Annotated in this window: 206 protein-coding genes, 2 tRNA genes, 1 pseudogene and 1 riboswitch; of the genes and pseudogenes, 114 read left to right on the top strand and 95 right to left on the bottom strand. The window is 72.3% G+C overall.

What is annotated here, in order from left to right:
* The 3 genes from ACYVLJ_RS37880 to ACYVLJ_RS37870 form a co-directional block, all read left to right on the top strand.
* The coding region (locus ACYVLJ_RS37880; RefSeq protein WP_460442282.1) for an integrase core domain-containing protein at positions 1–132 on the top strand (132 nt) is incomplete at its 5' end.
* Between the two features lie 41 nt (positions 133–173).
* On the top strand, positions 174–740 hold the full coding sequence (locus ACYVLJ_RS37875; RefSeq protein WP_460442273.1) for a TetR/AcrR family transcriptional regulator: 567 nt from the start codon (positions 174–176) through the stop codon (positions 738–740).
* 29 nt (positions 741–769) lie between these two features.
* Positions 770–1,672: a phosphotransferase family protein gene (locus tag ACYVLJ_RS37870; protein WP_460442272.1), complete on the top strand. Its 903-nt coding sequence runs from the start codon at positions 770–772 to the stop codon at positions 1,670–1,672.
* Here ACYVLJ_RS37870 and ACYVLJ_RS37865 read toward each other — a convergent pair.
* Complete coding sequence (locus tag ACYVLJ_RS37865; RefSeq protein WP_460442271.1) at positions 1,649–4,384, bottom strand: FAD-binding and (Fe-S)-binding domain-containing protein; 2,736 nt, start codon at positions 4,382–4,384, stop codon at positions 1,649–1,651. The two genes, ACYVLJ_RS37870 and ACYVLJ_RS37865, sit on opposite strands and share 24 nt — an antisense overlap.
* Positions 4,385–4,468: 84 nt before the next feature.
* On the opposite strand from ACYVLJ_RS37865, the gene ACYVLJ_RS37860 reads away from it, so the two are divergent.
* From ACYVLJ_RS37860 to ACYVLJ_RS37825, 8 genes are all read left to right on the top strand, one after another.
* Positions 4,469–5,608 carry a GAF domain-containing sensor histidine kinase gene (locus tag ACYVLJ_RS37860; RefSeq protein WP_460442270.1) on the top strand — a complete coding sequence of 380 codons (1,140 nt, stop codon included), beginning with the start codon at positions 4,469–4,471 and terminating at the stop codon, positions 5,606–5,608.
* Complete coding sequence (locus ACYVLJ_RS37855; RefSeq protein WP_451986582.1) at positions 5,605–6,228, top strand: response regulator; 624 nt, start codon at positions 5,605–5,607, stop codon at positions 6,226–6,228. The genes ACYVLJ_RS37860 and ACYVLJ_RS37855 overlap by 4 nt, the downstream gene beginning before the upstream one ends.
* A gap of 13 nt (positions 6,229–6,241) precedes the next feature.
* A complete protein-coding gene (locus ACYVLJ_RS37850) occupies positions 6,242–7,057 on the top strand; it encodes a PHP domain-containing protein (protein WP_460442269.1) in 816 nt (271 codons plus the stop codon).
* A 118-nt stretch (positions 7,058–7,175) separates the two neighbouring features.
* Entirely contained in the window at positions 7,176–7,985 is an 810-nt protein-coding gene (locus tag ACYVLJ_RS37845; protein ID WP_451986578.1) for an ABC transporter ATP-binding protein, read from the top strand.
* Complete coding sequence (locus tag ACYVLJ_RS37840) at positions 7,982–8,755, top strand: ABC transporter ATP-binding protein (protein WP_451986576.1); 774 nt, start codon at positions 7,982–7,984, stop codon at positions 8,753–8,755. Before ACYVLJ_RS37845 ends, ACYVLJ_RS37840 begins: the two co-directional genes overlap by 4 nt.
* Complete coding sequence (locus ACYVLJ_RS37835) at positions 8,752–9,630, top strand: branched-chain amino acid ABC transporter permease (RefSeq protein WP_451986574.1); 879 nt, start codon at positions 8,752–8,754, stop codon at positions 9,628–9,630. Before ACYVLJ_RS37840 ends, ACYVLJ_RS37835 begins: the two co-directional genes overlap by 4 nt.
* 64 nt (positions 9,631–9,694) lie before the next feature.
* Positions 9,695–10,780 (top strand): branched-chain amino acid ABC transporter permease, encoded by a 1,086-nt coding sequence (locus ACYVLJ_RS37830; RefSeq protein WP_460442281.1) that lies wholly within the window; start codon positions 9,695–9,697, stop codon positions 10,778–10,780.
* Positions 10,777–12,027 carry an ABC transporter substrate-binding protein gene (locus tag ACYVLJ_RS37825; RefSeq protein WP_451986572.1) on the top strand — a complete coding sequence of 417 codons (1,251 nt, stop codon included), beginning with the start codon at positions 10,777–10,779 and terminating at the stop codon, positions 12,025–12,027. The genes ACYVLJ_RS37830 and ACYVLJ_RS37825 overlap by 4 nt, the downstream gene beginning before the upstream one ends.
* On the opposite strand, the gene ACYVLJ_RS37820 is transcribed toward ACYVLJ_RS37825, so the two are convergent.
* Positions 11,996–13,030 carry a Glu/Leu/Phe/Val dehydrogenase dimerization domain-containing protein gene (locus tag ACYVLJ_RS37820; RefSeq protein WP_460442268.1) on the bottom strand — a complete coding sequence of 345 codons (1,035 nt, stop codon included), beginning with the start codon at positions 13,028–13,030 and terminating at the stop codon, positions 11,996–11,998. The genes ACYVLJ_RS37825 and ACYVLJ_RS37820 overlap by 32 nt on opposite strands.
* Before the next feature lie 77 nt (positions 13,031–13,107).
* Here ACYVLJ_RS37820 and ACYVLJ_RS37815 point away from each other — a divergent pair, with 77 nt between their 5' ends.
* The 3 genes from ACYVLJ_RS37815 to ACYVLJ_RS37805 all read left to right on the top strand — a co-directional run bounded on the left by ACYVLJ_RS37815 (position 13,108) and on the right by ACYVLJ_RS37805 (position 14,619).
* Positions 13,108–13,566, top strand: coding sequence for an Lrp/AsnC family transcriptional regulator (locus tag ACYVLJ_RS37815; protein WP_460442267.1), 459 nt, complete (start codon positions 13,108–13,110; stop codon positions 13,564–13,566).
* Positions 13,567–13,703: 137 nt separating this feature from the next.
* Positions 13,704–13,961 carry a hypothetical protein gene (locus ACYVLJ_RS37810; RefSeq protein ID WP_451986568.1) on the top strand — a complete coding sequence of 86 codons (258 nt, stop codon included), beginning with the start codon at positions 13,704–13,706 and terminating at the stop codon, positions 13,959–13,961.
* A gap of 40 nt (positions 13,962–14,001) precedes the next feature.
* A complete protein-coding gene (locus ACYVLJ_RS37805) occupies positions 14,002–14,619 on the top strand; it encodes a GNAT family N-acetyltransferase (RefSeq protein ID WP_460442266.1) in 618 nt (205 codons plus the stop codon).
* Here ACYVLJ_RS37805 and ACYVLJ_RS37800 read toward each other — a convergent pair.
* A complete protein-coding gene (locus tag ACYVLJ_RS37800; RefSeq protein ID WP_460442265.1) occupies positions 14,610–17,318 on the bottom strand; it encodes a GH92 family glycosyl hydrolase in 2,709 nt (902 codons plus the stop codon). The two genes, ACYVLJ_RS37805 and ACYVLJ_RS37800, sit on opposite strands and share 10 nt — an antisense overlap.
* A gap of 350 nt (positions 17,319–17,668) precedes the next feature.
* Positions 17,669–18,298 (bottom strand): IMPACT family protein, encoded by a 630-nt coding sequence (locus ACYVLJ_RS37795; protein WP_460442264.1) that lies wholly within the window; start codon positions 18,296–18,298, stop codon positions 17,669–17,671.
* Positions 18,299–18,831: 533 nt separating this feature from the next.
* On the opposite strand from ACYVLJ_RS37795, the gene gltB reads away from it, so the two are divergent.
* Positions 18,832–23,403, top strand: a complete 4,572-nt coding sequence (gene gltB, locus ACYVLJ_RS37790; protein WP_451986326.1) for a glutamate synthase large subunit — start codon at positions 18,832–18,834, stop codon at positions 23,401–23,403.
* Positions 23,396–24,847 (top strand): glutamate synthase subunit beta, encoded by a 1,452-nt coding sequence (locus tag ACYVLJ_RS37785; protein ID WP_451986324.1) that lies wholly within the window; start codon positions 23,396–23,398, stop codon positions 24,845–24,847. Before gltB ends, ACYVLJ_RS37785 begins: the two co-directional genes overlap by 8 nt.
* Before the next feature lie 56 nt (positions 24,848–24,903).
* Here ACYVLJ_RS37785 and ACYVLJ_RS37780 read toward each other — a convergent pair whose 3' ends face one another.
* Positions 24,904–25,776 (bottom strand): SDR family oxidoreductase, encoded by an 873-nt coding sequence (locus ACYVLJ_RS37780; RefSeq protein WP_451986322.1) that lies wholly within the window; start codon positions 25,774–25,776, stop codon positions 24,904–24,906.
* 81 nt (positions 25,777–25,857) lie between these two features.
* On the opposite strand from ACYVLJ_RS37780, the gene ACYVLJ_RS37775 reads away from it, so the two are divergent.
* Positions 25,858–26,430 (top strand): TetR/AcrR family transcriptional regulator, encoded by a 573-nt coding sequence (locus ACYVLJ_RS37775; protein ID WP_451986320.1) that lies wholly within the window; start codon positions 25,858–25,860, stop codon positions 26,428–26,430.
* Positions 26,431–26,436: 6 nt separating this feature from the next.
* Here ACYVLJ_RS37775 and ACYVLJ_RS37770 read toward each other — a convergent pair whose 3' ends face one another.
* The gene (locus tag ACYVLJ_RS37770; protein ID WP_451986318.1) at positions 26,437–27,423 is read right to left on the bottom strand and encodes an ArsR/SmtB family transcription factor; all 987 of its coding nucleotides are present in this window, start codon (positions 27,421–27,423) and stop codon (positions 26,437–26,439) included.
* 267 nt (positions 27,424–27,690) lie between these two features.
* On the opposite strand from ACYVLJ_RS37770, the gene ACYVLJ_RS37765 reads away from it, so the two are divergent.
* Complete coding sequence (locus ACYVLJ_RS37765) at positions 27,691–28,323, top strand: RICIN domain-containing protein (RefSeq protein WP_460442263.1); 633 nt, start codon at positions 27,691–27,693, stop codon at positions 28,321–28,323.
* A 201-nt stretch (positions 28,324–28,524) separates the two neighbouring features.
* Positions 28,525–29,922: a Dyp-type peroxidase gene (locus ACYVLJ_RS37760; RefSeq protein ID WP_460442262.1), complete on the top strand. Its 1,398-nt coding sequence runs from the start codon at positions 28,525–28,527 to the stop codon at positions 29,920–29,922.
* Positions 29,923–30,459: 537 nt separating this feature from the next.
* Here the strand turns inward: ACYVLJ_RS37760 and ACYVLJ_RS37755 are convergent.
* Complete coding sequence (locus ACYVLJ_RS37755; RefSeq protein WP_451986336.1) at positions 30,460–31,359, bottom strand: ROK family protein; 900 nt, start codon at positions 31,357–31,359, stop codon at positions 30,460–30,462.
* 194 nt (positions 31,360–31,553) lie between these two features.
* On the opposite strand from ACYVLJ_RS37755, the gene ACYVLJ_RS37750 reads away from it, so the two are divergent.
* From ACYVLJ_RS37750 to ACYVLJ_RS37740, 3 genes are read left to right on the top strand one after another with little or no spacing between them, the layout of a single operon-like run.
* Complete coding sequence (locus ACYVLJ_RS37750; RefSeq protein WP_451986312.1) at positions 31,554–31,769, top strand: CbtB domain-containing protein; 216 nt, start codon at positions 31,554–31,556, stop codon at positions 31,767–31,769.
* 18 nt (positions 31,770–31,787) lie between these two features.
* Entirely contained in the window at positions 31,788–32,543 is a 756-nt protein-coding gene (locus ACYVLJ_RS37745; RefSeq protein ID WP_451986310.1) for a CbtA family protein, read from the top strand.
* Positions 32,544–32,596: 53 nt separating this feature from the next.
* A complete protein-coding gene (locus tag ACYVLJ_RS37740; protein ID WP_460442261.1) occupies positions 32,597–33,232 on the top strand; it encodes a DUF4190 domain-containing protein in 636 nt (211 codons plus the stop codon).
* Here ACYVLJ_RS37740 and ACYVLJ_RS37735 read toward each other — a convergent pair.
* Together ACYVLJ_RS37735 and ACYVLJ_RS37730 are read right to left on the bottom strand one after the other, a co-directional pair.
* A complete protein-coding gene (locus ACYVLJ_RS37735) occupies positions 33,229–34,698 on the bottom strand; it encodes a cobyric acid synthase (RefSeq protein WP_460442260.1) in 1,470 nt (489 codons plus the stop codon). The two genes, ACYVLJ_RS37740 and ACYVLJ_RS37735, sit on opposite strands and share 4 nt — an antisense overlap.
* Positions 34,695–35,627, bottom strand: a complete 933-nt coding sequence (locus ACYVLJ_RS37730) for a cobalamin biosynthesis protein (protein WP_451986304.1) — start codon at positions 35,625–35,627, stop codon at positions 34,695–34,697. Before ACYVLJ_RS37730 ends, ACYVLJ_RS37735 begins: the two co-directional genes overlap by 4 nt.
* A 36-nt stretch (positions 35,628–35,663) precedes the next feature.
* Here ACYVLJ_RS37730 and ACYVLJ_RS37725 point away from each other — a divergent pair, with 36 nt between their 5' ends.
* From ACYVLJ_RS37725 to ACYVLJ_RS37710, 4 genes are read left to right on the top strand one after another with little or no spacing between them, the layout of a single operon-like run.
* Positions 35,664–36,266 (top strand): bifunctional adenosylcobinamide kinase/adenosylcobinamide-phosphate guanylyltransferase, encoded by a 603-nt coding sequence (locus ACYVLJ_RS37725; protein ID WP_460442259.1) that lies wholly within the window; start codon positions 35,664–35,666, stop codon positions 36,264–36,266.
* A 13-nt stretch (positions 36,267–36,279) separates the two neighbouring features.
* Positions 36,280–37,293: a nicotinate-nucleotide--dimethylbenzimidazole phosphoribosyltransferase gene (gene cobT / locus ACYVLJ_RS37720; protein ID WP_460442258.1), complete on the top strand. Its 1,014-nt coding sequence runs from the start codon at positions 36,280–36,282 to the stop codon at positions 37,291–37,293.
* Positions 37,290–38,030, top strand: a complete 741-nt coding sequence (locus tag ACYVLJ_RS37715; protein WP_451986298.1) for an adenosylcobinamide-GDP ribazoletransferase — start codon at positions 37,290–37,292, stop codon at positions 38,028–38,030. The genes cobT and ACYVLJ_RS37715 overlap by 4 nt, the downstream gene beginning before the upstream one ends.
* A gap of 31 nt (positions 38,031–38,061) precedes the next feature.
* Positions 38,062–38,760, top strand: coding sequence for a helix-turn-helix transcriptional regulator (locus ACYVLJ_RS37710; protein ID WP_451986296.1), 699 nt, complete (start codon positions 38,062–38,064; stop codon positions 38,758–38,760).
* Here the strand turns inward: ACYVLJ_RS37710 and ACYVLJ_RS37705 are convergent.
* The 5 genes from ACYVLJ_RS37705 to ACYVLJ_RS37685 form a co-directional block, all read right to left on the bottom strand.
* Positions 38,744–39,085, bottom strand: a complete 342-nt coding sequence (locus ACYVLJ_RS37705) for a VOC family protein (protein ID WP_451986294.1) — start codon at positions 39,083–39,085, stop codon at positions 38,744–38,746. The genes ACYVLJ_RS37710 and ACYVLJ_RS37705 overlap by 17 nt on opposite strands.
* A gap of 79 nt (positions 39,086–39,164) precedes the next feature.
* Positions 39,165–40,181 (bottom strand): pyridoxal phosphate-dependent aminotransferase, encoded by a 1,017-nt coding sequence (gene cobC, locus ACYVLJ_RS37700; protein ID WP_460442257.1) that lies wholly within the window; start codon positions 40,179–40,181, stop codon positions 39,165–39,167.
* Positions 40,174–41,505, bottom strand: coding sequence for a cobyrinate a,c-diamide synthase (locus ACYVLJ_RS37695; protein ID WP_451986290.1), 1,332 nt, complete (start codon positions 41,503–41,505; stop codon positions 40,174–40,176). Before ACYVLJ_RS37695 ends, cobC begins: the two co-directional genes overlap by 8 nt.
* The gene (gene cobO / locus ACYVLJ_RS37690; RefSeq protein ID WP_451986288.1) at positions 41,499–42,113 is read right to left on the bottom strand and encodes a cob(I)yrinic acid a,c-diamide adenosyltransferase; all 615 of its coding nucleotides are present in this window, start codon (positions 42,111–42,113) and stop codon (positions 41,499–41,501) included. The genes ACYVLJ_RS37695 and cobO overlap by 7 nt, the downstream gene beginning before the upstream one ends.
* The gene (locus tag ACYVLJ_RS37685; protein ID WP_460442256.1) at positions 42,113–44,065 is read right to left on the bottom strand and encodes a magnesium chelatase subunit D family protein; all 1,953 of its coding nucleotides are present in this window, start codon (positions 44,063–44,065) and stop codon (positions 42,113–42,115) included. Before ACYVLJ_RS37685 ends, cobO begins: the two co-directional genes overlap by 1 nt.
* A gap of 209 nt (positions 44,066–44,274) precedes the next feature.
* Between ACYVLJ_RS37685 and cbiE the strand changes: the two genes are divergently transcribed.
* From cbiE to ACYVLJ_RS37655, 6 genes are read left to right on the top strand one after another with little or no spacing between them, the layout of a single operon-like run.
* A complete protein-coding gene (gene cbiE, locus ACYVLJ_RS37680; RefSeq protein WP_451986334.1) occupies positions 44,275–45,402 on the top strand; it encodes a precorrin-6y C5,15-methyltransferase (decarboxylating) subunit CbiE in 1,128 nt (375 codons plus the stop codon).
* On the top strand, positions 45,399–46,160 hold the full coding sequence (gene cobM, locus ACYVLJ_RS37675; protein ID WP_460442255.1) for a cobalt-precorrin-4/precorrin-4 C(11)-methyltransferase: 762 nt from the start codon (positions 45,399–45,401) through the stop codon (positions 46,158–46,160). The genes cbiE and cobM overlap by 4 nt, the downstream gene beginning before the upstream one ends.
* Positions 46,157–47,173 (top strand): Gfo/Idh/MocA family protein, encoded by a 1,017-nt coding sequence (locus tag ACYVLJ_RS37670; RefSeq protein ID WP_460442254.1) that lies wholly within the window; start codon positions 46,157–46,159, stop codon positions 47,171–47,173. The genes cobM and ACYVLJ_RS37670 overlap by 4 nt, the downstream gene beginning before the upstream one ends.
* A complete protein-coding gene (locus ACYVLJ_RS37665) occupies positions 47,170–47,889 on the top strand; it encodes a precorrin-6A/cobalt-precorrin-6A reductase (protein WP_460442253.1) in 720 nt (239 codons plus the stop codon). The genes ACYVLJ_RS37670 and ACYVLJ_RS37665 overlap by 4 nt, the downstream gene beginning before the upstream one ends.
* Complete coding sequence (gene bluB, locus ACYVLJ_RS37660) at positions 47,886–48,545, top strand: nitroreductase family protein (RefSeq protein ID WP_460442252.1); 660 nt, start codon at positions 47,886–47,888, stop codon at positions 48,543–48,545. The genes ACYVLJ_RS37665 and bluB overlap by 4 nt, the downstream gene beginning before the upstream one ends.
* 18 nt (positions 48,546–48,563) lie before the next feature.
* The gene (locus ACYVLJ_RS37655; RefSeq protein ID WP_451986276.1) at positions 48,564–51,659 is read left to right on the top strand and encodes an arabinosyltransferase domain-containing protein; all 3,096 of its coding nucleotides are present in this window, start codon (positions 48,564–48,566) and stop codon (positions 51,657–51,659) included.
* Between the two features lie 357 nt (positions 51,660–52,016).
* On the opposite strand, the gene ACYVLJ_RS37650 is transcribed toward ACYVLJ_RS37655, so the two are convergent.
* A complete protein-coding gene (locus ACYVLJ_RS37650) occupies positions 52,017–55,661 on the bottom strand; it encodes an nSTAND1 domain-containing NTPase (protein ID WP_460442251.1) in 3,645 nt (1,214 codons plus the stop codon).
* Positions 55,662–55,746: 85 nt separating this feature from the next.
* On the opposite strand from ACYVLJ_RS37650, the gene ACYVLJ_RS37645 reads away from it, so the two are divergent.
* A complete protein-coding gene (locus tag ACYVLJ_RS37645) occupies positions 55,747–56,346 on the top strand; it encodes a LuxR C-terminal-related transcriptional regulator (protein WP_460442250.1) in 600 nt (199 codons plus the stop codon).
* Here the strand turns inward: ACYVLJ_RS37645 and ACYVLJ_RS37640 are convergent.
* The 4 genes from ACYVLJ_RS37640 to ACYVLJ_RS37625 are packed head-to-tail and all read right to left on the bottom strand — an operon-like array spanning position 56,340 to position 59,719.
* On the bottom strand, positions 56,340–57,827 hold the full coding sequence (locus ACYVLJ_RS37640; RefSeq protein WP_460442249.1) for a precorrin-2 C(20)-methyltransferase: 1,488 nt from the start codon (positions 57,825–57,827) through the stop codon (positions 56,340–56,342). The genes ACYVLJ_RS37645 and ACYVLJ_RS37640 overlap by 7 nt on opposite strands.
* The gene (locus ACYVLJ_RS37635; RefSeq protein WP_451986268.1) at positions 57,824–58,447 is read right to left on the bottom strand and encodes a precorrin-8X methylmutase; all 624 of its coding nucleotides are present in this window, start codon (positions 58,445–58,447) and stop codon (positions 57,824–57,826) included. The genes ACYVLJ_RS37640 and ACYVLJ_RS37635 overlap by 4 nt, the downstream gene beginning before the upstream one ends.
* Positions 58,444–59,508 carry a precorrin-3B synthase gene (locus ACYVLJ_RS37630; RefSeq protein WP_460442248.1) on the bottom strand — a complete coding sequence of 355 codons (1,065 nt, stop codon included), beginning with the start codon at positions 59,506–59,508 and terminating at the stop codon, positions 58,444–58,446. The genes ACYVLJ_RS37635 and ACYVLJ_RS37630 overlap by 4 nt, the downstream gene beginning before the upstream one ends.
* Positions 59,509–59,512: 4 nt before the next feature.
* Positions 59,513–59,719, bottom strand: coding sequence for a DUF6191 domain-containing protein (locus ACYVLJ_RS37625; protein WP_460442280.1), 207 nt, complete (start codon positions 59,717–59,719; stop codon positions 59,513–59,515).
* A gap of 134 nt (positions 59,720–59,853) precedes the next feature.
* Here ACYVLJ_RS37625 and ACYVLJ_RS37620 point away from each other — a divergent pair, with 134 nt between their 5' ends.
* The 3 genes from ACYVLJ_RS37620 to ACYVLJ_RS37610 are packed head-to-tail and all read left to right on the top strand — an operon-like array spanning position 59,854 to position 61,864.
* Complete coding sequence (locus tag ACYVLJ_RS37620; RefSeq protein ID WP_460442247.1) at positions 59,854–60,780, top strand: ABC transporter ATP-binding protein; 927 nt, start codon at positions 59,854–59,856, stop codon at positions 60,778–60,780.
* Complete coding sequence (locus ACYVLJ_RS37615; protein ID WP_460442246.1) at positions 60,777–61,628, top strand: ABC transporter permease; 852 nt, start codon at positions 60,777–60,779, stop codon at positions 61,626–61,628. The genes ACYVLJ_RS37620 and ACYVLJ_RS37615 overlap by 4 nt, the downstream gene beginning before the upstream one ends.
* A gap of 2 nt (positions 61,629–61,630) precedes the next feature.
* A complete protein-coding gene (locus ACYVLJ_RS37610) occupies positions 61,631–61,864 on the top strand; it encodes a helix-turn-helix transcriptional regulator (protein WP_086676495.1) in 234 nt (77 codons plus the stop codon).
* Here ACYVLJ_RS37610 and ACYVLJ_RS37605 read toward each other — a convergent pair.
* Positions 61,861–62,589 (bottom strand): hypothetical protein, encoded by a 729-nt coding sequence (locus ACYVLJ_RS37605; RefSeq protein ID WP_460442245.1) that lies wholly within the window; start codon positions 62,587–62,589, stop codon positions 61,861–61,863. The two genes, ACYVLJ_RS37610 and ACYVLJ_RS37605, sit on opposite strands and share 4 nt — an antisense overlap.
* A 92-nt stretch (positions 62,590–62,681) precedes the next feature.
* Positions 62,682–62,792: riboswitch (cobalamin riboswitch) on the top strand.
* Positions 62,793–62,841: 49 nt separating this feature from the next.
* On the opposite strand from ACYVLJ_RS37605, the gene cobN reads away from it, so the two are divergent.
* Together cobN and ACYVLJ_RS37595 are read left to right on the top strand one after the other, a co-directional pair.
* Positions 62,842–66,405 (top strand): cobaltochelatase subunit CobN, encoded by a 3,564-nt coding sequence (gene cobN, locus ACYVLJ_RS37600; protein ID WP_460442244.1) that lies wholly within the window; start codon positions 62,842–62,844, stop codon positions 66,403–66,405.
* Between the two features lie 453 nt (positions 66,406–66,858).
* Positions 66,859–68,064 (top strand): chitinase, encoded by a 1,206-nt coding sequence (locus ACYVLJ_RS37595; protein ID WP_451986252.1) that lies wholly within the window; start codon positions 66,859–66,861, stop codon positions 68,062–68,064.
* 37 nt (positions 68,065–68,101) lie between these two features.
* Here the strand turns inward: ACYVLJ_RS37595 and ACYVLJ_RS37590 are convergent, their stop codons facing one another.
* Positions 68,102–69,193 carry a dihydrofolate reductase family protein gene (locus ACYVLJ_RS37590; protein ID WP_460442243.1) on the bottom strand — a complete coding sequence of 364 codons (1,092 nt, stop codon included), beginning with the start codon at positions 69,191–69,193 and terminating at the stop codon, positions 68,102–68,104.
* An 86-nt stretch (positions 69,194–69,279) separates the two neighbouring features.
* On the opposite strand from ACYVLJ_RS37590, the gene ACYVLJ_RS37585 reads away from it, so the two are divergent.
* Positions 69,280–69,531: a hypothetical protein gene (locus tag ACYVLJ_RS37585; RefSeq protein WP_451986248.1), complete on the top strand. Its 252-nt coding sequence runs from the start codon at positions 69,280–69,282 to the stop codon at positions 69,529–69,531.
* A gap of 513 nt (positions 69,532–70,044) precedes the next feature.
* On the opposite strand, the gene ACYVLJ_RS37580 is transcribed toward ACYVLJ_RS37585, so the two are convergent.
* The 3 genes from ACYVLJ_RS37580 to ACYVLJ_RS37570 all read right to left on the bottom strand — a co-directional run bounded on the left by ACYVLJ_RS37580 (position 70,045) and on the right by ACYVLJ_RS37570 (position 73,151).
* Complete coding sequence (locus ACYVLJ_RS37580; protein ID WP_460442242.1) at positions 70,045–71,277, bottom strand: aldehyde dehydrogenase family protein; 1,233 nt, start codon at positions 71,275–71,277, stop codon at positions 70,045–70,047.
* A 54-nt stretch (positions 71,278–71,331) separates the two neighbouring features.
* Positions 71,332–72,114 (bottom strand): M50 family metallopeptidase, encoded by a 783-nt coding sequence (locus tag ACYVLJ_RS37575; RefSeq protein WP_451986244.1) that lies wholly within the window; start codon positions 72,112–72,114, stop codon positions 71,332–71,334.
* Positions 72,115–72,248: 134 nt separating this feature from the next.
* Entirely contained in the window at positions 72,249–73,151 is a 903-nt protein-coding gene (locus tag ACYVLJ_RS37570) for a DNA-3-methyladenine glycosylase family protein (protein WP_460442241.1), read from the bottom strand.
* A gap of 150 nt (positions 73,152–73,301) precedes the next feature.
* Here ACYVLJ_RS37570 and ACYVLJ_RS37565 point away from each other — a divergent pair, with 150 nt between their 5' ends.
* The 3 genes from ACYVLJ_RS37565 (at position 73,302) to ACYVLJ_RS37555 (ending at position 76,532) form a co-directional block, all read left to right on the top strand.
* Complete coding sequence (locus tag ACYVLJ_RS37565; protein WP_460442240.1) at positions 73,302–74,054, top strand: class I SAM-dependent methyltransferase; 753 nt, start codon at positions 73,302–73,304, stop codon at positions 74,052–74,054.
* Between the two features lie 40 nt (positions 74,055–74,094).
* Positions 74,095–75,417, top strand: a complete 1,323-nt coding sequence (locus tag ACYVLJ_RS37560; RefSeq protein WP_460442239.1) for a M20 family metallopeptidase — start codon at positions 74,095–74,097, stop codon at positions 75,415–75,417.
* A gap of 98 nt (positions 75,418–75,515) precedes the next feature.
* Complete coding sequence (locus ACYVLJ_RS37555; RefSeq protein ID WP_460442238.1) at positions 75,516–76,532, top strand: S1C family serine protease; 1,017 nt, start codon at positions 75,516–75,518, stop codon at positions 76,530–76,532.
* Positions 76,533–76,643: 111 nt separating this feature from the next.
* Here the strand turns inward: ACYVLJ_RS37555 and ACYVLJ_RS37550 are convergent, their stop codons facing one another.
* Both ACYVLJ_RS37550 and ACYVLJ_RS37545 read right to left on the bottom strand, forming a co-directional pair.
* Positions 76,644–77,021: a DUF3224 domain-containing protein gene (locus ACYVLJ_RS37550; RefSeq protein ID WP_460442237.1), complete on the bottom strand. Its 378-nt coding sequence runs from the start codon at positions 77,019–77,021 to the stop codon at positions 76,644–76,646.
* 66 nt (positions 77,022–77,087) lie between these two features.
* Positions 77,088–78,617 (bottom strand): helicase HerA-like domain-containing protein, encoded by a 1,530-nt coding sequence (locus tag ACYVLJ_RS37545; protein ID WP_451986232.1) that lies wholly within the window; start codon positions 78,615–78,617, stop codon positions 77,088–77,090.
* Positions 78,618–78,719: 102 nt separating this feature from the next.
* Here ACYVLJ_RS37545 and orn point away from each other — a divergent pair, with 102 nt between their 5' ends.
* The 3 genes from orn (at position 78,720) to proP (ending at position 80,996) form a co-directional block, all read left to right on the top strand.
* Positions 78,720–79,319: an oligoribonuclease gene (gene orn / locus ACYVLJ_RS37540; protein ID WP_460442236.1), complete on the top strand. Its 600-nt coding sequence runs from the start codon at positions 78,720–78,722 to the stop codon at positions 79,317–79,319.
* A gap of 76 nt (positions 79,320–79,395) precedes the next feature.
* Positions 79,396–79,471: transfer RNA gene (locus tag ACYVLJ_RS37535), tRNA-His, on the top strand.
* A gap of 115 nt (positions 79,472–79,586) precedes the next feature.
* The gene (gene proP / locus ACYVLJ_RS37530; RefSeq protein ID WP_460442235.1) at positions 79,587–80,996 is read left to right on the top strand and encodes an MFS transporter; all 1,410 of its coding nucleotides are present in this window, start codon (positions 79,587–79,589) and stop codon (positions 80,994–80,996) included.
* Here proP and ACYVLJ_RS37525 read toward each other — a convergent pair.
* A complete protein-coding gene (locus tag ACYVLJ_RS37525; RefSeq protein ID WP_460442234.1) occupies positions 80,993–81,664 on the bottom strand; it encodes an alpha/beta fold hydrolase in 672 nt (223 codons plus the stop codon). The two genes, proP and ACYVLJ_RS37525, sit on opposite strands and share 4 nt — an antisense overlap.
* Before the next feature lie 74 nt (positions 81,665–81,738).
* Between ACYVLJ_RS37525 and ACYVLJ_RS37520 the strand changes: the two genes are divergently transcribed.
* Entirely contained in the window at positions 81,739–82,077 is a 339-nt protein-coding gene (locus ACYVLJ_RS37520; protein WP_451986224.1) for a winged helix-turn-helix transcriptional regulator, read from the top strand.
* Here ACYVLJ_RS37520 and ACYVLJ_RS37515 read toward each other — a convergent pair.
* A complete protein-coding gene (locus ACYVLJ_RS37515) occupies positions 82,074–83,252 on the bottom strand; it encodes a L,D-transpeptidase (protein ID WP_460442233.1) in 1,179 nt (392 codons plus the stop codon). The two genes, ACYVLJ_RS37520 and ACYVLJ_RS37515, sit on opposite strands and share 4 nt — an antisense overlap.
* 166 nt (positions 83,253–83,418) lie before the next feature.
* Between ACYVLJ_RS37515 and ACYVLJ_RS37510 the strand changes: the two genes are divergently transcribed.
* Positions 83,419–83,491 (top strand) — tRNA-Lys (locus tag ACYVLJ_RS37510).
* 222 nt (positions 83,492–83,713) lie between these two features.
* On the opposite strand, the gene ACYVLJ_RS37505 is transcribed toward ACYVLJ_RS37510, so the two are convergent.
* Positions 83,714–84,298, bottom strand: a complete 585-nt coding sequence (locus ACYVLJ_RS37505) for a TetR/AcrR family transcriptional regulator (protein ID WP_460442232.1) — start codon at positions 84,296–84,298, stop codon at positions 83,714–83,716.
* Between the two features lie 83 nt (positions 84,299–84,381).
* Between ACYVLJ_RS37505 and ACYVLJ_RS37500 the strand changes: the two are divergent.
* From ACYVLJ_RS37500 to ACYVLJ_RS37485, 4 genes and pseudogenes are all read left to right on the top strand, one after another.
* Positions 84,382–85,333, top strand: a pseudogene (locus ACYVLJ_RS37500) (NADP-dependent oxidoreductase).
* 253 nt (positions 85,334–85,586) lie between these two features.
* Positions 85,587–86,951, top strand: a complete 1,365-nt coding sequence (locus ACYVLJ_RS37495; RefSeq protein ID WP_460442231.1) for an endo-1,4-beta-xylanase — start codon at positions 85,587–85,589, stop codon at positions 86,949–86,951.
* A gap of 219 nt (positions 86,952–87,170) precedes the next feature.
* The gene (locus ACYVLJ_RS37490; protein ID WP_460442230.1) at positions 87,171–87,362 is read left to right on the top strand and encodes a hypothetical protein; all 192 of its coding nucleotides are present in this window, start codon (positions 87,171–87,173) and stop codon (positions 87,360–87,362) included.
* A 44-nt stretch (positions 87,363–87,406) separates the two neighbouring features.
* A complete protein-coding gene (locus ACYVLJ_RS37485) occupies positions 87,407–89,011 on the top strand; it encodes a phospholipid carrier-dependent glycosyltransferase (RefSeq protein ID WP_460442229.1) in 1,605 nt (534 codons plus the stop codon).
* A gap of 15 nt (positions 89,012–89,026) precedes the next feature.
* On the opposite strand, the gene ACYVLJ_RS37480 is transcribed toward ACYVLJ_RS37485, so the two are convergent.
* Complete coding sequence (locus ACYVLJ_RS37480) at positions 89,027–89,866, bottom strand: helix-turn-helix transcriptional regulator (RefSeq protein ID WP_451987874.1); 840 nt, start codon at positions 89,864–89,866, stop codon at positions 89,027–89,029.
* Between the two features lie 183 nt (positions 89,867–90,049).
* Here ACYVLJ_RS37480 and ACYVLJ_RS37475 point away from each other — a divergent pair, with 183 nt between their 5' ends.
* Positions 90,050–90,991, top strand: coding sequence for an SDR family oxidoreductase (locus ACYVLJ_RS37475; RefSeq protein WP_460442228.1), 942 nt, complete (start codon positions 90,050–90,052; stop codon positions 90,989–90,991).
* 37 nt (positions 90,992–91,028) lie between these two features.
* On the opposite strand, the gene ACYVLJ_RS37470 is transcribed toward ACYVLJ_RS37475, so the two are convergent.
* Genes ACYVLJ_RS37470 through ACYVLJ_RS37455 form a run of 4 tightly spaced genes read right to left on the bottom strand, consistent with a single transcriptional unit; the run spans position 91,029 to position 96,063 of the window.
* Positions 91,029–92,948 (bottom strand): hypothetical protein, encoded by a 1,920-nt coding sequence (locus ACYVLJ_RS37470; RefSeq protein WP_460442227.1) that lies wholly within the window; start codon positions 92,946–92,948, stop codon positions 91,029–91,031.
* Position 92,949: 1 nt separating this feature from the next.
* Positions 92,950–93,873: a carbohydrate ABC transporter permease gene (locus ACYVLJ_RS37465; RefSeq protein ID WP_460442226.1), complete on the bottom strand. Its 924-nt coding sequence runs from the start codon at positions 93,871–93,873 to the stop codon at positions 92,950–92,952.
* Positions 93,863–94,729 carry a carbohydrate ABC transporter permease gene (locus tag ACYVLJ_RS37460; protein WP_460442225.1) on the bottom strand — a complete coding sequence of 289 codons (867 nt, stop codon included), beginning with the start codon at positions 94,727–94,729 and terminating at the stop codon, positions 93,863–93,865. The genes ACYVLJ_RS37465 and ACYVLJ_RS37460 overlap by 11 nt, the downstream gene beginning before the upstream one ends.
* Positions 94,726–96,063, bottom strand: coding sequence for an ABC transporter substrate-binding protein (locus tag ACYVLJ_RS37455; protein ID WP_460442224.1), 1,338 nt, complete (start codon positions 96,061–96,063; stop codon positions 94,726–94,728). Before ACYVLJ_RS37455 ends, ACYVLJ_RS37460 begins: the two co-directional genes overlap by 4 nt.
* 199 nt (positions 96,064–96,262) lie before the next feature.
* On the opposite strand from ACYVLJ_RS37455, the gene ACYVLJ_RS37450 reads away from it, so the two are divergent.
* On the top strand, positions 96,263–97,000 hold the full coding sequence (locus ACYVLJ_RS37450; protein WP_451987862.1) for a FadR/GntR family transcriptional regulator: 738 nt from the start codon (positions 96,263–96,265) through the stop codon (positions 96,998–97,000).
* Here ACYVLJ_RS37450 and ACYVLJ_RS37445 read toward each other — a convergent pair.
* Complete coding sequence (locus ACYVLJ_RS37445; protein WP_460442223.1) at positions 96,997–97,878, bottom strand: type 2 periplasmic-binding domain-containing protein; 882 nt, start codon at positions 97,876–97,878, stop codon at positions 96,997–96,999. The two genes, ACYVLJ_RS37450 and ACYVLJ_RS37445, sit on opposite strands and share 4 nt — an antisense overlap.
* A gap of 461 nt (positions 97,879–98,339) precedes the next feature.
* Here ACYVLJ_RS37445 and ACYVLJ_RS37440 point away from each other — a divergent pair, with 461 nt between their 5' ends.
* From ACYVLJ_RS37440 to ACYVLJ_RS37420, 5 genes are all read left to right on the top strand, one after another.
* A complete protein-coding gene (locus ACYVLJ_RS37440; protein WP_460442279.1) occupies positions 98,340–99,650 on the top strand; it encodes a glycoside hydrolase family 6 protein in 1,311 nt (436 codons plus the stop codon).
* A gap of 33 nt (positions 99,651–99,683) precedes the next feature.
* Positions 99,684–101,120, top strand: a complete 1,437-nt coding sequence (locus ACYVLJ_RS37435; protein ID WP_460442222.1) for a non-reducing end alpha-L-arabinofuranosidase family hydrolase — start codon at positions 99,684–99,686, stop codon at positions 101,118–101,120.
* 129 nt (positions 101,121–101,249) lie between these two features.
* Positions 101,250–102,071, top strand: a complete 822-nt coding sequence (locus tag ACYVLJ_RS37430; protein ID WP_460442278.1) for a DUF72 domain-containing protein — start codon at positions 101,250–101,252, stop codon at positions 102,069–102,071.
* A 90-nt stretch (positions 102,072–102,161) separates the two neighbouring features.
* Positions 102,162–103,094, top strand: a complete 933-nt coding sequence (locus ACYVLJ_RS37425) for an acyl-ACP desaturase (protein WP_451987856.1) — start codon at positions 102,162–102,164, stop codon at positions 103,092–103,094.
* 34 nt (positions 103,095–103,128) lie between these two features.
* Positions 103,129–103,479 (top strand): ubiquitin carboxyl-terminal hydrolase family protein, encoded by a 351-nt coding sequence (locus ACYVLJ_RS37420; RefSeq protein ID WP_460442221.1) that lies wholly within the window; start codon positions 103,129–103,131, stop codon positions 103,477–103,479.
* Positions 103,480–103,521: 42 nt separating this feature from the next.
* On the opposite strand, the gene ACYVLJ_RS37415 is transcribed toward ACYVLJ_RS37420, so the two are convergent.
* Positions 103,522–104,841: an EAL domain-containing protein gene (locus ACYVLJ_RS37415; RefSeq protein ID WP_460442220.1), complete on the bottom strand. Its 1,320-nt coding sequence runs from the start codon at positions 104,839–104,841 to the stop codon at positions 103,522–103,524.
* A 184-nt stretch (positions 104,842–105,025) separates the two neighbouring features.
* Between ACYVLJ_RS37415 and ACYVLJ_RS37410 the strand changes: the two genes are divergently transcribed.
* On the top strand, positions 105,026–105,511 hold the full coding sequence (locus tag ACYVLJ_RS37410) for a helix-turn-helix transcriptional regulator (protein WP_451987850.1): 486 nt from the start codon (positions 105,026–105,028) through the stop codon (positions 105,509–105,511).
* Between the two features lie 49 nt (positions 105,512–105,560).
* On the opposite strand, the gene pqqE is transcribed toward ACYVLJ_RS37410, so the two are convergent.
* The 10 genes from pqqE to ACYVLJ_RS37360 form a co-directional block, all read right to left on the bottom strand.
* Positions 105,561–106,628 carry a pyrroloquinoline quinone biosynthesis protein PqqE gene (gene pqqE / locus ACYVLJ_RS37405; protein ID WP_460442219.1) on the bottom strand — a complete coding sequence of 356 codons (1,068 nt, stop codon included), beginning with the start codon at positions 106,626–106,628 and terminating at the stop codon, positions 105,561–105,563.
* On the bottom strand, positions 106,621–106,890 hold the full coding sequence (gene pqqD, locus ACYVLJ_RS37400) for a pyrroloquinoline quinone biosynthesis peptide chaperone PqqD (protein WP_451987848.1): 270 nt from the start codon (positions 106,888–106,890) through the stop codon (positions 106,621–106,623). The genes pqqE and pqqD overlap by 8 nt, the downstream gene beginning before the upstream one ends.
* 5 nt (positions 106,891–106,895) lie before the next feature.
* Positions 106,896–107,582: a pyrroloquinoline-quinone synthase PqqC gene (gene pqqC, locus ACYVLJ_RS37395; RefSeq protein WP_451987846.1), complete on the bottom strand. Its 687-nt coding sequence runs from the start codon at positions 107,580–107,582 to the stop codon at positions 106,896–106,898.
* A gap of 83 nt (positions 107,583–107,665) precedes the next feature.
* Positions 107,666–107,761 (bottom strand): pyrroloquinoline quinone precursor peptide PqqA, encoded by a 96-nt coding sequence (gene pqqA, locus ACYVLJ_RS37390; protein ID WP_451984565.1) that lies wholly within the window; start codon positions 107,759–107,761, stop codon positions 107,666–107,668.
* A 27-nt stretch (positions 107,762–107,788) separates the two neighbouring features.
* Entirely contained in the window at positions 107,789–109,489 is a 1,701-nt protein-coding gene (locus ACYVLJ_RS37385) for a PQQ-dependent dehydrogenase, methanol/ethanol family (RefSeq protein ID WP_451984563.1), read from the bottom strand.
* Between the two features lie 10 nt (positions 109,490–109,499).
* Positions 109,500–109,961, bottom strand: coding sequence for an MSMEG_3727 family PQQ-associated protein (locus ACYVLJ_RS37380; protein WP_451984561.1), 462 nt, complete (start codon positions 109,959–109,961; stop codon positions 109,500–109,502).
* A gap of 97 nt (positions 109,962–110,058) precedes the next feature.
* Entirely contained in the window at positions 110,059–112,152 is a 2,094-nt protein-coding gene (katG, locus tag ACYVLJ_RS37375; protein ID WP_460442218.1) for a catalase/peroxidase, read from the bottom strand.
* A gap of 16 nt (positions 112,153–112,168) precedes the next feature.
* Positions 112,169–113,548, bottom strand: a complete 1,380-nt coding sequence (locus ACYVLJ_RS37370; RefSeq protein WP_460442217.1) for a DNA-binding protein — start codon at positions 113,546–113,548, stop codon at positions 112,169–112,171.
* A 113-nt stretch (positions 113,549–113,661) separates the two neighbouring features.
* Entirely contained in the window at positions 113,662–113,991 is a 330-nt protein-coding gene (locus ACYVLJ_RS37365) for a putative quinol monooxygenase (protein WP_451984555.1), read from the bottom strand.
* The gene (locus ACYVLJ_RS37360) at positions 113,991–115,388 is read right to left on the bottom strand and encodes an FAD-dependent monooxygenase family protein (protein WP_460442216.1); all 1,398 of its coding nucleotides are present in this window, start codon (positions 115,386–115,388) and stop codon (positions 113,991–113,993) included. Before ACYVLJ_RS37360 ends, ACYVLJ_RS37365 begins: the two co-directional genes overlap by 1 nt.
* Before the next feature lie 88 nt (positions 115,389–115,476).
* Here ACYVLJ_RS37360 and ACYVLJ_RS37355 point away from each other — a divergent pair, with 88 nt between their 5' ends.
* A complete protein-coding gene (locus tag ACYVLJ_RS37355; protein WP_460442215.1) occupies positions 115,477–116,088 on the top strand; it encodes a TetR/AcrR family transcriptional regulator in 612 nt (203 codons plus the stop codon).
* Here the strand turns inward: ACYVLJ_RS37355 and ACYVLJ_RS37350 are convergent.
* Genes ACYVLJ_RS37350 through ACYVLJ_RS37335 form a run of 4 tightly spaced genes read right to left on the bottom strand, consistent with a single transcriptional unit; the run spans position 116,013 to position 119,450 of the window.
* On the bottom strand, positions 116,013–116,903 hold the full coding sequence (locus ACYVLJ_RS37350; protein WP_460442214.1) for an alpha/beta fold hydrolase: 891 nt from the start codon (positions 116,901–116,903) through the stop codon (positions 116,013–116,015). The two genes, ACYVLJ_RS37355 and ACYVLJ_RS37350, sit on opposite strands and share 76 nt — an antisense overlap.
* Entirely contained in the window at positions 116,900–117,958 is a 1,059-nt protein-coding gene (locus ACYVLJ_RS37345) for an isocitrate/isopropylmalate dehydrogenase family protein (protein ID WP_460442213.1), read from the bottom strand. The genes ACYVLJ_RS37350 and ACYVLJ_RS37345 overlap by 4 nt, the downstream gene beginning before the upstream one ends.
* A 57-nt stretch (positions 117,959–118,015) precedes the next feature.
* Positions 118,016–118,897 carry a LysR family transcriptional regulator gene (locus ACYVLJ_RS37340; RefSeq protein WP_460442212.1) on the bottom strand — a complete coding sequence of 294 codons (882 nt, stop codon included), beginning with the start codon at positions 118,895–118,897 and terminating at the stop codon, positions 118,016–118,018.
* 37 nt (positions 118,898–118,934) lie between these two features.
* Complete coding sequence (locus ACYVLJ_RS37335) at positions 118,935–119,450, bottom strand: copper resistance CopC family protein (protein ID WP_460442211.1); 516 nt, start codon at positions 119,448–119,450, stop codon at positions 118,935–118,937.
* 374 nt (positions 119,451–119,824) lie between these two features.
* On the opposite strand from ACYVLJ_RS37335, the gene ACYVLJ_RS37330 reads away from it, so the two are divergent.
* The 5 genes from ACYVLJ_RS37330 to ACYVLJ_RS37310 all read left to right on the top strand — a co-directional run bounded on the left by ACYVLJ_RS37330 (position 119,825) and on the right by ACYVLJ_RS37310 (position 123,275).
* Complete coding sequence (locus ACYVLJ_RS37330) at positions 119,825–120,397, top strand: hypothetical protein (RefSeq protein WP_460442210.1); 573 nt, start codon at positions 119,825–119,827, stop codon at positions 120,395–120,397.
* 3 nt (positions 120,398–120,400) lie between these two features.
* Positions 120,401–121,309 carry a copper resistance D family protein gene (locus tag ACYVLJ_RS37325; protein WP_460442209.1) on the top strand — a complete coding sequence of 303 codons (909 nt, stop codon included), beginning with the start codon at positions 120,401–120,403 and terminating at the stop codon, positions 121,307–121,309.
* 29 nt (positions 121,310–121,338) lie between these two features.
* Positions 121,339–122,286 carry a cupredoxin domain-containing protein gene (locus ACYVLJ_RS37320; RefSeq protein WP_460442208.1) on the top strand — a complete coding sequence of 316 codons (948 nt, stop codon included), beginning with the start codon at positions 121,339–121,341 and terminating at the stop codon, positions 122,284–122,286.
* A 69-nt stretch (positions 122,287–122,355) separates the two neighbouring features.
* A complete protein-coding gene (locus ACYVLJ_RS37315) occupies positions 122,356–122,697 on the top strand; it encodes a hypothetical protein (RefSeq protein WP_460442207.1) in 342 nt (113 codons plus the stop codon).
* Positions 122,694–123,275, top strand: a complete 582-nt coding sequence (locus ACYVLJ_RS37310) for a cupredoxin domain-containing protein (protein WP_460442206.1) — start codon at positions 122,694–122,696, stop codon at positions 123,273–123,275. Before ACYVLJ_RS37315 ends, ACYVLJ_RS37310 begins: the two co-directional genes overlap by 4 nt.
* Before the next feature lie 2 nt (positions 123,276–123,277).
* On the opposite strand, the gene ACYVLJ_RS37305 is transcribed toward ACYVLJ_RS37310, so the two are convergent.
* The gene (locus ACYVLJ_RS37305; RefSeq protein WP_460442205.1) at positions 123,278–124,318 is read right to left on the bottom strand and encodes a glycoside hydrolase family 43 protein; all 1,041 of its coding nucleotides are present in this window, start codon (positions 124,316–124,318) and stop codon (positions 123,278–123,280) included.
* Positions 124,319–124,509: 191 nt separating this feature from the next.
* Here ACYVLJ_RS37305 and ACYVLJ_RS37300 point away from each other — a divergent pair, with 191 nt between their 5' ends.
* From ACYVLJ_RS37300 to ACYVLJ_RS37280, 5 genes are all read left to right on the top strand, one after another.
* A complete protein-coding gene (locus ACYVLJ_RS37300) occupies positions 124,510–125,280 on the top strand; it encodes an IclR family transcriptional regulator (protein WP_460442204.1) in 771 nt (256 codons plus the stop codon).
* 83 nt (positions 125,281–125,363) lie between these two features.
* A complete protein-coding gene (locus ACYVLJ_RS37295; RefSeq protein ID WP_460442203.1) occupies positions 125,364–126,395 on the top strand; it encodes a Rieske 2Fe-2S domain-containing protein in 1,032 nt (343 codons plus the stop codon).
* The gene (locus tag ACYVLJ_RS37290) at positions 126,392–126,550 is read left to right on the top strand and encodes a hypothetical protein (protein ID WP_451984535.1); all 159 of its coding nucleotides are present in this window, start codon (positions 126,392–126,394) and stop codon (positions 126,548–126,550) included. Before ACYVLJ_RS37295 ends, ACYVLJ_RS37290 begins: the two co-directional genes overlap by 4 nt.
* Positions 126,550–127,467 (top strand): PDR/VanB family oxidoreductase, encoded by a 918-nt coding sequence (locus ACYVLJ_RS37285; RefSeq protein ID WP_460442202.1) that lies wholly within the window; start codon positions 126,550–126,552, stop codon positions 127,465–127,467. Before ACYVLJ_RS37290 ends, ACYVLJ_RS37285 begins: the two co-directional genes overlap by 1 nt.
* A gap of 186 nt (positions 127,468–127,653) precedes the next feature.
* On the top strand, positions 127,654–128,577 hold the full coding sequence (locus tag ACYVLJ_RS37280) for a pentapeptide repeat-containing protein (RefSeq protein WP_451984585.1): 924 nt from the start codon (positions 127,654–127,656) through the stop codon (positions 128,575–128,577).
* Here the strand turns inward: ACYVLJ_RS37280 and ACYVLJ_RS37275 are convergent.
* Entirely contained in the window at positions 128,574–129,530 is a 957-nt protein-coding gene (locus ACYVLJ_RS37275) for an MDR/zinc-dependent alcohol dehydrogenase-like family protein (protein WP_460442277.1), read from the bottom strand. The genes ACYVLJ_RS37280 and ACYVLJ_RS37275 overlap by 4 nt on opposite strands.
* A 77-nt stretch (positions 129,531–129,607) precedes the next feature.
* Between ACYVLJ_RS37275 and ACYVLJ_RS37270 the strand changes: the two genes are divergently transcribed.
* Both ACYVLJ_RS37270 and ACYVLJ_RS37265 read left to right on the top strand, forming a co-directional pair.
* Positions 129,608–129,754: a hypothetical protein gene (locus ACYVLJ_RS37270; protein WP_460442201.1), complete on the top strand. Its 147-nt coding sequence runs from the start codon at positions 129,608–129,610 to the stop codon at positions 129,752–129,754.
* A gap of 111 nt (positions 129,755–129,865) precedes the next feature.
* Positions 129,866–131,521, top strand: coding sequence for an alpha/beta fold hydrolase (locus ACYVLJ_RS37265; RefSeq protein WP_460442200.1), 1,656 nt, complete (start codon positions 129,866–129,868; stop codon positions 131,519–131,521).
* Positions 131,522–131,540: 19 nt separating this feature from the next.
* On the opposite strand, the gene ACYVLJ_RS37260 is transcribed toward ACYVLJ_RS37265, so the two are convergent.
* Entirely contained in the window at positions 131,541–132,440 is a 900-nt protein-coding gene (locus ACYVLJ_RS37260) for an SDR family oxidoreductase (RefSeq protein ID WP_460442199.1), read from the bottom strand.
* Between the two features lie 97 nt (positions 132,441–132,537).
* Here ACYVLJ_RS37260 and ACYVLJ_RS37255 point away from each other — a divergent pair, with 97 nt between their 5' ends.
* A complete protein-coding gene (locus ACYVLJ_RS37255; RefSeq protein WP_460442198.1) occupies positions 132,538–133,125 on the top strand; it encodes a TetR/AcrR family transcriptional regulator in 588 nt (195 codons plus the stop codon).
* Here ACYVLJ_RS37255 and ACYVLJ_RS37250 read toward each other — a convergent pair.
* Both ACYVLJ_RS37250 and ACYVLJ_RS37245 read right to left on the bottom strand, forming a co-directional pair.
* Positions 133,101–133,865, bottom strand: a complete 765-nt coding sequence (locus ACYVLJ_RS37250) for a class I SAM-dependent methyltransferase (RefSeq protein ID WP_460442197.1) — start codon at positions 133,863–133,865, stop codon at positions 133,101–133,103. The genes ACYVLJ_RS37255 and ACYVLJ_RS37250 overlap by 25 nt on opposite strands.
* A gap of 45 nt (positions 133,866–133,910) precedes the next feature.
* Entirely contained in the window at positions 133,911–134,282 is a 372-nt protein-coding gene (locus ACYVLJ_RS37245) for an STAS domain-containing protein (protein WP_460442196.1), read from the bottom strand.
* 60 nt (positions 134,283–134,342) lie between these two features.
* Between ACYVLJ_RS37245 and ACYVLJ_RS37240 the strand changes: the two genes are divergently transcribed.
* The 6 genes from ACYVLJ_RS37240 to infA all read left to right on the top strand — a co-directional run bounded on the left by ACYVLJ_RS37240 (position 134,343) and on the right by infA (position 140,905).
* Entirely contained in the window at positions 134,343–135,122 is a 780-nt protein-coding gene (locus ACYVLJ_RS37240) for a MerR family transcriptional regulator (protein WP_460442195.1), read from the top strand.
* A 466-nt stretch (positions 135,123–135,588) separates the two neighbouring features.
* Positions 135,589–137,565, top strand: a complete 1,977-nt coding sequence (locus tag ACYVLJ_RS37235; RefSeq protein WP_451984519.1) for an APC family permease — start codon at positions 135,589–135,591, stop codon at positions 137,563–137,565.
* 58 nt (positions 137,566–137,623) lie between these two features.
* A complete protein-coding gene (locus tag ACYVLJ_RS37230) occupies positions 137,624–139,120 on the top strand; it encodes a phosphodiester glycosidase family protein (protein WP_460442194.1) in 1,497 nt (498 codons plus the stop codon).
* 23 nt (positions 139,121–139,143) lie between these two features.
* Positions 139,144–139,755 (top strand): TMEM175 family protein, encoded by a 612-nt coding sequence (locus tag ACYVLJ_RS37225; protein ID WP_451984515.1) that lies wholly within the window; start codon positions 139,144–139,146, stop codon positions 139,753–139,755.
* Between the two features lie 174 nt (positions 139,756–139,929).
* Positions 139,930–140,694, top strand: coding sequence for a GNAT family N-acetyltransferase (locus tag ACYVLJ_RS37220; protein ID WP_460442193.1), 765 nt, complete (start codon positions 139,930–139,932; stop codon positions 140,692–140,694).
* The gene (infA, locus tag ACYVLJ_RS37215) at positions 140,687–140,905 is read left to right on the top strand and encodes a translation initiation factor IF-1 (RefSeq protein ID WP_451984511.1); all 219 of its coding nucleotides are present in this window, start codon (positions 140,687–140,689) and stop codon (positions 140,903–140,905) included. Before ACYVLJ_RS37220 ends, infA begins: the two co-directional genes overlap by 8 nt.
* Positions 140,906–141,121: 216 nt before the next feature.
* Here infA and ACYVLJ_RS37210 read toward each other — a convergent pair whose 3' ends face one another.
* Entirely contained in the window at positions 141,122–142,006 is an 885-nt protein-coding gene (locus ACYVLJ_RS37210) for a LysR family transcriptional regulator (protein WP_460442192.1), read from the bottom strand.
* Positions 142,007–142,079: 73 nt separating this feature from the next.
* Between ACYVLJ_RS37210 and dapA the strand changes: the two genes are divergently transcribed.
* The 3 genes from dapA to glmS all read left to right on the top strand — a co-directional run bounded on the left by dapA (position 142,080) and on the right by glmS (position 145,124).
* On the top strand, positions 142,080–142,943 hold the full coding sequence (gene dapA, locus ACYVLJ_RS37205) for a beta/alpha barrel domain-containing protein (protein WP_460442191.1): 864 nt from the start codon (positions 142,080–142,082) through the stop codon (positions 142,941–142,943).
* Positions 142,944–143,014: 71 nt separating this feature from the next.
* Complete coding sequence (locus ACYVLJ_RS37200) at positions 143,015–143,287, top strand: hypothetical protein (protein ID WP_451984505.1); 273 nt, start codon at positions 143,015–143,017, stop codon at positions 143,285–143,287.
* Positions 143,288–143,300: 13 nt separating this feature from the next.
* Positions 143,301–145,124 carry a glutamine--fructose-6-phosphate aminotransferase gene (gene glmS / locus ACYVLJ_RS37195; protein WP_460442190.1) on the top strand — a complete coding sequence of 608 codons (1,824 nt, stop codon included), beginning with the start codon at positions 143,301–143,303 and terminating at the stop codon, positions 145,122–145,124.
* 124 nt (positions 145,125–145,248) lie between these two features.
* Here glmS and ACYVLJ_RS37190 read toward each other — a convergent pair whose 3' ends face one another.
* The 3 genes from ACYVLJ_RS37190 to ACYVLJ_RS37180 are packed head-to-tail and all read right to left on the bottom strand — an operon-like array spanning position 145,249 to position 147,315.
* Positions 145,249–145,680 carry a pyridoxamine 5'-phosphate oxidase family protein gene (locus tag ACYVLJ_RS37190; protein WP_460442189.1) on the bottom strand — a complete coding sequence of 144 codons (432 nt, stop codon included), beginning with the start codon at positions 145,678–145,680 and terminating at the stop codon, positions 145,249–145,251.
* A gap of 4 nt (positions 145,681–145,684) precedes the next feature.
* Complete coding sequence (locus ACYVLJ_RS37185; protein ID WP_460442188.1) at positions 145,685–146,782, bottom strand: cytochrome P450; 1,098 nt, start codon at positions 146,780–146,782, stop codon at positions 145,685–145,687.
* Positions 146,779–147,315, bottom strand: a complete 537-nt coding sequence (locus tag ACYVLJ_RS37180) for a TetR/AcrR family transcriptional regulator (protein ID WP_451984497.1) — start codon at positions 147,313–147,315, stop codon at positions 146,779–146,781. Before ACYVLJ_RS37180 ends, ACYVLJ_RS37185 begins: the two co-directional genes overlap by 4 nt.
* Positions 147,316–147,405: 90 nt before the next feature.
* On the opposite strand from ACYVLJ_RS37180, the gene ACYVLJ_RS37175 reads away from it, so the two are divergent.
* Together ACYVLJ_RS37175 and ACYVLJ_RS37170 are read left to right on the top strand one after the other, a co-directional pair.
* Positions 147,406–148,425 (top strand): aldo-keto reductase family protein, encoded by a 1,020-nt coding sequence (locus ACYVLJ_RS37175; RefSeq protein WP_460442187.1) that lies wholly within the window; start codon positions 147,406–147,408, stop codon positions 148,423–148,425.
* Positions 148,425–149,279: an LLM class oxidoreductase gene (locus ACYVLJ_RS37170; RefSeq protein ID WP_460442186.1), complete on the top strand. Its 855-nt coding sequence runs from the start codon at positions 148,425–148,427 to the stop codon at positions 149,277–149,279. The genes ACYVLJ_RS37175 and ACYVLJ_RS37170 overlap by 1 nt, the downstream gene beginning before the upstream one ends.
* A gap of 1 nt (position 149,280) precedes the next feature.
* On the opposite strand, the gene ACYVLJ_RS37165 is transcribed toward ACYVLJ_RS37170, so the two are convergent.
* Genes ACYVLJ_RS37165 through ACYVLJ_RS37150 form a run of 4 tightly spaced genes read right to left on the bottom strand, consistent with a single transcriptional unit; the run spans position 149,281 to position 153,406 of the window.
* Complete coding sequence (locus ACYVLJ_RS37165; protein WP_460442185.1) at positions 149,281–150,096, bottom strand: carbohydrate ABC transporter permease; 816 nt, start codon at positions 150,094–150,096, stop codon at positions 149,281–149,283.
* Positions 150,093–151,157 carry a carbohydrate ABC transporter permease gene (locus ACYVLJ_RS37160; RefSeq protein WP_451984489.1) on the bottom strand — a complete coding sequence of 355 codons (1,065 nt, stop codon included), beginning with the start codon at positions 151,155–151,157 and terminating at the stop codon, positions 150,093–150,095. The genes ACYVLJ_RS37165 and ACYVLJ_RS37160 overlap by 4 nt, the downstream gene beginning before the upstream one ends.
* 4 nt (positions 151,158–151,161) lie before the next feature.
* Entirely contained in the window at positions 151,162–152,391 is a 1,230-nt protein-coding gene (locus ACYVLJ_RS37155; RefSeq protein WP_460442184.1) for a sugar ABC transporter substrate-binding protein, read from the bottom strand.
* Between the two features lie 25 nt (positions 152,392–152,416).
* Positions 152,417–153,406, bottom strand: coding sequence for a LacI family DNA-binding transcriptional regulator (locus tag ACYVLJ_RS37150; RefSeq protein ID WP_460442183.1), 990 nt, complete (start codon positions 153,404–153,406; stop codon positions 152,417–152,419).
* 116 nt (positions 153,407–153,522) lie between these two features.
* On the opposite strand from ACYVLJ_RS37150, the gene ACYVLJ_RS37145 reads away from it, so the two are divergent.
* Positions 153,523–155,547, top strand: coding sequence for a glycogen debranching N-terminal domain-containing protein (locus ACYVLJ_RS37145; RefSeq protein WP_460442182.1), 2,025 nt, complete (start codon positions 153,523–153,525; stop codon positions 155,545–155,547).
* Here the strand turns inward: ACYVLJ_RS37145 and ACYVLJ_RS37140 are convergent.
* Together ACYVLJ_RS37140 and ACYVLJ_RS37135 are read right to left on the bottom strand one after the other, a co-directional pair.
* Positions 155,518–156,204, bottom strand: a complete 687-nt coding sequence (locus tag ACYVLJ_RS37140) for a class I SAM-dependent methyltransferase (protein ID WP_460442181.1) — start codon at positions 156,202–156,204, stop codon at positions 155,518–155,520. The two genes, ACYVLJ_RS37145 and ACYVLJ_RS37140, sit on opposite strands and share 30 nt — an antisense overlap.
* On the bottom strand, positions 156,201–156,605 hold the full coding sequence (locus ACYVLJ_RS37135) for an SRPBCC family protein (protein WP_451984479.1): 405 nt from the start codon (positions 156,603–156,605) through the stop codon (positions 156,201–156,203). The genes ACYVLJ_RS37140 and ACYVLJ_RS37135 overlap by 4 nt, the downstream gene beginning before the upstream one ends.
* A 53-nt stretch (positions 156,606–156,658) precedes the next feature.
* Here ACYVLJ_RS37135 and ACYVLJ_RS37130 point away from each other — a divergent pair, with 53 nt between their 5' ends.
* Complete coding sequence (locus ACYVLJ_RS37130) at positions 156,659–157,075, top strand: MarR family winged helix-turn-helix transcriptional regulator (protein WP_451984477.1); 417 nt, start codon at positions 156,659–156,661, stop codon at positions 157,073–157,075.
* 4 nt (positions 157,076–157,079) lie between these two features.
* On the opposite strand, the gene ACYVLJ_RS37125 is transcribed toward ACYVLJ_RS37130, so the two are convergent.
* From ACYVLJ_RS37125 to ACYVLJ_RS37105, 5 genes are all read right to left on the bottom strand, one after another.
* Entirely contained in the window at positions 157,080–159,035 is a 1,956-nt protein-coding gene (locus tag ACYVLJ_RS37125) for a cellulose binding domain-containing protein (protein ID WP_460442180.1), read from the bottom strand.
* A 79-nt stretch (positions 159,036–159,114) separates the two neighbouring features.
* Positions 159,115–162,432 (bottom strand): error-prone DNA polymerase, encoded by a 3,318-nt coding sequence (locus tag ACYVLJ_RS37120; RefSeq protein ID WP_460442179.1) that lies wholly within the window; start codon positions 162,430–162,432, stop codon positions 159,115–159,117.
* A gap of 177 nt (positions 162,433–162,609) precedes the next feature.
* Positions 162,610–163,044 carry a VOC family protein gene (locus tag ACYVLJ_RS37115; protein ID WP_451984471.1) on the bottom strand — a complete coding sequence of 145 codons (435 nt, stop codon included), beginning with the start codon at positions 163,042–163,044 and terminating at the stop codon, positions 162,610–162,612.
* 27 nt (positions 163,045–163,071) lie between these two features.
* On the bottom strand, positions 163,072–164,640 hold the full coding sequence (locus ACYVLJ_RS37110) for a DNA polymerase Y family protein (protein WP_460442178.1): 1,569 nt from the start codon (positions 164,638–164,640) through the stop codon (positions 163,072–163,074).
* Between the two features lie 454 nt (positions 164,641–165,094).
* Positions 165,095–165,772, bottom strand: a complete 678-nt coding sequence (locus tag ACYVLJ_RS37105) for a hypothetical protein (RefSeq protein ID WP_460442177.1) — start codon at positions 165,770–165,772, stop codon at positions 165,095–165,097.
* A gap of 147 nt (positions 165,773–165,919) precedes the next feature.
* Here ACYVLJ_RS37105 and ACYVLJ_RS37100 point away from each other — a divergent pair, with 147 nt between their 5' ends.
* Positions 165,920–166,411, top strand: coding sequence for a MarR family winged helix-turn-helix transcriptional regulator (locus tag ACYVLJ_RS37100; RefSeq protein ID WP_451984465.1), 492 nt, complete (start codon positions 165,920–165,922; stop codon positions 166,409–166,411).
* A gap of 3 nt (positions 166,412–166,414) precedes the next feature.
* Here ACYVLJ_RS37100 and ACYVLJ_RS37095 read toward each other — a convergent pair whose 3' ends face one another.
* Positions 166,415–166,972 carry a GNAT family N-acetyltransferase gene (locus ACYVLJ_RS37095; protein ID WP_460442176.1) on the bottom strand — a complete coding sequence of 186 codons (558 nt, stop codon included), beginning with the start codon at positions 166,970–166,972 and terminating at the stop codon, positions 166,415–166,417.
* A 188-nt stretch (positions 166,973–167,160) separates the two neighbouring features.
* Here ACYVLJ_RS37095 and ACYVLJ_RS37090 point away from each other — a divergent pair, with 188 nt between their 5' ends.
* On the top strand, positions 167,161–168,369 hold the full coding sequence (locus tag ACYVLJ_RS37090) for a glycosyltransferase (protein WP_460442175.1): 1,209 nt from the start codon (positions 167,161–167,163) through the stop codon (positions 168,367–168,369).
* A 43-nt stretch (positions 168,370–168,412) separates the two neighbouring features.
* Here the strand turns inward: ACYVLJ_RS37090 and ACYVLJ_RS37085 are convergent, their stop codons facing one another.
* Positions 168,413–169,882, bottom strand: coding sequence for an alpha/beta hydrolase (locus ACYVLJ_RS37085; protein WP_460442276.1), 1,470 nt, complete (start codon positions 169,880–169,882; stop codon positions 168,413–168,415).
* Positions 169,883–170,096: 214 nt separating this feature from the next.
* Here ACYVLJ_RS37085 and ACYVLJ_RS37080 point away from each other — a divergent pair, with 214 nt between their 5' ends.
* The 6 genes from ACYVLJ_RS37080 to ACYVLJ_RS37055 all read left to right on the top strand — a co-directional run bounded on the left by ACYVLJ_RS37080 (position 170,097) and on the right by ACYVLJ_RS37055 (position 174,628).
* Positions 170,097–170,492, top strand: a complete 396-nt coding sequence (locus ACYVLJ_RS37080; protein WP_460442174.1) for a GntR family transcriptional regulator — start codon at positions 170,097–170,099, stop codon at positions 170,490–170,492.
* A complete protein-coding gene (locus ACYVLJ_RS37075) occupies positions 170,489–171,370 on the top strand; it encodes an ABC transporter ATP-binding protein (protein ID WP_460442173.1) in 882 nt (293 codons plus the stop codon). The genes ACYVLJ_RS37080 and ACYVLJ_RS37075 overlap by 4 nt, the downstream gene beginning before the upstream one ends.
* Positions 171,367–172,344, top strand: a complete 978-nt coding sequence (locus tag ACYVLJ_RS37070) for a transporter (RefSeq protein WP_460442172.1) — start codon at positions 171,367–171,369, stop codon at positions 172,342–172,344. Before ACYVLJ_RS37075 ends, ACYVLJ_RS37070 begins: the two co-directional genes overlap by 4 nt.
* Before the next feature lie 21 nt (positions 172,345–172,365).
* The gene (locus tag ACYVLJ_RS37065) at positions 172,366–173,181 is read left to right on the top strand and encodes an alpha/beta hydrolase (RefSeq protein WP_460442171.1); all 816 of its coding nucleotides are present in this window, start codon (positions 172,366–172,368) and stop codon (positions 173,179–173,181) included.
* Complete coding sequence (locus ACYVLJ_RS37060) at positions 173,178–174,188, top strand: alpha/beta hydrolase family protein (RefSeq protein ID WP_460442170.1); 1,011 nt, start codon at positions 173,178–173,180, stop codon at positions 174,186–174,188. The genes ACYVLJ_RS37065 and ACYVLJ_RS37060 overlap by 4 nt, the downstream gene beginning before the upstream one ends.
* A gap of 77 nt (positions 174,189–174,265) precedes the next feature.
* Positions 174,266–174,628 (top strand): DUF5313 family protein, encoded by a 363-nt coding sequence (locus ACYVLJ_RS37055; RefSeq protein ID WP_451984447.1) that lies wholly within the window; start codon positions 174,266–174,268, stop codon positions 174,626–174,628.
* 37 nt (positions 174,629–174,665) lie between these two features.
* Here the strand turns inward: ACYVLJ_RS37055 and ACYVLJ_RS37050 are convergent, their stop codons facing one another.
* Positions 174,666–175,208, bottom strand: coding sequence for a ferritin (locus ACYVLJ_RS37050; protein ID WP_460442169.1), 543 nt, complete (start codon positions 175,206–175,208; stop codon positions 174,666–174,668).
* Between the two features lie 67 nt (positions 175,209–175,275).
* On the opposite strand from ACYVLJ_RS37050, the gene ACYVLJ_RS37045 reads away from it, so the two are divergent.
* The gene (locus ACYVLJ_RS37045; RefSeq protein ID WP_460442275.1) at positions 175,276–176,025 is read left to right on the top strand and encodes an SDR family NAD(P)-dependent oxidoreductase; all 750 of its coding nucleotides are present in this window, start codon (positions 175,276–175,278) and stop codon (positions 176,023–176,025) included.
* Positions 176,026–176,255: 230 nt separating this feature from the next.
* On the top strand, positions 176,256–176,885 hold the full coding sequence (locus ACYVLJ_RS37040; RefSeq protein WP_460442168.1) for a PaaI family thioesterase: 630 nt from the start codon (positions 176,256–176,258) through the stop codon (positions 176,883–176,885).
* Here the strand turns inward: ACYVLJ_RS37040 and ACYVLJ_RS37035 are convergent, their stop codons facing one another.
* From ACYVLJ_RS37035 to ACYVLJ_RS37015, 5 genes are read right to left on the bottom strand one after another with little or no spacing between them, the layout of a single operon-like run.
* On the bottom strand, positions 176,886–177,644 hold the full coding sequence (locus tag ACYVLJ_RS37035) for an MHYT domain-containing protein (protein ID WP_451984579.1): 759 nt from the start codon (positions 177,642–177,644) through the stop codon (positions 176,886–176,888).
* A gap of 15 nt (positions 177,645–177,659) precedes the next feature.
* The gene (locus ACYVLJ_RS37030) at positions 177,660–178,247 is read right to left on the bottom strand and encodes a GTP-binding protein (RefSeq protein ID WP_451984441.1); all 588 of its coding nucleotides are present in this window, start codon (positions 178,245–178,247) and stop codon (positions 177,660–177,662) included.
* Complete coding sequence (locus ACYVLJ_RS37025) at positions 178,228–178,605, bottom strand: DUF742 domain-containing protein (RefSeq protein ID WP_451984439.1); 378 nt, start codon at positions 178,603–178,605, stop codon at positions 178,228–178,230. The genes ACYVLJ_RS37030 and ACYVLJ_RS37025 overlap by 20 nt, the downstream gene beginning before the upstream one ends.
* Positions 178,602–179,036 carry a roadblock/LC7 domain-containing protein gene (locus ACYVLJ_RS37020; protein ID WP_460442167.1) on the bottom strand — a complete coding sequence of 145 codons (435 nt, stop codon included), beginning with the start codon at positions 179,034–179,036 and terminating at the stop codon, positions 178,602–178,604. The genes ACYVLJ_RS37025 and ACYVLJ_RS37020 overlap by 4 nt, the downstream gene beginning before the upstream one ends.
* Positions 179,033–181,210 (bottom strand): HAMP domain-containing sensor histidine kinase, encoded by a 2,178-nt coding sequence (locus ACYVLJ_RS37015; protein ID WP_460442166.1) that lies wholly within the window; start codon positions 181,208–181,210, stop codon positions 179,033–179,035. Before ACYVLJ_RS37015 ends, ACYVLJ_RS37020 begins: the two co-directional genes overlap by 4 nt.
* A 444-nt stretch (positions 181,211–181,654) precedes the next feature.
* Between ACYVLJ_RS37015 and ACYVLJ_RS37010 the strand changes: the two genes are divergently transcribed.
* The 4 genes from ACYVLJ_RS37010 to ACYVLJ_RS36995 all read left to right on the top strand — a co-directional run bounded on the left by ACYVLJ_RS37010 (position 181,655) and on the right by ACYVLJ_RS36995 (position 185,564).
* On the top strand, positions 181,655–182,614 hold the full coding sequence (locus ACYVLJ_RS37010) for an ArsR/SmtB family transcription factor (RefSeq protein ID WP_460442165.1): 960 nt from the start codon (positions 181,655–181,657) through the stop codon (positions 182,612–182,614).
* 236 nt (positions 182,615–182,850) lie between these two features.
* Entirely contained in the window at positions 182,851–183,120 is a 270-nt protein-coding gene (locus tag ACYVLJ_RS37005; protein WP_451984431.1) for a hypothetical protein, read from the top strand.
* A 348-nt stretch (positions 183,121–183,468) separates the two neighbouring features.
* Positions 183,469–185,061, top strand: coding sequence for an ABC-F family ATP-binding cassette domain-containing protein (locus tag ACYVLJ_RS37000; RefSeq protein WP_460442164.1), 1,593 nt, complete (start codon positions 183,469–183,471; stop codon positions 185,059–185,061).
* Between the two features lie 71 nt (positions 185,062–185,132).
* Entirely contained in the window at positions 185,133–185,564 is a 432-nt protein-coding gene (locus tag ACYVLJ_RS36995) for an organic hydroperoxide resistance protein (RefSeq protein WP_451984427.1), read from the top strand.
* Positions 185,565–185,580: 16 nt separating this feature from the next.
* Here the strand turns inward: ACYVLJ_RS36995 and ACYVLJ_RS36990 are convergent, their stop codons facing one another.
* Both ACYVLJ_RS36990 and ACYVLJ_RS36985 read right to left on the bottom strand, forming a co-directional pair.
* Positions 185,581–186,609 (bottom strand): alpha/beta fold hydrolase, encoded by a 1,029-nt coding sequence (locus ACYVLJ_RS36990; protein WP_460442163.1) that lies wholly within the window; start codon positions 186,607–186,609, stop codon positions 185,581–185,583.
* A gap of 93 nt (positions 186,610–186,702) precedes the next feature.
* Complete coding sequence (locus ACYVLJ_RS36985) at positions 186,703–189,510, bottom strand: ATP-binding protein (protein WP_460442162.1); 2,808 nt, start codon at positions 189,508–189,510, stop codon at positions 186,703–186,705.
* Between the two features lie 149 nt (positions 189,511–189,659).
* Between ACYVLJ_RS36985 and ACYVLJ_RS36980 the strand changes: the two genes are divergently transcribed.
* Together ACYVLJ_RS36980 and ACYVLJ_RS36975 are read left to right on the top strand one after the other, a co-directional pair.
* Positions 189,660–191,138, top strand: a complete 1,479-nt coding sequence (locus ACYVLJ_RS36980; protein WP_460442161.1) for a tannase/feruloyl esterase family alpha/beta hydrolase — start codon at positions 189,660–189,662, stop codon at positions 191,136–191,138.
* Between the two features lie 84 nt (positions 191,139–191,222).
* Entirely contained in the window at positions 191,223–192,293 is a 1,071-nt protein-coding gene (locus tag ACYVLJ_RS36975) for an aldo/keto reductase (RefSeq protein ID WP_460442160.1), read from the top strand.
* A 591-nt stretch (positions 192,294–192,884) separates the two neighbouring features.
* Here the strand turns inward: ACYVLJ_RS36975 and ACYVLJ_RS36970 are convergent.
* Positions 192,885–193,223 carry a helix-turn-helix domain-containing protein gene (locus ACYVLJ_RS36970; protein ID WP_460442159.1) on the bottom strand — a complete coding sequence of 113 codons (339 nt, stop codon included), beginning with the start codon at positions 193,221–193,223 and terminating at the stop codon, positions 192,885–192,887.
* A 417-nt stretch (positions 193,224–193,640) separates the two neighbouring features.
* Positions 193,641–196,676, bottom strand: coding sequence for an AfsR/SARP family transcriptional regulator (locus ACYVLJ_RS36965; RefSeq protein WP_460442274.1), 3,036 nt, complete (start codon positions 196,674–196,676; stop codon positions 193,641–193,643).
* A 216-nt stretch (positions 196,677–196,892) separates the two neighbouring features.
* Between ACYVLJ_RS36965 and ACYVLJ_RS36960 the strand changes: the two genes are divergently transcribed.
* Positions 196,893–198,113, top strand: coding sequence for a hypothetical protein (locus ACYVLJ_RS36960; protein ID WP_460442158.1), 1,221 nt, complete (start codon positions 196,893–196,895; stop codon positions 198,111–198,113).
* Between the two features lie 299 nt (positions 198,114–198,412).
* Here the strand turns inward: ACYVLJ_RS36960 and ACYVLJ_RS36955 are convergent, their stop codons facing one another.
* From ACYVLJ_RS36955 to ACYVLJ_RS36940, 4 genes are all read right to left on the bottom strand, one after another.
* On the bottom strand, positions 198,413–200,395 hold the full coding sequence (locus ACYVLJ_RS36955) for an ATP-binding protein (RefSeq protein ID WP_460442157.1): 1,983 nt from the start codon (positions 200,393–200,395) through the stop codon (positions 198,413–198,415).
* A gap of 248 nt (positions 200,396–200,643) precedes the next feature.
* Positions 200,644–201,861 (bottom strand): metal-dependent hydrolase family protein, encoded by a 1,218-nt coding sequence (locus tag ACYVLJ_RS36950; RefSeq protein ID WP_460442156.1) that lies wholly within the window; start codon positions 201,859–201,861, stop codon positions 200,644–200,646.
* Positions 201,858–202,283: a GAF domain-containing protein gene (locus ACYVLJ_RS36945; protein ID WP_451984415.1), complete on the bottom strand. Its 426-nt coding sequence runs from the start codon at positions 202,281–202,283 to the stop codon at positions 201,858–201,860. Before ACYVLJ_RS36945 ends, ACYVLJ_RS36950 begins: the two co-directional genes overlap by 4 nt.
* Positions 202,280–203,671, bottom strand: coding sequence for an MFS transporter (locus ACYVLJ_RS36940; protein ID WP_460442155.1), 1,392 nt, complete (start codon positions 203,669–203,671; stop codon positions 202,280–202,282). The genes ACYVLJ_RS36945 and ACYVLJ_RS36940 overlap by 4 nt, the downstream gene beginning before the upstream one ends.
* Before the next feature lie 131 nt (positions 203,672–203,802).
* Between ACYVLJ_RS36940 and ACYVLJ_RS36935 the strand changes: the two genes are divergently transcribed.
* From ACYVLJ_RS36935 to ACYVLJ_RS36920, 4 genes are all read left to right on the top strand, one after another.
* Positions 203,803–204,681 carry a MurR/RpiR family transcriptional regulator gene (locus ACYVLJ_RS36935; RefSeq protein ID WP_460442154.1) on the top strand — a complete coding sequence of 293 codons (879 nt, stop codon included), beginning with the start codon at positions 203,803–203,805 and terminating at the stop codon, positions 204,679–204,681.
* Positions 204,682–204,763: 82 nt separating this feature from the next.
* Positions 204,764–205,486: an SDR family oxidoreductase gene (locus tag ACYVLJ_RS36930; RefSeq protein ID WP_460442153.1), complete on the top strand. Its 723-nt coding sequence runs from the start codon at positions 204,764–204,766 to the stop codon at positions 205,484–205,486.
* Between the two features lie 5 nt (positions 205,487–205,491).
* Positions 205,492–206,421, top strand: a complete 930-nt coding sequence (locus ACYVLJ_RS36925; RefSeq protein WP_460442152.1) for a sigma-70 family RNA polymerase sigma factor family protein — start codon at positions 205,492–205,494, stop codon at positions 206,419–206,421.
* Positions 206,418–207,197: a maleate cis-trans isomerase family protein gene (locus ACYVLJ_RS36920; protein WP_460442151.1), complete on the top strand. Its 780-nt coding sequence runs from the start codon at positions 206,418–206,420 to the stop codon at positions 207,195–207,197. Before ACYVLJ_RS36925 ends, ACYVLJ_RS36920 begins: the two co-directional genes overlap by 4 nt.
* Here the strand turns inward: ACYVLJ_RS36920 and ACYVLJ_RS36915 are convergent.
* Complete coding sequence (locus ACYVLJ_RS36915; RefSeq protein ID WP_451984577.1) at positions 207,151–207,876, bottom strand: ANTAR domain-containing response regulator; 726 nt, start codon at positions 207,874–207,876, stop codon at positions 207,151–207,153. The genes ACYVLJ_RS36920 and ACYVLJ_RS36915 overlap by 47 nt on opposite strands.
* Positions 207,877–208,051: 175 nt before the next feature.
* On the opposite strand from ACYVLJ_RS36915, the gene ACYVLJ_RS36910 reads away from it, so the two are divergent.
* A complete protein-coding gene (locus tag ACYVLJ_RS36910) occupies positions 208,052–208,390 on the top strand; it encodes a DUF3140 domain-containing protein (RefSeq protein WP_451984403.1) in 339 nt (112 codons plus the stop codon).
* Positions 208,391–208,687: 297 nt separating this feature from the next.
* Here ACYVLJ_RS36910 and ACYVLJ_RS36905 read toward each other — a convergent pair whose 3' ends face one another.
* The 5 genes from ACYVLJ_RS36905 to ACYVLJ_RS36885 are packed head-to-tail and all read right to left on the bottom strand — an operon-like array spanning position 208,688 to position 216,331.
* Positions 208,688–210,643 (bottom strand): RICIN domain-containing protein, encoded by a 1,956-nt coding sequence (locus tag ACYVLJ_RS36905; protein ID WP_460442150.1) that lies wholly within the window; start codon positions 210,641–210,643, stop codon positions 208,688–208,690.
* 30 nt (positions 210,644–210,673) lie between these two features.
* Complete coding sequence (locus ACYVLJ_RS36900) at positions 210,674–212,416, bottom strand: glycoside hydrolase family 35 protein (RefSeq protein ID WP_460442149.1); 1,743 nt, start codon at positions 212,414–212,416, stop codon at positions 210,674–210,676.
* Complete coding sequence (locus ACYVLJ_RS36895; protein ID WP_460442148.1) at positions 212,409–214,529, bottom strand: extracellular solute-binding protein; 2,121 nt, start codon at positions 214,527–214,529, stop codon at positions 212,409–212,411. Before ACYVLJ_RS36895 ends, ACYVLJ_RS36900 begins: the two co-directional genes overlap by 8 nt.
* A gap of 28 nt (positions 214,530–214,557) precedes the next feature.
* Complete coding sequence (locus ACYVLJ_RS36890) at positions 214,558–215,367, bottom strand: carbohydrate ABC transporter permease (protein ID WP_451984575.1); 810 nt, start codon at positions 215,365–215,367, stop codon at positions 214,558–214,560.
* A gap of 37 nt (positions 215,368–215,404) precedes the next feature.
* Positions 215,405–216,331, bottom strand: a complete 927-nt coding sequence (locus ACYVLJ_RS36885; RefSeq protein ID WP_460442147.1) for a carbohydrate ABC transporter permease — start codon at positions 216,329–216,331, stop codon at positions 215,405–215,407.
* A gap of 133 nt (positions 216,332–216,464) precedes the next feature.
* Here ACYVLJ_RS36885 and ACYVLJ_RS36880 point away from each other — a divergent pair, with 133 nt between their 5' ends.
* Both ACYVLJ_RS36880 and ACYVLJ_RS36875 read left to right on the top strand, forming a co-directional pair.
* On the top strand, positions 216,465–217,451 hold the full coding sequence (locus ACYVLJ_RS36880) for a LacI family DNA-binding transcriptional regulator (protein WP_451984391.1): 987 nt from the start codon (positions 216,465–216,467) through the stop codon (positions 217,449–217,451).
* A 651-nt stretch (positions 217,452–218,102) separates the two neighbouring features.
* Positions 218,103–218,285 carry a hypothetical protein gene (locus ACYVLJ_RS36875; protein ID WP_460442146.1) on the top strand — a complete coding sequence of 61 codons (183 nt, stop codon included), beginning with the start codon at positions 218,103–218,105 and terminating at the stop codon, positions 218,283–218,285.
* On the opposite strand, the gene ACYVLJ_RS36870 is transcribed toward ACYVLJ_RS36875, so the two are convergent.
* The gene (locus tag ACYVLJ_RS36870; RefSeq protein ID WP_460442145.1) at positions 218,263–218,901 is read right to left on the bottom strand and encodes a DsbA family oxidoreductase; all 639 of its coding nucleotides are present in this window, start codon (positions 218,899–218,901) and stop codon (positions 218,263–218,265) included. The two genes, ACYVLJ_RS36875 and ACYVLJ_RS36870, sit on opposite strands and share 23 nt — an antisense overlap.
* Before the next feature lie 95 nt (positions 218,902–218,996).
* Here ACYVLJ_RS36870 and ACYVLJ_RS36865 point away from each other — a divergent pair, with 95 nt between their 5' ends.
* Both ACYVLJ_RS36865 and bdeA read left to right on the top strand, forming a co-directional pair.
* Positions 218,997–219,593, top strand: a complete 597-nt coding sequence (locus ACYVLJ_RS36865) for a QsdR family transcriptional regulator (protein WP_460442144.1) — start codon at positions 218,997–218,999, stop codon at positions 219,591–219,593.
* 256 nt (positions 219,594–219,849) lie between these two features.
* Positions 219,850–220,791: an alpha/beta hydrolase family protein gene (gene bdeA, locus ACYVLJ_RS36860; RefSeq protein ID WP_460442143.1), complete on the top strand. Its 942-nt coding sequence runs from the start codon at positions 219,850–219,852 to the stop codon at positions 220,789–220,791.
* Between the two features lie 3 nt (positions 220,792–220,794).
* On the opposite strand, the gene ACYVLJ_RS36855 is transcribed toward bdeA, so the two are convergent.
* Entirely contained in the window at positions 220,795–221,763 is a 969-nt protein-coding gene (locus ACYVLJ_RS36855) for an NAD(P)-dependent alcohol dehydrogenase (protein WP_460442142.1), read from the bottom strand.
* Between the two features lie 99 nt (positions 221,764–221,862).
* Between ACYVLJ_RS36855 and ACYVLJ_RS36850 the strand changes: the two genes are divergently transcribed.
* Both ACYVLJ_RS36850 and ACYVLJ_RS36845 read left to right on the top strand, forming a co-directional pair.
* Positions 221,863–222,525, top strand: a complete 663-nt coding sequence (locus ACYVLJ_RS36850) for a TetR/AcrR family transcriptional regulator C-terminal domain-containing protein (RefSeq protein WP_451984381.1) — start codon at positions 221,863–221,865, stop codon at positions 222,523–222,525.
* Between the two features lie 63 nt (positions 222,526–222,588).
* On the top strand, positions 222,589–223,584 hold the full coding sequence (locus ACYVLJ_RS36845) for an LLM class flavin-dependent oxidoreductase (RefSeq protein WP_451984379.1): 996 nt from the start codon (positions 222,589–222,591) through the stop codon (positions 223,582–223,584).
* 1 nt (position 223,585) lies between these two features.
* On the opposite strand, the gene ACYVLJ_RS36840 is transcribed toward ACYVLJ_RS36845, so the two are convergent.
* Positions 223,586–223,965 (bottom strand): fasciclin domain-containing protein (locus ACYVLJ_RS36840; protein ID WP_460442141.1); only part of this gene is annotated, 380 nt, incomplete at its 5' end.

The raw sequence follows: 223,965 nt of genomic DNA, 5'->3' as shown, positions 1-223,965 counted from the left end.
CCCAGCGAACACGACCGCAGGTCAGCCCTGCCCGGGTGGCTGCACTTCTACAATCACCACCGACCCCACTCATCCGTCGGAGGCAAGACACCCATCACCCGGCTGACCAACCTCCCCGGACATCACACCTAGCCGTCCGGGCCGCGTCCCGTTTGCCGGGTTAACCTGCTCCGATGACGGAACAGCCCGGCCGGAAGCGGGACGCGGCCGCGACGCGGCGGGCGTTGCTCGACGCCGCCGCGAGACTGTTCGCCGAGCGGGGTTTCGACCGGACCACCGTGCGGGACATCGCCGGGCTGGCCGGGGTCAACCAGTCGCTGCTCTTCCGCTACTTCGGCACCAAGGACGCCCTGTTCGAGGAGGTCATCGCCCGGTCCGGGCGCGAGCAGATCGCGACCACCCCGCCCGAGCAGCTCTTCAGCACCTCGCTGCGCAGCATGCTCGATCCCGAGGTGTCGGACCGCAACCGCAGCCTGCAGACGTACCTGCGGTCGTCGGGCAACGACAGCGCCGCCGCCGCGATCCGGCAGGAGCTCGGCCGCGAATACGCCCGGACCCTCGCCACGCTGACCGACGCCCCCGACGCCGAACTGCGCGCCGACCTCGCGCTCGCCTGGCTGCTGGGCATCGGGCTGGTCCGCGAGATCACCGGCAAGGAACCGCTCGCGAGCGCCGACCCGGAGCACATCTGCCGGCTCGTGCTGTCGGCGACCCGGACGCTGCTGGAGCGCACCGAGTAACCGCTGGACAGCGGCTCTACGGTCGGATCATGACGTTCCCGCCCGCGGCGACCGAGGCCGAGTTCGCCGCGCTCACCCGCGAAAGCCTGCTCCCGGCGGTCACGAACCTGCTGGGCCGCGGCGACGTCGTCCCGTTCGCCGAGGGCTCGCTGCCGGTGTACGCCGTGGGCGAGGACCTCGTCCTCAAGCTGTACCCGCCGCTCCACCGCGACGAACTCGCCACCGAGCGCACGATGCTCGAGGTGCTGCCCGGCGTCCTCCCGGCGCCGGAGCTGGAGAAGGCCGGCGAGCACGACGGCTGGGGCTGGCTGCTGATGCGCCGCCTGCCCGGCCGGACGCTCAAGGAAGCCTGGCCGTCACTGTCCACAGAGGATCGACGTCGCCTGATGCCCGAGCTCGGCGAGCTCCTGGCGACGCTGCACGCGGTCGACGACCCGCGACTGGCGCACCTCGGCCCCGCGAGCTGGACCGAGTTCGTGGCGGCGCAACGCGCGAAGGTCGTCGAGCACCACCGGCGCACGAAGCTGGACGAGGCGTGGGTGGCGCGGATCCCGGCGTTCCTCGACTCGGTCGACCTCGGCACGCCGCCGGTCGTGCCGCTGCACACGGAGTTCATGCGCGACCACGTGATGCTCGGCCCGGACGGCCGCATCACGGGCCTGTTCGACTGGGAACCGGCGATGCGCGGCGCGGCGGAGTACGACTTCGTGGCGGCAGGCCTGTTCATCTCGAGCGGCGACGGTGATCTGCTGGCCCGCCTGCTCGACGGTTACGGGCGGGAGATCGACCCGCGCCGCTGCCTCGCGTATGCGTTGCTGCACGTCTACAGCGACTTCAGCTGGTACTTCGAGGTCATGCCCGCACCCCCGGAGCCGACGCTGGACGCGCTGGCGACGGCCTGGTGGGGCTCAGGGCAGCGCGCGGCGCAGTAGCTCCGCCAGGTGCACCGGCGTCCGGCCGGATTCCTGGGCGATCTGGGTCCGGCAGCTGAACCCGTCGGACACCACGAGCGTGCCCGGCGACGCCTCGCGGATCGCCGGGAGCATGCGGTCTTCCGCCACCGCCTTCGAGACCTCGTAGTGGCCGCGCTCGAAGCCGAAGTTGCCTGCCAGGCCGCAGCAGCCCGAATCCAGGGTCGTGTTCCGGACGCCGGCCGCCGCCAGGGCGGACTCGTCGGGGCCGAAGCCCAGGACCGCGTGCTGGTGGCAGTGCACCTGGGTGATCGCGTCGACGTCCAGGTTCGCGAACGGGACCGGGGCGCGCTCGAGGAGTTCCGCGAACGTGAACGTCCGGGACGCCAGCAGGGACGCCCGCGCGTCGCCCGGCATGAGCGCCGGCAGGTCGCCGCGGAACAGCGCCGTGCAGCTCGGTTCCAGGCCGGCCACCTCGTAGCCGTCTTCGAGGTACGGCGCGAGCACCGCGAGCGTCCGGTCCAGGACGCGGCGGGCGACGCCGAGCTGGCCCGTCGACACCCACGTCAGTCCACAACAGACTCCGCGGTCCGGCAGCACGACGTCGTAGCCCGCGGCGGTCAGGACCTCGTGGGCCGCGTCGAGCACCGACGGCGTCAGGTAGTTGTTGAACGAATCCGGCCACAGCACGACGCGACGCTCCCCCGACGCCCGGCGCCGCAGGTCCGCCCGCGAAGACGTGAACGGCGAAGGCGGGAAGGAAGGCAGGTCGCGTTCCGGCGCGATCCCGCCGATCCGCTTCACCAGGCGCGCCACCGAAGACCGGCCGACGGCGTTGGCCAGGCGGGGCACCCGCGCGCTGAACCGCAGCCACAGCGGGAGCCAGCCCATCGAGTAGTGCGACGCCGGGCGCAACCGGCGCCGGTAGTGCTGGTGCAGGAACTCCGCCTTGTACGTCGCCATGTCGACGTCGACCGGGCAGTCCGACAGGCATCCCTTGCAGGACAGGCACAGGTCGAGCGCGTCGTGGACTTCCGAGGAGCGCCAGCCGTCGGTGATCACCTCGCCGTTGATCATCTCGGCGAGCAGGTGCGCACGGCCGCGCGTCGAGTGCTGTTCCTCGCGCGTCGCCCGGTAGCTGGGGCACATCACCCCACCGCCGCTGGTGTTGCGGCACTTCCCCACGCCGACGCAGCGCCGCATCGCCTGGCCGAAACTCCCGCGATCGTCCGGGTAGCCGAGGAAGACACTGTCCTCGAAGGACTTCGAAGTGGCCCGCACGCGCAGGTCCGCGTCGACCGCGCGCGGCGCCACCAGGATGCCGGGGTTCATCCGGCCGGCCGGGTCGAAGATCGCCTTGAACCGCCCGAAGACGGCCATCATCTCGGGGCTGTACATCCGCGACAGCAGCTCGGACCGCGCCTGGCCGTCGCCGTGCTCACCGGAGAGCGAGCCACCGTGCGAGGCGACGAGGTCCGCGGCCTCCTCCAGGAACCGCCGGAAGCCGGCGACGCCCGAAGCGGACAGCAGGTCGAAGTCCAGCCGCAGGTGCAGGCAACCTTCGCCGTAGTGCCCGTAGACGACGCTGCGCCGCCCGTGCGCCCGCATCAGCTCCTTGAACTCACGCAGGTACGCGCCGAGCCGCTCGGGCGGGACAGCCGCGTCCTCCCAGCCCGGCCAGGCCTCCGAGCCGTCCGCGAGCCGGGTCGCCAGCCCCGCGCCTTCCTCACGGATGCGCCACAGCCCGCGCTGCGCGGCCGGGTCGTCGACGATCGCGAAGCCGGTCAGTTCGAGCGACGCCGCCAGTGCCCGGGCCCGCTCGGCCGGGTCGTCACCGGCCAGCTCCACGAACAGCCACGCCCCGCCCGGTGGCAGCTCGCCCGCGCGGCCCGGCAGCATCGCGACGAGCTCGGCGTCGACGCCCTCGACGGTCAGCGGCGACCACGGCAGGATCGCGGGCACCGCGTCGGCCGCCGCGATGTCCGAGGGGAAGCCCAGCACGGCGAGCACGCGACGAGCGGGCAGCTCGGCCAGCTCGACCTCGGCTTCGAGCACCGTGACGCAGGTGCCCTCCGAGCCGACGAGCGCCTTCGCGACGTCGAACCCGTTCTCCGGCAGCAGGTGTTCGAGCCCGTAGCCGGACACCCGCCGCGGCCACGTCGAAAGTTCCTTGCGCAGCAACGCCAGGTTGTCGCGCACGAGCGCGCGCAGCTCGTCGAAGATCCGGCCCTCGGCCGGCTCGTCCGGTCCGACCCGCAGCCGCGTGCCGTCGTAGAGCAGGACGTCCAGCGAACGGACGACGTCGACCGTGCGGCCCCACGCCACCGAGTGCGAGCCGCACGCGTTGTTGCCGATCATCCCGCCGAGCGTGCAGCGGCTGTGCGTCGACGGGTCCGGGCCGAACCGCAGCCCGTGCGGCGCCGCCACCGCCTGCAGGTCGTCCAGCACCGTGCCGGGCAGCACCCGGGCGCGCCGCGTCGAGGGGTCGAGCGAGAGCACGCCGCCGACGTGCCGCGAAGTGTCGATCACCAGGCCCGGCCCGCAGGCGTTCCCGGCGACGCTCGTCCCGCCGCCGCGCGCGATCACCGGCAGGTCGCGCGCGCGGGCGGCGGCGACCGCGGCGGCGACGTCGTCGGCCGTTTCCGGCAGCACCACCCCGCTCGGCACGTGGCGGTAGTTGGACGCGTCGGTCGTGTACAGCGCGAGCGTGGCGGCGTCGGTGAGGATCTCCACACCCCCATTCAAGTGGACGGAGCGCGCCGGTACCTCTCCAGCCGGGTATGTCCGAAACCACATCGCGTGTGCGATCGTGGGCGCGTGACGGCAAAGGAGCACGTCGCCGACCACAGCGCCGTACTCGGCGAGCTGCTGCGCGAGCGGGAGAAGCTGCTCGGCACGCTCGACCGCGTCGCCGCGCTGCACGGGACCGCGCGCCTGATCCGCGAGACGGTCGGCGCGAAGGCCGGGTTCGTCGGCGAGCTCACCGGCCCGGGGCTGGCCGTGATCCGCTGGATGTCCGGCAACCGCACCGACGCCCTGCAGGACCTCGAGGTGCCGACGGGCCGGGGCATCGGCGGGCGGGTGCTGGCGCTGGGACGGCCGGTGCGCGTCACCGACTACGTCAGCTCGCCCGCGATCACCCACCACTTCGACGCCCAGGTGCGCGGCGAGGGCCTGGCCGCGATGCTCGCCGTCCCGATCGTCGCCCGCGGCGAAACGGTCGCCATCGCGTACGCGGCCATGCGCGAGCCCGCCGACTTCGGCGACGACGCCGTCCGGCGGATGGAGGAGGTCGCGCGGCAGGCCGGCACCGCGCTGCACCTGGCGAAGGTCGCGGAGACGGACCGGGCGTCCGCGGTGGCGGGCGAGCGCCTGCGGATGCAGAGCGCGCTGCACGACTCCGTCGGCGCGCTGCTGTTCTCCATCGGCGTCCAGGTGCGCGACCTGCACGCCGACGCGCTCGGCAACCCCGGCCTGGCGGAGCGGCTGCGCCGGCTCGAAGGCGACGTCTCGGCGGCGGCCGGGGCCCTGCGGGAGTCGCTGCTGGCGCTGGCGGAGTCGAGCCCGGAGCGGGCGCTGCCGGTCGAGCTGGCCGAGCACTGCCGGTCGTTCCAGGCGCGTTGCGGTGTCCCGGCGCGGTTCGTGCAGCTCGCGGCGGTGCCACCGCTGGACGCCGAACGGACCGCGCTCCTGGTGGCTGCGGTCCGCGAGGGCCTGCTGAACGTCGAGAAGCACGCCCGGGCCTCGACGGTGATCGTCAGCCTGATGCCCAGCGACGACGGGGTCCAGGTGGTCGTCGCCGACGACGGGACCGGCGCGACCGACGTCCCGGGCACCGGCATGGGCCTGCGGACCTTGAGCGGGCGCGCCCTGCGGCTCGGCGGCCGGGTCAGCCTCGTCCGCGACGAGGACGACGGCTGCACCCTGCGCGCCTGGGTGCCGCTGGTGCGGCCGTGACGCCCGCGACCGTCCTCGTCGTCGACGACCACCCGGTGGTCCGCGACGGCGTCAGCCTGCTCCTGCGCTCCGACCCGTGCCTGCGGGTGGCGGGCTCGGCGGAGTCGGGCCGGGCGGCGATCCAGCGGGTCGCGCAGCTGCGGCCGGACCTCATCCTGCTCGACCTGCGGCTGCCGGACATGCTGGCCCCGGAGGTGATCGCCGAGCTGCGGCACGTCCACCCGGCGGCGCGGATCGTGGTGTTCACCGCGCACGGCGACCACCAGGGCGTGCTGGCGGCGCTCGACTCGGGCGCGCACGGCTGCCTGCTGAAGGACGTCGCGGGCACGGACCTGGTCGCGGCGCTGCGCCGGGTGCTGCGCGGCGAGCGCGTCGTCGACCCGCGGATCCTGCCCGACGACGGGCAACGCTCGGACGCCCTCGCCCGCAGCGGCCTGACCCGCCGCGAGTACGAGGTCCTGCGGCTGGCCGCGCAGGGGCAGACGAACCCGGAGATCGCGGAGTCGACGGGCCTGGCCCGCAACACGGTCAAGACGTACCTGCAGTCGGCGCTGCACAAGCTGGGCGCGCGCAACCGCGTCGAGGCGATCGGGAAGGCCAGCGAAGCCGGGCTGCTGTGAGATCCTCCGACGGGTGAAGATCGACCTGCACACGCACAGCACGGCTTCGGACGGGACGACCCCGCCCGGCGAGCTGCCGCGGCTGGCCGCCGAGGCGGGGCTGACGGTGTTCGCCCTCACCGACCACGACACCTTCGCGGGCCTTCCGGCGGCCACCGCGGCCGCCGGGATCGAGGTGATCCCGGGCGTCGAGATCTCCTGCCGCCTCGACGACGCCGAGGTGCACCTGCTGGGTCTGTTCGTCGATCCCGGGCACGCCGCGCTGGGTGCGGAACTCGAGCTGATCCGCACCGACCGCGAGCGCCGCGGCGAGCGCATGGTCGAGCGGTGCCGCGAGCTGGGGGCGCCGATCACCCTGGCCCAGGTCCGGGAGATCGCCGGGGGCGCGCCGCTCGGGCGTCCCCACATCGCCGCGGCGCTGGCCGCCGCCGGCATCACCGACGCCTTCACGGCCGACTGGATCGCCGACGGCGGCCGGGCGGACGTGCCGAAGCACGTCCTGTCCACTGTGGACGCCATCGGCCTGGTCCGGTCGGCCGGCGGCGTGGCCGTGCTGGCCCACCCGCGGTCGGTGAAGCGCCGCGCTGCGGTCTCCGGCACGCAGCTGGCCCGGCTGGCGGAAGCCGGGCTCGCCGGGATCGAGGCCGACCACCCCGAGCAGCCGCCGGAGGTCCGGTCGGCGCTGCGCGAAGTGGCGGCCGACCTCGGGTTGCTCGTGACGGGATCGAGTGACTTCCACGGCGACCGCAAGCCCGTCCACCTGGGCGAATGCACGACGTCGCCCGAGGTGCTCGCCGCGCTCCGGGAGTCCGCCGTGTCCGTTTCGTAGCCGTCGGGGTCTCCAGGTGGGGGTATCGGGGAGCCGCCGCCGACCGCAGGATGACCGCCACCGACCGTGACTCACGTCACACGAGCGGAGGAGGCGGCTTGCGTCCTGGAGTGAGTACGTGCTGACCGTGCGTGGCCTGCGGGTGCGGTACGGCCGGTCGACGGCCGCCCTGCACGGGGTCGACCTCGATGTCTCCGCCGACGGGGTGCTGGCCGTCCTCGGCAGCAACGGCGCCGGGAAGTCCACCCTGCTGCGGGCCGTCTCCGGCACCCTGCGCATGCACCGGGGCTCGATCGAAACGGGCGAGATCCGGTACGACGGCCACGCGCTGGGCAAGCTCGACCCGGCGCGGATCGTCCGGCTCGGCGTCGTCGGCGTGCCCGAGGGGCGGCAGGTCTTCGCGCGGATGACCGTCGAGGAGAACCTGCGGGCCGGCGGCATCGGCGCCCGGACCGCCGCCGAACGCGCCACCGCCCGCGAGCGGGTCGACGCGCTGTTCCCCGTGCTCAAGGAACGCGCGAAGCAGCGCGCCGGGCTGCTGTCCGGCGGCGAGCAGCAGATGCTGGCGATCGGCCGCGCGCTGATGTCCGCGCCGAAGCTGCTGTTGCTCGACGAGCCGTCGCTGGGCCTGGCGCCGAAGGTCGTCGAGCAGATCGCCCGGACCGTCCGCGAGATCCACGAGCAGGGCACCGCGGTCGTGCTGGTCGAGCAGAACGCCGTGATGGCGCTCAACGTCGCCCAGCACGCCGTCGTGCTCGAAGTCGGCCGGGTCGCGCTCGCCGGGACGGCCGCCGAACTGGCCGCCAGCCAGGACGTCCAGCGGCTCTACCTCGGCGGGCACGCGGAATCGCAGGAGACCGCCGACGCCGAGGCGGAAACCGCCCGCGCGCGGCTCGCCGGGCGGAAGCTGTCGAGGTGGGCCGGATGACGCCGCCGGAGCTGCGCGTCGAGAGCGTGTCCCTGCGCTTCGGCGGGATCCGCGCCCTCGACGACGTGAGCTTCACCGTCGCGCCCGGGTCGTTGCACGCGCTGATCGGCCCGAACGGTGCCGGGAAGTCCAGCTGCTTCAACGTGATCAGCGGCCTCTACCGGGCGAACGCCGGCCGCGTGCGGCTCGGGGACACCGAGCTGACCGGGCTCGCGCCGCACCAGCTCGCCCGCCTCGGCGTCGGCCGGTCGTTCCAGAACGCCGCGCTCTCCCCGGGCTCGACCGTGCTGGACAACGTCATGCTCGGCCGGCACGCGCTGACCCGCGGCGGCTTCCTCGAGACCGGCCTGCACCTGCCGTGGACGGTCCGCGCCGAACGCCGGCACGCCGGACGCGCGCGGGAGATCTGCGCGTTCCTCGGCCTCGGCGCGGTCGTCGACGCCCCCGTGGGCGCGCTCCCCTACGGCGTTGTCAAGCGCGTCGACCTGGCCCGCGCGCTGGCCGTCGAGCCGGTGCTGCTCCTGCTCGACGAGCCCGCGGCCGGGATGAACGCGGCGGAGACCGCGGAACTGGCCGGCACGATCAGCGGGATCCGCGCCGAGCTGGGCATCTCGATCCTGCTCGTCGAGCACGACATGGGCCTGGTGATGGGCATCGCCGACCGCGTCACCGTGCTCGACTTCGGCCGCCGCATCGCCGACGGCACCCCCGCGCAGGTCCAGTCCGATCCGGACGTCATCAAGGCCTACCTCGGCACGGAGGCGGCGTGAACACCTTCCTGCAGCTCACGGTGAACGGCCTCGGCAAGGGCGCGGTGTTCGCGTTGCTGGCCCTGGGGTTCGTCATCATCTTCAAGGCCACCGAAGTGGTCAACTTCGCGCACGGCTCGCTCGTGCTCTTCGGCGGCTACCTCGTCGTGGTGACGCGGGACGCGCTGGGCTGGCTGGGCGCGTCGCTGGTCGGGATCGTCGCGGCCGGGCTGCTCGGCCTGCTGGTGGAGCGGCTGTTGCTGTCGCGCTCCCGGCACGCCGACGCGAACAGCCTGGCGCTGCTCACCATCGGCGTCGACGTGATCGTCACCGAGGAGATCGTGCGCCGCCTCGGCGTCACGCTGCCCTTCCTCGGCGACGCCTGGGACGCGAAGCCGTTCCAGCTCGGCGGGATCACGCTCTTCCGCACCCACCTGGTCGCGCTCGGCGTCGCCGCGGTGCTGATCACGGCGTTCTGGCTGGCCTTCAAGTACTCGAACTGGGGCGTCGCGATGCGGGCCCAGGCGGAGAACCGCGAAGCCGCCGCGCTGATGGGCATCCGCAGCTCCCGCGTCACCGCGACGGCGTGGCTGGTCGCGGGGCTGCTGGCCGGTGTCGCGGTCCTGTTCATCGCGACGCAGGACTTCTCCGGCGCCGGGCTTTCCCGCGGGACGCACTCGATCGCGCTGGCCGCGTTTCCCGCGGCGATCCTCGGCGGGCTCGACTCGACGGCGGGTGCGGTGGTCGGCGGCCTGGTCGTCGGCATCGTGGAAGCGCTCTCCGCGCAGTACGTCTCGTTCGACTTCTCGAAGAGCGCGGTGTTCCTGGTGATGCTGGTGGTCCTGGTGGTGCGGCCCTCGGGGCTGTTCGGCACGAGGGAGCGAACGCGTGTCTGAGAGCGCCGTGTCCGAAGTGGACGCACCACCCGCGGGCGAAACCCCGCCGCGGCCGGGACGCGGCCTGGCGAAGCTGGTGCGCACCGTCGCCTGGCTCGCCCTGCTGGTCGTCCTGCTCGCCCTGCCGCTCTACATCGACGCGGCCTGGCTGAAGGCCGGGCAGTACATGATGATCGGTGGCGTCGGCGCGATCGGGCTCACGCTGGTGGTCGGGCAGGCCGGGCAGCTTTCCCTGGCCCACGCGTTCTTCCTGCTCGCCGGGGGCACCGCGTACACCGTGCTGTCCGGGCCCACCGGCGACGACCGCGTCGTCGGCTTCGGCCTCGACCCCGGCCTGTCGCTGCTCGGCGCGGTGGTCGTCTCCGCGCTGCTGGGCCTGGCCTTCGCGCCGGTCGCCGGGCGGCTGCGCGGGATCTACCTCGGCGTCGCGTCGCTGGCCCTGGTGTTCCTGGGGCTCTACTTCGGACAGTCGGCCGAGGAGCTCACCGGCGGGACGTCCACCGGACGCGCCCCGGCGCCGTTCTCCCTGTTCGGCTTCCCGTTCACCGACGACGGACCGCAGCTTTCGATCCTCGGCGTGCCGATCCGGCAGGCCGAACGCACCTGGTACCTGTTCCTGCTGCTCACCGTGCTGGCGTTCGTGATCGCGCGCGGCGCGGTCCGCGGGCGGGTCGGCCGGTCGTGGCGGGCCGTGCGCGACAACGAGGCCGCCGCCGCGGTGATGGGCGTCAGCGTGCTGCGCGCCAAGGCGGGCGCGTTCGCCGTCTCCTCGGCCTACGGCGGCCTCGCCGGTGCGATGACCGTGCTGTGGTTCGACATCCTCAAGCCGGACGAGAGCGAGTTCGGCACCTACGGCATCAACGTGTCCATCGCCTACCTCGCGATGGTCATCATCGGCGGGCTCGGCTCGGTCCCCGGCGCGCTGGTCGGCGCGCTCATCGTCAACGGCCTGCCGCAGGTGCTCGCCCTGTATTCGGCCGACCTGGGCTGGTTCTCCGGCACCGGCGACGGCGCGCTGACCCCCGTGCTGGTCAGCTCGTTCGTCTACGGCGCCGCGATCATCCTCGTCGTGCTGTTCGAGCCGGGCGGGCTCGCCGCGATCGGCCGCCGGCTCACCCGTGCCCGCCGTCAACCCCCGGAGGAACCATGAAACGCACACACCTGGCGGCGGCGCTGGCGGCCGTCCTCGCGCTCTCGGCGTGCAGCACGAAGGCGAACGACGCTGGCTCGTCGGGCTCGGACAGCTCCGGCGTCAAGACCGGCAAGGGAGTGACGGCTTCCGAAGTCACCCTCGGCGTGATGACCGACAAGTCCGGCGTCTTCAAGAACCTCGGCCTCGGCGTCACGCAGGGCAACGAGCTGTGGGCCAAGGACTTCAACGCCGCCGGCGGCGTCTGCGGCCGCCAGGTGAAGCTCGAAGAGGTCGACCACGGCTACAAGGCCGACACGGCGAAGACGCTGTACCCGCAGATCGAGCCGAAGGTGCTCGGGTTCGTCCAGCTGCTCGGCTCGCCGGTGGTCGCCGCGCTGAAGCAGAACCTGGCCACCGACAAGGCCGTCGCCGCGCCCGCGTCGTGGTCGTCCGAGCTGCTGGACAACCCGTACGTGATGATCGTCGGCACCACCTACGACCTGGAGATGATCGACGGCCTCTCGTACCTGCAGGAGCAGGGCCTGCTCAAGGACGGCGACACGATCGGGCACGTGTACATCGACGGCGAGTACGGCAAGAACGGCCTGCGCGGCTCGCAGTTCTACGCCAAGAAGCACAACCTCACGGTCAAGGAAGTCAAGATCACCTCGACCGACAGCGACCTCACCAACGTCGTCACCGGGCTCAAGGGCGCCGGGGTCAAGGTGATCGCGCTGACCACCACGCCCGCGCAGACCGGGTCCGCGGTCGCGGCGAACAAGGCGCTCGGGCTGAACGTGCCGGTGCTGGGCAACAACCCGACGTTCGACCCGCAGCTGCTGAAGAGCCCGGCGGCGAGCGCGCTCGACAAGCTCACGGTCGTCGCCAGCAGCGTGCCGTTCTCGGCCGACCTGCCCAAGGCGAAGGACGTCGCCGCGAAGTACAAGGCCACGTACAAGGAAACGCCCAACGGCGGCGTCCCCTACGGCTACGCGGTCGGCGAAGTCTGGGGCGCGGTGCTGAAGAAGGCCTGCGACAACAAGGACCTCACCCGCGACGGCATCGCCGCGGCGCTGAAGCAGACGACGTCGGCGAGCACGGACAACCTGGTCGCGGCGCTCGACTTCTCGAAGCCGGGCACGCCGGCCACGCGCCAGGTGTACGCGGCGACCCCGGACGCCACCGCCGAGGGCGGCGTCCGGTACGTCAAGCCGCTGTTCGAAGCGCCCGAGGCTAAGGAGTACGTGGCGCCGCACCAGAAGTGAGCCGCCGCTCGGCCAGCGCGGCCGCCTCCGCCAGCGGGGTGGTCGCGTGGGCCTTGGCGGCCTCCAGGAGGTCCGTGACGGTCTGCTCGATCGTCTCGACGCGGGCGAGCGCGGCTTCGTGGTCCAGGCCTTCGGCTTCGCGCGAGAGCGTGTAGACGACCCCGCCCGCGCTCGCCACGTAGTCCGGGACCCAGAGGACGCCGCGCGCGGCGAGGTCGTCGGCCACGGAGTCGTCGGTGAGCTGGTTGTTGGCCGGGCCGACGACCACCGGCGTGTCGAGCCGGGCCACCGTCTCGGGGCTCAGCACCCCGCCGACGGCCGCCGGGACGACGACGTCGGCCGTCAGGGTGAGCGCCTTCTCGGGCTCGGCCCAGGTCAGCCCGCTGCTTTCGGCGTCCGCGCGCTTCGCCGGGTCGATGTCGGAGACGACGACGTCCGCGCCGCCCGCCCGCAGGCTCGCCGCCAGGTGGGCGCCGACCGAGCCGTAGCCGCTGATGACGATCCGGCGGCCGGTCAGGTCCGGCGAGCCGCCGGCGGCCCGCAACGCGGCGAGCACGCCGAGGGCCGTCGGGCCGCTGGAGGAGCCGGTGCCGCCCGCGGACTCGGGCGCGCAGAGCGCGAATGCCGAGACCTCGCGCAGCACCAGCATGTCGGCCGGGCCGGTGCCGACGTCCGGGCCGGCCAGGTAGGTCCCGCCGAACTCGGCGACCAGGTCGGCGTGGTCGAGCAGGACGTCTCGGCGCTCCTCCGGCGACAGCAGGCGCCCGGGTTCCAGGGCGATCACGCTCTTGCCGCCGCCGAAGGCGAGCCCGGCGACGGCGCACTTCGCCGTCATCGCGGCCGACAGGCGCAGCACGTCGTCGACGGCGTCGGTCAGCGTGGCGTACGGCTTCAGGCGGCAGCCGCCGGTGGCCGGGCCGAGGACGGTCGAATGGATCGCGACCATCGTCGTGACACCGGAACGACGGCCCCGGCGGGCGACGAGTTGCTCATGTGCGGTCATGTGGAGTGAAGTTAGAGTGATTGTCGGCGATATCGGCAAGTCTCCGAACGAAATTCGGATTCGGCAGGGAGGTCCGGGTGCTCGACGAACTTGATTCGGCGATCGTGCGGCAACTGCAGCAGGACGCGCGGCAGACCAACCGGGACATCGCCCGGAAGGTCGGCATCGCGCCCTCGACGTGCCTCGAGCGCATCCGGCTGCTGCGCGAACGCGGCGTCATCCGCGGCTACCACGCCGACATCGACCTGGCGAGCCTCAACCGCGGCGTCCGGGCGCTCGTCACGGCGCAGGTGCGGCCGTTGAGCCGGGCCGTGATCGATTCCTTCCAGCGTTCGATCGCGGACCTGCCGGAGGTGCTCTCGGTGTACGTGACCGCGGGCAGTGACGATTTCCTGATCGAAGTCACCACGCCGGACATCGACGCCCTGCACGCTTTCCTGACCGACCGGCTGGCCCTGCGCCGGGAGATCGTCGGCTTCCGCACGTCGATCGTTTTCCGCCACCTGCGCAAGACGATGCTTGAACCGCTCACGTAGGGGTATCCGGGGATCACCCGGAAAGGACGCGACACACCCCTAAGTGAAACCCTCGAAATACCCCTGTTCGCACGCTGAGAGGCGAAAACTGTCGGTGGTGGGCGGTCTAATGAGCAGGACGGGAAGGAGGCTCCGCCATGATCACCGAACTGAACCACCGTGAGCGGGCCACATTGAGAGCCGTGGCCGGGGGCCACGCCGAGATCAGCTGCAGCTGCGAGCCCGACCTGTTCATCGACGGCCTGAGCTGCTGCGACCAGTCCACCGTGCACCGGCTCGCCCGGCTCGGCCTGATCGCGCCCGCCCGGCCCGGCAAGTGCGGGGACCGCGTGCCCGCGCTGCTCACCGAGGCCGGCACCCTCGCACTCGGCGCGGAGTTCGCTCTCGCCGCGTAAACGCGTTGCCACACACTGGGGTCCCTGACAGCATCACCCGATGCACGTATTCCTCGAAACCGAGCGGCTGATCCTCCGCCGGTTCACCGAGAACGACGCCGACGCGCTCTTCGCGCTCTACGACGACCCCGCCGTGATGAAGTACCTGAATGGGGGCCGGCCGGCGGACCGCACCGAGATCGTCGAACGGGATCTCCCCGCGTTCCTCGGTTACTACGAGCGTTTCCCCGGCTACGGGTTCTGGGCGGCGATCGAGAAGAGCAGCGGCGTTTTCCTGGGGTGGTTCCACTTCCGCCCGCGCCCGCAGGACCCGGCCGACGAGCCGGAGCTTGGCTACCGCCTGCACCAGGCGGCCTGGGGCAAGGGCTACGGCACGGAAGGCTCGGCGGCCCTGCTCGCGAAGGGGTTCACCGAACTGGGGGTCCGGCGCGTCACGGCGTTCACCATGACGGTGAACAAGCGATCCCGGCGCGTCATGGAAAAACTGGGGATGACGTTCGTCCGCACGTACTTCGAGGAGTTCGCGGAGCACGAGCGCGCCCCGGGCAGTGAGCACGGCGAAGTCGAGTACGCGATCACCCGCGAGCAATGGCTTGTCGTGAGTGGTCAGGGCGGTGAGCACCGCCCTGACCACTCACGACCGGCGGGTCAGCGGTAGACCTCGAACTCGTAGATCCGGGCCGCGCCGTTGCCGTCGTTGGCCGGGGTCGTGATGTTCAGCTTCACGTACCGGGCCGACCGCGTCGCGATCGGGCTGTAGGTGCGGCTGGCCCGCGAGCCGGTCACCGACGCGACCGTCGTCCAGTTCGAGCCGTCGGTCGACGTCTGGATCGTGAACGCGCCGGTGTTCCAGGCCGTCGTCTCCCCGCCCAGGCCGGCGTGCTTGACCACGAACGACGACACGTTCTGCGCCGACCCGAGGTCCACCTGCAGGAACTTCGTGGCGGCCGTGGTGCAGAACTTGCTGTTGCCCGCCAGGCTGCCGTCGACGGCGTTGGCCGCGCTCTCGGCGGAGTTGCACGTCGCCGAGCCCGTGGCCGCCTTGCCCTGCGCCAGGTTCGTGCCGAGGTCCGGCGCGGCCGGCGGCGGCGTGAACCCGTCGTTGTACGACGGCGGGACGTCCGAGGCGCTCGTGCCCCAGGCGCTCGGCGACGAGCCCATCGTGAAGTCCAGCGTCGACGCGCCCGCGATGTCGCCGTAGCGGATCCACGACTTGGTCGTCGCCGTGCCGTTGACGCTCGCGCTCTGGACGTACTGGGCCCCCTGCCCGGCACCGGAACCGGTGATCTGGATCGTGCCGCTCGGGCGCACGATCGCCACCGCCGGGAACAGCGGGCCGTGCAGGGCCAGGACGTCCGCGCCCGGCGTCGACGGGTACATGCCCAGCGCGGCGAAGACGTACCACGCCGAGGTGGCGCCGAGGTCGTCGTTGCCGGGCAGGCCGCCCGCGCCGGTGGTGAACGACTCGTTCATCACGCGCCGCACCGCCGAGCTGGTGCCCTGCGGGTGGGCGGCGTAGTTGTACGCCCACGGCACGCCGTGCTCGGGCTCGTTGCCGATGTAGAAGTACGGCTGGGTCAGGCCGCCGTTGAGCTGGGTGAAGTGGTGGTCCAGCCGCTGCACGGCGGTCTTCGCGCCGCCCATCAGGTTGATCAGGCCCTGGTAGTTGTAGGGCACCATCCACGTGTACTGCGACGGGTTGCCCTCGGTGTAGCCGCTGTTGCTCGACGGCACCACCGGCCAGGCGAACGTGCCGGTGCTGCCCCGCGGCTGGATGTAGCCCGAGTCGGGGCCGTACACGTTCTGCCACCACTGGGCACGCTGCATGTAGGTGCTGTACTTCGTGGTGTCGCCCAAGGCTTTCGCGAACTGCGCCACCGCGAAGTCCGACGCCGAGTACTCGAGCGAGTCCGACGGGTCTTCGGTGATGTAGTGCCGGCTGACGTACCCGGACTGGCGGCCGCGGATCGCCTGCCCCTGCGCGGTTCCGCCGTTGGAGCTCTTGTCCATCAGCGTCAGCGCGGCCGCGGTGTCGAAGCCGCGGACCCCGAAGGCGTACATGCTGCCGACGATGATCGGGCCGGGGTCGCCGGTCATCACGAAGTGCTCGTTGTTGTTGTGCGACCACTTGGGCAGCAGCCCGCCCTGCTGGCCGTCCAGCACCATCGACTTCGCGATGTCACTGGCTTCCGCGGGGGCGATCAACCCGATCAGCGCGGCCCACGAGCGGTAGATGTCCCAGCCGGAGTAGTTCTGGTAGACGGTGTGCGACGCCGTGTGGATCGCCTGGTCGAACCCGCGGTACTGGCCGTTCGTGTCGCTGGCGATGTTCGGGTTCTGGAAGACGTGGTACAGCGCCGTGTAGAACTTCTGCAGGTCCGCGGCCGCGCCCCCGGTCACCTGCACGCGGTTGAGGATGCTGTTCCAGCTCGCGTCGGCCGCGGCGCGCGTCCCGGCGAAGTCGAAGCCGGGGGTCTCGGCGGCGAGGTTCGCCTGCGCGTTCGCCAGGCTGACGAAAGAAATCCCGACCTTCGCCTGCACCGTGGCGTTGCTCGAGGTGTCGAAGGTGACGTAGCCGCCGGAGTTCGTGCCACTCGTGCTCGACGACCCGGCGCTCACCGTGCCGCCGAGCCAGGTGCCGAACCCGCTGGGCGCGCGGTCGAACTGGATCACGTAGAAGATCTGGTACGTCTTGGAAGAGCCGCAGAACCCGCCGCCGGTCACCGATCCGGTGAGCTGGCTGCCACTGATGCTGATGGATCCGGTGCGGCTGCCGGTGGCGCTGCGGCCGGTGTTGACGAGCAGCCGCGCGGACGTCGTGTTCGGGTAGGTCAGCTTCATGAAGCCGGACCGCTTGGTGGCCGACAGCTCGACGGACGTGTTGTAGTTGTCGAGCTTGTTCTTGTAGTAGCCGGGCGCGGCCGACTCGTTCGCCTTCGTGTAGCGGCCGGCGTACCCCGTCCACCCGGTGCCCGGCGACGTGCCGATGGCGCCGGTGATCGGCAGCAGGCCGAGGTCCTCGTTGTTGGGGCAGCCCGCGCCGTTGAAGTGGGTGAGGCTGAACTCCTCGATGCTGGTGTCGCTGTAGCGGTACCCCGACGGCGACGCGGTCGGGGTGTCCGGGCTGAACTGCACCATCCCGAACGGCACGACGGCGCCCGGGTACGTGCTGCCGCCGGCGCCCCCGGGCACCGGGTTGGGCGAGTTGCTGTTGTCGGTGCCGATGAAGGGGTTCACGTACTGGGTGAGGGCGAGGTCGGCGGCTCCCGCGGGTGCGGGCAGCGTGGCGAGCCCCGCGCTCGCGAGGATGACCGCGAGCGCGGCCCCGCGCAGCCGTCTGGCCAGTGGTCCGGACATGGAACCTTCCCTCCTAGTCGCACGCTTCCGCCGCGCGACAACGTTGCCGGGCGCTGGGCAAGGTGGTGACAACGTTGTCAGCGCGGGACACGCTGCGCCGTCAACGTCTCGGGGATCGAAGTGGTACCGCAGAACTCGGGGGACGACATGGTGCCACGGCGGAACCCGGTCGCGGAAGCACCGAAAGTCCGTTGTGCGCCAACCGGTTCCGGCACCGGACCACCCGGCCCCGGTGGACCACCCACCGCCGTGTCGACTTTCAATCACGCGAGTCGACCCTTCACGCACACGCGGCGAAGCCCCGGCCGTGACGGAGAAGCCATCACGCGTGATTGAAGGGTCGAACGGCCTCAGGGGACGGTCACCCAGGTCTCGCCGAGCTCGGTCGTCGAGGCTTCGCCGTTGGTCAGGTCGGCCAGCCAGCTCGTGAAGTCCTCGGCTTCGGCCGGGGCCAGGCCGATCTCGAAGCGGGCCAGCGCGTCGAAGCGGGTTGCGTGCACGAGGTAGCGGGACGCGCGCAGGTCGTTCTCGAAGCGGCCCGCGCGGTCGTAGCTCACGGCCACCTCGACCAGCCTGAGACGCCGGTGTTCTAGTACACCAACACCTTCCAGGGCGTCCGAAACGGACTGACCGTACGCGCGGATCAGCCCGCCCGCCCCCAGCAGCACGCCGCCGAAGTAGCGCGACACCACCGCGACCGTGTCCGTGACTTCGCGGCGCCGCAGCACCTCCAGCATCGGCGCGCCCGCGGTGCCCGCCGGCTCACCGTCGTCACTGGACCGCCGGGTTCGCCCATCAGGCCCCAAAACGAACGCGTGACAGTGGTGCCGCGCCCCGGGTTCGGCGCGACGGCGGGCCGCGATGAACTCGCGCGCGGCCTCTTCCGACGTCACTGGTGCGAGCGCGCAGAGGAACCGGGAGCGCTTGATCTCGAGCTCGTGGACCGCGGATCGAGCCACGGAGAGATAACGATCAGTCATCGGACGAGTCCGCCATGCGTCCAGCATCCCACCCCGGAGCACCGCCGCGACACGTGCCCCAGACCACTTGGGACAGACGTTTCCGCAGGTCAGAGCCGATACTGACCGACCTTCGGGAGCGACAGCCCGGCATATGGGACTACCCCCGGGGACGTCAACGCAACCGTGGCATTTCCCACCCGGGGGCAACGACGTATGTCGATAACAGCGAATTCACACTATCGTCATAAGACCCGGCGAACCCGGGAGTAACACCGCGCGCTCCGGCTGACCCCCACCACAGTGGTCTGCCTGTGCGCGCTCGCAGGACCGACATGTTCGGCTGCCCAGCGTTGTGCGGCCTCCCAGATGACCCGCGTCCGGGCTCGCAGCCCGGCTGATACCACGCGGCATCTTGCACGAAACCAACGCCGACAACAGCAACTGTTCTCGACTGACCATCGCGGTCCCGGACCACTTCGTTAACCGGTTCAGCTCGAACCACACCATGGAGTGAGTACCGGTCGCGCCAACGCCTTGGGAGGCGGCCAGCCGTGACCCACCGTGCCCGTTCCCTGCCCCCCGCAGGGCAGCAGCTCAGCAACGCCGAGGCCGAGGGCCTCTACCGCAGCGACTACGAACACGACGCCTGCGGTGTCGCCTTCGTCGCCGACCTGACCGGCCGCCGAGATCATGCGATCGTCGCCAAGGCCCTGGTCGCGTTGCGCAACCTGGAACACCGCGGGGCGCGGGGCGCCGAACCGGACACCGGCGACGGCGCCGGCCTGCTGATCCAGATCCCGGACGAGTTCTACCGCGAGGTCGTGGACTTCGAGCTCCCCGAGCCGGGCGCCTACGCCGTCGGCACGGCTTTCCTGCCGCAGGACGAAAAGCGCCGCGGCCGCGCCATGACGACCATCGAGCGCATCGCCGCCGAAGAGGACATGCGCGTCCTCGGCTGGCGCGAGCTGCCGGTGCACACCGAGCACTGCGGACCGACCGCCGCCGAGACCATGCCGCACTTCACGCAGCTGTTCCTCGCCGCGCGCCGCCCGAAGCCGGAGCACTCGGACCCGCTGCACATCGAGCGCAGCGCCTTCTGCGTCCGCAAGCGCGCCGAGCACGAGCTCGTCGACGACGACGTCTACTTCCCCAGCCTGTCGTCACGCACGATCGTCTACAAGGGAATGCTCACCGAGCCGCAGGTCGAGCGCTTCTTCGCCGACCTGACCGACGAGCGCGTCACCAGCGCCATCGGCCTGGTGCACTCCCGCTTCTCCACCAACACCTTCCCGTCGTGGCCGCTGGCGCACCCGTACCGCTACGTCGCGCACAACGGCGAAATCAACACCCTGCGCGGCAACCGCAACTGGATGGACGCCCGCGAGGCGCTGCTGGAGACCGACCTCATCCCGGGCGACCTCAAGCGCATCTACCCGGTGATCACGCGCGGGGCCAGCGACTCGGCGAGCTTCGACGAGGTCCTCGAGCTGCTGCACCTCGGCGGCCGTCCGCTGCCGCACGCGGTGCTCATGATGATCCCGGAAGCCTGGGAGAACCACCAGGAGATGGACCCGGCGCGACGCGCGTTCTACGAGTTCCACTCGACGCTGATGGAGCCGTGGGACGGCCCGGCGCTCGTCGCCTTCACCGACGGCAGCCAGATCGGCGCGGTGCTCGACCGCAACGGCCTGCGCCCCGGCCGCTACTGGGTGACCGACGACGGCCTCGTCGTGCTGGCCTCGGAGGTCGGCGTGCTCGACATCGACCCGGCGACGATCGTCCGCAAGGGACGCCTCGAGCCCGGCCGGATGTTCCTCGTGGACACCGCCGAGGGCCGGATCATTGAGGACGAGGAGATCAAGACCGAGCTGGCCACCGAGCACCCGTACGACGAGTGGGTCGAGGCCGGGCTGCTGAACCTCGAGGACCTCCCCGAGCGCGACCGCGAGGTCCCGCTGCACGCCGCGCTCGTGCGGCGCCAGCAGGCGTTCGGCTACACCGAGGAGGAGCTCGACGTCATCCTCGAGCCGATGGCCCGCACCGGCGCGGAGCCGATCGGCTCGATGGGCAACGACTCGCCGCTGGCCACCCTCTCCAGCCGGCCGCGGCTGCTGTTCGACTACTTCATCCAGCTGTTCGCCCAGGTGACCAACCCGCCGCTGGACGCCATCCGCGAGGAGCTCGTCACCGCGCTCGGCACGCAGATCGGCGCCGAGCCGAACCTGCTGACCGGCGACGCGAGCAGCTGTCGCCGGATCGTGCTGCCGTTCCCGGTGCTGGACAACGACCAGCTCGCCAAGCTGGTGCACGTCAACGACGACGGCGACCTGCCCGAGTTCCAGGCCGTCACCGTGCTCGGCCGCTACAACGTCCACGGCGGCGGCGACGCGCTGGTCAAGCGGCTCGACGAGATCCGCGCCGAGGTGTCCGAGGCGATCGAGGACGGCGCTCGGCTGATCGTGCTGTCCGACCGCGGGGTCGACGAAGACCACGCGCCGATCCCCTCGCTGCTGCTGACCGGGGCGGTGCACCACCACCTCGTCCGCGAGAAGACGCGCACGCAGGTCGGCCTCATCGTCGAGGCCGGCGACGCGCGCGAGGTGCACCACATCGCGCTGCTCATCGGCTACGGCGTGGCCGCGGTGAACCCGTACCTGGCGATGGCGACCGTCGAGGAGATGGCCCACCAGGGCCTGATCCCGGGTGTCACGCCGAAGGAAGCGACCGCCAACCTGATCAAGGCGCTGGGCAAGGGCGTCCGGAAGACGATGTCGAAGATGGGCGTCTCGACCGTCGCGTCCTACACCGGCGCGCAGATCTTCGAGGCGGTCGGGCTCGGCGAAGAGGTCATCGACAACTGCTTCACCGGCACGACGTCCCGCCTCGGCGGCGTCGGCTTCGAGACCCTCGCCGACGAGGTCGCGAAGCGGCACCGGTACGCCTTCCCGGCCGACGGCGTCCGCGCCGCGCACCGCGAGCTGGAGACCGGCGCGGACTACCAGTGGCGCCGCGAAGGCGAGCCGCACCTGTTCAACCCCCAGACGGTGTTCAAGCTCCAGCACTCCACGCGGTCCGGGAAGTACGAGATCTTCAAGGAGTACACGAAGGCCGTCGACGACCAGGCCGAGAAGCTGCTGACGCTGCGCGGACTGTTCGACTTCAAGTACGGCAAGCGCGCGCCGGTGCCGATCGAAGAGGTCGAGCCGGTCTCGGAGATCGTCAAGCGGTTCGCCACCGGCGCCATCTCCTACGGCTCGATCTCGATGGAGATGCACCAGACCCTCGCCATCGCGATGAACCGCCTCGGCGGCAAGTCCAACACCGGTGAGGGCGGCGAAGACGCGGAGCGGCTCTACGACCCGGAGCGGCGTAGTGCCGTGAAGCAGGTCGCGTCCGGCCGCTTCGGCGTCACGAGCGAGTACCTCGTCAACGCCGACGACATCCAGATCAAGATGGCGCAGGGCGCGAAGCCCGGCGAAGGCGGGCAGCTGCCCGGCGCGAAGGTGTACCCGTGGATCGCGAAGACGCGGTTCTCGACGCCGGGCGTCGGCCTGATTTCGCCGCCGCCGCACCACGACATCTACTCGATCGAGGACCTCGCCCAGCTGATCCACGACCTGAAGAACGCCAACCCCCGCGCGCGCATCCACGTGAAGCTCGTGTCCGAGGTCGGCGTCGGGACGGTCGCCGCGGGCGTCTCCAAGGCGCACGCCGACGTCGTGCTCATCTCGGGCCACGACGGCGGGACCGGCGCGTCGCCGCTGTCGTCCATCAAGCACGCGGGCGGCCCGTGGGAGCTCGGTCTGGCGGAGACGCAGCAGACGCTGCTGGCCAACCGGCTGCGCGACCGGATCGTGGTGCAGACCGACGGCCAGCTGAAGACCGGCCGTGACGTCGTCGTCGCGGCGCTGCTCGGCGCCGAGGAGTTCGGCTTCGCGACCGCGCCGCTGGTGGTGTCGGGCTGCATCATGATGCGCGTCTGCCACCTCGACACCTGCCCGGTGGGCGTCGCGACGCAGAACCCGAAGCTGCGCGAGAAGTTCAGCGGCAAGGCCGAATACGTCGTCAACTTCTTCGAGTTCATCGCCCAGGAAGTTCGCGAATACCTGGCGGAGCTCGGGTTCCGGTCGATCGCCGAGGCGGTCGGGCACGCCGAGTTCCTCGACAAGCGCAAGGCCGTCGAGCACTGGAAGGCGGCCGGGCTGGACCTGTCGCCGGTCTTCCACGTGCCCGACATGGCCCCGGCGGGCCTGCGCCTGCAGCAGACCCTGCAGGACCACGGCCTCGAGAAGGCGCTGGACAACACGCTGATCCAGCTCGCCGAGGGTGCGTTGAACTCCGGCGACAAGGTCCGGCTGGAACTGCCCGTGCGCAACGTGAACCGGACCGTCGGCACCATGCTCGGCTCCGAGCTCACCAAGCGGTGGGGCGGCGAAGGCCTGCCCGACGACACCATCGACGTCACCTTCACCGGGACCGCGGGCCAGTCGTTCGGCGCGTTCGTGCCGAAGGGCATCACGCTGCGCCTCTACGGCGACGGCAACGACTACGTCGGCAAGGGCCTCTCCGGCGGCCGGCTGATCGTGCGGCCGCCGAAGGACGCCCACTACGTCGCCGAAGAGCAGATCATCGCCGGCAACGTCATCGCCTACGGCGCCACCAGCGGCGAGATCTTCATCCGCGGCAAGGTCGGCGAGCGGTTCTGCGTGCGCAACTCCGGCGCGCTGGCCGTCGTCGAAGGCGTCGGCGACCACGGCGGCGAGTACATGACCGGCGGCCGGATGGTCGTGCTCGGCCCGATCGGGCGGAACTTCGCGGCCGGCATGTCCGGCGGCATCGCGTACGTGCTGGACCTGCCCGCGCACCGCGTCAACCCGGAGATGGTCGACCTCGACCCGCTCGACTCCGAAGACGCGGACTTCCTGCGCGAGACGCTGGAAAAGCACTACAACGAAACGGAATCCGCGGTCGCGCGGGAGCTGCTGGCCGACTGGGACGCGGGCGTCGACCGCTTCGGGAAGGTCATGCCGAAGGACTACAAGCGCGTGCTCGCCGCCCAGGTGCAGGCCGAGCGCGACGGGCGCGACGTGAACGAGGCGATCATGGAGGCCGCACATGGCTGACCCCAAGGGCTTTCTGACCACCACCCGCGAAGAGCCGAAGCGGCGTCCGGTCGACCTCCGGCTGATGGACTGGCGAGAGGTCTACGAGGACTTCGCGTCGACGAAGCTGGAGAAGCAGGCCGGCCGCTGCATGGACTGCGGCATCCCGTTCTGCCACCAGGGCTGCCCGCTCGGGAACCTCATCCCCGAGTGGAACACCCTGGTGTGGCGGGAAGACTGGCGGCAGGCCATCGAACGGCTGCACGCCACGAACAACTTCCCGGAGTTCACCGGCACGCTGTGCCCGGCGCCGTGCGAAACCGCGTGCGTGCTCGGCATCAACGACGACCCGGTGACGATCAAGCGCGTCGAGATCTCCATCGTCGACCGCGCTTTCGAAGAGGGCTGGATCACGCCCGAAGTGCCCGTCGCGAAGACGGGCAAGAAGGTCGCGGTCGTCGGGTCCGGCCCGTCGGGACTTGCCGCGGCGCAGCAGCTCACGCGCGCGGGCCACAGCGTCGTGGTCCTCGAGCGGGCCGACAAGATCGGCGGGCTGCTGCGCTACGGCATCCCCGAGTTCAAGATGGAGAAGTCCCGCCTCGACCGGCGGCTCGCGCAGATGGAGGCCGAAGGCACGGAGTTCCGGACGTCGGTGAACGTCGGCGTCGACATCTCGGCTGACGAGCTGACGTCGTCGTACGACGCGGTGGTGCTCGCGGGCGGTGCGACCGACTGGCGCGACCTGCCGATCGACGGCCGCGAGCTGGACGGCATCCACCAGGCCATGGAGTTCCTGCCGCCGGCCAACCGGGTCGCTTCGGGCGACCTTTCCGAGTCGCCCTACTCGGCCGCGGGCCTGGACGTGGTCGTCATCGGCGGCGGCGACACGGGCGCGGACTGCGTCGGGACTTCGCACCGCCAAGGCGCGAAGTCGGTGACGCAGCTGGAGATCATGCCGAAGCCGCCGGAGGCGCGTTCGGACGCCCACCCGTGGCCGACGTACCCGATGATCTACCGCGTCTCCTCGGCGCACGAAGAGGGCGGCGAGCGGCTGTACGCGGTGAACACGCAGGAGTTCCTGGGCGACGCCGACGGTCGCGTGCGGGCCCTGAAGCTCGTGGAGGTGCGCAACGAGGGTGGCAAGTTCGTCCCCGTGGAAGGCACCGAACGCGAGCTGCCCGCGCAGCTCGTCCTGCTGGCGATGGGCTTCCTCGGGCCGCAGAAGAAGGGCCTGCTCGAGGACCTCGGCGTCGAGCTGGACCAGCGCGGCAACGTCGCCCGCGACAAGGCGTTCAAGACGAGCCTGGACAACGTGTTCGTGGCCGGTGACATGGGCCGCGGGCAGTCCCTGATCGTCTGGGCGATCGCCGAAGGCCGCAGCGCCGCGGCCGGCGTCGACGCCTACCTGACCGGGCGGGACGTCCTGCCCGCGCCGATCGCGCCGACGGACCGGCCGATCGCGTAAGCCCGGCGCCGGCGGAGGTGCCACTGTCGCCACCTCCGCCGGCGCTGTCCCACTTCTCAGCCGTAGTAGCCCTTTTCGAGGTCGTCGAGCAGCCCCGGCCGCGTGGGCCGCCACCCGAGCAGCTCCTGCGTCCTGGCACTGGACGCGGGCTGGTCGATCGCCAGGATCTGGCCGAGGAACCCGAGTTCGCCGGCCTCGACCGACGTGGGCGGCAGGCCGAGCCGGCGGCCGGCCACCTCGGCGACGTCGCGGATGGCCACGCCTTCGTCGCCCACCGCGTGCAGCACCGAGCCCGCTGGGGCGCCCTCCAGCGCCAGGCGGAACAGGTGCGCCGCGTCCAGGACGTGCACCGCGGGCCAGCGCTGCGTCCCGTCGCCGACGTAGGCCGCGATCCCCTTCTCCCGGCCGAGGCCGACCAGCCGCGCGACGAGCCCGTGCGCGTCGCCTTCGCCGTGCACCGACCGCGGCAGCCGCACGATCGACGCGCGGACCCCGCGTTCGGCCGTCTTCAGCACCGCCCGGGCGACGTCCATGCGGCCCGCCACCGGCCCGAAGCCGTCGGGGTCGTCCTGCTCGGTGGCCGTCCCGCCGGGCACCGACGGCGTCCCCGAAGCGGCCACGAACGGCTTGCCCCCGAGCACGGCGGCCAGGGTTTCGCTGGCCACCGCGTCAGCCCGGATCGCGGCGTCGATCTGCCCGAAGTCGTGGCCGAAGGCGAGGTGGACGACGCCGTCGGCGGCTTCGGCGCCCGCTTTGAGCGTGGCGAGGTCGGTCAGGTCGCCGCGGAGCACTTCGGCGCCCATCTTCGCGACGGCCTGCGCCGAGGCGTCCGAGCGGGCGAGGCCGACGACCTGGTGGCCGGCTTCGAGGAGTTCGGGCACGACGGCCGAGCCGATCCAGCCGGACGCCCCGGTGACGAAGACACGCATGAGAACCTCCCTGTGATGACACCTGGTGTCATCACCCTAGCACGTCCGACGACACCAGGTGTCATCACTTAGACTGGGCCCATGAGCCGCTGGGAGCCGAACGCCCGCGAGCGCCTGGTGCGCGTCGCGGTGGAGGCGTTCCTCGAGCGCGGCTACGACACCGTCACGGTCGCCGAGATCACCGAGCGCGCCGGGCTGACGAAGCGAACCTTCTTCCGGCACTTCGCCGACAAGCGCGAAGTGCTCTTCGCGGGTCAGGAGATCCTGAGCCGCATCCTCGCCGACGCGGTCGCCGCGACGCCGGCCTCGGCCACCCCGCTCGAAGCGGTCGCGGACGCCCTGGCGGCGGTCGAGACGGCCTTCGACGCGGAACGCCGCACGTGGGCCCGCAAGGTCCGGCAGGTGGTCGCGGCGACGCCCGAACTGCGGGAGCGCGAGCTGCTCAAGCGCGCGATCCTGAACGCGGCGATGGCCGACGCCCTGCGGGCGCGCGGGGTCCCCGACCCGGCGGCGAGCGTCGCGGCGGAACTGGGCGGGCTCGCCTTCACCGCGGCCTTCGCACGCTGGGTGGTCGTCGACGACGAGCGCGGCTTCGCGGAATTCGCCCGCGACGCCTTGGCCGAACTCGTGAAGGCGACCGCCGAACTCACCTGAGGATCCTCAGCTGTCCAGGAGCGCGCTTCCCAGCGGGGTCAAGGAATGCAGCACGGTGTTGCGCTCCCGGTGCGTGATGATCAGCCCCGCGCGGCGCAGCACGTTGGTGTGCTTGCTGACCGCCGACGGCGTCACGCCCAGCCGCGCCGCGAGCTCGGACGTCGAGCAGCCGACCGCCAGGACCGTCAGGGCGGCCGCGCGCGTCGGGCCCAGCAGCTCCGCCAGCGCGTTGCCCGCCGCCCTGCGCGCGCCGCGCCCGAAGCCCGCCGGCGGCGCGGCCTGGCGGACGCACGGGTAGTGCAGGCGCGGGGTGCCGCCCGGGGCCGCGGGGAGCAAGGCCGGGCACACGGCGAAGTACGTCGGCACCAGCAGCAGGCCCGTGCCCTCCGACGGGAGCGTCCCGGGGACCCGGTCGTCGACCTCCAGGACGGGCGCCACCCAGCGCACCAGCGGGCGGAGGCCGGTGAACAACGCTTCGACGCCGCCGTGGAGCAGCAACTGCGTGCGCATCCCGAGGTCGGCGTCCACCTGGGCCGACACCGCGTCCCAGCCCGGCTCGAGGGCGAGTTCGTGGTAGTCGCGCATGGCCTGGACCACTCGCGGCAGGCCCGCGGGATCGCCGTCCGCGAGCGCGGCCGCCCACGCGGGCAGGTCGTGGTCGGCCGGCGCCGTGCGCAACGCCGTCTTCAGGCTCACCGGTTCGGTCTTCAGCACCGCCGCGAGCCCGGACTCCAGCTCGTAGCGCCCGGCCGCGGGCAGCAGGAACTCCGGGATCGGCGCGTCCGGGCGGCAGAGCCACATCAGCACCGCCGCCGAGTCCGGCAGGCTCTGCCACACGCGGTGGCGCCACCGGTTGAACGCCGCCGAAGCCGCGGTGCGGCCGCCGTCGCGCCGCTGCAGGACCTGCAGGCTCGCGGCCAGCTCCCCCATCGGGTCGGCCGCGGCGGCGAGCCCGACCCGGACGAGGTCCGGCAGGGTCAGCTCGATGCGCACGGTTCCTCCCCCGGTGTCTGCCCGTCTATCGACGCCCGTTCCGTTCCGTTACACGCGTGACGTGCGTTTTTTCCGCTCCGGGAAATCACCTCGACGCGCGCCCGGGCGCACTGAATGATGGCTTCGGAGACCGCTTTCGGGGGTTTGACGGTCTCGGCGAGGGGGAATCGCCGGCACGACCACGCGCCGGGTCCGCAGGGGCCCGGGGCCCGTTGCCGCGCGCCTTCTTCCCGCGTCATCACGGGTGAACCGACGAATAGGGGAACGATGACGAAGACGAAGCGGCTGATGGTGGCGGTCGCCGCGGCGGCGGGCCTGCTGGGCCTGATCGCCGTGCCGCAGGCCGGCGCGGCGCCCGCGGAGGGCAAGGGCGCGAAGGTCGTGTCGATCGGCGACCTCAAGCTGCGTCCGTCCAAGGTGGCCGGTGCGACGCAGCAGCGGTCCGCGCACACGATGGCCGCGCAGGCCGTCGACCCGGGGCCGTACCTGCTGGAGTCCGCGGGCTTCGGGCGCTGCTGGGACGCCGACACGAACACCATCGGCGCCAACGGCACCAAGATGCAGCTCTGGGACTGCAACGACACGGCGCCGAACCAGGCGTTCTGGCTGTCGCAGAACCCCGAGGGCTACTTCCGGTTCCAGAACTACCAGAGCGGCCGCTACCTCGACGCCGACACGAACACCATCGGCCGCAACGGCACGAAGATCCAGCTGTGGGACTTCATGCCGGGCGGCAAGAACCAGTGGTGGACGATCACCCAGATCCCCGAGGGCTACCTGCGGATCCAGACCCCGGCCAGCCCGGCGTACCTGACCGCCGAGGGCCAGGTCGGCGGCAACGGCACGCGGCTGCAGCTGTGGGGCTTCATCGCGGGCGGCAAGTCCCAGTGGTGGTACTGACCCGGTAACCGGGAAACGCGGGCCCCGGCGCGGGGCCCGCGTTTCCCGTCGGCGATTCGGCGTTCAACTTAATCTTTCGTGTGAATTCCCGGAATCGGTGGCAGCCGGCCGCGCGGGCCCGGCAACCTGGATGCAAGGGGCACGGCCGGCGAAGGGGGCTTCGGCGGGCCGTGCGAGGTTTCACACGGGAGGGGACCCGAAATGAGTGTCGACCTGTCCACCACGCTGTCCTGGACCACGGCGTCCGGCGACGCCGCGACGATGCTCGGCGAACTGCAGCCGAACATCCTCAAGGCCCACGTCCGCGACCACCTTTCCGCGCTGCTGCTGACATTCGGCGACGCGGCGGAGGCCCGGGCGTTCCTGGTTTCGGTCACCGGGAAGATGAAGTCGGCGCGTTCGCACCTCGAAGAGGTCGGCGCGTTCAAGGACGGCGGTTCGGCGGGCACGCCGTACGTCGGCGTCGGGCTCACCGCGGCCGGCTACCGCGCTCTCGGCGTCGAGAACTTCCCGCAGGACGAAGCATTCCTGCGCGGAATGGCCGCCCCGGACACGCGGCGGAAGCTGAACGACCCGCCGCGCTCGACGTTCGATCCGGGCTACCACAGCGAAATCCACGCCGTCGTGCTGATCGGCGACGCCACGGACAAGGCGATGACCGCGCGGCGCAACGAAGTCCTCGGCCTGCTGCCGGACTCCGTCGCGGTGCTGGCGGAGGAAACCGGCCTCGGGCGGGTCAACGCGCGCGGTGAGGGCATCGAGCACTTCGGGTACGTCGACGGCCGGAGCCAGCCGCTGTTCCTCACCGAAGACGTCGACGCGGAAAAGAACAACACCGACGGCATCAACGTGTGGAACCCGGCGGCACCGCTGTCGCAGGTGCTCGTCCCGGACACGGCGGCCCCGGACCCGGGCGTGCACTTCGGCAGCTACTTCGTGTTCCGCAAGCTGGAGCAGAACGTCCGGCGGTTCAAGCAGGCCGAAGCCGACCTGGCCGACACACTCGGCCTCACGGGCGACGACCGCGAGCGCGCCGGCGCGATGATCATCGGCCGCTTCGAGGACGGCACCCCGCTGACGACGCAACGCGAAGACGGCGCGGAAAGCCCGGTGTCGAACAACTTCACGTACGACAGCGACCGCGCGGCCCTGAAGTGCCCGTTCCAGGCCCACATCCGCAAAACGAACCCCCGCGGCTCCGGCGGCGCCGAGGAACCACCGGCCGAGCGCCTGCACCTGATGGCCCGCCGAGGCGTCCCGTACGGCGAGCGCCCGGACGACCCGAACGCGGACATCCCGCCATCAGCCCGCCCCAGCGGCGGCGTCGGACTGCTGTTCATGGCGTTCAATTCCGTGGTGGGCAACCAGTTCGAGTTCACCCAAGCAGTCTGGGCGGACAACCCGGGCTTCCCGATCGTCGAAGGCGTGACACCGGGCCTGGACCCAGTAATCGGCCAGGGCGAGCGAAGCCGGTCGGACTACACGGTCGAGTGGGGCGGGCCCACCCGGCGCACGGCGGACCCGGTGCCGCAGGCCGTGACCTTGCGGGGTGGTGAGTACTTCTTCATGCCGTCGCTGGCGTTCCTGCGGTCGCTCTGAGTTTCTGGGTCCCCGGGGGGGTTGGGGGTGGGCCGGGCTGGTGCCGGGGGACCAGTCCGGCCCGAGCCGCCTGCCTCGCCGCTGGCGTTTCCGTTGCCGCCCTGGCACGAGCCTCGGGCCGGCACCCCGCCCCCGAGCGACCCAGCCTCACCGCCGGCGTTGCCACAGCCGCCCCAGCCCACCGACCAGATCCCGGCCGGCCGCCAAGCCTGCGCCGAGCCACCCAGCCTCGCCGCTGGCGCTTCCGTTGCCGCCCTGGCTCGAACCACGGGCCCGGCCGGCACCCCGACCCCGAGCCACCCAGCCTCACCGCCGGCGTTGCCACAGCCGCGCCAGCACCCCGACCCCGAGCCACCCAGCCTCACCGCCGGCGTTGCCACAGCCGCCCCAGCCCACCGACCAGACCCGGCCAGCCGCCAACCCGGCCCCGAACCACCCGCGACAGCCCTGCCGAACGAGGCCGGGCCGGTCCACGGCAGCCAGCCCCGGCGCTCCCACAGTCCACCGGGCCGAGCCACCAGCCCCGGCCCGGTCCCGTCACAGCTCCGCGAGCCGGTCCAAAGCCAGCAAGCCCGCCCCCAGCCGACCGGCCTCGTCGCCCAGCTTGGCGATCCGCAGCTCCGGCATCCGCTGGAACGTCAGGTGCGCGGCCAGCCACTCCCGCACCGGCTCCAGCACGTAGTCGGCCGCCGTGAACAAGCCGCCGCCCAGCACGATCACCTCCGGGCCCAGCAACGTCAGCAGCGTGCGGATGCCGTGGCCCAGGCCGTCCAGGGCGTCCTGGACCACGGCCACCGCCACCTCGTCGCCGTGGCGGGCCAGGTTGACCACCTCGCGGGCGCCGTCCGCCGCCCGGCCTGTTCGCTCCGTGTAGCGGCGGGCGATCGCCGCCGCTGACGAAATTGCCTCCAGGCAGCCCGTTGCGCCGCAGCCGCACTTGCCCGAGTGCCCCACGTCGATGTGGCCGACCTCGCCCGCCTGGCCGTGCGCCCGGTGGATGCGGCCGTCCAGCAGCAGCGCCGCCGCTATCCCGGTACCGACCGGGATGAACGCCGCGTTCGTCGCGCCCTGGCCGGCGCCGACGCGGAACTCGGCGATGCCGCCCGCGGTGACGTCGTGCCCGAACGCCACCGGCAGCCCCACCCGCGCCTCCAGCAGCTCGCCGAAGGGCACCTCGCGCCAGTCGAGGTTGGCCGAGAAGTGGCAGACGCGCGTCTCCTCGTCCACGATCCCGGGCACCACCACGCCGACCGCGGCCGGCTTCCCGGTGCCTGCCTGCTCCGCCAGCGAAGCCACGATGTCCGCGACCTGCGCGGCCAGGGCCGTGCCGTCCGCGCTGCGCGCCGTCTCCGCGCGCAGCGCCGCCTTGGGCTGCAGTTGCTCGTCGAGCAACGCCGCCTTGATCGTCGTCCCGCCCACATCGAGAGCGGCCACCATTCGAGTCACCGCGGCATTGTCACATTGACGGGCCCCGAACGGCGGACCTACGCTCAACCGGCCAGACGACGGATTCCGGAACGCGGTGCAAGTCCGCGCGGTCGCGCCACTGTGACCCCCACCAGGGGGAAGCCAGACCCGGACCGTTGTAACCGACCCCGATGAGGCCGCGAAAGCCCGAGGAGGCCACGCTCATGTCGCAGACGGCAGCTCCCGCCGTTCCGCTCCCGATCCCGGTCCGGATCCCGATCCGCGAGATCGTCCCGTGGGCGGTGTTCGTGGTGCTCCTCGCCCTGATCGCGCTCTACTTCGTCAGCGCCGAACAGGGCGCGACGTCGATCTTCGCGAACATGTACGTCCACGAGTTCGTGCACGACGGCAGGCACCTGCTGGCGTTCCCCTGCCACTGATCGGCGGCACGCACTCCCATGATGAAGACCCTGCTGGTCCGCGGCATGCTTGCGGGCCTGATCGCCGGCGTGCTCGCGTTCGGGTTCGCCTACGCCTTCGGTGAGCCGTCCGTGAACACCGCCATCGGGCTCGAGGAGTCCGGCGGCCACTCCCATTCCCACGATGCCGGTGCCACCCCGGCCCCCGCGGAGGAAGCGCCCGAGCTCGTCCCGCGGGACATCCAGAGCACCGTCGGGCTGCTCACCGGCGTCCTCGTCTACGGCGTCGCGATCGGCGGGCTGCTCTCGCTCGCGTTCGCCTTCGCCCAGGGCAGGCTTGGGGCGCTACGCCCGCGCGTGACAGCGCTGCTGCTCACCGGCGGCGCGTTCGCCGTGGTGTTCCTCGTCCCGTTCCTGAAGTACCCGGCCAACCCGCCCGCGGTGGGCCAGCCGGGCACGATCGGCTCGCGCACCGAGCTGTACTTCGGGTTCGTGGCGGTGTCGCTGCTGGCGGGCATCCTGGCGACGGTGTTCGGCCGCAAGCTGGCCGACCGCTTCGGCGCGTGGAACGGCTTCCTGCTGGCCGCGGCGGGCTACCTCGTCGTGGTCGGCGTGGTGGCCTGGCTGATGCCGGTGGTCGACGAGGTCCCGGCGGAGTTCCCGGCCTCGACGCTGTGGAGCTTTCGCACGGCGTCCATCGGCACCCAGGTGACGCTGTGGCTCGCGCTCGGCCTGTCCTTCGGGGCCTTCGCCGAAAAGGCACTGGGCAAGAAGGCCGTCGCCGCCGGATCGTGATCCCGGTCCTCTAGGCTTCCCCCGCCGGGTCGGGGGATTCCGGAGGGGGACCCTTGTTCGACGACACGCGCTCGACGCTGTCCAACCACAGCCAGACGACGGTTCGCGGGCCCGTCGAGTCCCCCGGGACCGACGGGTTCGCGATCACGGCGTTCGTCTGCGGGCTGCTCGCGCTGGTCCCGTTCAGCATCGGGTTCGGCGTCGGCGCACTGATCCGGACCGGTGACAGCGGGCGCCCGGGGCGCGGGCTCGCGATCACCGGGCTCGTGCTCAGCCTGCTTTGGCTGGGGGTGGGCGCCGGCCTGACCGTGAGCTCGAAAGCGTCCCGGGCGACGGCCGCGCCGGACTACATCCAGGGCATGGCGATCGGCGAGTGCCTGGACTCCGACGCGGACTACGAGCAGGTCATCCGGATGCCCTGCGACGCGCCGCACGACGAGCAGATCGCCGACCGGGTCGACGTCAGCGGTGGCTACGAGACCTACCCGGGACCCACTCCCTTGCGCGAGCTGGCGGATCCGCTGTGCCGGCTCGCGAGCGCGGCGACGTTCGCCAACGGCACCCCGCCGCCCGGACTCGAGTTCCTCGCGCACATCCCGACCGAGTCGTCCTGGTCGGCCGGGAGCCGGGAGGCGACCTGCACCTTCCGCCGGCAGGGCGGCAAGCTCACCGCGTTCGTGCCCCGCTAGGGCGCGCCGGGTGGCACGAACGGCAGGTCCGCCGGCGCGCCCAGCTCCAGCAGGGTCAGCAGCGCCGCCGTGTCGAGGTGCTCCTCGACGGCGTCGGCCAGCTTGTCCAGCATCCGCTCGCGGAGGTCTCCGAATCGCGGCGCGTCCGGCGCCGGGGTCCACTGCTTCCCGGCCTGCGCCGCCGCCTCGGTGAGCCAGGCGCGGCGGAAGGCGTCGTTCTCGAACGCGCCGTGCCACATCGTTCCCCAGACCGCACCCCGGCGAACTCCATCCAAAAAGGACTCTCCGGCGGCCGTCACCGTGCCGTGGTGGATTTCGTAGGCGTGCACCGGGTGTCCCCGCCACGAACCCGAAGGCCGGGCGAGCACCTTCTCCGCGGCGAACGTCACCCGCGCGGGCAGCAACCCGAGGCCCGGCACCTCACCAGCGCCGGACTCGACGTCGTCCACGATGGACTCGGCCAGCATCTGGTAGCCGCCGCAGATGCCGAGGACCGGCTTCCCGGCCCGCGCCGCCAGCGCCGTGTCGAGGCCGCGGTCCCGCAACCAGGCCAGGTCGCTCACCGTGGCGCGCGACCCCGGCAGCACCACGACGTCCGCCGCGGCGACCGTGTCCGGGTCGGCGGTCAGCGTCACCGTGACGCCGGGCTCGGCGGCGAGGGCGTCGACGTCGGTGGCGTTGGACGCGCGCGGGAACCGGAGCACGGCGACGTGCAGCCCGCCGCCCCGGGTCTCGCGGCGCCAGCCCGCCGCGGCGAGCGCGTCTTCGGAGTCGAGCCACACGCGGTCGAGCCACGGGAGCACGCCCAGCACCGGCCGCCCGGTGACCTTCTCGAGGCTGTCGAGGCCGGGCCGCAGCAGGCCGACGTCGCCGCGGAACTTGTTGACCACCCAGCCCGCGACCAGCGCCTGGTCTTCGGCCGAGAGCAGCGCGAGGGTGCCGAACATGGCGGCGAGCACGCCGCCGCGGTCGATGTCGCCGACCACGAGCACCGGCAGCCCGAACCGCCTCGCGAGTCCCATGTTGACGTAGTCACCGCCGCGCAGGTTGATCTCGGCGGGGCTGCCGGCGCCTTCGCAGACGACGACGTCGTAGCGCGAACTGAGGTCTTCGAACGCGCCGAAGGCGATCTCGGCGAGGCCCGCGCGGCCGGTGGCGTACTCGCCGGCTTCGAGGGTCCCGAACGGCTTCCCGAGCGCGACGACGTGACTGCGCCGGTCGCTGCCGGGCTTGAGCAGCACGGGGTTCATGGAGGCCTCGGGCTCGGCCCGCGCCGCGCGGGCCTGCAGCCACTGCGCGCGGCCGATCTCGGCACCGTCGCCGCAGACCATCGAGTTGTTGGACATGTTCTGCGACTTGAACGGCGCGACGCGCACCCCGCGGCGGGCGAGCCACCGGCAGACCCCGGCGGTGACGAGGCTCTTCCCGGCGTCGGACGTCGTGCCGGCGACGAGGAGGCCGCTCACCGGGCCACCCCCGCCGCGGCCACGACCGCCGCCACGCCCACCAGCCGGGACAGCCGCACGGCGCGGCGCAGGTCAACGGGCTCGGGGTCCCGGCCCACGCCGAGCCGGGCGCGGCTCTCGACCTCGCCGCCGTAGCTGTTCGTGCCGCCGAGCCGGATCTCCAGTGCCCCGGCGAACGCGGCTTCGACCTGCCCGGCGTTGGGGCTCGGGTGCCGGCCGCCGTCCCGGCGCCAGATCCGCCACGCACTCCGCGCGCGACCGCCGGCGGCCGGCGCGCACAAAGCCGTGAGCGCCGCTCCGACGCGAGAGGGCACCAGGTTGGCGACGTCGTCGGCGCGCGCGGCGGCCCAGCCGAAGTTCCGGTGGCGCGGGGAGCGGTAGCCGACCATGGCGTCCAGGGTGTTGAGCGCGCGGTAGCCCAGCAGTCCGGGGATGCCCGCGACCGCGCCCCAGAACAACGGCGCGACCACGGCGTCCGAGGTGTTCTCGGCGATCGACTCGGTCGCTGCGCGGGTCAGCTCGGCTGTGTCGAGCGTCGTGGCGTCGCGCGCGCAGAGGTGCGAGAGGCGGGTACGCGCCGAAGCGACTTCGCCCGCTTCGAGCAGTCTGGCCATTTCGGCGCCTTCGGCGGCGAGCCCGCGTCCGCCGAGTACTACCCACGTAGAAGCGGCGACGAGCACGAAGCGCGCGAAGGGGCTTCGCCGCGAGACGGTCTGAAGCACGACTCCGAGCCCTACGGGGACCGAAGCGCACAACCCCGCGTACGCGACTCCTCGCGGCTTCGAATCCGCCCAGACCCGACGTTCGAGGCGCGCGGCCGCCGAACCGAACAGGGCCACCGGGTGCCCCCGTCGAGGGTCGCCGAACAGGGTGTCGGCGACATATCCGGTCACGAGTCCGGCCGCGGTTGTCCCTAGACGGAGTGGCACGTGGCGCACGGTAGCGCGTGCACCACAATGCCCGGTATGACCAAGCTGACGCTCCGGCTCGCCGGGTACCTCGAGAACCTGGCAAAAGCACTACGCCGGTACGGACGCGACGAAGGGAAGGTGCTCGTCCTCGGCGGCGTCCGCTCGGGCAAGTCGCGGCACGCCGAACGGCTCGTCGCGGGCCACGCGCACCTCGTCTACGTCGCGCCGGGCCTGCCCGCGAGCGACGACGACCCCGAGTGGGCCGCGCGCGTCGCCGCCCACCAGGCCCGGCGGCCGGCGCACTGGAAGACCGTCGAGACGACCGATCTGGCGGGCACCCTGCGCGGCGCCACCGAACCGCTGCTGATCGACTGCCTCGGCACCTGGCTTTCCCGGGTGCTCGACGACGTCGGCGCGTGGCGGCAGAAGCCGGGCTGGGAGCTGCGCCTCGACGACCGGCTCGAGGACTTCCTGGCCGCGTGGGCCGCGGCGCGGGTGCCGGTGGTCGCGGTCAGCAACGAGGTCGGCAGCGGTGTGGTGCCCGCAACGTCGTCCGGACGGCTGTTCCGTGATGTGCTGGGCGCACTCAACAACCGGGTGTCCGCCGACGCCGACCGGGTCGTGCTGGTCGTCGCGGGCCGGGCGCTCGACCTGTAGCCAGGAGGCGCCCGTGTTCGACGTACCCGTGCCCGACCCCACCGCCCGCGCCGCCGCGCAGGAGCGGCTCGACGGCTTGGTCAAGCCGCTCGGCGCGCTCGGCAAGCTGGAGGAGATCGCCGCCTGGCTGGCCGCGGCGCACGGGAGCGTGCCGCCCCGGCCGCTCGACGACGTCCGCGTGGTGGTCTTCGCGGGCGACCACGGTGTGTCGGCGCTCTCGGCGTACCCGCGCGAGGTGACGGCCGCGATGGTCCGCGTGTTCCTGGCCGGCAAGAGCGGCGTGAACGTGCTGGCCGAGCAGGTCGGCGCGAAGGTCCGGGTGGCCGACCTCGGCGTCGACTGGGACGGCGCGGACGTCCCGCCCGAGGTCACCGCGCACAAGATCCGCCGCGGCTCGGGCTCGATCGACGTCGAGGACGCGCTTTCGCCGGGTGAAGCGGAGGCGGCGTTCGAGGCGGGGCGCGCGATCGCCCGCGAGGAAGCGGACGCGGACCTGCTCATCCCGGGCGACATGGGCATCGGCAACACGGCGGTGTGCGCGGCGCTGGTGGCGGCGTCCCTGGGCCTGCCGGCCGCGGAGGTCGTCGGGACGGGCACCGGCGTGGACGCTGCCGGCCTGGAGCGCAAGACGGCGGCGGTCGAGGCGGCGTTGTCGCGGGCTTCCGGCCGCGTCGACGACCCGTTCGCCCGGCTGACGGCGTTGGGCAGCGCCTGTGTGGCGGCGACGGCGGGCTTCCTCGTCGAAGCGGCGCTCCACCGCATCCCGGTGCTGCTGGACGGCGTGTTCTCGGGCGCGGCGGCCCTGGTCGCCCGGGACATCGCGCCGGGCGCGGAGCAGTGGTGGCTGGCCGGGCACCGGTCGACGGAGCCGTCGCAGGCGTTCGCGTTGAAGGCGCTCGGGCTCGAGCCGATCCTGGACTTCGGGCTGCGGCTCGGCGAGGGAAGCGGTGCGGTGCAGGCGGTTCCGGCGGTGCGGGCGGCCCGCGCGATCCTGGCCGACATGGGCCTGCTGGCCGACCTCGCGTGAGCCGCTGGGGCGACGCGGCGCGGCTGGCCGCCGGGACCCTGACGACGGTGCCGGTCCCGGCGCCGCGCGTCATCGACCGGCGGGTCGCCGGCGGCGCCATGCTGCTCGCCCCGCTCGCCGCGCTCCCCCTCGCCGTCGCCGCCGGGCTCGTCGTGGCCGCCGGGACCGCCCTGCGCCTCCCGGCCCTCGCCACGGCGGCGGTGGCGCTGGGCGCGGTCGCGCTCGGCAGCCGCGGGCTGCACCTCGACGGGCTCAGCGACACCGCCGACGGCCTCGGCGCCTCCTACGACCGTGCCAAGGCCCTCGACGTCATGCGCAAGGGCGACTCCGGGCCGACCGGGGTCGCGACGCTCGTCATCGTCCTGCTCGTCCAGGTCGGCGCGCTCGCCGGGGCCGGGCCGGTCACGGCGGCCGCGGGCGTGCTCATCGGGCGGTGCACCCTCTCGATGTCGTGCGCGCGCGGCGTGCCGTCCGCGCGGCCGGAAGGGCTCGGCGCGACGGTCGCGGGCTCGGTCCCCCGCACCGCCGCCCTCGCCGTGGGCCTCGCCGCCGCCGGGCTCGCGACGCTGCTGCCCGGCCTGCCGTGGTGGCGCGGTCCCCTGGCCGTCGCGATCGCCTACGCCGTCGCCGCCGCGCTGCTCTTCCGCTGCACGAAACGGCTGGGCGGGGTCACCGGGGACGTCCTCGGCGCCGGCGTCGAGGTCGCCGTGGCGGCCGCGCTGCTCTCGCTCGCGTAAAACTGTCGTACCCCGCTCCTACAGTGATCGCGTGAACCGGACCGACCGGCTGTACGCCCTCGTCGAAGAGCTTCGCGCCGTCGCGCCCCGCCCGCGCAGCGCGCGCTGGCTCGCGGGCCGGTTCGAAGTCAGCGCCCGCACCGTCGAACGGGACATCAGCGCGCTGCAGCAGTCGGGCACGCCGATCTACGCCGAGCCCGGCCGGACCGGCGGCTACTGCCTCGACAAGACGCGCACGCTGCCGCCGGTCAACCTCACCCCGGGCGAGGCCGTCGCGATGGCCATCGCGCTGAAACGCCTCGAAGGCACGCCGTTCCGCGCCGAAGCGGGCTCGGCGCTGCGCAAGCTCGTCGCGGCCATGCGCGAGAGCGACGCCGCGGCGGCCCACGAGCTCGCCGGCCGCGTCCACCTCGTGGCCACGCCGCCCGCGCACCCGATCCCCCGCGTGCTCGCCGACGCGCTCGCCTCCCGCCGCGTCCTGCGCATCGGCTACGGCGACCGCGAAGGCACCGTGACGCGGCGGGACGTCGAGCCACTGGGTTACGTCGGCAAACCGGAGCACTGGTACCTCGTGGCCTGGTGCCGGCTGCGCGAAGAGCTGCGGGTCTTCCGCACCGACCGGATCACCTCGGTCGCGGTCACCGCCGAGGTGGCCCCGCACCGCCCGCTGCGGCGCGAGGACCTCGACATCCCGTCCGGCGTCGTCGAACGGCTCAGCTTGACGGGGTGAACACGTTGAAGTGGTTGCCCGCCGGGTCGAGCAGGTGCGCGAACTTCACGCCGCCGGGGTTCTCGACGGGGCCGCTCCGGACCCGGCCGCCCGCCGCTTCGACGCGCCGGCAGGTCTCGTCGACGTCTTCGACCAGCACGGTGAAGATCGCGTAGTTCTCGGTCGTCGCGAACAGCCCGCCGCGCGAGCCGCCGGTGTCGACGATCCGGTACGGCGACGCGTCCTGGGCGACCTTCCAGCCGAAGACGTCGCCGTAGAACCGCTCGGCGGCCGCGGGGTCTTCGGCGCCGATCTCGAACCAGGCGACGTCGTTGAAGGAGGACATGGGTTTCCTTTCACCACCGGGCGTTTCCCGGCGGCGAACACCACTCTCGACGGCCGTCGCGACAGCCCCCTGTCGGTGTTTACAAGAGTTTCCGCAGCACGGCCAGGAACGCGTCGGTCACCGCGCGGTCCCGGACCGCCAGCCGCAGGTGGTCCGGGCCGAGCCCGGGGAAGGTGTCCCCGCGACGGACCGCGTAGCCCGCCTCGCGCAGCCGCGCGCGCACCGACACGCCGTCCGGCACCCGGACCAGCACGAAGGGGCCGCGCGGGTCACCCAGCACCGGCACGCCCACATCCGCGAGGCCCGACACGAGGTACTCGCGGTCCGCTTCGGCCGCGATCGCCAGCTTTTCCGCTTCCTCCACCGCGGACGGGCGGCAGCACGCCACCGTCGCCACCCCGGCCAAAGTGGACACCGACCACGGCACCTGGACCGCCCGAAGCCGCTCGATGACGTCGGGTGAAGCGAGCACATAGCCCGCCCGAAGCCCGGCCAGGCCCCAGGTCTTCGTCAAGCTCCGCAGCACGACCACACCGGGGACACCGGACGCCAGGCTTTCGCTCTCGCCGGGGACGGCGTCCAGGAACGCCTCGTCGACCACCAGCGTCCGGCCGGGGCGCGCCAATGACCGAAGGGCCGCGGCCGGGTGGAGAACCGACGTCGGGTTCGTCGGGTTGCCGACGAACACCAGGTCGGCGTCGTCCGGGACGAGCGCCGGATCCAGCACGAACCCGTCCGCCTCGGCCAGGATCACCCGCGAAACGGCGTGCCCGGCCGCCCGCAGCGCGGCCTCCGGCTCGGTGAACTGCGGGTGCACGACGACCGCGCGCTTCGGCCGCAACGCCGACGCGAGCAGCGTGAACGCTTCGGCCGCACCCGCCGTGACCAGCACTTCTTCCGGCGCGCGCCCGTGCCGCTCGGCCACGGCCCGCGTCGCGTCGGCCGCCGACGGGTACGCGGCGAGAGTGTCCAAAGCGGACGCCAGCTCGTCGCGCAGCCAGGCCGGCGGCCGCGGCAGCCGGACGTTCACCGCGAGGTCGACCAGCCCCGGCCCGACCTCGCGGTCGCCGTGGTGGTGCAGGTCGTAGTCAGGCATACGCCCGCACCCGGGCCGCGAACCGCCGGGCCAGCTCGGGATGGCCGGCCCAGTGGACGTGCAGGTAGGAGGCGTGCAGCGTCGGCGAGGCGAAGCCGTCCAGCTGCCGGTCCCAGCCCCAGGCGGCCGACGCGCCGTGCGACGGCGTGACCTCGGTGCGGTGGAACTCGTGCCCGGTGACACGCTGCCCGGCCGTGGCCAGCAGGTTGTCCTCGACGGCGACCGCGCGCCGGTAGCCGAGCTTGCCGCGCGCGGTCATCTTCGCGTCCGCCGGCACCGCGCCGACCATCGGCAGGCCGTCCAGCGACTGGCACAGGTACAGCAGGCCCGCGCATTCCGCGCTCACCGGCATGCCGCGTTCGATCGCGGAAGCGACGTCGGCGCGCAACGCCGTGTTCGCCGACAGCTCCGCCGCGTGCACTTCGGGGAACCCGCCGCCGAAGTACAGCCCGGCACACCCTTCGGGCAACGCCTGGTCCCGCAACGGGTCGACATCCACGACGTCGACACCGCAGGCGGCCAGCAGTTCGACGTTCTCGGTGTAGCGGAAGGTGAACGCCGGGCCGCCCGCGGCCGCGACCGTCACGCGCGGACCGTCCACACCGGACGGTGTCCACGGCGGCGCGGACAGCGGGGGTGCCGCGGACGCGATCCGGACGACCGCTTCGAGGTCGACACCTTCCCGCACCCAGGCGGCCAAAGCGGGCAGCACGTGCTGCGCCTCGGAAGCCCGTTCCGCCGCCGGGACGAGCCCGAGGTGACGGCTCGGCGCGTGGATCTCTTCGTTGCGGTATAACGCACCCAGCAGCGGGACCCCGGTCGCCTCGAGCGCGGACGCGATCTCGTCGAGGTGCCGCTGCGAGCCCAGCTTGTTGAGGATGACCCCGGCCAGCCGCACCCGCGTGTCGTAGGAGGCGAACCCGAGCACGGTGGCCGCGACGCTGCGCGAGGCCGCCGAAGCGTCGACGACGAGCACCACCGGCGCGTCCAGGAGCCGGGCGACGTGCGCGGTCGAGGCGTAGCCCTCGGTGCCCAGCGCGCCGTCGAACAGGCCCATCACGCCCTCGATGACGGCGATGTCGGCGTCCCGGGAACCGTGTCGCAGCAACGGGATCAGCTGCTCCTCGCCCTGCAGGAACGGGTCCAGGTTCCGCGCGGGACGCCCGGTCGCGAGGGCGTGGTAGCCCGGGTCGATGAAGTCGGGGCCCACCTTGTGCCCGGACACCCGGTGCCCGGCCGCGCGCAACGCCGCCATCAGCCCGGCGGCGACGGTGGTCTTGCCGTGCCCGGAGCCGGGCGCGGCGACGACCACCCGCGCTACCACTCGATCCCCCGCTGGCCCTTCTGGCCGGCGTCCATCGGGTGCTTGACCTTGGTCATCTCGGCGACGAGGTCGGCGGCCTCGACCAGCTCCGGCGGCGCGTACCGGCCGGTGATGACGACGTGCTGGTGCCCGGGCCGGGAGACCAACGCGGACACGACGTCGTCGACCTCGAGCCAGCCCCACTTGAGCAGGTAGGAAAACTCGTCGAGGACGTAGAAGTCGTGCGTCTCGGCGGCGAGCCGGCGCTTGATCTCCGCCCAGCCCTCGCGCGCGTTCGCCGCGTGGTCCTCTTCGGTGCCGGACTTGCGCGCCCAGCTCCAGCCTTCGCCCATCTTGTGCCACTCGACCGGCCCGCCCTGGCCGGTGTCCTCGTGCAGCTTGCCCAGCGCGCGGAACGCGGCTTCCTCGCCGACGCGCCACTTGGCCGACTTGACGAACTGGAACACGCCGATCGACCAGCCCTGGTTCCAGGCGCGCAACGCCATCCCGAACGCGGCCGTCGACTTGCCCTTCATCTCGCCGGTGTGCACGGCGAGCAGCGGCCGGTTGCGGCGCTGGCGCGTGGTCAGGCCGTCGGCGGGCACGACGTCGGGTTTGCCCTGCGGCATCAGGCGGCCTTTCCGGTCCGGGCGCGGACGGCGCCGGCGAGGGATTCGGCGGCGACGTCGCCCAGCGGCACGTGCTCCGCGCCGAGGTGGGCGGCCAGGTCGGCGGCCAGGCCGAGCCGCATCTTGCCGCTCTCGCAGTCCATCACGATCGTCGTGACGCCGGCGAGGAGCCCGGCCGCGGCCTGGGCGCGCGCGACGGCGTCGGGTCCGCTGGTGGCGCGCCCGTCGGTGACGACGACCAGCAGCGGACGGCGCCGCGGGTCGCGGATCTCCTCGACACGCAGCACCCGCGCGGCTTCCAGCAGGCCCTCCGCGAGGGGCGTCCGGCCGCCGGTCGGCAGGCCTTCGAGGCGGGACGCGGCCGCGTCGACGCTGATCGTCGGCGGCAGCGCGAGTTCGGCCGCGTTGCCGCGGAACGTGACGAGCCCGACCTTGTCGCGGCGCTGGTAGGCGTCGAGCAGCAGCGACAGCACCGCGGACTTGACCTCGTGCATCCGCGCCTTCGCGCCCATCGAGCCCGAGGCGTCGACGCAGAACAGGACGAGGTTGCCTTCGCGGCCTTCTCGCAGTGCGAACCGCAGGTCCTGCGGCCGCAGCTTCAGCCCGGCGCCGTCCCGGCCGCGGACCTTCTGGTGCGGCGCGGCGGCCTTCATCGTGGCGACCAGGTGCGGGCGGCCGTCGCGGACGCTCGGCGGCTGGACGCCGATGGTGCGCCCGCTGTCGGTGATCGCGCGCGACCGGCGGCCGCGTTCGCCCTCGCCCATGCCCCTGACCCGGAACACCTTCGCCTTGAACGTTTCCCCGGCGCCGACCGTCTTCTGCTGCCCGCCGCTCTGCTTCGGCTGGGGCTCGCCCTGCGGCGCGTCCCCCTGCGGAACCTCTTGCGGCGCTTCTTCCGGCGCCGAACCCGAGCCGGGACCGTCGTCCTCGGGACCGGGCTCCGGCGGCTGGGCGTCCTGAAGGGCCTGTTCCAGCTGCTCTTCCGAGATTCCCGGCGCGTCGAACGGGTTCCGGCGACGCCGGTGCGGCAGCGCGAGCCGCGCGGCGACGCGGACGTCGTCGGTGGTCACCTCGTCCCGGCCGGCCCAGGCGGCGTGCGCGACCGCCGCGCGCGCGGTGACGATGTCCGCGCGCATGCCGTCGACCTCGAACGACGCGCAGACCTCGGCGATCTGGCGCAGCGCGTCGTCAGGGAGCTTGACGGCGGGCAAAAGCCGTTGCGCCGCTTCGATGTCCGCGGCGAGCTGGGCGTCTTCGTCCGCGTACTGCGCGGCGAAACCGTCGGGGTCGGCTTCGTAGGCGAGGCGGCGCCGGACGACCTCGACGCGCTGCTCCGGGTCGCGGCTGGAGGCGACCTCCACGGTCAGCCCGAACCGGTCCAGCAGCTGCGGCCGCAGCTCGCCCTCTTCGGGGTTCATGGTGCCGATCAGCACGAACCGCGCCGCGTGCGACACCGAGACGCCCTCGCGCTCCACGGTCGCGCGGCCCATCGCGGCGGCGTCGAGCAGGGTGTCGACGAGGTGGTCGTGCAGCAGGTTGACCTCGTCGACGTAGAGGAGCCCGCGGTGCGCGGCGGCCAGCAGGCCGGGCTGGTAGTCCGTCACGCCTTCGCCGAGCGCGCGCTCCAGGTTCAGCGAGCCGATGACCCGGTCTTCGGCCGCGCCGACGGGCAGTTCGACCAGCTTCGCCGGCCGTCGGTGGCTCGGGGCCGGGTCGTGCGGGCCGTCCGGGCACCCCGGATCGGGTGCCGCGGGATCACAGGAAAAGCGGCAGCCGTCCACGACGTCGACGCCCGGCAGCAGGCCCGCCAGCGCGCGCACCATGGTCGACTTCGCCGTGCCCTTCTCGCCGCGCACGAGCACTCCGCCGACCGCGGGGGAGATCGAGGACAGGACGAGCGCCAGGCGCAGGTCCGGCAGCCCGACGACGGCGGTGAACGGGTACGGCTTCAACAGCACTCCTCCAGCTCGGCGACCGGCCGATCATCGCACAGCGCCCGGCTCGCTTAGGGTGGGAAATCGTGCGCGAAAAATCACGTCGAGCGGCAACGGATTCCGCGGTGCCCGACGGGACCGCCCGCCTGGCCGGCGGGGGGTCCGGGGGCTCGTCCCCGGCGCGGGGTCCGGGGGCTCGGCCCCGGGGAAACGCAGCACGGTTGACGGTGGTCGGGATCGGGGCGGACGGGTGGTCCGGGCTGTCGGAGCAGGCCCAGGCCCTGGTGCTCGGCGCCGACGTCGTGATCGGCGCGCCGCGGCAGCTCGCGTACCTGCCGGCCGAGGTCGAGCGCGAGCCGTGGCCGTCGCCGTTGCTGCCGGGGCTGGACGCGCTCATCGCGTCGCACGAAGGGGCGCGGATCTGCGTCCTGGCCAGTGGAGACCCGTTCCTGTCCGGGGTCGGCACCACGCTCGTGGCCCACGGGTACGAAGTCGAGGCGCTGCCGGCGCTCTCGTCGGTGACGCTGGCCCGGGCCCGGCTGGGCTGGTCGGCCGAGGAGACCGAGGTGGTGACGATCGTCGGCCGGTCGTCGGCCCGCGTCGCGCGGGTGCTGGCGCCGGGGCGGCGGGTGCTCGTGCTCGGTGCCGACGCGGCGGCGTTGCGCTCCCTGCTGACCGTGCGGGGGTACGGCGAAACAGAGCTGTTCGCGCTGGAAAACCTGGGCGGGCCGGAGGAACGCATCTCCGACGGCTGGTCCGGCGAACCCGGCCCGCTGACGGTGTTCGCGCTGCGCTGCGCGGGTCCGGCGCTGCCGCTGATCGGCATCCCGGACGACGTCTACTCCCACGACGGCCAGCTGACCAAGCGCGACCTGCGGGTGTCGGCATTGGCCCGGCTCGCGCCGAGCCCCGGCGAGCTGCTGTGGGACGTCGGCGCGGGGGCGGGCAGCGTCGGCATCGAGTGGTCGCGCCTGCACGGGCTGAACCGCGCGATCGCGATCGAGCGCGACCCGGAACGGGCTTCGCGAGTGGGCCGCAACGCGCTGGACCTGGGGGTCCCGGAGCTGGAGGTGGTGACGGGCGAGGCCCCGGACGCCCTGAGCACCTTGCCGGCACCGGACGCGGTCTTCATCGGCGGCGGGCTTACGGTGCCGGGGGTGCTGGACGCCTGCCTGGCCACGGGCGCGCGGCTGGTGGCGCACGGAGTGACGGTGGAGGCGGAACAGATGTTGACACGCGCGTACGCGGAGCACGGCGGCGAGCTGGTCCGGATCGGCGTCGAGCGCGCGGGCCCGCTGGGCGGCTTCACCGGCTGGACGCCGGCCCGGGTCGTCACGCAGTGGAGCAACCGATGACCGTGCACTTCGTCGGCGCCGGCCCCGGCGCCGCGGACCTCATCACCGTCCGCGGCCGGGATCTGCTGGCCCGCTGCGGCGTCTGCCTCTACCCCGGCAGCATGACGCCACCCGATCTGCTCGCCTACTGCCCACCCGGAACCACCCTGGTCGACACCGCGAACCTGAGCCTCGAACAGATCGTCGCGAAATTGGTCGAGGGACACGAAAACGGACACGACGTCGTCCGGCTCTGCTCGGGTGACGCGTCGCTCTACAGCGCCGTCGCCGAGCAGATGCGACGGCTGGACGCCCGGAACGTGCCCTACGAGGTCGTGCCCGGTGTGCCCGCCTTCGCCGCGTCGGCCGCCGCGCTGAAACGGGAGCTCACGGTGCCCGAAATCGGGCAGAGCCTGGTGATCACCCGCGTCCAGGCGCGGTCCACCAAGATGCCCGAGAGCGAAACCCTCGCCGCCTTCGCCGCCACGCAGGCCACCCTCGCGCTGCACCTGGCCATCAACCACGTCGAGCGCGTCGCCGGGGAACTCGTCCCGCACTACGGCGAAGACTGCCCGGTCGCCGTCGTCGCGCTCGCGTCCCAGCCCGGGGAGACCGTCGTGCGCGGGGTGCTCGGCGAGCTGCCCCGGCTGGTCCGCGCCGCCGGGATGACCCGCGCCGCCACGATCTTCGTCGGCCGGGTGCTCGCCGCCACGAACTTCCCCGACAGCTTCCTCTATTCGAGTGCCCGCGACCGGGCGGACCAACCGGAGTCGTTGTGACGGAACTGCGCTGGGGCCTGCTGGCCGCCGGGACCATCGCCGCCCACTTCGCCGCGGGGGTCGACGAGAGCAAGCACGGCACGCTCACCGCCGTCGCGGCCCGGAACGCCGACCGGGCGCGCGACTTCGCCACGCGCTTCGAAATCCCGAAGGCCTACGGTCGCTACGAAGACCTCCTCGCCGACCCGGACGTCGACGCCGTCTACGTCTCGACGCCGCACGCGTTGCACAAGGAGTGGGCGATCGCCGCGGCCGAAGCCGGCAAGCACGTCCTGTGCGAGAAACCGCTGACGGTCACCGCGGCCGACGCCGAAGAGGTGATCACCGCCGCGCGCAAGAACGACGTCTTCCTGATGGAGGCGTTCATGTACCGCCTGCACCCGCAGACGCGGCGGCTGGCCGAGCTGATCGCGAGCGGTGCCATCGGCGAAGTCCGCGCGGTCGACACGACGTTCTCCTTCGACGACGCACCCGAGGAGACCGCCCGCCTCGGCGACCGCGCGCTCGGCGGCGGCGGGATCCTCGACGTCGGCTGCTACTGCACGTCGCTGGCCCGCCTGGTCGCCCAGGCCGCGACCGGGCGGGACGTCGTCGAGCCCACCGAGGTCAGCGGGATGGCCCACCTGTCCGCGGACGGCGTCGACGAGTACGCCACCGGCCTGCTCCGGCTGCCCGGCGACATCCTCGCGACGATCTCGTGCGGCATCCGGCTCGCCCGCGAAGACGGCATCCGCGTGTTCGGCACCCGCGGGCAGCTCCACGTGCCGCAGCCCGCGTGGATCCACCCGCTGCGGAAGCCGGGTGTCTCCCGGATCGTCCTGACGCCGGCCCACGGCGAGCCGGAAGTCATCGAAGTCGAAGCGACCCAGGGTGTCTTCGCGCGCGAAGCGGACCACGTCGCCGCGCACGTCGACGAACGCCAGGCCCCCGAGCTGACCTGGGCCGAGACGCTGGCCAACATGCGCACCCTCGACCGGTGGCGCGAGGCCGTCGGCTACGGACGTCCTTCGTGATCCTCGTCCTCGGCGGCACCGGCGAAGCACGCGAACTCGCCGAAGCACTCACAATGCGCGAAGTGCGCGTTGTGTCTTCGCTGGCCGGACGCGTCGCGCGGCCTCGGCTCCCAGCCGGCGAAGTGCGCGTAGGCGGCTTCGGCGGCTCAGACGGCCTCGCGACGTGGCTGCGCGAGAACGGCGTGAAGGCCGTCGTCGACGCGACGCACCCCTTCGCCGAGCGAATCGGCGCGAACGCCGCGAAAGCGGCCGAACTCACCGGAATCCCCTTGCTGCGGCTGGCCCGGCCGGGGTGGGAGCCGGGCGAAAAGGACGTCTGGCACTGGGCCGACCACCTCGAAGACGCCGCGAAAAAGCTCCCCGGACTGGGCAGCCGCGTCTTCCTCACCAGCGGCCGCCAGGGCTTGCCCGCCTTCGCCCACCTCGAGGACCTGTGGTTCCTGATCCGCTGCGTCGACCCGCCGGAGCCGCCGCTGCCCCGCCACCACGAGCTGATCCTCGACCGCGGCCCGTACGACCTCGCTGCCGAGCGCGAGCTGCTCGAGCGCGTCGACGTCCTGGTCACCAAGGACTCCGGCGGCACCCTGACCAGCGCGAAGCTGACCGCGGCCCGCGAGCTCGGCAAGCCCGTCCTGCTGATCCGAAGGCCGCCGCGCCCGGAAACCGAAACCGCCGAAACCGTGCCCGAAGCCGTCGAATGGGTCCTGAACCGATGATCGAAGAGTTTTACGAAGTCCTGCGCAAACGCCGCGACGTCCGCGGCGAGTTCACCGGCGAGCCGATCCCCGAGGCGACGCTCATGCGCGTTCTCGAGGCCGCGCACGCCGCGCCGAGCGTCGGGCTGACCCAGCCCTGGGACTTCGTCCTGGTCGACGACCAGGCCACGCGCGAGAGCTTCGCGAAGCACGTCCACGAGGAGCGAGACGTCTTCGCCGAGCAGCTCGCCGAAGACCGCGCAAGCACCTTCGCGAACATCAAGATCGAAGGCATCCTCGAAGCGAGCCTCGGCATCGTCGTCACCTACGACCCTTCGCGCGGCGCGCCCGACGTCCTCGGCCGGCACGCCATCGCCGACGCCGGGCTCTACTCGGTCTGCCTCGCGATCCAGAACCTCTGGCTGGCCGCGACCGCGGAAGGCCTCGGCGTCGGCTGGGTCAGCTTCTACCGCGAAGCGTTTCTCGGCGAACTGCTCGCCATCCCCGACGGCATCCGCCCGGTCGCGTGGCTGTGCGTCGGACCGGTGAGCCGGCTCGAGACCGTGCCCGACCTGGAGCGCCACGGCTGGCGCAGCCGCCGTCCCCTGACCGCGGCGTTACACCACGGCCGCTTCACCCCGCGTGATCCGGGGGTTGCGTCAGCCGCCGGTGTATGACCCGTTAGCGTTGCGCCGATGCGTCTGATTGCCGTAGCGCTGGGGCTGCTCTCGGCCTTGTGCGCGCTGGCTTTCCCCTTCCTGCCGGTGGTGCAGGACACGGCGGAGGTCGTCTGGCCGACCGGCAGCGACACCCGCTCCGTCAACGCGCCCTTGACCGGGTACTGGGCCCAGGACCTGCGCGCCGAGCTGCCGTGCGCGGCCATCCGCTCGGTCGACGCCCGCACCAGCGGCCCCGGCCTGCTGTTCGCCACCGTGCCGGACGGCCGCACCGACCCCAAGGCCGGCAACGGCGCCGGCATGCAGCTGCGCGTCGACAACGGGGTCCTGATGGCCTCGAGCCAGGGCCAGCAGATCGCCCAGCAGCCGCTGCCCGCCGAGAAGTGCGACGTCGAGCTGGACGTCGACGCGACGCAGATGACCATCGCCGTGGCCGGGACGCCGGTGTTCCACGCCAACGGCGACGTCCGGCCCCGCGTGGTCGGCATCTACTCCTCGATCAACTCGAGCAAGGACCCGATCGCCGGCCTGCACGTCTCGGTCGTGCCGGACACGCGCTACCAGACGTCGCCGACGGCCCTGAAGGTCGCGGTCGGCGTGCTCGCCGTGCTGTCGCTGATCGGCTGCCTGATCGCGGTCTGGCGCCGCGACTCCGGCTTCGCGAGACGAGCGCCGCGCTGGGCGCCGGTCGGCTGGTGGCGGCTGACGCTGCGGGACACCACGGTGATCGCCGCGCTCGGCGCGTGGGTCTTCATCGGGCCGGTGACCTCGGACGACGGCTACATCCTCACGATGGCCAGGGTCACCGAGCAGACCGGGTTCCTGACGAACTACCACCGCTGGTTCGGCGTCGCCGAGGCGCCGTTCGGCTGGTTCTACCACGTCTACGAGCTGATGGCGCACGTCAGCGTGGTGCCGCCGTGGATCCGGCTGCCGTCGTTCCTGCTCGGCGTGCTCAGCTGGCTGCTGATCAGCCGCGAGGTGATGCCGCGTCTCGGCACCCAGATCCGCACCAGCCGCCCGGCCAGCTGGGCCGCGGCGACGGTGTTCCTGATCTGGTGGATGCCCTACAACAACGGCGTCCGGCCGGAGCCGGTCGCCGCGCTCGGCTCGCTGCTGGCGATCTGCGCGGTCGAACGCGCGCTCGTCACGCGGCGGCTGCTCCCGCTGTGCCTGGGCCTGACCGCCGCCGGGTTCACCCTGGCCGCGACCCCGACCGGGCTGATCGCGGTGGCGCCGTTCCTGGTCGCCGCGCGCCCGCTGTTCAAGCTCGTGCGCCAGCGCGCGAACGAGAGCGGCTGGCTGCCGGTGCTCGCGCCGGTCGCCGCGGCCGGGCTGCTGGTGCTGATCGCCGTGTTCGCCGACCAGACGTTCGCGACCGTCCAGGAAGCGACCCGGATCCGGACGCAGGTGGGCCCGAACCTGTCGTGGTTCCAGGAGCTCGCGCGCTACCAGCTGCTGTTCGCGGACCTGCCGGACGGCTCGGCACCGCGTCGCTTCCCGGTGCTGCTGGTCGGGCTGTGCACGGCCACCTGCCTGGTGATGCTGCTGCGCCGCGGCCGCATCCCCGGTGCGTCGCTCGGCCCGGCCCGCCGCCTGATCGGCACGACGGCGCTGTTCTTCCTGCTCCTGGCCCTGACGCCGACGAAGTGGACGCACCACTTCGGCGCGTTCGCCGCGGTCGGCGCGTCGATGGCGGCGCTCACCGCGCTCGCGACCAGCTCGACGGTGCTGCGGTCCAAACGCAACCGCGCGGCGTTCCTCGCCGGGCTGCTGGTGGTCGCCGCGCTGGCCGCGACCGGGCCGAACACCTACTGGTTCGTCTCGCGCCTCGGCGTCCAGTGGACGAACGTGGCGCCGTCGATCGGCGGCATCCCGCTGTCGACGATCCTGCTGGTCGCGGCCGCGATCGCGGGGATCTACGCGTTCGTCGAGAACGTCCGCGCCCACCGGCCGGGCGCGCCCGCGCCGGTGCAGGAGGGCAGGCTGCGCGCGCTGCGGCTCGGGTCACTGTCGCTGGTGGTGGTCTGCGGTCTGGTGGCGGCGGGCGAGTTCGTCACGATGGCGTGGGCGATCCACAACCAGGCGGGCAGCTACAGCCTGGGCGCGGCGAACATCGGGCACCTGTTCGGCAAGAGCTGCAACCTGTCGGACCACGTGATGGTCGAGCGCGACGCGGCGACGAGCATCCTGCACGCGCAGTCCGAGCAGCGCACGGTCGCGGAGAAGCCCAAACCGCCGGAGAACTCGCCGCTCCCGAACCCCGACCAGGACAACGGCCGCGTCCAGACGGGGTTCCACACCCACGCGGTCGACGACAAGGACCCGCTGGCCGAGCCACCGCACGGGTTCACGCCGGAGACGGTGCCGATGTGGTCGAGCTACCTCGACCCGGAGACGCGCGCGGGCCGCCTGCGCAGCGACTGGTACGCGCTGACGGAGAAGCCGGCGGACGGCCAGATCGTGGTGGCGACGGCGGGCGCGCCCCGCCGCCCGACGTCGGTGAGCCTCGACTACGGCGTCAACACCTCCGAGGGCGTGAAGATCCTCCGCAGCCAGTTCATGCTCCCGCCGGGCTCGGGCACGGGCAGCTGGAACGACACCCGCATCAACTTGCGCGACCTCCCGCCGGAGACGAACGCGGTCCGCATCAACATCGTCGACAACGACCTCACGGAGGACGGCTGGATCGCGGCATCGGCGCCGCGCGTCCCGACGTTCACGACGCTGACGGACCGCATCGGCTCGAAGCCGGTGTACGTCGACTGGCCGGCATCGTTCGTGTACCCGTGCGTCCAGCCGGTGACGTCCCACGACGGGATCTCGCAGGTGCCCGACTACCGGATCACCGCGGGCGGCTTGGCGGACGAGGCGGACTGGGCGTCTTCGACGAACGGCGGGCCGAACGGCTGGCTCGAGGAGCTGGCCGACGAGCCCGAGGTGCCGAGCTACCTGATCGGCCAGCCGAGTCAGTCGTGGGGCCAGTTGCTGCAGATCGAGCCGTTCACGGAAGGCATCGCGCCGACGGTGGTGCACGGGGAGAAGACCGTCCCGGGGTGGTGGTCCCCCGGTCCGGGACCGAGCCAGCCCAACGGCAAGGACCCCACGCGCTGATCAGGCTTTCGTCCACGCCGGACGGCGGCCCGGCCCAGGTTGGCTGCGCTGACCGAACCGGGCCGCGCCGTCGCCACCGCCGGCGCGCAGCCCTCCGCCGCGCCGAGACGGCGTCGCAGCGGTTCCGGTTGCGCGCCGCGGCCGCGAAACGCGGGCGGCGGCGATCGGCGTCGACCCGAACGCACCGGAAACCGCCGGACCGCCGGGCCGGGTAACCCAAAGCCGGGTCGGTCGCGAGCACCGCCGACAACCCCGCCTGCTCCCACACCCGGAACGCCCCGGCACGCCCGCCGCGACAGCCGCGTCGCAGGCCAGCTCCATCCGGCCGCTCCGCGCGGCGGACCTCCGGCGGCAGCGCTACCCGCACGGCGGCTCGTAGCTCAGCTCCGGGAAGTACCGCGCCCACTCCTCCGCCGTGATCTTCGGCGCCGCCACCCGGCAGATCGCCGCCGCGGCGAGGTCCGGGTCCGTCTCCCACAGCTGGCCGCCCGCGAGGACCACCGTGTGGCCGTCCGGGCTCAGCACCGCACCACCCGTGATGCCCGGTTCCAGCTCGGCGATCTGGGCCGGGTGGTCCGGGTCGGTCACGTCCCACAGCCGGGCCGTGCGGTCGGAGCCCGTCGTGACCATCCGGGTGCCCGCCGGGGCGTACGCGACCGTGCCGAGCTCGTCCGTGTGCCCCGTCAGCGGGGCCAGGGGCGTCCGGTCGGCGACGGTCCAGCGGTGCACCGTCCGGTCGGAGCTGCCCGCCACCAGCACGCGCCCGTCCGGCCGGAACGCGACCGTGCCGGCCGCCCCCGAACCGACGTCCAACGTCGCGACGCGCGACGGCCCGCCCAAGTCCCACAGGAACACCGCCGACGGCTGCGACTTCTGGCTGTACGCCAAGGTCCGGCCGTCCGGCGAGAACGCGGCCGACCACACCGTCCCGGCGTACGGGCTCGGCAGCGTGACCGGTGCCGCGAACCGGCGCGGGTCGTGCACGTCCCACAGCGCCAGCGGCCCGTTGTCGTAGCCCGTCGCCAGCCGGCGGCCGTCCGGGCTGAACGCCAGCGAGTACGTCTTCGGCGCGTCCGCCGAAGCGACCTGCCGCGGGTGCGCGGGATCCGAGACGTCCCACCGGGTCAGCAGGCCGCGCGCCACCGCCGTCGACGCCCCGGTGAGCACGGCGACGACGACCGTGCGGCCGTCCGGGCTGAGCACCGCCGCCGTGACCGGGCCCGGCAGGCCGCTGATCCGGCCGGTCAGGCGCGGCGCCCGCGGCTCGGCGAAGGACCACAGCTGGAGGTCGTCGGGTCCCGAGGCGGCGAGGACGCGCCCGTCCGGGGAGAAGCCGACCGGCGTCGAGACGCGGCTCAGCTCCACCGCCGAAACGTCGTAGAGCCGGACGGTCTGGTCGGCGGCCGCGCTGACCAGGGTCCGCCCGTCGGGCGTGTAGCCGACCCAGACGGCGGAGTTCGTGTGCCCGGCGAGCTGCGTCAGCTGCTTGCCGGTGGCGACGTCCCAGACGCGCAGCAGCTGGTCGTCGCCGACCGTCGCGAGCGTCCGGCCGTCGGGGCTGAACGCCGCCATCCAGGCGATCCCGTTGTCCGGCAGGTCCCGCAGCGGCCGGGGCGCGCGCGGGTCCGCGACGTCCCACAGGCGCGTCCGGCCGTCCCAGCCGGTCGTGGCCAGGGTCCGCCCGTCGGGGCCGAACGCGTCCAGGTTCACCAGGTCCGTGTGGCTGGTGAACGTCGAGAGCCAGGCCGGGTGCGCCGGGTCGCGGACGTCCCACAGCTGCGTGGTCCGGTCGTTGCTCACGGCCAGCGTGGTGCTGTCCGGGCCGAGCACGGCCTTCTCGTACTGCTCCGGCCCGGAGCCCGAGAGCATGGCCAGCTGCTTCGGGGCGTCCAGGTCGGAGATGTCGGTGAGCCGGGTCGTGTCGTCGCGGCCCGCCGTCACGAGCGTGCGGCCGTCGCGGCTGATCTGCGCGTTGTAGACGGTGTCGGTGTGCCCGCGCGCCAAGCCGCGCGATGCCGGGTGCCGCGGGTCGCGCAGGTCCCAGAGCCGGAACGCGTGGTCGCCGGTCGCGGTCGCGAGGATCCGGCCGTCCGCGCTGAGCGCCACGGGGTAGTGCGGCTTCCCGGCCTCCGGCAGGGTCGCCAGCAGCACCGGGTGCCGTGGGTCGGTGATGTCCTGGACCTGGACGACCCGGGTGGCGCCGGCGACGACCATCAGGTGCCCGGCGAGGGCGACGGAGCTGTCGTGGCCCAGCGACTCGGGGAGGCCGACCCGGGTGGCGAACGGGGTGGCCAGCGAGCCCAGCACGCCGTCGCGCGTCTCCGGGAGCGGCGCCAGCCGGTACGCGGCCAGGCTGAGCTGTGCCGACAGCGCCGGGTTGGTCTGCCGCAGGTCGGCGGCGTCCCCGACGGCCTTGCGCGCCAGCGCGACGTTCCGCTGGTCGGTCGCCGTCCGGGACGCGTCGATCGCGAAGCCGGTCGCGACGCCCGCGAGGACCAGCAGCACGCCCAGCAACGCCGCGAGCTGCCGCAGCCGCCGCGTGCGCCGCCGGACCGCGTCGGCCTCGGCCGTCGCCTGCGCGCGGCCCGCCTCGAGGAACGCCCGCTCACGGCCGGTGAGCGCGCCCGGCGAGCGGGCCGCCCACTCCGTCGCGAGGCCGAGGCGGGTGCCGCGGTAGAGGCTGCCCGCGTCGCGGTCGAGGGACTCCCAGAGGTCGGTGGCCTCGGCGAGCTGCCGGTGCAGGCGGTGGCCTTCGCGGTCCTCGGCCAGCCAGTCCTGCAGCCGGGGCCAGCTGCGGATCAGGGCTTCGTGGGCGATCTCCGCGCCGTCGCGGTCCAGGGCGAGCAGGCGCGCGGCGGCCAGGCGTTCGAGGACTTCGGCCGTCGCCGGGTCGTCGTCGAGCTCGCGCCGGCGCAGCCGCCGTTTCGTGTCTTCGGTGCCGTCGCCGAGCGCGGTGAGCCGGAGGAAGATCTGCCGCACCTTCGCCTGCTGCTCCGGTTCGAGCTCGCCGTAGACGGTCTCGGCGGTGTGCGCGATCGCGTTCCGGATCCCGCCCGCGGCCTCGTACGCGGCGAGCGTGAGCGTGATGCCCTGACGCCGCCGCCAGGTCTCCAGCAGCGCGTGCGACACCAGCGGCAGCACCGCGGGCCGGCCGGCCGCGTCCGCCACCAGCGTCGTGACCAGCGCGGACTCGACCTGGCACCCGTGCCGGACGGCCGGCTCGACGATCGCGGTCCGCAGTTCGTCCGCGGTCATCGGCCCGACGAGCACCTGGGCGTCCCGCAGCGCGTCGACGAGCTCGGCGTGCCGGCCGCAGTGCCCGTAGAAGTCGGCGCGGACGCCGAGGACGACCTGGCTGCCGTGCTCGTCGGCGGCCCGGTCCAGCAGCGCGCCGACGAACGCGGCGCGCTCGGCGTCGTCGTGGCAGAGGGTGAAGACCTCCTCGAACTGGTCGACGATCAGCAGCTGCCCGGTCCCGTCCAGGCGAGCGCTCATCGGGTGCTCACCCGGGGTGCGGACGGTCACCGCGCGCTCGGCGGCCAGCCCGGCGCGCAGCAGCGACGACTTCCCGGAGCCCGACGCGCCGAACACGCCGACGAACCGGCGTTCGCGCAGCTTCGCGGTCAGCTCGCCGATCAGCTTCTCGCGCCCGAAGAACCGGGCGGCGTCGGACCGCTGGAACGCGGCGAGCCCGAGGTAGGGCGTCTCGGCTTCCGGGCCGGGCGTGCGGCCGGCCGCGAGGCCCGCGGCGACCTCCCGCCAGCGCGCTTCCCACTGCTCGACGTCGCCGCCGCACGCGCTGACGTACGCCGTGGTGAGGGCGAGGCCGGGCAGCTTGCGGCCGCCGGCGGCCTCCGACAGCGCGGCCGCCGAATACCCGGCGTCCGCGGCGAGCGTGCGGTAGGTCGGCCCGCCCGCCTCCTCCCGCAGCCGCCGCAGGCCGGCGGCGAACTCGACGACGACGTCGTCCCCCGGCCCGAGCGGCCGTTCACGTCCCGGCACCCCTGCCCCCGTTCGTGTCACGGTCATTGTTCACCGGAAAGGCCCCGACACTGGACAGGTTTTCTGCGCTAGACACGTCGGTGTGATGACGCGCAGCCTGGGGAAACTGCTCAAGGTCGTCGCCGCCGGCGTACCGGTGGCGCCCACGCCGGGGATCGAGGTGATCGGCTCGGTGCCGCCCGAGCCCGGCGCGGTCGTGCGGGCGCTGGCCGCCACCCGGCCGGACGTCCTGCTGCTGCGGCCCGCGGACCGCGCCGGGCTGGCGGTCATCCCGCGGGCGTGTGTCCCGGTGCTGGTGCTGACGGCGCCGGGCGCGGGCGAGCTGGTGGTCGCGGCGATGCGGGCGGGTGCCCGGGGGCTGCTGCACGACGGCGTCGACCCGGCCGACCTCGCCCGGGCGATCCGGGTGGTGGCGGGCGGCGCGGCGGTGTTCGGCGAGGACGCGGCCGACCGGCTGTACGCCCGGCTGACCGGCCCGGCGGCGGCCCTGCCCGTGCTGACGGGCCGCGAGCGCGAGGTGCTCGCGCTGCTGGCCGACGACCTGGGCAACCTGGCCATCGCGGCGCGGCTGAACCTCGCCCCGAAGACCGTCCGCAACGTCGTGAGCGGGATCCTCGCGAAGTTCGGCACCGCCGACCGGGCCGCCCTGGTCACCCGGGCGCGGGACGCCGGGCTCGGTCAGTAGCTGCGCGGGGTCCAGACGACGCCGTGCTCGTTCCGGGTCTTCGACGAGCCCACGATCAGCAGGCACCGCATGTCCACAGTGGACGGATCGAGTTCGCCGAGGGTCGTGGTCCGGACGTCCTCCTCCGGGCCGCCGACGTCGCGCGCCACCACCACCGGTGTCGACGGCTCGCGGTGCCGCAGGAGCACGTCACGCGCCGAAGCGAGCTGAGTCGTCCGCGACCGCGAAGCCGGGTTGTACAGCGCCAGCACCAGGTCCGCCGCGCCCGCCGCGTCGAGGCGCTTCTCGATGATCTCCCACGGCTTGAGCCGGTCCGACAGGGAAAGCACGCAGTAGTCGTGCCCGAGCGGCGCGCCGACCCGCGAGGCCGCCGCCTGCGCGGCCGTCACGCCCGGGACGACCCGGACCCGCACCCCGGCGCCGTGGCCCGCGGAGACCTGCTCCAGCACCGCCGACGCCATCGCGAACACCCCGGGATCGCCCGAGGACACGACCGCCACCCGGGAGCCGTCGGCGGCCAGGGCGAGTGCTTCGCGGGCCCGGTCCGCCTCGACGCGGTTGCCGGACGCGTGCCGCTGCTGCCCGGCCCGCTGCGGCACGCGCGCGACGTACGGCCCGTACCCGACGACGTGCTCGGCGGCCGAAAGCTCCGCCGCGGCTTCCGGCGTCAGCCACTCCGGGCCGGCCGGGCCGAGGCCGACGACGACGACCTCGCCGCCCGAAGCGGGCTCAGCCGGTTTCGCGGCGGGCGAGACCCGCGACGCGTAGGCCGGGCTCGGCAGCAAGGCGAGGGAGAAGTACGGCACCGACGCGGGATCCACGTCGGCCAGCGGCTCGATCCGCTGCTGCCCCCAGGTCGCGCGTTCGACGTAGACGGCGTCGTCGAGCTTCCCGGCCTCTTCCAGGGCCTCCCGCACCGAGCCGAACGTGCGGCCCAGCTTCAGCACGGCGGCCGCGTCGGTGTCCGCGAGCCGCCGGGCCAGTTCGGGCGCCGGGAGCGTGCCCGGCAGCACGGTCAGGACCTCGTCGCGCTGGACCAGCGGCCGCCCGAGGACCGACGACGCCGCGCTCACCGACGTCACGCCCGGCACGACGACCGCCTCGAACCGGCCGGAAAGCCGTTCGTGCATGTACATGTACGAGCCGTAGAAGAACGGGTCGCCCTCGCAGAGCAGGACGACGTCACGGCCCGCGTCGAGGTGCTCCGCGAGCCGCTTCGCGCTCAGCTCGTAGAAGTCGGCGATCGCGCCCTCGTACCCGCCGGGGTGGTCGGTCGTCTCGGTCGTGACCGGGTAGACGAGCTTTTCCTCGATCTGCCCCTCGCGCAGGTACGGCTCCGCGACCGACCGCGCGATGCTCCGCCCGTGCCGCGCGCAGTGGTACGCGATCACCTGCGCCTCGGCGATCAGCCGGGCCGCCTTGACCGTCATCAGTTCCGGGTCGCCGGGGCCGAGCCCGACGCCGTAGAGCGTGCCCGTCATTCTTCGGCGCTCGCGAGGGCGTTGATCGCGGCGACGGCCATCGCGCTGCCGCCGCGACGTCCGTGGACGACCAGGTAGGGCGCGGGAGCCCGCTTCGCGAGCTCCACTTTGGACTCGACCGCGCCGACGAACCCGACCGGCACCCCGATGATCGCCGCGGGCGCGCCGACGCCTTCCTCGAGCAGTTCCAGCAGCCGGAACAGCGCGGTCGGCGCGTTGCCGATCGCGACGACCGACCCGGGCAGCTTGTCGCGCCACAGCTCCAGCGCGGCCGCGGACCGCGTGGTGCCCCGCCGCTCGGCCAGCCCCGGCACGCTCGGGTCCGAAAGCGTGCAGACGACGTCGTTGCCCGCGGGCAGGCGGCGGCGCGTGACGCCGCTGGCGATCATCTGCGCGTCGCACAGGATCGGCGCGCCGGCTTCCAGCGCGGCCCGGCCCGCTTCGACGACGTCGAGCGTGTAGCGCAGGTCGTCGACCAGATCGACCATGCCGCAGGCGTGGATCATCCGGACCGCCAGGCCCGCCACGTCGTCGGGCAGGATCGCCAGGTCCGCCTCCTCGCGGATCGTGGCGAACGAGTGCCGGTAGATCTCGGCACCGTCCCGCAGGTAGTCGATCACAGGTTCCCTTCCATCTCGTCGAACGGCACCCAGCGGCCGTCGACCCGGTAGCCGCCAGCTTCGGCGACGACGTCCACATGGGACTGCGACGGCTTCCCGCACCGCCGCGCACAGCCGGAGAAGTGCGCGCGCAGGCCGGGCCGGAAGACGGCGTCGGCCCGGACGTCGGCCAGTGCCTTCGCGCAGCCGGGGCGGCCGACGCACGCGCTCGTGCCGAGTGGTTCGCCGCCGAACCCCAGCCGGGCGACGACGTCGGCGAGCGCCTCCGGGAGCACGACCGACTTCCACGGCGTGACCAGCGCGGGCCCGAAGCCCGCGAGGGCCCGGGCCTGTCCGGCGGTCAGCTGCCCGAAGCGGGGCACGACACCGGCCGCGACCCCGGCGATCATCCCGACGGGCACCGAGACGTCGCCACGCGGCACCGGCGTCCCCCGCCAGGCCGGATCGTCGAGTTCGGCGACGCGCCACGCGGACCCGCGCACGCGGAGGAACTCCAGCGCGACGTCGATCAGCGCTTCGACGGCGTCGGCCCGCGCGATCCGGCGTCCGGTGTCGCCGCCCGCGAGCAGCAGGGTCCCCTCGGCGGGGCCGGTCGCCTGCCAGCAGATGTCGGGTCCCTCGGCGGCGACGTCGCCGCGGCCGTCGTCGAAGGCGACGAGGAACCGGCCGGGCAGCTCCGCGAGGTCCGGCGTCGCGCACAGGACGGCGTCGAAGTCGCGGGCCAGGCCGCGGACGTCGGCGAGCCCGCCGGTCAGCCCGCTCAGCGGCGAGGCCAGGACGTTCCGGACCCGCTCGTGCGACGGCGAAGGCAGCAGGCCGGCGTCGGTCAGCCGCGCGGCGAGGCCGGGCCGGGTGACGCCGCGCAGCTGGACGTTGCCGCGCGAGGTGAGGTGGAGGTCGCCGTCGCCGCACGCCTCGGCGGCGTCGGCCAGCGCGCGCAGCTGCGCCGCGGAAACCGCACCGCCGGGCAGGCGCACGCGGGCCAAGGGCCCGTCGGCGGCGTCGTGGGGTGCGAAAACACCCGGGCACGCGTCGGCTCGCACACGTGCTGGGGTCGGCATGGGCTCACTGTAGCTGGCGGTTCTCCGGGCCCCGGGGGCCCGAACGCGGCCGGATCCTGGCGATTCCGGCGTCCAGGTCCACGTCACGCAGGGGTGGCGCCCCCTCGGCGTCCTGCTCGACGAGCATCGACATCGTTTCCCGGTGTTCCAGCTCACGCCGCTTGGTGCCGTAGAGGAACGCGGTGGTCTCTTCGAGGTAGGTCGCGGACAGCCGCGCCTTGAACCGCGAGCCGCCCTTGCGCGGTCGCAGCTCGACCGCGGGTCAAGTTCCCGGCACAGCAGAACTCTGATCGAATGTAGTAGGTGTGCTACATTCGATCGCACCAGTTCGATGGGGGTACGGCGATGAGAGATCCAGGGGTTCCCGTGGTCCGCGTGCGCGGGCTGCGGATGCGCTACGGCGCGAACGACGTGCTGCACGGCGTCGACTTCGAGGCGTACCGGGGCGAAGTCGTCTGCCTGCTCGGGCCGAACGGCGCGGGCAAGACGACCACGATCGAGATCCTCGAAGGTTTCCGGATGCGCTCGGCCGGCGAGGTCGGCGTGCTGGACACCGATCCGGCGCGCGGCGGCGAGGACTGGCGGGCCCGGCTGGGGGTCGTCCTCCAATCCTGGCGTGACCACGGGAAATGGCGGGTCCGCGAGCTGCTCGCGCACCTCGGCCGGTACTACGCGCCGTACTCGACGGCGTCGCACCAGCGGCCGTGGGTCGCCGACGAGCTGATCGCGGCCGTCGGGCTCACCGAGCACGCGCAGAAGAAGATCAAGAACCTCTCGAGCGGGCAACGGCGGCGGCTCGACGTCGCGATCGGCATCGTCGGGCGACCGGAGCTGCTGTTCCTCGACGAGCCGACCGCGGGCTTCGACCCGGAGGCGCGGCGCGAGTTCCACGACCTGGTGCACCGCCTGTCCGACGAGCTCGACACCACGGTCCTGCTCACCACGCACGACCTCGACGAGGCCGAAAAGCTGGCCGACCGGATCCTCATCCTCAACGGCGGCCGCATCATCGCCGACGGCTCGGCCGACGCGCTGAGCCGGCAGGTCTCCGGCGAGGCCGAGATCCGCTGGACGGTCGACGGCCAGCGCTTCGTCCACTCGACGACCGAAGCGACGAAGTACGTGTACGACCTGTTCAAGCAGCACGGCGAGGCCGTCTCGGACCTCGAGGTGCGCCGGGCGTCGCTGGAAGACACCTACATGACGCTGGTCCGCCGTGCCGAAACCGCCGGCGAAACGGAGATCGGCCTCCTGGAAGCGGGTGCGCGATGAACGCCAGGACCGCCGCGCTGCGGGCCGGGGTGGCCCGCGGCTGGATCGAGTTCAAGCAGACGTGGACCAACCGCGACGACGTGGTCGGCCAGTTCGTCTTCGTCGCGCTCTTCCTCGGCACGCTGTTCTTCATGCGCAACGCGCACTTGCCCGGCACCAGCTTCTCGCTCGGCGCGGCCACTGTACCGGGCGTGCTCGGCGCCGGGATCGTGTTCAACGGCCTGAACAGCACGGCGGGCTACCTGGCCATCGACCGCGAGGACGGCACGCTGCTGCGTGCCAAGGCGACCCCGAACGGCATGCTCGGCTACCTGGTCGGCAAGACGACGACGGTGGCGATGGCGCAGGTCACCGGGATCCTGCTGGTGCTGGTCCCGTGCCTGTTCCTGTTCGGCTCCCTCGCCCCGGACGGCGCCTGGTCGTACCTGCACCTGCTGTGGGTGCTGGCGCTCGGCCTGGCCGCCACCCTGCCGCTCGGCGCCGCGCTGGGCTCGCTGACCAGCAGCCCGCGGTCCATCGCGCTGATCACCCTGCCGATCATGGGCCTGGGTGCGATTTCGGGGATCTTCTACCCGGTCACGGCACTGCCGGCGTGGGTGCAGGGCATCGCGCAGGTGTTCCCCATGTACTGGCTGGGCCTCGGAATGCGCTCGGCCCTGCTGCCCGACAGCGCGGTGGTCGTCGAAATCGGCCAGTCGTGGCGGCCGTTGCCGACCCTCGCCGTGCTCGTGGCGTGGTCCGTGATCGGATTGGCGCTGGCCCCGGTGCTGCTCCGCCGCATGGCGCGGCGGGAAGCGGGGTCGTCGTTGGCCGAGCGCCGGGAGAAGGCCATGCAGCGTGTGGGGTAGTCATGAGTGAGGTCGTCTACAACCGGATCGCGATGCTGCGCGCGGAGCGGTCGATCTCGCGGCGCCAGCTCGCGGAGGCGCTGGGGGTGCACTACCAGACGATCGGCTACCTGGAGCGCGGCGAATACAGCCCGAGCCTCTTCGTGGCGCTGCGGATCGCGGAGTTCTTCGAGGTCCCGGTGGAGGTCCTGTTCTCGACGAAGCCGTTCCCCCGCCTGGGCGAGCAGTCCGCCTAAGGCTTGGTGAGGTCGGCTTCGGCGAGCGCCCGGACGACGTCCTCGCGGCGGGCTTCCCGGACGGTCCGGTTCAGCTCGACGTGCAGGAACGGTGTGTCCCCGGCGGCCCGGCCCTGGACGTTCGTCGTCCCGGCCAGGCCCCGGCACGGTTCTTCCCAGGCCCGGCAGACGCGGAACCCGGCCTCGGCGAGGCGGTCCGCCGCCCGCCGGGCCGCGTCCCCGGCTTCGGCCGCGCCCGCCGAGAGCACGACGTCCGCCGTGGTGAGGGTGGCGTCGTTGAAGCCGTGCAGCTGGACCTGGGGCAGGCCGCGCCGGGCCAGCAGGGTGGTGACGACGTGGAAGACGGTCCCGGTGTCGTGCGCGGGGTCCTCCCGGCGCCGGTGCGCACCGCCGACCGCGAGGACCGCGCCCGGCGTCGCCTCGAAGAGGGCGAGGCCGATCAGCTCGGTTCGCAGGTCGGAGGACGCGTGCGGCGCCTCGACCACCAGCGACGGCGGCGCGGACCGGTCGATCGCATACAGGCCCCAGGCGCGTTCCGAGCCGGGCTCCTGCACCACAAGCGAATCGTCCCGCACCGAAAACCCCAGCTCAGACAGGTTGTGCGGGACCCGGTCGAGGAGCGCGGCGAACCCGGCTTCCGCGGCCGCCAGCTCGGCCCCGGTCGCCCGGCGGTAGGGCCCGCGGCTCGACTGGGCGGCGGTGAAGGCACGGAGGAAGGGTTCCAAGCCGCCAGGTTACCGAGGGCCCGGTCAACGTCACCTTGACGCACCTCGACCGGCACCGGAGAGTGGAGCCGATACCCACGCGTCGGCAGGTGGAGGAACCCGGTGCGAATCCGGGGCGGTCCCGCCACTGTCATCGGGGAGTGCTGTATCCGATCGCCCCTCCGAGGGAGGGAGTACGTCGGGGCCCCGAGAGCCAGGAACTCCGGCCGGCGCGCCCGTCGACCCGGGGCGCGGACCCCGAGGAGGAACCTCGTGATCCTGCTTCTGTCCACTTCGGACACCGACCTGCTCAGCGCGCGCTCCGCCGAGGGCGCCTACCGGCTCGGCAACCCGGCCCGGCTCGACGTCGCCGAGCTGCCCGCCCTCCTCGAAGGCGTGAAGATCGTCGTCGCGCGGATCCTCGGGACGCCGCGGACCTGGCAGGAGGGCCTCGACGCGCTGCGGGCGTCGGGCGCGCACGTCGTCGTCCTGGGCGGGGAGCAGACGCCGGACGCCGAGCTGATGAAGCTCTCGACCGTCCCGGCCGGCATCGCCGCCGAGGCCCACGCCTACCTCGCGCAGGGCGGCCCGGCGAACCTCACGCAGTTGCACCGGTTCCTCTCCGACACGCTCCTGCTCACCGGCGACGGCTTCGAGCCGCCCGCCCGCCAGCCCGAATGGGGCGTCCTCGAGCGGCCTTCGCGCGGCGACGGCCCGGTCATCGGGATCCTGTACTACCGCGCGCACCACCTGTCCGGGAACACCGCGTTCGTGCACGCGCTCGCCGACCGGATCGAAGCCGCGGGTGGGCGCGCGCTGCCGGTCTACTGCGCTTCGCTGCGGACGCGCGAGCCGGACATGATGGCCGAACTGGCCACCGTGGACGCGCTGCTGGTCACGGTGCTCGCGGCGGGCGGCACGCGGCCGTCCGAGGTCGGCGCCGGGGGCGACGACGAGGCGTGGGACGTCGCCGAGATGGCCGCGCTCGACGTCCCGATCCTGCAGGCGCTCTGCCTGACCAGCGACCGCGAGACGTGGGCGGCCAACGACGACGGCCTCTCGCCGCTCGACGCCGGGAACCAGATGGCCGTCCCGGAGTTCGACGGCCGGCTGATCACGGTGCCGTTCTCGTTCAAGGAGCTGGACGAGGACGGCCTCCCCCGGTACGTCCCGGACGCCGAGCGCGCGTCCCGCGTCGCCCGCATCGCGCTGGCGCACGCCCGGCTGCGGCACACGCCGACGTCGGAGCGGCGCATCGCGCTGATGCTGTCCGCGTACCCGACGAAGCACTCCCGCGTCGGCAACGCGGTCGGGCTGGACACGCCCGCGTCGGCGATCGAGCTGCTGAGGCGGATGCGGGACCTGGGCTACGACCTGGGCGAAGACGCGTTCCCGGGCGTCGACCCGACCGGCACCGACCAGCCCGACGGCGACGCGCTCATCCACGCGTTGATCGCCGCCGGCGGTCAGGACCCGGAGTGGCTGACCGAGGAACAGCTGTCCGGCAACCCGATCCGGGTGCCCGCTGCCCGGTATCGCGAGTGGTTCGCCGAGCTGCCCGCCGAACTGCGTGAGGGCATCGAAGAGCATTGGGGACCGGCGCCGGGCGAGCTGTACGTCGACAACGGCGACATCGTGCTGGCGTCGCTGCAGAGCGGCAACGTGATCATCATGATCCAGCCGCCGCGCGGGTTCGGCGAGAACCCCGTCGCGATCTACCACAACCCGGACCTGCCGCCCAGCCACCACTACCTGGCCGCCTACCGGTGGCTGGAGGAGGAGTTCGGCGCGCACGCGGTCGTCCACCTGGGCAAGCACGGATCGCTGGAATGGCTGCCGGGCAAGACGGCCGGGCTCTCGGCGTCGTGCGCGCCGGACGCGGTGCTGGGGAACCTGCCGCTGGTGTACCCGTTCCTGATCAACGACCCGGGCGAGGGTGCGCAGGCGAAGCGGCGGGCGCACGCGACGATCGTCGACCACCTGATCCCGCCGATGGCGCGCGCGGAGTCCTACGGCGACATGGCGCGGCTCGAGCAGCTGCTCGACGAGCACGCGAACATCGCGGCGATGGACCCGGCGAAGCTGCCGGCCATCCGCGCCCAGATCTGGACGCTGATCCAGGCCGCGAAGCTGGACCACGACCTCGGCGTCGAGGAACGGCCGCACGACGCGGAGTTCGACGACTTCCTGCTGCACATCGACGGCTGGCTGTGCGAGGTCAAGGACGCCCAGATCCGCGACGGGCTCCACGTTCTCGGCGCGGCGCCGGTCGGCGAGGCCCGGGTCAACCTGGTGCTGGCGATGCTGCGCGCGTCGCAGATCTGGGGCGGCAAACAGGGTGCGATCCCCGGCCTGCGCTCGGCGCTGGGGCTCAAGGAAGACGCGCCGATGTCCGATGTGGACGCGGTCGAGAAGACGGCCCGCGAGCTCGTCCGGACGATGGAGATGCGCGGCTGGGACGCCACGGCGGTCGCGTCCGTGGCCCCGGACGCGGACGTCGCCCGCGTGCTGTCGTTCGCGGCGGAGGAGATCGTCCCGCGGCTGGCGGGCACGACGGCCGAGCTGGACGCGGTCCTGCACGCCCTCGACGGCGGCTACATCCCGGCCGGGCCGAGCGGATCACCGTTGCGCGGCTTGGTGAACGTGCTGCCGACCGGCCGGAACTTCTACACGGTCGACCCGAAGGCCATCCCCAGCCGGCTGGCCTGGGAAACCGGCCAGGCGCTGGCGGATTCGCTGCTGCGCCGCTACCGCGAGGACACGGGCGACTGGCCGCGCTCGGTCGGCCTGTCGGTGTGGGGCACGTCGGCGATGCGCACGTCCGGCGACGACGCGGCGGAAGTCCTGGCGCTGCTGGGCGTCCAGCCGGTGTGGGACGAGGCTTCCCGCCGGGTCACGGGCATCGAGGCGATTCCGCTCGCGGAACTCGGCCGCCCCCGGATCGACGTCACGATCCGCATCAGCGGCTTCTTCCGCGACGCGTTCCCGCACGTGATCACGCTCATGGACGACGCCGTCCGCCTGGTGGCCTCGTTGGACGAGCCGCCGTCGGAGAACTTCGTCCGGGCGCACGTGGCTTCGGACCTGGCCACCCACGGCGACTCGCGCCGCGCGACGACGCGGATCTTCGGCTCGAAGCCGGGCGCGTACGGCGCGGGCCTGTTGCCGTTGATGGACAGCGGAAACTGGCGCGACGACAAGGACCTGGCGGAGGTCTACGCGGTCTGGGGCGGCTTCGCGTACGGCCGGGATCTGGACGGCCGTCCGGCGCGCGAGGACATGGAAAGCTCGTACAAGCGCATCGTGGTGGCGGCGAAGAACACGGACACGCGCGAGCACGACATCGCGGACTCGGACGACTACTTCCAGTACCACGGTGGGATGATCGCCACGGTCCGCGCGCTCACCGGGTCCGCGCCGGCGTCCTACGTGGGTGACAGCACGTCCCCGGATTCGGTGCGCACAAGGACCTTGGGCGAGGAGACGGCCCGGGTCTTCCGCGCCCGGGTGGTGAACCCCCGCTGGCTGGCGGCCATGCGCCGCCACGGTTACAAGGGCGCGTTCGAGCTGGCGGCCACGGTGGACTACCTGTTCGGCTTCGACGCAACGGCCGGTGTGGTGGGCGACTGGATGTACGAGAAGCTGACCGAGTCGTACGTTCTGGACGAGGTGAACCAGGAGTTCCTGCGCCAGGCCAACCCATGGGCGCTGCGGGGGATCGTGGAGCGGTTGAACGAGGCGGCGGACCGCGGGCTGTGGGAGGAGCCGGACCCGGAGCTGCTGGCGAAGATGCGCGAGGTGTATCTGTCGCTGGAGGGCGACCTGGAGTCGGAGTAGCGGAAGCGCGGGTCCGGGTCGGGTGGCCCGCCGATCCCGCCGGCCGAGGTACCGGCCCTGTTCGACCCGTTCCACCGGCGAGCCCGCGTGGCGGCCGAGGGCGCGGGGCCGGGGTGGTCGATCGTCCGCTCGGTGGCCCACGCACACGGCGGCGAGGTGGTGGCAGTACTGGTCACGCTGCCCGCGTGCGGACTCACGGGCAATGCCGTCGGCCAAGTGGGCAAGGACCTTCCGCTCAACGCGCGCGAATCGGGCTGCCGTCCTATTCTCCCGCGCCCTCGCCTCGTCGACCGCCTCCCGGCTCACCCGCGTGGCGCGTTTCTTCCCACCAATATCGGATATTACGGCGCTTTTCGCCCGCCCGAGCGCGCCAACCGACCTTCGCGTCTTGACTTCATCAATGGTCTAGTCCAATAGTTTGTCCACCCTCGAACCCCACCGGGAGGACAGATCATGCGCAGAAGCAGACTGGCCGCCATCGGGCTCGCCGCCGCCACTTTCGCCGCCACCGCCGTGAGCCTCGTGCTCGGCGCACCTTCGGCGACGGCGGCGTTGAGCAACAACTGGTACGCCGCGGCGCCCTACCTGATGCCCCAGAGTAACAATCCACCGGACCCGGTGACGGTCATGAACGCGACCGGGCTCAAGGCGTTCCAGCTGGCCTTCATCCTGGCGCCGAACGGCGGCGGGTGCAGCCCGACCTGGGACGGCACCGACCCGGTCTCCTCCGACACCACCGTCGCGAACGCGATCTCGAAGATCCGCGGCGCGGGCGGCGACATCTCGGTGTCCGTCGGCGGGTACGGCGGCACGAAGCTCGGCCAGACCTGCGGGACCGTGGCCGCGACCGCCGCCGCGTACCAGCAGGTCGTCACGAAGTACGGGCTCAAGGCGATCGACTTCGACCTCGAAGAGCCGGAGTACGAAAACACCGCGGCCATCGCGAACGAGCTGGGTGCGGCGAAGACGTTGCAGGCCGACAACCCCGGCCTGTTCGTGTCGGTCACCATGCCGGGAACCGCGGCCGGCACCGGCTGGTTCGGCACGCAGCTGCTCGACCAGGCGAAGTCGATCGGCTTCACGCCCAACAACTTCTCGATCATGCCGTTCGACGGCGGCTTCAACGGCGGTTCGTCCCAGGTGTCCGCTCTGGAGGCGTTCCACGGCCTGCTGACGTCGCACCTGGGCTGGGACAGCGCGACCGCGTACTCGCACGAGGGCTTCTCGGGCATGAACGGCAAGTCGGACGCGGCGGAGATGTTCTACACGGCGGACTTCCAGACCGTCTACGACTACGCCACCAGCCACGGCCTCGGCCGCTTCACGTTCTGGTCGGTCAACCGCGACCGCGCCTGCGTCGGGACGACCGACAACGGCGTCTGCAGCAACGTCCCGCAGAACGACTGGGACTTCACGAAGTTCAGCGTCCGGTTCGCCGGCGCGACGCCGCCGCAGACGACCCCGACCGCGACGACGACCCCGACCACCCCGGGCGGCGGCTCCTGCACCGCGGCGGAGTGGGACCGGACGAAGGTCTACGTCAAGGACGACGTCGTCTCCCACAACAGCCACAAGTGGACGGCCAAGTGGTGGACGCAGGGCGAAGAGCCCGGCACCACCGGCGAATGGGGCGTCTGGGTCGACAACGGCGCCTGCTGAGTCCGTGGGGGCCGCTCCGGCGGCCCCCACGCCTCCGTCAGAACTCCAGATGGGTGTTCTCGCGCTGGACCAGCGGGGTCAGCGCGGGCACCTCGACGACGTGCCGCCCGGCCCGGCGCAGCAGCTCGGTGCCCTGGGCGTCGACGAAGACCGGCGGCTCGCGCCACGCGAACACGACCCGCGGGATCCCGGCGTCGAGGATCAGCTCGGTGCAGCTGCGCGGGTGGGAGCTGCGGTTGCTGCACGGTTCCAGCGAGCTGTACATCGTCGCGCCGGCCAGACGCGGGTCGCCGGCGCACTTGGCGAGCGCGGCTTCCTCGGCGTGGTTGAGCGGATCACCCTCGCCGGAGTGGCCGGTGGCGATGACCGCGCCGTCGGCGTCGGTGATGACGGCCCCGACCCGGAAGGTATGGCTCGGCGGGCATTGGGCGGCGAGCGCCGTGGCTTCCTTCAGCCGCTGGACATCCCGGCCGGTCGGTTCGTCGGCGGCGCGGTATTCGAGGATCGCCATGCCCTGCAGCTCTTTCGCGCTGACCAGGGTGAGCGGCCGCGGGTAGAGGCCCGGCCCGACGAACCGCGGCGCGTCCGGCTGCCCGACGAAGAACGGCGCGATCGCCAGCCGCAGCTCGTCGGCGAGGCCTTCGGTGAGGAACCGGGTGTGGATCCCGCCGCCGCCCTCGACCAGCAGCTTCTCGATGCCGCGCGCGCCCAGGTCGTCGAGCACGCGCCCGAAGTCCGGCGGATTCCCGGCGTCGACGACGGTGGCGAGATGCTTGAGCCCGGCTGCGGCGCCGGCCGGGGCGTAGACGATCTTTTCGGTTTCCCCGGCGGTGAAGAACTGCGCGTCCGGGTCGAGACCACGGGTGGTGACGGTGACCTTGACGGGTTGTTCCGGCTTTCCCCGTTCGCGACGCTGTCGCCGCAGCTCCGGCGAGCGCACGAGCAGCCGCGGGTTGTCGGCCCGCACGGTCCCGGCCCCGACGAAGATCGCGTCGGCCTCGGCGCGCAACCGGTCGACGACCGCGAAATCGTCCTCAGTGGACAGTACGAGCCGCGCGGGCGAGGTGTCGTCGAGGAATCCGTCGAGCGACTGCGCGGCGGACAGCAGGACGTGCGGCCGGGTGATCACGCGGACCAGTATGCCGTAACGCCTTCGATGATCCCCGCGTCTCACGACGTATCCCCCGTCGAGCCCTTCCCCCGGAGCTGCCGAAGATGACCACGCGAGGCTGGTACAAGGAACGGACACTCACCACGGTCGACACGGTCGGCCGCGAGGTGTCGGTGACGACCGGGCTCACCCGCGACCCGGAGGGCCGCCTGGTGGCGGCAATCGCCATCAGCGACGGCCCGACGGCGATCTACCGCTACGCAGGCCAATCGGACGACCGCACGGAGCTGGTGACGAACACCACGGAGACGGTCAAGGAACTCCGCCGGCTCGCGGCCATGGGCCCCACGATCTAGCCCGTCCCGCTGCGCCCCTCGCCGCCCGGCGGCGACGCGTTTGGTCCCGGCACGCGTGTTTGCACGATGTTGAGGCAGCGCGGGCGCGCCCCCGGTTGCCGGGTGCCCGCCGGGCCGTGTGGTCACCGGACCCGGCGCCGCCGGGCTGGTTGGGTGCCGGTCGGGTGGCCACGGGCCAGGCAGCGTCAGGCCGAGTGGCGCCAGACCCGGTGGCGCCGGGCCGGACGACCGCAGGCCAGGCGGCGCCAAGCCGACTAGCGCCAGACCCGGTGGCGCCGGGCCGGACGACCGCAGGCCAAGTGGCGCCAAGCCGACTAGCGCAGAGCCGGGCGGCCGCAGGCCAAGTGGCGCCGTGCCGGCTGGTCGCCGACCCCGGGTAGCGCCGGGCTGGTTGGTGCCGGGCCGGGTTGCGCCGAGCCGGGTGGCTGCGGGCCGGGTGGCCGGGTTCCGCCCGGTCGGGTGGCCGCCGGGTCGGGAGGCGTCGTGCTCCTGCGGTCGGGCCGGTCGGTCGGGTCAGGCGGGCAGGACTGCGTACTGGCGGACGTACAGGTCCGTGTACGTCACCGGGCCTCGTGGGCCGGGGACCTTGTCCAGGTTGATGCCCGTTTCCGGGACCGCGAGGAGCTTGAAGCCGTCGAGGAGGCGGGTGGGGGCGTTCCAGAAGACGCCCGTGCCCGTGTAGCCGTCGAAGAAGGCGTCGGCCGCCGAGGGGTCTTCGGTGGTGATGCCCGCTGCCAGGCCCGAGGTCTGCTCGTTGGCGATCCCGACCGCGTCGGCGAGGGCGCCGACCTTGGCGACCGTGACCGTCGCCTCGTGGTCGGAGTCCAGGGCCCACTCGTAGCCGATCGCGTGCTCGTGCGGCGCCAGCGACGGTGTCACACCCCGCTCGGCCAGCGCCTCCTCGATGCCGGGCCAGACGGCGTCGTGGATGTCCTCGTGGATGAGCAGCAGGTTCAGCCGGTTGCAGACACCCAGCCGGTCGAGGCTCGCGTACACCAGGTCACGTGCCTTCGTGACGTCCGCGCCCCGGTCGACGTACAGGACGCCGCCGCCGTCGGCGTGGGCGAGCGTGCGCACGCCGTGGACCGCTGCCTCGGTGGCCAGCGCCCGGGTACTGTCGCCACTGCCGCGCAGGATCACCAGCGGGACGAGGTTCGGCAGCCGCACCAGCGCGGACGCCGCCTCGCGCTCCACGCGCGGCACCAGCTGGACGCAGTCCGCGTCGATGCCGGCATCAGTCAGCGCCGGGGCGATGACGACTTCGCGCAGCCGCTGCGCCGAGCCGAGCGCGGCCGAGCCGGTGCGCAGCACGCCGGCGTTGCGCGACTTCACCAGCTGCGACGCCACGTCGACCGTCACGTTCGGCCGCGCTTCGTAGTTCGCGCCGATGACGCCGACCGGGCGTCGCCGCTCGACCAGCCGCAGCCCGCCGTCCAGGGTGGACACCTCGACCGAGCGCTCCTGGTGCGGGGCGCCCGCGAGCAGCCGCAGCTGCTCGGCCATGCCGGTGAGCCGCTCCGGGGTGATGGTGAGCCGGTCGAGCAGACCGGCGCTCATCCCCTCGGCCTTCGCGCGCTCGACGTCGGCCTGGTTCGCCTCGAGGATCTCGTCGCGGTGCGCGAGCAGCCGCTCGGCCATCCCGGTCAGCGCGGCGTCGACGGACTCCGCACTCGCGGCGGCGAGCGACGGCGCGGCCAGCTTCGCCGCCCGTGCGCAATCCTCCACGGCCTTGGCGACCTCGTCCATCGTCCGTCTCCCTCCGCGTGACCAGCGAGAGACCAGTCTGCCGCATGGGCGCGGCTAGGTGGCCACGGGCTCCAGCAGCCACAACCCGCCGGCGATCAGGCAGCTGACCGTCGCCACGCCGAACACCAGCACCCACAGCACCGGCGGCACCGCGGTGAGCCGGCCCAGCTGGTCGGCGTCGGAGTCGCGCGCCCGCCCCTGCCGCCGCTTGACCTGCAGCTCGAGGACCGGCCGCACACCGCCGAACAGCAGGAACCACGTCACCAGGTAGCTGAACGGAGCCTGCACCTCGACCGGCGCCACGAACGCGACCAGCGCGAGCACGACGGCACTGGCGACCACGGTGAACACCCCGTAGGCGTTGCGCACCATCACCAGCACGCCGAGCAGCAGCAGCGCGATCAGCACGAGGACCGTGCCCACCAGGTCGTTGCCCAGCAGGCTGGCGAACAACAGCCCCAGCACGGACGGCGCCATATAGCCCGCCAGCGCGGTGAAGGCCATGCCCGGCCCTTCGGGCTTGCCGCGCGAGACGGTGACGCCCGAGGTGTCCGAGTGCAGCTTGATGCCCTGCAGCCGCCGGCCGACCAGCACGGCGGCCAGCGCGTGCCCGGCCTCGTGCACGATGGTGATGCCGTTGCGCGCCGTCCGCCACGGTGTCCCGCCGACGAGCACGACCAGCAGCGCCACACCACCGGCGACCAGCGTGATCACCGCCGGCGTCTGGGCCTGTTCGAGCAGCGAACCGGCCGTCGAGGGGTCGGTGGCGGCCGTGTGCCAGGCCGGCAGGGTGCTACCGGCCGGTCCGCCGAGGGCGAGTTGAACGGGCGAGCTCACCCGGACACCTCACCACAGGCGATATCTGGCTACGGTGAGTCCCCACCGCTCGTCGTTTCCCGGCTTCCGGTATCGGAGCGGCAGCGCCCCACACGAGTGGCGCTGGCCGTGATCGGCGACCGGGCGAGGTCAGGTCATCGCGACTCCCTCAGCCGGGCTTCGCCTTCGACGCGGAAGAGGAACGACACCCAGCTCCGGAACGGGGCCCATGCGTCCGCGATCTCCGCCAGCTCCGTGACGTCCGCCCCCGGTAAGTGGTAGGCCGCGCGCATGATCTCGTGCAGGCGGCTCTCGCCGCGGGGGAAGACGTCCGGGTGGCCCGCGCCGCGGATCAGGATCAGCTCGGCGCTGAACCGGCCCACGCCGGGCAACCGTTGCAGCTGTTTCAGGGCTTCGTCTGCCGGCATCGCGCGCAACGTCGCCGCGTCGAGCAGGCCCTCGGCGGCCGCTTCGGCGATCGCTCGCAGGCGCTGCAGCTTCTGGGCCGGGGCGCCGGGCAGGTACTCCAGCTCCGCCAGCCTCGCGGGTGCCGGGAACGACAGCAGCGGAACCCCGTCGACGTCGACCTCGGTGCCGTAGCGCTCCGTGAGACCGCGCCGCAGCCGCACCGCCTGAGACATCCAGATCCGGTGGCTCAGCACCGCCCAGCACGCCGCCTCGTACGGTGACGCGAAGAGGACCGGCCGCAGCCCCGGGTGCAAGTCCCGCAGCATCGCCACGACCGGATCACGCTCGCCGGCTCCCGGGAACTCCGTGCCGTCGACGTCGAGCGAGCACATCCGCCGCACCTGCGCCACGACGGCCTCGACGTGCGAGGCCGGGCCGTGCACTTCGACGGCGACCTCCCCGGGCGATCTCTGCCGCAGCACCGCGCCCACCGGCGTCCACGTGCCCTCGAGCGGGAACGCCACCCGGAGCGCTTCCGGCTCGGCCGCCGGCTGCCCGGCCGGCGCGAAGCCGGTCAAGAACCGCGCCGCCGCTGTCAGGTCGAACTCCCCGCGCACCGTGATTTCGCTGCCCAGCAGGGAAACAGTCATCTGTCCTCCTCGGATCGGAACCCTTGTCTCCGACGCTAGGCAGGACTACCGACAATTCCGGGCCTCGAACACTTGATCCCGCGCATTGTTCACCCGATCAGGTGGCCCAGATTTGGCATACTGCCGGTATCCGAACGAGAGGAGTGCCCTGTGCCGACCACCACGGCCACCGAACGCCTGAAGAGCCTGCTGGAGACCCCCGCATGGGCCGACCAGGGCTTCCTCGACCTGCTGGGCACCGCGAACCAGGCCGGGCCGCCGACCGGCCTCGCCCAGCGGCTGATGCGCACACCCCTGCTCGCGCAGGTCTACGAGCAGTACTGGCGCCCTGCCCTCGGCCGCGCGTTCAAGGGCCCGTTCGGGCCGAGCATGGCGGGCGAAGTCCGGCTCGCCACGAAGCTCCTCGAACTCGGTCCCGGGCAGACCGTGCTCGACGTCGCCTGCGGTACCGGCCGGTTCACCCGCGCGTTCGGCGCGGCCGTCGGCCCGGGCGGGCTCGCCATCGGCCTCGACGGCGCGCGCACGATGCTCGGCAAAGCCGTCGCGGAAGGCGGTCCGGACAGCGTCGCCTACCTGCGCGCGGACGCCGTCCGCCTCCCGCTCAAGGAGTCCACAGTGGACGGACTCTGCTGCTTCGCCGCCCTCCACATGTTCGCCGAGCCGGAAACCGCGCTGGACTTCTTCGCGCGCGTGGTGAAGCCCGGCGGCCGGATCGTCCTGCTCACGAGCGCCCGGCGCGGCTGGCAGCCCGCGCGGCTGGCCGAGTCGGCCGGCGGGATCCTGAGCGGGCAGCGGATGTTCGACCGCGGCGAGATCGCGGCCGCCCTGCGTGCCCGCGGCTTCACCGGGATCACCGAGCGGTACGCCGGCGTCACGCAGATCGTGGCGGGCCGGCTGAGCTGAGCGCCGCGGATTGTCGGAGCCTGCGGTTAGCATCGGCGCCATGACCCACCACGAGCCCGTCCCGCCCGACGACAGCTACCTGCGTTCCCTGGTCGAGGCCACGGCCGACGCCGTCGCGGCCGCCGAACCGCTGTCCTCGCCGCACGCCGGCGCGGACGAGGCGACGCGGGCCGAAGTGACCGCTGCGGTCGAGCGCAGTTCACCCGATCTGGTGGCGTTGAGCCAAGATCTGCACGCCCACCCCGAGGAGGGATTCGCCGAGCACCGGTCGGTGCGAGCCTTGGCGGACCTGCTGCAGCGCCACGGCCACGAAGCGACCGTCGGCCTCGGCGGGCTCGACACCGCGCTGCGCGTGAGCACACCGGAGCGGGACGGCCCGCACATCGCCGTCCTCGCCGAGTACGACGCCTTGCCCGGCCTCGGTCACGCGTGCGGCCACAACGTCATCTGCACCACCGCGGCCGGCGGCTTCCTCGGTGCCGCCACCGTCGCCGAACGGCTGGGCGGCCGCGTCAGCCTGATCGGCACGCCGGCCGAGGAAGGCGGTGGCGGCAAGGAGATCCTCGCCCGCGCCGGTGTGTTCGACGACGTCGACGCGGTGATCATGCTGCACCCGTTCAGCCACGACATCGCACTGCACCCGTTCCTCGGGCGCCGTCAGCTGGAAATGGTGTTCCACGGCGTCGGCGCGCACGCGAGCGCGCAACCGTTCATGGGCCGCAACGCGCTCGACGCCGCGGTGGCGGCGTACCAGGGCGTTTCCGCGCTGCGCCAGCAACTCCCGCAGAGCGACCGCGTCCACGGCGTGTTCACCGACGGCGGCGCCCGGCCGAACGTCATCCCGGCGCGTGCGGCACTGTTGTTCTACCTCCGGTCGCAGAGCCCGGAGACCCTGCGCGACCTCGCCGCCCGCATGACGTCGATCGCGGAAGGCGCGGCGGCGATGACCGGCTGCGGCGTCGAGCTGATCTGGGACGCCCAGGCCGCGTACCTGCCGATCCGGTTCAACACCGCGCTCGCCGGGCGGTGGACGGCCAACCAGCTGGGCACCGGCCGGAAGCCGCTGCCGCCGGGCATCGTGCCGGAGTCGCTGACCGGCTCCACCGACCTCGGCAACCTCTCCTACCGGATGCCCGCGCTGCACCCGATGCTCGCCGTCTCGGGCCCGACGGTCGCATTGCACACCAAGGAGTTCGCGGCCGCGGCTGGATCGTCCACGGGGGACGCGGGCGTCCGCGACGGCGCGCTCGGCCTGGCCCTGATGGCCGCCGACTACCTCGGCGACGCGGAGCTGCGGAAGGCGGTGCACGACGAGTTCGAAGCGGCGGGAGGAGCGTTGGACGTACCGAGCTTCTTCGCCTGATGCCTGAGGAATGGCTGAGATTTCTCAGCTGATTCTTCTCAGCAAAGCCTGAGGTGTTTCCACAGGTTGTTCACAAGCACGCGCGCGAATCTTGGGTCATGACCGAGAACGAGAGTCGGCCCGGCCCCGCCTCACCCGGTGGGCACCAGCCGCACCAGAGCACCCAGCAGTACGGGCCGTACGCGCAGTACGCCTACCAGCAGCAGGCGGCGCCGAACCCTCTCTTCACCCAGCAGCCGCCGCCCCAGCAGGCGCCGACGGCGCTGAAGACCAGGCCGCGCAAGGGCGGCCGCGTCGCGATGATCGTCAGCGCGACCGCCCTCGGCGCCGCGCTCGTCGGCGGCGTCGGCGGTGCCGCGATCGTCGGGCTCACCACGAACTCGGCGGACGGCGCCACGACGTCGGTGAGCTCGCCGGCGGCGAGCGGGCAGACGGTCTCGAACTCGACCGCCTCCGGTGACGTCAGCGGCGTCGCGGCGAAGGTGACGCCGAGCGTCGTCCAGATCAACGTGACCACCGACCAGGGCGAGGCGATCGGCTCCGGCGTCATCCTCACCTCGAACGGCCGGATCCTGACCAACGCGCACGTCGTCGACGGCGCCCGGAACGTCGTCATCACGACCTCCGACGGCAAGAAGTACCAGGCCAGTGTGGTCGGCGCGGACTCCAAGGCGGACATCGCGGTGGTCCAGGCGCAGAACGCCGGCGGCTTGACGGCGGCGACGCTGGGCGACTCGAGCAAGCTCGTCGTCGGCCAGCAGGTGATCGCGATCGGCTCGCCGGGCGGGCTGCAGAACACCGTCACCACCGGCATCGTGAGCGCGCTCAACCGGAACCTGTCCGACATCGGCGAGGGGCAGCAGTCGCCGTTCAGCCGCACGTCGAACCAGTCCGAGAGCTCGCCCAGCTACACCGCGATCCAGACGGACGCCTCGATCAACCAGGGCAACTCCGGCGGCGCGCTGGTCGACGCCCAGGGCGCCGTGATCGGCATCAACTCGGCCCTCTACAGCCCGACCGCGTCGGCCAACGGTTCGGCGGGCAGCGTCGGGATCGGCTTCGCCATCCCGATCAACGACGCCAAGAAGATCGTCGACCAGATCGTGAACAACTAGGACGCGGACGGGCCGTGTCGGGGCGGCCCGTTCACCCCGCTTCGGGGAGCGGGAACGGCGAAGGCCGTTTCGAGAGTCAATCGGGGGCTCTCGAAACGGCCTTCGCGCCGTTCACAGGTCGTAGGTCAGGACCAGCGTGTGGTTCTGCTCCGCGTCCATCTCGATGCGAGCGGTGCCGGAGATCCCGGTCAGCTCACCGGAACCGGAGCCGGTGAGGATCTTCAGCGTCAGGCCGGACTCGTCCGCCGAGTGGTGCAGGACGAACGCGCCCTTGCGGCCGTCGACAGAGACGCTGAGCCGCTCGAAGCCGACGTACGCGCGCGAAGTCGCGTTGGACGCCGTCAGCATCTCGACGGTGCTGGTCCCCTCGACCGCCCCGGTGAACGTCTTGGCGATCGCCACCCGGGCGAACTCGGTGCCCGCGGCCTCGTCGGTCGCCTGCGGCTCCCACTGGTCGAGGACGAACGACGCGGTGGCGGTGCTGGTCATGGCGGTCCTCTCTTCGGTGTGGGCACCAGCTTCGCAGCGATACCTGACAGGTTGCGTCAGGTTTTGTCAGCGCCTCCGGTTGCCGAAGAGCCCGCGCGTGATCTCCCGGCCGAGCGCGCTCGCCGCGGACCGCATGAACGACTTCACGGCCGGGTTCTTCATCGCCGACTCGATGAAACCGGGGTCGTCCTTCGCCTTCTCCGGCGCGGGAGCCTGCGCGGGTGGAGCGCCGGGTTCCGGAGCGGGCGCGACCTTCGCGGCCAGCTTTTCGTAGGCGGACTCCCGGTCGATCGTTTCGGCGTACTTCGCGTGCAGGTCCGACGAAGCGACCGCGGCGGCGACGGCCTCAGCACCGATCGAGCCCATCTTCGACCGCGGCGCCCGCAGCCGCGTCCACGCCACGGGCGTCGGCGCGCCCCGCTCGGACAGCACCGTGACGATCGCTTCGCCGATGCCGAGCGACGTCAACGCCGTATCGAGCTCGTAGTACTTCGTCTTCGGGTAGGTCTTGACCGTCTTGGCCAGGGCCGCCTGGTCGTCCGGCGTGAACGCGCGCAACGCGTGCTGGATCCGGGCGCCGAGCTGCGAGAGCACGTTGTTCGGGATGTCCGTGGGCAGCTGCGTGCAGAAGAACACGCCGACGCCCTTCGAGCGGATCAGCTTCACGGTCTGCTCGATGCGCTCCAAGAACGCCTTCGACGCGTCGTTGAACAGCAGGTGGGCTTCGTCGAAGAAGAAGACCAGCTTCGGCTTGTCGAGGTCGCCCTCCTCGGGCAGCTCCTCGAACAGCTCGGCCAGCAGCCACATCAGGAACGTCGAGAACAACGCCGGCTTCGACTGCAGGTTGTCCAGCTCCAGCAGCGTGACGACGCCCTTGCCGTCGTTCTGGCGCATCAGGTCGTGGACGTCCAGCTCGGGCTCGCCGAAGAAGTCCTCGCCGCCCTGGGCTTCCAGGTTCGACAGCGAGCGCAGGATCACCCCGGCCGTCGCGGCCGAGACGCCGCCGATGCCCTTGAGGTCCTCCTTGCCCTCGTCGCTGGTCAGGTGCGTGATCACCGACCGGAGGTCCTTCGTGTCCAGCAACGCGAGACCGCGCTGGTCGGCCCAGTGGAAGATCAGGCCGAGCGTCGACTCCTGCGTCTCGTTCAGCCCGAGCACCTTCGACAGCAGCACCGGGCCGAAGCTCGTGATCGTCGCCCGGATCGGCGAGCCCTTGCCGCCGGTGCCCAGCGACAGGAACTGCACCGGGAACGCCGTCCCGGCCCAGTCGTCGCCCAGCTCCTGCGCGCGCTTCGCGACCTTGTCGTTCGGCTCCCCGGCCGCGGCCAAGCCGGACAGGTCGCCCTTCACGTCCGCGAGCACCACCGGCACCCCGGCGGCCGAAAGCTGCTCGGCGACCAGCTGCAACGTCTTCGTCTTGCCCGTCCCGGTCGCGCCCGCGACCAGGCCGTGCCGGTTCAGGGTCGCCAACGGCAGGCGCACGGCCGCGGCGGCGTCCGTCTGCCCGTCGATCACGACCGCGCCCAGCTCCAGCGCGGCACCCTCACTCGCATAACCAGCGGCGATCTCGCTCGCCGGCGACCCCTGCTCGGTCACTCGCAGCTCCCCGATCGTGTGTCCTGGACCACACCCGGAGCGTAACGCGCCGTACGCGCAGGTAACGCCCCTCTTATCCCCGTGTCGGGTTAGGGTCACCAGGTGACCGACCGCCTAGTCTGGATCGACTGCGAGATGACGGGGCTCGACCTCGGCAAGGAAGCGTTGATCGAAATCGCCGCCCTCGTCACCGACGCGGAGCTGAACGTGCTCGGCGAAGGAGTCGACATCGTCATCCACGCGGACGAGGAAAAACTCGCCGGGATGCCCGAAGTCGTCCGCGAGATGCACGCCCACTCCGGCCTCACCGAAGAGGTCCGCGCCTCCACCGTGACGCTCGAAGAGGCCGAACGCCGCGTCCTCGAGTACATCCGCGAGCACGTCCCCGAGTCGGGCACCGCGCCGCTCGCCGGCAACTCCATCGCCACCGACCGCGGCTTCATCGCCCGCGACATGCCGGCCCTCGACGCCCACCTGCACTACCGCATGGTCGACGTCTCCTCCGTCAAGGAGCTCGTCCGCCGCTGGTACCCGCGGATCTACTACGCCAAGCCGGAGAAGGGCCTCGCCCACCGCGCGCTCGCCGACATCAAGGAGTCGATCGGCGAACTCGACTACTACCGGCGCGTCGCCTTCGTCCCGCAGCCCGGGCCGACCAGCGACGAAGCCAAGGCGGCGGCCGCCGAGGTCCGGCAGAGGTAACCCCCTGCAACCCTGGCGAGGGCACCCGCTACGATTACAGCCATCGAGGTGATCGCACGCGGTTCCCTCGCTGATGGTGGGCGTAGCTCAGCTGGTAGAGCACCTGGTTGTGGTCCAGGAGGTCGCGGGTTCGAAACCCGTCGCTCACCCCATCACCCCAGTTCGGTTCCTTGGTCCGGGCTGGGGTTTTTGTGCGCCATCGGTGGTAACGCTCACGACCGGATGGCTCAGCGTGCGAGCGGCCGATCGCGGGTGCACCGTGGATCGGTGGCACGTTCAGGACCGAAGCTCAGGCGGAAGAAGAAACTGCGGTACGAGGACATCACCGTCGTCGACCGGTCGTTGCTCAAGCGGGCCGTGGGGGCCGCCGCGCTGGGCAACGCCATGGAGTGGTTCGACTTCGGCGTCTACGCCTATATCGCCGACACCATCTCCGAGGTGTTCTTCCCCGCCAGCGTGTCGCCCGGCATCCGGCTGATCGGGACCTTCGGCGCGTTCACCGCCGCCTTCCTGATGCGCCCGCTGGGCGGCCTCGTCTTCGGGCCCCTGGGTGACCGGATCGGGCGGCAGAAGGTCCTCGCCGTCACGATGATCATGATGGCCATCGGGACCCTGTGCATCGGGCTGATCCCGTCCTACTCCTCCATCGGCGTCTGGTCGCCGATCCTGCTGGTGCTCGCCCGGATGGTGCAGGGCTTCTCCACCGGCGGCGAGTACGGCGGCGCCACCACGTTCATCGCCGAGTACTCGCCGGACAAGCGGCGCGGGTTCATGGGGTCGTGGCTCGAGTTCGGGACGCTGTCCGGGTACGTGCTCGGCGCGTCGGTCGTCACCGGCATGAAGGCCTGGGTTCCGCACGAGACGCTGCTCGACTGGGGCTGGCGGATCCCGTTCCTCGTCGCCGGGCCGCTCGGCATCATCGGCCTCTACCTGCGGCTCAAGCTCGAGGAGACCCCGGCGTTCCAGAAGCACGCCGAAGAGGCCGAGAAGCGCGGCCGCTCCGGCGAGCCGTTCTGGAAGATGTTCACCGAGTACTGGCCCGCGCTGCTCATCTGCGTCGGCCTGGTGCTCGTGTTCAACGTCACCGACTACATGCTGCTGTCGTACATGCCGACGTACCTGTCCGAGCAGCTGCACCTCGACGCCACCCACGGCCTGCTGCTGATCATCGTCGTGATGGTCGTGATGATGCTGATCATCCTCGTCGGCGGGCGGATCACCGACAAGGTCGGCCGCAAGCCGGTCATGATGGCCGGCTGCATCGGGTACGTCGTGCTCTCCTGGCCGCTGATGCTGCTGGTGCACGACGGCGGGCTCGTCCTCACCTTCCTCGGGTTGATGGGCCTCGGCCTGCTGCTGCTCTGCTTCGAGGTGTCGATGCCCGCGGCCCTGCCGGCGCTCTTCCCGACGGCGATCCGCTACGGCGCGCTGTCGATCGCGTTCAACATCTCGGTGTCGCTGTTCGGCGGCACGACGCCGCTGGTGATGCAGGCGCTGATCTCGTCGACCAAGCACGACTTCTGGCCGGCCTGGTACCTGATGGCCGCGGGCGCGGTCGGCGCCGTCGCCGTGTACTTCAGCCGGGAGACGGCGAACAAGCCGCTCTGGGGCTCGGGGCCGGCGGTCGGCAGCGAGGCCGAGGCCCGGGCACTGGTGCGCGAGTCGGCGCAGGACTAAGCCGCATCGAGCAGCAGCTCGGTCAGCTCGGCGGGCATGGTGATCATGCAGTCGTGCCCGGTCGGCAGCTCCCGCACGGGCTCGCCGGCCGGGACGGGCCGCCGGGCGATCCCCGACGGCGGCCCGCCGACGCAGTGGATGTGCGTGCGCGGGATCGCCTTCGCCGCGGGGTTCGTCAGCCGGACCGGTTCGGTGAGGCACCGCACCGGCTGGTCCGACAGCATCGAGCGCAACCAGGCGACGTCGTCGGGATCCGTGACGCCGAACAGGCCCATCGGCGGCACCCGCCACCCGTCGACGGCGGCGTCGACGAGCTGTTTCGTCATCGGGATGACGTCGGCCGCGGTCTCGCCGTCTTCGGGGACCATGGCGTCGAGGAACACCAGGCGGGCGATCCGCTCGGGGACGCGGTCGGCGGCGCCCGAGATGACCAGCCCGGCGTAGCTGTGGCCGACGAGCACCACGTCGTGCTCGCCTTCGAGCAGGCGGACGACGTCGTCGACGTGGGTGCCGAGCCCGACCTCCGGGCTCAGCAGGTGGGCGGTTTCGCCGTAGCCGGTCAGCGACGGCGCGAGCACGCGGTGCCCGGCCGACTCCAGCAGCGGGACCACGCGGTCCCAGCAGCGTCCGGCGTGCCATGCACCGTGTACCAGCAGGAAAGTGGACATGGAACGATCGTGATCACCCGGAGCTCACCGGGCAATACGGCACTGTTTTGTGCCCCGGTTCCCCGGAGGTAACCGTGGAGGACCCGTGCAAGGCCCGTGAAGTCCTCGGGATCGTCGGGGACAAGTGGGCGCTGCTGGTCGTGCGCATGCTCAAGGACGGGCCGCGGCGCTTCACCGAGCTCAAGCGGTCCATCGACGGCATCAGCCAGCGCATGCTCACCGCGACCCTGCGCGACCTCGAGCGCGACGGGATCCTGACGCGGACGGTCGTGGCCGTCATGCCCCCGCACGTCAGTTACGAGCTGACGCCGATGGGCCGGACGCTGCGGGAGGCGACCGCGCCGCTGCTCGCGTGGAGCATCGAGCACCTGCCGTTGATCGACGCCGCCCGCGAGGCCTACGACGAGCGTTAGTTCGCGGGCGTCTTCCACTCGTCCCAGGACAGCTGCCAGTAGCTCCAGCCGTCGGTGGGCTCGAGCTTCGGGCCACCGCTGTTCCGCACGGTGACGATGTCGCCCTTCTTGGACGTGTCCATCAGCCACTTCGTGTTCTCGGTCGACAGGTTGAGGCAGCCGTGGCTGACGTTGCTGCGCCCCTGCTGCCGCACCGACCACGGCGCGGAGTGGTAGAAGATGCCGCTGTAGGACAGCCGCACCGCGTACTGGACGAAGGTGCTGTAGCCGCCGGGTGAGTCCTCGGGGACGCCGTAGGTGGCGGAATTCATCGTGTAGCCGTTGTGCTCCTGCATCACCGTGTACGTGCCGGCGGGCGTCGTGTGCCCCGGCTTGCCCATGGAGGTCGGCATGGTCCTGACCTCCTTGTCGTTGACCGAGACGGTCATCTGGTGGGTCTGGCCGTCGGCGACCGCGACGAGCTTGTCGCCGATCGTCCCGGTGAGCGTCCTGTCCTCACGGCCGTAGCTGCCCTTGCCGAGCGGCTTGCCGTAGACGGCGGCGTCGACCTTGAGTTTCGTGCCGGTCTTCCAGTAGTCCTTCGGCCGCCAGACGACCTGCTTGTCACCGAACCAGCGGAACGCCCCCTCGGTGGCCGGCTCGGCGGTGACCTTGAGCGCCTTCTCGGCGGCGGCCTTGTCGGCGACGTTCCCGCTGAAGGTGAAGACGAGCGGCATCCCGACGCCGACGGTCTCGCCGTCCTCGAGGTTCACCGAGACGCTGAGCTGCCGCGCGGGCTTGACGGTGGAGAAGCTCGACTCGGCGGTGACGGGCTTGCCATCGCCGCCGGTCGCGGTCGCCGTCAGCGTGTAGGTCTTGTTGTAACCGAGCGGCTCGGCGGAGTCCCACCCGGAGCCGTCGGCGCGAGCCTTCCCGGCGACGACCTTCCCGTCGGCCCCGGTCAGCTTGACGTCCCCGACCTTCCCGTCGGTGACGGAGACACTGACGGGCTCCCCGGGAGCGACGTCCTTCGCATCCTTCGCGGGCGTCAGCGTGAGCGCGGCCGGCTTCGGCGCACGGCTGGTGCTGCTGCTTGACGACGGCACCGGTTCACCCGAAGGGCTACTGCTGCACCCGGCCACCGTGAGGCCGATCACCCCGGCGGCCACCAGAAGCCGCACCCCCATACCGGTCATGCCCACCTGCCTGATTCGCCGTCGATGTCCGACTACAGTGTGCCCGACCAGCCCCGACACCGGGGCGGCACCACCGAAACCCGCTTAGGGGGACCCCCGTGAAACGGGCCCTGAACCGGGTGCTAATCTTTTCCACGTCGCCGAGGGAAACCTCCGGCAGACACCGGCGCCATTAGCTCAATTGGCAGAGCAGCTGGCTCTTAACCAGCGGGTTCGGGGTTCGAGTCCCTGATGGCGCACACCCCACCACCCCAGGTTCGATCTCATCGGCCTGGGGTTTTGTGGTATTCGGGATTCTTCCGTTTCCGTTCCGTCCATTGTGGTCGGTCGGGAGCCGGAGAGCGCGCGCCTGTTGCGACGGCTTCCCCGGGATGATCCCAGCCACCTTCAGGGGAAGCCGCCAGCGAGCCCCTCACCACCTTGCCGATCGGCTCCGGCTCGGGCGCGACACCGGTGACCCCTCACGAAACGGGCCCGGCGGGGTGGCGGAGGCCGTCCATCAGGAGGTTCAGCAGGCGGCCGGCCTGGGCTTCGTGCTGGGGTCCTGGGGCCACCGTGAAGATGCCGATCAGGGAGGCCGCTACGTCTTCGGCGGCGACGTCGGAGCGGAGGTCACCTGATGCGTGGCCGGCGTCGAGGATCGTGGTGATGGCTCGCAGCAGCTCGGCCTGGGTCTGGGCGTGGGCGATCTCGCCGGACTCGATCATCGCGAGCAGGGTTTCGAGCATGCCGTTCTTGGCCGCGATCCAGTGCCCGAACAGGTCCATCCAGCGCCGCATCGCCGCGGCCGGTGGCAGCTGGTCGAGCAAGTCGTGGGCGCCGGTCGTCAGGCGCGCGACCTGGTCGCGGTAGATCGCGTCGACCAGGGACTCGCGGGTCGGGAAGTGCCGGTAGAGCGTGGCGATGCCGACCCCGGCTTCGCGGGCGATCGCCCGCATCGACGGCTCGGTGCCGGCCGACACGAACAGGCGGGTCGCCACCGCGAGCAACTGGTCGCGGTTGCGGGTGGCGTCCGCGCGGGGCGCACGCGTCTCTGCCTCAGCCAAAACGGAACACGCTCCGGTTGTGTTAGGGTCGTCGGGTAAACGGAGCATAGTCCGTTTCCCTCGATCCCAGGAGCAACGCGCACATGCGGCAACACCAGAGCAGAGCGGTCCGGCTCGACGCGTTCGGCGGCCCCGAGGTACTCGACGTCCGGGAGGTGTCCGCGCCGCAAGCCGGGCCGGGGCAGCTCCGCGTGCGGGGTCACCGCGGCGGGCCTGAACCCGATGGACTGGATCATGACCGCCGACGCGGACACCGCCGCGCGGTTCGGCTTGAGCCTCCCCGCCGGATTCGGGACCGACTACGCGGGCGTGGTCGACCAGGTCGGCGACGGGGTGACCGGCTTCGCACCCGGCGACCGGGTGTTCGGGAGCGCCCTGTCCCGCGCGGTCGCCGACTTCGTGGTGATCGACGCGGCCGGCGCAGTCGCGGCGAACGAGGCCCACCCCACCCCCGGCGGCGTCGACGACCGCACCGCCGCCACCCTCGCGATCGCCGGCCGCACGGCGTCCGCCGCCCTCGCCGTGGTCGCCCCGGGCCCGGACGACACCGTGCTGATCGGCGGCGCGGCGGGCGGGGTGGGGGTGTTCGCCGTGCAGCTGGCCCGGATCGCCGGAGCGCGCGTGCTCGGGACGGGCTCGGCGAGCTCGGCCGGCTTCCTGCGCGACCTCGGAGCCGAGCCGGTCCCCTACGGCGACGGCCTGGCCGGCCGGGTCCGCGCCCTCGGTGTCACCGCCGCCATCGACCTGCACGGAACCGAGACAGTGCACGCCGCGCGGGAACTCGGCGTCCCGGACGACCGCATCTGCACCATCGCCACCAAGGTCGACGGCGTGCCGGCGGCCAACGGCGCGAATGCCCCTTCCGGCGCCCTGGAAGAGCTCGCCGGCTTGGTCGCGGCCGGGCGGCTCCGGGTACCGATCGCGGCGAGCTTCCCGATCGAGCGGATCCGCCGCGCGGTCGAACTCCAAGCCGGCCGGCACGTGCACGGCAAGGTCGTCATCGACCTCTTGGCGACGGCAGACGGCGACGTTTGAGATCGACGCCGACCCGAAAGCACGGCGGAAATTCGCCTGGGGTCGGGCGACTTGGCGCGTCCGGGTGAATCCTTCGTGCCACCTCGGCTGCCACCCGGGGTTCTTCGGTTCGCGTGTCGAAAGTCGGCCGAAACTCTTTGTCCGGTCCGGAAGGGGCGTGTTCTGCTGCTCGCGTTGAGTGAACGTCATCGTCCAGGTCACCGGTGACCTTGGTTCCCGGGGTTTTTTGGGCGTGCCCGGAAGGAGACCACGGATGGCAAGCAGTTCTTCGCAACCGCGGGGCACGCGGTGGTGGCGAGCACCCGCGACCCGCGCGCTGGCGGCCGCGGCCACCGTCGCCGCGGCGGCCGCTGTTCTGGTGATCGCGCCCGGGGCCGATGCCGCGGCCAGCACCCTCGGCGCCGCGGCCGCGCAGTCCGGGCGGTACTTCGGGACCGCCATCGCCGCGAGCAGGCTCGGCGACTCGGCCTACACCACGATCGCGGCACGCGAGTTCACCATGGTCACGCCCGAGAACGAGATGAAGCCCGACGCGACCGAGCCCAACCAGAACCAGTTCAACTTCTCCTCCGGCGACCAGGTCTACAACTGGGCCGTCAGCCACGGCGCGAAGGTCCGCGGCCACACGCTGGCCTGGCACTCCCAGCAGCCGGGCTGGATGCAGAGCATGAGCGGCAGTGCGCTGCGCAGCGCGATGATCAACCACATCCAGAAGGTCATGGCGCACTACCAAGGCAAACTCGCCTACTGGGACGTCGTCAACGAGGCCTTCAACGAAGACGGCAGCCGCCGGTCGTCGAACCTGCAGGGCACCGGCAACGACTGGATCGAGGTCGCCTTCAAGACCGCGCGCGCGGCCGACTCGTCGACCAAGCTCTGCTACAACGACTACAACATCGACAACTGGAACTACGCCAAGACCCAGGGCGTCTACAACATGGTGCGGGACTTCAAGTCCCGTGGCGTGCCGATCGACTGCGTCGGCCTGCAGGGCCACTTCACCGGCGGCAGCTCGGTCCCGAGCAGCCTGCAGACGACGATCTCCAGCTTCGCCGCGCTCGGCGTCGACGTGGCGCTCACCGAGGTCGACGTCACCAACGCGTCCACGTCGCAGTACGCCGCGCTGACGCAGGCGTGCATGAACGTCGCGCGCTGCGTCGGCATCACCGTGTGGGGCGTGCGGGACAGCGACTCCTGGCGCTCCAGTGAGAGCCCGCTTCTGTTCGACGGCAACGGAAACAAGAAGGCGGCGTACAACTCGGTGCTGAACGTCCTCAACTCCGGCGGCGGCACGACCACCACACCGACCACACCGACGAACCCCACCACGACACCGACGACACCCGGCGGTGGCAGCTGCACGGCGACGCTTTCGGCCGGGCAGCAGTGGAACGACCGGTACAACCTCAACGTCTCGGTCAGCGGCGCCAGTTCGTGGACGGTCACCATGACCGTGCCGAGCCCGGCCCGGATCAGCGCCACCTGGAACATCAACGCGACGTGGCCCAGCAGCCAGGTCCTCATCGCGACGCCCAACGGGAACGGCAACAACTGGGGCGTCACCATCATGCACAACGGGAACTGGAACTGGCCCACGGTCAGCTGCAGCACTTCGTGAGCCCTTGTCCCCCGGGCGAACTAACGGATCTGCTCGCTCCGGGGTGACGTCTTCGCGGTCCGCTGCTCGCCACCTTCCTCGCGAGCGGCGGGCCGCACGGGCCCGCGCGAGTGGATGGGCGCCGGTGACCCGCGGATCCGGCGCCGGAACGGCCGAGGATCCCGGGCGCTTTCCCGCCGAGGCGCCCGGAAGGGGCCCGGTCTCGCTAGGCTTCCCGGCATGCCGACGCTGGGACGTCTCCGGAACCGCTGGGTGCGCGTGACTCCGGCGGCCCGGGACCGGGCGCTTTGTCCGGCCGGGGCGGAGGAAGAGCGGATCCGCCGGGCCCCTCGGGAGGTCGAGGTACTGGAGCTCGACCCGCGGGACCGCGTCCAGGCCTGCCGCACCGGGCCGGCCGGCGCCGCGGGGTGACCGGGTTGTCCCTTTCCACGAGACTGCCGCCGAGCACGAACGCCGTGCCCGCACGGGACGTGCCGCCCGTACGCCCGCGACGGTGGCCGCCGGCGCTCGTCGTGGCCGCGCTGCTCGCGCAGATGGCGGTCGCGATGCTCGCCACGGCCGTGGCGCAGTCCCCGACGATCGACGAGCCGGTCTACGTCGGGACGTCGGTGGTCTACCTGCAGCAGCACAGCCTGCGCTACAACCCCGAGCACCCGCCCCTGGGCAAGCTGCTCATCGGAGCCGGCCTGGCCTTCGCCGACGTCCACCTCGACCCCGCGTTCACCGGCGACCAGACGCAGCTCGGCCGGCACGTGCTGTACGAGTCGGGCAACGACCCGGGACGGCTGCTGCTCCTGGCAAGGCTGCCGGTGATCGTTCTGACCTTGCTCTTCGGCCTGGTCGTCTTCCTCTTCGCGCGCGACCTGACCGGCTCGGCCGGCGGGGTGACGGCGCTCGCGCTGTACGCGTTCTCCCCCGACCTCATCGCGCACGGCTCGCTGGCCACCCTCGACGTGCCGGTGGCCGGGTTCGTGCTGACGTCGGCCTGGCTGCTGTGGCGGGCCCGGGACCGTCCGGCCCGGTACCTCCCCCTCGCGGGCCTCGCCCTGGGAGCGGCCGTCGCCACGAAGATGAGCGCGCTGGCCGCGGTTCCGGTGCTCCTGGGCTTGGTCGTGGTGTCCGTGGGGCACCACCGCGGTCCACAAAGGACACTCCGGCGGCTCGGCTTCGGCGTGGCGGCGGCGGTCGCGGTGGCCGTGATCGCGATCGCCGTGGTGTGGGCCGCCTACCTCGTCGTGGACCCGCGCCTGCGCTGGGCGGCACCGCCCGCGCTCCACGGCCCGCGCGCGCTCGTCGACTGGCTGCCGCTGCCGCGGCCGTACCTCGACGGGATGCGCGTCCAGTTCGGCTTCGAAGACCAGGTCTGGAGCACTTTCCTGCTCGGCCGGTACCACGCCGGCCCGGTCTGGTACTACCTCCCGGCCGCGCTGCTGGTGAAACTGCCGCTGGGCGCCCTGGCCCTCGGGATCGCCGGCGCGGTCGCGCTGGTGGCGGTCCGCCGGCTGCGCCCGGCGGCGGCCTACGTCCTCCTGCCCGCGGCCGTGCTGCTCGCCGCGGCCATGACCAGCGCCCGCGACCTCGGCGTCCGGTACGCGCTCTTCGTGCCGATGTTCCTGGCGGTCGCGGCGGCGGGTCTCGTCGTCGTCCGCCCGCGGTGGGTGCACGTCGCGGTGGCGGTCTTGGCCGGTTACGCGGCGGTCAGCTCGCTGCGGACGTTCCCGTACTACCTGCCCTACTCCAACGAGGCGTTCGGCGGGCCGGCGCGGACCCACCTGCGCCTGCACGATTCGAACGTCGACTGGGGCCAGGACCTCGGCCGGCTGGCGCAGCGCTACCGCGGGCAGCGGATCTGGCTCGTCTACAAGGGAAGCGGCGTGCCGTCCGCGTACGGCCTCGACGCCGCCGACCCGCGCACGGTGCCCCCGGACGAGGTGCGCGGCCTCCTCGCCGTGTCGGACTCGGCGATCGCCAAGGCGGACGACCGCCTGACCGCGTTGCTCTCCGGCAGCACACCGGTCGACGACGTCGGCCACTCCATCACGGTCTACCGCCGGCCGTAGCGGCGCGGACGTTGCTCAGGGAAGCGTTTGCGCGCCGATGACCGACAGCATCTGCAGCTTCTCGTGGCTCTCGCTGCCGGGGATGGCGGTGTAGACCATCAGCGAGTGGGCCTGCCCCGGGTCGACCAGGCGCTGGCAGGTCAGCTCCAGCGCGCCGACTTCGGGGTGGACGAAGTGCTTGACGTCGTGGGGGCGGATCCCGATCTCGTGGTCGTCCCAGACGCGCCGGAACTCCTCGCTCGACTCCAGCAGCAGGCCGGCCAGGTGCGCGGCCCGGGATTCGGGGCCGCGGAGGGTGACCATTTCGCGCAGGCCGGCCACGTACATCCGGGTGAGGAACGCGTGCTCGTGCGGCGCGTAGAGCCGCCGGGCGGCGGGGTCGGTGAACCACCGGTAGCCCGAACTGCGGGCCGGCCCGGTGTACCGCGTGGTGTCGCCCAGGAGCGCGACGCCCATCGGGGACTGCCGCAGGGTCTCGCCGAGCTCGGTGATGATCTCCGCGGGAGTGTCGGACAGGCGGTCGAGCACCCGGAGCAGGCCGGGGCTGATGTGCTCGCTCGCCGCACCCCGCGGCGGCGGGTTGTGCCCGGCGAGGCGGAACAGGTGGTCGCGTTCGTCGATCGACAGGTGCAGCCCCTGGGCGATCGAGGCGAGCATCCGCTCGGACGGGTGCGGCCCGCGCTCCCGCTCGAGCCGCGAGTAGTAGTCCGGGGACATGTGGCACAGCGCCGCGACCTCCTCGCGCCGCAGCCCGTCGGTCCGGCGGCGGGGCCCGCGCGGCAGGCCGACGTCTTCGGGTTGCAGCGCCGCGCGCCGATTGCGGAGGAACTCCGCGAGCCCGATGCGGTCGATCACCCTGCCCCCTTTCCGGGTCCTGCCTCGTTTCTACCGGCGGCCGGCACCGGGAGCCACGACTCGCCGATCCCCCTCTCCGGACCCGTAAGGGTGATCTTGGCGAGCCTGTGATCGGGAAGTCCTGGATAGCGCCGCGCCGTCGGCCGAGGATCGGGGACACGACCACTCGGAGGAGCCGGATCCATGCCACGCAAGCAGATCGACATCGACGTCCCGGACCTGACCGGGCAGCGCGCCGTCGTCACCGGCGCCAGCGACGGGATGGGGCTGGGGATCGCCACCCGGCTGGCCGCGGCCGGCGCGGAGGTGATCCTGCCCGTCCGCAACCCGCGCAAGGGCGAAGCCGCCCTCGGCAGCATCAGACAGGCCGCTCCCGGCGCCGACGTCTCGCTGCGCGGCCTCGACCTCTCGTCGCTGGAGTCCGTCACCGCCCTGGGCGCCACCCTGCGCGACGAGGGCCGCCCGATCCACCTGCTGATCAACAACGCCGGGGTGATGACGCCGCCGGACCGGCAGACCACGGCCGACGGCTTCGAGCTGCAGTTCGGCACCAACCACCTCGGCCACTTCGCGCTGGTCGCCGGGCTCCTCCCGCTGCTGCGCGCCGGCCGCGCCCGGGTCACTTCGCAGATCAGCATCGCCGCCCGCGGCGGCGAGATCAACTGGGCCGACCTGAACTGGGAACGCGGCTACGACGGCATGCGCGCCTACCGCCAGTCCAAGATCGCGTTCGGCCTCTTCGGGCTCGAACTCCAGCGGCGCAGCGAGGCTGCGGGCTGGGGCATCACCAGCACCCTTTCGCACCCCGGCGTCGCGCCCACCAGCCTCCTGGCCGCCCGCCCCGAGCTCGGGCGGGGCAAGGACACCCCGCAGGTCCGGCTGATCCGGGCGCTTTCGGCCCGCGGCATCCTGGTGGGCACCGTCGAGACCGCGAAGCTGCCCGCCCTGCTGGCCGCCACCGACCCCGAGCCCGCCCCCTTCTACGGCCCCAGCGGCCCCGGCGGCTTGGGCGGCCCGCCCGCCGCGCAGAGCCTGTACCGGCCGTTGCGTGACGCGGACGAGGCCCAGCGCGTCTGGCAGACCTCCGAGCGGCTCACCGGAGCCGCGTTCGCCCTGAACCCGTGAGTCCGAGGAACGCGGAGCACCGCCTCGACGGCGGACATCATGCCGCCCCCTCGTCGAACGGCGTCGCGTAGGAAGGCGGGCGGACCCGCACCGCGAGCCGCAGGTTCAGGCGGATCCGGGTGGACCGCGGCAGGTCCACCCGCAGCCACGGGCCGTCGACGTCGATCGAGCCGTGCGTCACGACCGGTTCGCGGTGGCCGTAGTCGTAGAGGCCGCCCAGCCACGACGGGTCGTCGCACCGGGTGTAGCCCGCCGTGCGGATGTGGTGCTCGGCGAACGCTCCCGCTTGGACGAGCACCGACCGCGGCTGCTCCGGGTCCAGGTTGACCAGCTCGACCAGTGTCGCCTCGGGATCGATCGCGGACACCAGCGCCGCCACCGACGGGGGCAGGCCGGGCCGGCGCACGTCGGCGTCGTAGTAGCGGACGCGGGCCTGCTGCAGCCCGCCGTTGTAGACAACCTGCGGACCGCCCCAGGTGAGCTGGACCAGCGCCTCGGTCACCACGGGGTTGGACTGCTGCCACAGGTGGATGTCGGCCTCGGGCACGGGACGGCCGCGGTGGCGTTCCATCCGGGCCAGCCGGTGCCGGACCTGCGCCTGGGCGGCGGCCAGGATCCGCTCCGGGTAGTCCGGGTTGTCCCCGGCGAGGTAGGCGAACCACGGCTGTTCGTGCCCGGCCTCCTCCTTGCTGCGGAACGGAACCACGGTCCGCCAGTCGTGGCCGTCCGCCGCGCGCAGCCGGTCGAGGCGCTCCCGGTCCGCCGGCGCGCCCGAGTGGTGCCACAGCGCGACCGGGACGCCCATGAGCATCGGGTTGTAGTCGAACCAGCCCCGGTCGTCGTAGCGGAAGGGGACGTGCAGCGCCGGGGTGTCCACGTGTTCGCGCAGCTGGGCCGTCCACTTGGAAGCGAGGCTCGAGTCCGCTTCGGTGAACGCCATGACCTTGCCGTGCGCGATCACTTCGTCCAGCGCCGGGCGGACGAGATCGGTGAAGGTGTCGTCGCCGGTGGCGAGCGCGGCGGAGAGGGCCGCGACGACGGCCGCGTGCCCGACGCTGTACCAGCCGTGCGGCCAGGACCAGCCGTAGTGGCCGCCGTACCAGCGGCCGTCCAGCAGCCCGCCGACGGTCCCGTCGGGGGCGACGTTGTCCGGGAGGATGCCGTTGTTGGCCGCCGCGCGGTCCCGCCACGCGCCGACGTACTCGGCGAGCCAGTCGCGGTAGCGCTCGTCGCCGGACAGCAGCACCGCGTTGAACACGAGCCCGGCCGCGGCCAGGTTGACCGCGGTGTCCCCGACGCCGATCCGTCGTCGCATCTCCTCGCCCAGACGGGGATCGCGGTCCCGCGGCGGTTCCCCGGCGTCCGGGGGCACCAGCCATTCCAGCGGGAAGCCGTACATCGCGGCCTCGGCGGGCAGCCACGGGTAGGAATCGCCGTCGAAGAGCCCTTCGCGCGCCGGATCGCTGCCGTTGTGGGGACGGCGGATGATGCGGTGCGCGGGGTCGTAGTTGCCGTGGGCCGGGTCGACGTAGAGCTCCGCGAACCGCAGCGCCCGCTCGCGCCACCGCTCGGGCGCCGCCATGCACAGGAAGTACAGCAGCAGCAGGCCTTCGCCTTGGTGGAACCAGTCGTAGCCGCGTTCGTACTCGCCCGCCAGCATGCCCAGCCCGGTCAGCTGCCGGGTGACGCCTTCCCAGTGCCGCTCCGACTCGGCGAGCAGGTCGTCGGCGCCGCCGAGCAGGTAGAGCTGGGGCCAGTTGAAGAACGTCTCGTAGAAGTCGTCGACGCCGTCGCGGGAGGTCAGCCGGTCTTCGTAGGTCAGACGGCCGTCCGGGCCGGTGAAGTCGCGGGAGAACCGCCGCCACGCGCGGTCCAACAGCGTGAAGAGTTCTCGTTGGGCGATCGCCCAGCCCGGGGGTTCGAGCAGGGGGACCGAGGCCGTGATGTGGGGGTGCACGCTACTCCTTGGTCGCGCCGGCCAGCATCCCGGCGACCAGGAAGCGCTGGGAGAACAGGAAAACGACGAGCACCGGGGTGATCGCCAGCAGCGTCGCCAGCGCGAGCTCCGGCCGCTCCACCGCCGCGGTGCCGACCGTCGGGTTGAACTGCGGCACCGAGTTCAGCAACGTGCCCAGCCCCACCTGCACCGGGAACTGGTCGCTCTGCGGCAGCAGGACGTAGGGCAGGAAGTAGTTCGTCCAGTTGGCCACGAAGCTGAAGAACCCGACGAGCGCGACGATCGGCGCGGCCAGCGGCAGGGCGACGTGGCGGAACACGCCGAACTGCGTGCAGCCGTCGAGCTTCGCCGCGTCGATCAGGTCGCGGGGCACCGCGGTCGTGAAGTAGATGTAGGTCAGGTACACGCCGAACGGGTAGAACGCGTACGGCAGGACGACCGACCACATCGAACCGATCAGCCGCACCGCGTTGAGCTCGAGGAACAGCGGCACGACGAGGGTCGCGTTCGGCATCAGCATCACGACCAGCGTCGCGACCAGCAACGTCTTCCGGCCGCGGAACTCGGTCATCGCGAGCGCGTAGCCGGCCGGGATCGCCACGCACAACGTGATCGCCAAGGCCACGAACGAATACAGCGCGGAATTGCCCAGCCAGAGGAAGATCGCGTTGTCCTGGAAGGACGTCAGCGCGGTCCAGTTGTCCGCCAGCGCCCGCCACGACCCGAACGACAGCGGGTTGCCGTGCACGAGCTGGTCGTCGGTCTTCGTCGCCGCCAGCACGAGCCACAGCACCGGCAGCACGAAGAAGACGAGGAACAGCACCAGAACCAGCGCCGAAACCGGGTTCGGCAGCTTCCGGCCGCGACGCACCGAACGCACGCGGGCCACGGCCTCGGGTGCCCGGACGGCGGTGTCAGTCGGCATCGAAGAACCCCGATCGTGCGACGAACACGCCCGCGACCACCAGCCCGACCAGCAGCAGCTCCACCGAGATGGCCGCGGCGGTGTTCACGTTGTCGTTCTGGAAGGCGAAGTCGTAGGAGAGCTGGTTGAGCGAGTAGTCCCGCCCGGCGACACCGACGCTCGCCTGGGACAGCAGCTGCGGTTCGACGAACAGCTGCGTCCCGCCGGCGAACGCCAGGATCACCATGTAGACGATCCACTTGCGCAGCAACGGGATCTGGATGCGCCAGGCCGTCTGCCACGGGCCGGCGCCGTCGATCCGGGCTGCCTCCAGCAGATCGGGCGAGATGTTGTTCAACGCGCCGTACATCACCACGATCCAGCCGCCCGCCCCGGTCCAGAACGCGATCAGCGTGAACAGGACCGGGAGGTGGCCCGGCGCGACGACCTGGGCGAAGGTGCCGAACCCGGCCACGCGCAGCAGCGCGCTCACCGGGCTCACCGCCGGGTCCAGCATGAACAGCCACACCATGACGCTCGCGGCCCCGGCCAGCGCGCCCGGGACGTAGTAGAGGAAGCGCAGCGTCTTGCCGACGGCGTCCGCGGTCAGCCGGTGCAGCAGCAGCGCCAGCCCGACCACGAACACCACCAGCGACACGAGCCAGCACAGCAGGTAGAGCACCACGTGCCCGACGGCGGCGAAGTACCGGAAGTCGGTGGCGGCCCGGACGAAGTTGCTCAGGCCGGCGAAGTGGTCGCCCGCGTCGGTGAAGGCGAAGTACACGGCGTACACCGTGGGGATGACGCCGAACGCGATCAGCAGGACGACGTAGGCCGCGACGAACAGGTGCCCGGATCCCCGCCGCGCGGTGGTCACCGGCTGACCTCGTACCCGTTGGACTGCGCGTAGTTCGTGATCGCGGTCTGCCATTCGGGCAGCATCGAGACGATCGACTTGCCCGCGGTCAGCCCCGGCGTGATGGTCGCGGCCCAGATCGCCTCCTGGCTGAACTGCCCGTACCCCCACCCGCGCCACACCTGCGGGGCGGCCGCCTGCAGCGGCGCCGCGACGTCGTTGGCGTAGTACTTGCCGGAGGACTGCTTGGCCAGCCACGTCTTCGCCGCCGCCGCGTACGCGGGGTACCCCGGCGCCACCTGGCCCTGGTAGTCGTCCGCGGTGGTGACCCAGGTGAGGAAGTCGGTGGCGTCCTTGAGGTTGGCGCTGTGCGCGGACAGCAGCCAGGTGCCGCCGCCGACGTTGCCCACCGACGGTTCCGGGTCGCCGGCCCACTGCGGCATCGGCGCGACGGCGATCCGGCCGGCCGGCGTCTTCAGCGACTCCTGGAACACCGAGCCGCCGAACCAGGACGGCCCGGGCAGCATGAGGATCTTGTCCGCGGCGTTCTTGGCGAAGTCGGAGCTGAACACGCTGCCGGTCGACATCGTCTTGTTCTTGACGAGCGTGTCGAGCAGGGCCGCCATCCGCGTGCAGTTCGGGCTCGTGGTGTTCACCCTGACCGCCTTGGGGCCGGTGATCTCGTTGGCGCCGCACTTCGAGGCCCAGAGGTAGATCTCCGGGGCGAAGCTGTCCCCGGCTGCGCCGACGAGGTACCCCGGGTGCTCGGCCGCGACGCGCTCGCCGAGCGCTTGGTACTCCTCCCAGGTCTTGGGGACCTGGTAACCCCAGGACCGCATCAAGGACGCGTCGTACCAGAGGACGGTCTGCGCCAGGTCGTTGCGCAGGCAGTACAGCGTGCCGTCGACCGTGCAGGGGTCGTTCGCGCCGGCGGTCCAGCCCTTCAGCGTGGCGTCCGGGATCTGCCCCTTGTCGAGCGGCGCCGTGAACCCCGCCTGCACCGCCCACGCCGTCTCGTTGTTCTGCGAGCTGAACACGACGTCCGGCCAGCCGCTGCGGGTCCGGTTGAACAGGCCCACCTTGGTCTGCAGGTAGTTCGAGCCGTTGGCGTCGCCGTCGTAGGTGACGATGTCCAGCTGCACCGCGGGGTGCTGCTTCTGGTACAGCTGCGCCGCGGGCAGCCGCGTCGAGTCGACCCAGACGGTGATCTTCCCGCCGGTCTGCGGCGCCGGCTGGAACCCGCCTTGGGCGCCGCCGCCGCTGCCGCCGTTCCCGCAGGCCGTGACCGCCGCGAGAACGGCCACCACACCGAGGACCAGCCGGAGGGCTCCGGCGGCGCGCGCATGACCTGTCATGAGGTACCCCACTTCGTCGTGGCTGCCGACATGTGTCAGACACATACTCGGCTCCGGCGGCCCTATCACAGTCCTTCCACTCGTTTCAGTCAAGGGTCGGCGGCAAATGAGTCGTACACATTTGAGGTCGGGGACCGCGGATGTATCGTCTTCACACGGACAGTTACCCCAGCACGAAGGAGGCCAGTGGGTGGTCGACATGCCCGCACCGAGCGAGCCCGAGCCGGTCCCGTACCGGCCGGGCTACGAGCTCGTCGCCGAACAGGTCCTCCAGCTGATCGCCGACCTCGAACTGCGGCCCGGGGACCGGATGCCGACGGAGAACGAGCTGGCCACACGGCTGGGCACGTCGCGCACCGTGGTGCGCGAGGCGATCAAGATCCTGTCCGCGCTCGGCCGCGTCCGCGCGCAGAAGGGCCGCGGGCTGTACGTGGCCGACGACGAGGGCATGCTCGGCTCGGCCCGCTGGTCGGGGTACTTCCTGCCGACCGACCTCGACCACGTCTACATGCTGTTCGAGTTCCGCCGCGTCCAGGAGATGACCGCCAGCCGGCTGGCCGCGACCCGCGCCACCCCGGTCGAACTGCGGGCGATCGAGACGGCCGCGGAAACCTGCCGCGAAGGCCACCTGACGAAGCAGGCGGCGCTGTTCGACCGCGGCGACGAAGACTTCCACCTCGGCATCGCGACCGCGTCCCACAACCAGTTCCTCTTCGCCGCGGTCCGCGAAGCCCGCCGGCTGCAGCGCCAGTCCAGCACGATCGGCCTGCACGGCACGGTCGGCGGCCACGCGGCGGAGGCGATCGAGGAGCACGCGGCGATCTACGCGGCCATCCGCGACGGCGACCCGGAAGCGGCCGCCGAAGCCGCGGCGGTCCACCTCGACAACACGCTCGAGGACTACCGCCGCGAAATCCAGCGGCGGGTGTTCGGCTAGCCCGCCGTGGCCGCGTTGAAGACCGGCTTGGGCACCGAAACCTGGTTCAGCCCCCAGCGGGACATGATCCCGACGTACGTGCCGTCTTCGAACAGCTCCTCGAAGACCTTCTGCAGCACCGGGCCCAGTTTCGAGGACTTGGGGACGTACAGCGCGAGGTTGTCCTTGGTCGCCCCCTGCGCTTCGGTCTGGGTGACGTACCGGTTCCCGCCCTGCCGGTGCGTGACGTCGATCGCGGCGGCTTCGGTCATCCCCGCGGCGTCCGCGCGGCCCGAGCGGGTCGCCAGGAGCGTGGCGTCGGTGTCATCGAGCCCGACGGTCTGCGTGGCCGGGCGCTTGTTCTGCGTGCAGAACCGCGAAAGCTTGTTCAGCTGCTCTTCGACGACGCTGGCGGTCACCACGGCGACGCGCTTGCCGCAGAGGTCTTCGGCCTTGGCGATCCCGGCGGTCGAATCGGTGGGGAACACGTAGGCCGTGCGGGTGGTCATCCAGGTGATCGTGTCGAACTGCTTCTCGCGCTCGGCCGTCGCCTTGACCGGGCCGTTGAACGCGTCGTACCGGTTGCTCAGCATGCCCTGCAGCGCGGCCGGCAACCCGGCGACGACGACGGTCTGGGTCTTCACGCCGAGCACCTGCCCGATCGCGGCCTGGAAGTCGGCGTCGATCCCGGTGACCGACCCGTCCGGCGCGACGGTGCGGTACGGCGGGTGCGCATCACCGGCGAACCGCAGCACCCCGGCGTCCTTGACGGCTTGCGGCAGCGCGTCACGCAGGGACTGCACCACCGCGAGGTTGGTCGCGGTGGCCAGGACCGCGGAATCGGTGCCCACGGTGCACCCGGCGACGGCCGTCCCGATGACCGCCCCGGCGAGGATCATGCTTCGGCTTCTTCGACGAAGAGAGGATCGCATAGCGCTTCTTCCTTGACCGAGGTCACTGCGTGAAGAATTGGTTGCCAGAACGGCGGCGATCGATGCACAAACTGTCACCTGTTTCAACCCGCGTGTCCACCCCTTCGTCAGGTTGATCATTTCCAGGTTGTTTTCAGCTGGCGCTTGTTCGCGATGGAACGCGACTACTCGTGTACCGGTCGCACGGATAAATGCAGGCGACGGCCTCGCGGACGACCGCGGCGGATCCGGGCGTTCCCGACCGCCGGGTGCCGAACCGCACCAGGCCCGGCGGCCGCTCACGGGAGAACTCTTCGAACCGGGGCAGCCGGACCGGCACTTCCCCGATCCGGTCCGCCCGGCTACAGTGCTGACCTAGTGGGAGCGCTCCCAGCACTTTCGGTTTCGGCGATGTCGTTCGAAGGAGAAGGTGCATGCGAAGCAGAACAGTGGCAGCCGGAGCGCTGGCCGCACTGGCCGCGACCGGGGTCGTCGCCACGACCACCTGGGCGGGCGCACAGGCCGCCGAGTCGGCGTACTACACCGACCCGGGCACCAACGCGGCCAAGTGGGTGGCGGCGAACCCGAGCGACTCGCGCGCCGCGGTGATCCGCGACCGCATCGCCGCGGTACCGCAGGCGAGGTGGTTCACCACCACGAACACGTCGACGGTGCGCGGTGAAGTGGACGCCTACACCGCAGCCGCGGCCGCCGCGGGGAAGATCCCGATCCTGGTCGTCTACGACATCCCCAACCGCGACTGCGGGGGTGCCAGCGGCGGCGGCGCACCCTCGCACGACGCCTACCGCGCCTGGGTCGACCAGGTGGCGGCCGGCCTGGCCGGCCGGCCCGCGGCGATCGTGCTCGAACCCGACGTGCTCGCGCTCATGACGAACTGCCAGAGCGCCGACCAGCAGAGCCAGACCACCGCGTCGCTCGCGTACGCGGGCAAACGGCTCAAAGCCGGCTCGTCCCAGGCGAAGGTGTACTTCGACATCGGCCACTCCGCCTGGCTTTCGCCCGGCGACGCCGCCGCCCGGCTGCGGGCCGCGGACGTTTCGAACAGCGCCGACGGCATCTCCACCAACGTGTCCAACTACCGCGCGACCGGCGACGAAGTCGCCTACGACAAGGCGGTCCTCGACCAGGTCGGCGACTCGCGGCTGAAGGCCGTCGTCGACACGAGCCGCAACGGCAACGGGCCGCAGGGCAGCGAGTGGTGCGACCCCGCCGGGCGCGCGATCGGCACCCCGAGCACCGACCGCACCGGCGACGGGCGGATCGCCGCCTTCCTCTGGGTCAAGCCGCCGGGCGAGGCGGACGGCTGCCTCGCCGCGGCCGGCCAGTTCGTCCCGCAGCGGGCCTACGACCTCGCCGTCGCGGCCGGTCCGGTACCGACCGGCACGACTCCCACCAGCACTCCGCCGACCAGCACGACCCCGCCGCCGTCCGGCGGCTGCAAGGTCACGCAGCGGGTGGTCAGCACCTGGTCGACCGGCTACACCGGCGAGATCGTCATCGAAAACGACGGAGCGCCGCTCGACCACTGGACGCTCACCTTCTCCGCGCCGGGCGTGACCGTCAGCCAAGGCTGGAACGGAACCTGGACCGACACCGGCGACGTCGTCGAGGTCGCCAGCGCGGCGTGGAACGGCGCGCTCGGCACCGGCGCGACCACGACGATCGGCTACAACGCGAACTACTCCGGCAGCGCACCGCCCTTCCGGTCGGCGGCCCTCGACGGCACCGCCTGCGCCTGACGCGGACTTCGAGCGGACAAGGAGGAATTCCTCATGGACAACGGAAAAACCAGTCGCCGGCGCCGGTTCCTGATCGCCGCGCTCACCGCCGCGGTGACCGTCACGGTGCCGCTGACGCTGGGGGCCGGCGCGGCCCGGGCCGACGTCACCGGCGCCCTGCGCGGTGCCGGTTCGGGCCGGTGCCTGGACGTGGCGAACGCCGTCCAGACCGACGGTGCCGCCCTGCAGATCTACGACTGCTCGGGCGGCGCGAACCAGCAGTGGACGGCGACGGACGCCGGCGAGCTGAGGGTGTACGGCGGCAAGTGCCTGGACGTCCCCGGCAGCGCGACGACCGCCGGGACGCGGCTGCAGATCTGGACCTGTCACGGCGGGGCCAACCAGCAGTGGCGGGTGAACTCCGACGGGACCGTCGTCGGCGTGCAGTCCGGGCTCTGCCTGGACGTCGTCGGCGCCGGCACGGCCAACGGCACCGCGGTGGAGATCTGGACGTGCCACGGCGGCAGCAACCAGAAGTGGACCGGCCTGCCGGGCTCCACCCCGACCACGACCCCGACCTCGAGCGGCTGTTCGCTCCCGTCGACGTACCGCTGGTCGTCGACGGGCGTGCTGGCGACGCCGCGCAACGGGTGGGTGTCGCTCAAGGACTTCACCGACGTGGTCTACAACGGCAAGCACCTCGTCTACGCGTCGAACGTCTCGGGGTCCTCGTACGGCTCGATGGCGTTCAGCCCGTTCACGAACTGGTCCGACATGGCCTCGGCCGGCCAGACCGGGATGAGCCAGGCCGCGGTGGCGCCGACGCTGTTCTACTTCGCTCCCAAGAACATCTGGGTGCTGGCGTACCAGTGGGGTGCGTGGCCCTTCATCTACCGCACGTCGAGCGACCCCACGAACCCGAACGGCTGGTCGTCTCCGCAGCCGCTGTTCACCGGCAGCATCTCCGGTTCCGGCACCGGCCCGATCGACCAGACCCTGATCGCCGACGGCTCGACGATGTACCTGTTCTTCGCCGGCGACAACGGCAAGATCTACCGCGCGAGCATGCCGATCGGGACCTTCCCGGGCAGCTTCGGCTCGTCGTACACGACGGTCATGAGCGACTCGACGAACAACCTGTTCGAGGCGGTCCAGGTCTACAAGGTCCAGGGACAGAGCCAGTACCTCATGATCGTCGAGGCGATCGGCGCGAACGGGCGCTACTTCCGCTCGTTCACGGCGAGCAGCCTCGGCGGTTCGTGGACACCGCAGGCGGCCAGTGAAAGCACCCCGTTCGCGGGCAAGGCCAACAGCGGCGCGGGCTGGACCGACGACATCAGTCACGGCGACCTGGTCCGCGCCAACCCGGACCAGACCATGACCGTCGACCCCTGCAACCTGCAGTTGCTCTACCAGGGGAAGTCCCCCGGCGCGAGCGGCCCGTACGACCAGCTGCCGTGGCGGCCGGGAGTCCTGACCCTGCAGCGCTAGCCGCCACAACGGGAACCGGGCCGCGCGCGGGCGCACCGCGCGCGGCTTCGCCCTTCGCTACCATTCGACGGGTTTCACCCACGAGCGAAGGAGCCGAAGCCGGTGGTCCGTCTGCACGTCGGCTGCGCGATGTGGACCCACAAGGCCTGGCTGGGGCGGTTCCTCCCGCCGTCGCCGGCCAAGGAGCGGCTGCGGGCCTACGCGAGCTGGTGCAACGCCGTCGAAGGCAACACCACCTTCTACGCGACCCCCGCCCGTGCCACCGTCGAGACCTGGGCGGCGCAGACCGATCCCGGCTTCCGGTTCGTGGTCAAGGTGCCCAAAGTCGTCACGCACGAAAAGCGGTTCGCCGGGGTCGAGGGCGAGATGCGGGCGTTCCTGGACGCGATCGAGCCCCTCGGGGACCGGGCCGTCCTGTGGACCCAGCTGCCCGGCTCGTTCGGCCCTTCCGACGTCGACGCCCTCGGCCGGTTCCTGCGCCGGCTGCCCGCCGGCCGGCGGCGCGCCGTGGAGGTGCGTCATCCCGGGTTCTTCACCGATGCCGGCTCGACGTCCCTGCTCGAAGGCGCGCTCGGCGACGCCGGTGCCGAGTGGGTGCCGTTCGACACGACGGTCTTCTTCGGGAAGCCGCCGACCAGCGAGGCCGAGCAGGACGCCTGGGGCAAGAAGCCGCGGCTGCCGCGGCGGACGCGGGCGTTGACCGACCGGCCGGTCGTGCGCTACCTGGGCCGGGACTCGGTCGAGGAGACCGTCGGCGGGTGGCGGCCGTGGGCCGCGGTGGTCGCCGGGTGGCTGCGTGAGGGCCGGTCGCCGACGGTGTTCCTGCACACCCCCGACAACGCCGACGCGCCGACACTCGCCCGGCGCTTCCACGACGACGTGCGAGCGCTCGTCCCCGGCCTCGAGCCGCTGCCCGAGCCGGCGCCGGCCGGGCCCGCCACCCTCTTCTGAGAGGGAGACGGGAACCACTTTCGCACCCCGCTCGTTCGTAGTTACGGTACCGTAAGTTACGGACCCGTAGGTTTGCGGAAGGACGCCGACATGACCCTTTCCGAGAGCACCCGGATGATGTACGAGCTCGAGGGGACGGTCGAAGAGAACCTCAACCGGCACCTCGCCGTGGCCCAGGAGTGGATGCCGCACGAGTACGTCCCGTGGAGCCAAGGCCGGGACTTCGCCGACCTCGGGGGCGAGGCGTGGGACCCGGAGCAGTCGCGGGTGACGCCCATCGCGCGGACCGCGCTCGAGGTCAACCTGCTGACCGAGGACAACCTGCCGAGCTACCACCGCGAGATCGAGCGCGCCTTCGGCCGCGACGGCGCGTGGGGGACGTGGGTGCACCGCTGGACCGCGGAGGAGGGCCGCCACGGCATCTGCATCCGCGACTACCTGCTCGTCACGCGCGCGGTCGACCCGGTCGAGCTGGAGCGGATGCGGATGGAGACCATGCAGGCCGGGTACGACAGCGGGGACAAGCCGCTGCTGCGCGTCTGCGCGTACGTCTCGTTCCAGGAGCTCGCGACCCGGCTTTCGCACCGCAACACCGGCAAGTACACCCAGGACCCGCTCGCGGAAAAGCTGCTGGCCAGGGTGTCCACCGACGAGAACCTGCACATGGTCTTCTACCGGAACCTGATGAAGGCCGCGCTGGAGATCTCACCGGACGCGGCGATGCGCGCCATCACCGACGAGGTCCTCGACTTCGCCATGCCGGGCGCCGTCATCCCGAGCTTCGCGCGCAAGGCGGCGCTGATCGCCAAGGCCGGGATCTACGACCTGCGCATCCACCACGACGACGTCGTCCTGCCGCTGCTGCGGTACTGGAAGGTGTTCGAGCTGACCGGCCTCGGCGAGGTCGGCGAACAGGCCCGTGACGAGCTGGACCTGTTCCTCAAGACGCTCGATTCGCAGGCGTCGCGGTTCGAGGAACGCCGGGACGCCGCCGCGGCCCGCGCCGCCGCGCGGGCCGGTTGATGCGCCGCGCCCCGGCACGGGGCAGACTGGCGGCATGGCCGAAACCGAGGGAATCGACGTCACCGCACCGCCGAGCGGCACCGGCTGCGCGGAATGCCTCGCCGCCGGCGGCTGGTGGGTGCACCTGCGGCGCTGCGCCCAGTGCGGCCACATCGGGTGCTGCGACACCTCGCCCGCCCAGCACGCGACGGCGCACTACAAGGCGACCGGGCACCCGCTGATCCGCAGCTTCGAGCCGGGCGAGGACTGGTTCTACAGCTTCGAAACGGGCGAGGCCTACGACGGCCCGGCGCTGGCGCCGCCGGAGCACCGGCCGGTCACGCAGCCGGTGCCGGGTCCCGAAGGCCGGGTCCCGGCCGACTGGCAGACCCACGTGCACCAGTAGGCCGGCGAGCAGACGTCTCCCGGCGTCACCAGGCGGGAGCCGCTAGCCCAGGGGGAAGTTGCGGCCCACCCACGTCTCGGCCTCCGCGGCGGTCGAGTACGTGGGCAGGTACGGCCCCGACGCGACGACCACCCCGATGCCGAACAGCAGCTCCGCGTGCGCCTCGGAGAGCACGCCGCGGGCGCCGACCTTGATCCCGAGCTCCTCGGCGCGCTCGACCAGCTGCCGGATGGTGCGCACGGCCCGCTCCGGCGGGTCGTCGACCTCCAGCGCGTCGATGACCGCCCCGGTGAGCATCACCGCCGGCGCCGGCACCTCGAGCGCGGGCAGCAGCTCCAGCTCCGGCATCCCGGTGATGGTGACGACGAACACCACGCCGGCCCGGGCCAGCTCGCCGAGGGAGCCGAGCAGGTCGCCGCGGTCGTCCAGCAGCGACGGCGCGTCCGTGCAGAGCATGAGGTGCCGGTGCCGGAGGCCGTTGCGGTCGAGCTCCTGGCCGACGAAGCGCACGAGGTCGCCGTCGATCGCCATCCGCCTCGGCAGGGTCAGGCACACCGTGGACGCGTCGTCACCGAACCGGGCCCGCCAGTCGCCGGCGGCGCGCAACGTCTCGGCCAGCAGGTGCCGGCCGAGCGCGACCGTCATGCCGGTGGTCTCGGCGAGCGGGTAGAACTCCTCGGGCCGCAGCTCGCCGAGCTCGGGGTGGCGCCACCGGAGCACGGCGTTGAGCGACGTGATGATCCGCGCGTCCGGGAGCACGACGTGCGGGCGGTAGACGACCGCCAGTTCCCCGGACTCCAGCGCGCCGGCGATGCCGCACGCGAGGCGGTAGCGCTCGGCGTCGGTGTGCCCGGCGACCGGGTCGAACAGCACCCACCGCGTCCGGCCGAGCTCCTTCGCCCGGCGCAACGCGACCTGCGCCGAGCGGATCGCCTCGCCCGGGAGCGCCTTGTTCGTGCCGACGAGGAAGACGCCGATGCTCGTGCTGAGCCCGACGCCGACGCCGTCCACATAGGACGGACGGCTCAGCGCGGCGATCACCGCCTCCGCCAGCTCCCCCGCCGACGTCGCGTCGTGTTCTCCCGGCAGCGCGACGGCGAAGACGTCGCCGGGCAGCAGCGCCAGCACCGCGTTGCGGTCACCGAAGATCTCCTCGAGCGTGCGCGCCGCCCCGGCGAGCAGCTCGTCGGCCGCGTCGAACCCGAGGCCGTCGCGCACCACGGCGAACCCGTCGAGGCCCACCAGCAGCAACGCGACCTGCGCGCCGTCTTCGGCGGTCAGCAGGGGCGCCAGCCCGGCTTCGAACAGCGCGCGTCCGGGCAGCCCGGTCACCGGGTCCGGGGAAGCGGAGCTGTCGGGCACCCGCCGGCCACCTCCTCGTCCAGTGCGCTCCCGCCGGAGCCGCGGCCCGCCACAATGTACGGGGTCGGCCCGCGCGCGTGCCACTCACGCTCCGGCGGCCGCTCGGCGTGGAACCGGGATGGGGGCGAGGCTAGTGTGTCCGTGCGCGCCGGCCGCGGCGGACGCGCGACGGAGAGGAGCGAGGGTGCAGCTGGATGCCGGTGCCTACCAGCGAATGCTCGGCGAGGAGCTCCGCCGGCTGCGCCACGAGCGCGGCCTGACCCGCCGCGATCTCAACCACCGGCTGCACAGCGACCTCTCCCTGCAGACGCTCGCGACCTACGAGCTCGGCACCCGGCAGTGCTCGGTCGTGCGGCTGGTGGAGCTGTGCCTGGCACTGGACGAGTCGCCCGAGGCGCTGCTGGCCCGCGTCGGGCAGCGGTACTTCGGCACGTTCGGCACCACGGAGGCCGAAGGCGTCCGGGTCGACCTGCGCCGCGTCGTGCGGGCCCCGCACCAGGACCTGGCCCCGTTCCGCCGCTGGGCCGAGGGCAGGCTCGCCGAGTGCGGCGACCCGACCGGCGCCCCGCACGAGGTGCACCTGGACCCCGCGGCCCTGGCACGGCTCGCGGAGCTCTGCGGGACGACGGCCGCGAACCTGCTCACCCGGATCCGCGCCCTGCCCGCCTGACCCTGCCGCGTACCGGATTGTCGCAGCCTCCCGGCTCGACGCGAACCGGTCACGTCGTACCGGCTTGCCTTCGGCGGGGCACCAGCCGAGCCGGACCGGCCGTCTCCACCGCCCGCTCGACGAGGTGGTGGTCCGGCGAGAGGTGGCAGACCGGGTCGGTGCGGGCGGCGTCGCCGGTGAGCTGGAACGCCTGGCAGCGGCAGCCGCCGAAGTCGATCTCGCGCCGCGCGCAGCCGTGGCAGGGCTCCGGCAGCCAGTCCGTGCCGCGGAACGCCGTCATCACCGGTGCTTCCGCCCAGATCCGCGCCAGGGAATCCGATCGGACACTCGCGCGCGGCAACGGCAGGGACTGCGCGGCCGGGCACGGCAGGACGTCGCCGTTGGGGGTGACCGTCAGCTGCCGCGATGCCCAGCCGCCCATGCAGGGCTTCGGGTACCGGCTGTAGTAGTCGGGTAGCACGTAGATCACTTCCACGCGCAGCCGTTCGCGCGCGGCCCGGACGACGGCCTCGGCCGCGTCGAGCTGGGCGCGGGTCGGGAGGAGCGCGGCCCGGTTGCGCCAGGCCCAGCCGTAGTACTGGGTGTTGGCCAGCTCCACCCGGTCGGCGCCGGCTTCTTCGGCCAGCGCGAGCAGCTCGGCGACGCGGCCGATGTTCTGCCGGTGCAGCACCACGTTCAGGGTCAGCGGCCAGCCCAGCTCCTTGACCACGCCCATCGCCTCGACCTTCCGCCGGAAGGACGGCAGCCCGGCGATCCGGTCGGACAACACGGGTTCGTCGGCCTGGACGCTGACCTGCACGTGGTCCAGCCCGGCCGCCCGCAGCCGCTCGGCGCGGGCGCGGGTGAGCCCGAGCGCGCTGGTCACGAGGTTGGTGTACAGCCCGAGCGCATGAGCCTCCGCGACGATTTCGGCGAGATCGCGCCGCAGCAGCGGTTCCCCGCCGGACAGGTGGCACTGCAGCACGCCGAGGTCGCGCGCCTCGCCCAGGACGCGCCGCCATTCGCCGGTGGTGAGCTCGTCGGAGTAGTCCGCCAGGTTGAGCGGGTTCGAGCAGTACGCGCAGGCCAGCGGGCAGCGGTAGGTGAGCTCGGCGAGCAGGCCGAACGGGCTAGCCATCGGCGAGCTCCACGCAGCGCCGGGCGACGAGCCGGGTCAGGAACCGCCGCACCTCGTCGTCGGGGACGCGCTGGTACCGCGCGCCGAGCTCGGCGACGACCTCGGCCACGGTGCGGTGCCCGTCGCACAGCCCGAGGATGTCCCCGCCGGTGCCGTTCAGCAGCACGACCGTCTCGGGGAGCAGCAGGATCGGCCGTCGCCGCGCCCGGTCGTAGCCGAGCCGGACGTGGCGCGCCAGCCGGGGACGGTCCTTTGTGGACACCTCGGTCACCGCGGGTACGCCCGGTCGACGGCGTCCATCAGGCTCCACAGGACGTCGCACTTGAACGACAGCGCGTCGACGGCGCGGGCCCGGGACTCGGCGGTCGGGCAGTGCCCGGTGACCACCTCGAGGGCGTGCTCGCAGTCGCGCGGGGCCTGCTCGAGCCGGGCGCGGAAGTAGGCGAGGCCGTCCGCGTCGATCCACGGGTACCACCGCTCGAACGCGGCCAGCCGCCGCGCCATCAGGTCGGGCGCGAACAGCTCGGTGAGCGACGACGCGACCGCCTCGACCCACGGGCGCGTCCGGGCGAACGTCACGTAGGAGTCGACGGCGAACCGCACGCCGGGCACGAGGTGCCGGTGGTCGCGGACCTCTTCGCGGGTCAGCCCGGCGGCTTCGCCGAGGCGGAGCCAGGCCTCGATCCCGCCCTCCCCCGCGTGCCGGCCGTCGTGGTCGGTGATCCGGCGGATCCAGCGCCGGCGGACCTCGACGTCGGGGCAGTTCGCGAGGATCGCGGCGTCCTTGCGGGGGAGGTTTTCCTGGTAGTAGAAGCGGTTCGCCACCCAGCCGCGCAGCTGCTCCGGGCTCAGCAGGCCGGCGTTCATCCGCACGTGGAACGGGTGCTGGTCGTGGTACCGGCGCGAGTGGGCCCGCAACGTCTCGACGAAAGTCGTCTCGGCGATCGCCGTCATCCCTTGACCTCCCGTTCTGCGGCGGCTTGTCGTGAGTGGCCAGGGCGGTTCCCATCGCCTGACCACTCACGACAGCGGTGGTGTCAGTCGTCCAGCTGGGCGACGTACATCGTCACCTCGGGTGCGACGGCGATCTCGTCGAACTCCGGCGTCTCCCACACGACGAGCTGTGACTCCATGGACTCACCTCCATTCGCAGGGCCGCGTCACGACGTTTCCGGCAGGGCGAAGACGACCAGCGCGCTGCCGTGGCCCGCGCCGAGCATGCCGGGGAGGAAGCCCTCGGCCCAGCCGCCCCAGCCGACCGGCACGGCGACGTACTGCCGGCCGTCGACGGAATACGTCGTCGGGCTGCTGTGGTGGCCGCTGCCGCACTGGAACTGCCACAAAAGCTTCCCCGAGCGCGCGTCCAGCGCGTTGAACTCGCCGGACGGCTCACCGGCGAACACCAGGTCACCGCCGGTGGCGAGCGTCGACGCGCACATCGGGAGTTCGTTGCGCCAGCGCCACTTCTCCTCGCCGCTCGCGTCGAAGGCACTGATCGAGCCGGCCATGTCGTCGATGTCGACGGCGACCCCCGCGCCCCAGTACGGGATGCTCTCCCGGAACTCCCGGCGCCGCCGGGTGGCCGTCGCCCCGGTGTCCTGCACCGGGACGTAGAAGAGCCCCGTCTTCGGGCTGTAGGACGCGTGCGTCCATTCCTTGGCGCCCGCCGGGCCCGGGTAGAAGTGGACCGGCACGCCTTCCTTGTCCGGGTACACCTTCGCCGTGACCCGGCCGTCGCGCGTGATCGCGCCCCAGGTGATGCGGTCCACGAAGGGCGTGATCCGGACCAGCGAGCCGTTCGTGCGGTCGAGGACGAAGAAGTAGCCGTTCTTGTCGAAGTGCCCGAGCAGCTTCCGGCCGTCGTGCTCGAACAGGATGCATTCGGCGATGCTGTCGTAGTCCCACAGGTCGTGCGGCGTGCACTGGTAGTGCCAGCGGATCCGGCCGCTGTCCACGTCGACCGCGACGATGCTGTCCGTGAAGAGGTTGTCCCCTTCGCGGACTTCGCCGTCGAAGTCGGGCGCCGGGTTGCCGGTGCCGACGTAGAGCAGGTTCGTCTCGGCGTCGAACGTGCTGGTGAGCCAGCAGTTCGCGCCGCCGCGCGCCCACGCTTCGCCTTCGGACGGCCAGGTTTCCGAGCCGGGCTCACCGGGCTTAGGCACCATATAGCAGCGCCACTGGTGGTCGCCGGTCTCGAGGTCGAACGCGTCGAGGTGCCCGCGCACGCCGAACTCGCCGCCGGAACTGCCGACGATGACCAGGTTCTTCACGACCAGCGGCGCGACCGTGGCGCTCTCGCCGGCGCGCACGTCGCCGTAGGTCTTGGCCCACACCCGCTTGCCGGTGGTGGCGTCGAGCGCGATCAGCCGCGCGTTCGCCGCGACGAAGAAGACCTTGCCCGCGGCCACCGCCACCCCGCGGTTGACGTTCCCGCAGCACAGCGAGACGTCGAACGGGACGGCGTGCTTGTAGCGCCAGATCTCCACGCCCGTCTTCGCGTCGAGGGCCCACACCCAGCCGTCCCAGCCGGAAAGGAACATGACGCCGTCGACGACGATCGGGGCCGCCTCGAACGAGTAGGTCGACGCGCCCGCGATCAGGCCCGTCGTGCCGGCCTGGAAGATCCACGCGGGCACGAGCCGGTGCACGGTCTCGGTGTTGATCTGGTCCAGCGGGCTGTACCGCTGCCCGTCGTACGCGCCGTAGTACGTCAGCCAGTTGTGGGGTTCGGACCGGGCGTCGAGGATGCGCTCGTACCCGAGCCGGGCCACCACCGGCGGGGCGACCTCGCCGCCCGCGACCTTGCCGCTCAGCGTGCCCTGGTCGATGGCCTCGCCCGCGTCCACGTAGTCGACAGTCATCTCGTCCTCCTCACGGCCGCGGCTGCTGGGGTCGGTCGAGGCGGGCCTCCGGCGGCGCGTCCCCGAGGACGACGATCGCGCCGGTCAGCCCCCGGCCCTCGTCGTTGCCCGTGGGCGAGCTGAACCAGTAGTAGCCCGGCCCGTCGAGGTTGAGCGTCGCGCGGCCCTTGGAGTGGTTCACCAGCCAGATGAACTTCCGGTCGCCGTTGCTCGGCAGCAGGGCGCAGTGCGTGTTCCGGTCGTCGTTGATGAGCTCGAGCTCCAGGTCACCGCCGTGCGGCATGACCAAAATGGACGGATCCCAGGTGAGCTCGTCCGGGTTGATGCGGATGGTGGCCTGCAGCCGGCCGCCCGGCCCTTCCAGGGCCTGCCCGATGTTCCCGGTGCCCAGGACGGCGCCCAGCGCCGCCTTGTTCTGCGCGTCCAACCCGATCTTGTTGAGCAGGTCGGTCCGTTCTTGGATGCTCGTCATCGGCCTTCGTCCTCCTCACCCCGATCTCCATGGCCGGAAATCAAGCTACGCCGGGCGTGGCGCGCGAACGGGCCTCGCGCCGTTCACCGGCGACCGGCTACCGTTCACAGCCGATCGGGCCCCACTGGCGATCGAGGTTCATGACCCGGTCCCACGCGGCGACGAAGTCACGCACGAACTTCCCCTCGTCGCTCGCGTAGACCTCCGCCAGCGCACGGAGTTCGGAGTTCGCGCCGAAGACGAGGTCGACCCGGCTGCCGGTCCACCGGAGCTCGCCGGTGACCCGGTCCCGGCCCTCGAAGACGTCGCCGGCCGGCTGCCACCGCACGCCCGGGTCGAGCAGGTGCACGAAGAAGTCGTTGGTCAGCAAGCCGATCCGGGACGTGAACACGCCGAGCGGCGAGTTCCGGTGGTTCGCGCCCAGGACACGCAGACCGCCCACGAGCACCGTCATCTCCGGCGGGCTCAGGCCCAGCAGGCTCGCGCGCTCGACCAGCTGCCGCTCCGGGTCCGGCGCTTTTCCTTCGTGGTTGCGGAATCCGTCGCCGGCCGGTTCGAGAACGGCGAAAGACTTCGTGTCGGTCCACTCCTGCGTCGCGTCCGTTCGTCCCGGGGTGAACGGGACTTCGACGCCGGCCGCCTGCTCGAGGGCCGCTACGCCGCCGAGCACGATCAGGTCGGCCAGCGAAATCCTCTTGCCCGAAGACTGCCTGACGTCTTCCAGGACGCGCAGCACGTGCGCCAGCTGCCCGGGTTCGTTGACCTCCCAGTGGCACTGGGGCTCGAGGCGGATCCGGGCGCCGTTCGCGCCGCCGCGCCTGTCGCTGACCCGGAACGTCGAGGCGGACGCCCACGCCGTCGAGACGAGCCTGGCGACCGTCAGCCCGGACGCGAGGATTTCCCGTTTGAGCACGGCGATGTCCGCCGCCGAGACGAGTTCGTGGTCCACGGCGGGCACCGGGTCCTGCCACCGCAGCCGTTCCGCCGGGACCAGCGGGCCGAGGTAACGCTCGCGAGGCCCCAGGTCGAGGTGGGTCAGCTTGAACCAGGTCCGGGCGAAAGCGCTTGCCAACCGGTCCGGGTGCGCCAGGAAGCCCCGGGCGATCGGTTCGTAGCCCGGGTCCACGCGCAGGGCCAGATCCGTCGTCAGGATCGTCGGGGCGTGTGTTTTCCCGGGGTCGTGGGCGTCCGGGACGGTGCCCGCCCCGCCGTCGCCCCGCGGGATCCACTGCCACCGCCCGCCGGGGCTCAGCTCCAGGTCCCACTCGTGGCCGAACAGCGTCTCGAGGAAACTGTTGTCCCACCGGGTCGGGGTGGGCGTCCAGGTCCCTTCCAAGCCGCTGGAGATGGCGTCCGCGCCCGTGCCGGTGCGGTACCCGCTGCGCCAGCCCAGGCCCTGTTCTTCGAGGGCCGCGCCTTCGGGGGCGGGCCCGAGGTGGATGTCCGGGTCGGCGGCGCCGTGCGTCTTGCCGAACGTGTGCCCGCCCGCGATCAGCGCGACGGTTTCCTCGTCGGACATCCCCATGCGGCGGAACGTCTCGCGGATGTCCCGGGCCGAGGTGAGCGGGTCCGGGACGGTGTTCGGCCCTTCCGGGTTGACGTAGATGAGGCCCTGCTGGTCGGCCGCGAGGGGGTGCCGCAGCTCCCGGACGCCGTCGTGCCGCTCGTCGCCGAGCCAGGCGTGCTCGGGCCCCCAGTCGACGTCTTCGTCGGGCTCCCAGGCGTCCTCGCGCCCGCCCGCGAAGCCGAAGGTCGTGAAGCCCATCGTCTCCAGGGCGCGGTTGCCCGCGAAGACCATCAGGTCGGCCCACGAGATCTTGCGGCCGTACTTGCGCTTGACCGGCCAGAGCAGCCGCCGCGCCTTGTCGAGGTTGCGGTTGTCCGGCCAGCTGTTCTGCGGGGCGAAGCGCTGCAGGCCCGCGCCCGGGCCGCCGCGGCCGTCGCCGATCCGGTACGTCCCGGCGCAGTGCCAGACCATCCGCAGCACGAGCGGCCCGTAGTGGCCGAAGTCGGCGGGCCACCACTCCTGTGACGTCGTCAGCACTTCGTCGACGTCCCGTGCGACGGCGTCGAGGTCGAGGGTCCGGAACTCGGCGGCGTAGTCGAAGTCCGGCCCGAAGGGACCCGCCGAGTGCCGCCGGAGCCGGCCCAGGTCGAGCCGGCCGGGCCACCAGTCGCGGATTCCACGCACGGCCGTCCTCCGCGGGTCAGATGTTCAGCGCGCGGCGCACGGCCGGTGCGTTGCGGCGGGAGACCGGCACCATCTCGTTCGCGCCGCCGTCCATGACGAGCCGCAGCTCGCCCTTGTGGCCGCGCTCGATCTCCCGGATGCGGCTGAGGTTGACGACGTACCGGCGGTGCACCCGCAGGAAACCGGCCCCGGCCAGCTCGGTGTCGAGCTTGTCCAGGCTCGCGGACGCCGCGCGCAGCCGTCCTTGCGCGGTGGACAGCCACACGTCGTTGCCCTCCGACTCCGCGAGGGAGACTTCCGGCAGCCGCAGCAGCACCATCCGGTTCTCGCGCATCCCGACCACCCGGCGCGGTGGCACGCCGGGCCCGTCCGGCGGCGGCAGCGGCGCGCCTTCGCCGACCCCGAACGAGACCAGGTGCCCGATCAGGTGCGCGGACGAGAAGACCGGCCGGATGCTGATCGCCGTCGGCTCGTCGGCGAGGTGGGTGAAGATCCGCGTCGAGCCGACCCAGTCCGGGTTGCGGGCCGCCTGTTCCCCGGCGTGCCTCACGGCGGCGATCAGGGCCGGCAGCCCCGGGTTCCAGCGCAGGGAGGGGTCGATCGCCGGGGTCGACGCCGGGACGCCCATCAGCACGCTCGCCCGGTCGTCCGCGATCACCGCCTTGCCCGCGGTGTCCACCACCGCGAGCGGGGTGCTGGAGCGGGCCCCGGCCTGTGAGTAGGCGGCGACCAGCTCGGCGCCGATGTCGCGGGCCCGGTGCTTGAGCGCGCGCTGGGTCTTCGCGACGGCGTCCGCCAGCCACCCGCCCGCGGACGGCGGCAGGCGGCTGTGCCAGCAGGAGAGGTTCAGGCCCCCGATCGGTTCCCCCGTCACGACGTCGCGGACCGCGATGCCCGCGCTGACCCAGCCGTGGAACGCCTGGCACCAGTGCTCGGCGCCGCTGATCAGCACCGGGCCGTGCGCTTCCAGCGCCGTCCCCATGCCGTTCGTCCCGGCCGCGCACTCGGACCAGCAGAACCACGGCGCCAGGTTGAAGTCGGTGGCCCGGGCCAGCGTCGCCGGATCGCCCCACTCACCGAGGATCCGGCCGGCCGCGTCGGTGACCGTGACGGCGCCGTGCAAGGCACCCATTTCGTGCGCGACGGACGCGGCGCGGAAGCCGAGTTCGGCGAAGACGAGGTCGTGTTCCGGGGCGTGCTCGCGCCCGGCGGCGGCCACCGGCGCCTCCGTCAGGTGGGGGTCGACCCGGTACTGCTCCCGGCAGCGGTGCCAGGAGATCGCGACCACGGGCCGGACGCCGGGGACCTGGTCCTCGCCCCGCACGAACCGTTCCCACGCTTCGAACACGGCGCCGCCGCCGGGGCCTCTTCCGTCGAACCGATGTGCGTCGATCATGGTGGGCAACCACCTTCGCCCCAGCGCGGACTGGGCATTCCACTCTAAGGACCGGTGCGGCGCCGCGTATGTCCCTCGGGCAGCGGAACTCGTACCGCCGATCGCCGCAGTTCTCACCCGCCGCCCGGCACCGGCAGGAGCGCCAGTTCGGGCCAGCCGTTGCCGGGCAGGGTCGTCATGAGCACGCGCGGGGTCTCGACGAGCGCCGCCGGCCACTCACGCTGGATCTTCGGGATCAACGGCGACTTCAGGTGGTCTTCGACGCCTTCCTCGCGGTGCCCTTCCAGCAGGAAGAAGACGTTCGGTTCGTCGACGCTGCGCGCCCACCAGAACCAGAGCGTGCCGGCTTCGGCTCTGGTGGCGCGGGTGAACTCCTCGACGACGTCGAGCCAGCGCCCGGCCCAGTCTTCCCGGACGGTGAAGCGGATGACGACGACCTGCATCAGCGGGTCCACCTTCCCAGGACCGCGGCCCAGTCCCGGGACGTGACGTCGCCGGCCCAGGCGACGTAACCGTCCGGGCGCACCAGCAGTCCCGGCCCGTCGTCCGTGCGGTGCGCCACCGGCACGGGCGCCGCGACCCGGCCGGCGTCCCGGCCCGCGACGAGCACGAAACCGCCGCGGCGCAACGCTTCCGGCAGCCGGCCGTCCCGCAGCGGAAGGTCGCCCGCGGGGGTGCCGACCAGCCGGTGCTCGGAGGCCTTGCGCCGGTAGCGGATCCCGGTCCCGGTGAACATCCCGGCGGCCTTGCGGGAGAACCGGCGGTTGCGCAGCAGCGCGCCGATCGCGTGGTTGCGGAGGAACCGCGACGGCCACGAGCGCACCGTCATCATCCGGATCGTGGCTCCGCTCGTGCGGAGCACCAGCTTGCCGACCGGGTGCCGTTCGGCCTGGTAGGTGTCGAGGATCGCGGGGTCGGCGCCGCCGAGCACGGCGGCCAGCTTCCAGCCGAGGTTGGCGGCGTCCTGGATGCCCGTGTTCATGCCCTGCCCGCCCGCGGGCGAATGGACGTGCGCGGCGTCGCCGGCGAAGAACACGCGACCCGAGCGGTAGGCGCCGAGCTGGCGTTCGTCGCTGCGGAAGCGGGAAATCCAGCGCGTCTCGCCCATGCCGAAGTCGGTGCCCATCGTGCGCCGGAGGATGTCGCGCACCACCGCCGGTTCGGCGCGGAAGTCCGGGTCGTCCTCGTGGCGCCGGTCCCAGGCGATGACCCGGAACCAGCCGTCGCCGAAGGGAGCGAGGAACGCGAAGCTGTCCTTGACGGCGTCGACCGTGATGACCGTGTCCGGCGGCTCGGCGAGGCGGGCGTCGGCGAGCACGATCGAGCGCAGCAGCACCTTGCCCGGGAAGTCCGTGCCGGTCAGGCCGCGGATCGTGCTGTGCGCACCGTCGGCGGCGACGACGTAGGACGCCTTCCACGCCAGTTCGCCGGCGCGGACGACGACGCCGTCGTCCCGCGTGGTCACATCGGTGACGCTCACGCCGCGCACGAGCTGCGCGCCCTGGTCGCGGGCGTACTTCTCCAGCAGGGTGTCGACGCTGCGCTGCGGCGTCACGAGCAGGAACGGGAACCGCGACGGAAGCCGGGTCAGGTCGAGGCCCGCGCTGTTCCACAGGCTCAGGCTGCCCGCCTTCGTGCCCGTGGCGACCAGTTCGTCGGCGAGGCCACGGGCGTCCAGGACTTCGAGGGTCCGGGCGTGGGTCCCGAACGCCCGGCTGAGCGGTGACGCTTCGGCGTGCTTCTCGACGACCACGACCGAGCGGCCGGCGAGGGCCAGTTCCCCGGCCAGCATGCAGCCCGTCGGACCGGCCCCGACCACGACGACATCCACGGTGTCCACCGGCAACCTCCTAAGTCAACAGCGGGTGACTTAGACGGTAGCCAGCGTCCGCGCAGTAAGTCAACCGCCGGTGACTTATGCTGGCGGGGTGACCCCGCCCCGCCGCCGCTCCGCCCCCGCCACCCGCGCCGCGATCCTCGAGGCCGCCCGGACCCGCTTCGGTGCCCAGGGTTTCGACCGGGTGCGGCTGCGCGACGTCGCCGCGGACGTCGGCGTCGACCCGGCGATGGTCGTCCGCTACTACGGCACGAAGGAGGGCCTCTTCGCGGCGGCCGCGGAGTTCGAGCTGGACCTGCCGGACCTCACCGGGGTGCCCGCGGCGGACCTCGCGGCCGTGCTGATGCCGCGGTTCTTCGGCGTCTGGGAGGACGATGCCGGATTCCTGTCACTGCTTCGCGCGTCGACGACCAGCGAAGCGGCGGCGGCGAAGATGCTGGAGCTGTTCACCGGCCAGGTGACCCCGGCCGTCGCCGCGGTCGTGGCCGACCACGCACCCGAGCGCGCCGCGCTGCTGGGTTCACAGATCCTCGGCCTGGCCCTCTCGCGTTACGTGCTGAAGGTGCCGCCGCTGGCGGACATGGGCCGCGACGAGCTGACGGCGTGGGTCGCGCCGGTCATCCGCCACTACCTCACCGACCCCGCGCCGAAGAACTCGCTCAGCTCGGCGGCCACCAGTTCGGGCCGCTCCTCCGGGACGTAGTGGTCGCACGGCAACGCCCGTCCCCGGACGTCATGGGCGTACGCCCGCCAGACGTCGAGCACGTCGTAGGTGCGGCCGACGAAGCTGTGCTCGCCCCACAGGGCCAGCAGCGGCGTTCGCACCTTCCGCCCGGCGTCGGCCGCGTCGTGCTCCAGGTCGACGCCCGCGGCCGCCCGGTAGTCCGAACAGGACGCCGCGATGGCCGCGGGGTCGGCGAAACACCGCACGTACTCCCGGATCGCCGCGGGGTCGAACGGGGTTCCGCCGTGGTGGCGGGCGTTCATCCGGGCCGTGATCCAGAACTCCGGGTCGGCGCCGATCAGGCGTTCCGGGATGCCGTTGCCCGTCGCCAGGAAGAACCAGTGGAAGTAGCCGAGCCCGAATTCCTTGTCCGCGTGGTCGAAGGCGTGCCGGGTCGGGACGATGTCCAGCACGGCCAAGGCCGAGACCGCCTCCGGCGCGTCGAGGGCGAGCCGGTGCGCGACGCGGCCGCCGCGGTCGTGCCCCGCGACGCCGAACCGGTCGAAGCCCAGCGCCTGCATCACCAGGAGCTGGTCGCGGGCCATGACGCGTTTCGAGTACTCGACGTCACCGTCGCCCGGGGCCGGTTTGTCGCTGTCGCCGTACCCGCGAAGGTCGGCGAGCACGACCGTGTGGTCCGCGGCCAGCTTCGGGGCGACGTGGTGCCAGATCAAGTGCGTCTGCGGGTACCCGTGCAGGAGCAGGAGCGGCGGCCCGTCGCCGCCGACGGCGCAGTGGATCCGCACCCCGTCGGCGTCGACCGAGCGGTGGGCGAAGGTGTCCGGCAAGGTCATGAAAGGTGCTCCAGGACGGCTCGGGTGAAGATCTCGGTCGTCGCCGTGCCGCCGAGGTCGGGCGTGCGGACGGCCGTGCCGGCGAGGACGCCGGCGATGGCGCGTTCGACCTCCTCGGCGGCTTCGGCGTGGCCGAGGTGGTCCAGCATGAGCGCCGCGGTCCAGATCGCGCCCAGCGGGTTGGCGGTGCCGCGGCCGGCGATGTCCGGCGCCGAGCCGTGCACCGGCTCGAACATCGACGGGAAGTCGCGCTCGGGGTTGAGGTTCGCCGCCGGGGCGATGCCGATGCCGCCCGCGACCGCCGCGGTCAGGTCGGACAGGATGTCGCCGAACAGGTTCGACCCGACGATCACGTCGAACTGCCCGGGATCGAGGACGACCTTGGCGCACAACGCGTCGATGTGCTCGGCGGCCCAGGTGACGTCCGGGTGGGAGGCGGCCGTCTCGGCGACGATCTCGTCCCAGAACGGCATGGTGTGCACGATGCCGTTGGACTTGGTCGCCGACGTCAGCCGGCCGCGGCGCCGCCCGGCCAGGCGGAAGGCGTACTCGGCGACGCGGGTGGTGCCGGCCCGGGTGAACACGGCTTCTTGGACCGCCATCTCGTCCGGGAAGCCGCGGCCGAGGCGGCCGCCGATCTCGCTGTACTCGCCCTCGACGTTCTCCCGGACGACGACCAGGTCGACCTCGCCGGGGCGCGCCCGCCGCACCGGGCTCTCGACGCCTTCGAAGACCTTCACCGGCCGGAGGTTGACGTACTGGCGGAAGGTCCGGCGGATCGGGATGAGCAGACCCCACAGGGAGACGTGGTCGGGCACCGACGGGTCGCCGACCGCGCCGAGGAAGATCGCGTCGTGGTGGCGGATCCGGTCGAGGCCGTCGTCGGGCATCATCGCGCCGAGCTCGGTGTGGCGCCGGCAGGACCAGTCGAAGGCGTCGTAGGCGAACGTGACGCCGTGGCGCCGTCCGACGGCGTCGAGCACGCGGCAGGCGGCGGGCGTGACTTCCTGGCCGATGCCGTCCCCTGGGATGAGTGCGATGCGGTGGGTGACCATGTCCTCGATGGCATCACCCGCCCGAGGGCCGCGTCCAAGACGTGGTCCCACCCCGTGTTATCGGCTCAGGCTATAAGCGACGTCGACGAAGGCCTTCGCGGCCGGCGTGAGGCCGCCGGTCCGGCTGACCAGGGCGAGGTGCAGGTGCCGCGCCGGCGTGAGCTCGAGAACGAGGGCGCCTGCCTGCCGCGCGAGGGGCGCCCACGAGTCGGTGAGCACGGCCACCCCGACGCCGCCGAGCACGAGCGGCAGGATCGCTTCGCGGTGCTCGGTTTCGACGACTTCGGTCAGGTCGACGCCGCCGGCGCGGATCTCGTCGACCAGCTGCCGCATGCCGGTGCCGAGCTGGCCGACGATCACGCGGTGCCCGGCGAGGTCTTCGTGCCGCACGACGCTGCCGGGCGCGAACGGCCCGTCCTCCGGGCTGACGAGCACGAACCGCTGCGTCCCGACGTCCCGCACCTCGACACCCGCGGCGGCGAGCGGCTCACCGGCCCCGAGCAGCCCCAGCTCCGTCTGTCCACTCCGGACCTGGGCGACGACCTCGCCGGCGGTGAACGCGGCCCGGACGGACACCGACAGCCCGGGATGGCGTTCGGTGACGGCCTTGATCATCCCGGCCAGCGGCTCGACGGCCTGCGACGGCATGGCCGCGATCTCGACCCGCCCGACCTGCAGCCCCGCGACGGATTCGACGCTGGCACGCGCGTTCTCGAGCCCGCGCACGACCTGCCGCGCGGGCTCGATCAGCGCCCGGCCGGCATCGGTGAGCACGAGCCGCCGCCCGACGCGGTGGAAGAGGTCCTGCCCGAGATCCCGTTCGAGCGCGCGAAGAGCCTGCGAAAGCGAGGGTTGCGCGACGTACAGCGCCGCGGCGGCCTTGTTCACGCTGCCGTGGTCGACGACGGCGAGGAAGTAGCGCAGGTGCCGGGCGTCCATGCGGGCCAGTCTGGCAGGAAAGGGCGTAGCCCACCCCTCAGCCGCGGGCCACCCGGCGGGCCACCGCGAACCCCGTGCCCAGCAGGACCGCACCGCCCGTGATCCACGGCCACAGCGGCATCCGCTCCTCCGCCGGTGGCGGAGCGGCCGCTGCCGGAGCCGCGGCGCCCGGGCCCGCCGTCGTCAGCCGGAACGGGACCGCTCCGGAGACCGGGTGGCCGTCCGCCGAGGTGACTCGATACCGGATCGTGTAGGTGCCCACCGCGCCGAGCGGGCGCAGCGGGGTCGTGACGCGAGCGTCCACAACGGACGCCGGGCCGGCTTCCCAGTGGGAGGTGCCGTCCGGGCCGAGGACCGCGAGCTCGGTGAACCGGTTCTCGACCGGCTCGTTGAACACCAGCTCCGCCTCGGCCGGCGACGCGGTCACCGTCGCGTCGCGCGCGGGCGTGCTGGACAACAGGACGCTGTGCGCGTCCGCGACGGGGGCGCAGATCAGGGCCGCGGCCGCCGAAACCACGGCGACGCGCAGGGAAAAAGCCAACCCGGAAGTCATGATTCCTCGCGTTCTCGGGGAATTCGAGCAAGTGCGCGAACCGTAGCGAGCACACCCGGCCGGGCACCGGCAAAGCGTGAAACGGCTGCGTAAAGCAATTCTCACCGCCGCGCCCGGCCAACCGGACAAACCGGACCACTACCCCACTGGTTCGCCGCCCAAGTCACCCGAACAGCCCAGCAAACCGGGCGTCCGGCGCAGCAACTCACCGCGCGGGGTCACCCGGCGGCCGGTCGACTTTACCTGGCCTTCACGTGAGGATCACGCCCCGAAACGTGCCGGGTGGTTTTCTTCTCCCCACTTCCCGCTTTCCCCCATCCCTCCGGCATTTCTCTTTCCGGCGGGCGGATTCCCGTTCTTTGGAGGACGAAACCGTGCGAGGACCCGCACTGCGCCGTGACCACGTCATCGCCGCGAGCCTGGCCGGCGCGGTCGTGGTCGTCGTCGGCTACGCGTCGGGCATCGGCCTGCGTCCCGGCGCCGCGGCGGCCGCCCCGCCGCCGGTCGTGGACGGCGGCCACCAGGCCGTCCCGGAAACCCCTGGCGCGCAACCACTTCCGTCCGGCCTGCCACCCGCGGACGTGCCGGTGCCGCCCCTGCCCGCGGTGCCCGTCGTCGACCAGCCACCCCCGACGACGCCCGGCGACGTCGTCGTGACGCCGACCCCCGAGCCCGTGCCGACCGTCCCGCAAGAGCCGGAGCCGGTACCCCCACCCGGAACCGAAGTGCCCACCTGCCGACCCGGCGCGGCCCAGCAGGTCCTGGACACGGTGGGCGGACTGCCAGTGCTCGGGGCGGTGACCGGCGGCCTCGGCGTCACGGGTCCGGACGGCCTCGGCGCACTCGTCCTCGGCTACTGCCGCACCGCCGACGGCGGCCTGGAGCCCGCGATGGTGCCCGCCGCCGCCGTGGGCATCCCCACCACAACCGTCCCGAATGGACGGTGAGCGGTGGACTCCGTCAAGGCGTGGTACGTCTTCGCGCGCACCGTCGACTACACCGGCCTGACGCTTTTCACCGGCGGGCTGCTGTTCGTCGCGCTCCTCTGGCCCGCGGGGGCCGGTCACCGCGGCACCCGCTCGGTGCTCGTGACCGGCTGGCTCCTCGGCCTGGCCGGCACGCTCGCCGGGCTGGGCCTGCAGGCGGCCTGGGCCGCGCAACGCCCGGCGTCGGACTTCCTCGCCCTCGACCTGCTGGGCCAGGCCCTGGACAGCCAGTTCGGCCGGATCTGGTTCGCCCGGGCGCTGGTGTGGCTGCTCGGCGGGGTCGTGCTGGCCTGGCTCCTGCAACGCGGCCCCGGCGCGGCGACGGCGTTGCCCTGGCGCGTCGGGACCGGCGCGGTCCTGCTCGGCCTGCTCCGCACGACCGGCCTCACCGGCCACGCCGTCGAGAGCACGCGCCCGTGGCTGACCCAGCTCGCCGACTTCGCCCACCTCGCCGGCGCGTCCGCGTGGATCGGCGGGCTGGCCGTGCTCCTGTTCGGCGTCCTGGCCCGCCGCGACCCCGGCGAGCTCGCTTCGGTGATCCCCCGGTACTCGAAGCTCGCGATGACGTCGGTCGCCGTCGTCGTCGCGGCCGGGGTCGCGCTGGCCTGGCAGACCATCGGCAGCGTCGGCCGGGTGTTCGGCACCGCCTACGGCCAGACGCTGCTGGTCAAGCTCGGCGTGCTGGCCGTCGTGCTCCTCGCCGCGCAGGCCAGCCGCAGCTGGGTCGGGCGCCGGCTCGACTTCGCCGTCGTCCTGCGCGGGGACGCCGCCACCGTGCGCCCGTTCGTCTATTCCGTCGCCGCCGAGACCACGCTGGTGCTCGTGGTGCTCCTCGCGGCGAGCTTCCTCGTCACGGCCAGCCCCGGCCGCTGATCACGCAGTACCCGTGAAAGGAGTCCTCGATGGACAACTCCCCGACCGCCCCCGAGCAGCCGGAGGCGGTGCGGCGACGACGGCACTGGCCGGTCGCCGTGGCGATCCTCGCCCTGGCGACCGCGTTGTTCAGCCTCGCCACGCTCCGCGGCGGGCAGAGCGAGCAGGCCGCGCCGGCGGCGAGCACGAACGTCGACCTCGCCGCGCTGGCGAAGCAAAGCCCGCTCGCCGTCCCGCTGTACCAAGGGCTTTCGCAGGAACAGGCCGCCACGGGCTCGGCGAAGTCCGTCGAGGCCATGGGCTACAAGTTCAGCCCGGCGAGCCTGAGCATCGCCGTCGGCGACACGGTGACGTGGACCAACCACGACACCGCGCCGCACAACATCGTCGTCACCGACGGGCCGGAGAAGTTCAGCTCCCCGACGCTGCAGACGGGCCAGACCTTCAGCCACACCTTCACCCAGGCCGGCACCTACTCCTACTACTGCTCGATCCACCCGGACATGAAGGCGACCGTCACGGTCACCGGCTCGGCGCCGACCAGCGCCCCGCCGACCTCGGCCCCGACGTCGGCGCCGACGTCCGGACCCACCCACTCGATGCCGATGCCCTCCACCCCGGCCGGGGGTTCGTGCGTGCCGAAGGCGGTCCTGCAGCCGATCATCGACCACATCAAGAGCGCGCACCTGGAGACGTCTCCGGGCCAGCAGGTGCAGGACATCCTGAACCTGGACCAGTACATCAAGACGCACACCGTGTGGCTGGAAACCGTGCTGGCTCCGGCGCTCGACGGGTCGGCGGACAAGGTCGTCACCGACACGCTCGCGCCGATCATCGCGCACGTCAAGAGCGCTCACCTCGAGACGTCGCTGGGGCAGCAGGTGACCGACCTGCTCGACCTCGACCAGTACATCAAGACGCACACGGTGTGGCTCGAGACCGTGCTGACACCGTTGCTGAACCAGGCGAGCTGCTGACCGTCACGCCCCCAGGCGGCCCGGCCGGACGCTCCCGGCCGGCCCGCCGCCCCTGCGCACGGAGATCTCATGCCCGACACCGAAGTCCTGCCCGCCACCACGGCCTACGTCCTGCGGCGCGACCGCTGCGTCGTCGAGACGTCGATCCGGCTGCTGGGCCTGCCCCTGCGCCGCACCCGCCTCACCGCGACCGGCGGCCACGTCGACCTCGCCGGCCGGTCGCTGACCCTGCGCACCGCCGAGCTCACCTTCGACGGCGAGATCGGCGAGGACCACGTCGTCACCGGCGAACCGCACCTGACCGGCGACCTGCGCCACGTCGACGACGAACGGATCATCCTGTGGGTCAAGGGAACCGTGCGCGCACCCCGCCGGATCCACGTCGAGATCGCCGCCGAGTTCGTCCGATGAGGCGGGCCGTCCTGCTGGCGGTCATCGGGCTCGTGGCGGTCGCCACGCCCGCGCGGGCCGCCGGCCAGCAGGTCATGATGGAGAACTACGCGTTCTCCCCGGCCGCGCTCACCGTGCACGTCGGCGACACGGTGACGTGGGTGCAGCACGACCAGGCCCCGCACGACGCGACGACCACGAGCGCGCCCGCCGCCTTCCGCAGCCCGCAGCTGTCGCAGGGGCAGAGCTGGAGCTATACCTTCCGCACCCCCGGGACGTACGCCTACTACTGCTCGGTCCACCCCGACATGCGGGCCGCAGTGACGGTCCTGCCGGTTGCCACCACCGCGCCGCAGGCCAAGCCGACACGAGCGCCCGTCACCCCCAGCTCGGCGAAGCGGTCGACCGCGGCCTCCGGCCCGCCGACCACCTCGGCGGTCGCCGCGGCGCCGCCCACCACCGAGGAGGCCACGCCACCCCCGGCCGTGGCGCAGCAGGCCGCCGGGCCGTCGCTGGATCCGATGCTGCTCGTCGCCGGGCTGGTCACCGGGATCGCCGTCCTGTGCCTGCTGCTCCTCGGCTCCCGGCGCGCGTCATGAGGTCACTCGAAGAACTTGAGGCTCCAGCCGGTGTCGGCGTTCGGGCCCGGGACGTTGGCCCGGCTGTAGGTCGTCGAGCCCCACCAGCAGAAGCTTCCCGTGTACCAGTACCGGTTGGCCCACGAGTACGGCGTGCCCTTCGGGACGGCGTGGAACATCAGCGGGAACTTCGGGCCGGCGGGCGGGCTCGTCGCGATGTCGCCGTCGAGCAGGACGAAACTGTTGTGGCCAGGGCCGTTGACGTACAGCGTCGGGTCCCAGCCGGTCATCATCGTGGCGCGGTTCGAGCCGAACAGGCAGCCGTTCGACTTGTACCAGTCCCACACGTAGGTCGGGTCGCCGCCGGCGCGCAGGCGGAGCTCGGCCAGGCAGTACTGGTCGCTCCAGCTGCCGTTGGCCGAGTAGACGATGTGCAGCCGGCCGTCGGGATCCTTGATGGCTTCGGGCGCCTCGTTGATGTACGGGTTGCCGACGACCCGCTCCCAGCTCTCGCGCGGCTGGGAAATGACGTACCGGGCCCCGGCCGGCGTCGTCGGGCTGCTCATCCGTGCGATGTAGAGGTTCTGCTCGACGTTCGTGTCGCCCGCCCAGCCGGACCAGACGAACCAGCGCTGCCCGCCGAAGGTGAACATCGTGCCGTCGATGGCCCACTTGCCGTCGGGGAGCGCGAGCTGGGTCTCGGCGGTGTAGCCGCTGTCGGCGGTGCTGGAGCTGATCACGTACATCCGGTGCGCCGCCCCGGTCCCGGCCGTGAAGTAGACGTAGAACCGGCCGCCGTCGGTGACGATTTCGGGGGCCCACACTTCGCCGAGACCCCGGCTGTCCGACCAGATCCGCCGGGCGGTGGCGCTCGCCAGGCCGTCGGGCGAGGAGGCTTGGCGCACCACGATCCCGCCCCCGGAGGACTGCACGCCGACGTAGGTGGAGCCGACCCGCAGCACGCTGGGATCGGCGGCCCGCAGGCTCGTCTGCCCGGCCTGCGCGACACCGGCGGCGAAGAGCAGGAAAACGACTGCGCACAGGAGGAACCGGGAGAGCTTCATGACCACTTCCCTCGGTCGATCCCGGCTCGGGTGGGTCCGGGAACCGACAGCAGGATCACCCGGGACCGCCCGGATCCGGTAGCGCCGCAAGCGCTTGCTCGATCCAGAACCCCCAAGATTGGTCTGAACCGGTGAGCGCCGGGCGCGGGTCGCGGACAGCTCCGGCACGCCTGACCGGCCGGCCGCGGCTTATGCTCGGGGCCGTGCCGCATCGAGGTCGTGCTCCCGGGGCCACCGGGCCCGTGCTCGGCCGTGCCCTGCGGGTGCTCGGCGCGTTCACGCCGGACCGGCCGGTGTTGCGGCTGAGCGAGATCGCCCGCCGGGCCGGGGTGCCCGCCGCGACCGCGCACCGCGTGCTGCGGGAGTTCTGCGAATGGGGCGCGCTCGAACGGGACGAGTCGGGTGCCTACCGCGTCGGGCTGCGGCTCTGGGAGCTCGGCTCGCTCGCGCCCCGCGGGCTGGGCCTGCGTGAACGCGCGCTGCCGTTCCTCGAAGACCTCTCCCAGATCACCCGGGAGAACGTGCAGCTCGCCGTCCGCGAAGGCACCGAAGTCGTCTACATCGAACGGATCGCCGGGACGGGCGCCGTCCCGGTGCTGACGCGCGTCGGCGGGCGGTTCGCGCTGACCGCGACCGGGGTCGGGCTCGTCCTGCTCGCCCACGCGCCCGCCGAGGTGCAGGAAGACGTCCTCGGCAGCCCGATCGAGCGGTACACCACCGCGACGGTCACCGATCCGGACCGGCTGCGGCACATGCTGGCCGACGTGCGCACCCACGGGTTCTCCATCAGCGAGCGCCAGGTCACCCTCGACAGCCTCTCGGTCGGCGCGCCGGTCCACGACGGCCGCGGCCAGGTGGTCGCGGCGGTGTCGCTCGTCGTGCGGCACGGCAGCGCGACCCCGCACACGCTGGCACCACTGGTGATGACCAGCGCCCGGGCGATCTCGCGCGCCCTCGGCTGAGTTTTCCATCTTATGGAATCGCCCTTCGTGGGCGGCGGAGCGTTGCCGCACGCTGTGAGCCCCGCCACGAAAGGACGAACACGATGACCGACATCCCCCGCGACCAGTGGTACGTCGCCGCCTACGGCACCGAGATCGGCCGGGACCTGTTCAGCCGCACGATCTGCGGCGAGCCGATCCTGTTCTGGCGGACGCGCGACGGCGGCGTCACCGCGATGGCCGACCGCTGCGTGCACCGGCGCTTTCCGTTGTCGCAGGCGCCGTCCCGGCTCGTCGACGACCAGGTCGTCTGCGGGTACCACGGCTTCACTTACGGCACCGACGGCAGGTGCGTGTCCGTGCCCGGCCAGGCCCGGGTGCCGCGGACCGCGCGGCTGACGCGCTATCCCGTGGTGGAGCAGGACTCCTTCGTCTGGGTGTTCATCGGCGACCCGGAAAAGGCCGACACGGCGAAGATCCCGCGGGCGCCCTACCTCGACTCGCCCGGGTACACGACGGTCGCCGGCATGGAACCGCTGCGGGCGCGCTACTCGCTGCTCGTCGACAACCTGCTGGACCTCTCGCACGAGACGTACCTGCACGGCGGCTACATCGGCACGCCGGAGGTCGCGGAAACGCCGATCACGACCGAGGTCGACGACGAGGCCGGGATCGTCTACGTGTCGCGGCACATGGCCGACGCCGCGTGCCCGCCGTTCTACGCGAAGTCCACCGGCCTGCAGGGCCGGATCACGCGCTGGCAGGACATCGAGTACACGCCGCCGTGCCTGTACAAGCTGCACAGCCGGATCGCGCCGGTCGGTTCGGTGCCGCACCCGGACGGCAGCGACCCGGACGCCTTCCACGTCGAGGTCGTCTACGCGATCACCCCCGAAACCGAACACTCGACGCACGACTTCTGGGCGGTGGCCCGGGACTTCGCGCTCGACGACGAAGGCGTGTCGGCGTTCCTCGCGGAGAACAACCGCACGGTGGTCCTGCAGGACGTCGAAGCGCTGGACGTCCTCGAGCGGGTGATCGCCGCCGAACCGGACGGCTACCAGGAGCTCTCGGTCAACATCGACACCGGCGGCCTGGCGGCCCGGCGGCTGCTGCAGCGGCTGGTGACGTCGTGACGCGCCCGATGCTGACCGGCGACCGCGTCTACCGCATCCACTGGGTGCTCGGCACGGACCGGCTCCGCGCGGTCTGCCACTGCTCGGCGGAGCGCGAGTTCGACGACCCGGTGCAGCTGTGGGAATGGCTGCTCGCCCACCCCGAAGGACACTGATGAAGCTCCTGGTGGAAACCAAGGAAAGGCTCGCCGACGGCGTCGTCCGCCTGACGCTCCGGGCGCCCGGCGGGCAGCCGCTCCCGGTCTGGGAACCGGGCGCGCACGTCGATCTGGTGCTGCCCGGCGGCGTCCGGCAGTACTCGCTGTGCGGCCGTCCCGGCGACCCCTACCAGGTCGCGGTCCTGCGCGAGCCCGGCGGCCGCGGCGGCTCGGCGTACGTCCACGACGAACTCGAAGCCGGGCACCAGGTCCAGGTCGACGGGCCGCGCAACCACTTCGCGCTCGTCGACGCCAAGCGCTACCTGTTCGTCGCGGGCGGCATCGGCATCACGCCGCTCCTGCCGATGATCGAGCAGGTCGCCGAGGCGGGCAGCGAGTGGCAGCTCGTGTACGGCGGCCGGACGCGGTCGTCGATGGCCTTCACCGAAGAACTCCGGCGCCACGAAGGCCGCGTGACGATCCGGCCGCAGGACGAACAGGGGCTCCTCGACCTGCCGGCCCTGCTGGCCGAGCCCCGCCCGGACACCGCGGTGTACTGCTGCGGCCCGGAACCCCTGCTGGCCGCGGTGGAGCAGCTGTGCGCCGGCTGGCCCGAGGACGCTCTGCGCGTCGAGCGGTTCGCCCCGAAGCCGGACGACGGGCCGCAGACGGCGTTCGAAGTCGAGCTCGCCGGGTCCGGTCGCGTGCTGGAGGTGCCCGCGGACCGGTCGATCCTCGAAGTGGTCGGGGAATCCGGGGTGAGCGTGCTGTCGTCGTGCCAGGAGGGCACGTGCGGAACCTGCGAAACCGGTGTGCTCGGCGGAACCCCGGACCACCGCGACTCGGTGCTGACCGCGGCGGAACGGCGCGAGGGCGACGTGATGATGATCTGCGTGTCCCGCTCGTGCTCACCCCGGCTGGTCCTCGACCTCTGACCACACTCCCGCGGGTCCGTGGTCCCCGTCGACGGGCGGGCGGACCGACCGCCACAATCCGGGGTCATGGGTGTCGTCTGGCTGCTGGTCCCCGGTGTCGCGCTCGGCGTGGCCGCCCTCGTCTTCGCGGCGATGGCCCTCTTCGGCTCGCGGCCCGCGCGGTACCGGCTGCTGCTGGTCGGGAGCATGCTGGGCGCGGGCTGCGCGCTGCTGCTGGTCACCGGGTGGCTGCTCGGCGACCCCGCCACGCCGCGGGGTGACGCGCTCAAGACCGGCGGGCTGGCCGGCGGCGCGATCCTCGCGCTGTACGCCCTGTGGATCAACGACCGGCGGCGGCGCACCGAGGAGGCCCGTCACGAGGTCGAGCGCAACCGGGCGCAGCAGGACCGCGAGCGGACGGAGAACGAGCAGTTCGCGAAGGCCGTCGAGCTGCTCGGCCACGACGCCGACCAGGTCAGGGTGGGTGCGTTGCACGCGCTGGCCGGGCTGGCGCGCAACCGCCCCGCCTACACGCAGACCGTGCTCGACGTGCTGTGTTCGTACCTGCGGCGGCCGTTCACGCACCCCAGCTACGCCGCGCAGCCGGACAACCCGGACGAGGCGATCGTCGAGCCCGACGAGGCCTGGCCGGCCGAGCGCATCGCCGAAGCCGACCGCGAACAGCAGGTCCGGCTCACCGCCCAGCGCCTGATCGCCGCGCTGCTCCCCCGCTCCGAAGACGAGGACGCGGCCCTCTACGACCTCGACCTGACCGCGGCGCACCTCGAGTACCTGGACCTGACCGGCCGCCGGCTCGGCCGGCTCATCGCCCGCCGCGCGCGGCTGCACGGCGCCAACCGGCTCGGCCGCGTCCGCGTCGACCGGCCGGCGCTGTTCTCCGGCGCCACCTTCCACGGCCGGACCGACCTGCACCGCGCCCGCTTCGACGGCGGGCTGTCGCTGTTGAACGCCGAGGTCAAGGGCCTGTGGCGGGTTCCCGACGCGAGCGTCCGGGACTTCGCCGACCTGCGAACGGCCGCGCCAGGGCAGCAGGTCGGCGAACTGACCCTCGTCGGCGACTGCACGCTCAAGGCCGCCGAAGACAGCGGCTGGGCGACGCGGCCGGGTTAGGGCAGCACGACCAGCTTGCCGGCGGCCCGGTCCTCCTCCATGTACCGGTGGGCCTCGACGATGTCGTCCAGCGCGAAGACGCGGTCGACGTTGGGCCGGTAGACGCCGCCTTCGACCTCGTCGACGATCCGCTGCAGCACCTCCGCGCGGCCCTTCATGTCGTCGCTGTGGAACGCCGTCAGCCGCGTGCCCGACGGGATCATCGCCACCGGCTGGAAGTCCGCGATCGACCAGCCGCTGAGCGAGCCCGCCACGCAGACCGTGCCGCCCCGGCGGACCAGCCGCAGCGACGCCACCGCCGTGCGCGCGCCGACGAGGTCCAGCACGCGGTCCGGCCCGCCGGGCCAGACCGGGCCGAGGTCGGTCGACCCGTCGTCGATGAGGACGTGCTGGACGCCGGCCGCGGTGAGCGCGCCGGCTTTCTCCGGGTTTCGCGTCGTCGCCGCGACTTCGAGCCCGTGGCCGGCCGCGATCGACGCGGCCGCCAGCCCCACCGACGACGTCCCGCCGCGGATCAGCAGCTTCTGGCCCGGCGCGACGGCCAAGGCGTCCAATGCCCCGCGGGCCGTCAGGTACGTCTCGGGCAGCGCGGCGAAGACGTCCCAGGCCAAGGTGGTGGTGATCGGCATCAGCAAGGCGTTCGGCAGCAGGGCGTATTCCGCGTAGCCGCCGTCGAACTCGCGGCCCATCTCGCCCATCACCGCCGCGACGGTCGTGCCCTCGGGCAGCGCGGGATCGCTCGACGCGGCCACGACGCCGACGCATTCGATGCCGAGCACCCGCGGGAACCGCACGCCCGGGGAGTGCCCCTGGCGCGTCCGCAGCTCCGACCGGTTCAGGCCCGCGCCCTCGACCCTCACCAGGCTCCAGCCTTCGCGGACCGCCGGGACCGGCACTTCACGGACTTCCAGGGTCTCCGGGCCACCGGCTCCGACGCAGACCGCGGCTCGCATCGTCGTGCTCACGGCGTCACCGTCGCACGCGAAGATCGCCCCGGCAAAGCATTTTCGGCCGCGCCCCGGCCAAGGCCGTGCTCCACTGTGGACACGGCGTTCTGCGACTGACGCTCCCGCCGGGCACCCCGGACGTCGACCTCGACGTCGAAATCCCCGAGGCCGACCGCGAAGAGCCCGAGGACGAGGACGAGGACGAGGACGTGGCCGAACCGTCGAGTTGATCACCGGATCGAGGGAATCCGTGTCGCGAACGGTGGTCTTCGGGCTGCCCCGGCCCCGCCCGCCGTGCTTGGGTGGGGCCGGGTTGCCGGGGAGCGAGGAAGGAAGCTGCGGTGCGGACGTCCAAGGCAGGGCTGGCCATCGCCGTCTCGATCCTGGTGGCGGCCGCCGTGCCCGCCGCCGCGACCACACCCGATCCGCTCGCGCCCTACCTCACCCAGAAGATCGCCTGGGACAAGTGCCCGTTCAAGGCGGCGAAGGCGCAGTGCGCGCGGATCACCGTCCCGCGGAACTGGGCCGCGCCCGCCGCGGGTACCGACCTGAAGGTGTCGATCAGCCGGGTCACCGCCACCGGCGCACGAGAAGGCGCGATCCTGGTGAACCCCGGCGGGCCCGGCGGCCAGGGGACGTCGCTGGCCGACACGCTGGCCGGGCTCGAGCCGGCGGTGAACGAGCACCTCGACTTCGTCGGCATGGATCCCCGCGGCACCGGGCAGGAAGGCGGCGACGACGCCGGTTTCGTCTGCCGGGTGCCGACCGGGCGGATCCCGCAGGACGACGACCTCGACGCGCGCGACCGCTCGGCGCGGAGCATCACCCTGCACCAGCGGACGCCGCGCGCCGTGGCCGAGGCCTGTCAGAGCAACGCGCTCGCGCCGTTCGTCACCACCTGGCAGACCACGCACGACATGGACCTGATCCGCGCGCTGCTGGGCGACGAGAAGCTGAACTACCTCGGCTACTCCTACGGGACCTGGCTCGGCGCGAAGTACGCGTCGCTGTTCCCCGGGCACGCCGGCAAGGTCGTCCTCGACTCGAGCGTGAACTTCGAAGGCCGGCTCCAGGCCGCGTTCGAAGCGTTCCCGAAGATCGACCAGCGCCAGTTCGACCGCGTCTACGCGCCGTGGCTCGCCCGCCGGTTCCCGGACCAGCTGGGCAAGACCGCCGCGGAGGTCAAGAAGACCTGGGAGCGGGTGCGCGCGTACTTCGGCGGCCAGGGGCTCTCGCCGGACGTCTACGACCACCTCTTCGTGGGCAATGGCAACGCGAAGCAGTGGCTGGTCGGTGCGCTGATCCTGACCAAGGGCGTCGAAGCCCTCGACGGCAAGACGCCGCCGGCCGCGCTCGACCCGGTGTCCCGCGCGGTCTTCGGCCGCCCGGCGGCCCGGCTGACCGCCGCGGACGTCGCGGCGGCCCAGCCGGACTACGCCGACGTGCCGGGCACCCGCCTGGCCGTGGCGTGCGGCGACCAGCCGACCCGCGCGGCGGCCTGGTACAAGCTGCTCAGCGACCTGCAGGGCCCGGAGTACCCGCTGTTCGGCTGGGCGTACGGGCTCAGCGAACCGTGCGGCTACTGGTCGGACCCGCCCAGCCACCCGCTGCCGAACCTGCCGCCGGAGGCCGCGAAGAACGTCCTGGTGGTGCAGGGCGAGTTCGATCCCCAGACCGGCTACGAACAGGCGGAGTCGGCGGCGCGGGCGGCCGGGGTCCCGATGCTCTCGGTGGCCGATTCGCCGTTCCACGGCCAGTACGCCGTCAGCGGCAATTCCTGTGTGGACGGTCTGGTGAGCGGCTGGTTCCGCGGCGCCGCCCGCCCGGCCGCGACGATCTGCCCGGGCGTCCCGCTGCCCGGCGAGAAGGACGTCTTCCCGGTCGCGGGCCCGGCGGGCGACCCGACCGAGCCGCCGGAGCCGGCGCCGCGCGACGCGACTTCGCCCGCGCGGCAACGGCTCCAGGAGTCGATCAGCGAGCTCAACCGCGGCCGCTGACGGGACCGCGGTGTGGCGGCTACCGAGCCGTGGAGTACGCGCCCGCGTCGAGGTCCTCGACCAGCGTCGGGCCCGCCGGGGTCCAGCCGAGCAGTTCCTGCGTGCCCGTGCTCGTCGCCGCGAGGTTCATCGCGAAGAACCCGCCCAGCCAGCCGAAGTGGCTCTGCACGTCGGCCGCCGGGATCGAGGCCACCGGCAGGTCGAACGCGCGGCCGATCGCCTCGGCGATCTCGCGGGTCGGCACGCCTTCCTCGGCGACCGCGTGCAGGCGCGCACCCGCCGGGGCCTTCTCGAGGCCGAGCCGGACCATGCGGGCGGCGTCCGCGACGTGCACCGCCGCCCAGCGGTTGGTGCCGTCGCCCGGGTAGCCGGCGACGCCCTTCTCGCGGGCGATCGCCGAGAGGATCGCGATGAACCCGTGGTCACCGGTGCCGTGCACGGTCGGCGAAAACCGCAGGCTCACCGGGTGCACGCCGCGGTCGGCGAACTCCAGGGCGAGGTTTTCGGTGCCACCGCGCGGGGAGTCGGGGCCGTGGAACGGCGACGGGTCGGCTTCGGTCGCGGGCCGGCCCTGCTGGATGCCGGCGATCCCCGACGCCAGCAGCAGCGGACGGCCGCTGCCCGCGAGCGCGTCCCCGATGGTCTGGACGGCGGCCCGCTCGGCCGCGTTCGTCGCGGCCTGGTCGGCCCAGTCGTGCTTGTTCGCCAGGTGGATGACGGCGTCGGCCGCCTCGGCGCCGGCGCGGATGCCGTCGAGGTCGTCGAGGTCGCCGCGGCGGACCCCGGCGCCCTTGGCCTCGAGCTTCGCGGCGGACGCGGCGGACCGGGCCAGCCCGGTGACCTCGTGGCCGTGGGCGACCAGCTCGTCGACGACGGCGGAGCCGATCCAGCCGGAGGCCCCGGTGACGAAAACGCGCATGACGTGCACTCCAAGGTGAGAGAGAATCGATGTCAGTGGCTGACATACGCCACCCTACGCCTTCATGTCAGTCGCTGTCATCATTAGACTCGGGAGCATGGTGCGCTGGGAACCGGGAGCCCCGGAGCGGCTGCAGCGGGCCGCCCTCGAACTGTTCGCGACCCGCGGGTTCGAGCAGACGACCGCGGCGGAGATCGCGCAGGCCGTCGGCCTGACCGAACGCACCTTCTTCCGGCACTTCAGCGACAAGCGCGAGGTGCTCTTCCACGGCCAGGAACTGCTGGTCAAGGCGTTCCTGGCCGGTGTGGACGCGGCCCCGCCGGAAGCGTCCCCGCTCGAAGTCGTCGCCGCGGCCCTGGAGTCGGCGGCGACCTTCTTCCCGGACGAGCGCCGCCCGCACTCCCGCACGCGGCAGTCCGTGATCGACCGCAACCCCGCGCTGCAGGAGCGGGAGCGGCACAAGCTGACCACGCTGGCCACGGCGGTCGCGGGGGCCCTGCGCGCCCGGGGCGTCGACGACCTCGCGGCCACCCTGGCCGCGGAGTCCGGCACGACCGTGTTCGGGATCTCGTTCATCCAGTGGCTGCGCGAAGACGAGGGATCGCTGGCCGCGATCTCCGCGGCTGTGTTCGGCGAGCTGCTCACGCTGGCCGAGCAGGCTCAGCCCTTGCGCCCCACCAGGTGAAAGACGCGGCTGAGCCGGCGGTAGGGGTCGCGCCGGCCGGCCTCGAACTCGACCCGCGCCACCTTCTCGGCGTCGGCCGGGTCGACCTCGGCGCCGCCGAACCCGAGCCAGTCGACGAAGAGCCAGACGCCGTACCACTCCACGGGCGCGACACCCCGGCTCCGGAGCAGCTCGCTCAGCTCTTCGACGGTGTCGGCCCGGGTCGGGACGCCGAGCACGCCGACCTCGCTGCGGGCGTCGAACGCGGCCAGCGCGTCGTCCCAGCGGCGTTCCAGGGCCGGGCGCACGGCCATCGCGTGCGCGTTGCCGGTCATGACCGAGACGATCCCGCCGGGTCCGGCGCAGCGGCACAGCTGCTCGACGAGCGGCTCGGGCCGGTCCAGGTAGCCGAGGACGCCGTGGCACAGGACGGCGTCGAACCGCCGGCCGTCCACCGCGTCCGCGGCGTGTTCGCCGTCGGCTTGCACGAAGGTCACCCGGAGGCCGGCCGGAAGCCGGTCGCGCGCCTTGTCCAGCATCGCCGGTGACGGGTCCAGCAGGGTGACGTCGTAGCCGGCCCGGGCGAGCGGGAACGACTGGTGGCCCGCGCCACCGCCGACGTCGAGCACCGCGGCCGGTGGCGGCGGGAGGTGCGCCAGCAGCTGCCGGTGCAGCACGTACGTGCGCACGCGCCCCTTCACCGAGGCATACGCGTCGTCGGCGAAGGAACCGGCCAGCGCGGCCCAGGCGTCGTCACCCATCGGCGTTCCTCTGTGTCTTGTGGACGGAGCACCACGGACTCCGGCTCAGCCGGGCGCACCCCGGAGCCAGCCGCGGGCGGCCTCGACCGTGGCGTGCACTTCGAGCACGGAGTCCAGCCGCGTGAGCTGCAACGCACGCAGCACCGGGTAGCGGTCGGCCACCACCGCGAAGGGCACTCCGTCCGCCGCCGTCTCCGTCGCGAGCTCGACAAGCACCTGCAGGCCCGCCGAACCGCAGAACCCGATCCCGCCGAGGTCGACGACGAGCGCGCCCGGGCGGTCGGCCAGCACGGCGCGGGCGCGCCCGCGCAGGGTCGGCGCGGTCCCGAGGTCCAGGTCGCCGACGGCCGCGACGACGACGGCTTCGGGCACGGCGTGCACCCGGACCGTCAGCGTCGGCGCCCGTTCGTCGGTCACGGTGCCGACCCTAGGTCGCCCGCATCGTTTTGTCATCGATTGGCGGGGTACCCCGGTCGCATGATTCAGCCGTCCGCCGTCACCTGGACGGCGGGTGCGGTCGCCCGGATGCTCGGGCTGCCGCCGTCGACCCTGCGGGCGTGGCACCGCCGCTACGACCTCCCGCTCTCGGCACCCCAGACGGGCAGCCACCGCCGCTACTCCCGCGCCGACGTCGACGCCCTCCTCCGTATGCGTCACCTGATCGAGCGGGGCCTGGGCGCGGAATCCGCCGCGGCCCGCGCGTTCGGCGGCGCCACCGACGTCACGACGCTGCTGACGGCGGTCCGGGAGCTGAAGATCGACGCGGCGGCCGCGCTCCTGGACGCGCACCTGGCCGGCCACGACGTCGCCGGCACGTGGGAGGACCTCTGCCGCCCCGCGCTCTTGGCCCTGAGCGACGACGACCGGTGCACCGACCTCGTGCACGGGCTCTCGTGGGCCATCGCCGCGGCCCTGCACCGCGTCCCGGCCCCGGCCGGAACGGCGGCCCCGGTGCTGCTGGCCTGCGCCGACGGCGAACGGCACACCCTGCCGCTGGAGGCCTTGCGCGCGGCACTGGCCGAACACGGCCGCACGGCGCTGTTCCTGGGCGGCTCCATCCCCGAATCCGCCCTGCGCGACGCCGTCACCCGCACCCGGCCGTCGGCGGTCGCGGTGTGGAGCAGCAGCCCGGCGGCCGTCCCGCACGGGCTCGGCGCGCCCCGGCTGGTGCTCGCCGGCCCCGGCTGGCCCGCACGAGCCGGCCGAGCCGCCCGCCCGGCGACGCTCGGCGACGCCGTCAAGCTGCTGGTGAGCTGACCGCCGCCGGACTCGGCCGGTGGGACGCCCGCGAGGTTCCTGGCGTGCCAGCCGTGAGGGCGGCTTCCGCGCAGGAAGGTCGGCGCCCCCGCCACCAGCCGCCCCGGCAACCAAGCCGCCCCGCCAACCAAGCCGCGCCCGCCACCAGCCGCCCCGGCGACCGAGCAACCCCGCCACCAGCCGACCCGCCGACCGCCACCGACCAGCCCCGGCCACCCAACCACGCCCGCCACCAGCCGACCCCGGCCACCAAACCGCCCCCGCCGCCTGCCGCCCCGGCGACCAAGCAACCCCGCCACCAGCCGACCCCGCCCACCAAGCAACCCCCGCCCCGGCCGAGTCGGCGACCAGCCACTCCCTTCCGAGCAGGTCGAGCAGGTCGGGCACCTCTCGGCGGCCCGCTGAGCCTCCGGCGCCGCCGTCGGGCATCCTGAGTCCCGCTGTGTCCAGCGACGAGGGGACGAGGATGGGTGCTGCACCCGAAGTGACCGTGCCGGCGAGCGTCGAAAGCCCGGTGCCGCCGAAGCCGCCGGCCTCCGGGGTGGCCCGGTGGCTGCTGGAGCACCGGGTCGCCCCGGTCGGCCGGCAGGGCGGTGAGGACCACGGCACGCCGCAGGCGTGGTGGAAGGTCATGTGCCTGACCGGCGTCGACTACTTCTCCACCCTCTCCTACCTGCCCGGCATCGCCGCGCTCGCCGCCGGGGCGCTTTCGCCGCTGGCCACGTTGCTGATCGTCGCGCTGACGTTGCTCGGCATGCTGCCGATGTACCGCCGCGTCGCGCGCGAAAGCCCGCACGGGCAGGGTTCGGTCGCGATGCTGGAGGACCTGCTGCCGTTCTGGCGCGGGAAGCTGTTCGTGCTGACGCTGCTCGGGTTCGTCGCGACGTCGTGGATCATCACGATCACCCTGTCCTCGGCGGACGCCACCGTGCACATGCTGGAAAACCCGTACCTGCCGGGCTTCCTGCACGGCCACGCCGTGCTCATCACCGTCGTGCTGCTGCTGATCCTCGGCGGGGTGTTCCTGCTGGGCTTCAGCGAGGCGGTCGGCGTCGCCATCCCGCTGGTCGCGGTCTTCCTGCTGCTCAACGCGATCGTCACGGTCGTCAGCGTCTTCCACCTCGACGCCGCGGACCTCTCCCGCTGGACCGACGCGCTGACCGCGGGCGGCGGCGGGTTCACCGGCGTGATCGGGCCCGCCGTGGTCGCGTTCCCGCTGCTGGTGCTGGGGCTGTCCGGGTTCGAAACCGGCGTCAGCATGATGCCGCTGGTCGCCGCCGAGGGGAAGACGCCCGAAGAGCGGCTGGAGTCGCGGATCCGCAACACGCGCAAGCTGCTGACGGCCGCCGCGCTGATCATGTCGGTGTTCCTGATCGCGACGAGCTTCATCACGACCGTGCTGATCCCGGCCGACGCGTTCAAGGACGGCGGCGAGGCCAACGGCCGCGCGATGGCCTACCTCGCCCACCACGAGCTGGGCGAGGTCTTCGGCACCGCCTACGACATCTCGAGCGTGCTGATCCTGTGGTTCGCGGGCGCGTCGGCGATGGCCGGGCTGATCAACATCGTCCCGCGGTACCTGCCCTCCTACGGCATGGCGCCGGAATGGGGCCGGGCGGTGCGGCCGGTTGTGATCGTCTACACGGTGATCAGCATCCTCATCACGGTCGCGTTCGGCGCCGACGTCAACGCGCAGGCCGGGGCGTACGCGACCGGCATCCTCGCGATGATGGTCTCGGGCGCGGTCGCGGTGAGCATCTCGGCGCTCCGGCGGCGGCAGCGCGGCGCGGCGATCGGGTTCGTCGTCCTGACGCTCGTGCTGCTGTACGCGCTCGTCGAGAACGTCATCGAAAAGCCGGACGGCATCGCGATTTCGGCGCTGTTCATCCTCGGGATCATCGTCGTCTCGCTGGTTTCGCGCGTGTCGCGGACGACGGAGCTGCGGGCCGAGCGCATCGAATTCGACGACGAGGCGCGCCGGTTCATCACCGAATCCCTGGCCCACGACGGCACCCTGCACATCATCGCCAACAAGCGCCAGGGCGGCGACGAAGCCGAGTACTCGGCCAAGGAAGCCGAACAGCGCTCGATGAACCCCGTCCCCGGCGCCGCCGACGTCCTGTTCCTCGAGATCGACGTGGTGGACCCGTCGGAGTTCGCCAACGTCCTCGAGGTGCGCGGCGTGGAGATCGACGGCTACCGGATCCTCCGCGCGGACAGCCCGGCGGCGCCGAACGCGATCGCGGCGATCCTGCTGGCCCTGCGCGACGTCACCGGCGTCCGGCCGCAGTGCCACTTCGAATGGGCCGAGGGCAATCCGCTCGGGCACCTGTTCCGCTACCTGATCCTGGGCCGCGGCGACACGGCGCCGGTGGTCCGGGAGATCATCCGCAGCAGCGAACCGGACCCCGGCCGGCGGCCGGGGATCCACGTCGGCGGCTGACCGCGGAGTTCACCCGGAACCCACTCGCGGTCCACCCCGGCCGGGTAGCTTGCCCCGCGTGAAGACTCCGCTCGCCCTGACCCTGTCCGCCGCGCTCACCCTGGCGCTGGGCACCCCCGCCTCGGCCGCGGGTGACGTGCTCGCGCCGGGGCTGACCGTCTCGACCACGGTCACCGGCGAAGGCACCGGCCACAACGCCTGGACCGTCACGGTGCAGGTGCCCGGCGGGTCGAGCCCCGACCCGGACGCGCCGCCGGCCGCGCTCGGCACCCGCGAGCACGCCGACGCGCTCGTGACCGCCTTGCGCGGCAAGGGTTTCGCGGCCCGCGCCGAACGGGTCGACTGGCCCGCGTTCGCCGACACCCCGCGCGGTGCCCTCGGCTGGCGGGTGCGCGTCGGCTCCTTCTCCGACCGCGCGCAGGCCGCCGCCACCGCGAGCGCCATGACGGCCGGCGGCTTCACCGGCTCTCCCGAGTGGACGGGCCAGGACGGGCCCGAAGCGCAAGGGCCGCAGCGCGTCCGCGTCGCCGTCGTCGATCCGCGGCGGTTCGGCGGGAGCGTGGTCGCGTCGCACGGCGAGTCCGTGGCCGGGCGGCGGACGACGTCGGCGCTGTCGGCCGCGGCCGGGGCGCTGGTCGGGACCAACGGCGGCTTCTTCGTCATCGACCCGAAGGACGGCATCCCCGGCGAACCGGCCGGCGTCGGTGTCTACCAGGGCCTGCTGCAGAGCGAAGCCACCGCCGGCCGGCCCGCGCTGCTGCTCGGCGCGCACCCGTCGATCGGCGTGCCGCGGACCGCGCTCGCCGTCGGCGGCCACGAGGTCAACGGCGTCAACCGCAAGCCCGGCGTCGTCCGCAACTGCGGCGAGCCCGGCGACGTCCCCACCGACCGCCCGCTGCACGACACGACCTGCACGCACCCGGACGAGCTGGTGCTGTTCACCCCGCAACTCGGCACGCCGACCCCGGCCGGCGACGGCGTCGAAGCCGTGCTGGACGCCCACGACGTCGTCACGGCCGTGCGGCCGGCCGGCGGCGAAGTGCCCGCGGGCGGCCACACCGTGCAGGGCATCGGCGCGGCGGCGACGTGGCTTCGCGACCGCGCCCGGCCGGGCGCGAAACTGCCGGTCTCGACGCGGATCTTCGAAGGCCCCCGGCCGGTCCACCCCGCGGGCGTGGTCAACGGCGGACCGTGGCTGGTCCGCGACGGGCGGGTCGCGATCGACGCGGCCGCGGACGGCGTCGTGCACCCGGGCGACCCGTCGTTCGTCTACGGATGGGCCGTCAAGCGCAACCCGCGCACGATGGTCGGCCTCGACCGGCAGGGCCGCCTCCTGATCGTCACCGCGGACGGCCGTCAGCCGGGCTTCGCCGAAGGACTGTCCTTGGTGGAGGGTGCGCGGCTCATGGCCCGGCTGGGCGCGGTGACCGCGATCAACCTCGACGGCGGCGGCTCGACCGCGATGGCGATCGACGGCGAGCTGGTGAGCTCCCCTTCGGACGCGACGGGCGAACGCCCGGTCGGCGACGCCCTGCTGGTGCTGCCCCGGCGCTGACCGCCTGATGGTTGGATGATCGCGTGGAGCAGAAGAAATCATCCGAACGGCTGGTGTTCTTCACCGACGCCGTCGTCGCGATCGCGCTGACGCTGCTGATCCTGCCGCTCGCGGACCTGGTCCCGGAGCTGGTGGCCGAGCACAAGCCGGCGATGGACGCCGTCACCGAGAACTGGTCGAAGATCTTCAGCTTCGTGTTGAGCTTCTTCGTGATCGGCCGGTTCTGGTCGGTCCACCACGGCATCTTCGAGCACGTGCGGTCGTACACCACCACGCTCGTGCGGGTCAACTTCGCCTGGCTGCTGACGATCGTGGTGCTGCCCTTCCCCAGCGAACTGATCGGCTCGTACCAGTCCGAGCGCTTCACCGTCGTGTTCTACCTGGCGACGTTGCTGGCCAGCAGCCTGTGCCACACGGCGATGGTGTTCCTCATCCGCCGGACCCCGGAGATCCGCGGGGACGCCGAGCCGGTGTCGGACGAGACGTGGTGGAACCACGTGCTGAGCGCGGTCGTGTTCGCGATCGCGGTCGTGGTGGCGCTGGTCAAGCCCAACCTCGGCTACTACGCGCTGCTGTTGCTGCTGTTCCCGGCGAGGATCGCCGTCTGGCTGCGGGGCCGCCGCGCCGCCGCGTAATTCGGTGGGCCGGGCGGCGCCGGGCCGCTATCGTGCCCCTGACCGTGACTCGACGCCGGGAGGTGAGCCCCATGAACGCTGTTTCGATGTGGGTGCTCCCCTCGTCGTCACGGTCGGGCGACTGACGTAGGGGTCGCCGGGAGCGCTTCGAGCACTCCCGAAAGGTACGAACCCATGGAAACTGTGCGATTCACGGCGGGCTCGCCCGCGGTGGAGATCACGCGCGTCGCCCCACGGCACTGGCACGCGCTGGACGACGACCGGGTGGCCGGGCGCGGCGAAGCCACCACGCGGCCCGACGGCCGGACGTTCCTCAGCATCGACGCCTGGCACCGCTCGGTCTTCGACCGGCTCGCCGACGCGATGCTGGCGGACCTGCCCGCACCCCTCCACACGGTCGTCGACGAAGCCGACCCCGACCTGATCGCGGGCTGGGAACGAGCCGGCTTCACGACCCGGCGGCGCGAGTGGGAGTACGTCGTCCCCACCGCCGGGCCGGGTCCGGTGCCGCCGCCGGGCGTCACGATCGTGCCCTTCGGCGCGGCCTCCGAGGGCCCGCTGCGGGCACTCGACCGCGTGATCCGCGCCGAGGTGGAAGCCACGCTCGGCTGGCAGGAGATGCCCGCCGAGGTGCTGTCCAGGCCCCTCGACCCGGCGACGTACGCCGTGGCGGCCGAAGCCGGCGAGTACGTCGGCCTGGTCCGCGTGACCCAGGTGAAGCGGCTGCCGCGGATCGGGCTGATCGCCGTCCGCGCCGACCGCCGGCGCCGCGGCATCGCGAGGGCGTTGCTGGCCGAGGTCCTGGCTTCCTTGCACGCGGCGGGAATCCCGGCCACGTCGGCCGAGGTGAACGAGGCCAACCCGGCGGCGACGGCGTTGTTCGAGAGCGCCGGCGCCCGGCGGGCGGGCAGCACCCTGGAGCTGGTGCACCGTGGCTGACAAGGGCATCGAAGTCGAGGGCACCGTGCTCGAGTGCCTGCGCAACGCCACGTTCAAGGTGGAGCTGCCGAACGGGCACCAGGTGCTCGCGCACATCAGCGGGAAGATCCGGAAGAACTACATCAAGATCCTCCCGTTCGACCGGGTGCTGGTGGAGCTGAGCCCGTACGACCTGAGCCGCGGCCGGATCCTGTTCCGCTACCGCACCTAGTCAGGTCTCCCGCAGGTCGTCGTGACCGGTCAGGGCGGTCCTGACCGCCCTGACCACTCACGACCGGTCAGCGCGGGCTGGTGGCTTCCCGCTCGACGGCCTCGCCCAGCTCCAGCAGGCCGAGCGTGCCGCTTTCCAGGCGCAGCAACGCGAACCGGCCGTGCGCCAAGGAGGGTTCGGGCGGGCGTTCCGACGCTGCACCCGCTTGCGGCCGGCCTAGCCGAGTTCGGCGAGCACCGCCCGGATCGCCGGGCTGGCGTCGGCGCTGCGGCGCCACGCCGCGTGCACCTCGCGCTTCGGCTGACGCCGCACCGGCCGGGCGACCAGGGCGTCGCCCAACGGCGGCCGGGCGAGGCGCGGGATCAGCGCGACGACGTCCCCGCCGGCGACCAGGGCGAGCTGCGTGGCGAAGTCGTCGACCAGGTGCCGGACGTCCGGCTCCGCCGGCGCGTCCGCGAAGAGCCGCCGGAACCATTGGTGGCACACGGTTCCCGGCGGGCTGGTCACCCACGCGTGGCCGAAGACCTCCGCGCCCAGCGGGGCCGTGGCCGACGCGAGCGGGTGCGTCCGGCTCATCACGACGTCGCCGACGTCGGTGTGCACGTGCTGCCGCGTCAGCGACGGCGGCAGCGGCGCGAGCAGGCCGTCGGCATCGTGGACGAGGGCGAGGTCGGCCGTTCCGGCGTCGACGCTGCGCAGTGCTTCGTCGGGGTCCTGCTCGGTGAGGTGCACCCGCAGGTCCGGGCACCGCGCCGCCAGCGCGGGCAGCAGCGGCGCGAGCAGGCCGCGGATGCCGGTCGAGAAGGCCACCACCCGGAGCGTGCCGCGCGGCGCACCGGCCGAGACGGACTGGGCCGCCTCGGCACAACGTTCCAGCGCCTGGAAGACCTCGGGTGCCGAGTCGGCGATGGCCTGCCCGGCCGGCGTCAGCACGACCCCGCGTCCCGCCGGCGCCAGCACCGGCACGCCGACCTGCCGTTCCAGGCGTTTGAGCTGCTGCGACACCGCGGACGCGGTGAACCCCAGCTCGTCGGCCGCGCGCGCCAGCGTCCCGAGCGTCGCCACCGACCGCAACGCGCGCAGGGCGCCGACCTCGATCATGAAGCCAGGCTACGCAGTACTGGCAAAAAAGCATCGCTGGACCGCACCAGTTGTGCCGGGCACAGTTCGGGTCATGACCGAATTCGGCGCCAACCTCGTCGCGATGGTGACCCCGATGGAGCCCGGCGGGGCGATCAGCACCCGCGGCGTCGCCGGCCTCGTCGACCACCTGCTGGCCACCGGGTGCGACGGCCTCGTCGTCGGCGGGACGACCGGCGAGTCCCCCACCCTGACCGAACCGGAGTCCGCTGAGCTCGTCCGGGACGTGGCGGCTCGCGTTTCCGGTCGTGCCCGCGTGATCGCCGGCGTCGGCACGTACGACACGGCCGCGAGCGTCCGCCGGGCGCGCGCGGCGGAAGCGGCCGGCGCGGAGGCGCTGCTGGTCGTCTGCCCCTACTACTCCCGGCCGACGCAGGCGGGCGTCATCGCCCACTGCGTCGCGGTGGCCGACGCGACCGACCTGCCGGTGATGCTCTACGACGTCCCGGCGCGGGCCGGTGTCGCGCTGGAAGCGCCGACGTTGATCGAGCTGGCCGGTCACCCCCGGATCCGCGCGGTGAAGGACGCCAAGGGCGACCTGTTCGAGGCGATGACGGTCATGGCGAGCACGTCCCTGGCGTACTACTGCGGCATCGACGAGCTGAACCTGCCGTACCTGGCGTGCGGCGCGGCGGGCGTGGTGAGTGTCGTGGCCAACGTGGCGGCCGACCGCACCGCGGACCTCATCACCGCCGTCCGCCGCGGCGACCTGGAGTCGGCGCGCACGCTCAACGACGCGCTGCTCCCGCTGGTGGAGACGGTCATGCGAGCGGGCCCCGGGACGACGGCGGCCAAGGCGGCCCTGGCCGGGCTGGGCGTCATCCCGCACGCGTCCGTGCGGCTCCCGCTGGTCGAGGCAGCCGGTACACCGGCACACGCGCTGGCGACCGCGTCGTGAATTCGACACCCCAACCACTAAAGCTTGCCCGATTTCGGGCAGGAATTTGAAGTTCACCGCACGGCCAGGGCATGATGGCCGGCGTGGCAGACACCGACATCGTCGAGCGCGTGGCCGCGTCCACCGGGCTGCCGCCGGGGGTCGCCGCCCGGGTCGTCGACGATGTCCTCGCCTACTACCGGACGTCCGCCGAGGCCTACGTCCGCCGCCGGCACGCCGAACTGCAGGCCGAGGGCCGGAAGAACCCCGAAATCTTCCCGCTGGTCGCCGCGGAGCTCCGGGGGCGGCTGGTGGCCGCGCCCGACCTGTCCGAGCGCCAGCTGCGGCGCATCGTCTACGGCTGAAAGAAGGCTCGCCATGTGCGGGATCGTCGGCTACATCGGCGGCCAGAACGCTGCCCCCATCCTCCTGGAGGGCCTGACCCGGCTCGAGTACCGAGGTTACGACTCCGCGGGCATCGCCGTGCTCGGCGCGAAGGGCGGCGCCCAGGTCCACCGCGTCGTGGGCCGGGTCCGCAACCTCACCGCGGCCCTGCCCAAGCGCCTGAGCGGCAAGGTCGGCATCGGTCACACGCGCTGGGCCACGCACGGGCCCGCGTCGGAGGACAACGCCCACCCGCACACCTCCGAGGACGGCCGCATCTGCGTCGTCCACAACGGCATCATCGACAACGCCGACGCGCTGCGCGCCCAGCTCGCCGACGCCGGTGTCGCGCTCACCTCCGAGACCGACACCGAGGTCCTCGCGCACCTGATCGCCCGCTCCGGCGCCGAAACCCTCGAAGACGCCGTCGTCGAAGCGGTTTCGCGGATCACCGGCACGTACGCGATCGCCGTCACCGACAGCGCGCACCCGGACCGGCTGGTGATCGCGCGCAACGGCTCGCCGCTGATCATCGGCGTCGGCGAGCGCGAGATGTTCGTCGCCAGCGACCTCGCCGCGCTCGTCCGGCACACCTCGCAGGTCGCGCACCTCGACGACGGCGAGTTCGCGACGGTCTTCGCCACCGGCTACCGCACCTTCACCGTCGACGAGAGCGACACCACCAAGCCCGCCACCAAGATCGACATCGCGGCCGAAGACCTCGACCTCGGCGGCTTCCCGCACTACATGGCCAAGGAGATCCAGGAGCAGCCCGAGTCCGTCGAGCGGATGATCCGCGGGCGGCTCGACGACCGCTTCGGCGTCGCCCGCCTCGACGGGCTCAACCTGACACCGCGCGAACTGCGCGGGTTCAGCCGCGTGAAGATCCTCGGTTGCGGCTCGGCGTACTACGTCGGCCAGATCGGCGCGACGATGATCGAGGAACTGGCCCGGATCCCGGCGGACGCCGAAGCCGCGTCCGAATTCCGCTACCGCAACCCGATCATCGAGGCGGACACGCTCTACATCGCGGTCAGCCAGTCCGGCGAGACGATCGACACCGCCTTCGCCGTCGAGGAGATCAAGCGCAAGGGCGGCCGGGTCGCGGGCCTGGTCAACGTCGTCGGCTCGACGATCGCCCGCGCCTGCGACGGCGGCGTCTACCTGCACGCCGGCCCGGAGATCGCGGTCGCCTCGACCAAGGCGCTGACGAACATGGCCGTCGGGTTCGCGATGATCGCGCTGGCGCTGGGCCGGGTCCGCGATCTGTCCAATGCGGACGGTCAGCGGATCATCGACGCGATCCGCGCGCTGCCCGGCCAGATCAAGTCCGTCCTGGACGACGAGCCGTCGATCGCCGAGCACGCGAAGGCCGCGGCTGCCGCGAAAAGCCTGTTCTTCATCGGCCGCGTCCGCGGGTTCCCGGTGGCGCGGGAGGGGGCGCAGAAGTTCAAGGAGATCTCCTACCGCCACGCCGAGGCGTACCAGGCGTCCGAGCTCAAGCACGGCCCGCTCGCGCTGATCGACGAAACGCTCCCGACGGTCGCCGTCGTGCCCGCCGACGAGCTGGCCGACCGCAACCTGGCCGCGGTGCAGCAGATCCGCGCCCGCGGCGGCGCGGTCCTGGCGGTGACGCACGAAGACGTCGACTTCGGCGAGCTGGACGTCCCGCGGATCGTGGTGCCGCGGACCGAGCCGGAGCTCGACCCGATCCTGCTGACCATCCCGCTGCAGCTGCTCGCCTACCACGCGGCGCTGACGCTGGGCTACGACATCGACAAGCCGCGCAACCTGGCGAAGTCCGTCACGGTGGAGTGAGGTCCAGCCACATCCGCAGCTGCCGGACGCGACGTGACTACCGGGCCCGGGCCGGTTGGCATCTGGCGGGGCGCCGGCCGTCGCCGCCGGCGATTTACGCGGGTCTGCCGGGGCTGGTCGTGACCTACTCGCGCTCGATCTTGCGGAGGCCGGCCGCCGGCGTCCACCACTCCACCACCAGCAGCGTCGCCGCCGCGTTGAGGTGCGTGTGGACCACTTCGGCGATGTCCACGCGGAAGCCGTCGCCGGTGTCGACCGCCCGGCCGGCGATCTTCGCCTCCCCCGGCCACTCCGCTTCGGCACCCTCGACCGGGTCGACCGTCGCGCTGTGCACCGCCAGCCGCGGGTCGCGCTTCAGGTCGGCGCCCTTGCGCGCGTCCGGCATCGAGCCGAACGTGAGCTCGCCGTCCTTGAAGGCCAGTTCGATGCCCGAGATCCGGGGCGAGCCGTCGGCCCGGAGGGTCGCCATCGTCTTGTGCCGATGCGCGTCGAACAGCTCCCGCACGCGCTGAGCGAATCCGGGTTCCGCCGCTTCGACCTCACGCCACGCCGTCATACCGTCATGATGGCAGCCATCTCGCGTGCACACCCGGAGGTTTGCGGAACACCAGCCCGTTCGGCGCGGACGGCTCCGCGAGCGTGATCCCGGGCAGCCGGTCGAGCACGGTCTCCACGGCGATCCGCGTCTCCAGCCGGGCCAGGTCGGCGCCCAGGCAGAAGTGCGGGCCGTGCGCGAAGGCCAGCTGTTTGCGCAGGCCGGGACGGCTCGGGTCGAACACGTCCGGGTCCGGGAACACCGCGGGATCGCGGTTGGCGGCCGTGAGCGACACCGTCACGAGGTCGCCCCGGGCGATCGACGCCCCGCCGAGCGGGACGTCGCGGGTCGCGTACCGGTCGACCACCGCCGCCGCGGGTTCCAGCCGCAGCGACTCCTCGATGGCGTCCGGGAGGTGCACGCCGGGCTTCGGGTCGCGCAGGAGGTGCAGCAGGAGGTTGGCGATCATGCCTTCCGTGGTCTCGATGCCGCCGAACATCAGCACCGCGGCGTTCGAGACCACCTCCGGCAAGGCCAACGCCGAGGCCGCGTCCGTCAGCACCGAGCGACGCCCGACCGAGCCCTCGAGGTGCTCGCGCAGCTCGCCGAACGCTTCCGCACCGCGGGAGTCCGTCGGGCGGCCGGCCGAGATGTCGTCCACTGTGGACACGATCGCGTCGTACCACGCCAGCACCCGGGACGTGTCGGTGTCGTCCAGGCCGAGCGCGAAAGCCACCACGGCGACCGAAAGCGGCCCGGCCAGCGAACGCCGCAGCTCAGCTCGCCCATCGGCGGCGAACCCGTCGACCAGCCGGGTGCATTCGGCGCGGACGAACCCTTCGAACCGCTCGGAGATCTCCCGCGGCCGGAAGTGCCGCGAAAACGGCGCCCGGTGCCGCGCGTGCTCGGCCGCGTCCCGCGACAGCATCGACGGGCCGACGACCTGGGCCGTCGAAAAGCGCGGGTCGTCGACGGTGAAGGTCGCCGCGTCGCGCATCACCTGCAGCGCCAGGTCGTGCCGCGTCACCAGCCAGCCGTTCAACGCCGGCAGCCAGGCCACCGGCTCGGTCGCCCGCAGGCGCGCCAGCAGCGGGTACGGGTCGGTCGTGAGCTGCTCGATCACGCCCGCAGCCCCGCGATCAGCAGCCCGACCAGCCGCCGCGCGTCGTAGTCCGGGTTGTCCTCCGCGCCGATGCACAGGTTGCCGACCCCGCGCATCAGCTCGAGCGGACGCACCCGCGCGGTCAGCTCGGCCGCTTCGAGCAGCTCGGCGCACACCGGGACCAGCCGGTCGAGGAAGTACGCGTGCAGCGTGTCGAAGCCGTCGCCCTGCAGGACCCCGGCCAGGCCGTGCTTGGTGACGAGGAAGTCGACGAACAGGTCGATCCACTGCGCCAGTGCCTCGTGCGGCGAACCGGCCGAGGCCAGCAGCGACGGACCCGCGGCTGCGCAGGCCTCCACCTGGTGCCGGTAGACGGCGATGATCAGGTCCGCCCGCGTCGGGAAGTGGCGGTAGATCGTGCCCATCCCGACCCCGGCCTTCGCGGCGATGTCGCGGACCGGCGCGTCGACCCCGGACGCGACGAAGACCGCGGCCGCCGCGTCGAGCAGCGTCTTCTCGTTGCGCTGCGCGTCGGCGCGTTTGGGTCTGCCCACGTGTCCTCCCAGGTTGCTAAACGGAACACTGCTCCGTATTGTTAGCGGAGCAACGTTCCGTTTCACCATGATGTCACGGAGGACCCTCCCATGCAGTACCGCACCCTGGGCCGCACCGGCGTCCAGGTCAGCACCCTCGCGCTCGGCGCGATGAACTTCGGCGCGATCGGCCGCACCACCCAGGACGAGGCCACCGCCCTCGTCGACGCCGCCCTCGAAGGCGGTGTCAACCTGATCGACACGGCCGACATGTACGGCCAGGGCGAGTCGGAGGTGATGGTCGGCCGGGCGATCAAGGGCCGTCGCGACGACCTGGTCCTCGCCACCAAGGCCGCCATGCCGATGGGCGACGAGCGCAACCACCAGGGCAGCTCCCGCCGCTGGCTCAGCAAAGCCCTCGACGACAGCCTGCGCCGCCTCGACGTCGACCACGTCGACCTCTACCAGGTCCACCGCTGGGACCCGCGCACCAGCGACGAGGAAACGCTTTCCGCCCTGACGGACCTGCAGCGCGCGGGCAAGATCCGCGCCTTCGGCTCGTCGACGTTCCCGGCGTACCGGATCGTCCAGGCCCAGTGGGCCGCGCGCGAGCACCACCTGACCCGGTACACCACCGAGCAGCCCAGCTACTCCATCCTGCAGCGCGGCATCGAGTCGCACGTCCTCCCGGTGACCCAGGAGTACGGCCTCGGCGTGCTGGCCTGGAGCCCGCTGGCGTCCGGCTGGCTGTCGGGCGCGGTCCGCGCCGGCCAGGAGATCGGCACCAACCGGTCGCGGGTCCTGCCGCAGCGCTTCGACCTCGCCGACCCGGCCAACCAGGCCCGGCTCGACGCCGTCGAAAAGCTCGCCAAGCTGGCCGGCCAAGCGGCGCTTTCGCTGATTCAGCTCGCGCTCGGGTTCGTGACCGCGCACCCCGGTGTGACCAGCGCGTTGCTCGGGCCGCGCACGCTCGATCACCTGAAGTCCCAGCTCGAGGCGGCCGACACGGTGCTGCCCGCCGACGTGCTCGACGAGATCGACACCATCGTCGCGCCCGGCGTCGACCTGGCCGCCCACGAGAAGTTCGACACCCCGCCCGCCCTGCTCGACCCGTCCCTCCGGAGGCGTTGATGACCAGCTTCGGCATCATGACCGCGCCCATGAACGTGGGCTACGCCGAAATCCAGCGCGTCTGGCGCGAAGCCGACGCGATCCCCGAGATCGAGCACGCCTGGCTGTTCGACCACCTCATGCCGATCGGCGGCGACCCCGACGGCCCGATCTTCGAAGGCTGGACGCTGCTCTCGGCGCTGGCCGCGCAGACCGAGCGGATCCGGCTCGGCCTGATGGTGACCAGCAATCGCTTCCGCCCGCCCGCCGTGCTGGCGAAGATCGCGACCACGGTGGACATCGTGTCCGGCGGCCGCCTCGACTTCGGCATCGGCGCCGGCTCCCGCCCGAGCCATCCCCTGGCCCGCCGCGAATACGACGGTCACGGCCTGCCCTACCACACCCAGGACGACGCCGTCGCCGCGCTCGCCGAGGCCTGCACGGTCATCCGTCGCTTGTGGACGGAGGAGGCGCCGTTCGACTTCGACGGCGAGTACGTCAAGCTCAAGGGCGCCTTCGGGAACCCGAAGCCGGTGCAGCGGCCGCACCCGCCGTTCATGATCGGCGGCCGGGCGAGCGCGACGCTGCGCGTGGTCGCCGAACACGCGGACCAGTGGAACATCCCGGGCGGCGGCGACATCGAGGACCTGGCGGGGCGCAGCAGGCTGCTCGACCGCTACTGCGACGAGATCGGCCGCGACCCGGCGTCGGTCACCCGCTCGATCTTCCTGCCCGTCGACTACGACAAGCCCGCTGCCACCAGGGAAAAGATCGAAGAGGCGGTCGGCGCCGGGTTCGGCCACGTCGTGCTCGGCCTGGCGAACCCGTACCCGGACGGCGTCGTGCGGTGGGTCGCCGACGAGCTGATCCGCTGACCTACTTGTCGGTTCCTTCGTAGCTGCCCTGGGTGAACCGGCGCGAGAAGACGAAGTAGACGATCGCGACCGGCAACGTCATCAGCAGCGCCGCGGCGAGCTTCAGCGGGAACTGGTTGCCCTGGCCGAGCTCGCCGGACACCAGGCTCGCCACGCCGCTGGTCAACGTGTTCAGCGCCGGATCCTGCCGCGACACGATGTAGTGCGGCAGCTCGTTCCAGGAACCCTGGAACGACAGGATGGTCACGGTGATCAACGCCGGTTTCGACATCGGCAGCACCACCGACCAGAACGTGCGGAAGGGGCCCGCGCCGTCGATCCGCGCGGCCTCCTCCACGCTCACCGGCACGGTGTCGAAGAACTGCTTCATGATGAACACGCCGGCGCCGTCGACGAGCAGCGGGATGATCATGCCCGCGTAGCTGTCGTACATCCCGAACTGGTTGAGCACCAGGAACTTCGGGATCAGCAGCACCACGCTCGGGACGGCGATGACCGCCAGGACGGCCCCGAAGACCGCGTTCCGGCCGCGGAAGCGCAGCCGGGACAGGGCATAGCCGGCCAGGGAGTCGAAGACGACCCGGCCGACGGTGATCGCCACCGAGACGAACACCGAGTTCGCCGCCCACCGCGGGAAGTCCTGCTCGGCGAGCGTCCGGAAGACGCTCGCCGACCATTCCCGCGGCCAGGGCAGGAGCGGGTGGGCGGTCGCGTCGGCGTCGGTCTTGAAGGCCGTCGCGAGCTGGATGAGGAAGGGGTAGACGTACAGCGCCGCGACCAGGACGAGGACCGCGTACCCGAGCCAGCGTTTCCTCATCGGCGCTCCCGCAGGGCCCAGCGCTGCACCAGAGTGAAGGCCACGATCACGACGAACAGGAGGAACGCGATCGCCGCGCCCTGGCCCCACTGGTGGCCGATGAACGACGACGAGTACGACAGGTAGGCCGGGGTCAGCGTGGTGTTGGCCGGGTTGCCGCGGCTGAGCACGTAGACCTGGTCGAAGACCTGCCAGGTCCCGATCAGGCCGAGCGTCAGCACCAGGAACAGCGTCGGCCGCAGCTGCGGCAGGGTGACACGCCAGAAGCGCTGCCACGTCGTCGCGCCGTCGATCAGCGCGGCCTCGTCGACCGACGGCGGCAGGTTCTGCAGCGCCGCGTAGAACATCAGCATGAACCCGCCGGTGGAGGTCCAGACGACGAGCACGATGATCGAGCACATCGCCACGCTCGGGCCGGCCAGCCAGTCCCACCAGGACAGTCCGAGGAACCCGTGGCCCGTCAGCGCGGACGGCGGGTTCGCCGGGTCGCCGACGGCGAGGTGGAAGATCCCGCGCGGGTCGGCGAACCAGCTCGGACCGTCCACTCCGAACAGTTTCAGCGCGGCGTTCACCGTGCCGGTGCTGGAGAACAGGAACAGGAACACCACGGAGATGGCGACCGAGCTGGTGACGGTCGGGAAGTAGAAGGCGGTCCGGAAGAACTGCCGTCCCTTCAGCTTCTTCTGGTGCAGCACCAGCGCGAGGAACAACGCCAGTGCCGTCTGCAGCGGTACGACGAACAGCACGAAGTAGCCGTTGTTGCGGACGCTGGTGGCGAAGTTCTGGCGCGTCAGCCCGGGTTCGGTGAGCAGCGCGGCGTAGTTGTCCGTGCCGACGAAGTTCACCCGGGAGGAGAACGGGCTGCCGTTGCCGGTCCAGTCGCTGACGCTCACCCAGAGCGCCATCAGGATCGGCAGCACCATGAACAGGCCGAGCACGACCAGCGTCGGGGTGAGGAAGAGCCAGCCGGCCCGGCCGTCGCGCCGGAGGGGGCGGCGGCCCCGGGTGCCGCGCGGGGGTGCGGCACCCGGGGTCACCGGCGTGGCGAGCAGCGTGCCCACGGCGTCACTGCCCGAGCGCGGCGGCGGTGTTCTGCTGCAGCTGCTGCAGGATCCGCTTCGGGTCGGCGCCCGGCAGCTGCTGCAGCTGGGCGTCGAAGTCGGTCAGCACGGGGTCCATCTTGGCGAGCGTGACGGGCCCGTGCGCGTACTCGGCACCGGCGACGAACGCCGACTGCGCGGGGAACTTCTGCTCGTACTGCGCGCGCACGGACTGCCGCGACGGGATCACGCCGAACGCCTCGGCGAACGCGAGCTGCTGCTGCGGCTGCATGAACGAGTCGACGAGCTGCTTGGCCTGCTCCTGGAACTTGCTCTTGGCGGCGATGCCCCAGCACTGCGTGAACGACAGCGTGCCGGGCCCGGCCGGGCCGGCGGGCAGCGCGACGACGCGGTACTTGACGTTCGGGTAGTCCTTCTTCATGCCGCCGGCCAGCCAGTTGCCGTCGATGCTCATCGACGCCTTGTGCTGGCCGAACGCCTCGCCGGAGTCCCCGGCGCCGATCTGCTTCGGGTACTTCGCGACGCCGGAAGAGAGCAGGTCGCGGACGTAGGTGAGGGCCTGGAGGTTCTGCGGGGTGTCCGCGGTGGCCTTCTTCTGGTCGGCGTCGAGCGACCAGCCGCCGGCCTGGACCAGGAATGCGCCGATCCGGTCGCGGGTGTCGTTGAAGACCAGCCCGGTGCGGCCGCCGGTGGTCAGCTTCCGCGCGACGGTCTTGAGCTGGTCCCACGTCTTGGGGACGTCGTCGCCGGTCAGCCCGGCCGCGGCCCAGTCGTCGGTGTTGATCGCCAGGCCCAGGGTCGAGAAGTCCTTGGGAGCGCAGTAAAGCTTGCCGTCCTTGGTGAACGTCGTGCGCAGCGTCGGGTAGAGGTCGTCCTTGTAGGACAGTCCGTCGCCGTAGGGCAGCATTTCGTCGGCGTAGCCCTGGAACTTGGTGGCGTCGACGGCGAAGACGTCCGGCGGGCTGCCCGCCGCGAAGCCCTGGCTCAGCTGCTGCGCGAGGTCGTTGGCGCTGATCACCTCGGCCTTGTTGCCGTCCTTGCCCCAAGCCGCGGCGGCGTCCTGCATCGCCTTGGTTTCGGCGCTGCCGCTGGCGGCGATCATCACCTTCAGCGTGGCGGGCCCGGTCTGCTGGGTGGCGGGCTTCGACGAGTCGTCGAAACCACTGCCGCAAGCGGAAAGCGGGAGCAACAGGCCGGCCGCCGCGAAGGCGGCCACAGTTCGGCGGGGAAGCATCGATCCTCCTTGATCGTGCGGGGACTCAGGTCGTGCGCAGGACGAGGTGCGGGGTGAACAGGGTGGTCGCGGGCTCGGTCTGCCCGCGCAGGATGGTCCGCAGCTGCCGCACGCACTCGGCGGCGACGTCGGAGATGGGCTGCGCGACGCTGCTCAGGCCCAGCACCGCGGCGGTCGGGGTGTCGTCGAAGCCGATGACGGAAGCGTCGGCGCCGGGGCGGATGCCGCGGTCGCGCAGTTCGGCCGTCACGCCGAGGGCGAGGGAGTCGCTGGCGCAGACGAAGGCAGTCGGGTGGTGCGCGTCGAGCAGGCGGGCGGCGGCCGAGCGGCCACCCTCGACGCCGTCGTACACCGCGACCTGCGGGCCTTCGCCCACCCCGGCCGCGGCCAGCCCGGCGGCCCAGCCCGCGCGGCGGTCGTCACCACTGCCCGAGCCCTCCGGCCAGCCGACGAAGGCGATCTTCCGGTGGCCCTGGCGCACCAGGTGGTCGGTGGCCAGGCGGGTGCCGGCGGCGCCGTCGACGTCGACCCAGGGGTGGGTGTCCTCGGCACCCCACGGGCGGCCGAAGGACACGAACGGCAGCTCGCGCTCGAGCAGCCAGCGGGTGCGCAGGTCGTCGTGGTGGGTGTTGGTCAGCACGAAGCCGTCGATGCCGACCGACGCGATCAGGTCGGCGTAGGCGCGGGTCTCGGCTTCGTCGTCGGCCGCGGTGAACAGCATGATCCGGTGGTCGAAGCGTTCGGCGGTCGCGGTGAGCGAGTGCAGGAACTGGTCGAGGACGACGCCGCTGACGCCGTTGCCCGACGGCGGGATGCAGAGCCCGATGATCTGCGAACGCGTGGTGCGCATCTGCCGCGCGGCCGTGTTCGGGCGGTAGCCCAGCTTCTCGATGGCGGCTTGGACGCGTTCGCGCGTCTCCGGGCTGACGACCTCGGGCGAGTTGATCACGTTCGAGACGGTCTGGCGCGACACAGCGGCCTCCTCGGCCACCGAGTTCAGCGTGGGCCGTCCCATGTGTTCGCCTCCGGTTTGAACGTTCAACTGGCGGCAACTCTGACCCCTGCGGCGTTGAGCTGTCAAGACCTCGGATCCAGTTGACATTCTTTCGTTTGATCGATCCAATCGTAGGCATGGCCGACCTTCAGCCCCTGCTCCACGACCTCGCGATCGCCCTGCACGCGCCGACCGTCGTCCTGTCCGGCCGGGACGGGCAGATCCGCGCCGGCGGAACCCAAGGGCTCCTGCACGGTGACCTGCGGCTGCTCAGCGAAGCCGTCGTGACGGTCGACGGGGACGAACCGGAGGCCATCGGCGGCGACGAACCCGGCGCCGGCCACGCCCGGTTCACCGGGCTGCTGCGCCGGCTCGGCCGGCCGGGGCCCGACCCGACCGTGTGGCTGCGGCGCGACCGGCGCGTCACGGCGGACGGGATGACCGAGGAGCTCTCGCTCGTCTCGACCGGCGGGGTGAGCCGCCGCCACGTCGTGGAAGTGGTGCTGGCGGCCGACTTCGCACCGATCGACGAGATCAAGTCGGGGGGCCGTCGCGCGCCCGTCGTCCCGGACGGCAGACGGTGGACCACGGACTCGGCGGTCTCCGAGGTGACGGCCGAGGGCGCCGAAGCCGTCGCCGACGGCCCCCGCGTCCGGCTGCGGTGGACCGTCGAGGGCCCGGCCACCCTGCGCTGGTCAGTGCGGGTGTCCGACGAGCGGGCGCTGTTCGTCCCGGGCGGCACGCGACTGCCGCGTCCTTCGGTGCACGCCGACGACCGCCGCCTCACGGCGTTGCTCGACCGGGCGCTCGACGACCTCGACGGCCTCCTGCTCGCCGAGCGCGAGCACCCCGCCGACGCGTTCGCCGGCGCGGGCGCGCCGTGGTTCCTGACGTTGTTCGGCCGCGACAGCCTCTGGGCGGCGCGGCTCGCGTTGCCGCTCTCGGTGGGCCTCGCGGGCGGCACGCTCCGGACGCTCGCCCGGGCGCAGGGCACGCGGCACGACCCGGCGACCGGCGAAGCGCCGGGCAAGATCCTGCACGAGCGGCGCCGGGATCCGATCGAGCTGCACGACGCGTCGCTGCCCGCCGAGTACTACGGGACGGTCGACGCGACGGCGTTGTGGGTGTGCCTGCTGCACGACGCGTGGCGCTGGGGCCTGCCCGAGGACGAGGTCCGCGACCTGCTGCCGACGCTGCGGTTCGCGTTGTCCTGGATCACGGGCGCCGCCGACTCGGACGGCGACGGGTTCGCCGAATACCGCGACGAGAGCGGCCGCGGCCTGGCCAACCAGGGCTGGAAGGACTCGGGCGACGCGGTCCGCTTCTTCGACGGCGAGCAGGCGAAGCCGCCGATCGCCCTGGCGGAAGTCCAGGCGTACCAACACGAAGCCGTCGAGCGCTCGGTCACGTTGCTGACTGCCCTCGGCGAACCTTGCGACGGCCTCGCCGAGTGGGCGTCGGCGCTGCGGACCCGCTTCCGCGACCGGTTCTGGGTGTCCACTTCGGACGGCCACTACCCCGCTTTGGCCCTGGACGGCGACAAGCGCCCGGTCGACGCGCTGACGAGCAACATCGGCCACCTGCTCGGCACCGGCCTGGTCTCCGCCGCGGAAAGCACGTCGATCGGGGCCCTGCTGCTGGACTCCTCACTGGCGTCGGGATTCGGCCTGCGCACGATGAGCGCGTCGGCCGGGGGCTATTCGCCGCTGAGCTACCACTGCGGCTCGATCTGGCCCCACGACACGGCGGTCGTCGTCCGGGGTCTGCAGCGCTCCGGCCAAGGTCCGCTGGCCGCTTCGCTGGCCGCGCAACTGCTCACGGCCGCCCCGGCGTTCGGCTACCGGCTGCCGGAGCTGTTCTCCGGGCACGGTCCCGACGAGACGTCGGCGCCGCTCCCCTACCCGGCGTCGTGCCGTCCGCAGGCCTGGTCGGCGGCGGCCGCGGTGACGCTGCTGATGGCGTTCCTCGGCTTGGACGCCGACGTCCCGGCCGGGACGGTGACGCTGTCCCCGCCACGGCCGAGCCCGGTGGGTGCGGTGCGAGTCCACGGCCTGCCACTGGCGGGCGGCACCCTGGACGTCGCGATCAACGCGGCCGGCGAAGTCACCGAACTGCGGCTGCCACCGGGCTTTTCACTCCTTCCGGAACAGGGCGGCGAGTAGGAACGGGACGCCGAAGAGGCCGCCCTTTTCGGCCATCGGGCGGAGTTCGACCTCGGTGTAGCCGGCGAAGAGGCGGCGCAGTTCCGCCGGGGTGTAGGCGAGGCCGCCGTGGAGGCTGCCGTCGCGGTAGAGCTGCGCGTCCGGGAGTTCGGTGCCGGAGTTCGCGTCACCGGTGCCCGCGGCGAAGCACACCAGGCCGAAGTGACCGCCGGGTTTCAGGTACCGGTCGAGCAGCGCCAGGTAGCTGATCCGCCGGTGCGGGGCGAGGTGGTGCAGGCACCCCGAGTCGTAGACCAGGTCGTACGCCTCGTGCGGCAGGTCCATGGCGAAGATGTCGGTTTGGTGGAACCGAAGGCCGGGTGCGCGTTCCCGCGCCCACGCGATGGCGGACGCCGAGCCGTCGACCGCGTCGACTTCGTAGCCCGCCTCGGCGAGCCGCCGCGCGTTGCGTCCTGGGCCGCACCCCAGTTCCAGCGCGCGGCCGCCGTCGAGCGGGCCTTCGCGGAGCCAGGCGTCGAGGTTCTCGTCGGGCCGGTCGGCGAAGAACGGGATCGGGCGGTCGCGGTCTTCGTAGAAGCCGTCCCAGGAGATGGGGGTGCCGACCAGGTCGTCGAGCATGCGCAGCAGGTCGTCGAGCGTTCGGATTTCGCGGTTCACCGTTCGACGCGCTCGCGGACCGCGCGCAGTTCCTGGTCGACCACCGCCATCTGCGCGTCGACCGCCGCGGGGTCGGTGTCCGCGGGGAAGAACAGGCTGAAGATGAGCTCGGCGCCCGTCAGGTTCGGCACCACGCGCGTGAACAGGCCCAGGTTCGGCGCGTCCGCGCTGACGACGTCGACCACGCCGTGCGCCTTGGCCGCCTTCACGACGACCTGCCGTGGGCCGGCTTCGGTGTGGACACGCCAGATTTCGTCGTGGTCGTGCTCGATGGCGGACGCGAAGCCCGGCGCCCACTCCGGCACGTGGCGGGGGTCGGCGAGGTAGTCGAAGACCTGCTCGGGCGAGGTGGCGACGGAGATCGAGCGCGTCTCGGCGCGCCCCGGCGCGAATGATGTCATGACGCAAACGATACGCACCTGCTTATCATCTGTCCACGCGTAAGATTCCGGCGGTGAACGAGGACGACGATCTCGGGGCCCTCTGCGCCGGCGCGGGCCGGGTGCTGGCCGAAGCCGAGCGGCCCGTGCTCGAGGAGCACGGGCTCTCGATGTGGCAGTACGTGGTGCTGTCCGCCCTCTCCTCCGGGGCGGCGGCGAGCCAGCTGGCCCTGGCCCAGCAGATCCACTACGACAAGACCCGCTTGATCGCCCTGCTGGACGGCCTGGAGGCGGCCGGGCTGGTCGTCCGCGAGCCGGACCCGGCGGACCGCCGCGCCCGCATCGTCCGGCTGACCCCGTCCGGCGCGCGAAGGCACGCTTCGGTGCGCGCCGGAATCAGGGTGGTCGAAGACCGGCGGCTGGCGGGCCTGGACGCCGACGCGCAGCGCGTGCTGCGGTCGGCGCTGGCCCACCTGGCCAATTCGGGCTGACCGCTCAGCCGAGGGCGCACACCTCGCCGTTCAGCCGGAATGCCGTCGGCAGGATGTTCGGGCCGCCGTAGTCCGCTACGAACCCGATGTCCGCGGCCAGGGCAGCCGATGACGTCACCTTCACCGCCGACCCCTCCTGGGTCCACGTTCCGTTCCACCCGCTCGTGATCCGCTGGCGCGCCGTCGGCCAGGTGAACGTCAACGTCCAATCACCCACCGGGGCCGCCGAAGCCACGTGGATCCCGCCGACGAAACCGCTCGCCCAGTCGTTGACGTCGGTCAGCCGGACCGTGCAGCCGCTCGCCGACGGCGCGCCGGTCGTCAGCGTCAGCGGGGGTGACGCCCACGAGACGTTGCCCGCGCCGTCCCGGGCCAGGACGTTCACCGTGTACCGGCTGCCCGGGACCAGGTTGCCGACGGTGAGCGACGTGCCCGTCGTCTCGCCCCACTGCTCGCTGACCACGCCCGCCTGGCGGTACACCTCGTACTTCACGCCCGGCGCCGACGCGGGCCAGCTGATCGTCGCCGTGCGGTCGGTCGTCGTCGCCGCCGGGCGGCCCGGTGCGCTCAGCGCCGGGGCCGCGGAGTGCAGCACCACCGTCGTCAGCGAGTACGGCGGCAGCGTCCGGTCCCACGAAGACGCGCGGGTGATCGACGTCGCGCCGTTCGTGAAGGTGGAGACCTCGGCGACGGACGAAGAGCCGAGGTTCACCACGCGCGCCGCGGACGGATCCTCGTTCACCAGCAACACCGCCAGGTCCCCGTTCGGCCGGCGCACCGCGTGCGCGTCGACCAGCGGGTCGTCCGAGCCCGCCCGGACGAACTGGTCGCCGGGACGCGCGAACGTGCTCAGCATCTTCACGGCGTAGTAGGGCGCGAACGGTGTGTTGAGCGCGGGTTCGCAGCCGCCCGCCAGGCAGGTCGCGCTCGACAGCAGGCCGAAGTCGGCGTAGTCGGGGTAACCAGCCACAGTGGACAGTGCGGTCGCGCCGTTGTGCGTGTCCCACCAGTTGACCGTGAAGACGCCGTTTTCCAGCATGGCCGTGTACGCCTCGGCCGCGAACAGCGCGCCGGGCTGGGTGTTCATGCCCACCGGCGTGTTCGTCTCGGTCAGGGCGATGCCCAGCGGCTTGCCCGCGTAGCGCGTGATCTGCTCGCGCACCAGGTAGAGCAGGTCGTCCACCTGCCCGGTCTTCGTGAGCGCCTCCGCGGCCGTCGCCCCGCCCGGGTACCAGTGCAGCACGGCGAAGTCGACGTGCGGCCCCGCGATCGACAGCACCGTCTGGTTCCACGTAGCGGTGTCGCCGGGGCCGACGATGCCGTCGGGCCAGTTCGCCGGGGTCGTGAGCACCACACCGATCCGCACCGACGGGTCGACGGCCTTCATCGCGTCGGCGTAGGCCACGACGCCGGCGGCGTACCCGGCCGGGCTCTTGTCCTCGTGGTCGTCGGCCTCCCAGTTCGCGCCGTAGTGGCCGTTGCCGTAGAGCTCGTTCCCGATTTCCCAGTAGCGGACGCCGTAGCCCTTGGTGACGTTGGCGTAGCGCACCCAGTCGGCGGCCTCCTGCGGCGTCCCGGTGCCGTAGTTGGCGATGACGATCGGCTGCGCGCCGGCCCGCCGGACGCCGCCCATGAACGTGTCGAAGTCCGTGCCGGGCGCGACGTAGCCGCCGGGCGCGGTGTTGTCCTTCCAGTGGTAGATGTCGCCGTAGGAGCCGCCGGGGTAGCGCATCGTGCGGACCCCGGCGCCGCCGAGGAGGTCGGCCACGGCATCGGTGCCGAGCTGGCTGTCCCACACCGCGTGGTTGACGCCGAGCGCGGTGTCCGGCACGGTGGCCAGCCCCGCTTTGACGTTGACCGTGACGGTCGTCTCGGGCGGCGCCGCCGCGGCCGCCGGTACGGCCGCCACGAGCACCGCGGCCACCGGCCACGCCGCCCAGCGCAGACGTCGAGCTGTCATCGAAGGTCCATCCTCTCGTGGGCACGAACGGATGGCCGGGAGCGCTCTCAGAGCAGAGAACCAGGACCGGGCCCGGAAGTCAACGGAAGTCCCGGGACGGGCCCGCCGCCATCCGGAGGTCGAGGCGCTCGAGCCGGTCCGCGACGAGCGTGACGACTCCCTCGGCCGCCTGGACCCGGCCGCGGACCAGCAGCGCCGCGCTCGTGCGGGCGACCAGCCGCTGCCGGGCCCACAACCCCGGCGAGACCAGGACGTTCGCCATGCCCGTCTCGTCCTCGACGTTGAGGAACGTGATCCCGCCGGCGGTCGCGGGCCGCTGCCGGTGCGTGACCGCGCCGCCGACCCACACCCGCGTCCCGTCCGGCACCCGCGTCAGCTCGGCCGTCGTGATCGCGCCGCGCGCGGCCAGGAACTCGCGCAGGTACTCCACCGGGTGGCTGTCCGGCGAGACGCTCGTGGCCCACAGGTCCGCGGCCGTGACCTCGAGGCGCGTCATGCCCGGCAACGCGGGCGCGTCGAGGCCCGGGGCCAGGCCGGGGAGGTGCCCGGGCCGGGTGGCCGCCGCGGCGCCGGCCGCCCAGAGGTCCTGCCGCCGGTCGCCGCCGAACGCGCCGGCCGTCGCCAGCGCTTCGACGGCGTTCTTCTTCAGCTGGACGCGGCGGGTGAGGTCGCCGACGCCGGCGTACGGGCCGTTCGCGACGCGTTCGGCGACGATCTCGTCCGCGACGGCGTCCCCGAGGTGCCGGACGCCGGCGAGGCCCAGCCGGAGCGCGACGCCGCCGGTGCTCCCGGCGTCGGGTTCGAGCGTCGCGTGCGCGAGGCTGGCGTTGATGTCCGGCTCCCGGACGCGGACGCCGTGGCGGCGCGCGTCGGCGACCAGCGACTGCGGGCTGTAGAAGCCCATCGGCTGCGCGCGCAGCAACCCGGCGCAGAACGCGGCCGGGTAGTAGCGCTTGAACCACGCGCTCGCGTACACCAGCAACGCGAACGACATCGAGTGCGCCTCGGGGAAGCCGTAGCCGGAAAAGGCGTGGATCTGCTCGAAGATCCGCGTCGCCAGCTCGCGGTCGAGGCCGTTGCGCGCGCAGCCGTCGAAGAACCGCGCCATCAGCGCCCGCATCTTCGCGCTCGACCGCTTGGCACCCATCGCCCGGCGCAGCCGGTCGGCCTCGGCCGGGGTGAACGACGCGACGTCCACGGCCATCTGCATCACCTGCTCCTGGAACAGCGGCACCCCGAGCGTCCGGTCCAAACTGGACGCCAGCAGCGGGTGGGCGTGTTCCCACTGCTCGTCGCCGCGGCGGCGCCGGATGTACGGGTGCACCGAGCCGCCCTGGATCGGGCCGGGCCGGATCAGCGCGACCTCAACGACGAGGTCGTAGAACTTCCGCGGCCGCAGCCGCGGCAACGTCGCCAGCTGGGCGCGGGACTCCACCTGGAACACCCCGACCGCGTCCGCCTCGCAGAGCATGTCGTAGACCGCCGGATCGGCGAGGTCGAGCTGCCCGATGTCCACAGTGGACCCGTGGTGGGCGGCGACCAGGTCGATCGTGTAGTGCAGGGCGGACAGCATGCCGAGGCCGAGCAGGTCGAACTTGACCAGCCCGGCGGTCGCGCAGTCGTCCTTGTCCCACTGCAGCACGCTGCGGTCGGCCATGGTGGCCCATTCGACCGGGACCACTTCGGACACCGGCTGCTTCGAGATGACCATTCCGCCGGAGTGGATGCCGAGGTGGCGCGGGAAGTCCTCGATCTGGGCGGCCAGCTCGAGGACGTCGGCGGGGATCTCGCCGGCCGCCTGCTGTTTCGTCGCCGCGACGCCGCCCCAGCGGTCGACGAGCTTGCCGAAGGCGTCCTGCCGGCCGGGGCTGTGCCCGAGCGCCTTCGCGGCGTCGCGGATCGCGGACGGCGCCCGGTAGGTGATGACGTTCGCGACCTGCGCGGCGTGGAAGCGGCCGTGCTTCTCGTAGACGTACTGGATCGCTTCCTCGCGCCGGTCGGACTCGATGTCGATGTCGATGTCCGGCGGGCCGTCGCGCTCGGGGGCCAGGAACCGCTCGAACAGCAGGTTCCACTTCACCGGGTCGGCGTGGCAGATCTCCAGCGCGTAGCAGACCGCCGAGTTCGCGGCCGAACCCCGGCCCTGGCACAGGATCTTCGCCTCCTTGCAGAACCGGACGATGTCCCACACCACCAGGAAGTAGCCGGGGAAGCCCAGGGCCTCGATGATGGCGAGCTCGTGGTCGAGCTGGGCGTAGGCCTTCGGGTTCTCCTCACGCGGCCCGTACCGCTTCGCCGCGCCCGCCCGGGTCAGCTCGCGCAGGAACGACATCTCGTCGTGCCCGGGCGGGACCGGGAACGGCGGCAGGTCCGGCGCGACCAGGGTCAGGTCGAACGCGACCTCGACGCCCAGCACGGCAGCGCGCCCGACCGCGCCCGGGTAGCGGCGCTCGAACCGCCGCCGCTGCTCCATCCCGGAGCGCAGGAACGCCTGGCCCGACGGCGGCCGCCAGCCCTCGAGGTCTTCGGCCGAGCGCCGGGCGCGGACGGCGGCGACCATCTCGGCCACGACGGCGTCGTCCGGGCGGGCGTAGTGCGCGTTGTTCGAGACGACGGTCGGCAGCCGCAGCTCGCGGGCCAGCTCGTCGAGCTGGTCGTTGACCGCGTCGTCGAGGGGCAGCCGGTGGTCGATCAGCTCCACGGCGACGTGCGAGCGCCCGAACCAGCCGACGAGCCGCGCCAGCTCGGCCCGCGCGGCGGCGGGCCCGTGCTCGGCGAGCGCGCGGCGGACCGGCCCCTTGCGGCACCCGGTCAGCACGACGACGTGCCCGGCCAGCTCGCCGACCAGCTCCTCGAGGTCGTAGACCGGACGGCCCTTCTCCCCGCCGGCGATCTGGGCGCGGGAGATGACGCGGCACAGCCGGTGGTAGCCCTCCTGCCGCCGGGCGATCACCAGCAGGTGCGAGCCCTTCGGGTCCGGTTCGCCGGTCTGCGGCGCGGGCAGGTCGAGCGACAGCTCGGCCCCGAAGCCGACCCGGACGCCGAGCTCGCGGGCGGCGTCGTTGAACCGGACGGCGCCGTACATGCCGTCGTGGTCGGTCAGCACCAGCGCGTCGAGCTCGAGCCGCGCGGCCTCCTCGACGAGCGTCTCGGGGTGCGAGGCCCCGTCGAGGAAGCTGAAGTTGGAGTGGACGTGCAGTTCGGCGTAGGGCGCCCGGATCCGGTCACCGCCGTCGTCCCGGCTCCGGCGGTCCCGCAGGTCGCCGGGCGCACCGGCGTACCCTTCGCGTTTGCGCGACCACGCGGGCGAGTCGGAGCCGTCGCCGGGCAGCGGCGCGCGCCCGGAGGCGACCCGCTCCACCTCCGACCACGGCACGCTCGGGTTGTTGAACGCCAAAACCAGCTCCCCACAACGAAAACCCGCCAGGGGGAAGCCGGCGACTACGGTTCGAACACACGGACGACTGCGGTAGGTCGATCCTGTGCCGGGGAGCCCGCGGTGTCAACTGTGGACGAAGCGGAGTCGGCACCGTCACACGTCAGGGGCGCCGCGGGCCCGGGTCTTGGACGAAGGTCAGTCGAGGCAGAACTCGTTGCCCTCGATGTCCTGCATCACGATGCAGGACTCGTTGTACTCGTCGGCGAGCAGCACGTCCACGCGGCGCGCGCCGAGCGCGGTCAGGCGGTCACACTCGGCCTGGAGGGCGGCGAGGCGCTCGTCACCGACGAGCCCGGTGCCGACCCGCACGTCGAGGTGCACCCGGTTCTTGACGACCTTGCCTTCGGGGACGCGCTGGAAGTACAGCCGCGGCCCGACGCCCTCGGGATCGCCGCAGACGAACCCCGCGCCCTGGCGTTCCGGCGGCAGCGAGGCGCTGAACTCCGCCCAGCTCCCGAACCCCGCCGGCGGTGGCGGGACGACGTACCCCAGCACCTCGCACCAGAACCGGGCGACGCGCTCGGGTTCCGCGCAGTCGAACGTGACCTGTACCTGCCTGACTGTCCCCATGCGTCCACCCTAGTGCTCGGCGGCCGGTCAGTCGTACACGCCCTCGACCGTCCACTGTGGATCCGGCCCGGCGGTGACCCGGAGCAGCAGCGCGAGGTCGTCGCGCTCGCCTTCCAGCACGACCTGCACGCGGGCGGCCGGCGGCTCGCCCCGCGCGGGCAGCGGCGGGTGGACCACCCACGGCCCGGCCGAGCCGAGCACCCGGCGCACCGGGCCGCCGTCGACCGCGACCGTCGCCGGCGGGTAGCTCAGCTCGCCGCGGGGCGTGCAGCGGACGGGGTCGCCGACGGCGTCGAGCACCGCCGCCGCGGGTGGCCGGGGCGGCACGCGGGCCGGCGACGGCGGAGGCAGCCGTCCCGGCCAGGGCCGGTCCTCGACCGCGGACCGCCGCGGCTCGCCCCACGGGACCAGCCGGACGCGCTCGGCCGGCCCGCGGCCGCCGTCCAGCAGCGGCGTCACGACGGCGTCCGGGCCCAGCAGGCCCTGGATGCGCACCAGGGCGCGGGCCGCGCGCTCGGCGGCGTCGGCGTCGCGGCCCATCGAGCCGAGCTGCAACTGCAGCGCCTGCCCGCCGACGACTTCTTCGGGGTCGAGGCGCAGCCGGACGATCCCGGCGGTGGGCCGGTCGCGCTCGGTGAGCCAGCCTTCGCACTGCCAGCGGACGCGGTCGGCGGTCGAGCGGGCGGTGAGGGGCTCGGCGCAGCGCCAGACGCGCACGCGTTCTTCGCCGGCTTCGGTGACGGCGACGATGGCCAGGCGGGTGCAGGCGAGCCCGTGGCCGGCGAGACCGGCGAAGAAGCGTTCGCCGAGGGTCTTCGCGACGAAGGCGGCTTCGTCGACCCTCCTCAGCGGGTCGTCGAACTCCTCGGTGACGGCCAGGTCCGGCGGCAGGGCGCGGCGCAGGGGCGGCCGCTCGGAGAGGCCGCGGGCGAGCCGGTGGGCGAGGACGGCGTCCCGGGGGAAGCGGCCGGCGACGTCGCGTTCGGCGAGGGCGGCGAACGCGCCGAGGGTGCGCAGGCCGAGCCGCTGCAGGAGCCCGACGAGCTCACCGCGGTCGTCGCCCGGCTGGTCCAGTTCGGCGATCGAGAGCGGCGCGAGGAAGGCGTTCGTGCCGCCAAGCGGAACGAGGGCGGAGCGCCGCGCGGCGAGGGTCGCGGCGAACAGGCCGTCGGCGATCCCGACCTGGCATTCGACGCCGGCCCGCGCCGAGACCTCGTTGATGAGCAACTCGGCGAGGGCCTCTTCGCCGCCGAAGTACCCGGCGGCCCCGGCGACGGGCACGGCGACGATCCCGGGCCGCACGACCTCGACCCCGACGGCCTGGCCTTCGACGGCGGCGGCGACGGGTTCGAAGAGCCGGGCGTCGCGATCGGGATCGTGCTGGTGCACCACGAGATCCGGACACCGTGACTGCGCGTCCCGCCGCCGCATGCCGCGTTTGACACCGTCGCGGCGCGCGGCGGCGGAGCAGGCAACGACCCGGCTGGCGGAGAAGACCGCGGCGGGAGCGAGGGGCGGCGTGCCGACGGCGGCTCCCGCGGCGACGACCGGCCAGTCCGGGCACCACAGCACCAGCAGCCGTGGTGAACCGCTCATCCCGCGAGTTCGGGCGGCGCGGTCACGGACAGTTCGCTTGCGGCGCCACCACGATCGAACGCCGAAACCACGACCACCCCGGCCCGCCGCTCATCGCACGCCCCCGGCCGAACGCCGCACCACAGACGAACTCCACGACCGCGGCGGGCACCAGACCCCTCATCGCCCGCCGCCCGGCCGAACACCGCAACTTCGCCACACCACAGGCGAAACCCACAACCGCGGCGGCCACCACGCCCCTCATCGCCCACCGCCCGAGGCGCCCGGCCAAACACCGCAACTTCGCCGCACCGCAGGCAAACCCCACGACCGCGGCGAGCACCAGACCCTCATCGCCCGCCGCCCGGCCGAAGCGCCGCAGGCACCAAGCCACTCACCGCACGATCCCGCGGCGCGCGGCCGGGCGTGAACCCGCGCCACGCGGCCAATCGCTTCGGCCGCAGCGAAAACCGGCTCACCCGGCCACCTCGACGAGCCGGCGCTCCGACGATCCGCTCGTCAGCTCGCCGCCCGGCCCGGGCAGTTGCAACCGGACCGACAGCGGCCGGGCCGCCGAACCGCGGCCACGGCTCGTCGCCACCACGTCACGGGCCCGCAAGTGCCCGTAGCCGTCCGCGCTGAGGCCGTGCCAGCGGCGGCCGGAGACCCGCAGTTCCACGTCCGCTCCCGGCCACGGCCCCAGCGTCAGCAGCACCGCGCCGCGGTTGCGGACGCGGGCCGCCAGCCGCCGCGCGAGTGCGGGCTGCACGCTCACCGGGCCCAGCACCACCAGGTCGAACCCGTCCACCAGCGCCGACAGCACGGCCGTCAGCTCCGCGCCCGGGTGGGGCACCAGCGCGATCCGGTCCAGGTCGACGCCCAGCTCCGCCGCCGCGGCCAGGCCCAGCTCCGGGAGGGCCGTCACCGCCGCCCACGAGCCGTCGCGGGTTGCCGCCGCCACCAGCGCCAGGACCAGCGAGGTCGCGCCGGCCACCGCCACCGTCGTGCCGCGGCGCAGGCCGCCGCCGGGCAGGAGGCCGGCCAGGGGTGGCAGCACCGTCAGCACGTCTTGGTCCCGGCGCAGCTGCGCGGCGGTGCGGACACCCGGGATCGCCGCGAGCCCGGCCGGCGCCTCCGACGCGTCCGCCACCACCGCTCACCTCCAGCACCACGTACTCGCACCGGGCGAACCCAGGAGAAAGTCATCGAACACTTGTTCGCATAGTGCGAGACGGGAGGGCCCGCTGTCAAGCCGGGGGTCACCCCGCCGGGGCAGGCCCGTTTCCGGCACACTGGAAGGATGACCCGCACGAACCCGGGCATTGACGCCGCGAGTGTCGACTCGCTGACCGACGCCGTCCTCACCGCGTCCCGGCTGCTGGTGGCGGTGTCCGTCCGGTCGATCGCCGCGGCCGAGGGCAGCCTGACCCTGCCGCAGTTCCGGCTCCTCGTCGTGCTCCACACGCGCGGGCCGCTCAAGCACGCCACGCTCGCCGACTACCTCGGCGTCACGCCGTCGACGGCCAGCCGGATGGTCGACAGGCTGGTCGGCGGCGGGCTCGTCGACCGCCAGCACAGCCCCGTTTCCCGCCGCGAGATCGTGCTGGAGATCACCCGGGAGGGGGCCCGGATCGTCCGGCAGGTGACGACCCGGCGGCGCAAGGAGATCGCCAAGATCGTCGCGAAGATGCCGGAGGACAGCCGACAGGGGCTCGTCGACGCGCTCACCGCGTTCGCCGAAGCAGGCGGGGAACCACCCGCCGACGCGGCCCCCGAAGCCATCTGGGGCTGAACTTCAGACCACCCGGCTCACGATCCACGCGTGCGTGCCGACCTGCCGCACGCGGGTGAACCCGGACTCCTCGAACAGCTCGACGGTGGCGCTGAACAGGAACCGGCCCGCCGCCTCGCGGCCGGCCGTCACCTCCGAGATCGCCTCGACGAGCCCGCCGCCCGCCGCCGCGATCTGCGCCACCGCTCCCGCCAGCGCCGCGCGAGCGACGCCCGAACGCCGGTGCTTGCGGTCGACGAAGAAGCACGTGATCCGCCAGTCCGGCCGCGGGGGCGCGTCCTTCTCGTACTCGCGCCGGTGCTTGATGCGGGGCAGCTCGTCCGGGCCGCCGTACTGGCACCACCCCTGCGCGACGCCGTCTTCGTCGAGCACGAGGGCGGCGTGCGCGCCGCCGGTGCGGACGCGTTCTTCCTTCAGCTCCCGGCGCACCGGCCCGCGCCGGGTGCCTTCCGGGTGGAAGCCCAGGCACCAGCAGCCGCCGAAGACGCCGTTGTTGCGCTCGACGAACTCCGCGAACACGTCCCACGTCGAGGCGTCCAGCGGCCGGGTGCGGTAGGGCACGGCCGGATCCTACCGCGAACCCGGCGCGGCTCGGCCCAACCGTTCGTCACTACAAGTGTTGCTGACTGCGACAAGAAGAACTCCCGCCCCCTTCAAGGTATAGCGCACCCCCGGGCTTGCGGCAAGGCCGGGGTGGTCCCCCACAATGGCCGACCTAAGGCCACCACCAGGGAAAACGGGGGAAGTGCATGCGGGTGTTGTTGACGAGCTGGGGATCGCGCGGGGATGTCGAACCGCTCGTGGGGCTCGCCGTCGCGGTGCGGGAGCTCGGCGGGGAGGCGCTGGTGTGCGTGCCTCCCGACGACGACTTCGTGACGCTGCTGGCGCGGGCCGGGGTGACGCACGTGCCGCTGGGCCCGACGGTCCGCTCGGTCGTCGCCGGGCCGAAGCCGCCGGGCGCGGCCGAGGCGTTCAAGCTCGCGCCGGCGCTGGTCGCCGCGCGGTTCGAGACGCTGATGGCGGCGGCCGAGGGGTGTGACGCGCTGCTGGCGACCGGGCTGATGCCGGCGGGCGCGCCGGACGTCGCCGAGAAGCTGGGCCTGCCCTACGTGCTGGGGTGCTTCCACCTGCTCGGGCTGCCGTCGCGGCACTTCCCGCCGGGGCGGCGGCCGGGCACGCCGTCCTCGCCGGACGCCGACAACCGGACGCTGTGGAAGCAGGACGCCGAGCGGGTGAACGACCTGTACGGCCCGGCGGTCGACGAGCACCGGGCGGCGATCGGCCTGCCGCCGCTGGACAACGTCCGCGACTACGTCTTCACGGACCGGCCGTGGCTGGCGGCGGACCCGCTGCTGTGCCCGTCGGAAGGCATGACGGACCTCGACGTGCTGCAGACCGGCGCGTGGATCCTGCCCGACGACCGGCCGCTGCCGGACGACCTGAAGGCGTTCCTCGACGCGGGCGAGCCGCCGGTCTACGTCGGTTTCGGCAGCATGGCCGCGTATGCGCCGGAGGGCATCGCGCGGGTGGCGATCGAGGCGGTCCGCGCGCAGGGCCGCCGGATCGTGCTCGCCCGCGGCTGGGCCGGGCTGGCCGCGATCGACGACGCCGACGACTGCTTCGTCGTCGGCGAGGTCAACCAGCAGGCGCTGTTCGGCAGGGTGGCCGCGGTCGTGCACCACGGCGGCGCGGGCACGACCACGACGGCGTCCCGCTCCGGCTCGCCCCAGGTGGTCGTCCCGCGGATCGCGGACCAGCCGCTGTGGGCGGCGCGGGTCGCCGAACTCGGCATCGGCGCGGCACACCTGGACCCGACGCCGACGTTCGACTCGCTGTCCGCCGCGCTCACCACGGCGTTGGCCCCTGAAACAGCCAAACGAGCGAAGGCCGTCGCCCGGGAAATCCGTTCCGACGGCGCGATGGTGGCGGCGAAACACCTCGCCGAGCTGACCGAGTGAGCACCGGGGGCGGCACTTTCCCGGGAAAGTGCCGCCCCCGGCTTCACGCGAACGGGCTCGCGTCGATCGCGCAGGTCTTGCCGGCGGCCGGGAACGTCCCCGAGATCAGGTAGTCCCGCTTGACCTGCTCGGTGCACGTGCTCGGCACGTACATCGACGAGTGTCCGTAGCCTTCGGTCACGAACAGGCGCGCCCGCGCCAGTTCCGCGGCGCCGTCGCGGGCGCCGGGCAGCGGCGTCGACGGGTCGTAGCGGTTGTTCAGCACCAGGATCTCCGCCGACGTCGGGCGGTTCCACGGGCCGGTGTAGCGGTCGATGTCCTTGGCCTGCCAGAACGCGCAGCTCATCATGTCCAGCACCGCGATCCGGCCGAAGTACGGCACGCGCCGGTCTTCCGACTCGGCGTAGCGGCTGTAGATGGCCGGGTCGGCCGGGACATCGCTGTCACTGCACTGGATCGCGTTGAACGCCTCGGTGCGGTTCGAGGTGTACGGCTCGCCCGCCTTGGACGCCGCCGCGGTGCGGGGCGCGTCGTACAGGCGCTGCAGCAGCGACGCGATGTCCGGCCAGCCGCGCGAGTCGGACAGGTCGCCCGCCGCGTTGATGATGCCCGAGTACGTCCAGGTCTCGCCGTCGACGGTGATCGGCGCCTGCTTGGCGCGGGCGGTGATCGCGGCCCACTTCGCCTTCGGGTCGCCCGAGGAGAAGGCGCACTTCGGGCCGGCTTCCGCGCACAGGCGCAGGAACTGGCCGAACGTCTGCGAGATGCCGGTGGCGACGTCCTGGCGGGTGTCGAGCGGGACGGTCTTGCCGGTGCCGTCGTGGCCGGTGGCGTTGCCGGCGAAGTCCATCGTGCCGTCGAAGACCATCGCGCGGATGCGGTCCGGGAACAGGTTGGCGTAGGTCGCGCCGAGCTGTGTCCCGTAGGAAATGCCGTGGTAGGTCAGCTTCGCGTCACCGACCGCGCGGCGCAGGAGTTCGAGGTCCCGCGCGGTGTCGGCCGTCGAGACGTGCTCGAGGATCGGACCGGCCTCGGCCGAGCAGCGGTCGGCGAGCTCCTTCGACTTGGCGTAGAAAGCCGCGTTGCCGCTCGGGTCGCCGGGCATCTCCGGGAACGAGCCGAAGAACGACTCCTGCTCCGCGAGCGAGTCGAAGCACCGGACGGCGGTGCTGTTCCCGATCCCGCGCGGGTCCCACGAGACGACGTCGAACCGGGCGCGCAACTGGTCGGAGAACAGCCACGGCCACTTGCCGCGCTCACGCAGCCGCTGCAGGCCGGACGCGCCGGGCCCGCCGAAGTTGACGAACAGGGTGCCGATCCTGTGCGCGGGATCGGTGGCCGGCAGCTTGATGAGCGCGAGGGCGATCTTCGCGCCGGCGGGCCGGTCGTAGTCCAGCGGCACGGCCGCGGTGGCGCACCGGAAGCCGTCCTGGCAGTCGGACCAGCTCAGTTCGGGTGCCGGGACGCTGTCGGCCGAAGCCGACGCGACGGCCGGCCCGGCCACGACGGCCATCGACGCCCCGAGTGCGACGACCAGCGCACGAACTCCCCCAGTAAGACGACGCACGAACAGTCCTTTCGACGAAGGAAAACGATCACCCCGGCAGACGCCGGACGGCCGCCGAGGTTCCACCGGCTGTTCGCGAAAAGTCCCGGGCAGGTTCCCACTGGTGCCCACTTGGGCCACTTAGCTATAGTACTAGGCAACTAGTTAAATGGAGTTGCCGATGATCGAGTTCACGCTCGACGCCCGGTCCGGGCTGTCGCCGTACCAGCAGCTGGTGCAGCAGGTGCGGCACGCCCTCCGGCTGGGCCTGCTCGAAGTGGGAGACCAGCTCCCGAAGGTCAAGGACGTGGTCGCGGACCTCGCGATCAACCCGAACACCGTGCTGAAGGCCTATCGCGAGCTGGAGCACGACGGGCTCGTCTCGGCCCGCCCCGGCGTCGGCACGTTCGTGACCGCGACGCTCAACGGCGCGGCGTCGTTCGCCGTGCTCGGGCCGCTGCGCCAGGACCTGCGCCGCTGGTTGGCGAAAGCCCGCAAGGCCGGTCTCGACGAGGAGAGCATCGAGGCCCTGCTGATGTCCACGTTTCGCGACGCCGCCAGAGAGGACATAGCGTGACCGTCCTGCGTGCCCGGGGACTGGGCAAGAAGTACCGGCGCAAGTGGGCGTTGACCGGCTGCACCCTGGAGATCGAAGCCGGCCACGTCACCGGGCTCGTCGGCCCCAACGGCGCCGGCAAGTCGACCCTGCTCGACCTCGCCTCCGGCATGCTGGAGCCGACGACCGGCAGCATCGAGGTCTGCGGCGGGATTCCCGGCAGTGGCCCGGAGCAGCTCGCGAAGGTCGGGTACGTCGCGCAGAGCACGCCCGTCTACTCCGGACTGTCCATCGAGGAGCACTTGCGGCTCGGCGCGCACCTCAACCCGCGCTGGGACAGCACGCTCGCCGAGAAACGGATCGAACGGCTCGGGCTCGACCCGAAGCAGCACGCCGGGAAGCTCTCCGGCGGGCAGCGCGCGCAGCTCGCGCTCACCCTCGGCATCGCCAAGCGGGCCGAGCTGCTGCTGCTCGACGAGCCGGTCGCCGCGCTGGACCCGTTGGCCCGCCGGGAGTTCCTCCAGGACCTGATGGCGGCCGTCGCCGAGCACGGGCTGTCCGTCGTGATGTCGTCGCACCTGGTCAACGACCTCGAGCGCGTCTGCGACCACCTCGTCGTGCTGGTCGACTCGCAGGTCCGCGTGCTCGGCGACGTCGAAGACCTGCTGGCCACGCACCACCGGCTGACCGGCGCGCGCCGTGACCTCGACTCGCTGCCGGCGGACCAGCACGTCGTGTCGGCGAAGCACACCGACCGCCAGACCACCGTGCTCGTCCGCACCGAGGCGCCGATCCTCGACCCCGCCTGGACCGTCGGGCAGATCGGCCTGGAAGACCTGGTCCTCGAGTACATGAGCAACCCAGCCGCCGCCCGTCCCGCCCTGGAGGTCCTGAGATGACCTGGCTCACCTGGCGCCAGTTCCGCATTCCCGCGTTGTCCGTGTTCGCGGCGCTGATCGTGATCGGCGTCGTCCTCGCGATCACCGGGCCGGAACTGGTCGGGCGCACCAGCTTCTCCGACCAGGACGTCCTCTTCAGCGGGACGATCCTGGTGCTGTACCTGCTGCCCGCGGTGATCGGCGTGTTCTGGGGCGTCCCGATGATCACCCGCGAGCTGGAGTCCGGCACGCACAGCCTCGTCTGGAACCAGACCGTCACGCGCAAGCGGTGGCTCACCACCAAGCTCGGGTTCGGCCTGCTCGTCGCGATGGTCGCGGGCGCGCTGCTGAGCATCGCGGTGTCGTGGTGGGCGAGCCCGATCGACGCGCTCGCGGCGCGGCAGACCGACCGCGGGATGCTCTCGCGCATCGCGCCGGTGGTGTTCGGTGCGCGCGGCATCGTCCCGATCGGCTACGCGGCCTTCGCGCTCGTCCTCGGCGTCGCGGTCGGGATGCTGCTGAAGCGGACGGTGGCCGCGATGGCCGTCACGCTCGTCGCGCTCGTCGCCGTGCTGCTCGTCGTGCCGAACTTCGTGCGGCCGTACCTGCTGCCGCCGCAGCGGCTGACGGTGGCGATCGGCGACAACATCACGAACATCACCGGCAACCCGTCCGGCGTGCAGGAGATCGGCGTGCGCACCCCGGCCGGCGCGTGGGTGCTGGCGAACGAAACCGTCGACCCCGCCGGGAACGTGGCCGACCCGCTGCCGGACTTCGTGCGGAACTGCGTGCCGCCGCCGGGCGGTCCCATGCCGGAGCGCGGCCCCGCCGAACGGTGCATCGCGCAGCTGAGCGCCCACGGCTACCAGCAGCGCCTGACCTACCAGCCCGGCTCGCGGTTCTGGCCGCTGCAGTGGCTCGAACTCGCGCTCTACCTCGCCATGACGGCCCTGCTCACCTGGTTCTGCTTCCGGCGCGTCCGCCACCTGTCCTGACCCGATTCCACTGGGGGAATCATGCGCACTCTCGCGGTAGCCACCGCCTTGCCCCTCACGCTGACCGCGTCGCCCGCTTCGGCGAGCACGACGCCATCCCTGCCCCGCCCGACCGGCCACGAGCCCGTCGGCGTCACCGCACTGTCCCTCAAGGACACTTCGCGGCCCGATCCCTGGGTGCCGACGGTGCCCTACCGGGAGCTGATGGTCTCCGTCTTCTACCCGGCGGCCTCGGCGCACGGGCCGGCCAAGCAGTACATGACCCCGCTCGAGTCCGAACGCAACCTCGGCCGGGAGAACATCCCCGGGCTGCCACCGGACGTCCCGAGCACGGTCCGGACGAACGCCGTCGTCGTCGACGACCAGCCCGGGTTCGGGGAGAAGCTCGCGCAGGTCCGCTCGAAGGACACGTCGTTCGTGCTCGACTCGCTGGAGCACAGCAGGTGGGGCACGCTGATCGACCCGCGGCGCATCGGCATGACCGGGCACTCCGCGGGCGGCGCGATCACCACGCAGGCCATGCCGGCCGACCGCCGGATCCGCGCGGGCGCCGACTACACGCCCGGGCAGCCCGGCCCTTACGGCGACTGGGAAACCGACTGGACGCACCTGACCGGGTGGAAGCGCCGGCTCATGGTTCCGGGCACGGTGCACAGCTCGTTCACCGACCTCGGCGTACTCGCGGCTCAGCTGGGCGTCGACATCGGCGCCTGCCGCGCGCTGGCCGTCACGCGGAACCACGTAGGCGCTTTCTTCGACCAGAACCTGCGCTGCCGCCCGCAACCGCTGCTCGCCGCACCCTCGCCCGCCTACCCGGAAGTGACGTTCATCGGATGACGACGTCGGCGCCCTCCCTGCCCGCGCCGACCGGGGACCACCCGGTGGGCAGCACGCCGGTGCACCTGAAGAACCCCTCGCGACCCGACCCGTGGGTGCCGTCGGTGCCCTGCCGCGAGCTGATGGTGTCGCTGTTCTACCCGGCGGAGTCTTCGCGCGGGCCGAAGACGCAGTACCTGACCGCGGCCGAATCGGCCGCGCTGCTGCAGGACAGCGGCCTGGACGTGCCGCCGGACCTGCTCGCGCGGATGGTGACGAACTCCGTGGCCGACGCGCGGCCGGCGGGGTCGCACCTGCCGCTCGTGGTGCTGTCGCCCGGCTACACCAAGCCGCGCGCGACGCTCACCGCGCTGGCCGAGGACCTGGCGAGCCACGGGTACGCCGTCGCGGCCGTCGGGCACACCTACGAGAACGCCGGCCAGAGCTTCCCCGACGGGCGGTTCGCGGGGTGCGCGTCCCGCGAGGTGCCGCACGACCTGGCGTTCTGGCGGAAGCTGGAGCGGGGCCGGGCCGCCGACGTGTCGTTCGTGCTGGACGCGCTGACGCGGTCGCCGCTGGTCGACGCGTCGCGGATCGGCATGGCGGGGCATTCGGTCGGCGGCGCGAGCACACTGCCGAGCATGGTCGCCGACGCGCGGATCAAGGCCGGGACGGACATCGACGGCACGCCCCACGTCGGCCTGACCCCGCCCGGGCTGGCGCGGCCGTTCATGTTCCTGGGCCACCAGCTCGCGGGCGCGCCGGACGAGTCGTGGGAACGGGACTGGGCACAGCTGACGGGCTGGAAGCGCTGGGCCGAGGTGGCGGGCGCGCGGCACGCGTCGTTCACGGACGTGGGCCTGGCCGGCGACGAGCTGGGCGTCGGCTTCGGCGCCACGACGTCCGCCGTGCGGACGCAGGAGATCACGCGGACGTACGTGACCGCGTTCTTCGACCGGCACCTGCGGGGCGAGCCACGGCCGGTGCTCGACGAGCCGGCGTACCCGGAAGTCTCGTTCCGCCCCTGAGCGTGGCGGAAGCGGCAGTGCTGGGGGTTGCCGCTTCCGCCCGCATGACCCCGCTCCGGCGTGGGTACCCGCCAAGCATGCTTCGGCCCAACCCGATGCAGTGGCTCGGTTACGTCTACGGCCGCCGGCTGCCGGACGCCTACCGGGAATGGGTGCTGCACGACGCGACCGCGAAGACGTGGGTGCTCCGGTTCGCCTTCCGGATCGTCGTGGAGGCTTTGCCGTGGCTGATCGCGGCGTTCGTGCTGGCGACGCTCTTCACGCCACTCCCGACGAGCGCGGTCATCGCGGCGTTGGTGCTGAGCCTCGGCCTCAGCCTGTTCTTCACGCTGACCAGCGCGGACGAGCTGGCCGAAGTCCGCCTGACCAAGCACGGCTTCCCCCGCGGCACGGGCAAGGAGATCCGCCGCCGCCGGACGGGCTCCGGTTCGTGGCCGTGAGCCCGTCCTCGCGCTCGGGTTCCGGGCGCGGCAGCCGTCAGAGCTTGCCGCCCGCGACCGGGGGCATGTCCGGCGCGTCCTCGACGGCCGTGGCGGCCTCGCGGTACAGGTGGCTCTCGACCTCGAAGAGGTTGTCCGCGGCCCGCTCGACGACCGTCAGCAGGGTCGTCATCTGGGCGACCTCCTCCACCTGCTCGCGGAGGAACCAGGCCACGAACTGCTCGCCGAGGTAGTCCTCTTCGGCGCGCGCGGCCTTGGCCATCGCCTCGATGTCGGCCGTGACGGACCGCTCCTGCTCCAGGGCCAGCGCGATCGCTTCGTGCACGCTCGAGAAGTCGTTCCGGACGTCGCCGCTGCCCGGGATGGCCACCGGCTGGCTCCGGTCGAGCAGGTACCGGACCATCGCCAGCGCGTGGTTGCGCTCTTCGACCGACTGCCGGTAGAAGCGTTTCGCCAGCCTCGGCAGGTCGCGCGCGTCGAACCAGGCGGCGAGGGCGATGTACTGCTGCGCGGCGGTGAACTCGTGCCGGATCTGCGCCCGCAGGAGCTCGGCGAACTTCGAACGCTGGGTGTCGGCCATGCCCACAACCTACGACGTGGGCGGCCACGCGATCTACGATCGGCGCGTGACGAGTCCCCGAACGGCCCTGCCCGACCTGTCCGGCACGGTCGTCTGCGTCACCGGCGCCGCCGGCACGATCGGCCGCGGGATCGCGCTGCGGTTCGCTGAAGCGGGCAGCGCGGTCGCCGTCCACCACCGCCGCCCCGGCGCCGCCGACGACCTCGTCGCGGCGCTCGAAGCCACGGGCGGCCGGGCCCGCGCGTTCGCCGCCGAACTGACCGACGACACCGCCTGCCACGCGCTGCTGGCCGCCGTCGCGGACTGGGGCGGCCGGCTCGACGCGCTGGTCAACAACGCCGGCGCCCAGCCGGCCGAGGCCCTCGCGGACCTGCCCGTCGACCGCTGGCGGGCGATGCTGGACGCCACGCTGACCAGCGCGTTCTCCTGCACCCAGGCGGCGGCCGGGCTGATGGGCGACGGCGGCAGCGTCACGCACATCGCGTCGATCGAGGCCCGGCACCCCGCGCCCGGGCACGCGCACTACGGCGCGGCCAAGGCGGCGCTGGTGATGCACGCGCGGGGCGCCGCGCAGGAGTACGGGCCGCGCGGCATCCGCGTGAACACCGTGTCGCCCGGGCTGATCGAGCGTCCCGGCATCGCCGGCCAGTGGCCCGAGGGCGTCGAACGCTGGCAGCGCGCGGCCCCGCTGCGCCGGCTGGGGACGCCCGCCGACGTCGGCAACGCGTGCGTGTTCCTGGCCTCGCCGCTGGCTTCCTGGATCACCGGGCACGACCTGGTGGTCGACGGCGGAGTCACGGCACGCCCGACCTGGTGACGGACGCGGCGTGCGCCGCGGGGCATCACACGTGCGCCGCGGGGCATCAGCCGTGATTGGCGGGGCATCACGTCGATGCCCGCCCCATCACGCGTGATGCCCCGCCAATCACGCGTGATGCCCCGCCAATCACGTGTGATGCCCCCACGGCACCGGCGCACGGGCGGTGGGAGGCGCCCGGTCACTGCTAGAGTGGAACACGTTCTAGTTCCGCGGCCCCGGGGAGCGCGATGTCCGAAACCCAGGCGTTCCCGGTCGTCGACGGCGTGCCGCCCGGACGCGCCCTGCTCGGGCAGCGGATCCGGGAGCTGATCGACGCCTCGGTGTGCGTGACCGGCGACGCCGACCTGATCGCCGCGGCGCGGCGGATCGAGGACGTCACCAAGGCCCTGCGCGCCGAGGGCGGCTCGCCGCCGCTGCTGCTGGCCGCGCTCGAGGGCGGTGGTCACCTGAGCATCAACAACCCCCTGGAAGGGCCCGGGAACCCGCTGGCACCGCCGTTGTCCTGGGTGCACGTCGGGCCGGCCGTGGTCCGCGCCGAAGTGCTCCTCGGCCCGGCGCACGAGGGTCCGCCGGGCCGGGTGCACGGCGGCTGGGTGGCGGCCGTGCTGGACCACGTCCTGGGCCGCGCGACCGCCGCGGCCGGCTTCCCGGGCATGACGGCGTCCCTGACCGTCGACTACCTCCGCGGCACGCCGTACGCCGTGCCGCTGACCGCCGAGGCCCGGCTCGAACGCCGGGACGGCCGGAAGCTCCACGCGACCGGGGTGCTCAAGGCGGGCGACGAGGTCTGCGCGACGGCGAAGGCGATCCTGGTGCACTTCGGCGCCGGCCGGTTCCCGGTGTCCACTTCGGACTGATCAGGACGACACCGTCGTGCGCCGCGGGGCCTCCGCGCCCGAGGACACCATCAGCACCGCGCAGATCGGCACCGCCAGTGCGAGTGCCGCCAGCACGAACACCGGGAACAGGAACGAGAACACCTCCGTGCCCGACGGGTCCGGGGCCGCCGGGTCCAGGTGCAGGCGGACCGCCGCCATGCCCGTGTAGTGCATGCCCGTGACCGCCGCCGCCATCACCAGGCCCGCCGCCAGGCGGGGCAGGAGCTTGTCCAGCCCGACGGTGAACCACAGCGCCGCCGTCGCCGCGACCACCGCGATCACCACCGACAGCACCACCAGCCCCGGGTCGTAGCCGATCGTGCCCTTGACCTGCACCGCCCACATCCCCGTGTAGTGCATGACGTTCACGGCCAGCCCGGTCAGCAGCCCGCCCAGCAGCAGCCGCTTCCAGGCGAACCGGTTGCGCACGCCGAACACCAGCAGGCCGCAGAACACCGCCACCACCGAAAGCGCCGCGGACAGCGCCGTGCGCAGGACGTCGTAGCGCACCGGCAGCCCCGGCGTCGAAAACCCGAGCATCGCGATGAAGTGCATGACCCAGATGCCGACGCCGCCGATCGACAGGGCCGCGAGCGCGAGCCAGCCCAGCCGCTTCCGCGCGTGGTCGGTGGAGCGGGCCTGCAGCGTGCAGGCGAGCCCGAGGGCGCAGCCCACCGCCGAGGTCAGGTAAGCGAGCACCACGAGCCAGTGGCCCATGGCGAAGTCGTCGTGATCCATCCGCATCCGGTGCTCCTAGGCGTTCCGCCGCCGCGGCGAGTGCAGCTCCGCGAGCGCGTGCTCGGCGGCGGCGATGAGGGTCCGTTTCGTCGATTCCGGCGAGCGCGCGTCGCAGGTGATCACCTGGACGGCCGCCGGGATCCGGAGGGCTTCGCGCACCTGCTCCGGGGGGTGCTGGTGGCTGTCCTCGAACTGGTTGACGGCCACCAGGAACGGCAGGCCGCGCGATTCGAAGAAGTCGATCGCGGCGAAGCAGTCCGCCAGCCGGCGCGTGTCGACCAGCACGATCGCCGCGACCGCCCCGCAGACGAGGTCGTCCCACATGAACCAGAACCGGTGCTGGCCCGGCGTACCGAACACGTAGAGCACCAGGTCCTCGGCCAGGGTCAGCCGGCCGAAGTCCATCGCGACCGTCGTGGCGAACTTCCCCGGCACCGCTTCGGTCCGGTCGATGCCGACACCCGCGACCGTCATCACGGCTTCGGTGCGCAGCGGGTCGATCTCGGAGACGGCGCCGACGAAGGTCGTCTTGCCGGCCCCGAACCCGCCGGCCACCACGATCTTGGCCGAGGTGATCCGCTTGTCAGAGTGCACGTAGTCCACTGAGGACCCTTTCGAGCAGGTCGTTCCGTTCGTCGTGGGAGGCGTCCGCGGCGAGGGTTTCGCGGATCGCCACCTGGCCGGCGATCAGCAGATCGCCGATGAGCACCCTGGCCACGCCCAGCGGCACGCCCAGGTGCGCCGCGACCTCCGCCACCGAGCGCTGCCGCAGGCACAGCTGCGTGACGGCCGCCAGCGGGTTCGTCGGGCTGTAGGTCGCGGTCCGGCCCTCGGGCGTGGTCTCGACGAGGGCTTCCACCGCCAGCTCGACCGGCGGCCGGGTGCGGCCGGCGGTCCACGAATACGGGCGGGCCAACGACGCCGCGTGCCGCCCGCCCTCGCGTCGCCGGCCTTCGGTCACCGGCTCGCCCCCGGCGCGGCCGCGGGCCGGGCGGCCGTGTCGACCATCTTGCCGAAGCGGTCGACGAGCAGCGTCATCTCGTAGCCGACGAGCCCGATGTCGCAGCCCGGGTTGGCCAGCACCACCAGGTTCGAGCCGTCGCCGACGTTCATCAGCAGCAGGAAGCCCTGCTCCATCTCGATGACCGACTGCACGACCCGGCCCGCGGTGAACAGGTCGGCGGTGCCGAGGGCGAGGCTCGCGAGCCCCGACGCGATCGCCGAGAGCTGGTCGGCCCGATCGCGCGGCAGCAGGTCGTTCGCCGCCACGAGCAGGCCGTCCGCCGAGACGAGCGCGGCGTGCGCGACGCCGGGCACCTCCTGCGTGAACGCCGACACCAGCCAGTTCCGGGACTGGTCGACCACTTCCGCTCCTTCCTGCCGGATCTTCATGACTGGCCCTTCGGGTCGGTCGCGACGCGGTGGCGGGCCGCGCGCATCCCGCTGTAGTGCCGGGCGAGGTTGTTCCGCACCGCGGCGGGATCCCGGAACGACGGGTCGGCGGGCTGCTGCGGCTGCGTGCGCGGCGTGACCGAGCCCGGGGCGAGCTGGGCGCCCGGCTGCCGCGCGGGCAGGCCCGATTCGGTGAACTCGATGCCGTCCAAGGTCCCGACCGCGGCTTCGGCGGCCTGCCGGACCTCGTCGGTCGGAGTCGCCCACGCACCGGGCTTCGCCGGTTTCGCGGTGGCGGTGCCGGCGAACCAGTGCGAGAGCGTCTGGTCGAAGATCGGTGTCGGCGGCTGCTCGACCACGACCGGACCGGGCTCCTCGACGGGCCACCGGGGTTCCTGCTCGTGCCGGGCCGTCCCGTTCACCGCCGGGGGCAGCGCGAGCGGCCGCGGCGGCAGGTCGACCTGCACCAGCACGCCGGGGACGTGCACGCTGGCGGTGACGCCGGCCGTCACGGTCGTGGGCCGCAGCCGCACGGTGATCCCGTGCGACGCGGCGAGCCTGCTCACCACGAACAAACCCATCCTGCGGGTGGTCTCCGGGCTCACCGTGGCGCCCGCGGCCAGCCGCGCGTTCGCCGCTTCGAGGTCTTCGCGGGTCATGCCGAGCCCGACGTCGACGACCTCGACCAGCACGCCGCCGTCGGAGCCGCGGTCGGCGGTGAGCACGACCTGCTCGTCCGGCGGCGACGACCGGATGGCGTTCTCCAGCAGCTCGGCGAGGATGTGCACGACGTCGGCCGCGGCTTCGGACTTCACCGACCCGCGCGGCGCGTTGCCGAGCGTGATCCGCTGGTAGTCCTTGACCTCCGACGTCGCCGCGCGCAGCAGCTCGACCGTCGCGACCGGCCCGACGTCGCGGCGCACCGGGCGCCCGCCCGCGAGGACCTGCAGGTTTTCGCCGTTGCGCCGCAGCCGGGTCGCGATGTGGTCGATCTGGAACAGCTCCGCCAGCCGCTGCGGGTCCTGCTCGTCGGTTTCGAGGTCTTCGATCACCGACAGCTGCAGCTCCACCAGGGACTGGCTGCGGCGCGAGAGCGTCATGAACATCTCGCTGACCTGGATCCGCATCTCGGCCTGCTCGCCGACGGCCAGCCGCACCGCCTGCCGGTGCATGTCGTCGAAGGCGCGGGCCAGCTCGCCGATCTCCTCGTCGGAGCCGACCGGGAGGGGCTCGGTCGCCTGCCAGTCGACGTCCTCGCCGCCCCGGATCCGTTCGAGGGTGGCGGGGAGCCGGGTGCGCGCCGCGTCGAGGGCGGCGACCCGCAGCCGCCGGATCGGGGCGACCACCGAGCGGGCGACGGCGAGCGCGACGGCGAGGGCCCCGAGCAGCGCCGCGATCACCAGCGCGGCGTCGCGCAGCGCGGCGGACCGGCCCGTGTTGGTCAGCTCGTCGACCGCGTCCGAGAGCGTCTTCACCTGCTCCGACAGGACGGTCCCGAGGGCCGTGCGCCGCGCCGCGGGCCCGCCGGCGCCGGGGATGGTCGCGGCGGCGAACCGCGCGGCCACCGCACCGGCGGGCAGCGCGCGGCGGACCTGCCCGGCGAGGACGGCTTCTTCGGCGACGGCGGCCGGGGGGCCGGACGGCAGTTCCTGCCCGGCGAGCGCGGCCCTCAACTGCATCAATGCCTTCGTGATATCGGCCGAAGCGTTGAGACCGGTATTCCCGGCCTGTCCGACCACGGCCGGAACCAGTTCGCTCAGTTCGACGACGAAGTCGTGGTAGGCGATGGTTTTCGTGGTACCCGGCTGCCGCAGTCCGGTCAATTTCCCCAATTGATCTTCCAGTGTGCGCGAAAGCTCCGGGCTGAGCTGCGCGAATTCGGCGGCGCGGCGGATCGCGGTGGCTTTCGCGTCGACCGCGGCGGTCTGCGCGGCCCCGCCGTCGTGGACCAGCTCGTCGTCGACGAGGCCGCCGAGCTCGGCGATCCCTTGCACGACAGGCATTTGGTCGCGCACGCCGGACAGCGCGCCCGCCTGGGCGAGCTCGCCCTGCACGCGTCCGCCGGCCAGCAGCAGCGCGACCAGGACCGGCAGGAACAGCACGACGGAGATCTTGGTGCGCAGCCGCCAGGTGCCCGGATTCCAGGGCGGAGCGGAACGACGATCTTCTTTCATCGGTGGCGTGACTCGATTCGACCGGTGACCCGAGAAGTGTTTCTGGTTCCTTTTCGCGGAATTCAGACCGGAGACATAACTCTGACGGCGGCCGGGCTGTCAAGGAATGCCCGTCGTTTCCCCCGTACGCACCAGCTACACAGGGTGAGATTCGACAGCGCGGCTTTTTACCCTCGCGGAGGGTGAAGAACAGCTCAGGAGCACGCGCGATTCCGGCGGGAGTCCGTGAATTTCCGCCCGTGGCCGGGCCGACCCCCAGCCGGCCCGCACCCGGCACGCGGCATCCGTCCGCGGCCGTGCGGGGATGAACGTGCCAGCGACCCGCGAACGGCGTCAACCCGGCGTTGTGACGTTTCGCGCGTGCTCGAAACGTCACAGCTCACAGGGCGGCGGGACCCCGCGTCACCAGCGGCTATCCTCAGCCGCGGAAGGAGCGGTGCGTCGATGCTGAAGATCCACTTCACGGATGCGGACCTGGCGAAGGTGACCATCACCGGGGACGCCGATCCGATGTGGGAGCTGCTGATGAGCAGCTACCGGATCCGGCGTCCCGAGGGCGAGCCGTTCTTCGGCCGGTGGCGGAAGGGGTCACGCTCCGCGGTCCCCGAGTCGGGCCGGCTGCTGATGTCCGCCGTCCCGCCGTACGGCTACTGCCCGGACTTCCTCACCCCGGCCGGGCACGCCACGATCGGCGACGGCGTCGCCGCGCTGCTCGAAACCCCGCCGACGTCGCTGGCCGCCGACATCGCCGAGCTGGCGGCGCAGGGCACGCGCGTCCCACCGTGGCTGCGCCGCCTGGCCGGCGGCGAGTCCCGTGAACTGCACCGGCTCGGCACGGCCTTCCACGACTACTACGCCCGGTGCCTGGCCCCGGACTGGCCGACGGTCCGCCGCGCGGTCGCCCGCGACCGCCGCCGCCTGCAGTCGAGCCTGGACCGCGGCGGCCCCCAGCTGCTGCTTTCGACGTTGCACCCGGACGTCACGTGGTCGCCGCCGGTGCTGAAGGTCCGCTTCCCGATCGACCAGGAGCTGCACCTGGACGGCCGGGGCCTCCGCCTGATCCCGACGTTCTTCGCCCACGGCATGCCGACGACGTACAAGGACCCGGGCCTGCCGCCGGTGCTGGTGTACTCGATCAGCCACACGCGCTTCGACAGCGACGCCGAGCCGGGCCCGTCACTGGCGGCGCTGCTCGGCCAGACGCGGGCCCGGGTGCTGATGACGGTGGCGATCACCCGTTGCAACACGAGCGAGCTGGCGGAGCTGACCGGCGTCTCCCTGGCGACGGCCAGCCAGCACGCATCGGTGCTGCGGGCCGGCGGCCTGATCACGAGCACCCGGTCCGGGAAGTCCCAGATCCACGAGATCACGCCCCTGGGCCTGGGCGTCCTCCGCGCCAGCTGACCGCGACAGCGCGGCGCGCCGGGAGCCCGGCGACACCGGCACGGCCCTGCTCGGCCGGGTGTTGCCCCGGTGAGCGGGGATCGTGTTAGCCTGTCGCCGTGCAGCGCCCGATGACGTCCTCGCGACTCGTAACCCGGCGCGCCGGCTGAACCCAGGTCGCCGGCGCGCGGCGTCGACGATCGCATTTTCTCGGGACCTGGCCCCGATCTCATCCCTTCTTTCGCAGGAGATCAGCCATGTCCACCTCCTTCGCCATTCCCTCCGCCCGCTCGGCCATGCTGCTGCGCCGGCGGATCGCGACCTACTTCACCGGCGGTGCCGAGCAGATCCCGGCGCTGGTCCACGCGCTGGCGGGGCACCTGGTCCACGAGCTGTCCGTCGACATCAAGGACGGCGTCCGCGAGAGCAGCATGGTCTGCGCCGTCCTGCTGGCCGCGGACGAGACCGAGCCGCTGCTCGACCGGCTTCGCGAGCTGGAGTCGGTCGTCTCGGCCGAGCTGGCGTAGCCCACGCTCGACACGGCCGGGAAAGGCACTCGGCAGACGTATTCCGGGCCGCAAATGACTTGTCCCCGGCCGTGCTTCGACGGCCCCGGAACCCGGTGCCGAGAAGCCGGACGTGCGAGGCACGCGGGTGGCTCCCCGCCGCGACCACGCGGCGCGCTGCGCCGGGTGCTGGAGGCGGTGCGCACGGCCCTGCTATCTTCGCAGTGAAGATCGCTTTCGAGGAGACCAGTCGTGGCAGGTGACGTCGACATCTCCGGGTAGCCCCGGAGTGCGCAGGCCCCCGGCAGTGCCGGTGCGGGCCGCCTTCGACGTCCACTTTTCCCTTCGCACCACACCGAGGTCTTCGCCGTGTCCGAAATCGTGCTGTCCGGCCTGTCCTTCTCCTGGCCGGACGACACCCCCGTCTTCGACCACCTTTCCGCCACCTTCCCGAACGGCCGCACCGGGCTCGTCGCGCCCAACGGGTCCGGCAAGACGACGCTGCTGAAGCTCGTCGCCGGCGTGCTCCGGCCGGCCTCGGGCAGCGTCGCCGTCGACGGCGTCCTGGGCTACCTGCCGCAGGACCTGCCGCTGAGCGGCGAGCCGTCCGTCGCCGAAGTCCTCGGGGTCGCCCCGGTCCTGGCGGCCATCGCGGCCGTCGAATCCGGCGACGCCGACGAAGCGCACTTCACCACCATCGGCACCGACTGGGACGTCGAAGAGCGCACCCGCGCCCAGCTGGACCGGCTCGGCCTCGACGTCACGCTCGACCGTTCGCTGAGCACCCTCAGCGGCGGCCAGATCGTGTCGCTGGGGCTGGCCGCGCGGCTGCTCGAACGACCAGACGTGCTGCTGCTGGACGAACCCACCAACAACCTCGACCTCGCCGCCCGGCACCGGCTGTACTCGGTGCTCGACGACTGGCCCGGCTGCCTCGTCGTGGTCAGCCACGACCGCGCGCTGCTCGACCGGATGGACCGGATCGCCGAGCTCGACCGCGGCGAGATCCGGTTCCACGGCGGGAACTTCACGTCCTACGAGGAGGCCGTCCAGTCCGCCCGGGAAGTCGCGGAGAAGAACGTCCGCAGCGCCGAACAGGAAGTCAAGCGCGAGAAGCGGGAGATGCAACAGGCTCGCGAGCGCGCCGCTCGCCGCGCGAGCACGGCGGCACGCACCCTCGGCAACGCCGGGCTGCCCAAGATCTTCGCCGGCACCATGAAACGCAACGCCCAGGAGTCGGCGGCCAAGGCGGACGGCACGCACGCGGCCCGCGTCGGCGCCGCGAAGGCCAAGCTCGACCAGGCCGAACGGGCGCGCCGGGACGAGCAGAAGATCAGCCTCGAACTGCCGCAGACGGAGGTCCCGGCGGGCCGCACGCTCTTCGCCGGCGAAGGCCTGCGCGTGCGCGGCCTCTTCCCCGGCGGCGTCGACCTGGCGATCCGCGGCCCCGAGCGGATCGCGCTCACCGGGCCCAACGGCGCCGGGAAGTCCACGCTGCTGCGGGTGATCCACGGCGACCTCGCCCCCGACAGCGGGGCCGTGTCGCGGGCCGACGGGCGGATCGCGTTCCTCTCCCAGCGTCTCGACCTCCTGGACGACGACCGCACGGTCGCCGAGAACCTGGCGGCGGCGGCTCCGGCGCTGCCGCCCGCGCAGCGCATGAACCTGTTGGCGCGCTTCCTCTTCCGCGGTTCCCGGGCGCACCTGCCGGCCGGTGCCCTGTCCGGCGGGGAACGGCTGCGCGCGACGCTGGCCTGCGTCCTGTTCGCCGAACCCGCGCCGCAGCTGCTGTTGCTGGACGAGCCGACGAACAACCTCGACCTCGTCAGCGCGGGACAGCTGGAGAGCGCGCTGACGGCGTACCGCGGCGCGTTCGTCGTCGTGAGCCACGACGAACGGTTCCTCGAACGCATCGGCGTCGACCGGTGGCTGCGGCTGGAAAACGGTGACGTACACGGGTGACGTCGGGCGACGGTCGCCGCGGCCCGCTCGCGGTTCCTAGCGTGGTGACGTCATCCGCTGAAAGGAACCACATGTCCGAAGTGACCTACACCGCCGTCGCCACCTCCACCGCGGAGGGCCGCAACGGCGGCCGCGCGACCTCCGACGACGGGGCGCTCGACGTCACCCTCGCCGTGCCCAAGGCGTTCGGCGGCGCGGGCGACGGCACCAACCCGGAGCAGCTGTTCGCGGCGGGCTGGGCGTCGTGCTTCGTCGGCGCGGTCCGCCGCGTCGCGGGCGCGAAGAAGGTGCCGCTGAACGACCTCGCCGTCGTCGCCGAAGTCACCCTGCACCACGACACGGAAGCGAGCGAGTTCCACCTGAGCGCGGTGCTCCACCTGGAGGCGACCGGCATCGACCAGGCCACCGCGGACGACCTGGTGGCCGGCGCGCACCAGGTCTGCCCGTACTCGAAGGCCACGCGCGGCAACGTCGAAGTCACCCTGGACGCCACCGTCGCCTGACCCGTCGCGGCGGACCTCACAGGTGGTCGGCGTCGATGATCGCCTGGGCGAACGGGCGCGGCGCTTCCTGCGGCACGTTGTGGCCGATGCCGTCGAAGATCCGGTGCTCGTACTTGCCCGTGAACTTCGCGCGGTAGGCCGTGCCGTCCTTGGCCGCCGCGTCGAAGTCGCTGCCGATCGTGATCGACGGGACCGTGATCGCCGGGCCGGCCGCGAGCTTCTGCTCGTACTGGTCGTACTGCGGCTCGCCCGGCGCGAGGCTCAGGCGCCAGCGGTAGTTGTGGACGACGATGTCGACGTGGTCCGGGTTGTCGAACGCCTTCGCGCTGCGGTCGTAGGTCGCGTCGTCGAAGTGCCAGGCCGGGGACGCCGTCTTCCAGATCAGCTTGTTGAAGTCGTGGCGGTTGGCCGCGTAGCCGGCGCGGCCGCGCTCGGTCGCGAAGTAGTACTGGTACCACCAGCCCAGTTCCGCCTGCGGCGCCAGGGGTTTCCGGTTCGCCACCAGGTTCGTGACGATGTAGCCGCTCACCGCGACGACCGCCTTGCACCGCCGCGGGAACAGCGCGGCGATGATGTCGACGGTCCGGGCACCCCAGTCGTACCCGCCGAGGACGGCCTGGTCGATCTTGAGCGCGTCCATCAGCGCGACGACGTCCAGCGCGACCGCCGCCTGCTGTCCGTTGCGGACGGTCTGCGCGGACTTGAACGTCGTCGGGCCGTAGCCGCGCAGGAACGGGACGATCACCCGGTAGCCGGCCGCGGCCAGGATCGGGCCGACGTCGACGTAGCTGTACGGGTCGTACGGCCAGCCGTGCAGCAGCACGACCGGCTGCCCGGTCGCCGGCCCGAACTCGGCGTAGGCCATGGTCAGCACGCCGGCGTCGGCGTGCTTGAGTTCGCCGAGCGAAGTGTGCTCGCCGGACCCGGCACGCAGGTCGGGCGTCTTCGCCGGCGCGGCGGGCGCGGTGCCGGACGAACAGGCGGCCAGCGACGTCGCCGCCAGCCCCGCCGCGAACGCCTGCCCGAACCTTCTCCTGCTGATCATCATCTGCTCCTGCGCGAAAGACCGTGGGACTTTCACGACGTTAGGGAGCTTCGAGTGATCTTCGCGCCCGTCAGGTGACGCAGCCGGTGTACGTCACCCGTCCAGGGTCTTCAGCATCCCGGCGAGGTCGGCGCGCGAGCTCACGCCCAGTTTCGGGAAGATCCGGTGCAGGTGGGTCCCGACGGTCCGGTGCGAAAGGTACAGCCGCTGCCCGATCTCCCGGTTCGTCAGGCCCTCGGCGGCGAGCTGGGCGATGCTCAGCTCGTGCGGGGTGAGCTTCTCGCGAGCGTCCGGGCCCCGGTTCGGGCTCGACTCGCCCGCCCCGCGCAGCTCGCGCCGCGCCCGCTCGGCCCAGGCCGTCATGCCGAGGGCGTCGAACGTCTCCCGGGCCGTGCGCAGGTGCGTCCGCGACTCGACGACGCGCCGCTGCCGCCGCAGCCACTCGCCGTAGGCCAGGTGGACGCGGCCGCGTTCGGCGGGCCAGCCGGTCAGGTCGGCGTCCAGGGCCGCCTCGAACCGCTCGTCGAGCACGGCTCGCGCGTACCGCAGCCCGATGTGCAGCGCGGGCGACGGCGACTTCAGGGACTCCAGCTCGGCGAGGACGGCGCGCAGGGCGTCGGTCTGCCCGGCGCGGACCGCGGCCTCGGTGAGTTCCGCGAGGCAGTACGCGCGCAGGGCCAGCTGGTAGGCGGGGTCGGCCGGGTCGAGCAGTCGTCGCAGGTCCGCGAAGGCGTCCTCGAACCGGCCCTCGCTCAGGTTGATCAGCCCGCGCGTGAGCTGGACGGTGGCGAGGACCGGCCGGGCGCCCGCGGCGAGCCCGGCGCGTTCGGCTTCGTCGGCCAGGGTTTTCGCCTGCCGGTGGTCGCCGCGCAGGGCCGCGATCTCGGCCTGGACCGCGGTGGCGAAGCCGTACATGAACGGCTGGCCGGTCTCCTGGGCGAAGCGGGCGGCTTCGGCGGCGACGGGCACCGCGGCGGCGAGGTCCCCGAGCCGGACGCGGCTCCACGCCTGGACCGCCAGAGCCCGCGGCAGCAACCCGAGCCGGCCTTGCGCACGCAGGCCCGGCGCGGCGGCGGCGGAGAACCGCGCGGCCAGGTCGAACGCGCCGACCTGCAGGGCCGCGCTGCCGAGGTACCGGTCGACCTCAGGATCGGCACCGGTCGCGCCGGCGAGCTTCGTCAGGTTCTTCAGGACGGCCTCACCGCGCTCGAACGGCGCGACATAGGCGGTGACGGCCACGACGCGCGGGTCGTCGTCCGGCACGGGCAGCCGGTCGGCGACGCCGAGCAGCGCCCGTCGGGCGGCTTCGCCGGGCTCGGTCCAGAAGCACCGCATGGCGGCGCTCCAGAGGATCCGCATGGCCGCGTCGTGCTCCCCTTCGGCGGCGACGGCCTCGGCGGTGGCGGCGAGTTCGGCGACGCGGGCGGGGTCTTCGCGAACGCCGTCTTCGAACTCGCTGAGCAGCCGGCTCGCGGTGGCCCGCTGCCGCGCACCGGCGGGGTTCGCGGCGTGCACGAGCCGTTCGGCGGTCTCCCGCCGCCCGGACTCGACGGCCAGTTCGGCGGCCTTCAGCAGCCGCTCGGCGCGCGGCTCGGGCCGTTCACTCAGCCGCGCGGCCTGCTCGAGAGCAGCGATGGCGGCGGCCGAGCCACCCCGGTACCGAGCGCGTTCGGCGGTCCGTTCGAGGGCAGCGGCAACGGTTTCGTCGGGCCCGGCGGTGGCGGCGGCCTGGTGCCACGCACGGCGGTCGGGCTGGTCCCGGAGAGCGTCGGCGAGGGCGAGGTGCACCCGCCGCCGCTCAACCGGGCCGGCCGCGGCGGGAATGGCGGAGCGCATGAGGGGGTGCCGGAAGGTGACGGTCCCGGCGGAGAGTTCGACCAGCCGAGCCTCGACGGCGGGCCCGAGGATTTCGGGTTCGGCGGCAGCCAGCTCCGACCCGGCGCCCCCGGGCACATCGGCAGCATCAGGTAGGCCGCACCCCTCGCCGCCCGGCGAGGCAGCCGCCACCCGCTCCGGCAAGACTCCGGCGCCAGGCGCGGTCCCTCCCGCCGCCAGAAGGGCAGCCGTCGCGGTCAAGGTCTCGGCCAGCGATGTCGTCTCGTTCAGCGCCGCCGCCAGCAACGCCGTGCGCGTCGGTGCCGGCAAGCCCGCCACCCGGGCTGTGAACGTGCGCTCCAGCCGCTCCGTCAACGGCAGCACCGGGTCGAGCCCGTCGAGATCAGCCAGCGCCAAGGGCAGCTCCGTCAACGCCAGCGGATGCCCGGCCGCCTCGGTCAGCAGGCGGGTCCGGACCGCCGGGGCCAGCCGGGGCGCGACCGCGTCCAGCAGCTCCGCGGCCTCCTCGGCAGGCAGGCGGCCCAGCAGCATCGGCGCCAGCCCGGCGTCGAGCAGCGGGGACGCCGCGCCGTCCCGGAGCGTGGCCACCAGGACCATCGGCTCGGCCTCGATCCGCCGCGCCACGAACGCCAGGACGTCCGCGCTCGCGCGGTCCAGCCAGTGCGCGTCCTCCACCACCAGCAGCAACGGCTTCGCCGCCGCTTCCTCGGCCAGCAGCGTCAGCGCCGCCAGCCCGACCAGGTACGCGCTCGGCGAAGCGCCTTCCGCCAGTCCCAGCGCCGTCCGCACCGCGGACCGCTGCGGTGCCGGCAGCTCGTCGCAGCCCGCCCGGACCGGATGCAGCAGCTGGTGCAGACCGGCGTAGGCGAGGTTCTGCTCGGCCTCCGCCCCGGTCGTCCGCAGGACGCGCAGCCCGGCGACCGACGCCGCGGCCGCCGTCTCGGCGATCAGCGCCGACTTGCCGATCCCGGCCTCCCCGCGGATGAGGACTCCGGCGCGGTCGCCGGGCCCGTCGACGAGCTCGCCCAGCTCCTTCAGCTCGGCTTCCCGCCCGTGCAGCGCCATGGACCCGACCTTACCGAAAGCACGTTTCCGCAGCTCACAGCCAAGTGACGTACATGGTCAGCGTCACCCGACGGGCGCGGGCGTCCGGCCCGGCCGCCTACCTTGACCAGCGCAATGTCCACATCGGACGAAAGCGACCAGAGGAACCGATGAGACGCCTTCCCCAGTTCTTGGCGGCCGCCGTGCCGCTCCTGCTGACCGGCCTGGTGCCGCTCGCGCCGAGCGCGGCCGCCGCGACGCCCGCGTGCGCCGCCGTGTCGGTCCCCGCGCCCTCCGGCGCGAAGACCGAGTCGGTCCAGGCCGAGCACAAGACCGCGTACTGCCAGGTCACCGTGACCCTGACCCACGACGGCACCGACCACGTCAAGGTCGCCGTCGCGCTGCCCGACACCGGCTGGACCGGACGGCTCCAGGCCCTCGGCGGCAGCGCCTACGCCGCCGGCAACTTCGACGGCCTCGCGCAGGCCGCCAAGGACGGCTACGCCGGCGTGACGACCGACGCGGGCGTGTCCCTCGACGGCCTCGACACGTCCTGGGCGCTCAAGTCCGACGGCCGGGTCGACCAGACCCTGCTGACGAACTTCGCCACCCGCTCGGTGCACGAAGAGGCCCTGATCGGCAAGGCCGTCACGCAGCGGTACTACCACCGCCCGGTGACGTACTCGTACTGGACCGGCTGCTCGACCGGCGGCCGCCAGGGGTACTCCGAGGCGCAGAAGTACGCCGGCGACTTCGACGGCATCCTCGCGAACGCCCCGGCCGTCGACTGGACGCAGTTCGCGGTCGCGACGCTCTGGCCGCAGGTCGTGATGAACCAGAGCCACGACTTCCCGAGCACCTGCGTGCTTTCGGCGTTCCGCACGGCCGCGGTCAAGGCGTGCGACGCGCGTGACGGCGTCACCAACGGCATCGTCGACCGGCCGGACGAGTGCGGCTACGACCCGCGCAGCCTGGTCGGCACCAAGGTCGTGTGCGACGGCCAGGAGTTCACCGTGACCGCGGCGGACGCCGAGGTCATGCGCAAGATCTGGGCCGGCCCGACCGACGAGCGCGAGCGCAGGCTGTGGGCCGGGCTCCCGAAGGGCGCCGACTACACGTGGCTGGTGGCGACCGCGCCGGGCTTCCCGGTGGCCGTCAAGTGGGTGCAGTCGTTCGTGGAGAAGCAGGCCGGCTTCGACACCTCGAAGCTGACGTACGCCCAGTACGCCGACGTGTTCCGCCAGTCGGTGCGGGAGTACGACGACGTCATCGGCACGTCCGACCCCGACCTGTCGGCCTTCCGCCGCGCCGGCGGCAAGCTCATCACGTTCGTCGGCGCGAACGACCAGCTGATCCCGCCGGGCGGCACGCTCTCCTACCGCGCCCAGGTGGAGCGGACGATGGGTGGCGTGAACGACTTCTACCGGCTGTTCCTGGCACCGGGCGTCGAGCACTGCTTCGGGGGCGGCGGTCCGGAGCCGACCAACGCGCTGGGCCAGCTCGTCGACTGGGTCGAGCACGGCAAGGCCCCGGCGACGTTGACGGCGGCGTCCGCGGACGGCAGGACGCGCGACCTGTGCCCGCTCCCGCGGGTGTCGCGCTACGCGGGTGGCGACCCGGCGGTGGCGTCGAGCTACCGCTGCCGCTGAGTCCGCGCCGTGGGTGCCGGCCTCCCTCCGGCACCCACGGCGAATGGACTTGCGGGTCCAAAAAGTGCTCGGCACGCTGAAGTCATGGCACTCGATCAGTACTACCTCCTCGGCCGCTCCGGCCTGCGCGTCAGCCGGCTCGCGCTGGGGACCATGAACTTCGGCACCGGCGGCTTCCACGCCGCCTACGGCAAGACGGCGGACGAGGTCCGCCCGATCTTCCGCAAGTACCTCGACGAGGGCGGCAACTTCCTCGACACCGCGGACTTCTACACCGCGGGCGAGAGCGAGACCATCCTCGGCCGGCTCGTCGCCGAAGCGGGCGTGCGCGACCGCGTCGTGCTCACCACCAAGTTCACCAACAGCGTCGACCCCGGCGACCCCAACGCCGGCGGCAACGGCCGCAAGCACCTGGTCCGCGCGCTCGAGGCGTCCCTGCGGCGGCTGGGCACCGACTACGTCGACCTCTTCCTGCTGCACACGTGGGACCGGCTCACCCCGGCCGAGGAGGTCGTGCGCACGCTCGACGACCTCGTCCGCGCGGGCAAGATCCGCTACGCCGGCCTGTCCGACGTGCCGGCGTGGTACGCGGCGAAGGCGCAGACCTACGCCGAAGCGCACTCGCTCACCCCGATGATCAACCTGCAGCTCCCGTATTCCTTGGTGCAGCGGCAGATCGAGACCGAGCACGTCCCGATGGGACAGCACCTGGGCATGGGCCTCACCGCGTGGAGCCCCCTGGCCGGCGGCTTCCTGACGGGCAAGTACCGCGACGGCGGTACCGGGCGCTTCGCCGACCCGGACGCGCAACCGTGGACCGAGCGCGACTGGCAGCTGCTGAAACCGCTCGAAGAGGTCGCGGGCAAGCTGGGCGTCACGATGGCCCAGGTGGCGATCAACTGGGTCGCCACGCAGCCGGGCATCGCGTCGGCGATCGTCGGCGCGAGCAGCGCGGAGCAGCTGGGCAAGAGCATGGCCGCACTGGACTTCGAGATCCCCACGGAGCTGCGCGCCCGCCTCGACGACGCGAGCGCGGTGCCGCCGGCCTCGGTGTACCGGATGTTCACGCCCGAGTACCAGAACTGGATCGTGACCCCGCAAACCAAGGTCGGCGACAAACCCGACGGCTACGCGCCCGCGGTGCGGAACTGGTAGCGGCGCCGCCACACTTCCGAGTTGAATTCTTTCTTCTTTTCGCCTCCACAAGGCTTCTTCCAGCAATGTGGCCACTCATTCGAGTGGCCACATTGCTCTACCTGGGGTACGCCAGGCGACCTTGCAGCCCGATCTCCTGTCGAAACAGGAGGTTGTCCGCTCGTGAAGCTCTACAGTGGACTGGCGTCCGTGGCGTCACCTGGTGAATTCGCAGAGTGTTTTGCCTCGTCAAGCCATAGAGTGGGATTTCCCCGGAAGGGGGTTTCCCCACTGAGTGGCACCCCCGGTGATTGCACCCCATCCGCACCTGTAGTGTTCCGCAACACATCCGAATGACCACCGAGAGGGTTCGCCTCCGGCGAGGTGCGAGGGAAAAGATTTGACCTCGTCCACCCGCGCCGAGCACGCCACACCGGTCCCCACCTGATGAAGGAGGAACTTCATGATGCACGCTGTGCTGCCCTTGTGGTGGATCATCATGAGCGGCGCCGCTTGACCCGCGGTCGTCCACCCCGGCGGTGAGCGACCACACCCGAGTCGCGCCGGGCTTCGCCTGCAGTTCCTGCCTCGAAGCCCGGCAGCGCGGAAACCTCAGGGCTGGCCGCGACGGCGAAGCTCGACGCCCTCGGCGAGCAGGATGTTGCGCGTCTGGTTGTAAGACATGCCGTAGGTTGTCGCGAGCTGGCGAATGGACCGCCCGTCGAGGTAGGCGTTGACCAGGCCAGGCGGGGTGGGCGGCAACGGAATCCGCGGCAACCTCAGCGTGACACCGGCGTCGATCAGCGCGGTGCGGATCTTGCGGTAGCTGTACGGAAGACGGGCGACCAGGCTCTCGATGGTCTCACCACCAACGTAATCGTCCACCAGCTGCCGCACTTCGTCGTCAGGGATGGCTTCCGGGGAGCTGCCGGCTCTGTCGTCCTCGCTCACCAGATCATCGCCGCCCCGAACAGCTGACCCGTGTGCGTGCCGGTGCGGCCGGATCCACCCGGCTCACGCGTCACGCAGTCTGCTTCCAGGTAACGACATCGATGTCGGCGAACAAACCGCCAACCGAGTGGTGGCGTCGTGATCATGGCGTGCTCCGCTCCCTGGCTCGGTGCGCGGCTTGCCTTCCTTGCAACTGCGAGTGAGTTACCCGGAGACCATGACGCGAGTTCCGCCGATTGTGGCCGCCGTAACACTCTGCAACGCCACACCGGCAGCACACCAGGCGCACGAAAGCCATATCGGCTGTCATGTCCGCCACAGTGGACAGTCAGGGGATAAATATCTTTTCCTGGTAAGGAAAACGAGCCTTCTCGTGTCGCGGCTCGCGCCGGGCGAAGGACCGAAAAGGATGAGCGGCTACCGCTCCGGTTGCCGGCGCGGTGGCAACATCGCCACCGTGTCCCGCTCGCCGTCACGCGCGACCGGAATCACGGGTTCCGACGCGTCCAGCTCGTCGATCAGCTCGCCGAGCTCCGCCACCCGGGTGTCCCGCGCTCGCCCCCGGTAGAGTTCCGCCGCCTGCAGCCAGAGGGCCCTCGCGTCCACCCGGTTGCCGCGCTCGCGCAGGATTGCCGCGAGTGCCGACAGCGCCCTGGCCTGCCCCGTCGCGTGTCCGGTGCGGTCGGCCAGCTCGACCGCCCGATGGGCGTACCACAACGCCGCCCGCGCGTTGCCCTGCTCGTGCCGGAGCCGGGCCAGGACTGTGTTCAGCTTCATCACCGACGGCAGGCTCAGGCTCGCAGGCGTCAGCTCCGAGGCAAGCCGGCATTGTTCGTCGGCTTCGGCCAGCCGTCCCAGGTTGGTCAGCAGTGACGCTCGCGCGGTGTGGATCTCCAGCCGCGTCGTCGCGTCGGGCGAGTCTCGCAGGTAGTCCAGCGCTTCGGTATACAGCTCCAGCGCCTCCTGCTCGAAGTCCCGCGCCTCTACCAGCGCGTTCGCGAGCCGGTGCGCCGCGACCGCGCACAGGGACGGTTCACCCTGCTCATAGGCGATTTCCAACGCCAGCCGGCACAGCACCGCGGCTTCCGTCGCCCGCCCGGCCCGCAGGTGCCACCGGGCCAGGTTCAACGTCGCGGCGACGCGCCCCAGCGGGAATCCCTCGGCCAGTTCCAGCGCACGCCGGAGGTGCCGTTCCGCTTCCTGTTCCTCCCCCTGGTGCATCAGGACGACGCCGAGATCGTTCAGGTGCGATCCCAGCACCTGCCGCAGGTGCGCTTCGGCGCCACCGCCCTCGGCGAGGATCGCTTCGACGCTGTCGGCCGCTGTGGTCAGGCAGCTGATCGCGTCGACGAAGAACCCCTTCGCCACGAACAACTCCGCGAACAGGGCCGGTAGGTGGTAAGCGATCTCGTGCAGTCCGGCCGCCGCGGCGCCGGTGACGACCTCGACCAGCAGGTTCTTCTCGCGGACCACCCACTGCCGAGCAGCCGCGGCGCTGCGGAAGGCCGGACTCGGCCACGCCAGGGTCGTGGCCGGCAGCGGGGGCGGCGGCTTGTGCGGAAACAGCAGGCGATGGGCGTCGCAGGCCATCAACAGGTAGAACTCGAACATCCGGCGCCGGGCCGCGGTGACGTCGTCCAGCTGGGCCGCGACCGAAGCCGCGTAGGCGTGCAGGAGGTCGTGGATCCGGTACCGGTCGAGGTTGCCGGGATGCTCGAGCAGGTGCGCGGCCACCAGGACGTCAAGTGAACGCCGGACGGCCGACAACGGGCGACCGTCCGCCGCCGCGACGGCTTCGGCCGTGAGCTCCGCGCCCGGGTGCAGCCCGATCACCGCCAAGGCTCGCCGCTCACCGGCGTCGAGCGCCTGGTAGGACACGCTGAACGCTGCCCGAAGGCTGCCCTGGGACCAGTCGCCTTCGTCACCGAGGTCCAGCAGGAGATCGGCGTCCCGCAGTAGCCCGGCCAGCGTTGACAGCACCATGCCGGCACGCGCCAGGGCGCGGTCGGCCACGAGGGTGAGCGCCAGCGGGTTTCCCCGGCACAGGCGCACCAGTTCCGCCGTGCCTCGCCGGTCCTCGCGGGCACGGCGGCCGATCCGGCGATCCAGCATCGACGTCGCGTCGGCGGCGACCAGCGGCCGCACGGTCACCACGGGCGGCGACACCGTCGCGGCCAGCGAGGGCAGCCGCCATCGCGACACCACCAGCACCGTGCACGCGGCGAGCACGCCCAGCAGCGGCGCGATCTGCTCGCGGCTGCGAACGTTGTCGAGCACCACAGCGAGCGGCCGGTCCTGCAGCAGCGCGGACAACTTCGCCATCCTCGCCACCGGATTCACCACCTGGTCGACGGGAAAATCCAGCAATGACAGCAAGGCGTCCACGACCTCGCCGCTGTCCGCGGCCGTCGCCTGGCTGTCACCCCGCAGGTCCAGGAGCACCACACCATGCCGGAACCGGCGCCGGGCCCGGTGTGCCCACCGCACCGCCGCGGCGGACTTGCCCACACCCGGCCCGCCGGTCACCACCACCACACCGCTGCGAGGCGCTCCGGTCGTGTCGGAGGTGAACGCGTCCAGCTCGGCGAGCAGCCCGGCCCGGCCCTCGAGCTCGTCGCAGTCCGGCGGGACGTGCCACACGGGCGCTCCGACCGGCTCCTCCTTCCGCACAGCGTCCACTCGCACCGTCTGGCGTGGTCGCGCACCGGCGCCGGTGATCACCTCCTCGTGCACTGCCCGCAGTTCGTCCGCGGCCCGGAGCTCACCGGCGTCGAGGTACTGCCTGCGCATGGTGAGGTAGTACTCGGTCACCTCGCCGGGACGGTCTGCTGCGGCCAGGGCCCGGACCCGCAGCTTGGCCAGGCTCAGCTCCAAGGGATGTGCGTGTTCGAGCTCCATCAGCCGGCCGAGTGCCACGTCGGCCCGCCCGGCGGTCAAGAGTTCGGTCAGCAGGAAGGCGTTCGCCGGAAGCCACTGGCTGCGCAGCCACTGCGCGCGCCAGCCCTCGGCTCGCCGTGTCCGCAAATCGATCAGCGGCTCATCGCGCCTGAGCCGCATCGCCGCCTGCGCCTCGACGTGGGCCCGGTCGTGCTCTCCCCGGTCCCGCAGTTGTCTCGCGGAAGCCATGGTGCGAGCGAAGGCGACGTGGTCGACCAGGGCCGGATCGATCTCGACCACGCACCCGGTCTTGCCGATCCCGATGTGTGCGTCGACTTCGTTCGCCTGAAAGGCGTGCCGCAGGTGCGCGGCGTTCTGGTGCAAGGTCGCCAGCGCTCCCCGCGGGACATTCTCGTCGTCGGCCCACACCCATTCCACGACGTCGTCGACGGAAAACCGGTGGTTCGGCGACGTCAGCAAAGCGGCGAGAACCTGTCTCGACCTCGGCTGAGCCCACTTCACGGCCACTTTCCCGTGCAGCAGCAAGGCCGTTTGCCCGAGAATTCCGAACACCATTTCCACGCCGCCCCCCTTCCCCCGTCGTGAACACCGTCCACGAGGATCACTTTCCCATTGATTCGACCAAGTGACCACGTCAGAGCCTCGGACGAGGCCCGTTGACGATCTTCGTTGATCAATTGTCAATCGACGAACCCACAGGCCGAAAGGCATTTCTGAACCGCGTCCCCGACATTCGTGACAACAACTGGACACGACCTGTGGAGGACCGCCATGGCCGACTGCACCCGGGTACGCAGCCCCTTCGGAACCGCCGACGCACACTTCGCCACCCGGCTCGGGACGAAATCCGTTCTCGTGCTCGTGCCGCACGTCGTGGCCGGTACCCGGTTGCTGGACCTGCTGCCGCTGCTCGAAGCCGACCACCGCGTCCAGGTCGCGTTCACCAGTCCCGAAACCGGCGACGGCTGGCAGGCCACCCACGACTTCCTCCGCGCGCAGGGAGGCCCAGTGCTCCCCTGGGCCCAGGCGCGCCGCAGCGATGTCGATCTCGTGCTCGCCGGGAGCACCCGCGGCATCGACGAACCCTCGGCCCCGATCCTGTTGATGCCACACGGCGGCGGCTTCGGGCAGTACCAGCCCTGGCGGCCACCGGGCGGAGGTCGGTACCGACCCCAGGTGGGTCTCGGGCCCGGCCAGCTGTTGCGCGCGGGCCGGGTCCGCGCCGACGCGATCGTCCTGGTCCACGAGCGCGAACACGACCTGCTGGCCGAGCTGTGCCCGGCCGCGTTGACCGCCGCGGTCGTCGCCGGCGACCTCGCCCTCGACAGGCTCACCGCCAGCCTCCCGTACCGCGACCAGTACCGGCGAGCACTCGGCGCCACCGATGGCCAGGAGGTCGTCGTGGTGACGTCCACATGGTCACCGCGGTCGGCGTTCGGCAGGCACCCTGACCTGTTCGACCGCGTCGTCGCCGAGCTCCCCCGGGACCGCTACCTCGTCGTCGGTGCCCTCCACCCGGCGATCTGGTCACATCACGGCGCGTGGCAGGTCCGGTCCTGGCTCGCCGCCGCGATGCGCGCCGGGCTGGTGCTGGTGCCGCCTGAAGAAGGGTGGCGAGCGGCGTTGGCCGCCGCCGACCACGTCCTCGGCGACTACGGATCCGTCACCGGATACGGCGCCGCGGCGGGTGCGTCGGTCCTGCTCGCCGACAACCCGGACCAGCCGCTCCTGCCCGGCACCCCGACGGAAGTCCTCGCCCGCCACGCACCCCGCTGGCGACCCGGCAGCCCCCTGCTGACTCAGCTGTCCGCGGCGGCCGAAGCACGCGACGCCGCCGGGCTACCCGGTTTGGTTCGCGGATTGCTCACGTCCCGCCCAGGGCAAGCCGGGACCATCCTGCGCCGGACCCTGTACCGGCTGCTCGGCCTTCCCGAACCCACCCATGCCGTGCCGATCTCGCCCGTTCCGCTGCCGAAACCGGTGACGCCATGACCATCTGGCGCTACGCCTGCGGTACCCGCCACGGCACGCTCATCACCGCGCCCCTGCACGGCCGCACCTCGCTCGCCGACGCGGTGATCGCACCGGCTGGGCCCGGCCACACCGACGAACGAGACGTCCTGGCCGATCTTTTCGCCCACCTGCCCGGGCTCACCCTCGCCGTCGTTCCGGTCGAGGCGGCCGGTCTCCTGCTGGGCGACCACCTCGGCGACACCACCACATTCGTCGGAGACGGAGACCCCGAGCTCGCCGCCGTCGCCGCCTGCCTGTGGCTGTTCACCGGGCAGCGGCTAACCGCCCTCGCCTCGATCCAGGGCATCCAGCGCGGCCTGCACGCGCGACAACACCTCGCCGCCGACGTCGCTCAGCAGATCCGCCGCTTCGACGAGGTACCGCCGGGCACGCTGAACATCGTCCTGCGTGACCTCGGCCAGCGCCAACAGCACGTTCGCCTCGTGCACCGGTGACCCCGGCCGCCCCAGTACCTCGCGTGCCCGTTCCAGCCGCTGGACCGCCGCGTCGGGATGCCCGGATCGCGCGTCGACCCGGGCCAGCCCGAGGGTCGCCCAAGCCGCTCCGCGCTCGTCGCCGATCTCGGTGAACAACTGCGCGGCCACCTCCAGGTGCCGCACCGCGCGCGCTTCGCGGCCGGCGCGCAGCAACGCCTCCCCGATCCGCCAGTGCCGGGCTGCGACCCCGCGGTCGATGCCCGATTCCTCCTCGAGGTGCAGGCTGTCGGTGAACAGCAGGACCGCCGCGTCGATGTCGCCGCGGTTCTGCGCGACGAGTCCCAGCTGCTCCAGCGCGGCGGACTCGTTGCGCCGGTCCGCGGCGTCCCGGGCCAGCGCCGCCGCTCGACTCGTCTCGTGCCGCGCCGGCTCCAGGTGGCCGAGATCCAGGTGTGCCCGGCCGAGCTGGTACCGCAACCGGGCTTCCGCCACCCGGTCGCCGCACCGCTGCGCGGCTGTGATCCCCAGTTCGTGCGAGCGGATCCACTCCGGGTAGTACTTGCGGCGGAGCAACAGCTCCCACAGGGCCTCGCACAGCTGCCACGCCAGTTCGTCGTGCCGCTCGGCCACCGCTTCTTCGAGAAGAGGCAGCACGTTCGGCAATTCCGCGGCGAGCCAGTCCAGTGCCTCGCCGTCCGTTGCGAACGGTGCCGGCTCGTCTTGCAGTCCCTCGGCGACCGGGCTCACGCGCCACCGCATCGGGATCACCACGAGGTTCGCCCGCGTGAGTTCCCGCAGGTACCAGCCCGCCGCGCGCGGGACGACCTCGAACCGGCCCTTGTCGCGCTGGGCACGCGCGTGCAGCCGGACCAGGTCGTGGAACCGGTAACGGTCGAGGTCGACCTCCTCGAGCAGGCTCGCGTCGACCAGTACGTCCAGCGCTTCGCGCACATCGCCATCCGGCAACCCGGTTGCTGCGACCGCAAGATCGGCGGGAAAGTCCGGCACCGGGAGCTCGGCCATCAACCGGTACAGCACCGCGGCCTGCTCCGGAAGCTCGCGGTAGGACCAGTCGAACGCCGCCGTCGCCGAATCCTCCGCACCCGCCAGCCGAGACAGCGTCGCGAGCCGGGAACGCTCGTCGCGCAACTGGTCGGCCACCCGCGACACCGGCCAGCGCGGCCGGGCCGTCAGCCGCGCCGCCGCCACCCGAAGCGTGATCGGGAACCGGCCGCACAACTCCGCCAATTCGGCCACGGCAGCCGGTTCCGCATCGGCCCTGCGCCGCCCCAGCGTCTCGCCGAGCAGCGCGACCGCGTCGTCCGGCGGCAACGGCGCGACATCCACGAACCGCGCGCCGTCGGTCAGCAGGCCATCCAGCCGGAGCCGGCTCGTCACCACCACCGCACAACCGGCCGAGGCCGGGATCAGCGGGCGTACCTGCGCGGTCGACACCGCGTTGTCCAGCACCACCAGCAATCTGCGCTCCGCGGTCACCGTCCGGTAAAGCCCGACCTGCTCGGCCAGCCCGGCCGGGACCCGCTCCGGCTCGACTCCCAGTGCACGCAGGAACGCGCCCAGCACCTCGTCCGGTGTCACGGCCGTCTCGGCGGAGAAACCCCTCAGGTCGGTGTAGAGCTGCCCATCGGGAAACCGGTGCGCGTGGCCGGCCGCCCACGTGACAGCCAGCGCCGTCTTCCCCACCCCACCGGGACCGACGACGACCACCAGCTGCGCCCGGGAGCCGGCTTCGACCTCGGCCAGCTCGTCGAGATCGGAAAGCTCGTCCGCACGGCTGACGAAGTGCGCCGGCGGAGCCGGCAACTGGCGCGGACCACCCGGAACGCCGCCCTGCTGGGACGGCACACCCGGAAACCGCGCCGCTCCCGACGAACGGGTGACGTACTGCCCAGTCTCCCCCGTCGACGTCCCGCGGTCCCCCTCGCTGACGCCATTCACCCCGAACACCCCCGACGCACCTGGAACTTCCCTGTCTACAGGGTGAGCATCGAAAAGTCAGTGGACGGGGACGTGAATTGCCTGACAGGAACCCGTCCGGGGTCACCCGGGCATCAGGTTTCGGAGACGACCTCGCCGCCCTGGATGATGTGGCGGAAGTTCTTCGGCTCGGCCAGTACCGCCACGTCCTCCAGGGGGTCGCCGTCGACCACCAGCAGGTCCGCGTGGGCGCCCGGGGCCACCGTGCCGATCTCGCCCGTCAGGTTCAGCAGGTCCGCCGCCGTCGATGTCGCCGAGCGGAGGACCTCCAGGGGCGTCTGGACTTCGGCGCGCAGGCGGAACTCGTGGTTCTGGTGGCGGTGCATGCCGCCCAGCAAGTCCGTTCCGTAGACCAGCTTCACGCCGCCGCGGGCCGCGCGCTCCAGGGCCGCCAGGCCCGCGCCCAGCACCTCGTCGACCTTGCGCCAGCTCGACTCCGGCAGGCCGTGCTCGCGGCCTTCCTCCTTCAGCGCCCAGTACGTCACCAGCGTCGGCACCAGGTAGGCGTCCTGGGACCGGAACAGGGCGACGCTCCGGTCGTCGAGCAGGTTGCCGTGTTCGATCGACCGGACGCCCAGCTCCAGTGCCCGGTTCACCGCGCGGGCGGTGTAGGCGTGCGCGGCCACGTACCGGTTCGCCGCCGTCGCTTCCTCGACGATCGCGCCCAGCTCTTCGGCCGAGTACTGCGTCGAGTCGATGCGGTCGGTCGGGGACGCGACGCCGCCGGACGCCATCACCTTGATGTGGTGCGCGCCCTTGCGCAGCTCGTCGCGCGCCGCCGCGCGGACCGCGTCCACGCCGTCGGCCACCCGGCCCAGGCCCGCGCAGCACGGGTGGTCGTCCTTCGCGTGCGCGCCGCGGGTGCGGCTGTCGCCGTGCCCGCCGGTCTGGCTCAGGGCCCGGCCGCAGAACAGCAGCCGCGGCCCGCGGAACAGCCCTTCCGCCTGCGCGTCGGCGAGACCGAAGTCGGCGCCGGAGGCGTCGCGGACCGTCGTGAACCCGCGGTCGAGCATCCGGCTCATCGTGCGCGCCGCGTGCGCGGCCACGTAGGACGGTGACGACGACGGCAGCGACCCCAGGTCCGCCGTCGACGCGGTGACGTGGACGTGCGCGTCGACGAGCCCCGGCAACACGACCGCGCCCCGGACGTCGAGGGTCCGCACGTCGGCCGCGCCCAGCGACGGCCCCACCTCGGCGATGCGGCCGTCGACGGCCCGCAGGTCGCCCTCGGTGTACTCCCCCGACAGCGGGTCGAGCAGCCGCGCGTTGCGCAGTACCAGGGATCCGGTCACTTCTCCTCCTCCAGCAGGGCCGGCACCGCGAGCGGCGCCAGCGATCCGGCCACCGCGACCGCATCCTCGTCGTACGCGCCTTCCGCGTCGAGGATGTTGAGCACCCCGAGCGTCCGGCCGCCGGACACCACCGGCACGTTGATGATCGCCCCGCAGCCGAGCGACTCGATCAGGTCGTGGTCGGCGAAGATCTCCCGCACCGCCGCCTTGTCCGGGCCGAAGTACGGCTCCTGCGCGGTGATGCAGCGTTCGAGCCAGCCGGCGGCGACCTCGACGGTCTTCTCCCCGCCCACCGGGTACTCCGCGGGGTGGCTGCTGTGCACCCGTCGCAGCGCGTTGCGCTCCGGCACCCACGCGAGCACGGTGAACAGCCGCACGCCCAGCTCGGCGCGCACCCGTTCCTCCACAGTGGACAGACTCACTTCGTCATCTCCTTCGCGACGGCCACCGGCGCGCCGTGTTCGGTCAGTTCTTCCAGGGAGCGGCCCGCGGTGGACAGGCCGAAGACGAGCACGCACAGGACGCCCGCCGCGAGCACGGCCGTCGTCAGGCCGAAGACGCCGGCGAAGCCGAGGCTCGCCGCGGACAGGCCGATGATCGTCGGCGCGAGGATGCTGCCGACCCGGCCGAACGCGCTGGACAGGCCGGTACCACTGGCGCGGATCCAGGTCGGGAACACCTCGGGCGTGTAGGAGTAGACGCCCGCGTAGGTGCCGTTGAGGAAGAACGACAGCACGGCCCCGGCGAGCGTGATCGACCACGGCGCGCTCGTCTGGCTCAGCCAGAACGCGCTCACCGCCGAACCCGCCAGGTACAACGCGATGGTGTGCTTGCGGTCGAGCCGTTCGGACAGCCAGGCGGCGGAGAAGTACCCGGGCACCTGGGCGAGGTAGATGATGATCGAGAACTCGAAGCTCTTCGTCACGGTGATGCCGCGTTCGACGAGCAGCGTCGGGATCCACGAGAAGAAGCCGTAGTAGGAGAACGTGATCACGAACCAGACGGTCCAGATCACGGCCGTCCGGCGCCGCATCGCGGGGCTCCACAGGAACTTCAGCGCGCTGAAGAGGGTGACCTTCGGCGTCTCGGTCGCGGGCCCGGTCTCGGCGGCGGGCACCGGCGGGAGGGCCGCGCCGGTCGCCTTCTGGACGTCGCGTTCCATCTTGACGACGACGTTCTCGGCCTCGGTCACCCGTCCCCGCGCGAGCAGGAACCGCGGCGACTCGGGCAGCGATCGCCGCCACCACAACAGCATCACGATCGGCAGCGCGGTGACGAGCTGCGCGACCCGCCAGCCTTCGTCGAACGACGGCACGACGAACCGCCCGATCAGCGCGGCCGCCACGAACCCGAAGGAGAAGAACCCGGCGAGCGCGCCGACGAACCAGCCGCGCCGCTTGGCCGGCACGAACTCGGCCAGGAACGGCGCGATGATCGCGCTTTCGGCGCCGGCGCCCGCCCCGGCCAGCACCCGCGCGCCGAGGAAGATCTCGTAGTTGGGCGAGAAGGACGCGATCACGGAGAACAGCGCGTAGAACGCCAGCGCGTACATCATGACCTTCTTGCGGCCGATGCGGTCGCCGAGCAGGCCGGCCGCGATCGCGCCGAAGAGGAAGCCGAACGGCGTCGCGGAGCCGATCAGCCCGAGCTGGCCGTTGCCGAGCCCCCACGCCGCTTTGGCGCTGGGCAGCAGGAAGGCGACGACCGCCGAGTCCATGCCGTCGAAGGTGTAGCCGAGCCCGCCGATGAGCAGCAGTTTGTAGTGGGGCCGGCTCAGCGGGAGCCGGTCCAGTCGTGCCAGCAGGGTCATGGGGGAACGCCTTCCGTCTCGGGCGCCGGGGAGTGCGGACAACGTATACTGCGTTTTCGCAGTTTTGCAACGTTCATTGCAAGTCGATGCCCCTGCGTTACGGTTCTGCGAGAGCGAGGGAGGGCACGAGGGTGGCGGAGACCGACGACGGTTTCGAGGGCTGGCTGCGCGACCGGCTGCCCGAACGCGGGTTGCGGCCGAAGTCCGCCGCCGTGCTGGAGGTGCTGGTCTCCCAGCCGAGACGGGCCTCGTTCGGCTCGACGGCCGAGCTGGCGCAGCTCGCCGGCGTCAACGTCGCGACCGTGACGCGCACGGCGCAGGCGCTCGGCTTCGCCGGCTGGCCGGCGTTGCAGCAGGAGCTGCGGGCCCGGTACATGTCGTCGCTGAGCGCGCCGCAGGTCGCGGAGGAACACCGGGGCGTCGGCTCGCCGGGATCGGCGTCGCTGCGCCGCGACCTCGACAGCCTGGCCCTCCTCAACCGGCGCTTCGACGAGGAGGTCATCCGCGAGGTCGCCCAGGCGATCGCGGCGGCCCGCCGGACCCTGGTGATCGCGGACGGCAGCTACGCGGCGGTCGGCATCGCCTTCGCGCACAACGCGCGTCTCGCGGGCTACGACGTCCACGCGGTCACGGCGGGCGACGCGGAACTGGCGAACCAGACGGCGAAGCTGACCTCGGACGACGTGCTGGTGGCGATCAGCTTCTGGCGTCTCTACGAGAGCACGGTCCTGGCCGCGGACGAGGCGAAACGCCGTGGCGCGCGGGTCTTCGCCGTCACGGACGCGGCCAGCCCGGCGCTGGCGGGCGCGGTCGAGCACGTGCTGATGGTGCCCGCCGAGGGCGTGACGTTCTTCCCGTCGCTGACCGCGGGCATGGCGCTGGTCCAGGCGATCGTCGCGCAGCTGGCGGCCGTCGACCCGGCGCGCACGAGCGAGTCGATCGAGGCGGCGGAGGCGATGTGGACGCGCTTCGACCTGCTGCACCGCCGCCCGTCGGCCAAACCCGTGTGACCTGGGTCACTCGACGACGGTTTTCCGCTCCCCGGCCGGTCTTGATCCGGTCCGCACCGCCTCGACCACCCGGGGAGTACCCATGTCCACCACCGCCGTCGTGACCGGAGCCGGCCGCGGCTTCGGGCGCGCGATCGCCGCCGCGCTCGTCGCCGAGGGCCGCACCGTCGTCGGGATCGCGCGCAGCTCCGCCGAACTCCAAGCCGTCCGCGACGACCTGGGCGCGCGGTTCGTCCCCGTCGCGGCCGACGCGACCGATGACGTCCTCGCCGAGCACGTCCTGCGCGACCACCGGCCGGGCCTGCTCGTCCTCAACGCCGGAGCCGTGCCGCACATGGCGCCCGTCCACGAACAGACCTGGGAGACCTTCAGCCGCAACTGGCACGTCGACACCCGGCACGTCTTCGCCTGGACCCGCGCCGCACTGCGACAGCCCCTCGAGAAGGGCGGTGTCGTCGTCTCGATGTCCAGCGGCGCGGCCATCGGCGGGTCACCGCTGAGCGGCGGGTACGCCAGCGCGAAGGCCGCGATCCGGTACCTGCGCGCGTACGCCGCCGACGAGTCGGAACGCGCCGGCCTCGGCCTGCGGTTCGCGACGCTCCTGCCGCAGCTGACTCCGCTCACCGGCCTCGGTTCGACGGGCGTCGACGGCTACGCCGCGCGCACCGGCGTCGACCGCGAGACCTTCGTGAAGAACATGGAGTCGGTGCTGACGCCGGAGCAGGTCGCGAAGGCCGTCCTCGAGGTGGCCGCCGGAAACGCGGCGGAATACCAGGTCAGCGGCACCGGCCTGCGTACGCTCTGAGTGTCATGCCCGACTTCGCCGCACGCACCGAGCAGTTCCGGCCGGAGCTGCTCGCGCACTGCTACCGCCTGCTCGGCTCGATCCACGACGCCGAGGACCTCGTGCAGGAGACGTACCTGCGGGCGTGGCGCGCGTTCGGCGGGTTCGAGGGCCGGTCTTCGGTGCGGCGCTGGCTGTACAAGATCGCCACGACGGCCTGCCTGACGGCGCTGGAAACCCGGGCCCGGCGGCCGCTTCCGTCGGGGCTGGGCGCGCCGGCCGACGACCACCGGGTGGCCGTCGCGGCCGCGGACCCGACGGTGCCGTGGCTGCAGCCGGCCCCGGACTTCGACCCGGCGGCCGTCGTGGCCGGGCGCACCGGCGTGCGGCTCGCGTTCATCGCCGCGCTGCAGCTGCTGCCCGCCCGGCAGCGCGCGGTGCTGACCCTGCGCGACGTGCTCGCGTTCTCCACCGCCGAGGCCGCCGAGATCCTCGGCACGACCCCCGCGGCGGTCGACAGTGCCCTGCGCCGGGCCCGCGGCCGGCTCGCCGAGGCGGGCCCGGTGGCCGCGGACCTGGCCGAACCGGCCGGGCAGGGCGCCCTGCTCGACCGGTACGTCGACGCGTTCGCCCGCGCCGACCCGGCCGCGCTGGTGACGTTGCTGCGCGCCGACGTCGAGCTGGAGATGCCGCCGATCCCGACGTGGTTCACCGGCCGCGACGCGGTCGTCGGGTTCCTGTCCCGCCGCGTGCTGCGCCCGGGAGCCTGGCGCCTGACGCCGACCCGGGCGAACGGCCAGCCGGCCCTGCTCGAGTACGCGGCCACGGGCGACGGCCGCTTCGAAGCCCACGGCGTCCAGGTCCTGACCGTGCTCGGCGACCGGATCGCGCGGATCACGGCGTTCAACGACGCGGCGCTGGTACCGACGTTCACGCACGCCATGCTGGGGTCATGAGCACCCGCATCGGCCTCCTGTACCCGACGCGCGACTGCGGTGAAGACGACTTCGCCGAGCTGTGCCGCCGTCTCGACCCGACCCTCACCCTGGACTTCGCGTACGCGCGGTGGGGCGAGGACGTCGGACGGATCGACGAGCTCGACCCCGCGGGCAAGGCGGCGGCCGTGCGCGAAATCGGCGCGCCGTCCCGCCTGCTGGCGGCCGCCGGCGAGTTCGCCGCCACTCCGGACGTCGTCAGCTGGGCCTGTTCCAGCTGCAGCTTCACCCGCGGCCTCGACGGCGCCCGCGAGCAGGCCGAAGCCCTTTCGGCGCACCTCGGCGTGCCGGCGAGCAGCACGTCACTGGCCTACCTCGCCGCACTCGGCCGGCTGGGCCTCGACCGCGTCGCGCTCGCCTCCGTCTACCACCCGGACCTGACCGCGGTCTTCGCCGCCTTCCTCGCCGGCGCGGGCGTCACGACGGTGCACTCGGTCTCGGCCGACGCGGCGTCCGATCGCGCGCTCGCCGCGTGGGACGCGCGGCAGATCACCGACCTGGCGCTCGCGGCCGACCACGACGACGCGGCGGCCGTGCTCGTCCCGGAAACCGCACTGCACACGACGCCGCTGCTCGCCGGGCTGGAGGACCGGCTCGGCAAGCCCGTGCTGACCGCGACCGCCGTCACGGTCTGGGACGCACTGGACCGGGCGGGCACCGAGCCGGTGCGAGCGGGCCTGGGGACGCTGTTCAGGGGCGCGGCGGTCCGCCGTCGGCCGAGCTCATCCTCCTCGTGAAGCGGGCCGCGACGTCGCGGAGCTTGGTGTTCGTGTGCTGGGACTCGACGATCAGGCGCTGCATCGCCGAGTCCTCGCTCGCCCGGTGGATCAGCATCAGCATGCCCTTGGCCTGCTCGATCACCGCCCGGGTCTCCATCGCGTTGCGCAGTTCGTCGGCGAGCGCGCGGGCTTCCCGGTAGCGGCGGGTCAGCCGCAGCACGGTCTCCACGCACAGGGTGAACAGCCGCAGCACCTTGGTGTCGAACTCGTGGTAGCCGTGGGCGCCGAAGCCGAACAGCGTGATCGCGCCGACGAGCGTGTCGTCCACGCGCAGCGGCACCGCCAGGTAGCTGCCGACGCCGAGATCCTTGGCCGCGGCGACGAACTCGGGCCACTTCTCGCCCGTTTCGCCGACGGCCACCCGCACGACCTCGCCCGTGAGCGCGGCGAGCAGGCCGGGGCCGTCGCCCGCCGCGTACTGGACGTCGTCGATGCGCCGGGCCCGCTCGTCGGTGAAGGCCTCCGTCTGCGTCACGCCGTCGCGGACCACCATGATGCTGGCCAGGTCCGCGTCGGGCACCACCCGGACCGCTTCGCCGCAGACCGCGTCGAGCACCCCCGGGGTGCCGGACACCGATTCGAGCACCCCGACGAGATCGGCCAGGACGGCGTTCAGCTCGTCGACCCGCTCCGCCATGCCGTCGCCAGTGGTCGGCACAGCCCCACCCCTCCCATGCGTCAAGCGGCGAGCACGGGGAAGAGCTCGCCAGCAGCGTCAACCAAGACCACCGCTGGCGTTTCAACGGGTCCGGGTGAACTCTACCGGCCGTACGGTCCGGTTTGGCGTCGGCCGCGCCGGGTAGCCGGGGAGCATGAACGACCCCGCTGTTGACGACGACCTGTGGGCGGAGTTCCACCGGGTGGTGAACATGACGTCGCGCGAGCTGGAGGACTGGCTGCGCACCCGCGACGCGGGCGAGGAAGAGGAGCCCCTCCCCGACGAGGCGGGCCCCCCGACCGGCCACGAGGTCCTGGCCATCCTGCGCAAACGCCGCGTCGACACCGACCGGACGGACGCCGAGGTGATGCGCAAGGTGATCTCCCGGGTCCACACCGAGCGCCGCGACGACCTGGAGCCGACCGCGGGCGAGGCCCATTGGCGCCACAGACTGATGTCCATCGGCCACGACCCGCTCAAGCCACCGGGCTGAGCCGGCGTGAGGGTGGTTCTTGCCGCGCCGGGCTGGTTGTGCGCAGAGCCGAGCCGGAATGAGCCCGCGCCCGGACCTTGCGCAGGACGCGGCTGAGCCGACGCCCGGCCGGGTTCGCTGTCGGACGATGCGGCCGGGTCGCACCAGGGTGCGCCCGGGTGGGCCTGAGTCCGGCCCGGGCTGAGGCCGGTCGCCGAGTCCACGCCAGACCCCCCAGCTGCCGGGGCGGATGCTGACCAGAGCCCGTCCCGGCCGGGCCCGGCGGCCACCTCCGCCGCCGGGCCCGCCGAGCCGGCGCTAGCGGGTCACCGCCTGCCAGCGCTGGTTCGGCCCGTTCGTCGGCCGGTACAGCCCGATCCGGGCGCCGTCCTCCCGCGACTCGCCCGTGACGTCCAGCAGCTGCCCGTCCGCGGCGTTGACGAACGTCCACGTCCCGTCGCCCGTGGTCGACAGCGTCCACTGCGCGGCCGGGTCCGCGGTCCCGGCCGGTGCCAGGACCACCGCGCCGCCCGCGCTGCCGAGCACCTGGCCCGTCCCGGCGTTGGTCACCGTGAACCGGTCGCGGTTGCCGTCGCGGCCCGTGCGGTCGGTGAGCGTCCAGCGCTGCGCGGCCGCCGACGCGTCCGTCGTCCGCTGGACCAGTGAGCCGTTCTCCGCCGTCAGCGACTTCCCGCTCTGCACGCCGGTGAAGGTGAACGGCTTGCCCGACCCCAGCCCCGCGCCCGCCGCGGTCGACGACACCCCGGAAACCAGGAACGTCGTCACCGACCGCGCCGGGACCCGCAGCGTGGCGTGCGCCGCCGTGACCCGGACCGGCTTGCCGCGGCGCAGCGCGCCCGTGACGTCCGTGACGACCGGCGTCACCGAAGCACCCGGCCGCACGCGCCCGAAGCCGGACAGGTCCAGCGTGACGTCCTGCTCGCTCGTCCCGGAGTTGACGTGGACCACCGACGACAGGTCGTCCCCGCGCATCGCGGCCGTCGACGCCGCGTCGTCCGACGCGATCAGCCGGTCGCCCGGCCGGATGTAGTGGGTGAAGTTCCGCATGGTGTCGTACTTCGTGTTCGTCCTGATCGGACAGTCCGAAGTGGTGCAGCCGAACGGGACCTGGATCTCGCCCCAGTTCATCCCGGCCGCGGACTCCCCGCCGGGCTTCATGTTGTCGTAGTCCTCGATCGGCTGCCAGCTCACCCACGCGCTCGGTTCGAGCAGGCGCAGGTCGTCGGTGATCTGCGTGGCCAGCCCGAGGCCCGGGTCCATGCTCGTGAAGTCCTGCCGGTCGAGCCAGCTGCCGCCGACCTCGCTCATCCACAACGGCTTCGCGGCGCCCTTGGCGATGTCGCGCGGGACGGGCCGGTTGCCGGTGCCGTAGGTGTGCACGTTCAGCCGTCCCGCGGCCGACCTCGCGGCGGCCGGCCAGCCGGCCCAGTCCGCGGCGAAGAGGTCCGGGTTGGTTTCGTCGGGGGCGGACACCGTCGTCCCCGGCAGCGCCGCGGCCATCGCCGGGATCAGCTGGGCCTGCACGGACGGCCCGATGTGCGCACCCTCCTGCCGCCCGCCGGCCGGGTTCCCGTCGGCGCCGAGCGTCGTCTTCCAGTAGTTCGTATCCGGCTCGTTCAGCGGGTCCACCGAGGCGAACTTGATGCCGTGCGCGCGTTCGAGCGTCCGAACGACCTGCGCCAGGTACGCGGTGAAGTCGCCGATCTTGTCCGGCCGCAGCTGCTCGTCAGTCGCGGTGAAGCCGCCCGAGACGTACCCGGAGACGGTCTGGAAGTACGGCGGCGAGTTGCTGAACGCCTCCCACTTCGTGACGCGCCCCTTGATCCGGTCGACCCACCAGCGCTGGTTCGGGTCGGCGGCCGCGTCGAACTCGGCCGGGTCCCCGGGCGTCCACCAGTCCTTGTCCGCGCGGGTGGTCCCGGCCGGCGCCTTCCACCAGCCCGGGACCGCGCCACCGGGACGCAGGTACGCCGGGACGTCCGGCGCGTTGCCCCCGCCGACGTTGAACCGGGCGATGTTCAGGTTCAGCCCGTCGAGGCCGAAAACCATGTCCGCCAGCCGGGTGCGGACCGGATCCGGGTAGCCGCCGGTCGCCTCGGCCATCCACGCCAGGCTCGAGCCCCAGCCTTCGAACGGCTGCTGCCGGTAGGACGGGTCGGGTCGCACGGTCACCGCGGTGGCCGCGGCCGCCGGTGCCGCGGCCAGCCCGGCCGCGACGAAGGGTATACAAAGGACGGTGAAGATCCGGTTCATCGTCGAACTGCCCTTCGATAGGGGACTTCCTCAGGCCTCCGTGTGGCCCAGCAACGGCCGCGGCACGAACCGGGCCGCCGGGTCGAGCATCGTGTCCAGTTCGAGCACGACGAGTTCGTTGGCCTCCAGCCGGACCACCGGGCGCGGCACGTACAGCGTCCGCTGCGGCCCGCGCCGCCAGTACCGGCCGAGCGGGAACCCGTTGAGCCACGCCAGGCCCTTGCCCCACGCCCCGGTGTCGAGGAACAGGTCGGCGGGCGCGTCGACGTCGAACCCGGCGCGCAGCAGCACCGGCCCGGCCACCGGTCCCTCCACAGTGGACACGGCGAGCGGCTCGGGCAGCGCGTCGAGGTCGAGGGGCAGCACGTCCCACCCGGTCAGCGGCCGGCCGTGCAGCGAGGCACCGCCGATGATCCCCTTGGCCTCGCCGATCCGCGGCCCGTAGTCGACCCGGCCCTGGTCCTCGACGAGCACCAGGAGTTCACCGTCCGCCCGCGGCAGCGCGATCGCGCGGTCGTGGTGTTCCCGCAGCAGGGTGCCCACCGGCGCGCCGTCGAAGAACACCGTCGCGCGGTCGCGGACCTCGCCGAAGGTCAGCACGCCGGGACCGTCGCCGGTGACGCGGGTGCGCAGGAGCGCGAGCCGCGGCATCGGCGTCAGGTCGTCGAACGCCGGCAGCTCCTCGTGGAACTCCCAGGTGCCGAAGCGGTCCGGCGCGTCGAGCAGCCGGACGGGGTCGCGCAGCGCCGTCTCGAACGCCGGCGCCGGGCGCGCCGGCGGCGGGACGCTGTCGGGTACCTTGTGGTAGCGCGCGATCACGTCCCGGAAGGCGTGGTACTTCGGGGTCGGATCGCCGGCTTCGTCGAGCGGTGCGTCGTAGTCGTACGACGTCACCAGGGGCTGGTAGACGCCCTTGTCGTTCGCGCCGCTGGTGAGCCCGAAGTTGGTGCCGCCGTGGAACATGTAGAGGTTGACCGAGGCGCCCGCGGCCAGGAGCGCGTCCAGCTCGGCCGCCGCGTCCGCGGCCGAAGTCGTGTGGTGGTGGGCGCCCCAGTGGTCGAACCAGCCGTTCCAGAACTCGCTGCACATCAGCGGCCCGGTCGGCTGGTGCTCCCGCAGGACCTTCAGCCGGGCCTCGGCGGCGGAGCCGAACGACGCCGTGCGGTGCACCCCGTCCAGGCTGCCCGCTTCCAGCATGTCCGGCTGGTCCACTGTGGTCAGGGGCACGGTGACGCCGGACGCGCGCGTGTGCTCGGCCAGCGCCCGCAGGTACCGCTTGTCGTCGCCGAACGCGCCGTACTCGTTCTCGACCTGGACCAGCAGCACCGGCCCGCCACGGTCGATCTGGTGCGGTATCACGACTTCGTAGACCCGCGAGAGGTATTCGCGGACCGCGTCGAGGTACTTCGGCTCGTACCGCCGGATGCCGACCGACGGGTCGCGGAACAGCCACGCCGGCAGGCCGCCGTTGTCCCATTCCGCGCAGATGTACGGGCCGGGCCGCACGATCGCGTACATCCCGGCCTCGGCGACCAGCCGCAGGAACCGGTCCAGGTCGAGCCCGCCGCTGAGGTCGAACCCGTCCGGCGACGGCGCGTGCGCGTTCCACGGCACGTACGTCTCGATGGTGTTGAGCCCCATCCGGCGGGCCTTGTCGATCCGGTCGGCCCACAGGTCCGGGTGCACGCGGAAGTAGTGCAGGGCACCGGAAAGGATCCGGAACGGGCGGCCGTCGAGCAGGAAGTCGGTCTCCCCGATGACGAACTCAGGCATGGGGGCTCACCTTGAGCACGGACCAGGACAGGGGCGGCAGCGTCACGGTGATGGTGGTCCCTCCGGGGTCGGTCGTCACGGCGGCGCCGGGCAACGGCACCGGCCGGACCGGCTGGGCGTCGGCGGTGTTGACGGCGTGGCGCGTCTCACCGTCGGGGACGGTGAGGGTTTCGGCGCCGTACAAGGCGAACCTCGCGCCCCGGAGTCTCAAGTGGACTTCGGTCGGTGCCGCCGTGGCCCGGTTGGTGAGGAACACCGCGCCACGCCCGGATTCTTCGAGCGTCGCGGCGACGTCGACCAGGTCGACCTCGCCGTGTTGCGCGGTGCGGAGCCGGTCGCCGGTGACCTCCAGCCGCAGGCTCACCCCGCGGGCCAGCGCCGCGACGAGCTTGAACGGGTGGAACGTCGTCTGCCGCCACGCCGGGCCGCTGGGTTCGGTGCGGATCGGCGCGATGACGTTCACCAGCTGCGCCTGGTTCGCCATCGTGACCCGGTCGACGTTGCGCAGCAGGGAACTCAGCAGCGAGCCGACGACGACCGCGTCGGTGGCGGTGTAGTCGTCCTCGATGATCCGCGGGTGTTCGCGCCAGCCCTCGGCGGCGAGCCGCGCCTGGTCGGTCTCGTTCCAGCGCCGCAGGTCCCAGACGTTCCACTCGTCGACGCTGATCCCGACGTCCAGCCCGAGCTCGTCGATGATCGCGGCGGTCGTGCGGATGTAGGCGTCCAGCGCGGCCGCGCTGGCGAGGTAGCTGTCGGTGTCGCCGTGCAGCTCCTGGTAGTACGCGTGCAGGGAGATGTGGTCGGCCAGGCCCGCGGTGTGCCGCAGCACGGTGCGTTCCCACTCGCCGAACGTCGGCATGTCCGCGTGGGAGCTGCCCGCGACGACGAGTTCGACGTCCGGGTCGATCATCTTCAGCACGCGCGCGGTCTCCGCGGCGAGGCGGCCGTACTCGTCAGCCGTCTTGTGGCCGATCTGCCACGGCCCGTCCATCTCGTTGCCGAGGCACCACAGCTTGAAGCCGAACGGCTCGTCGGCACCGTGCGCCCGGCGCCGCTCGCTCAGCGCCGTGCCGCCGGGGTGGTTGCAGTACTCCAGGACGTCGGCGGCCTCCTGGATGCCGCGGGTGCCGAGGTTGACGGCGTACATCACCTCGGCCCCCGCGGCTTCGGCCCACGCGGCGAATTCGTGCAGGCCGAAGCGGTTGGACTCCACGCTGTGCGCCACGGCCCACTTGCCGGCGCCACCGGGCACCGACGACTTGAAGTTGCCGGGCATCCAGGCGCCGGTGACCAGGGACGAGATGGTGCCGTCACCGAGGGCGCGGAACCAGTCGTCGGACCACTCCTTGACCGGGGCGAGCAGCTTGCCCTGGATCAGCTGGTCCCAAGTGGACGTCCACTTCTTCGTGCCGGGGTCGGCCAGGTTGATCTTCACGGTCCGGCCGTCGGCGCTGAACGGGCGGCCGCCGGCCTGCCAGATCATGCTGAGTGCGAAGCCGGGGTCGCCGGTGTCGGAGGTGATGTACTTCGTGGGGTCGGCCGCGTGCAGCTTCTTGGCCGCGGCGAGGTACTCGTCCCACGTCTTCGGGACGGCGATGCCGTTCTTGTCGAAGACTTCCTTGTTGTAGAACAAGGCCATCGGGCCGGAGTCCTGCGGCAGGCCGTAGGTGCCGTTGTTCACGCGAACACTCGACCAGGTCGAGGCGCTGTAGTCCTTTTCGAACGTCCCGAAGCCGTACTGGTCGAGGTTGACCAGCGAATCGGTCAGCGCGAACTGCGGGAGCGCGTAGTACTCGATCTGCGCGACGTCCGGCCCGCCGCTGCCGGCCTTGATCGCGTTCTGCAGCTTGGTGTACTCGTCCTTGTTCGTGCCCGCGTTGACGTAGTCGACCTTGACGTTCGGGTATTCCTTCTCGAACGCGGCAACCTGGTCCTTGGCCGAGGGCGTCCAGCTCCAGTAGGTGATCGTCCCGCCCGCCTTGAGCGCGGCGTCGACGGAGTCCTGGCTGCCGGATGCGGTGCTCGCGGGTGTCCCCGAGGAGCAGCCGACCGCGAGGGCGGCGGCGAGCGCCACGGCGGTGAACGCCTTGACGCGACTGCGGATGCGTGACATCGAATGTCCCTTCACGACGGTGTGACGGCTATTGCTTGACACTGCCCGCACTCAGGCCTGACTGCCAGAACCGTTGCATGAGCAGGAAAGCGACGACGAGCGGGATGATCGTGAGCAGTGACCCGGTGAGCACCAGGTGGAAGATCGGGCGCGCGCCGGCGCCGTTGGCCTGCGCGCTCCACTGGTTGAGCCCGACGGTCAGCGGGTACCACTTGGGCTCGCTGAGCATGATCAGCGGGAGGAAGTAGTTGTTCCACGTCTGCACCATGGTGAACAGCGCGACCGTGACGATCCCCGGCACGAGCTGGCGCAGCGTCACGGTGAGGAAGATCCGGATCTCCCCGGCGCCGTCGATCCGCGCCGCCTCCAGGAGCTCGTCGGGGATCGCGTCGGCGGCGTACACCCAGATCAGGTAGAGGCCGAACGGGCTGATCAGCGACGGGATGATGATCGACAGCGGCGTGTTCGTCAGCCCGAGCTTGCTGAAGAGCAGGAAGGTCGGCACGGCGAGCGCGGTGCCGGGCACGGCCACCGCGCCGAGGACGACGGCGAAGACCGCGCGCCGGCCGGGGAAGCGGTACTTGGCCAGCCCGTACCCGGCGGCGGTGGCGAGGAGCGTCGCGCCGCCCGCACCGACCACGACGTAGAGCAGCGTGTTCCCGAGCCAGCGGAAGAAGATCCCGCCGTCGTAGGTGAACGTCTGGCCGATGTTGTCGAACAGCGCGAACGGGCCGCCGAAGGCCAGGCCGGACGTCGAGAACAGCGCGGACTGGGTCTTGGTCGCGTTGATCACCAGCCACGCCAGCGGCACCAGCGTGTAGATCAGGTACAGCGCCATGACGGCGGTGAGGGCGCGCGACTTGCGGGGGACCACGTCACATCCCCTTCCGGGTGCCGCGCAGCTGCACGACGTAGGCGATGACGGCGGTGATCACGCCCATCACGATCGCGACCGTGGCGGAGTAGTTGTACTGCTGGCCGCCGAAGGAAAGGTTGTAGGCGTACATGTTCGGCGTGTAGAAGGTGCCGATCACGTTCGGCGCCAGCGTGCGCATGATGTTGGGTTCGTTGAACAGCTGGAAGCTGCCGATGATCGAGAAGATCGTCGCGATCACGATCGAGCCGCGCAGCGCGGGCAGCTTGACGCTGGCGATGGTGCGGAACGCGCCGGCGCCGTCGATCGAGGCCGCTTCGTACAGCTCCCTGGGGACCACCTTCAGCGCCGAGTAGAAGATGAGCATGTTGTAGCCGACGAACTCCCAGGTCACGACGTTGCCGATGGACGTGAGCATCCAGTTCTCCGACAGCGGCTTCACGGCGTCGGTGCCGAAGAGGTGGTTGAGGTCGGCGGCGAGCCCGAAGTGGTCGCCGTACATGAAGCCCCACATCAGCGCGGCGACCACGGCGGGCACGGCGTACGGCAGGAAGATCACGACGCGGAAGAACCCGGCGGCGTGCAGCCGGGCGCTGTCGATCGCGAGCGCCGCGACCAGCGCGAGCAGCAGCATGATCGGCACCTGCACGACGAGGAAGAGCAGGACGCGCAGGAACGACTCCCAGAACTTCGCGTCGGCCAGCACCTGCGCGTAGTTGCCGGCGCCGACGAACACCGTCCCGCCGAAGAAGGCCTGGTCGCGGAACAGGCTGAGCCCGAACGCGTAAATGATCGGCGCCAGGAAAGTGAGCGCGAACACCAGCACGAAGGGAGCGACGAAAAGCCACCCGCGCCACTGCCGTTTCGGCTGGCGCGTGGGGTGCGCGCGGGGCGGCGCCGGGACGGGCGGTGCCGCTGTGGACGTCATCGTCCCTCCGGTGGTTCGCGTGGATGTTTACGTCAACATGGACGGCCGAAGGGTAACGTGTTGACGTAAACATGTCCAGGAAACCTCTGAGGGAGCACTCGTGCCGGCAGCAACCCCGCGTCGTGGACCTTCGATGGCGGACGTCGCGCGCGAGGCGGGCGTGTCCGGCCAGACGGTGTCCCGGGTGGCGAACGGCAGGACGAACGTCGACGACGCCACGCGCGAGCGTGTGCTGGCCGCGATGCGCCGAGTCGGCTACCGCCCCAACAGCGCGGCCCGTGCGCTGCGCAACGGCAAGTTCCGCAGCATCGGCGTGATCATCTCGGCCCTCCCGACGTTCGGCAACAGCAGGACACTGGACGCCATCGCGGCGGCGGTCGTCCCGGAGGGGTTCTCGATCGTCCTGCTGCCGGTGACGCGCCCGACGCAGGGTGAGGTGACGGGAGCGTTCAGCAAGCTGAACGAGCAGGCCGTCGACGGGGTGATCATCCTGATCGAGCAGCACCAGCTGGACCAGAGCGAAATCGAGCTACCGCACGGCCTCCCGGTGGTGGTGATCGATTCGAGCGCCCGCTACGACTACCCGGTGGTGGACACGGACCAGGCCGACGGCGCGGCGACGGCGACTCGGCACCTGCTGTCCCTGGGGCACGCGACGGTGTGGCACATCGCGGGGCCCCCGCAGTCGTATTCGGCGGAGCGGCGTCGCAAGTCGTGGCAGTCCACATTGGAGCGTGCGGGGGTGGTGGTGCCCCCGGTGTTCGTCGGCGACTGGTCTCCGTCGTCGGGTTATGAGGCGGGGTTGGCTTTGGCGGCCGACCCTGCGGTCACGGCGGTGTTCGCCGCGAACGATCAGATGGCGCTGGGGTTGTTGCGCGCGTTGCACGAGTCGGGTCGCCGCGTTCCCGCTGACGTGAGTGTCGTCGGGTTCGACGACATGGAGGAGTCGGCGCACTTCTGGCCCCCACTCACGACGATCCGGCAGTCGTTCGAGGCCGTTGGGCGGCACGCGGTTTCGGCGTTGCTGGCGGAGATCGAGACCGGGGCGGAGGTTGGGGAGCCGGTTACGGTGCCTACCGAGTTGGTGGTCCGGTCCAGCACGGCGCCGCCGCCCGCTTGACGTGGCGCTCGGTTCTCGGTCACGGCTCGGTGGTGCACCGCGGCGCAACAGCATCACGGCGCCGCGGAATCGCGGCGCGGCGGCAGGTCCGGCAGCGCGGCAGCGCGCCGCAGCGGAACGCGGCGCGGTGGCGCAACAGGATCACGGCGCCGCGGAATCGCGGCGCGGCGGCGGGGTGCGGCGGCGCGGATCGCGGTGCGGCGGCAGCATCGCGGCGCGGCGGCGGCGCGGCAAATCACAGCGCGGCGGCGCGGCAGCATCGTGGCGCGGCGGAATCGCGGCAGTGCGGCGGCATCGCGGTGGGTGCGGCGGCGGTGCGGCGGGTGCGGCAGTGCGGCGGCATCGCGGTGCGGCAGTGCGGCAGTGCGGCAGTGCGGCAGTGCGGCGAGTGTGGCGGTGCGGCGGTGTGGCGGTGTGGCGGTGCGGCGGTGCGGCGGTGCGGCGGTGCGGCGGTGCGGCGGTGCGGCGGTGCGGCGAAACTGTCGGTGCCTGCCGGTAGCGTGGAAAACGGGGGGCGCCCCCGCGGCTGGAGGTTTTCGTTTCAGTGCGGGGAAGGCGGGGCATTACTGGCCACCAAGCCGGGTCGTCCGGTGCCGCTAATGGTGCAGTGGTGTGGACCGTTTGGTCCTGCCGCCGCAGAAACGAGGCGTCATGCTTGCCATTCTCGCCGCCGTGTTGTTCGGGCTCGCTCTGCTGATGGAGCTGGCCGGGTTCGGGCTCGGCTCTGTTGTCACCACCAGGACGCTCACCACCGCCGGGCTGTTGTGCGTTGCGTTGCACCTGGCCGGCGTTGCGACCGATCGGTCGCGGTTCAGCCGGCGGCGGCGTCGGTAGCCGCGCGCTGCAGGACCTGGGTGAACACCTCGGGTGGCTGGGCGCCTGCGACGCCGAACCTGTTGTCGATGACGAAGAACGGTACTCCGGTCGCGCCGAGTGCCCGGGCCTGTTCGCCGTCCGCGGCGACTTCGGCTTCGTAGGCGTCCGACTCGAGCACCTTGCGCGCCTCTTCGGCGTCGAGGCCCGCTTCGGCGGCCAGCTCCACCAGGGAGTCGCGGTCGAACAGGGACCGGCGTTCGGTGAAGTGCGCGCGGTAGAACCGGTCGACGACCGCGTCGGCCAGGTCGCGGTCGGCGGCCAGGTGTACCAGGCGGTGACCGTCGACGGTGTTGCCCATGTGGACACCGTCGAGGTGGTACTCGAGCCCATCGGCGGCCGCGCGCTCCTCCATCTGCGCTTCCATGGCGTCGGCTTCTTCGAGGGTCCGGCCGTACTTCTCGGACAGCACCTCGCGCGTCGGCCGCGAAGTGCCGCGCGGGAACGACGGGTCGAGCTGGAAGGAGTGGTGCACCACCTCGACGTCGGCGCCGAGCTCGGCGACCGCCGTTTCGAAGCGGCGTTTGCCGAGATAGCACCAGGGACAGACGAGATCGGACCAGATGTCGACGCGCACGCCACCACGCTAGCCGAGGGGGTGGCACGCACTTCAAGGTAACCGTCGGCGACCTGCGGCGGTGATCTCCGGGCCGCCGAAGCTAGGGTGGGCCGGTGACCGTCTCGACCGACGACATCGTCCGCCACGCGGCGCGGCTCCTGTTCGCCGGCACCCGCCTCGACCTCGGCCGGATGGCGGCCGAGCTGGGCATCTCGCGCACGACGTTCTTCCGCCGCGCCGGCAACCGCGACGACGTGATGGGCGCGGGGCTGCGGTACCTCTCCGACCGGACGTGGCAGCGCGCCCTGGACCGATGGCGCGAGGAGCACGGCGAAGCGGTCCGGACGCCCGAGGGACGGCTGCGCTGCCTGTGGGTCATGGAGCAGTACCGCCGCGAGGTCGCGGACAACGACGGGCTGCGCAAGCTGATCGAGGCCGAGTCGACGGTCGCGCTGCGCGTGCTGACGGACCCCCGTGGCGCGGTCCAGCCCGCACTCGTCGACGCGCACGTGGAGCTGTTCCGGGCCGACGTCGACACGGCCGGGCTGACGCCCCTCGTCGGGCTGCCGGATCTTGCCTTCGCGGTAGTGCGGCTCGGTGAGTCGTTCCTCTACTCGGACGTTTTGGCCGCGCGGGCAGTGGATTTGACCGTCGCGACCACACTGGTGGACACCCTGGTGCGCGGAGCCCTGGAGCCAGCGGCTCGCTGACACCGGCCACAGCGCCGGACTGCTCACGTGCGTGAGTGCTCTTCGCCGCGACTCGCTGAGCAAGCGCACAGTCTGTCAACCACTCACCCGTTCGGCCGTTGTGGAACATTTGCCCGAAGTGTTTCATGGCAGCACGGGAAAGCGGTTACCCCGCGTCCCGCACGCGGCACGTCCTTCGTTGCCGTGCAACGGTTCCATCGGTCCGCCCGTCCGTGTCCGGGCGCGCTTTCGCCTGCCCGGGGAAAGAGAGCGATCCATGTCCGTACTCACCAGCCCGCCGACGTCGTCTGGCCCGGGTGAGAAAGTTTCCGTCCGCAACCTCACCGGCCGCGGCCGGCGAGGCCGGGCCGCCGGCGTCGTGCTGGCCGCCCTGGCCCTCACCTCCGGCGTCGTCGTACCGGCGGCTGCCGCCGCGAATCCCTACGAACGCGGTCCCGACCCGACCACGGCCAGCATCGAAGCCGACCGCGGCACGTTCGCGACGAGCACCGTCACCGTGTCACGGCTGGCCGTCTCCGGCTTCGGCGGCGGGACCATCTACTACCCCACGACCACCACCGCCGGCACCTTCGGCGCCCTTTCGATCGCACCCGGCTACACCGCCACGCAGTCGAGCATTGCCTGGCTGGGCCCGCGGCTCGCGTCGCAGGGCTTCGTGGTGTTCACCATCGACACCCTGACCACCAGCGACCAGCCCGACAGCCGGGGCAGGCAACTGCTGTCCTCTTTGGACTACCTGACCCAGCAGAGCTCGGTGCGCTCGCGCATCGACAGCAGCCGGCTCGGCGTCGTCGGGCACTCGATGGGTGGCGGTGGCACGCTCGAAGCCGCGCGTTCACGCCCGTCCCTGCAGGCCGCGGTGCCGCTGACCGGCTGGGACCTGACCAAGAACTGGTCGACGGTCCGCGTGCCGACGCTCGTCGTCGGGGCGGAGGCCGACACCGTCGCGCCGGTCGCCTCGCACTCGATCCCCTTCTACACCAGCCTCCCCTCCACTTCGGACAAGGCGTACCTCGAACTGCGCGGCGCCAGCCACTTCGCACCGAACTCGCCGAACACGACGATCGCGAAGTACACGCTCTCCTGGCTCAAGCGCTTCATCGACGACGACACCCGCTACGAGCAGTTCCTCTGCCCGATCCCGAGCACCGGCTTGACCATCTCGGACTACCGCGGCACCTGCCCGTACCACGGCTGACGGCTACAGCGTCACGACCACCTTTCCCCTGGCGTGCCCGGCTTCCTGGTACGCGATCGCCGCGCGCAGGTCGTCGAACGGGTAGCTCCGGTCGATGACCGGGGTCAGCCGGCCGCGCTCCGCGAACGCGGCCAGCCGGCCCAGGAGCGCCTTCTTGTCCCCGGCGGCCACCGCGTCCGCGAGCACGGCCCGCCGCCGTGCGAGCGGCGCGGCGGCCAGTGCCCCGAACGCGTGCCCGGCCGGCTGCACCCAGCGCCCGGCCGGGCCGCCCACGGCGACGAACGTGCCGCTCCGGTTCAGGACCCGCCGGCAGGCCGGGAGCGACCGGCTGCCCGCGATGTCCAGCACGAAGTCGTAGCGACGACCGCTGCGTGTGAAGTCGCTCTTCCGGTAGTCGGTGACTTCGCCCGCGCCGAGTGAGCGGACGAGATCGACGTTGGCCGAACCGCAGACCGCGTCGACTTGCGCGCCGAGCGCCTTGGCCAGTTGGACGGCGAAGCTGCCGACGCCGCCGGAAGCACCGTTGACGAGGACCCGGTGCCCTTCCTCGACCCCGCGCAGGGCGACCAGCGCGGTGACGGCCGCCATCGGCATCGCCGCCGCCTGCTCGTGGGTGAGGTTCGCCGGCTTCGGCGCCAGGAGGTCTTCACGCACGCAGACGTATTCGGCGTAGCCGCCGCGGGGCAGCAGCGCGTAGACGTCGTCACCCGGCCGGAAGCGCGATCCGGCCGTCTCGACCCGGCCCGCCATGTCGCAGCCCAGGATGCCGGGCACGGGTTTCCGCACCCCGAAGCCGTTGGGCATCAACCTCGCCACGTAGGGCTCACCCCTCATGAAGTGCCAGTCATAGGGGTTGACCGAGGTCGCGCGCACCCGGACCAGCACCTCGCCCTCGGCGGGCACCGGGTCGGGCAGGTCTTCGAAGGTCAGGCTCTCCGGTGGACCGTACACGCGCTGGACCAGGGCTTTCATCGTCGCCTCCCAGGAGTCTTACGCTGTAAGTCATACAACGTAAGGTACGCCGTACACTGTAAGGCGGTCAAGCAGGACTTACGTTGTACGATCTTGTGGGTGACGACCGACGCGCGAATCCCCCTCAGCCGCGAGCGCGTGCTGCGCGCCGCGGTGGAGCTCGCCGACCAGCACGGACTGCGCGCGCTCACGATGCGACGGCTCGCGGAGGAGCTCGGCGCCGAAGCCATGTCGCTCTACTACCACGTGGCCAAGAAGGAAGACGTGCTCGACGGGATCGTCGACGTCGTGGCCGGGGAGATCAACGACGCCGTCGCCCGGCTCGAGCCGGACCCGGACTGGAAGAAGGCGGTGCGGCAGCGGATCCTCACCGCGCGCCGGGTGTTCCTCCGCCACCGCTGGGCGCCGGAACTGTTCGAGGCGAGATCCTCGACGAGCACCGCGGTCCTGCGCTACTACGACGCACTGGTCGGCCTGATGCGCGACGGCGGGTTCTCCTACGACCTGGTCCACCACGCGCTGCACGCGCTGGGCAGCCGCGCCCTCGGGTTCAGCCAGGAGCTGTTCGACCCGGGCGCCGACCAGCCCGCGGACGTCCCGGTGGACCTGGCCTGGCAGCTGCCGAACCTGGTCGGGATGATGGCCGAGATCGCCCACGAAGACCCGCATTCGACCCTGGGCTGGTGCGACGACCAGACGGAGTTCGAGTTCGGCCTCGACGTGATCCTCGACGGCTTGGACCGCCTGCGCGAAAAAGCCTGAACCGGTCGCCCAGCAGGTGGAACTCCCGCGGGCCGCGGCCCGGCCGGGGGCAGAATCGGCGGGGTGTCGCGACCACTGCGCAAGCTCGGCTTCCTGACCATCGGCCTGTTCGACCCAGCCGACCCGCGGCGGGGGCACGAGTCGACCCTCGAGATCATCGAACTCGGTGAACAGCTCGGGTTCGACAGCGCCTGGGTGCGGCACCGGCACCTGCAGCACGGCATCTCGTCCCCCGTGGCCGTGCTGGCCGCCGCCTCCCAGCGGACCAGCCGGATCGACCTCGGGACCGCCGTCATCCCGCTCGGCTGGGAAAACCCGCTGCGGCTCGCCGAGGACCTCGCCACCGTCGACCTGCTCTCCGGCGGCCGGCTCAACCCCGGGATCAGCGTCGGCCCGCCGATGCGCTGGGACGAGGTCAAACACGCGCTCTACCCGGACACCGCCGGCGCCGAGGACTTCGGCTACGACCGCGTCCGCCGGCTGCTGGACTTCGTGCGCGGCGAGCCGGCCACCGGCTTCAGCGGCACCGAGGGGTTCGAGGTCTTCTCCGACCGCGTCCAGCCGCAGGCACCCGGCCTCGGCGAGCGGCTCTGGTACGGCGGCGCGAGCCTGCGCTCGGCCGAGTGGGCCGGCAAGCACGCGATGAACTTCCTGACCAGCAGCGTGGTCAAGGCCGAAGGCGAGAGCACGGACTTCGCCGAAATCCAGCTCTCGCACATCCGGGCGTTCCGCGAGCACCACCCGGCGGGCCGGATCTCCCAGGGCCTGGTCGTCGTCCCGACCGACAGCGCGACGCCGGAGCAGCGCGCGAAATACGAAGCTTATGCCGAAAAGCGGCTGCCGCGCACCGCGGAACCGCAAGGGCCGGCGCGGATGTTGTTTTCCCGCGACTACGTCGGCACGTCCGCGGAAATCGCGGAACAATTGCACGCGCACGCGGCGTTCCGCGAGGTCGACGAGGTGGCTTTCGCCCTGCCGTTCACCTTCGACCACGAAGATTACGTGCAGATCCTCACCGACATCGCGGAACGCCTCGGTCCGGAACTGGGCCGGCGCTGACCTACTTGTTGGTGCCCGGGGTCAGCACCTTGTCGATCACGAAGACCGTGGCGTTCTTCGTGGGGATGTTGCCGCACAGGATCTTCGCGCCGTTGACCGTCATGTTCTCGCCCGAGCCCTCGATCTTCAGCGGGCCGCCGGCGGTGTTCAGCGACTCCAGCGAACCGGCGGTGGCGAGACCCTTGGCGTCGTAACGCTTTCCGACGACGTGGTACTGCAGGATCGGCGCCAGCTCGGCCGGCTTGCCCGCCAGCTCCTTGAACTTCGCGTCACCGAGGGCTTCGAACGCCGGGTCGGCCGGCGCGAACACCGTGATGGCCTGCTGGCTGTTGAGGGTGTCGACCAGGTTGGTGGCCTTGACGGCCGCAACCAGCTTGGTGA

The organism is Amycolatopsis stemonae (genome assembly GCF_054781455.1).
This window is presented reverse-complemented; position numbering and strand designations above follow the sequence as displayed.

Excerpts from the sequence above, each read along its gene's own strand:
- ACYVLJ_RS37805 (WP_460442266.1), top strand. The coding sequence starts at position 14,002 with ATGCACGTATTCCTCGAAACCGAGCGGCTGATCCTCCGCCGGTTCACC.
- ACYVLJ_RS37430 (WP_460442278.1), top strand. The coding sequence starts at position 101,250 with ATGTGGACCCACAAGGCCTGGCTGGGGCGGTTCCTCCCGCCGTCGCCG.
- ACYVLJ_RS37775 (WP_451986320.1), top strand. The coding sequence starts at position 25,858 with ATGAGCCGCTGGGAGCCGAACGCCCGCGAGCGCCTGGTGCGCGTCGCG.
- cobO (WP_451986288.1), bottom strand. The coding sequence starts at position 42,113 with ATGCCGCAGGGCAAACCCGACGTCGTGCCCGCCGACGGCCTGACCACG.
- ACYVLJ_RS37620 (WP_460442247.1), top strand. The coding sequence starts at position 59,854 with ATGAGAGATCCAGGGGTTCCCGTGGTCCGCGTGCGCGGGCTGCGGATG.
- ACYVLJ_RS36940 (WP_460442155.1), bottom strand. The coding sequence starts at position 203,671 with ATGACCCTGCTGGCACGACTGGACCGGCTCCCGCTGAGCCGGCCCCAC.
- ACYVLJ_RS37455 (WP_460442224.1), bottom strand. The coding sequence starts at position 96,063 with ATGACAGGTCATGCGCGCGCCGCCGGAGCCCTCCGGCTGGTCCTCGGT.
- ACYVLJ_RS37110 (WP_460442178.1), bottom strand. The coding sequence starts at position 164,640 with ATGAGCGGTTCACCACGGCTGCTGGTGCTGTGGTGCCCGGACTGGCCG.
- pqqA (WP_451984565.1), bottom strand. The coding sequence starts at position 107,761 with ATGGAGTCACAGCTCGTCGTGTGGGAGACGCCGGAGTTCGACGAGATC.
- ACYVLJ_RS36880 (WP_451984391.1), top strand. The coding sequence starts at position 216,465 with ATGGCGGACGTCGCGCGCGAGGCGGGCGTGTCCGGCCAGACGGTGTCC.
- ACYVLJ_RS37260 (WP_460442199.1), bottom strand. The coding sequence starts at position 132,440 with ATGCGCGTTTTCGTCACCGGGGCCTCCGGCTGGATCGGCTCCGCCGTC.
- ACYVLJ_RS37385 (WP_451984563.1), bottom strand. The coding sequence starts at position 109,489 with ATGACTGTCGACTACGTGGACGCGGGCGAGGCCATCGACCAGGGCACG.
- ACYVLJ_RS36930 (WP_460442153.1), top strand. The coding sequence starts at position 204,764 with ATGTCCACCACCGCCGTCGTGACCGGAGCCGGCCGCGGCTTCGGGCGC.
- pqqC (WP_451987846.1), bottom strand. The coding sequence starts at position 107,582 with ATGACGGCGATCGCCGAGACGACTTTCGTCGAGACGTTGCGGGCCCAC.
- ACYVLJ_RS37585 (WP_451986248.1), top strand. The coding sequence starts at position 69,280 with ATGACCACGCGAGGCTGGTACAAGGAACGGACACTCACCACGGTCGAC.
- ACYVLJ_RS37190 (WP_460442189.1), bottom strand. The coding sequence starts at position 145,680 with ATGACGGCGTGGCGTGAGGTCGAAGCGGCGGAACCCGGATTCGCTCAG.
- ACYVLJ_RS37250 (WP_460442197.1), bottom strand. The coding sequence starts at position 133,865 with ATGGGTGACGACGCCTGGGCCGCGCTGGCCGGTTCCTTCGCCGACGAC.
- ACYVLJ_RS36875 (WP_460442146.1), top strand. The coding sequence starts at position 218,103 with ATGCTTGCCATTCTCGCCGCCGTGTTGTTCGGGCTCGCTCTGCTGATG.
- ACYVLJ_RS37020 (WP_460442167.1), bottom strand. The coding sequence starts at position 179,036 with ATGAAGATCCGGCAGGAAGGAGCGGAAGTGGTCGACCAGTCCCGGAAC.
- ACYVLJ_RS37335 (WP_460442211.1), bottom strand. The coding sequence starts at position 119,450 with ATGACTTCCGGGTTGGCTTTTTCCCTGCGCGTCGCCGTGGTTTCGGCG.
- ACYVLJ_RS36985 (WP_460442162.1), bottom strand. The coding sequence starts at position 189,510 with ATGGCGCTGCACGGGCGGGAAGCCGAGCTGAAGGAGCTGGGCGAGCTC.
- ACYVLJ_RS37285 (WP_460442202.1), top strand. The coding sequence starts at position 126,550 with ATGAAGCTCCTGGTGGAAACCAAGGAAAGGCTCGCCGACGGCGTCGTC.
- ACYVLJ_RS37795 (WP_460442264.1), bottom strand. The coding sequence starts at position 18,298 with ATGACTGATCGTTATCTCTCCGTGGCTCGATCCGCGGTCCACGAGCTC.
- ACYVLJ_RS37255 (WP_460442198.1), top strand. The coding sequence starts at position 132,538 with ATGGTGCGCTGGGAACCGGGAGCCCCGGAGCGGCTGCAGCGGGCCGCC.
- ACYVLJ_RS37645 (WP_460442250.1), top strand. The coding sequence starts at position 55,747 with ATGACGCGCAGCCTGGGGAAACTGCTCAAGGTCGTCGCCGCCGGCGTA.
- ACYVLJ_RS37525 (WP_460442234.1), bottom strand. The coding sequence starts at position 81,664 with ATGTCCACTTTCCTGCTGGTACACGGTGCATGGCACGCCGGACGCTGC.
- ACYVLJ_RS37065 (WP_460442171.1), top strand. The coding sequence starts at position 172,366 with ATGCGCACTCTCGCGGTAGCCACCGCCTTGCCCCTCACGCTGACCGCG.
- ACYVLJ_RS37070 (WP_460442172.1), top strand. The coding sequence starts at position 171,367 with ATGACCTGGCTCACCTGGCGCCAGTTCCGCATTCCCGCGTTGTCCGTG.
- ACYVLJ_RS37155 (WP_460442184.1), bottom strand. The coding sequence starts at position 152,391 with ATGCTTCCCCGCCGAACTGTGGCCGCCTTCGCGGCGGCCGGCCTGTTG.
- ACYVLJ_RS37210 (WP_460442192.1), bottom strand. The coding sequence starts at position 142,006 with ATGATCGAGGTCGGCGCCCTGCGCGCGTTGCGGTCGGTGGCGACGCTC.
- ACYVLJ_RS37555 (WP_460442238.1), top strand. The coding sequence starts at position 75,516 with ATGACCGAGAACGAGAGTCGGCCCGGCCCCGCCTCACCCGGTGGGCAC.
- ACYVLJ_RS37280 (WP_451984585.1), top strand. The coding sequence starts at position 127,654 with ATGCTGGGCGCGGGCTGCGCGCTGCTGCTGGTCACCGGGTGGCTGCTC.
- ACYVLJ_RS37655 (WP_451986276.1), top strand. The coding sequence starts at position 48,564 with ATGCGTCTGATTGCCGTAGCGCTGGGGCTGCTCTCGGCCTTGTGCGCG.
- ACYVLJ_RS37350 (WP_460442214.1), bottom strand. The coding sequence starts at position 116,903 with ATGACCTTGCCGGACACCTTCGCCCACCGCTCGGTCGACGCCGACGGG.
- ACYVLJ_RS37090 (WP_460442175.1), top strand. The coding sequence starts at position 167,161 with ATGCGGGTGTTGTTGACGAGCTGGGGATCGCGCGGGGATGTCGAACCG.
- ACYVLJ_RS37420 (WP_460442221.1), top strand. The coding sequence starts at position 103,129 with ATGGCCGAAACCGAGGGAATCGACGTCACCGCACCGCCGAGCGGCACC.
- bdeA (WP_460442143.1), top strand. The coding sequence starts at position 219,850 with ATGTCCGTACTCACCAGCCCGCCGACGTCGTCTGGCCCGGGTGAGAAA.
- ACYVLJ_RS37435 (WP_460442222.1), top strand. The coding sequence starts at position 99,684 with ATGGACAACGGAAAAACCAGTCGCCGGCGCCGGTTCCTGATCGCCGCG.
- ACYVLJ_RS36990 (WP_460442163.1), bottom strand. The coding sequence starts at position 186,609 with ATGATCAGCAGGAGAAGGTTCGGGCAGGCGTTCGCGGCGGGGCTGGCG.
- ACYVLJ_RS36855 (WP_460442142.1), bottom strand. The coding sequence starts at position 221,763 with ATGAAAGCCCTGGTCCAGCGCGTGTACGGTCCACCGGAGAGCCTGACC.
- ACYVLJ_RS37175 (WP_460442187.1), top strand. The coding sequence starts at position 147,406 with ATGCAGTACCGCACCCTGGGCCGCACCGGCGTCCAGGTCAGCACCCTC.
- ACYVLJ_RS37060 (WP_460442170.1), top strand. The coding sequence starts at position 173,178 with ATGACGACGTCGGCGCCCTCCCTGCCCGCGCCGACCGGGGACCACCCG.
- ACYVLJ_RS37630 (WP_460442248.1), bottom strand. The coding sequence starts at position 59,508 with ATGCCGACCCCAGCACGTGTGCGAGCCGACGCGTGCCCGGGTGTTTTC.
- ACYVLJ_RS37725 (WP_460442259.1), top strand. The coding sequence starts at position 35,664 with ATGACCAAGCTGACGCTCCGGCTCGCCGGGTACCTCGAGAACCTGGCA.
- ACYVLJ_RS37220 (WP_460442193.1), top strand. The coding sequence starts at position 139,930 with ATGGAAACTGTGCGATTCACGGCGGGCTCGCCCGCGGTGGAGATCACG.
- ACYVLJ_RS37235 (WP_451984519.1), top strand. The coding sequence starts at position 135,589 with ATGGGTGCTGCACCCGAAGTGACCGTGCCGGCGAGCGTCGAAAGCCCG.
- ACYVLJ_RS37425 (WP_451987856.1), top strand. The coding sequence starts at position 102,162 with ATGACCCTTTCCGAGAGCACCCGGATGATGTACGAGCTCGAGGGGACG.
- ACYVLJ_RS37370 (WP_460442217.1), bottom strand. The coding sequence starts at position 113,548 with ATGATCGACGCACATCGGTTCGACGGAAGAGGCCCCGGCGGCGGCGCC.
- ACYVLJ_RS36900 (WP_460442149.1), bottom strand. The coding sequence starts at position 212,416 with ATGCCTGAGTTCGTCATCGGGGAGACCGACTTCCTGCTCGACGGCCGC.
- ACYVLJ_RS37145 (WP_460442182.1), top strand. The coding sequence starts at position 153,523 with ATGGCCGACCTTCAGCCCCTGCTCCACGACCTCGCGATCGCCCTGCAC.
- ACYVLJ_RS36915 (WP_451984577.1), bottom strand. The coding sequence starts at position 207,876 with ATGGCGGAGCGGGTCGACGAGCTGAACGCCGTCCTGGCCGATCTCGTC.
- ACYVLJ_RS37050 (WP_460442169.1), bottom strand. The coding sequence starts at position 175,208 with ATGGCCGACACCCAGCGTTCGAAGTTCGCCGAGCTCCTGCGGGCGCAG.
- ACYVLJ_RS36910 (WP_451984403.1), top strand. The coding sequence starts at position 208,052 with ATGAACGACCCCGCTGTTGACGACGACCTGTGGGCGGAGTTCCACCGG.
- ACYVLJ_RS37300 (WP_460442204.1), top strand. The coding sequence starts at position 124,510 with ATGCTCGGGGCCGTGCCGCATCGAGGTCGTGCTCCCGGGGCCACCGGG.
- ACYVLJ_RS37750 (WP_451986312.1), top strand. The coding sequence starts at position 31,554 with ATGTCGCAGACGGCAGCTCCCGCCGTTCCGCTCCCGATCCCGGTCCGG.
- cobM (WP_460442255.1), top strand. The coding sequence starts at position 45,399 with ATGACCGTGCACTTCGTCGGCGCCGGCCCCGGCGCCGCGGACCTCATC.
- ACYVLJ_RS37515 (WP_460442233.1), bottom strand. The coding sequence starts at position 83,252 with ATGACCGGTATGGGGGTGCGGCTTCTGGTGGCCGCCGGGGTGATCGGC.
- ACYVLJ_RS37550 (WP_460442237.1), bottom strand. The coding sequence starts at position 77,021 with ATGACCAGCACCGCCACCGCGTCGTTCGTCCTCGACCAGTGGGAGCCG.
- ACYVLJ_RS37380 (WP_451984561.1), bottom strand. The coding sequence starts at position 109,961 with ATGACGAGCATCCAAGAACGGACCGACCTGCTCAACAAGATCGGGTTG.
- ACYVLJ_RS36995 (WP_451984427.1), top strand. The coding sequence starts at position 185,133 with ATGTCCGAAGTGACCTACACCGCCGTCGCCACCTCCACCGCGGAGGGC.
- ACYVLJ_RS37495 (WP_460442231.1), top strand. The coding sequence starts at position 85,587 with ATGGCAAGCAGTTCTTCGCAACCGCGGGGCACGCGGTGGTGGCGAGCA.
- ACYVLJ_RS37320 (WP_460442208.1), top strand. The coding sequence starts at position 121,339 with ATGGACAACTCCCCGACCGCCCCCGAGCAGCCGGAGGCGGTGCGGCGA.
- ACYVLJ_RS37315 (WP_460442207.1), top strand. The coding sequence starts at position 122,356 with ATGCCCGACACCGAAGTCCTGCCCGCCACCACGGCCTACGTCCTGCGG.
- ACYVLJ_RS36895 (WP_460442148.1), bottom strand. The coding sequence starts at position 214,529 with ATGTCACGCATCCGCAGTCGCGTCAAGGCGTTCACCGCCGTGGCGCTC.
- ACYVLJ_RS37005 (WP_451984431.1), top strand. The coding sequence starts at position 182,851 with ATGTCCACCTCCTTCGCCATTCCCTCCGCCCGCTCGGCCATGCTGCTG.
- ACYVLJ_RS37465 (WP_460442226.1), bottom strand. The coding sequence starts at position 93,873 with ATGCCGACTGACACCGCCGTCCGGGCACCCGAGGCCGTGGCCCGCGTG.
- ACYVLJ_RS37085 (WP_460442276.1), bottom strand. The coding sequence starts at position 169,882 with ATGGCCGTCGTGGCCGGGCCGGCCGTCGCGTCGGCTTCGGCCGACAGC.
- ACYVLJ_RS37640 (WP_460442249.1), bottom strand. The coding sequence starts at position 57,827 with ATGACGGGCACGCTCTACGGCGTCGGGCTCGGCCCCGGCGACCCGGAA.
- ACYVLJ_RS36890 (WP_451984575.1), bottom strand. The coding sequence starts at position 215,367 with ATGGCGCTGTACCTGATCTACACGCTGGTGCCGCTGGCGTGGCTGGTG.
- ACYVLJ_RS37115 (WP_451984471.1), bottom strand. The coding sequence starts at position 163,044 with ATGGGGACAGTCAGGCAGGTACAGGTCACGTTCGACTGCGCGGAACCC.
- ACYVLJ_RS37445 (WP_460442223.1), bottom strand. The coding sequence starts at position 97,878 with ATGATCCTCGCCGGGGCGGTCATCGGGACGGCCGTCGCCGGGTGCACC.
- ACYVLJ_RS37705 (WP_451986294.1), bottom strand. The coding sequence starts at position 39,085 with ATGTCCTCCTTCAACGACGTCGCCTGGTTCGAGATCGGCGCCGAAGAC.
- ACYVLJ_RS36920 (WP_460442151.1), top strand. The coding sequence starts at position 206,418 with ATGAGCACCCGCATCGGCCTCCTGTACCCGACGCGCGACTGCGGTGAA.
- ACYVLJ_RS37010 (WP_460442165.1), top strand. The coding sequence starts at position 181,655 with ATGCTGAAGATCCACTTCACGGATGCGGACCTGGCGAAGGTGACCATC.
- ACYVLJ_RS37200 (WP_451984505.1), top strand. The coding sequence starts at position 143,015 with ATGATGGCCGGCGTGGCAGACACCGACATCGTCGAGCGCGTGGCCGCG.
- ACYVLJ_RS37615 (WP_460442246.1), top strand. The coding sequence starts at position 60,777 with ATGAACGCCAGGACCGCCGCGCTGCGGGCCGGGGTGGCCCGCGGCTGG.
- ACYVLJ_RS37570 (WP_460442241.1), bottom strand. The coding sequence starts at position 73,151 with ATGACTGTTTCCCTGCTGGGCAGCGAAATCACGGTGCGCGGGGAGTTC.
- ACYVLJ_RS37560 (WP_460442239.1), top strand. The coding sequence starts at position 74,095 with ATGACCCACCACGAGCCCGTCCCGCCCGACGACAGCTACCTGCGTTCC.
- ACYVLJ_RS37820 (WP_460442268.1), bottom strand. The coding sequence starts at position 13,030 with ATGACCGCACATGAGCAACTCGTCGCCCGCCGGGGCCGTCGTTCCGGT.
- ACYVLJ_RS37150 (WP_460442183.1), bottom strand. The coding sequence starts at position 153,406 with ATGGGACGGCCCACGCTGAACTCGGTGGCCGAGGAGGCCGCTGTGTCG.
- ACYVLJ_RS37135 (WP_451984479.1), bottom strand. The coding sequence starts at position 156,605 with ATGACATCATTCGCGCCGGGGCGCGCCGAGACGCGCTCGATCTCCGTC.
- dapA (WP_460442191.1), top strand. The coding sequence starts at position 142,080 with ATGACCGAATTCGGCGCCAACCTCGTCGCGATGGTGACCCCGATGGAG.
- ACYVLJ_RS37340 (WP_460442212.1), bottom strand. The coding sequence starts at position 118,897 with ATGGACGCCCGGCACCTGCGCTACTTCCTCGCCGTCGTCGACCACGGC.
- ACYVLJ_RS37840 (WP_451986576.1), top strand. The coding sequence starts at position 7,982 with ATGACGCCGCCGGAGCTGCGCGTCGAGAGCGTGTCCCTGCGCTTCGGC.
- ACYVLJ_RS37345 (WP_460442213.1), bottom strand. The coding sequence starts at position 117,958 with ATGGTCACCCACCGCATCGCACTCATCCCAGGGGACGGCATCGGCCAG.
- ACYVLJ_RS36975 (WP_460442160.1), top strand. The coding sequence starts at position 191,223 with ATGGCACTCGATCAGTACTACCTCCTCGGCCGCTCCGGCCTGCGCGTC.
- ACYVLJ_RS37450 (WP_451987862.1), top strand. The coding sequence starts at position 96,263 with ATGCCCGCACCGAGCGAGCCCGAGCCGGTCCCGTACCGGCCGGGCTAC.
- ACYVLJ_RS37125 (WP_460442180.1), bottom strand. The coding sequence starts at position 159,035 with ATGACAGCTCGACGTCTGCGCTGGGCGGCGTGGCCGGTGGCCGCGGTG.
- ACYVLJ_RS37365 (WP_451984555.1), bottom strand. The coding sequence starts at position 113,991 with ATGCAGGTCGTCGTCATCCGCTTCACCGTCCGGGAAGACTGGGCCGGG.
- ACYVLJ_RS37295 (WP_460442203.1), top strand. The coding sequence starts at position 125,364 with ATGACCGACATCCCCCGCGACCAGTGGTACGTCGCCGCCTACGGCACC.
- ACYVLJ_RS36980 (WP_460442161.1), top strand. The coding sequence starts at position 189,660 with ATGAGACGCCTTCCCCAGTTCTTGGCGGCCGCCGTGCCGCTCCTGCTG.
- ACYVLJ_RS37240 (WP_460442195.1), top strand. The coding sequence starts at position 134,343 with ATGATTCAGCCGTCCGCCGTCACCTGGACGGCGGGTGCGGTCGCCCGG.
- ACYVLJ_RS37305 (WP_460442205.1), bottom strand. The coding sequence starts at position 124,318 with ATGAAGCTCTCCCGGTTCCTCCTGTGCGCAGTCGTTTTCCTGCTCTTC.
- ACYVLJ_RS36905 (WP_460442150.1), bottom strand. The coding sequence starts at position 210,643 with ATGAACCGGATCTTCACCGTCCTTTGTATACCCTTCGTCGCGGCCGGG.
- ACYVLJ_RS37015 (WP_460442166.1), bottom strand. The coding sequence starts at position 181,210 with ATGAAAGAAGATCGTCGTTCCGCTCCGCCCTGGAATCCGGGCACCTGG.
- ACYVLJ_RS37170 (WP_460442186.1), top strand. The coding sequence starts at position 148,425 with ATGACCAGCTTCGGCATCATGACCGCGCCCATGAACGTGGGCTACGCC.
- ACYVLJ_RS37490 (WP_460442230.1), top strand. The coding sequence starts at position 87,171 with ATGCCGACGCTGGGACGTCTCCGGAACCGCTGGGTGCGCGTGACTCCG.
- ACYVLJ_RS37580 (WP_460442242.1), bottom strand. The coding sequence starts at position 71,277 with ATGGACGAGGTCGCCAAGGCCGTGGAGGATTGCGCACGGGCGGCGAAG.
- ACYVLJ_RS37760 (WP_460442262.1), top strand. The coding sequence starts at position 28,525 with ATGAGTGTCGACCTGTCCACCACGCTGTCCTGGACCACGGCGTCCGGC.
- ACYVLJ_RS37080 (WP_460442174.1), top strand. The coding sequence starts at position 170,097 with ATGATCGAGTTCACGCTCGACGCCCGGTCCGGGCTGTCGCCGTACCAG.
- ACYVLJ_RS37800 (WP_460442265.1), bottom strand. The coding sequence starts at position 17,318 with ATGTCCGGACCACTGGCCAGACGGCTGCGCGGGGCCGCGCTCGCGGTC.
- ACYVLJ_RS37755 (WP_451986336.1), bottom strand. The coding sequence starts at position 31,359 with ATGGTGGCCGCTCTCGATGTGGGCGGGACGACGATCAAGGCGGCGTTG.
- ACYVLJ_RS37870 (WP_460442272.1), top strand. The coding sequence starts at position 770 with ATGACGTTCCCGCCCGCGGCGACCGAGGCCGAGTTCGCCGCGCTCACC.
- ACYVLJ_RS37040 (WP_460442168.1), top strand. The coding sequence starts at position 176,256 with ATGTCCGAAACCCAGGCGTTCCCGGTCGTCGACGGCGTGCCGCCCGGA.
- ACYVLJ_RS37310 (WP_460442206.1), top strand. The coding sequence starts at position 122,694 with ATGAGGCGGGCCGTCCTGCTGGCGGTCATCGGGCTCGTGGCGGTCGCC.
- ACYVLJ_RS36885 (WP_460442147.1), bottom strand. The coding sequence starts at position 216,331 with ATGACGTCCACAGCGGCACCGCCCGTCCCGGCGCCGCCCCGCGCGCAC.
- ACYVLJ_RS37035 (WP_451984579.1), bottom strand. The coding sequence starts at position 177,644 with ATGGATCACGACGACTTCGCCATGGGCCACTGGCTCGTGGTGCTCGCT.
- bluB (WP_460442252.1), top strand. The coding sequence starts at position 47,886 with ATGATCGAAGAGTTTTACGAAGTCCTGCGCAAACGCCGCGACGTCCGC.
- ACYVLJ_RS37765 (WP_460442263.1), top strand. The coding sequence starts at position 27,691 with ATGACGAAGACGAAGCGGCTGATGGTGGCGGTCGCCGCGGCGGCGGGC.
- ACYVLJ_RS37595 (WP_451986252.1), top strand. The coding sequence starts at position 66,859 with ATGCGCAGAAGCAGACTGGCCGCCATCGGGCTCGCCGCCGCCACTTTC.
- ACYVLJ_RS36925 (WP_460442152.1), top strand. The coding sequence starts at position 205,492 with ATGCCCGACTTCGCCGCACGCACCGAGCAGTTCCGGCCGGAGCTGCTC.
- glmS (WP_460442190.1), top strand. The coding sequence starts at position 143,301 with ATGTGCGGGATCGTCGGCTACATCGGCGGCCAGAACGCTGCCCCCATC.
- ACYVLJ_RS37810 (WP_451986568.1), top strand. The coding sequence starts at position 13,704 with ATGATCACCGAACTGAACCACCGTGAGCGGGCCACATTGAGAGCCGTG.
- pqqE (WP_460442219.1), bottom strand. The coding sequence starts at position 106,628 with ATGGCTAGCCCGTTCGGCCTGCTCGCCGAGCTCACCTACCGCTGCCCG.
- ACYVLJ_RS37785 (WP_451986324.1), top strand. The coding sequence starts at position 23,396 with ATGGCTGACCCCAAGGGCTTTCTGACCACCACCCGCGAAGAGCCGAAG.
- ACYVLJ_RS37610 (WP_086676495.1), top strand. The coding sequence starts at position 61,631 with ATGAGTGAGGTCGTCTACAACCGGATCGCGATGCTGCGCGCGGAGCGG.
- ACYVLJ_RS37165 (WP_460442185.1), bottom strand. The coding sequence starts at position 150,096 with ATGAGGAAACGCTGGCTCGGGTACGCGGTCCTCGTCCTGGTCGCGGCG.
- cobC (WP_460442257.1), bottom strand. The coding sequence starts at position 40,181 with ATGCCTGACTACGACCTGCACCACCACGGCGACCGCGAGGTCGGGCCG.
- ACYVLJ_RS37745 (WP_451986310.1), top strand. The coding sequence starts at position 31,788 with ATGATGAAGACCCTGCTGGTCCGCGGCATGCTTGCGGGCCTGATCGCC.
- ACYVLJ_RS37825 (WP_451986572.1), top strand. The coding sequence starts at position 10,777 with ATGAAACGCACACACCTGGCGGCGGCGCTGGCGGCCGTCCTCGCGCTC.
- ACYVLJ_RS37875 (WP_460442273.1), top strand. The coding sequence starts at position 174 with ATGACGGAACAGCCCGGCCGGAAGCGGGACGCGGCCGCGACGCGGCGG.
- ACYVLJ_RS37100 (WP_451984465.1), top strand. The coding sequence starts at position 165,920 with ATGACCCGCACGAACCCGGGCATTGACGCCGCGAGTGTCGACTCGCTG.
- ACYVLJ_RS36965 (WP_460442274.1), bottom strand. The coding sequence starts at position 196,676 with ATGGTGTTCGGAATTCTCGGGCAAACGGCCTTGCTGCTGCACGGGAAA.
- ACYVLJ_RS37475 (WP_460442228.1), top strand. The coding sequence starts at position 90,050 with ATGCCACGCAAGCAGATCGACATCGACGTCCCGGACCTGACCGGGCAG.
- ACYVLJ_RS37055 (WP_451984447.1), top strand. The coding sequence starts at position 174,266 with ATGCTTCGGCCCAACCCGATGCAGTGGCTCGGTTACGTCTACGGCCGC.
- ACYVLJ_RS37780 (WP_451986322.1), bottom strand. The coding sequence starts at position 25,776 with ATGCGTGTCTTCGTCACCGGGGCGTCCGGCTGGATCGGCTCGGCCGTC.
- ACYVLJ_RS36960 (WP_460442158.1), top strand. The coding sequence starts at position 196,893 with ATGGCCGACTGCACCCGGGTACGCAGCCCCTTCGGAACCGCCGACGCA.
- ACYVLJ_RS37275 (WP_460442277.1), bottom strand. The coding sequence starts at position 129,530 with ATGCGAGCCGCGGTCTGCGTCGGAGCCGGTGGCCCGGAGACCCTGGAA.